The following is a 230,686-nucleotide window of genomic DNA, read 5'->3' as shown; positions in this document are numbered from 1 at the left end:
TTTATCCACGCACTGGCGGTATCATTAGCATTACAACAAAATCAAAAAAGTATCTGAAGCCTCTTGTTCAAAAGTATCAGGAAGATATGAAGAAAGCAAAGAGTGACAGGAAGCCTGGGCTGGTTTACATAAGATAAAGGTGCACACAAACACCTTTAATAATACGAGAACACTATCAGACTATAGCTTTTTACATCATAACCAACGTCCAATAGTAGCTGTAATAACCGTCAACTCCTACTATTGGATTTGGTTCTTGTAAACAAAAGAGACCGATTTCCACAAATTATTACCATGAATAAAAGAATTTATTATCGTGAAAAAAAATATTTCTCATCATGAAAATAAATATTTCTTTTCATGAAAATAATTAGTATTAGACCCTCTGCACGCTCTTTTATCTTTCTCTTCAGGCTTATAGAATGGCGGAGAAGGCGACAGTAGAAAGCATCTATTCACATACTCTCAACAATGCCCATAGCGCATGAACGACAATGGGCTGTATCAATAAGATTGCCATTAACAACCTTATTGATACAGCCCACATTATTTATATATAGGTCTTATCGATTGAAAGACTTACTTTTTCTTCTTCATGTCAAGCACCAACTTACCTACATAAATGGCATGCTTACCATTCTGGTCATCACCAACAAGCTTACCATCAAGGTTTTTCACATATTCAAGTTTAGTGAGATAGGTATGTGAATGACCACCAAGAACAAGATCTAAGCCACGCGTACCAGCAATAACTTCTTCGTCACTGACACCTTCTATATTCCATCCGAGGTGAGAAATACAGATGATAAGGTCGCATTTCTTACGTTTCAACTCGTCAATAACCTTTTGTGCACACGCCACTGGATCATTATAAACAATCTTACCATAGTTTGCTTTCACAACCAATCCATCCAGCTTTGGTGCAAGACCGAAGACTCCGATCTTAATACCATTGCGTTTAATGATAACATAAGGCTTTACCAGCCCTTGCAGAGGAGTACCCGTAAAATCGTAGTTGGCACAAACAATAGGGAACTTAGCCATCTTAAAGAGCCGTACCATATTATCCATACCAAAGTCAAATTCGTGGTTACCTATCGTTGCAGCGTCATAATGCATCTGATTCATCAGCCCCACTTCAACGTCCCCTTTGAACATAGTATAATAAGGTGAACCTTGCGAAAAATCACCACTATCAAAGAGTAACAAGTCAGGTTGCTTCTCACGTTCAGCCTTTATCATTGCCACACGACGCACGAAACCGCCACGACCAGCCTTCATCGTGTCAGCAAGATTCGTATTAAGAGGATAGATCTGGCTATGTGCATCATTCGTATGCAGAATTGTTAACTGCTTTGTTTGTCCAAATACTAAGGCTGCAACTAAGCAGAAACTTATCAATAATATATTTCTTTTCATCTTCATCAACTCTTGAAATGATTATTCAACACGAATACGTCCCTCTTTATGAGCGTTCACTACCTTACCTTGAGCAGTCTGTTCCTTAAAGTAGTTCATAATAATAAAACGGGTATTATTGCTGCTCTCTTGTGGAGAAACAACATTAGTAGCCGACTTGAAAGCCTCCATCTTATCATTACCCTGCGCCAGATAATCAAGTGTTGCAATGCGATAAGATGCCTTTGGGTCTATTTCTTTACCATTCAAACGAGCCGATTTCAACTTATGATCACGTGTGAAAACAAGTTCCACACCATGACTAACGGCTTCACCACCCGTATGAGCCATCTGCGAAAAGAGCTCTAAGACCTTTGCACCAGTAAGTGTCACAAAGCAAATCTTATTTTCAAACGGAGCAATATCAAGCACATCACCATAGGTAACCTTACCTTTCGACAGTGCCGCACGGATACCTCCCATGTTATAAACACCAAAGTCAACCTTCTCATGATAGTCCTTAGCACCCCAAACCATAATATCCGCCAAGAGATTAGACAAATCACTCTCTGGCCGATGTGCTGTCATATCATGATCAACTTCTCCCACGACAGGCCCCATCACAGAGTCTACCTGGTGTTTATAAGGTTCCATAAACTTTGCTGCAGCTGCATCCGGAGCAGCATCATAGCGACTATCAACCAAGATACGCGTACGCTTTACACTTGCTAACTCATAATGAGAAGCACAGCCAGTACCCATTAACATAGCTGACAAGCCCACGAGATATACCGTTTTCCTGTACATAATATAGTATAAACATTAATGATATTGCAAAAGTAAGAAAAAAAAATGAATCAAAATAAAATACCTATAGCAAAGATTTGCTTTGTTCGAACCGCATCAAACACATGAGGATTTCTCATTCACATCGAACGATGTTTCTGCAAAAGAAGCATATTATAATACAAGTAATCTATACTTGTTTTGTAAAACAAACTTACCCTTGATTTTCAAAAGAGCCTCTTTTGCCTTCTAAAAGATGCCCTTTTGCAATGTAAAAGGTGCCCTTTTGCAGTGTAAAAGACGCCCTTTTACATGGCAAAACATGCTCTTTTACAAGCTCATTCATAACCACCTGTATATAAGAAGGTTACAAAACCATAAAAAGGCCATTTTCAATCATTCTACACTTAACCATCCCTCTCAATTTGTTAGTTTATTTTACCACAAGAAACAACACCCCTCATGGGTTTTATTTTCTCTTCTCATACCTTATTATATTTCATGTACTCATCATGATTAGCCCCTCCCCTGCTCACCACTTAGTTTTGAATTAGACGAGGAAAATGAATACCTACAAGGTTGTATCTACACTGAATTTCTGTTCTGTTTAGCCTCTCAAGACGAAGAAGACAACCATTAAAATAACGCTAATCCATTGGAATATCTATAGAATTCCTTACTTTTGTAGAAGCAAAACATTCTTGTAATGGAATCATTGATACGAGGATGGAGAGGCAGACAAACAGATAACCCCACAGTAGGCAGGGCAACAAAACAAGTGTATTAAGTGAAATTCAGACAAATAACAATACATTTTAAATCGTAATAAAACTATTTATCAAAATGAAAAAAAGTTTATTCGTTAGTATCGTTATGCTATTCGTAAGCATAACCGTTAATGCTCAGGATTACAAAAAACAGTCATTCATCCCTGAAGCCGACATGCCTGATGCCGGAAATTACCTCCCTGCCCCACCCGACACAGCATCTTATCAGTTTGATTATGACTTCCGCCAGTATTGGTGGGGGCGCAAGATGAGAGAGAACAAGGAACGTGCAGCACAGGCAAAGTTCGATGCAAACTTTGATGTAGACTCCGTATTGGTTGGTTTCGCACCATCCTTCGGCATGCTTATCACCCCAGAGAAGACTCCAGAGACTTATAAACTGATGTGCATGATAGGTATTGATGGCAATCACGCCGTTGACCGTGCCAAGGCAAAATACATGCGTAAGCGTCCTTTTGCACAATTTCATGAGCACACATTGCAGCCACAGTTCGAAGCAGAACTCATCAACAACGGCTCTTACCCATCTGGTCACACCTGCCGTGGATGGATCTTTGGACTGACATTGACAGAGTTGAACCCATCACGTGGCAATGAAATCATGAAACATGCATATGAATATGGACAGAGTCGCGTCATCTGTGGCTATCATTATCAGAGTGATGTTGATGCAGGTAGGCTCTGTGCCAGCGTTGGTTATGCTGCCGTCCACTCATCAGAAGGATTCCAAAAACAAATGACAAAAGCCAAGAAAGAGATTGCTAAGATCCTGACAGCAAACAAGAAATAACCCATTAATCCTTTGTTCATTCGGAAAAAAGCCGTAACTTTGCACCGCTTTTCGGCGTAACCGCTGATCGTGGAAGAGTCATGGATTATGTTACGTTGGAACGACAAACAATATTTAATTAATAAAAAAATGGATTTAATTAAAGTTGCTGAGGAAGCATTTGCAACCGGCAAGCAGTTCCCAGAGTTCAAATCTGGTGACACTGTTACTGTCGCTTACAAAATCGTCGAGGGTAACAAACAGCGTATTCAGCTCTACCGTGGCGTAGTTATCAAGATTTCTGGTCATGGTGAGAAGAAGCGTTTCACTGTTCGTAAGATGTCAGGCACCGTTGGTGTTGAGCGTATTTTCCCAATTGAGTCACCAAATATCGATTCTATCGAGGTGAACAAGCGTGGTAAAGTTCGTCGTGCTAAACTCTATTATCTGCGTAATCTTACAGGTAAAGCTGCACGTATCAAGGAGAAGAGAACTATCTCTACAGAACAGTAATCCCTTGGAAATGCAAGAAAATAAAAAGTCCGATACCAATAAAGGTGTCGGACTTTTTTTAATCTTCATAGTTCAACTTAGCATCATTGTCACCATGCAAAGCCTTACTTAGGTCTTTCCAGCTTTGGAATCCAGCGAAGAGAGCCAGCCTATCCAACGTCTTTTTGGAAGGTTTCTCTTTGCCTTTAAAATAACCTATCAGTCTTTTCAGTGATGTAGTTCCCAAATTGATGTGGTAAACCGCAAGCCTACTTGATAGTTTTTCCAAATCAGAAACTAGTTCTTTACGCACTTGAGTCTTATGCCCTAGTTCCTCAATAATGGCTCTAAACTTCTTTTTCATCTCTCATTGAAAGCATTACTAACATGCTACAAAAGTAATAAAAGATTAGATAAATACGTAATATTCAAGGAGTTTTTTGTGTTGTGAATAGAGGAAAAAGGATCCTTTATTACCATCATTCTTTGGTGACCTTAAAACAATAAGCCCACTAAAGAGTATTCAAAAACAACTGAAAGACAACATAGAACCCGATTAAAAGATAAATAATAAAGCCTCTCTTATGATGAAGAGAGGCTATTATTGATGTTTGAAGAGTCTCTCCTTACGCCTAAATAGGCTATTGAGAGGCTGAAAGTTTTTTCTGCAAAGGTAATTATTTCACAGCAATACACTCTACTTCAACGAGAGCTCCCTTAGGTAAAGCCTTCACAGCTATGGCAGAACGAGCTGGATATGGCTCTTTAAAGAACTCAGCATATACTTCATTCATAGCTGCAAAGTTATCCATATCAGAGAGGAACACTGTTGTCTTCACAACATGAGAAAGGTCTACACCTGCTGCAGCCAGCACGTTACGTGCGTTTGTAAGTGATTGACGTGTCTGCTCTTTTACCCCACCTTCAGCAAAAGCATTGGTAGACGGGTCAATAGGAAGCTGACCAGATGCAAAGATAAAACCATTGGCTTCGATAGCCTGACTGTAAGGTCCAACTGCTGCTGGAGCCTTGTCTGTGTGTAATGCGTGCATGTCTTTAAGATTTAAAAGGAGTTAGAGACGTTAAAGAAGTCATCAGAAGCAATGCTAACACCTCTATTCCTTATATGTTAATACTGTTATTTACGACTGTAAAAGTACTACTTTTCTATAAAAGGAACAAAGCAAAGCTGTGAATTTTATTGAATAACGGCTAAGGAAAAAGAGCTATTCAATTATTTTTCGTTACCTTTGTACCACCAATTTACATATACCACATAAGTTATATGAAAGAATTAGCTCTTAAGTACGGATGCAATCCGAACCAGAAGCCTTCACGTATTTATATGGAAGAAGGCGAACTCCCAATCACAGTTCTCAGTGGTCGCCCAGGCTACATAAACTTCCTTGATGCGCTAAATAGCTGGCAGCTCGTTAAAGAACTGAAGGCTGCAACAGGTCTTCCAGCAGCAGCTTCGTTCAAACATGTCAGTCCGGCAGGTGCAGCTGTAGGCTTACCTTTGAGTGATACACTGAAGAAGATCTACTTCGTTGATGATGTTGACTTCGAACTTACACCACTTGCAAATGCTTATGCACGTGCACGTGGAGCCGACCGCATGTGTTCTTATGGTGATTTCTGCGCCCTCAGTGACACCTGCGACAAGGAAACAGCATTGCTCATCAAGCGTGAAGTGAGTGACGGAGTCATTGCTCCAGACTATACGCCAGAGGCTTTGGAGATTCTCAAAGCAAAGCGCAAAGGGGGATATAACGTTATCAAAATAGATCCGAATTACGTCCCTGCTCCTATCGAACATAAGCAAGTGTTCGGTATAACATTTGAACAAGGACGCAATGAAGTGAAACTTGACGACCCAAAACTCTTCGAGAATATCCCTACAAAGAACAAGACTTTCACGGCAGAAGCCAAGCGTGACCTCATCATCGCACTCATAACATTGAAGTATACACAAAGTAATTCAGTCTGCTATGTGAAGGATGGACAAGCAATTGGTATCGGAGCTGGTCAACAAAGCCGTATCCATTGTACTCGTCTAGCTGGTAACAAGGCTGATGAATGGTGGTTACGCCAGTGTCCTAAGGTGATGAACCTCCCATTCAAGAAGGATATTCGCCGTGCTGATAGAGATAACACTATCAACATCTACATCTCTGATGAATATGAAGATGTGCTACAAGATGGCGTATGGCAGCAGTTCTTCACCGAATGTCCGGAGCCTCTCACACGTGAGGAACGCAAGGAGTGGATTGCCAAGAATACGGGAGTAGCACTCGGTTCGGACGCTTTCTTCCCATTCGGAGATAACATTGAACGGGCACATAAGAGTGGAGTTGAATATATTGCGCAGGCTGGTGGCAGTATTCGTGATGACCATGTCATTGATACTTGCGATAAGTATGGCATCGCAATGGCTTTCACTGGAGTACGTTTATTCCATCATTAAACTGATTTTGTATGAGTGAAATAGATGATATTATCGAAAGCGGAATGGTCTTCCGAGGTGCATCAAAGCCCAAAAGTGATGATGGAAAAGTGAAGACCAAAGCCAAGAAGAAGAAGTATATTACTGGTGCTCACGGTTCTGGCAGTGCTAAACAGAAGGCAAAATACCGCCAGCAACGTGCCAACCGACACAAATAAATAAAACAACAGACGCCCTCATTCATCCAGTTTCTATCAAAGAGAGATGGAGGAATGAGGGCGTCTGTTATTGATCAAATATACTTAGTTAATAATAACGAAAAGTTAAACATTTTGAAGAAAGAGTTAACAGCAGAGGGAAAGTAATCCTATTTGATAAATCTATTAATACAAACATTATTGAAACCACAGCCTCTATCGAATTATTTTTATGAAAGGAAATATTTATTTACGTGAAAATGATTCTATGATGATCATAAATAAACTACTTAAAAGAATGTAAATACAACTTTATAAAGTAAATTATCTGCTTAATAAACATCTTCATTACAAAATAAGAACACTTTCATATATTTTTATTAAAAATATTTTGTTCTATTTAATATTCTTTGTATCTTTGCATATGTAGTTTTCTCTTAATCCCTATATATACTTTACATACTATAAAAGCTACTCTGGAACGCTGGATGAGGAATAAGTTATATCTATAAACAATAACTATTATAAACCATATAATCTCACAACTAAATGGCAAACGACATCATTATTAATATAAAAGATTTACAGCCAAAAGAGAACAATGAGGATGTATATTCTGATTTTTCTTTACCATCTTTAATCAGACCTATAATGAGTGATAAGACGGAGAGTATTATCAAAATGTTCTTTGATACTATACACTTGGCTAGTATATATGAGAAATTAAATCAAAACGAATATATTCTTAAATTTACCGAAGAAGTAGAAGCAGGATTGAGAACAGGGAAATATACTCTTGACATAAGAAAAGATGGCTCTGGATTTACTCCAACAGCTCGCGAAGAAAATGGATTATTCGTAGGACAAGGAGTTGTAAAGAAAGGGATTGATAATTCTGCTTTGTCTCAGGTAATGAGCAACTACGCAATGTATGCTATGCTACAAAAAATATCTACTCAACTAGAAGAAATCGATCAAAAGGTTGATATAATCCGTGAAGGGCAAGCTACAGACCGTGTTGGGAATATTATTGGTGCCTTTAGAGCTTATGTCATAGCTTATCCAACTTTCTTAAACGAACAAGAAAAAAGAAATGCTTCTTTTGAAGTATACAAAACTATTAGCCAAGGTTTACATCAAGTACATTTTGAACTGGACACTATAGCCAAATATCTTGATAAAGCACCAACAAGCTATGCAGATATCGGTCTTCAGTGGCTTAACCTGTTTAACTATGTAGTAGATAAGAAAGAAAGGATGTATCATACACTTGTATACGGCTTATACAAATACTATAATATGATTAAACTTTCAGATATCATCCTTTTAGATCGTGGTGCAAATGAAAATGTTATATCAAGAAACCACGAAGCAATTGAGTCCTTTTGCACTAGAGTCTTGAATAAAGAGTTAGACGAAAAAGCTAAGTTTTTAACAGGAGGAAATATAAAAGAGTACTTAGATATTCAAAATAACATCTATGAATATAATGATCATATACAAAAAGCACTAATTCCTGCATATAATACAGCTTTGAACCTTGAAATAAAAGTTGATTCTGCAACAATAAATAAAATAATGAATAATGGAAAATAAAAAGAAACTTCGTCCAGCACAGATAGAGAAAGCTATAAAAGGCGCTCTCACTGCTGCCTTAGCAATAGTAATAATTGTTGTGAGAAGAAAAAAGTTATAAAAATAAGAAAGGTTATTATTATTCCTTTTTAGTTTACTCTTACAAATATTAGGAACATAATAATCTTTCTTTACTCTACAAAGTAGCTTTATCAAATATAAGATACCAATAAATTATTTCAAGGCTATACCTGTGTAAATAGTGCCAAAACCTTCTTTAAGAATACGCGCTGAAAAGAAGTCGGAAGCATTATCATAGGTGCAAATTCCTACCTGAAGAATATTAGAAGAGGGTACACCAACTTCTTCTAATTGAAGTTGATTGCAGAGCGGAAGGTCTATATGCCATTTCTCATACATACGTGCTATGCGCTCCATAGGGAAGCTTTCTGCAGCAAAAGTATCATAAACCTCCTGCCCTACCTCAAAGTTTTTCTCTGAAATACATGGTCCTATAACAACTTTAAGGTCTGAAGGCTTCGTACCATAAAGTTCTGTCATGTGCCTCAAAGTATGTTGAACGATACGTTGCACCGTCCCTCTCCATCCGGCATGGGCTGCTCCTATGGCGTGATGAGTGGGATCGTAGAAGAGAACAGGGACACAATCGGCAGTGTGAACACCAATACAAACATTACGACAATCAGTAATAACGGCGTCTTTTCCCTCTTCCTCTTCTGTTTGTTCAGCGTTTGATAATTGGAAAAAATCGTCTGTTACTGCCAAGCAATGCGTCTCATGTGTCTGATGCAGACGTACTATTTTATCCGCAGCAACACCTATCTCGGTTGCAACAGCTTGCAGATTTGCAGTAACAGCAGTAGGATCATCACCACGATAAGGGTTGATATTCAGTGTTGCAAGCTTCCCTTTGCTCACGCCACCATGCCGAGTTGTACTGAAAGCTACAACCTCATTGGAAATATCGTAATAATGTAGTACAGGCTTAATCATCGGTATATTCAAAGTCATCAAGGTCTTCCACCTCATCCAGTTCATCAATACCTACTTCTTCAACATCATCAATATCAGCATCCTCCGCAGCCAATTCTGCAGCAAAACGACTCATATCTTTATCTCGATGAACGAGTGTGTCCTCAGAAGTTATCTCTTGCAACTTATTGCTTTCAGAGTTTAGTTCCTTCCAAAGGATATCCTTTAAGTCATCAAGTCCTTGACCAGTCACTGCAGAAATGAACACTACAGGAAGGTCATTGGGCAATGTCTCTTGCAACATTTCGATAAGTTCCTCGTCCAGTAAGTCACACTTTGTAACAGCTAAGACACGATGTTTATCAAGCATTTCAGGGTTGAACTGCTTCAATTCATTGAGTAGAATCTCATATTCCTTCTTGATATCGTCCGTATCACCTGGTACCATGAACAGCAAAAGAGAGTTACGTTCAATATGACGAAGGAATCTCAGACCGAGACCTTTACCTTCACTTGCTCCCTCGATGATACCTGGGATATCAGCCATAACGAAACTCTGGTTGTCACGATAGCTGACAATACCCAGCGATGGTTCCATTGTTGTGAAAGGATAGTTGGCTATCTTAGGCTTTGCACTTGAAAGAGAAGATAATAAAGTAGACTTGCCAGCATTCGGGAACCCCACAAGACCGACATCAGCTAAGAGCTTCAGCTCAAGTATGATGGTCATCTCCTGCATGGGCTCACCTGGTTGGGCGTAACGTGGAGCTTGGTTTGTTGATGTTCTAAACTGGAAGTTTCCCAATCCACCTCGGCCACCTTTCAATAGTAAAACCGTCTGTCCATCATGCATAACATCGCAGACATATTTACCAGTCTCGGCATCATAGACTACAGTACCACATGGAACATCAATATAAACATCCTTGCCATCCGTACCATGACACTTATCTCGCCCTCCGTTGCCTCCATGTTCTGCATAGACATGACGCTGATATTTTAAGTGAAGCAGTGTCCAATAGTTGTGGTTACCACGCAGATAAATACTTCCGCCCTTACCACCATCACCACCATCAGGGCCGCCATTGGGATTATACTTCACATGACGCAGGTGCATAGAACCTCTACCACCCTTACCAGAACGACAGTAAATCTTCACATAGTCTACGAAGTTACTTTCCATTATATATATTGTAAAAGAAGCCTCCCCAAGCCCTTCCAAGGGAGTGAATGTCTGATTACCTCAAGTAGTAACTTCAACATCTCTTCCTTTGGGAGTGCTTGGGGAGGCCTTATTTATTATAGTTGTTCTAATACATTCTTGATGCGTGCGAAGATTTCTTCAACTGTTCCGAGACCTTCTACATGATGATGAATACCCTCACCCTCGTACCATTCAATCAATGGAGAGGTCTGTGTATGGTAGACATTGAGACGTTTCTTGATTGTTTCTTCATTATCGTCAGAGCGACCACTCTGCTGTCCACGAAGAACTAAACGCTTCATCAATTCATCTTCTGGTACGAAAAGTTCAATCATGGCAGCTACATTGTGTCCACGTTCAGCCAACATCTTCTTCAAAGCCTCTGCTTGTGGGATCGTACGTGGGAATCCATCGAAGATAACACCTTTATGATCCTTGCCGAAACTATCATATACACTTGCAAGAATGTCAACCATCAGCTCATCAGGAATCAGCTGACCATTATCAATGTATCCCTTAGCAGTCTTTCCAAGCTCCGTACCATTCTTAATCTCATTACGGAGAACATCACCTGTAGAGATATGACCGAAGCCATACTTTTCAATCATCTTGTCGCTCTGAGTACCTTTACCAGCACCTGGCGCACCAAAAATTACAATATTCTTCATTATTCTTTTACTAAAGTATAAATATCTCTTAAATTGCGACCTTCCTGGTCATAGTCAAGTCCGTAGCCTACAATGAAATCATTAGGAATCTCAATTGCAGCATACTCTATATCCAATGGTACAGTAAGTTTGCCTGGTTTCAGCAGTAAAGTACAGATATGTAACCCGGCAGGCTCACGTGTCCCAAGTGTTTCAAGCATACGTTTCATCGTTGCACCAGTGTCAACAATATCTTCAACAATGATGACTTCACGTCCACGAATATCCTCATTCAGTCCTATAACCTCCTTAATGGTGCCTGTAGAGGTAGTACCTTGATAGGAAGCTAACTTCACAAAAGATATCTCACAGGGGATATTAATGTGCTTCATCAAGTCGGCTGCATACATGAACGAGCCATTTAGAACCGCGAGAAAGAGTGGTGTCTTTCCCTCAAAATCCTTATTAATACGATCAGCAACCAGCTTTACTTTCTTTAGAATCTCGGCTTCAGGAATAGAAGTCTCAAACGTTTTATCCTTAATTGTTACTCGACTCATGTCTAATATATATTTGTTTCGCACAAAAACTAAAACAAACGAGGGGCAAAAACAATTCACCCCTAATTCATCAAGCATAGCTTATTTTCTGCAAAATTACGAAAATTATAACAAACATTCCCATACGATTAGCATTTATTTTGTAAATTTGCCCACGATATGAAGATATTTACAAGTACCCAGATACACGAACTGGACAGATACACAATAGAGCACGAACCCATCAAATCGATTGACCTTATGGAGCGTGCTGCTAAAGCTATTACCCACGCAATTACTGAAGAATGGTCTACTCATACGCCTGTAATTGTCTTTGCGGGTCCCGGAAACAATGGTGGTGATGCTCTTGCTGTTGCCCGACTGCTCATGATTGAGGGCTACAAGGTGAAAGTTTATCTCTTCAACATCACCAATCACTTGTCTGAAGACTGCATAACGAATCGACAACGTATCCTTGATAGCAAGCTATCAAAGAACTTCACGGAGATTACTGCTAAGTTCGATCCACCTGAACTGAATGCAGACACACTTGTCGTTGATGGCTTATTCGGTTCTGGACTCAACAAACCTCTTGCCGGAGGTTTTGCTTCTTTGGTGAAATATATCAACCAAAGTCCTGCAAAAGTTGTTAGTATCGATGTTCCATCGGGACTAATGGCAGAAGACAACACGTATAATGTACGGGCAAACATTATCCAAGCCACACTAACACTGACCCTTCATCAGAAGAAACTGTCCTTCTTCCTTGGAGATGCACAGCAGTTCATTGGAAAAGTCAAGGTTTTAGACATTCGTCTCAGTCAAGACTATATTCAGAATACGGAAGCACAATACTCTGTCATTGAGGAGAATGATGTGCGTGCCTGCCTGCTACATCGTGATGATTTTGCCCATAAAGGTGATATGGGAAACGCACTGATCGTTGCAGGAAGCTATGGAATGTCGGGGGCTGCTATACTTGCTACTCGTGCTTGTCTTCGTTGTGGTGTGGGAAAAGTTACGGTACATACGCCAAAAAAGAACTATGATATCATGCAGATCTCCGTACCAGAGGCCATCATGCAGATGGATCATGAGGAGACGGCATTCACTGAAGCCGTTGATACTGACGACTTTGATGCACTTGGAATAGGACCTGGGCTTGGAAGGCAAGAGCCTACAGCGATTGCAATGATTGCTCAAATACGAAGAGCACAATGTCCTATTGTTGCTGATGCTGATGCCTTGAATATCCTATCCAGCCACCGCGCATGGATGCAACAACTACCAAAGGGGATCATCATGACGCCACATGCCAAAGAATTGGACCGTCTGACAGGGTCACCAGCCAATGCAGACTTCGAACGTTTACAACGTGCAAGTGAGTTAGCACAGTCTATTCAAGCTTACATTATATTAAAAGGACACAACAGTGCACTCTGTTTACCTAACGGAAATGTTATATTCAACTCAACAGGTAACAGCGGAATGGCTACTGCTGGTAGTGGAGATGTACTGACAGGTATCATCACAGCCTTACTGGCACGTGGCTATAACCAGAAACATGCATGTACTGTTGGAATGTATTTACATGGCTTAGCTGGGGATTTAGCAGCAAAAGACTTAGGAAAAGAAAGCTTAATTGCAAGTGACATCATAGACTATCTTCCACAGGCCTTCAAGCATTTAGACGATTAAAGATCGTATAAAACAAAAGCATCCTTACTTTGTACATAAAAGTAAGGATGCTTTTTTCATGCCAAAAACTATTGAACTATAAATAAGAAAGGCGGTAACATCCATCAAGGATATTACCGCCTATATTGTTTTTATTCAGCTAAGCTGATATCAACTGCTGATTAGTCACAGTTAACAAGCTTATTCTCTGAGCCAAGTACATCAATGATCTTGTGCTTGTAAAGATCCTCCATGTACTCACGAGCCTTACCACAGTACTGACGTGGGTCGAAGTATTCTGGATGCTCATCGAATGTCTGACGAACACCTGCAGTGAATGCAAGACGAGAGTCAGAGTCAATATTGATCTTACATACAGCACTCTTAGCAGCCTGACGGAGCTGATCCTCAGGAATACCAACAGCGTTTGGCAACTTACCACCGTGCTCATTGATGATATCAACATACTCCTGAGGAACTGAAGAAGAACCATGGAGAACGATTGGGAAGCCAGGAAGCTGCTTCTCGATAGCTGCGAGAACGTCGAAAGCCAATGGAGGAGGGATCAAACGACCAGTCTTCGGGTCACGTGTACACTGCTCTGGAGTGAACTTGTAAGCACCGTGAGAAGTACCAATAGAGATAGCCAATGAGTCACAACCTGTACGTGTTGCGAAATCAACAACCTCTTCAGGCTTTGTATAGTGAGAAACCTCAGCTACAACGTCATCCTCAACACCTGCGAGAACACCAAGCTCAGCCTCAACAGTTACGTCATACTGATGTGCATACTCTACAACCTTCTTTGTCAAAGCGATATTCTCCTCATATGGAAGAGCAGAACCATCGATCATTACAGAAGAGAAACCAAAGTCTACACAGCTCTTACAAGTTTCAAAGCTGTCACCGTGATCAAGGTGAAGAACAATCTCTGGATGATGGCAACCTAACTCCTTAGCATATTCAACAGCACCCTCAGCGAGGTAACGGAGCAAAGTCTGGTTTGCATACTTACGTGCACCCTTAGATACCTGAAGGATAACCGGTGATCTCAACTCAGAAGAAGCTTTGATAATAGCCTGCAACTGCTCGAGGTTATTAAAGTTGAATGCAGGAATAGCATAACCGCCTTTGATTGCTCTCTTGAACATTTCACGTGTGTTCACGAGACCTAATTTCTTGTAATCTACTACCATAATTATTTATTATGTTTAAAAATGAATAACTTAATGCCTATTTACACGTGCAAAAGTACGGTTTTATTTTCTGATTACCAAAACATGAAACCTATTTATAGAGCCCTAAATGTTAAAATCATACAGAACCAGTACCTAATAAACAACTTCTTATTAAGATTGACAATCATAGATTACATTCCCCTGTAAAACATAGGCTGTACCTTTAATCCAAAGAGATTGCTTTCGTGTTAATAAGTAGTTCACGCAGCAAAGACCTTGTTAAAAACGTAAATAAAGAAGAGAACACGGTTCAACAGATGAATATTACGACTTTAAAAGATACTACATCATATTGGTGTTAGCGCTTAGCACGGATGGTGCGGGGCGTCAGCACGAGTGGTGTTGCATACAAGCACCAGACGTGCTGACGCCTAGCACAAACGCCAGATGGCGTATGAGACTATAAGAGACATCATCAATAGGGAACAGAAAAGACTGTATTAGTAGTAAATAAATACTCTTAATACAGTCTTTATCTATATATGACAAGGAGCTATCAGCACCTTATCAATCGGAGGAAAACGACCCTTATTTCTCCTCTGGCTCTATAACACGCCAGATAACAGAAGCTAAAGCAGCACCAACAAAAGGACCAACGATGAAGATCCAGAGGTTACTAAGTGCTGTGACTGGACCACCAATAAACTGTGCAAAGATAGCTGGACCTATTGAACGAGCAGGGTTTACAGATGTTCCTGTATAACGGATACATACCAAATGTACGAGGATCAGTGACAAACCAATTGCCAATCCTGCGAAATTGTTTGTTGCTCCGTTTGTCTTGGAAGTAGCACCAAGAACAACAAGTACGAACACACAAGTGAACAATATCTCTGCTATCAGCCCGCCAGTAACGCTTACGCCACTCTGTAAACCATTAGCTCCCAAACCTGCACCAGCTGCTGCGAAGTCGGTTCCTGTAGTTGAAACGAGCAGACATAGAAGTGCTGCACCAATCAAACCACCTATCACCTGAAACAACATATACATGGTACAATCCTTAGCGCTCATTCTTCCACTGAGGAAAACACCCAATGTTATGGCTGGATTGATGTGACATCCTGAAATACCACCTATTGCATACGCCATTGCTACTACTGATAAACCAAATGCCATAGCTGTTCCAATCACAGAGGCATGGTCATTAACTGGGTCACAAGCTAAGGATACTGCAACGCCACAGCCCATAAGAACGAGGACCATAGTACCTACCATCTCGGCTAAATACTTCTTCATAATTTTCTTTTTGTTAATTAATTTATTCGTTTTTTATCTTCAAATAATCTTTGAAGGGGTTAATCTTTTATATCGGTGCAAAAGTAATTATTTTATTTTTCTATAGCAACTAAATTATGAAATAATAACTTTACATCGACAGAATTAAGCTCAAATCAGTTGAAAAATAGTACCTTTGCAGCCAGAAAACAATGAATAAGAAAAGTAAACTACGTATGAAATACAAGATGATTGTGCTGGACCTGGATGGTACTTTGACAAATAATAAGAAGGAAATAACCCCTCGAACAAAGGAAGCTCTCATGAAGGCACAAGCCAAAGGGGTAAAGATTGTACTGGCATCGGGGCGACCAACCTACGGAATCATGCCCTTGGCTGAGGAATTAGAACTGAAGAAAAACTGTGGATTCATACTTGCTTTCAATGGAGGGAAGATTATAGACTGCTCGGATTGCAGGACTATCTTCGAACAAAAGTTAGACGAAACGCTCGTACCCCTACTCTATCATGTTGCAAAGGAAGCAGGAATGCAGATCCTTACATACCAAGGTGAAGGTATAGCTGCCACGGATAAGAATGATAAATACGTACAAGAGGAGGCGCGCATCAACAAAATGCCAGTTGAAGAATACGACGATTTCCTCCAGCAGTTGGTCTATCCCGTCAATAAATGTCTGATTGTCGGTGACCCAGATCCCTTGCATCAGTTGGAAATTAAGCTAAAGAAAGAGTTGGAAGGCAGAATGGATGTGTATCGTTCAGCAGATTATTTCCTTGAATGTGTGCCACTCGGTATCGACAAGGCACGCTCTCTCGACCGTCTTATTACCACACTTGGCATCACAAAGGAGGAAGTTATTGCATGCGGAGATGGATATAATGACCTCAGCATGATAAACTTTTCTGGCCTTGGAGTGGCTATGTCGAATGCAGCAGATGACATAAAAGCCCAGGCTGACTACGTCACTTTATCCAATGAAGAGGATGGAATTGCCCATGTTGTGGATAAGTTCATCCTCTCCGAATAGTGCTATCAGCCACAAAGTCTATAAGATTTCCTTCAGCAGATACGTAGCATTCTGATTACGTGCTACACCTTTCGTAATCTTATAAGAGTAAGTTATTGATGTCCCCAACTCTATTTCAAAGCAATAGTTATGGAAGAGTTGGGGCTTTTCGTCCTCCATCTTCGACAGTTCCAAGTCATGTGTGGCTATAACGCCCGTAACGTTCAGCCCTGAAATATGCTCCAAGAAGAGGCGAGAGCCATTGAGTTTATCCAAAGAGTTAGTGCCTTTCAGTATCTCATCTAGAATGATCAGACTCGGAACATCCTGACGAAGTGAGCCTAAGAGCTGCTTCAACCGTTGCAATTCTGCATTGAAATAGGATATTCCGTGCGTCAGATCATCCGTCGTACGCATACTGGTAAAAAGATGGAAGACAGATATTTTCAGGCGGAAAGCAAATACTGGCAGACCGTTCATAGCCAAGAGATAATTGATTCCCAAGGAACGAAGGAAGGTACTTTTACCTGCCATATTGGCTCCGGTTATGATGTAATACTCATGATTGTCTATCTGAAAATCGTTTGCAACGGCTTTTTCTCCAAGGAAAGGATGGTATAATCCTTCGGCTTCATAGACTACTTTTTCCTCATCACACACTTCAGCGTCGACTGCCCGATGCTCATTCAGGCGGAAATTGCCCATCGAAACCAGTGCATCAAAGAGGTTTAATGTGGCTATCCATTGGTCTGTAAACTGATGATAGTTTCTTTGCCAGCGACTAAACAGACGGACGATTGTGATGTCAATCAGTGAGAAACTGTTGAAAAGGAAGACGCCAATCTCATTGCTTCGGTTGTCAATCTTCTGCAGAATACGGTCCAATTCTTCCAGAGACTCCTCTCCTCCCGACAGTTTCTGCTTCAGTTCCTGCAGTTCCGAAGCCTCGAAATCGGTTTGATTGATTAGCCTCATCACCTGCAAATAGCCACTCACCTGATGATGAACCTTGGTTATGAGTTCGTTGATTCGGCTGATATACTTATGCGAACTGAGCATGGCTAACAGGAAATTGAACATTCCCCACCACACGGGAAGTAGTCCGGGTGCCTTGTCGAGAGCGGAGAAAACGATGGAAAGATAGAATCCTAAGAGGTCAGCATAGCACAGGAAACGGAACCAACGGGCAGAGAAAAGGCTTGAAACGGACAGCGTTTGCAATGAATCGAAGGCACGGATGACGGATTCTGTGTTGATTTTCTCTTTCGTTCCGAACGACTTAAAACGGGAAAGAAAAGCTTCATTCCTGCTTAATTCCTTGATGCTCTCGCGCCGTTGTATGATTCTTTCAACTGAATTTTCTCCCTTTTCATTACCCCACTCCATTGATAAGCAGGCAGCCAACTGGTTGCTTCCGCCAGTTGATACGGTACGATTCAGTCGCTGAAACAGTGATCCCCGACCGAAAACATCAAGGTCGTACGTGTAAGCATGCTGCGGATTGACGTATCTTTCACCAGCATCAAAGCTTCCGAAGTCGCCTTTCTGATAATCCAGTTCCTGCTCATAAACCATCAACAACGCCTCATCCGCACGTATGAGACGGTCGTTCTTAACGTCAAGATGGCGTATATAAAGGTAGAGAACCACTGATAACGCTGCAAACAAGAGTAGCCATGCGGCATTACTTGATAAGGTATATAGCACTACGAAGCCTATTGCGACGAGGAACGTACCCACTTCTGCCGCTACAAAGCCCCTGCTTTTCTGGCGCAAGTGGCTTACTGAGATGCGCAACTCACTTGCTTTCTGCTCGTAAAATTTGGTCAATTCTTTATTCATAGGCGCAAATTTACGAAAAAGTAACGGGATAAACAAAGGTAACACAGCTGCAGGTGTTCTGCGAAAGAGCATACACAACAGTGCCGAAAGGCAGCCCTTTGAACTTGAAAATATATTACTTTTCTACAGGAAGGATATACTTTTTTTTCTTATTGTATAGAGGTTCTGACAAAAAAGAATCTCCGTTTTCATAAAAACGTATATACGTTCTCACAAAAAAGTATAGACTTTTTGCCCAAAAAGTATATACTTTTTAGCCGAAAAGTATATACTTTTTTTCGCAAAGGATTATTGATTTCATAACAAACTAATAATCAACGAATTACAAAAGGGGCGTTTTCCTGTTTTTTTCTATCCATTAAACGCCCTCTAACCCATAGGCATACCTTACTGGGACATCCTTGCAAGAGAAGAAAACGGACGAGAAAAAGATTTACAAACAACAGAGATTTATCAAGTAATAATCTGCTGTTGCTTCATCTCAAGATACTTGTTGATGACGTCAACACTAAGATTCTCAGGCGTAGTCAACAAACTCAGAATACCATTCTGACGAAGAGTTGAAACAATAAGTCGCTTCTCATAGGCAAACTTCTCAGCTATTACGTGCTGATAATAATCCTCGGTTGAGGTCTTCGGCGAGTGGATATAGTCTGACAACTCCGTATCTTCGAAGAAAACAACCAGCACTCTGTGCCACTGATTGAGCAACCTCAAGTAAGAAAGCTGCCTGTTGAGCGCCGTCATTCCAGAGAAATTCGTATAGACAATCAGCAGACTTCGCTTGCTGACCTGCTTATGAACATTGGCACAAAGACTGCTGAAATCAGTCTCAGAGAACTTCGTTTCCTGTGAATAGAGCGCCTCCAAGAGCCGTTCCATCTGCCCACTCTGACGGGAAGGAGCAATGAACGTATCCATATTATCAGCAAAAGTAATAAGCCCCGCCTTGTCTTCTCTGTGCATAGCAACGTAAGACAGCACCAAAGCAGCATTGATACTGTAGTCAAGAAGCGTCATTCCACGGAAGGATTGCTGCATGACACGCCCCTTATCAATAACCGAAAAGATCTGTTGGGAGCGCTCATCACGATAAACATTCACCATCAACTGATGGCGTCGGGCACTTGCCTTCCAGTTTATCATGCGATAATCGTCACCCTTAACATATTCCTTTATCTGCTCAAACTCTGTGTTATTGCCCACACGTCTTATCCGTTTTATCCCCATCTCCGTCAGGTTATTGCTCATAGCAAGCAACTCGTAACGGTTCAACATCATGTAAGACGGATAAACCTTCACATCCTTCGCCTCGCCCAAAGTGTATCTTCGCTCCACAAGACCTATTGCTGTACGAGCAAAACAACGTATCTTACCGAACGAATACACCCCACGTTGCACAGGAACGAGCACATAACTGATGGTCCTACTCCCCTTTGCCTTGAGGTAAGACCTGTAGTTTATATCCCTTTGTTGGAAGATTTCGGGTGCTTCATCAATGATTGTCAGCCAAACTTTAAAAGGATAATTGCTTTCCAAACGTATTCTCACACGGTTTTCATCACCATTGGAGAAACGATCTGCACACTTTCTTTCAGCCTTTAATCCCCGTTGATGATAAAGCAAAGCAGCATCCACAACGATAACAACGACAAAGACTGCCAGAAGAATCCTTGCCACAGCGAACAACAGTGGATAGGCATAACCCAACCCTGTAAGCAGTGTCAGGCATGTGAATAGCAGATAAAACCTTCGGGTAAGATACATTTTTAGGGAATTAAAGGAGTTTATGACGTTACAGAAGTAAAGGAAGTTAAAGAAACGAAGATAGTTAAAGCGGTTAGAGAAGCCGAAACTTATGTATTTATTCGGTACATCTTAGGGAATCCCACTCTTGGCTTTAACCATTATATAGGGACAATTCCGCTATTGACTCTAATAGCTCTAAGCCCTTCAACTCCTCTAACTCACAGAATTACTACTTAGGAACTTCAACCTTGTCTATCAACTTTTGCGCAACCTTCAGTGCAGTATAACCTTCCATTTCAGCCTCCGCAGTAAGAATCAAGCGGTGTTGTAAGATGCTTGGAGTAACAAACTTGATGTCTTCAGGCGTCACAAAGTCGCGTCCATTCAGTAATGCTGATGCCTTTGAAGCATTAAGCATGGCAACAGCAGCACGTGGACTGGCTCCAAGATATACAGCTTTTGAGGTTCGTGTCTGCTGGATTATGGTTGCAATATAGCGCAAAAGGCTCTCTTCAACATATACACTCTGCAGTTTCTCACGCATCTTCAGCAGCTCATCAATGCTTAGAACAGGCTTAATCTCCTCCAGTTTCGTCAGTTTTACATTGTCCTGATGACGCTTGAGGATATCTACTTCTTCATCAACGGAAGGATATCCCATACGAATCTTAAAAAGAAAACGGTCGAGTTGAGCCTCTGGTAAACGGTAAGTACCCTCCTGTTCCACAGGATTCTGTGTAGCAATGATGGTATAAATACTTCCCATACGGTGCGTTGAACCATCAATTGTCACTTGTCTCTCCTCCATAACTTCGAACAAAGCAGCCTGTGTCTTTGCCGGAGAACGGTTGATTTCATCCACTAACACAAGGTCGGAAAAGACAGGACCTTTATGGAATTCGAACTCAGAGGACTTCATATTGAAGACGGTAGTACCCAGAACATCACTCGGCATGAGGTCGGGAGTGAACTGAATACGGCTGAAACGTGCATCAATCAATCGTGACATCAGACGTGCAAGGAGCGTCTTTGCAACTCCAGGCACCCCTTCTATCAGGACATGACCATCTGCAAGAATAGCCGTAAGCAGCAAGTCGATAGCCTCATGCTGCCCTACTACGACTCTACTTATCTCTCTTTTTATCTGTGAAACTTTCTCACTGAACTCTGCCAGGTCGGTTCTTTCCTGTGAGTTCTCCTCAATATTATTATTTAATATCTCATCCATAATGGTTAGAGGTTGTTTATTATCTTATCCATATTATCAATTGCTTGCCGAAGCATAGCATCAGTTAATTCATCTTGAGTACCAAGATAACGATTGATACGATCGATTATCGTCTGAACTTCTGCCGTTTCTAATCCCGTATGTTGTGCTATCTGACGAACAATATCTGCATTTGATGCCAGATCTCCTATATCTATCATCAGCTGACGGCGTAAGGTTTCGCAGAAATAATCATACTTCTTCTGCAACAAATCTCTATTGACATGCCTCTGATGATAGAGTGTTCCGATAAGACGAACGAATTCAAGTGACTTGTTATCTGGCTCTTTCACCACAGGAATGACACGCTGCCGGCGACGAGCATAGAATACACAGAAGAGAAGTAAGCCCAATAATGCCAGATAAACAGCCCAACGCAGGGCTCTATGTTGGAAGAAAAAGCGAAACGGACTACTTGCTTGTTCTTCTGATTTCGGCATATATCCTTCAACACGGACCACAGGAAGACCACGAAACTGTGACATTATTCGGAATATCAAACCGTTGATTTGTGAATCTAATATACCATAATTCGTAAGTAAGAGCGGTTCGCAGGACAAGAACAACTCACCCTTTCCATACTTCATACTGACAAGTCGAGACTGCCAATAGCCTCCAAGACTATCATCATCCTCATCTTCTACCCAGCATTTGACCAACGTATCACATTGAATCTTACCATTTACACTCACGTTTTGACCAGTTATAGCAGAATAAACCGCATAGGTTCCGGCAGGATAAGGCGCTTGGTCACACCATTCTAAAGTGTCAAAAGGAATATCATGATTCTCAATTGATGCTTGAACCCACTGAGGAGAAAAGCCAGACGACCCAGTAATCGTTACATAAGTACCCTTACTCAGACTGTCACAGTCCATACTAGACGTTGCTATCAGCACCTTACTTCCTCCTTTCAGCAGTTCTTTTATGGCGCGTAAGTCGGTAGCTGTTGGAGAGAAATCAACTGTTTGTACTAGGAATGCATGGGGGTTCTTGCCATATCCCTCCCTTTCCAATTGAGGAAAGGTCTTCCTCGTTACCTGATATCCAGCAGGTATTGATTTCTGCAAGAGTGTATCAAACACGGAGCAACCAAAAGGTTGTTCGTCAGTATGACTGAAGGTTGGCTTCCAAACGAATTTACTTGGTGCACTCCACTCCAAGAGAAAGACCAACAAAAGGAAGAGTCCTATGAAGAATAAGAATCGCTTATTCATACCGTTCCTCCCTTCTTCATCTCACCTTCCCAAGCTTCCATCTGCGCAACCAAGCCTTCTGTAGCTGTATAATTACCATATCTTATGCGCATAAAACAATGGGTCATATGCAGAAAGTCGGTAGAAAGGAATTCGCGAGTATATTGTGTCGGTGTTTTATAAAGCTCCCAACTGATTTTTTTGTTATCTGATAACCAACGAAGGGTACGTAAATAAACTATACGAACAGCCTTATAATAGTCCTTTTGCTCCATAGCTTTGGCGTATTCCTTCTCAAAATCTACACCATATATATTATCTTCATCGGTATTCTGCCCCTTTAATCTTCCTGAACGACTGAACAGTCTGGGCTGAAAACGATACATAAGAAAGGCTATAATACCTATAAAGACAAGCGACAGACCTATATATATAATAATACGGATATCACCTTTATCATTAATACTAAAGATATCATTTAGCAACTCACCAATCTTTTGCATCAACCATTCCCACAGATTCACGTCTGGAGCATGTAGTTCCCGTGCATAATCATAAGCTTCATCAGAGCGATACTGGTGAAGTAACGATGAATCGCAGGTGAGAGTATCCGTTAAAGACTGTAGCATAATGCTCGTTTAAAGCTTATCGAAATTGTCTATATCACTGTCTTCTTCCGCTAACTGTTCGAAGTTCTCTATGTCATCTACTACAGAAAGGCCATCAACTTCTTCTGCAACACTGCCATAATGATAGGCCAAAGCTATAGTTGATAAAGACATCGTCAAATACATTCCAAAGTTCATGAAGACTGAAAGTAGGTATCCTATAAAATTATAGATCGGAGAATTGGCGAAAGTTTCCTGTCCCGCGTCAGATGAAGTCAGCACTACCTGAACAAGGAAGCTGATATACCATGGCAGGGTTGTTACTGTCTGAAGAACGTTTGCAAGCAAGCCTACAACTATCATCAAGCCTAATAATGACCAAAAAGAATGGAAACCAAGGGATATTGAACGACGTACTGCTCCCCAAGCGCTCTCGTCATCTTCAAAGATATATACTGGCATAGCCATGGATAAAGGTATAATAAAGACAACAGTTGCTAAGACCAGAATAACAAATAAAGCATATAAACTGGTCATTGCAGAAAAGATTACGACAAGAATAAGTATAAGAAACCAACCACCAACAAGCAATAAGCCAAGAAGGAAGGCACGCTTCATACTCTGAATGATGAGCGGTTTCAAGTCTTTCATCGTGGTATTATGCAAACGAGTAGGGCTCGTTCGATAATATTTCATCATTGCATAACAAATAGACGACAACAGAAACGAACCGACAGAGATACATACAAAGTATCCAAAATAAGAAAGTCCTAGGCGAACAAGCAAACCTTCTGAAGGAGTAAAGCCACCCATCCCTCCAAGAGCATCCGCATAAAAGGGCATCAGGGTGCTAAACATCATGTCAAAAGAGAATGCCTGAACAAGGCACAAAGGGAGGATCAGATAGAAACACGCCTTCAACCATAACTTATAGTTCTCACGAAGGAAATCAAAAGTGGCACTTAATTTCTGACCAAAACTACGGTTCTGATACAGTTCAATCTTAGGTTTTTCTACTTGCATGCTTATAATGATTACGTTTATAAGGTAAATATATAAAATAAAATATTACGAAACAAAGGGACAAAAGGATAACAGTAAGCCGCACGAAATCATTGATTTCTGTGTGACGAGTAATAAAGCTCTCAATAAACCCAGCCAGAATAAAGAGAGGAACAGTACCCACAACGATCTTCATACCTCTCTTTGCTCCTCTCTGGAAGCTCACAATACGAGAGTATGTCCCTGGGAACAACCAACCGTTACCCATTGCCAAGCCTGCAGCACCTGCCACTACGATAGCAGATAGCTCTAATGTACCATGTAACATTGTAGCCAACAAGCTCTCACCCAAAAGTCCATGCTGGTAAAAGAAGGTATCAAAACACCCTACCATAATCCCGTTTTGGAATAGCTGATAGCCTGGCATGAAGCTTGTCAACACGCCAGATACAAAGATATTAAATGATACCATGATGTTATTCAAGGTTATTCCAAGAAACATCACACTCTCTTCTTCACTCCCATAAACACCCATCGGCTTCCCTTTGGCTATATTCTCAAGGGTCATATCCATATATCCATCACCAAGGATAAGACGTGGAAAGGAAGCATCACCTAATGTTGAGAGTACACCTATCAAAACGCTTACCATGAAAATAAGGAAAGAGATGAGTAACAAGCGACGTTCTTTCCACATCACATCAGGGACTTCCTGTGTCCAAAAAGTCAAGACCCGACTCCACTTCTCTCGTTTGTTTCGATAGAGTTCATTATGAAGAGAGGAAGAAAGGTTGTTTAGATAGATTGTAATACGTGAATGAGGATAATGTGTTTGTGCAAAAGCTAAGTCTGCAGTAAGGTCTGTATAAGCCTCTGCCAGACGGTCGGGCATCTCAAAGTTGACATTATCTATCAACTCCTCTACGCTCCTCCACTTATCAATATTGTTTCTTATGAAGAGTATCTCCTTCATAGGTCAGCACAGGGTAATACACATTATTTAATAATTTGGAAACAAAAGTAGAGTTTTTTTCTTACATTTGCAACAGAATCAACATTTTATTAGAAAGAAAATGCCTGAAGCCAATATCGTCACAGGACAATACGTACAAATTAGTCAGTCACCTGCCAGCATAGGAGAACGCATTCTTGCACAGATGATAGACATCTTTATCGTCGGAGTTTACTTGATAGGTGTCTCTCTGCTGATAATAGAAATGAATGTCAGCATGCTCAATTCGCAAGTATTTTTCATTCTATGTATCTATTTGCCTGCCATCTTTTACTCATTCCTAATGGAACTATTCAATCATGGACAAAGCCTTGGAAAGATGGCAATGAAGATTCGTGTAGTAAAGAAAGATGGTACTTCACCCAGTATTGGAGACTTCTTTATGCGCTGGTTACTACAAATCATAGACATGGGATTCTCCTTCATTGGTGCACTTGTCATCCTCTTGACTAAAAACTCGCAACGATTGGGTGACCTCGCAGCAGGCACAATGGTTATCCGACTGAACGATTACCGGAAGATTCAGGTGTCTCTTGATGAGTTCTCTTATCTTGATCGCCACTACAAACCAGTCTATCCACAAGCTGAAAACTTATCATTAAATCAGGTTGATGTTATCCAGCGTACGCTTAACGTTGACGACAGTACGGACCGTGAACGGCGAATCACATCACTCGCAGCTAAGGTCCGTTCCGTCCTCTCTATCTCAAATGTCACAACAACAGACGAAAAATTCCTATACACTATCGTTCGTGATTACCAACATTATAGCCTTGAAATTGTTTAAGCACCTATTATCCCCTATAAAAATAGGAGGAACTTGTACAAAAAGGGAGAGATTGAAAGAATAAAAAGAACACGAAAGCTATTTGACAGACACTTGTAACGACGTTTCATTTTCCTACAAAACATCTTCCAATGATCAAACTGAGCTTGATGATCATTGGTAATTAATTATCCTTTTAACTATAGATTGTACTCACATTAACTACATTCTGCGATGTGCTAAGCCATCAGCACCATTGGTGCTTACCAACAACTCCATTGGTGCTGGGCTGCAACACCAGTAGTGCTAGGCTGCCGCACATAAATAGGAAATAAGATAATAGATGCTTCCCTATCACTACACCTTATATAATAAGGTATCTATGACAACAGAATATGATGAAGAAACAAGTGAACAATAACACACATAATGTCTGCCGTATTGGTCCCTTTCACTCTTTCACACTCTCCTTTACTCTTGAGGATACACCACTACCCCTTCTTGCTTCTTACCATCCATCATTATCTTCAATGGTTTAGGGAAACGGACATGGCGTACCCACTTCGTCTCTTCAACTGCTGGTAAAGCATCAAGGATACTTCGCTGATAGACACCATCCTCTTTATATGGATTGATAGTGAAGTAGCCTACACCGAAAGAAGTAAGGTTCTGGAAGAAGTGGGTACCTTGACTGGGATCTACACGATAGTGTTCCAATCCTTCTTCCACGATAATACGTGCAGCAGAAATATGCGGCCATTTAACAGGAATACCAAGCCAAGGATCACTTGATCCCCATCGACCAGGTCCTATGAGAACATAATTTTTATCTTCAGCAAGGAACTTTCGATTGATTTGTTCAATTTCATCCGCAATGGCAGGATTGTTCATTGCCGTAAAAGAAGCATCAGTCTTCACATAGACAACATCCGTTACATCATCCGAGATACCATGTCCTAAAGAGTTATAACTACGTAGTAGACACTGGCTATCAGGAATCTTTTCCAGGTCTTCATCCAACATCTGTTTTGAATCGACTATCGGACGAATCTGGAGAAGATACAGTTCCCCTGTTCGATCGGTATTCAAATTGACAGCAAACTCTATCTCTACAGGGCGACGCATGGCATCAGCACCATAACGCATAGCCATCTGTAGCAATTCTGGTAATGGGAATACATCCTGCTGCAATACACCACAGAAAGAGATAATCTTCCGTCCACCATCATAGATTCCATCATAGATTGTCTGGTCGTTAGGAAGATAAGTAGAGGCTATAAAGTGTAGACTGTTATCTGCCTCAGCATCCTTTACTTTCAGTTTTAGAATATTAAAGCCATCATCAACCCTGAAATCCTCTCCCACATGCTTCATGTCAAGTGCATAGAATTGGGTTTGTGTCTCACGTAAAGCAATGTCCATCTCACTCATCTGTAAGACTTGACGTGGATGGAAGGGCGATACACGTAGTGTCTGTCCCCCATCTACGATATATTTTCCTAACCCCAATGCCAAAGAAACAATTCCTTCTTCGGCTTGTTCCTCCCCTATAGGATAATAATTCAGTGATCGTAAGACACCAGAGATATTTGGATAGAAATGATCTCCATACTCTTTACCTACTACTTGCTGCAGGATTACTGCCATTTTCTCCTGATCTATGACATTACTTGTTGCTGTCATGTAAGCCTTTGAGTCATGATAATAAACAGAAGCATAAACAGCCTTAATAGCACAAGCCAACATTCTGAGCATTTCATACTTATCTTCTAGATATGGAATCATATAAGTAGAATATATTCCAGCAAATGGTTGGTAATGGCTATCTTCCAATAATGAACTGGAACGAATGGCTATTGGAGAGTGTGTTGCCTCAAAGAAAGCAAAGAAATCACCAATAAAAGTATCAGGTAACTGTGCCTGAAGAAAGGCATGGAGTATCTCATCGTCACTGGCATCACTTAATGCTATCTGATAAAGATTGTTCTGATCCATGAAACTATCAAACACATCCGTGCAGAGAACAACTGTCTTTGGAATTTGAACAGTGGCATTGGTGAAGCCATTGAAGTCTGGATGACGTTTGATAACGTTATCAAGGAAAGCCAAACCACGTCCTTTTCCACCCAAAGAACCGTCACCAATACGCGCAAAGTGTGCATAGCGGTCGAACTTATAGCGGTCGAAAACGGCAACAACACCCTCATTACGCATTCGACGATAAGCTACAATCGCATCAAAAATAATCTGTCTGTGCACATCAACATCCTGTAACTTATGCCAAGTGATATCCTTCAAGAAAGAAGATACAGGGAAAATGGCACGTGCAGATAGCCAACGACTGACATGATTGCGTGAGATGTGATAGAGCATAGAGTCGCGGGGAATCTTAAAGATATTATCTTGAAGGTCCTTAAGATTACGTACACGCATGACTTCTTCATGCGTTTTAGGATTACGAAAGATGAAGTCACCAAACCCCATATGCTCTTCTAGCAGGTGCCGGAGGTCCACATTCATCTTCTTTGAGTTCTTATCCACGAAGCGGAAACCCTCTGCTTCAGCCTTCTCGCGGTTCTCACTCTCAGAACTTTCCATGATAAGCGGGACATATTCATCTGTGGCACGGATTGCACGGAGTAGTTTCAGACCAGCTTCAGCATCCTTAGTGACATTCACTTGATGCCCTGCAGCAATTAAAGCATCATCCTTCACATTATCTATAGGGAAGCGTGCATCAGAAATTACACCCAAACAGTTGTCCTTATAACGCTGATAAATGGCCCATGCCTCCTCATAAGTACGGGCAAGAACGACCTTAGGACGACCACGTTGACGCAGGGAAGCATCGTGACGAGTTAGGGCTTCTGTTGCAAAATTCTGACTTTGAGTGAGGATATAACTATATAAATTAGGTAGAATAGATGAATAAAAACGAATGGAATCCTCCACTAGAAGTATCATCTGTACCCCTGCTTCCTCAATATCATTATCTATATTCATCTTATCCTCCATTAGTTTAATAATGGAAAGAATAAGGTTCGTGTTTCCCAACCAGCAGAAAACATAATCGAAGATACTCAGATCTTCGTGCTGGATACGCTTCGTAATACCGTGAGAGAAAGGCGTCAAAACAACACAATGTATATCAGGGAAATCAGCTTTTACTGCTCGTGCTACATCGAAAGCATCATTATCAGCATTACCTGGCATACAGATAACAAGGTCTATGTCAACCGTATTAAGTATCTTTGCTGCCTCTTCTGTTGTCGAAACCTGAGTAAAGGTAGGCGGATAACGTAATCCTAGCTCCATGTACTCATTATAAATTTTCTCTTCAACACGTCCATCATCCTCTAAAATGAAAGCATCATAAGGATTAGCCACAATAAGAACATTGTAGATACGACGCATCATCAAATTAACGAAGCTAACATCTTTTAGGTAGAAATTGCTCCACTGTGCAGGAATTTGATCACTCATTGGCAGAAACTTAATTTTGGACAAAAATACGAAATAAATACAAGTCAACATAGCTTTTGGTTGCTAAAATGAGATTTTTTTTATTATTTTGCATACACGTGATTACCTTTCGTTAGCATGGGAACTTTCATAATAAAACTATTCTTTAGAAGATTTTGCAATTTTCTTTTGGAGGTCTGACAATTTTTGGATACATTTGCCGTACCATTCTAACCGAATGATACTAACTAACATAAACAAATAAAAGTCAATTTACTATGGAAGTCGAAAAAATCATGCAAGCACTGGAGCAGAAGCATCCAGGTGAGTCTGAGTATTTACAGGCAGTGCGCGAAGTGTTGATATCTGTAAAGGATGTCTACAACCAGCACCCAGAGTTTGAAAACGCAAGCATCATCGAGCGTATCGTTGAGCCAGAACGTATCATCACATTCCGTGTACCATGGGTGGATGATAAGGGTAAAGTGCAGGTAAACATTGGTTACCGTGTACAATTTAATGGTGCTATTGGGCCTTACAAGGGTGGTTTACGTTTCCACGCATCAGTAAACCTCAGCATTCTGAAGTTCCTCGGATTCGAGCAGACATTCAAAAATGCACTCACCACATTACCTATGGGTGGTGGTAAAGGTGGTTCTGACTTCTCTCCACGCGGTAAGAGTGATGCAGAAATCATGCGTTTCTGCCAGTCATTCATGAACGAGTTGTATCGTCACATTGGCCCTGATGAGGATGTTCCTGCAGGTGATATTGGTGTTGGCGGTAGAGAAATTGGTTATCTCTTTGGCCAGTATCGTAAGCTAACACACCAGTTCCAAGGTATGCTCACAGGTAAGGGCAGAGAATGGGGTGGTTCAATCCTCCGCCCTGAGGCTACAGGTTATGGTGCACTCTACTTTGTTCACCAGATGATGGAGACCCACGGACTTGACATTAAAGGCAAAACTGTTGCTTTGTCAGGCTTTGGAAACGTTGCATGGGGTGCAGCAAAGAAAGCTACAGAATTAGGTGCTAAGGTTATCACACTGAGTGGTCCTGACGGATATATCTATGATCCTGATGGTATTAGCGGTGAGAAGATTGAGTACATGCTCGAACTTCGCAACAGCGGTAACGACGTTTGTGAGCCTTACGCAGAGAAATATCCAGGTTCTAAGTTCTTCAAAGGACAGAAGCCATGGGGACAGAAGGCAGACATCTACTTGCCATGTGCTACACAGAACGAGCTTAACGGTGAGGATGCAGACAAGATTTTGGCATGCAAACCTTTGTGCGTTGCTGAAGTTTCAAACATGGGTTGTACAGCAGAAGCTGCAGAGAAGTTCACAGCAGCTAAACAACTCTTTGCACCAGGTAAGGCTGTTAATGCCGGTGGTGTTGCCACATCAGGTCTCGAAATGTCACAGAACTCACTCCGTCTCTCATGGAGTCCAGAGGAAGTTGACCAGAAGCTGCATTACATCATGAGCTCTATACACGAGCAGTGCGTGAAGTATGGCAAGCAGAACGATGGATATGTTGATTATGTGAAGGGCGCTAATATTGCTGGTTTCATGAAGGTAGCGAAAGCTATGCTTGACCAGGGCGTCATTTAAACAATACCAGTTATTCTCTCCTCTCCTAGTTTCTTGTAACTGGGAGAGGATAAACCCATCAGGGGAAGACTGGTTATAAATAGATTATTATGTATAAAATCAGACTTCTCCTGATAGCGTTTTTTTTGCTATTCAGTTTCTTTACACTGACGGTACATGCACAGTCGGGGGGTAAAGCTTCTTATTACAGCAACGGACTACACGGTCGTCGGATGAGTAACGGCGAACGGTATGACCGTAATGGTTTCACTTGTGCACATCGTACACTCCCATTTGGGACACGTTTAAAGGTAACGAATCCAAGGAACGGTAGATCGGTCATTGTTAGAGTAACTGACCGCGGACCATTCGTACGCGGACGAGTAGTTGACTTATCATATGCAGCTGCACGGGAGCTAGGTACATTAGCAAGTGGTGTCGCTTATGTAAAGGTGGAAGTTGTACCAAAAGAAACTGAGATTCCTTATGCTACAGAATCAAAAGGTATAGAAGTTCCAGAAGTTGAATATGGTACTGCTGGAGTATGTTATGAGTTCATTCCAGAATGGGAGAAGGTTGAAGAAGACAAGCCTAAGGAAATTGAACGCAAGGTAGATACATATCTTAATCGCCGACAAGCAGCACAACAAACAGATAAAGGAGGAAATATTGAGACACGTAGGGTTAATACTACACAATCTGCACGACAGACATCGACATCAAAGACTACGAATCAAGCGACACGACAATCTCAACAGAGTAAGCCAACTACACAACAAAATAAACAAACAACACAACCATCTAACAGAAAAAATGGTGCAAGTAGTAGCTGGACCAATTTCTTTAAACGCATTAAAGATGGTGTAACAGGATTTTTCGAATAAAACTGTCAAAAAGAAAATATTAAAATAAAAGGAGTAGGAGATTTTCATTAGTCCAATAAAATATTAATTTAGGACAATGGAAATCTCCTACTCCTTTTATTTAAAGAGATCTTGAAAAATACTTTTATTTATCATAGACAAAAAAACAACTAAACTACTACTAGAATAGAATTCTAAAGAAAGATACCAAAACAAAATAGGGACAGATATAAAAATCTGTCCCTACTGGTGTCAAACAAAGATTAATTATTAGTTAGTACAATTATAGCCTTAATTAATTTATTTATCAACTTATTTTCTTGTCGTTATCTCTAATTTATTAACTTTACAGATACTCCTTTTACCCTGAAGAACTGTCAAAGCAAAAGTGGTACTGCCATTTGTTAGCTTTTTACCAGCTTTTATGGTAGCTGTATAGCGGATTGTCTTTCCTGGAGCAATAGTCACAACATTAATGGAGGGACTAATCTGGATGTCTTGTTCATCTGCTATCATCACTACGGATGGTTGTATGTTATTTACGGCTACAGTGCCATAATTAGTAATATCAAAAATGAGCTTACCTTCCTCATTACGGGATAAAACACCATCATGATTGTTATCAGAAAGATAAGCATTCGTGATTTCAACATAAGGAGTACTTCTATTGTCCAAAAACACATTGTGTTCTACTGTATCTGATGAGGCAACACCCCTATCCTGAATAGAAACACAAGTATCAATGTGACTATTATCCTGAGAATCATAAACATTATCCACTATAGAGCTCTTATTATGCTTATCAGCTTTTGCACCTATTGTCGCACCAACCATAGCACCACCTGCCATTCCGACAATAGTACCAATATTAGAGCCACGTCCTCCCCCAGCAATACCTCCAATGGCACTACCCAAGACACTACCTAATGAGCCACCTGTCATGGCTCCAGAGCCTGCATAAGTTCCACAACTACTCAAAAAGATGACTGTGAAAATAGGGAGAACAAATAAATTCTTCATACTTCCTTTTATTTTATAGTTACAAAAGTAAGCACAATTTCACATATCGCCAAAGACATTCCCCTACTTCGTATGGGGAAAACCCTATAAAATTATGTTTAGGCTACTAAATGAATTTCAAATGCGATGACTGAGACAACACTTTCCACACATTAAATATTGAGCATGAAGCAACTGTTATGTCTGTTCCAATGCCCTGTCCAAATTGCAACAGCCGTCACACTTACCCTCCTAATTGGCATATTCTCGGCTTTTATCCCTTCGGCAACAACCATGAGCTTTATAAAAGAATCTGGGGAAGGATGGATAAAGAGGAAAGCAAATTTGATAGCCAATAGGCTAAAATGTGATAGCTTCCTTTAGCTAAAATAGTAAACAAACTTTCTACTGAACATATTTTACCAAACAAATATATCGTAATTATTTTCTTTAGAGTAGTATTATTATATATACTTTTTATTGTATTTTCTTTACTTTATTTCATTATTATTTTGTCATTTCCAATAAATTCCCTACATTTGTGCCATGTTTGGTGGGCATTTTACAAACCACTCGCCATTCATTGCACAAAACTTGCAAACGAGGTTATTCGACCCGGTTAAATCTGGAAAATTAAACTAAGGAGTCGTCATTAATCGAGTTTAGGCAGGTTCTGTGCCCCTATCCTATATGGGGGCATGGACTGTCTTTACTTTATTTTGACTCCAAGGTGTTTTCCAGAACCGAACCGGATAAATAAAGATAAAGCGGGCCGTGTCCCCTTTCTTCTTTTGACTTCGTCTAATACAATTATAACTAAAAACAAAAAACATGGCACTTTTCAGAATTACCGTGAAGATGTCAAAGCACTGTGATGGCATGGTTATAGAATCAGGTATGAGCATCCAGTATGCTGCATTCTTCTCAAACGTTCTTTCAAACGACAAAGAACGAGACAAAATCAACACTCTCTTCTTCAACCACTTCGGTGTAGACCTAAAGAAGATGAATGCTTTAAACCCTGCGTATTTAAATGTAGAAAAATTATAAATCATGAATATGCCTACATCTATCAGCCTATACGAACTACTCAACAATATCATTGTAGGTTTGGCACTAATGTTTCTATGTTTACCAGTAGACAGCAACTTGAATGACCAATGGTGGCTGCTTTTTGTAGCTTATATAGCAGGTGCTTTGTATAGTAAACTAAACGAGGCGTCTATCGGTCTTCTTTTTAGAAACTTGGATAAATTAATAAGTGAAGCAGAACACAAAGAAAAAAACACAAAAGTAAAAACATATTACGAAGCCTACTATGAGGGCTGGAAATCGTATTGCATAAACAACGTTTCTTCCTTAGAAGCCTTATTAGCCTTCTTACGAAATGTCTGGCCAATTGTTATAGCAGCCCTCCTAGCTATACTATTTAAGGAGTGTTCTGACGAGAATTCCTACTTTGCTTTAAAGCCTATTATATTACTAATTGCTTCTTTGATTATTATTGCTGTATTGCTAAGAATACCAACAAATCTTGATGACTTTAGAAATAGTATTCAAGGAATTATTCATACTTTTTCAATTAATCCTGTCTTTTTATTTATAATTAATTTTTTATACTTACAATTTGTTTATTTACTTCCTCAGATATTTCCATGTTTAAAATGTATAGGTATACAAGACACAGCATATAAAACAATATGTATATTGAATCTTATAAGACTCTTACTAATACTGCTATTTTTTCTTCCTCAGCTCGGCTATTATCTTCAGATGAAGATATATGGGCTTGTCCTTGAATATAAGAAATATAACAACAAAAATAACTAATATGTCAGAAAAATATCAAAACTGCGTATTTCTTTTGGCCTGTCACTTAATCGTTGCAGACGGAGAAATTAACACAAAAGAAATCAGCGTACTAGAAAATTATCTTAACGTTGACAACACAAAAGAGCTATCCATAGAGAAACAAAAAATATTCTCTGATGATGAAAACAAGAAAAGCATTGAGGAACTTCTACTTGAATTAAAAGGAGAGCAGTTAACTGAAGAACAGAAAAAAGAAATTATAGAGATTCTCTCAGATATAGCATTTAGTGATAACTATATTTCTGCACAAGAACAAGAGCTAATAGAACATATAGCGCAAAGCCTCCAAATAGATTACAAAGATATTTTATCTCAAAAATCCATACTCAATGAACAAGAAATAGAATCAACAAGACTTAAGCTATATCAAAAAGTAATCGGAAAGATACAAAAGACCGTTTATAACAACTTTCTAAACAAAGAAAGTGAGAGAAACATGGACCACCTTTTTGGGAGCCTAGGCTTTTCTACTGTGATTGAAAAAATTTCAGATGAAGCAATCATAGATCTTAACAGTGTAACAGAAATAATAAAGAAAACCAATGAGGATTTGATTGTTGGAAAACAAGAAATAGACAAACTTGCCTGTCCTCAAACTTCAAGAAAAGAAGTACAACAGATTATAGATGTTGTGCAGGGTACTAAAAATCATTTCAACACAATGATAAATAGTTCTCTGGCAGAAAACCTTGCAGTACTAGATAAGAAAAAAAGGAATTTCCGTTACTTTACTATAGCTTTTATGGGCAGAACAAAAGCTGGTAAGAGTACATTTCACAAAATCATCACACAAGAAAAAAATGATGATATTGGTGTAGGAAAGCTGCGTACAACACGTTATAACCGTAGTTGGTATTGGGACAAATTACGTATTGTTGACACTCCTGGAATTGGAGCACCAGGTGGGGATGTTGATACAGAAATTGCAAAATCAATTATTGATGAAGCAGACTTAATATGTTATATTGTGACAAGTGATGCTATTCAAGAAACAGAGTTTGATTTTTTTGAGACAATTAAAGAACGCAACAAACCATTATATATAATTTTAAATGTAAAAAGTAATCTTACAGAAAGTATCAGACTTAAAAGATTTTTAAGAGATCCTCATAGATGGCGTGAGTGTAATGGACCACAATCTATTCAAGGCCATCTCGATAGAATACGAGAAAGACTTGATGGTAAATATAATATGGATGCAGTTAAGGTTATTCCAATCCACCTACTTGCAGCCCAAATAGCAATGCAAGAAAAGGAAAGTAATCCTGAGAATTATAAAAGTTTACTCGAAGGCTCAAATATTATGGAGTTTATACGTTCTGTTAAAAAGGAAGTATATGAGTCGGGCAGTTTAAAGAAAAGTCTTAGTGTTATAGATGGTACAGCATACCAAATACATCTTTTTCACCAACAACTTCATAGTGATATTGTTCAATTAAAGAAAAGTACAGAATCACTCAAAAAGAAAAATGACAGTTTAAAAGAGTTTTTTCAAAGGGAATCAAGCAAACTGACAAATAATATAGCTAAGTTATTTAAGTCAACTCAAGATGACCTAAATAATTATGCCGCCATCTTTGCAGATATAAATTACGAAAACAAGAATGTAGGCAAGACATGGGAAGAGGATTCTAATGTGGGAAATAAAATATCTGATTTAAACGAACAAATAACAAAAAAACTGAAAAACTTCAATGAAGAAATAAAAGAAAGAATAGAAGAAATAAGTTCTGATATTAAATTTATAGACAAAATTTCATCTACAGTATCTGTCCAAACAGACTCTATCTACGACACAAGACTTGGAGCTGGAATAACAGGCGCAATTATTACAGCCATAGCTCCTGTTATAATTTCACAGTTGTGGCATCCTGGAGGCTGGATATTGGCGGCATGCACACTTATAGTCTCAGGCATAGTTGGATTTTTCACATCCTTATTCGAATCCAAAGAGGACAAAAAGAAAAAAGCCAAGAAAAAGCTCAGAGAACAGCTATACGAAAACATTGAGAAAAACATCAATACTAATAAAAAAGAAACTCTTGATAAAATACATTCTTCTATAAGTTTTATGAATAATAGTTTAAAAAGCTTATTAGGAACATATATAGATGAAGTAGAAAAACTAATAAGAATTTTGGAAGATATACAAGAAAAATGTATAGGAAAGGAGCAGAATATAAATGCTCTTATCAGTCTAAGAATCTTGGAATATGTACATAAAGAACCATTTGCAGTCAAGAAACTATCCCAACTACAAGAAAAAGAGATAAGGCAAATGTTTCCTGTTGAACGAGATTGGGAAAAACAGACTCTAACATACCACTACACGACAAACTGTAGTGATAGAGAGAAAAAAGAAGCTGAAAAAGCTACACAAATGAATATAATCTTTAAATAAAACAAATGGATAAGAAATTGAATTATGCAGTATATCATCAACGTCTTGATATACTCACAGACAAAACAAGAGAACTACTCACAGAAACAAATTGTGAAGATTTAGTTCAACAGTTAAATTCTGATCTTGCTACTGTCACAGATAGAAAGCAATTAAAAATTGCATTCGTTGGACAATATAGTGCGGGTAAATCTACCATCATTTCTGCACTTACAGGATGTAAAGACATAAAGATAGATGCAAACGTAGCTACAGATAAAGTATCAGAATATCATTGGAATAATATTATTCTAATGGACACACCTGGAATATTAGCAGGAAAGACAGAAGCACATGATATAAGTACAAAAGAAGCTTTATCTAACTGTGATTTAATATTCTATGTTTTAACAAGTCAACTCTTTGATGACATTGTTTTCAACAACTTCATTGATTTAGCATATAATCAACATTTTGCAGATAAAATGTTTATTATCATAAATAAAATGGGTATGGAATCAGGGAACTATGATGATCTAGTTAGAAACTACACGACCTCTCTTGCTAATATGTTTACTGAAAGAGGATATAAGTTGTCTGATTTCCCTATAGCTTTTATTGATGCCTATGAGTATATTGAAGGAATAGAAGATAACGATCAGGAATTTGTTCAAGTAAGCCATTTTGAGCAGTTTATTGATATGCTTAACTCTTTCGTAAGCAGAAAAGGCGTAATAAAAAAACAATTTGATACTCCTATCCGACTATTGCAAAGTTACGCTAAAAACATTGCTGTATCAGCAATTGATACTACTTTAGCCGAATTTTATCGTCAATTTGAACAAAGATTATTAAAAAGTCAAAGAGAACTAAAACAAGAAGTTGAAAATATTCTATATTCATACGATTCCAGCTCAATGCGAGAAGTAATAAATCTAACTAATGAAATTGGAGAAGGAATTAAAGAAGAAGACTGGAAACTGAAACAAGACGAACTAAACAAAAAACTTGAAAACACAATTTCAACAACGTCTAATGACATAGAACAAAAAATAGAAGAAACGTATAAATCTCTCATGAATGATTTAGAAGATTTTGGTAATAAGGATGCTATAGTTGCATATTCTGATCATTTACAAGAGAAATTAAATGCACCAAATATAACGATGACAGAAAGGCAAAATCTAACAACTCAAAACTTAACAATAGCATGGCTTAGAAATGGTGCAATTAGTATAAATAATTTAGCACCAAATGTTAATTCTGTTTTTGGGGGAATAAGTAATGCTTCTGGTTCTGCTCTACATAATACTGTTTATAGCACAGCTAAATTCTTTGGAAAAAATTTCAAACCATGGGAGGCTGTTCGATGGGCTAGCAACATAGCTAAATTCGATAAATTTGGAATACCTATTATTACAGGAGGACTAGATATATTTCTCCAGCTACGTAATGATCAGCAAGAAAAGAAGATAGAGAAACAAATTAGAGAAGCAAAAAATAAAATGATAACAAGCTATCAAACTGAAATAAATAAAATCAAAGATCAATTCACCCAATATCTACAAAGCGTTTTAAATAACTACAAATCTAAACATGATGAAGTTAATCAATCAATAAATCAAATAATCATTAACTCTAAAAGGAATGATGCAATAACAAAAAAGATAAAGGAGCTTGAAGGCGAATATATTGACTTCATAGGAGTTATAGATAAAGAAAAATAAGATTATAGTTTTGTCAAGAAATATTATTATGTAGTGGAACTAACAAATACATACAACTCCGACATCATACATTACTATGAGAATCCTCATTTGGAAAGTAGTTACGAGAAGATGGAAACTCTCATCTTTAATCGTCGAATATTCCTTAACCAACTATTCAAGCCAACAGATGAAAACTATCAGCTGTTAAAGGAATTCAACGAAACACTTAAAGAAGTAGTAATTAAAAACTATCAACAAAGTAGAGAGTTGTATTACAACACAAAGAAAATGTTGGAAGATAGCGGAAGTAGCTTGCAGTTTGAAGGTGTCGAGTGTAAGATATTCTTAGGAAAAGATAGACAATACTCGAAAAATAATCCTTTTCAAGGAGAAGAATCAGAAATGATATGGGAGATTCTCAATGATGAAAGTTATAACGACATCTATTGCAAATATGGCTGCTGTATAAGTTTCGACGGATATCATGGAGAGGAAGATGACAAGACAGAAATGGAACTCATGGGAATGCAAGATGCTGATGATTGTTGGAATGAAGGATTAGACAGAGAATGGAGTTACAACCTACACCTTCATCAGCACTTTCACAATCTATACGACCATACAAGCTTCAGCATCTTCGACTTCATTTATATTAGAGACTTCTACACAAAGTTCGAACTAAAATTTAATCAAAATACTTAAACAAGAATAAATGGAAAGAAAAGAGTTATGCATAATCTCCGACTCTGATATCCCATCGGGTTCTGGTGGAATCAACAGTGAAGGATATACGTACGGACAATTACGCCATCAACCGATTATCACAGAGATACTGCGACGTATCACCCACCCTATTGCACGTCAAATGGCAGAGGACTGTAATGAACGCAACCGTAAAGATGGATTTACAATGTATAAAGTAGATGGAGAATACTGCTTTGAAGGACTACGAGTAGGACCAAAAGTAAAAATCCCTTCTAAAGAAGAATTATTGGCTCTATTAGGAAATCAACCCATCAACGCAGCCTCTATCCGTAACATCACATATACGCTCATACGCGAAGAATTAGCACGTTTATACGGAACATCTGTACAAGAAGCTGCAGACATCATTGGCAACCAACTTGACTGCGCCCCACACGAAGATATCTCTGGCTATATCTTTATGGTACCCAACTGGGCACATAAATGGTTCCGACATAATGGGTATGTGTCAAGGATATTAAAACAGTAAACAAGCTAACTATCACAAATAAAAAAACTCCCGATACATTAAGTACCGGGAGTTTTTTATTATAGAGATAAAATCTATTCGAATTATTCAGCCTTTGCCTCTTCAACAACATTCTCTGCAGCCTCTGCAGGTGCATCAGCCTTCTTTGTAGAACGACGGCTACGACGAGTCTTCTTAACTTCAGCCTTTGGAGACTTAGCCATATTCTCATTGTAGTCAACCAACTCGATGAATGCAATCTGAGCAGCATCGCCCTGGCGAGTACCAAGCTTAATCACACGTGTATAACCACCTGGACGATCAGCAACCTTAACAGATATCTCTTTAAAAAGTTCTGTAACTGCATCTTTGTCCTGAAGATAACGGAATACCACACGACGTGAATTAGTAGTATCGTTCTTAGAACGTGTAATCAACGGCTCTACATATTTCTTAAGAGCCTTTGCCTTAGCAAGAGTCGTAGTGATTCTTTTGTGCTGAATCAAAGCAACTGCCAAGTTTGAAAGCAATGCAGCGCGGTGGTCAGCAGTACGACCCAAATGGTTGAATTTCTTATTATGTCTCATTTTGTTTTTTACTTGTTGTGGATAAACCCGTCAACTTATTGATGTTGTTTAGACAACTTGTCAACTATTCTTTATCCAATTTATACTTTGTAATGTCGGTTCCAAACGACAGATTCAGACTCTCGAGCAAATCATCAAGCTCAGAAAGCGATTTCTTACCAAAATTACGGAACTTCAAAAGATCAGTCTTATTATACTGAACCAGGTCACCCAATGTTTCAACATCAGCTGCCTTGAGACAGTTAAGTGCACGAACACTTAGATTAAGACTAGCGTCTGTCAACTTAGTCTTCAAAAGTTGACGCATATGCAATACTTCTTCATCAAATTCCTGGTTTCCATCCTGATCAGGATTCTCAAGTGTAATCTTTTCATCAGAGAAAAGCATGAAGTGATAAATAAGTATCTTAGCTGCTTCTTTCAAAGCATCTTTTGGATGAATGGAACCATCAGTCGTAACTTCAACAACTAGCTTGTCATAATCGGTTTTTTGCTCAACACGATATGGTTCAACAGCATATTTAACGTTACGAATCGGGGTGTAGATGGAATCGATTGGGAGTACGTTTACATCAGTGCAGAATTCACGATTTTCCTCAGCAGGAACATAACCACGTCCCTTATTGATGGTTAAATCAATCTGCATAGAAGCCTTGGAGTCTAAATGACAAATCACCAAATCCGGGTTTAACACTTCAAATCCAGTCAGATACTTACCAATATCACCTGCTTTGAATTCGGTGGAATTCTCTACGGTGATACTAACTTTCTCATTCTCGAATTCTTCTACTACTTGCTTGAATCGCACCTGCTTGAGATTCAAGATGATGTTGGTTACATCCTCCTTCACACCTGGGACTGAAGAAAATTCATGCTCAACACCAGCAATTCGGATAGTGTTGATAGCAAAACCCTCCAGCGATGAAAGAAGAATGCGGCGCAAAGAGTTACCAATGGTAACACCAAAGCCAGGCTCAAGAGGACGAAATTCGAACTTGCCGAAATGGTCATTGGCCTCCAGCATCACTACTTTATCAGGTTTTTGAAATGCTAATATCGCCATTAATTTAATGATTTTATTGTTTAGAGTACAACTCAACGATTAATTGCTCCTTAATATTCTCTGGAATGTCAGCACGGTCTGGACGATGAAGGAATTTACCACACTTAGTGTTCTCATCCCATTCAATCCATGGATATTTGCTGTGATTGAAACCTGCTAATGCAGCTTCAATAACCTCCAAAGACTTAGCTTTCTCACGAACGCCAACAACGTCACCAGCTTTTACCTGATATGAAGCAATGTTAACAACATTACCATTAACAACAATATGCTTGTGACTTACTAACTGACGAGCTGCAGCACGAGTTGGTGCAATACCAAGACGGAACACTACGTTATCCAAACGACTCTCGAGACTCTGAAGGAGGACCTCACCAGTGATACCATCTGCCTTAGCAGCCTTATCGAACAGATTACGGAACTGACGCTCCAAAACACCATAAGTATATTTAGCCTTCTGCTTCTCTGCAAGCTGAGCACCATACTCAGATACTTTGCGACGACGGTTATTACCATGCTGCCCTGGAGGGAAGTTTCTCTTAGCTAATACCTTATCTGCACCGAAAATTGGTTCACCGAAGCGACGTGCGATTCGAGATTTTGGACCTATGTATCTTGCCATAATTAATATAAATTCTTTTAATAGTTATAAGATGTGATTATACACGACGACGCTTAGGAGGACGACAACCGTTGTGTGGCAATGGAGTAACGTCAACAATTTCTGTTACCTGAATGCCTGCAGCGTTCACCGCACGAATAGCACTTTCACGACCGTTACCAGGCCCCTTAACATATGCCTTAACCTTGCGAAGACCGAGATCGAAAGCTACCTTTGCACAATCTTCTGCAGCCATTTGGGCAGCATAAGGAGTATTCTTCTTTGATCCACGGAATCCCATCTTACCAGCTGAAGACCAAGAGATAACCTGACCCTCGTTATTAGCTAAAGATACAATAATGTTATTGAATGAGCTGTGTACATGGAGCTGTCCAAGTGCGTCAACTCTTACATTTCTTTTTTTAGATGTTGCTGATTTCTTTGCCATAATTAATTTCCTCCTTAGAATTACTTAGTAGCCTTCTTCTTATTAGCAACAGTCTTCTTCTTTCCCTTACGGGTACGAGCATTGTTCTTGGTACTCTGACCACGAACAGGAAGACCATTACGATGTCTTACACCACGATAGCAACCTATATCCATGAGGCGCTTGATATTCATTTGGATCTCCGAACGAAGATCACCTTCAACTTTGAATTCAGCACCGATAATTTCACGGATCTTGGCTGCTTGATCATCAGACCACTCGCTGACCTTCAGGTCGCGGCTAATACCAGCCTTATCCAATATCTTTGCTGAACTACTTCGACCTATACCATAAATATAAGTCAATGCGATTTCGCCACGCTTATTCTGGGGCAAATCTACTCCAACAATTCTTATTGCCATTGTTTAATAATTAATTAAAATAATGTCAGTTAACGCTAAAAAGCATGCAAAGGTAAGTATTATTTATGAAACTACTCACCTGTTTACACTTTTTTAACTTAGCCCTGACGCATTTTGAACTTAGGATTTTTCTTGTTAATAACGAACAAACGACCTTTACGACGAACGATCTTACAGTCAGCTGTACGCTTTTTTAATGATGCTCTTGTCTTCATATCTCTATTTATTTATTTGTATCTGAAAACTATTCGACCCTTGGTTAAATCATACGGACTCATCTCAACTTTCACTTTATCGCCTGGTAAAATTTTAATGTAATGCATTCTCATCTTACCAGAAATGTGAGCTGTGATGTCGACACCATTTTCTAATTCAACCCGGAACATTGCATTTGAAAGTGCCTCAAGAATAGTTCCATCCTGCTCTATTGCAGTTTGCTTTGCCATATGTACTTAAAAATTTTGTCCTTCTAAAAGTTCTATTTCTTCAAACGAAGATAAAATATCCGCTTTCCCAGCACGAATAGCAACCGTATGCTCAAAATGTGATGCAGGTTGTCGATCACGCGTAGCTATACTCCATCGATCAGGTAGAATCCCTATTTCGCGTCCACCCATAGTTACCATGGGCTCTATAGCAATACACATACCTGTCTTCAATAAAATTCCACTGCCACGCTTCCCATAATTAGGAATTGCTGGATCCTCATGCATCTCTCTCCCGATACCGTGTCCTGTAAGCTCTCGAACGATACCATAACCCTTGGCCTGGCAACAATCTTGGATAACATGACCGATATCACCAACATGACGACCAGCTTGAGCAACTTCAATACCCTTATAAAGTGCTTCTTTCGTTGTATGAAGTAAATTCTTTACTTCTTCACAAACATCTCCAACACAAAAAGTATAACAACTATCTCCATTGAATCCATTCAACAAGGTGCCACAGTCAACAGAAATAATATCTCCATCTTTGAGAGTAACATCCTCGCTTGGGATACCATGGACGACAATATCATTCACTGATGTACATATACTTCCTGGGAAGGGAGATCCATATGGATTAGGAAAACCTTTAAAAGTAGGTATTGCTCCATTATCACGGATGAACTCCTCTGCAATCTTATCGAGGAAAAGAGTAGTCACTCCTTCTTTTATATGACGACCAACCTCAGCTAAGGTTCTACCCACTAACAGGTTGGCCTCGCGCATAAGTTCTATTTCATCTTCTGTCTTCAGAAATATATTCATCTCTCAAGATAAAGATCTAATAAGCAGAAACTCCATTATTATTACGTGTATGACCTGAATTTAGAAGTCCATCGTAATGCCGCATCATCAAATGTGACTCTATTTGTTGTAAAGTATCAATAACAACACCCACGAGAATCAACAAAGAGGTTCCACCGAAGAACTGACCAAAAGCATCTTGGACATTCAACAGACCAGCCAAAGCAGGCATGACAGCAATGAAAGCAATAAAGAAAGCTCCAGGGAATGTAATGCGTGACATAACAGTATCAATGTAGTCAGCAGTATCCTTTCCAGGTTTAACACCTGGAATAAAGCCATTATTACGCTTCATATCTTCAGCCATTTGGGTCGGATTAAGTGTAATCGCAGTATAGAAATAGGTAAATGCAACAATGAGAACTACATAAACGCAGTTGTACGTCAGACTCTTAGTATTCATGAGAGACTGAAGTACTGAACTTGTATTATCAGTTGAATACTGAACAATTGCCAAAGGAATGAACATCAAAGCTTGAGCAAAGATGATAGGCATAACATTGGCTGCGAAAAGTTTCAACGGTATATACTGACGTGCCCCACCGTATTGTTTATTTCCTACTACACGTTTTGCATACTGAACTGGAACTTTACGAGTTCCTTGTACCAGAAGGATTGATGCACATACAACGGCATAAAGAATGATTAACTCTACAATAAACATAACAAGACCACCACTAGTAATAGCCGTAAAGCGACTACTAACTTCCTGGAAGAAAGCCTGAGGCAATCTAGCGATGATACCAATCATGATAATTAGAGAAATTCCATTACCAACCCCTTTGTCCGTTATGCGCTCACCAAGCCAAAGTATGAACATTGATCCTGCAGCAAGAATAACTGTTGCGGGAATCATAAATGTAGTCCAATCGATGCCTGTAGCTAGTGCACCGGATGCTTGCATTTTTAAGTTCATTAGGTAGGACGGTGCCTGAAACAGTAGAATTACTACTGTCAGGACACGCGTATACCAATTAATTTTCTTCGTACCACTTTCGCCCTCACGTTGCATTTTTTGGAAATAAGGAACTGCAACAGCAAGAAGCTGCATAACGATAGAAGCTGAGATGTATGGCATAATTCCTAATGCAAAAATAGACGCATGGGAAAATGCACCACCAGAGAACATGTCCAAAAGCGACATAAGGCCGCCTGCGGTCTGTGACTGCAATTTTTCCAACAAGGTCGGATTTATGCCAGGAAGCACAACAAACGAACCAAAGCGGTAAATAGCTGTGAACAGAATGGTGATGAGGAGGCGCTGACGCAAGTCCTCAACTTTCCAACAGTTCTTCAGTGTCTCAATAAACTTTTTCATCAATTTAGATTATAGTTGTGTTACCACCAACTGCCTTGATTGCTTCTTCGGCAGTCTTAGAGAAAGCATTTGCTGAAACTTCTAACTTAGCTTTTAGCTCACCATTACCAAGAACCTTTACAAGCTGCTTGCCATTAGTTAAGCCAGCGGCCTTTAGCTCTTCTATTCCAATTTTAGTGAGGTTGTCTTTTTCAGCAAGTTTTTGAAGAGTTGAGAGATTTACTGCGAAATACTCCTTATGGTTGATATTCTTAAAACCAGCCTTAGGAACACGACGCTGAAGTGGCATCTGACCACCTTCAAAACCTATCTTCTTCTTATAACCAGAACGAGATTTAGCACCCTTATGTCCACGGGTAGAAGTACCACCGAGTCCAGAACCTGGACCACGACCAATACGACGACGTGAATGTGTAGAGCCAACAGCTGGTTTCAAATTATTTAATTTCATAATTACTGTTTCTTTTTAAAGATTAATTAATCAATTACTGATACCAGGTGATGTACCTTACGGATCATACCGCGACAGCTTGGAGTATCTTCTACTTCAACAACCTGTGAAATCCTATGGAGGCCAAGTGCAAGCAAAGTGCTTTTTTGGTCTTTAGGAGCACCTATACGGCTCTTAATTTGCTTAACCTTTATTGTTGCCATTATATATATCTCCTATTTATTAACCATTAAATACTTTATCCATACTGATACCACGTTCGCCAGCAATAGTATATGCATCACGCATTTCTGCTAGAGCTGCAATTGTTGCTTTCACAAGGTTGTGAGGGTTAGAAGACCCTTTTGACTTTGCAATCACATCAGTAACACCAGCACTCTCTAGAACAGCACGCATAGCACCACCGGCTTTCAACCCAGTACCAGCTGCAGCTGGTTTAAGAAGTACATAAGCTCCACTAAAACGAGCTTCTGCCTCATGAGGAACTGTACCTTTCAATACAGGAACCTTAACAAGGTTCTTCTTTGCGGCATCAGTACCTTTCTGAATGGCAGCAGTTACTTCACCTGCTTTACCTAGCCCCCAGCCAATAACGCCATTACCGTCACCTACAACGACAATAGCTGCGAATGTGAAAGTACGACCACCTTTAGTAACCTTAGTCACACGATTGATAGCAACCAGGCGATCCTTCAGTTCTACATCACTATTTACTTTTACTCTATTCATTGCCATAATCGTTTAGAATTTAAGTCCTCCTTCACGTGCAGCATCAGCCAAGGCTTGTACTCGCCCATGATAGAGATAACCGTTACGGTCAAAAACAACCTGTTCAATACCTGCAGTTTTAGCATGTTCTGCTATGAGTGCACCAACCTTCTTAGCTTGCTCAATCTTTGCCAGTTTCTCAAGCCCGAGAGAAGATGCCGAAGCCAAGGTAGTACCTGTAAGATCATTGATAACCTGTGCGTAAATCTGCTTATTACTACGGAAAACGCTCAAACGAGGACGCTCAGCAGTTCCATTCACACTCTTACGAATGCGAAACTTTATCTTAAGTCTTCTTTGTTCTTTCTTTGTTGTCATAATCGTAATGAATTATAAAAGTTACTTAGCTGCAGCTGTCTTACCAGACTTTCTGCGAATAACCTCACCCTGGAACAGGATACCTTTACCCTTATACGGCTCAGGCTTACGGAAAGAACGGATCTTTGCACAAATGAGACCAAGCAGCTGCTTGTCAGCAGATTCAAGCGTTATGATTGGATTCTGATTACGCTCACTCTTTGTCTCAACCTTAACCTCTGATGGGAGTTGGATAAAAATTGGATGCGTATAACCAAGAGAGAACTCAACTAAATTCCCTTGATTAGAAACACGATAACCCACACCCACGAGTTCCATTGTTTTCTTATACCCTTCACTAACACCAACAACCATATTGTTGACAAGTGAACGATAAAGTCCATGGAATGCTTGCTTCTGTTTATAATTTACAGGATTATTTTCATCTACTTCGAATGTTATCTGACCATCTTCTATAATAGTTTTTATAGAAGAATCTACTTTCTGAGAAAGCTCGCCCTTAGGACCTTTTACCGTCACAACACCATCCTTTATAGAAACTGTAACACCAGCAGGAATACTAATTGGTAATTTACCTATTCTAGACATAATCAATCCTCCAATTAATAAATGTAGCAAAGAACCTCACCACCAATCTTTTCAGCAGCGGCTTCCTTGTCTGTCATTACACCTTTAGACGTGGAAAGGATAGCGATTCCAAGCCCGTTAATTACTCTCGGCATGTCTTTGTAACCAGTATACTGGCGAAGACCTGGAGTTGAGACACGCTTCAACTTCTTGATAGCGCTCTGCTTTGTTACAGGATCGTACTTCAGTGCGACCTTGATTGAACCTTGGGGACCATCCTCAACGAACTTGTAGTTCAAGATGTAACCCTTCTCAAAGAGAATCTTTGTGATAGATTTCTTCAAGTTAGACGCAGGAACTTCAACAACACGGTGATGAGCCATGATTGCATTTCTGAGTCTTGTCAGATAATCTGCTATTGGATCTGTCATAAATATAAAAGTTTAATTAATCGGGACTACCCCGACAATATTAAAAATCGCGTGAAAGCGGATAATGAACTGCAAAGATACAAAATAATGTTCACAATTCACTATCCGCGTCGATATTTTTGATTACCAGCTTGCTTTCTTTACACCAGGAATAAGTCCTTGAGATGCCATCTCACGGAACTGGATACGAGAGAGACCAAACTGACGAATGTATCCTTTTGGACGTCCTGTAATCTTACAACGATTATGCAGACGAATAGGGTTAGCATTCTTTGGAATAGACTGCAACTTGCGAGCAGCCTCATAAGCCTCCTCAGGATCACTTGAAGTAGCGATAATCTTCTTCAGAGCTGCGCGTTTTTCAGCATAACGAGCTACAAGCTTTGCACGCTTTACCTCGCGAGCTTTCATTGATTCTTTTGCCATATCAATTAATCGTTTTTAGCATTCTTGAATGGAAGTCCGAAACCTTTCAGCAAAGCATATCCTTCTTCATCAGTCTTAGCTGATGTAACGAAAGTAATATTCATACCCTGGATACGGTCAACCTGATCAATATTAATCTCTGGGAAAATAATCTGCTCGGTTATACCGAGAGTATAATTTCCACGTCCATCAAACTTACTCTCTATACCTTTAAAGTCACGTATACGTGGCAAAGATACACGAACAAGTTTTTCAAGGAACTCATACATACGCTCACGACGCAAAGTAACCATTACGCCAATAGGCATTTTCTTACGTAGCTTGAAGTTTGCAATATCCTTCTTTGAATATGTTGCAACAGCTTTCTGACCTGTTATAGAAGATATCTCGTTGACAGCAACCTCAATAATCTTTTTATCCTGAGTTGCGTCACCAAGTCCTTGATTAATAACAATTTTCTTCAAAACAGGGACCTGCATAGCAGAAGAATAATTGAATTGCTTCTGCAAAGCTGGAACAATCTGCTCCTTATACTGTTTCTTTAACTGAGCTGTATTCATTATTTAATTTCCTCCCCTGACTTTTTAGCGATACGCTTTACAGTCTTGCCATCACGCTCAATCTTTATACGTGTAGCCTTACCGCTCTTCGGATCTATGAGACTTAAATTTGAAATATGAATTGCAGCCTCCTGCTTAACAATACCACCCTGAGGATTTGCAGCAGAAGGTTTTGTGCTCTTAGAAACCATATTCACGCCTTCAACAATAGCACGTTCCTTATCTGCAATAACCTTAAGAACCTTTCCAGTCTTTCCCTTGTCTGCACCGGCAAGAACAATGACCTGATCGTCTTTCTTTATATGGAATTTTGCCATTTTATTATTCTATTTAATAATTAAAGAACCTCAGGTGCCAAAGAAACGACCTTCATGTTCACTGCACGCAATTCACGAGCAACAGGACCGAAAATACGGCTTCCACGAATCTCGCCAGCATTATTCAGCAAAACACATGCATTATCATCAAAGCGGATGTACGAACCATCAGCACGACGAATTTCCTTCTTTGTGCGAACGATTAAAGCCTTCGATACTGCACCCTTTTTCAATTCACTTGATGGGATGACGTTCTGTACAGCAACTACGATAACGTCACCAACACTTGCATAACGACGGCCTGTACCGCCCAGTACACGGATACACTTCGCTTCACGAGCTCCGCTATTATCACATACTGTAAGTTTAGATTCTGTTTGTATCATAATTACTTAGCTTTTTCTACAATTTGAACTAATCTCCATCTCTTTGTCTTAGAAAGAGGACGAGTTTCCATGATTAGCACTGTATCACCTACATTTGCCTCATTCTTCTCGTCATGAGCATGGTATTTCTTTGTCTTTTGAACAAACTTACCATAAATAGGGTGCTTCTCTTTGAACTTAGCTGCAATAACGATGGTTTTATCCATTTTGTTGCTAATAACGACACCCTGTCTTACTTTTCTTAAATTTCTTGTTTCCATCTGGACCATTGTTATTTATTAAGTTCTCTCTGATGAAGTTCTGTTTTCATACGAGCTATGTCGCGACGAGCGGTCTTAATCTGAGATGGATTCTCAAGCGGAGTAATCTGATGGTTCAGCTTCATCTTTGTCAAAGCTGCCTCAGCATTCTCAATCTTCTCTACCAAATCCTTGGTTTCGAGTTCTTTTACTTCTTTAATCTTCATCTTTCTTAAGCGTTTTTATCGAAATCACGTCTAACAATAAACTTTGTCTTTACAGGCAGCTTCTGTGCAGCGAGACGAAGGGCCTCTTTTGCGATGTCAAAGCTTACGCCTTCTACTTCAAAGAGAACTCGACCTGGAGTTACAGGTGCAACCCATCCAGCTGGATCACCCTTACCTTTACCCATACGCACATCTGCAGGCTTACGAGTAATTGGTTTATCTGGGAAAATGCGGATCCAGACCTGACCCTGACGATTCATGTAACGGTTTACTGCTACACGAGCGGCCTCAATCTGACGACTATCGATCCACTTAGCCTCAAGTGTCTTGATGCCGAATGAGCCGAAAGCCAGCTGTGTTCCTCTATGGGCGTTACCTTTATTGCCACGTCCATCTTGAGGTCTTCTATATTTTACTCTTTTTGGCTGTAACATGATAGCTTCTTCTTTTAACGGTTATTGTTTCTTCTACGATTACCTCTTCCAGAGCGACCACCATTATTTGAACGGCCATTGTTCTTTTCCTGAGTAAAGTTAGGAGTGAGGTCTACCTTATTATAAACTTCACCACGACAAATCCAAACTTTGATACCCAACAAACCTACCTTAGTAAGAGCCTCTGTCTGACAATAATCAATGTCTGCGCGGAATGTATGTAAAGGGGTACGTCCCTCTTTAAACATCTCCTTACGTGCCATTTCTGCACCATTCAGACGTCCTGTAATTTGAATTTTAATACCCTCGGCACCAGCACGCATAGTGTTGGCAATCGCCATCTTAATGGCACGGCGATAAGCTATCTTGCCTTCAACCTGACGAGCTATATTATTACCAACAATATTTGCATCTAGCTCAGGTTTCTTAACCTCGAAGATATTAATCTGTACTTCTTTATTAAAAAGATTCTTCAGCTCTTCCTTGAGCTTATCAACATCCTGACCACCTTTACCGATAACAATACCCGGACGAGCCGTGCAAATAGTAATGGTAACAAGCTTCAATGTACGTTCAATGACAATGCGAGATACGCTTGCTTTCTCCAAACGTTTGTTCAAGTAAGTACGAATCTTACGATCCTCTACGAGATTGTCACCGAAGTTTTTGCCACCGAACCAATTTGATTCCCAACCGCGGATGATACCCAAACGGTTGCTGATTGGATTAACTTTCTGTCCCATTCTACTATTTATTTATCATCATTATTAGCGTCAGCCTTCGAATCAACGAAAAGAGTGACGTGGTTAGAACGTTTACGAATTCTGTAGCCACGGCCCTGTGGTGCAGGACGCATGCGCTTCATTGTAACACCTTCATCAACGAAGACTTTTGAGATATAAAGTTCACCGTCTTCAGCCTTGCGATCATTTTTTGTCTCCCAGTTATTTATAGCAGAACGAAGAAGTTTCTCAACATTCTGAGCAGCTGCTTTCTTGGAGAATCTCAGCACACCAAGGGCACGATTAACTTCCATTCCACGGACCATATCCACGACATAGCGCATTTTACGTGGGGAAGAAGGACAGTCCTTGAGCTTTGCAAAATACTGGCTTCTCAAGGCTTCTTTGTGAGCCTCAGCCTTTATATGTTTTCTTGCTCCCATTTTATTATTCTATTATTCTAAATGGATTATGACCTGCTTACTTCTTGTTATTACCAGAATGGCCACCAAAACGGCGTGTAGGACTGAACTCTCCGAGCTTGTGTCCAACCATATTCTCAGTAATGTAAACAGGGATAAATTTATTTCCGTTATGAACTGCAACAGTGTGACCCACAAAATCAGGGGAAATCATTGATGCTCTGGCCCATGTTTTAACAACATTCTGCTTACCACTCTCATTCATAGCGAGAATTTTCTTCTCGAGTGATACATTGATGTATGGACCTTTTTTTAATGAACGACTCATAATTTACTCTTAATTACTTTGATTACTTCTTGTTAGCTCTCTCAATAATGTACTTGTTTGAAAGCTTCTTAGGTGCACGAGTCTTGAGACCCTTAGCGTACAAGCCCTTACGTGAGCGTGGGTGACCACCAGACTGGCGACCTTCACCACCACCCATTGGGTGATCAACAGGGTTCATAACAACACCACGGTTGTGAGGGCGACGTCCCAACCAGCGAGAACGACCAGCCTTACCAGACTGTTCGAGTGCATGATCAGAATTACCTACACTACCTACAGTTGCCTTACAAGCAGAAAGAATCTGACGTGTTTCGCCAGAAGGGAGCTTGATAACACAATAACTGCCTTCACGAGAAGTAAGCTGAGCAAAGTTACCAGCCGAACGAACGAGCAATGCACCCTGACCAGGACGTAACTCAATATTATGAATTACAGTACCTACAGGAATATTAGCCAACGGAAGGGCATTACCAACCTCAGGTGCTGCCTCAGCACCAGACATCAGAGTTGCACCAACCTGCAGTCCGTTAGGAGCAATAATGTAACGTTTTTCACCATCAGCATAGTATAACAGCGCAATTCGAGCAGATCTGTTAGGATCATACTCGATTGTCTTAACTACAGCTGGAACACCATCTTTCTCTCGCTTGAAGTCGATAAGACGATACTTCTTCTTGTGACCTCCGCCAATATAGCGAACAGTCATCTTACCGGTGTTGTTTCGACCACCAGTAGAACGTTTACCGTAAACGAGAGACTTCTCTGGCACGGATGCAGTAATATCCTCGAACGTGCCAATAACTTTGTGTCTTTGTCCCGGTGTTACCGGGTTTAATTTACGTACTGCCATTTTTTATTTAAATATTGCTGTAAAAATCAATTGAATCGCCATTCTTCAAAGTGACGATAGCCTTCTTGAATGCGTTCTTCTGCCCTTTTACAAGGCCAGCCTTCGTATAGCGAGCCTGACGTTTACCAGCATAACGAATCGTATTCACATCTACTACTGTAACGTTGTACAGAGCTTCAACTTCTTTCTTAATCTCAAGCTTGTTGGCCTCAGGCTTAACTATAAAACCATACTTTGGCTGAGCCAAGATAGTTCTTTTCTCACCTTTATGCTTTACAACCTTATCCTCAGAAGACTTGTCTGTCAACTTGGTCATCTTCTCAGTGACCATTGGTTTAATGATAAATCCCATAATTATTACTGTCTCCTAATTATTACTTGGTTAAGATTTCGTCGATAACTTTCAAAGAATTCTCAGTAACAACGAGAACATCAGCATTTAAAACCTTGTATGAGTTTACCTGTGATGCTGTCATTACTTCAGCCTTCTTCAAATTACGAGCCGACAAATATACGTTTTTCTCTACTTCTGGCAAAACGAGAAGAACCTTCTTGTCATCAACTTTAAGATTTTTAGCAATATTTACAAAATCTTTAGTCTTTGGAGCTTCGAGATTGAAATCTTCTACAACGACAATAGAATTCTCCTGTGCCTTATAAGCCAAAGCTGACTTACGTGCGAGAGTCTTTACCTTCTTATTCAACTTAAAGCTATAGTCACGTGGCTTAGGACCGAACACACGACCACCACCAACGAGGACTGGTGAATTAATATCACCACGACGAGCACCGCCGCCGCCCTTCTGACGTCCTAGCTTACGAGTAGAACCAGCGTGTTCACTTCTTTCCTTTGATTTAGCTGTACCTTGGCGCTGAGCAGCAAGATACTGCTTTACTGCGAGATAGAGGACGTGATCGTTAGGCTCAATTCCGAAGATATTCTCGTTAAGAGTTACCTTACGGCCGGTCTCCTGACCTTTGATATCTAATACGTTAATATCCATTACTTATTAATTATTACGGTTGAACCATTGCATCCAGCAACACTACCCTTAACAAGAAGGAGATTATGCTCTGGAATAACCTTTAACACTTGAAGGTTCTGAGTAGTAACTCTATCACCTCCCATTTGGCCGCCCATTCGCATGCCCTTGAACACCTTAGCTGGATAAGAACAAGCACCAATAGAACCCGGTTTACGAGCACGGTCATCCTGACCGTGAGTAGACTGACCTACACCACCGAATCCATGACGCTTTACAACGCCTTGGAAGCCCTTACCCTTAGACGTACCTACAACATCAACGAACTTTGAGTCATTGAACAGTTCAACGGTAATTGTGTCACCGAGGTTATACTCCTCATCAAACTTGAACTCGGCCAAGTGCTTCTTTGGTGTTGTGCCGGCTTTCTTAAAGTGTCCCTGCTGTGGCTTAGAAGTTCTTTTCTCCTTAGCCTCACCGAAACCTAACTGAACAGCCTTGTAACCATCTTTTTCTACAGTTTTAACCTGGGTTACAACACAAGGACCAGCTTCGATAACAGTGCACGGTACATTTTTACCGTCGGCACTGAATACGGATGTCATTCCGATTTTCTTTCCTAATAATCCTGGCATTTCAATTAAATATTTAAAATGAATGTAAATGCTTTATTTTTAAAATTCGTCTTTTATAATCAATGGTAATTACACCTTGATCTCAACTTCTACACCTGAAGGCAACTCAAGCTTCATCAAAGCATCAACAGTCTTAGCTGTAGAGCTATAAATGTCAATAAGACGCTTAAAATCAGAAAGCTGGAATTGCTCACGTGACTTCTTGTTAACGAATGTTGAGCGGTTTACTGTGTAAATACGCTTATGTGTTGGCAATGGAATAGGGCCACTAACAATAGCACCTGTAGCCTTTACAGCCTTCACAATCTTCTCTGCTGATTTGTCAACCAACTGGTGGTCGTAAGACTTCAGCTTAATACGAATCTTCTGACTCATGCTTAATATTTTATTAATTATTGAATATTATAAAGGTTGCCTCCCATAAGAGTCATACGCTATGAGAGGACAACACCTTACCTTTATTTACTTTACAAGATCAGAATTGCCATTCAACTCTGCAAGAATCTCCTTAGCAAGACTGCTTGATACAGGAGAGTGGTGATCATACTCCATTGAAGAAGTAGCACGACCAGAGGTAATTGTACGAAGAGCTGTCACATAACCGAACATCTCTGACAATGGAACCATAGCCTTAACGATACGTGCACCACTACGAGCTTCGTCCATACCCTGAACAAGACCACGACGCTTATTCAAGTCACCAATGACATCACCCATGTTCTCTTCAGGTGTAACAACCTCAACCTTCATGATAGGCTCCATCAGAACAGGACCAGCTTTAGGACAAAGAACCTTAAATGCCTGATGTGCAACGAGCTCAAATGACAACTGATCAGAGTCTACTGGGTGGAAAGAACCATCCGTTAAAGTAACCTTAAGACCAGTCATTGGGAAGCCACCAAGTACACCATTGTTCAGGCAATCCTTGAATCCTTTCTCCACTGCAGGGATGAATTCCTTAGGAACGTTACCACCTTTGACAACATTGATAAACTGCAAGTCACCCTCTGTGTAATCTTCATCCTTTGGCTCGATAGTTACATCAATACAAGCAAACTTACCACGACCACCAGACTGCTTCTTATAAGTCTCACGGCTCTGTGCAGCCTTAGTAATAGCTTCCTTGTAATTAACCTGAGGTTTACCCTGGTTACATTCAACCTTGAACTCACGTTTCAGACGGTCAATAATGATATCAAGGTGAAGCTCACCCATACCAGATATAATAGTCTGACCACTTTGTTCATCAGTACGAACTGTAAATGTAGGATCCTCCTCTGCAAGTTTAGCAAGACCATTGTCAAGTTTAGCAACATCAGCCTGACTCTTAGGCTCTACTGCAATAGAGATTACAGTATCAGGGAAAGTCATAGACTCCAATACAATTGGTGCATTCTCATCACAAAGAGTATCACCTGTACGGATATCTTTAAAACCTACACCTGCGCCAATATCTCCAGCATCAATTGACTCCATAGGGATTTCCTTATTAGAGTTCATCTGGAACAAACGGCTAATACGCTCTTTCTTACCAGAACGTGGGTTGTAAACATAAGAACCAGCAACAACCTTACCTGAGTAAACACGGAAGAATACCAAACGACCCATAAATGGATCAGTTGCAATCTTAAATGCCAAAGCAGATGTTGGATCGCTTTCACTTGGCTTACGATCCTCTTCCTCCTCTGTATCTGGATTTACACCAACGATAGCTGGAGTATCCAATGGAGAAGGTAAGAATGCACAAACATAGTCGAGAAGAGGCTGAACACCCTTATTCTTATAAGAAGAACCTAAAAGCATTGGGCAGCATTCCATAGCAATACAACCCTTACGGATTGCAGCGATGATTTTCTCTTCAGGAATATCCTTACCTTCAAGATACAGCTCCATCAACTCATCATCAAAGTTTGCTGCACCCTCAAGTAATTTATCACGCCACTCAGCAGCTTCATCTGCCAAGTCTGCAGGAATATCTTCTACATCATATTCAGCACCCATAGTCTCATCGTGCCAAAGGATAGCCTTCATTTTAATAAGGTCTACAACGCCTTTGAAGTTTTCCTCTGCACCAATTGGGATCTGAATAGCAATAGGGTTTGCACCCAAGATGTCCTTCATCTGAGAAACAGTCTCAAAGAAGTCAGCACCAGAACGGTCCATCTTGTTTACATAACCAATACGTGGAACGTTGTACTTATCAGCCTGACGCCATACCGTCTCAGACTGTGGCTGAACGCCATCAGCAGCTGAATATGTAGCAACAGCACCATCAAGAACACGCAATGAACGCTCAACCTCAGCAGTAAAGTCAACGTGTCCCGGAGTATCAATCAAGTTAATCTTATAAGACTTGCCAAGATAGTTCCAGTTACAAGTAGTTGCAGCAGACGTAATAGTGATACCACGCTCCTGCTCCTGTGCCATCCAGTCCATAGTAGCAGCGCCATCATGAACCTCACCGATCTTATGAGTCTTACCTGTATAAAAAAGAATACGCTCAGATGTTGTCGTCTTACCGGCATCGATGTGTGCCATAATACCGATATTACGAGTCAAATGTAAATCGTGATTTGCCATTTTCTTTTTACCTTATTATATAACTTGATTAGAATCTGAAGTGAGCGAAAGCACGGTTAGCCTCAGCCATACGGTGCATATCTTCTTTACGTTTGTAAGCACCACCCTGGTTATTGAATGCATCCATGATCTCAGAAGCCAGCTTATCAGCCATGCTCTTACCACCGCGCTTACGTGCGAAAGCGATCATATTCTTCATAGAAACACTCTCCTTGCGATCAGGGCGAATCTCTGTAGGTACCTGGAATGTAGCACCACCGATACGGCGACTCTTTACCTCTACCTGCGGAGTGATGTTATCAAGAGCCTGCTTCCACACTTCCAGTGGAGACTTCTCTTCATCCTTCATCTTACCGCCTACGATATCAAGGGCTGCATAGAAGATTTCGTATGAGGTATTCTTCTTACCATCATACATCAAGTGATTTACAAACTTAGAGACCTTCTGGTCATTGAACTTTGGATCCGGAAGGATCACACGCTTCTTTGGTTTTGCTTTTCTCATTGTTTAATTTATAAGCTTTAATTCTGCGGAGGCTGTCGTCTTATCGTTCTTCAACACTCACTCTTGAGCATTTACTCAACCTTGTGATTACAAATCTCCAGCAAAACTATCGTTTTTAGTCTTCTTTTATGAGCCTTGGAGCATCGACCATCACCGGCCGTTGCACCTCGGCTTTATAGATTTTTCTGAAGCAATTATTACTTCTTAGCTGCCTTTGGACGCTTAGCACCGTATTTAGAACGACGCTGTGTACGGTTAGCAACACCTGCGGTATCAAGAGTACCACGTACGATGTGATAACGTACACCAGGAAGGTCCTTCACACGACCACCACGAACAAGAACGATACTGTGCTCCTGCAAGTTGTGACCCTCTCCAGGGATATAAGAGTTAACCTCCTTCTGGTTGGTCAAACGAACACGGGCAACCTTACGCATTGCCGAATTAGGCTTCTTAGGAGTTGTTGTGTAAACACGAACGCAAACACCACGACGCTGTGGACAGTTGTCCAAAGCTGGGGACTTACTCTTGTCTACGATGTCCTTTCTGCCCTTTCTTACTAACTGTGAAATAGTAGGCATAATTTTAATTTTTTATTGTTATATATTTATTTTGTTTATTTTCAAATAGTTACGACACCAAGTATTCACTTCACATAAGTATACAATTCGCTCTGTCGTTTCGGGGTGCAAAGGTACAAAGAATCCATTAAACGACCTAATAATAAGAACAAGAATAAGCTGAGCGATGATGTAATTAACAATAAATAACGTTTTATTTATTATTTAACACTGCTTATCCAACCCCGACGAGAGAATTAACAATGATAACAAGAAGTACGATTCCTGTTATGATCACGTACAACCAATCACGTTGAATACCAAAATCTACTAATGACAACACGACACGCATCACTGGTGTAAGCATCAAAACTATCACTCCAAGTTGTATCCAACCAGTTGCAGACAAGGCGAATACAGACTTAAAAATACCCTCAACCGTCGTATAACTAGCATCTCCTTGATGAAAAGTAGTATAGTCAGGCAATGAAGAGCCTGCAGAGGATGCGATATACCAGATACCTCCCAGCAATGCAATGATACATGCAGCAAAGACTCCGATGCGCAAAGTATTGCCAATCAGAGTATTCATATTATTCTTTGAGCTTAAGTTACTTCCCATATCAGAACTTTCCTATTATACCATTATATATCATATTCAATGCAACCAACAATATAGCTACAGCGAATATCTTTCGTAATACTCTTACATCAAGATGCTTCAGCAACTTTGCACCACTCATTGCACCTGCCAAGACACCAACCATAATTGGGAAAGCAATACCTGGTTCAATATATCCGCGCTGGAGATAAACTACGGCAGAAGTAACAGCTGTTACACCAATCATGAAGTTACTTGTCGTTGTACTAACCTTAAAAGGAACCTTCATACAACTATCCATAGCAAGAACCTTCAACACACCACTACCAATTCCTAACAAACCAGACAATGCACCAGCAAGAACCATTACCGAGAATCCCCCAGATACATTGGTAAGTTCATAACTCTGAACCGTTCCATCCTTAGTAGGATAAGAACCAAACAGCTTCAGTTTCTTAGCCAAATTACTACCTTTTACACCAATATAATCTGTTTTCTGACGGAACTGCATAGCTACCGTGAGGAGTAAAACTGCTCCAAAAATAATAGCAATAACATTTGTTGGCATCCACAGGGCTGCTGCAGCTCCTAAAACTGCACCTACACTCGTTGCTATCTCAAGGAACATACCCAATCGAATGTTGGTCAAGCCCTCCTTCACATAGGCACTTGCGGAACCTGAAGACGTTGCGATAGAAGCAACCAAGGCTGCACCAATTGCGTAATGGAAGTCAATACCAAAAGCTAACGTAAGGAGAGGAATGACAATTACGCCACCTCCCAACCCTGTCAAAGAGCCCAGCAAGCCTGCGCAATAGGCTCCGAAGAGTAAAAGAAAAGTAAAAAGTATAATACTCATAGAGAAAATTTTGATGCAAAAGTACATAAATCCTTTGAAAGGGAATAATAATGTCTAATAAAATGCTCCTATCTATTACATGAAATAGCAAGGCTAATAAGAAAAAAGAAATAATCTTACAAAAATCAAGAGTCTATCTATTCTTTACGATCTAATAAGCCTTAAAAATAGGATTTATAACACATAGACTATCAAGTAGTTACAAAGAGCAAAGTAAAAGATGCCCTTTTACCATGCAAAAGGGCACCTTTTACGATGTAAAAGGGCATCTTTTGCAATGTAAAACATGCCCTTTTAGAATGCAAAAGGGCGTATATTAAAATGCGAATATGAAATTATCTTACATCACAAGGAGAAATATATGCTAAAGCATCAGTGTAAACACAAATTGAGCCCACCCTTAGCGAGTTATCAGAACCACAGGAATACGGCGTATTCTCCTAATCTAATATCATAAGAACACTCCCTGAAGCAACAAGCAAAGCACCAACAATGACTTTAAATGAGGGCTGTTCATGAAGAAAGATGAATGCTAGAAGAATCGTGATGACAACGCTCAGTTTATCAATAGGAGCCACACGAGACACACTTCCTGTTTGTATCGCTTTAAAATAAAACAACCATGACAAGCCTGTTGACAGACCAGATAATATCAGGAAAAGCCATGTATTACGACTAATTGTCTTTATTTCACATAGATGAGAACCAAAGATAACAATCCCCCATGTAAGAAATAGGATGATAGTTGTACGGACTGCCGTTGCCAGATCAGAATTGATATCCTTGACACCAATCTTTGCACAGATTGCTGTTAACGCAGCAAAGAATGCTGATAGAAAAGCATATACTTTCCACATAATGCTATTGTATGATTTACTTTATTATCCTTTTCTCTATATTATATATAAGGTGATACGATAACAAAGAAGCTTTCTTACGTTCAATCTTTGCCATTGACATCCTTATAGAGGATAATTACAATGCTCACCACTACAACAAAAGTACACTTTTTCACGGACACCCGTCAAAAATAAAAGCAAAATTAGACAACGATGATATGTTTTTATTCTTCAAAGAAAATATAAAACCAAGTATATACTTTGAGGTTACTCTTATCAAAATACAAATTAAATCATTATTTTTTGGTATTGTACCATTTCATTTACTATTGTATCTTTGCACGACCAAATAACAAACCGGGAGCTTAGAGGGTACTAAGGTCTCTTCACTAACACATAAAAAAGGATAATAACAAAAACAAAAAACTTTTATATGAGACAACATTTTAAAAGAGGAATAGCATTGCTATTCATTGCCTCATCCATCAGTCTGAATGCACAGACTATGCACAAAGTGCGTGTTATCAACCAAGATACAGGTGAGCCAATCATCGGTGCCATCATCAAAGGGCCCAAAGGAGTACAAGCTGTAACAGATGAAGAAGGGTACTTCACTGTGAATAATAACGACGATCAGGTTTTAAGCATTAGTTATGTGGGCTTCAAACCTCAAAACATCAAGGCACAAAGCCTACAGAATCAGTCTACAATAAGCCTTATACCAGGTGCCGATCTTCAAGAAGTATTGGTTACTGCAAGTATCTCCAGTGCACGAAGTCAGAAGGCATTGGGTAGTAAAGTTGATCATATAGACCTTAGCAACTTATCAAAAGAGTCGCATACCAACTCTCTCAGTGATATCTTAGATGGCAAAGTCGGTGGTGTACAGATGTACCAAAGTAATGGAAAGGTGGGTATGCCTATCCGTTTCAATATGCGTAGTGGTGCTACAATGAGTATGGAACGCGACCCTATAATATACGTAGATGGTGTGAAATTCAATAATACACACGTCTCAGACATCAATAGTTCACAAGATGCTCTCAGTGCTCTGAATGACCTGACAATTGATGACATAGCAAGTATTGATGTTATCAAGGGTCCTTCAGCGGCAGCAAGCTATGGTGCTGAAGCGGCAAACGGTGTGATCATCATCACTACAAAGCGTGGAAAGACAAACAATCCAGAGAACAAAAAGGCAGACATACTCGTAAAGATGACACTTGGTGCATCAACTTTAGCCCGTAAATATGACCAATTTGTGAACAATGATGCACTGAACAACTTCTTTCAAACAGGGTGGCAGAAATCACTCTATACCTCTGTTTCAAAAGCCTTCCAGGGTAACCAGAGCCTCTTCTTCTCCTATAATCTCAATGACATTGCTGGGATTGTGCCTGGAAATAAGGACCAGAGACATAGTGCAAAGTTGGCTTATGACCTTCGGTCGAACCGTTTCACACTGGGTGCAACCGCATCCTACATCCACGGAAATATTAGTCTTCCACAAACGGCAATGGGCAGATACGATGCTATTTGGAACATGATGATTAATCAGACACCATGGCCTTATATAGAAGAAAGTGCATGGAGAGCACAGAGTTGGATCTATAACAATGACCGTTTCATCGGTAACCTCCGCCTAAGTTACATCCTTCCAGGAGACGTTAAGTTAGAATCCTTGTTTGGAGTAGATGTGAATCACACAGAAGGAATCTATCGTTTACCTTATGGCTACCTGCTGGGGAACAACAGCGAGGGGGCTAAAAGCATTAGTAATCGGCGCAATTCAAACCTGAACTGGGATATAAAAGCTTCTCGGAAGTTCCACCTTGCTGACAAGTTAGACCTTACTGCAACGCTCCTTTCGCAGATTGTACAGCAAAAAGAGGATATGAACAGTATCGCAGCATCACACTTCAGAAGCGATGTTGATAATATTGCAGCAGCTACAGAACGAACTGTAACAGAGTCAACCTTCGAACAACGCACGTGGGGGTCTCTATGGAGAAGCATTCCTAAACTATGACAATCGACTCTTCATCAATGCTGGGTTAAGGCGTGATGCATCCAACCTTATCGGTAGTAATGTGGCAAGTATCTACTATCCTTCTATGAGTGTATCATACAATCTAAGGAATCAGAAGTTCCGTTTGGCTTACGGAGAAAGCGGAAGACTGCCCTATCCTACTGATGCACGCACCTCATATGTCATGGACGGAGTCTCTGCCTACGGTCCTATTGTACATCCACAATACAAAGGAAACCCAAACATCAAGCCAGAACGTATGCGGGAAATAGAGTTCGGTTCAGACTGGACTATCAAGAATAACCACACGCTTTCTCTCACCCTTTATGCTCAATACACCACAGATGCTATCATCTATGAGGACCTATTATCAAGTGATGGATGGATAGGAAGCATGCCCAACAACGTTGGTAAGGTAAGAGGTTATGGATTAGAGCTTAACTACAATGGTACGTTATGGCGTCAGGGCGATCGCCATTCATTGGATGTTTATGCCAATTTGAACTATCAAACTAACAAAGTAACAAATACTGGGGGCAGAGATATCACCAATTATCCTAACGTCATCAAGGAGGGTTACCCTGTTTATGCATTCTATTACCACACAGTAGATGGGCCTTCTTTCAACCGAGATGGCAGCTACAACACGAAAGTTGGCGCCATAGAGAGTAGTGACTATGCCTATCTTGGTAAGCCTTTTCCTGCTGTGAACGGAGCTTTCGGATTCAATCTCAAGTTATTTAAGAACTTTACACTCGGTACTAAGTGGAACTATGCACTGGGAGCATCTATCTATAACCAGAGTTTCTACAATGTATCGGGATTAGGTGATAACCTTAAGAAACGTAATGACCAGCTACAGGCACTGGCAAATGCCACTGTCGGTACACCAGAATACAACCAGATTGCTGATGAGTTGGCAAAGAGTGCACGATTCAGAGCCAACTATATAGAAAAGGCTGACTTCCTTCGTCTGTCAACTCTGTACCTCGGCTATGACTTATCTACATTGGCACGTAAGTGGACACAGAATGTAGTCAACGGTATGAGGTTCTCATTTGCAATTCAAAATGTCTTTGTCATCACTAACTATCCGGGTGCTGATCCACAGGTTGAGAGCAATGGTGGGACCAGAAGACAGAGAGGTATTGGTAGCTTATCACGTGATATAACGAATGCTCCTCACCCTCGTACGTACACAGCAACACTTAGTTTCACATTATAATCATAAAGAGAATAAACATGATAAAGAAAACAATATTTGCTATACTCGCTCTATCTATATGTCTTACGAGTTGTGACTCATGGGTTGAAAATGCTGAGACACCAAGTAACACCGTAACAAGAGAGCAACTGAATAAGGCGACAATGATTGCCAATGTTCAGTCAAACAAACTAAGTGACGGTCCATTAGTTGCTAACGTCAGGACGTTACAAGGGACTGCTGCAGCTGGAGTTTTCCTTGCTTTAGGCACGACTGTAGATGAACTTACAGAAGGAACTATCCCTAATACGTTGCTATACCGACAAATAGTTAATGACAATGTTACACCCAGATCAGGGACACAAGACGGACTTTGGGACCAGTTGCAAGACTATTACGCACGTAGTAAAGAACTTATTGAAGTAGCAGAACAGATTCCAACAGGGAATGCTCAGACGGAAATATCTAAGATGTACGGACAGTATATGGGGCATCTGCATGCAGGATATGCACTTCAATTGCTTGCTGAGACATTCTCTTCCACACCAGAAACTGGGGATGGAGGAGTAATCATAAACAAAGCTCTTTTATCAAGGCAGGACTTATATACCCAAGCTAACGAACACTATGAGGCTGCAGCAAAGGCTATCACATCAAGCGTAATGCAGGGATTCAATGGAATAGACCGCGATGCTGCCTACCGACAGATAATGACTTACGAACTCAAATTGTCTATACATCAAGGAGATTACAACAGAGCAGCAACGTTAATCGACAAGGCTATAAACAATAGTAATGGGAATATTGAGGTAATATATGGTAATGACGGTGGAGACAATCCGCTTTATAGTGCTATTGGACCGAATGCTCGTAACGTACAAGTCAGCCCATCTTTAGAAGCAGCACGTACTTCTTCAGCTATGATCAAAGCTCTTCCGTTGAAGCACGCAAGCGTTGACAAGCAGAATCCAAACCGTTACAACATCTATGCCGCAGCACTTACCAGAAAGGGAGCATTGGTCTTGACGGATATAGATGAGATACATCTCATTAAAGCTGAACTCATCATAAGAGGATTAATAACTGGTAATGCGCTAAATGAAGTAAACACTGTTATCAGCCAATATGATAGCAGTAGCCAATTAACCACAGCCCCTTCCCTCAATGACATTGCAGATCTTCGTCGTATATTCCTTGCATTCCGAGGAGAGCGTACCGCTGATATACGCCGAGGATTGGAGCGAGGTACTATTGCCACAACCTGGCAAAACCGCAAGATAAAATGGCTACCTATGCCTGAAAGGGAATTATCTGCAATGAATATGTAACAAGATTATTAATCCAACCAACTAATAAAACCATTGCGCAACCTCTATAATAGGTATGCACAATGGTTTTTCTTTGTATCTAATGAACCTCTCCACGTATCAAAGCCATAATGACTATAACTGGTTAAAGATTATCACGCAGAACAGTTTATCAACTTTCAATATACAATCAATAAATTACCCGATGATTGTCGTTAAGGAATCAGGTATGTGGTGTTCATTGTTCCAAAACAAAACATCTACGTTTTGGCATAAAAGAGAGGATGTATCAAAATAGACACATCCTCTCTTTTAATTTCTTAAAGCTTATTCTGTTCGTAAAAAGGGTAACCGTTTTCATCAAAACAGTCGACTAATTTTCCAAAAAGGGTTGACTGTTTCGACAAAAAGGGGATGTGTCTATTTTGACACATCCCCTTCATAATCCTTTATTGTAGCTGCCTTATGCATCTACTCCACCATTTCCAAAAGGAGCAATAGTACGTGGCTCCTGATTAGGATCATGGCGATCAATCTTTCCAAACTCTTTTTCGTAACGCACAACGTTATCCTGCAAAGCAGCAAGAAGACGCAGTGCATGCTCTGGAGCAATGATTACACGACTTGTCACAGTTGCCTTTGGGACTCCTGGAAGTAGTGTCGCAAAATCTAATACAAACTCTGAGCTAGAGTGAGATATTATCTGGAAGTTTGTATATACACCTTTAGCAATCTCTGGAGAGAGATCAATCTGTAACTGTTGTCCCTCTTGATTCTGATTATTATTGTCCATTTGTTTAATAAGATTTAGATAAAACATTATTTCTATGGGTGCAAAGATACTATATTATCATCATCTACCCAAGTTCATTAAGTTAAAGTTTTTTCTATGATCACAATCTTACTTAAGCCACAGATAGCAAAAGAAGGGATTCACAAAGCCTGTGAATCCCTTCTTCTTAATATGCATAGAAAGAGTAGAATTACTCCTGTGTCACTTCTGCTGCCTCTTGATTAGCATAGTCTATGACATTCTTTCTGTTAGCTTCCATACGCTCATGCTCTTCCTGTGAGCCTACAACAAGCTTCTGCCACTGGCGAAGACCTGTACCTGCAGGGATGAGGTGACCACAGATTACGTTCTCCTTCATACCCTCAAGATTGTCACTCTTACCACGGATAGCAGCCTCGTTGAGGACTTTAGTAGTCTCCTGGAAAGAAGCTGCACTCATGAAACTCTTCGTACCGAGGGCTGCACGAGTAATACCCTGGAGGATCTGAGTTGCTGTTGCTTGAACAGCATCACGCACTTGAACAAGTTTAAGGTCACGACGCTTAAGACTTGAATTCTCATCACGCAACTTACGCACGGAAAGAATTTGTCCCTTATAACAGTTCTCAGAATCTCCTGGGTCAGTAACAACCTTCTTACCCCAGATACGATCATTCTCTTCTGCGAAGTCAAGCTTATCAATCAACTCCTGCTCAAGGAACGTTGTATCACCTGGATCATCAATACGAACCTTACGCATCATCTGACGGACGATAATCTCAAAGTGCTTATCATTGATCTTCACACCCTGTAGACGGTAAACGTCCTGAACCTCATTCACAATATACTCTTGTACTGCGGTAGGTCCCATAATAGATAGGATATCAGCTGGTGTGATAATACCATCAGACAACGGAGTACCAGCACGCACAGCATCATGTTCCTGTACAAGAATCTGCTTTGAAAGACTTACTAGATACTTACGCTGTTCACCTGTTTTAGAGGTAATAATAATCTCACGATTACCACGTTTAACCTTACCCATTGTTACCTCACCATCAATCTCAGAAACGACAGCTGGGTTAGATGGATTACGTGCTTCAAAGAGCTCGGTAACACGTGGAAGACCACCAGTAATGTCACCAGCACCACCTACAGAACGTGGTATCTTAACAAGTGTCATACCAGTCTTAATCTCTGCACCATCCTGCAGAATCTGCTCTAAATGACCACCTACCGGAAGGTTGTAAGTACCAAGAATATCAGCAGCTGCATATTGACCATCTGCACCTTTCTTTGCACCAGCCTTAACAACATCAACAGTTGGAACCTTGGTCTTGTCACGAGAGTCGGTTATAATACGTTCTGTAAGACCTGTTGCATCATCAGTCTCTGCCTTATAAGTAACACCTTCTACTACATCATGTAAGCGAAGCGTACCAGCATATTCACTAACAATAACTGCATTGAATGGGTCCCACTTACAAATTACATCGCCCTTCTTCACTTTGTCACCAGACTTGAAGTAAAGAGAACTACCATAAGGCACATTATCTGTAAGGAGAACAATACCTGTATTTGGATCAACAAAACGAATTTCAGCCAAACGGCTTACAACCATCTGACATTCCCTATCATCGTCATCAACAAACGGGACTGTACGGAGCTCATCAAACTCTATCTTAGCATCGTTCTTTGCCGTAATTGTTGCATTAGCAGCAGCATTACCTGCGACACCACCAGCATGGAACGTACGAAGAGTAAGCTGAGTTCCAGGCTCACCAATAGCCTGAGCTGCAATAACACCGACAGCTTCACCCATCTGTACCATACGAGCCGTGGCAAGGTTACGACCATAACACTTCTTACATACACCTTTCTTGCTTTCACAAGTTAGAACAGAACGAATCTCTACCATCTCAATTGGAGAGTTCTCTATAGCCTGGGCCTTAGCCTCTGTGATCTCCTCACCAGCAGCAACAATAATATCACCAGTTGTAGGATTAATCACATCGTGAACAGAGACACGTCCCAAGATACGCTCATAAAGAGTAGCTATGGTTTCATCACCATTCTTCAAAGCACGACACTCAAGTCCACGAAGAGAACCACAATCCTCCTCTGTGATGATCACATCATGTGAAACATCAACAAGTCGACGAGTCAAATATCCTGCATCGGCTGTTTTCATGGCAGTATCTGCCAAACCTTTACGAGCACCGTGAGAAGATATGAAGTACTCCAATACCGACATACCTTCTTTAAAGTTTGAAATGATAGGATTTTCAATAATCTGTGCACCTTCAGCTCCAGCTTTTTGTGGTTTAGCCATAAGACCACGCATACCCGCAAGCTGAGCAATCTGATCAGCAGATCCACGAGCACCAGAGTCAAGCATCATATATACTGCATTGAATCCCTGGTCTGCCTCAGTCATATGCTTCATCACACTTTGCTTAAGGTTATTGTTAACGTGTGTCCAAGCATCAATCACCTGATTGTAACGTTCCTTATCGGTGATGAAACCCATTTCGTAGTTAGCCTTCACCTGATCAACCTCATCTTGTCCCTTACCTACAATGTCTTTCTTTTCTACTGGGACGATGATATCATCCAAGTTAAAAGATAGACCTGCAACATAAGCCATATGATAACCGAGGTTCTTTATACCATCGAGGAACTCACAAGCACGTGCCATACCAACAGCTTTAATAACATCGGCAATAAGACCACGAAGTGACTTCTTAGAGATAATACCATTGAAGAAACCTATCTCGGTAGGGATAATCTGGTTGACGATAACACGACCAACAGAGGTCTCAACCATTCTCTTCTGTATTTTACCATCTACAAGATCGTCAACAACAACCTTTACTTGAGCATGAAGGTCACACTTCTTCTCATTGTAAGCTATGATTGCTTCTTCTGATCCATAGAAAGAAAGGCCTTCCCCCTTAGCACCTGGACGAATCTTGGTGATATAATAGAGACCAAGTACCATATCTTGTGAAGGGACAGTAATAGGCGCACCATTTGCTGGATTTAGAATATTGTGGCTCTGTAGCATCAATATCTGTGTTTCCAGAACAGCTTCATTACTCAATGGGAGGTGAACAGCCATCTGGTCACCATCAAAGTCAGCATTGAATGCTGTACATGCCAAAGGATGAAGTTGAATAGCCTTACCCTCAATGAGTTTAGGCTGGAATGCCTGAATACCCAAACGGTGAAGTGTCGGCGCACGGTTCAACATTACAGGGTGTCCCTTCATCACATTCTCGAGGATATCCCAAATTACAGGCTCACGACGATCTACGATCTTCTTAGCACTCTTTACAGTCTTCACTATACCGCGCTCAATAAGCTTACGAATGATGAATGGCTTGTAAAGCTCTGCTGCCATCAACTTAGGGAGACCGCACTCACCCATCTTCAACTCTGGACCAACAACAATTACCGAACGTGCAGAATAGTCGACACGTTTACCTAGCAGGTTCTGACGAAAACGTCCCTGCTTACCCTTTAATGAGTCAGAAAGAGACTTCAATGGACGATTACTCTCACTCTTAACAGCTGATGACTTACGGCTGTTGTCAAAGAGAGAGTCAACAGCTTCCTGGAGCATACGCTTCTCATTACGCAGAATAACCTCAGGAGCTTTAATCTCCATAAGTCGCTTCAAACGATTATTACGAATGATAACACGACGATAAAGGTCATTGAGATCTGAAGTTGCAAAACGACCACCATCTAATGGGACTAATGGACGGAGTTCTGGTGGAGTGACTGGGATAATCTTCATAATCATCCACTCTGGCTTGTTTACACCAATAGACTGGCGGAAGCCTTCTACAACCTGTAGACGCTTCAAAGCCTCGGTCTTACGCTGTTGACTTGAATCTGTTGTCGCACGATCACGTAACTCACCAGCCAAACGATCAAGATCAATGCTTGAAAGCAAATCATAGACCGCCTCTGCTCCCATCTTAGCAATAAACTTCTTCGGATCAGAATCATCTAAACGATCATTACCTTCTGGAAGCTTATTATCAAGAATATCCAAATATTCATCCTCAGAAAGAAGATCAAACTTGTGAGATCCATTCAAGTCCTCTTCAGAGTCAGCATTCTTCATCCCTTCTACGACACCTGGTTGGATGACAACATACTTCTCATAGTAAATAACAGCATCCAGCTTCTTCGTTGGCATACCTAAAAGGTAGCCAATCTTATTTGGGAGGCTCCGGAAATACCAAATATGGGCAACGGGAACGACTAATTCTATATGTCCAGCACGTTCACGACGTACCTTCTTCTCAGTTACTTCAACACCACAACGATCACAAACAATACCTTTATAACGAATACGCTTGTATTTCCCACAAGCACATTCATAGTCCTTTGTTGGACCAAAGATACGTTCACAGAACAAACCATCGCGTTCTGGTTTATAGGTACGATAGTTTATGGTTTCAGGCTTGGTCACTTCGCCAAAAGAATTCTCAAGGATTTCTTCTGGTGAAGCCAGTCCGATAGTAATTTTGCTGAAATTACTCTTTACTTTATTATCTTTCTTAAAAGCCATGTTTTACTTCTATTATAGGGGTGTACGTATTAATCAAGTTTGATGCTTAGACCGAGACCACGTAATTCGTGTAATAACACATTGAGTGACTCAGGAATGCCTGGTGTTGGCATTGGTTCACCCTTAACGATAGCCTCATAAGCCTTAGAACGGCCTACAACATCATCAGACTTGATTGTCAAAATCTCCTGAAGAACATGAGATGCACCAAAGGCCTCAATAGCCCAAACCTCCATCTCTCCAAAACGCTGGCCACCAAACTGGGCTTTACCACCGAGCGGTTGCTGAGTAATCAAAGAGTATGGTCCAATGCTACGGGCATGCATCTTATCCTCAACCATATGACCAAGTTTCAAGAAGTAAGTGATACCCACAGTAGCAGGCTGATCAAATTTCTCTCCTGTCTCTCCATCGTATATATAAGTCGAACATAAGTTTGGTAAACCAGCCTTATCTGTCCACTCTTTTAAATCAGAGAGTTTAGCACCATCAAAAATTGGGGTAGCAAACTTAACACCTAACTTACGTCCAGCAGCACCAAGAATAGCCTCAAATATTTGACCGAGGTTCATTCGTGAAGGTACACCCATAGGGTTCAGTACCAAATCTACAGGACGACCATCTTCCAAGAACGGCATATCTTCTGTGCGTACGACCTTAGAAACAATACCCTTATTACCATGACGACCAGCAAGCTTATCACCCACCTGAATCTTACGTTTCTTTGCAATATAGACTTTAGCCATTTGAAGAACACCAGAAGGTAGTTCATCACCAATAGTAATTGCAAACTTCTTGCGTTTCAGTTCAGCGTCCATTTGCTTAAACTTGCGAATATAGTTCATAATAAGCTTTTGAATCAGAAGATTCGTATGCTCATCATCTGTCCAGCCATTTGACTGAATTCCTTCGTAATCAAGATTTTTAAGCGCAGCAACTGAGAACTTACTACCTTTAGTTATAATCTCTGCGTCTGAGTAATCTTTTACTCCCTGTGAGACTTTATCCTCAGTCAATTCAAGTAGTTTGTCTACCAAAAGATCCTTCAAATCATTGATCTTTGCCTCTTGTTCCTCATCTATTTTTGCAAGTGTAACCTTATCTTGACGTTTACTTTCACGCGTTTTAATTGCACGACTGAAGAGTTTTTTGTCTATGACGACACCACTAAGTGAAGGATTTGCTTTCAAAGAAGAATCCTTTACATCTCCAGCTTTATCACCGAAAATTGCACGAAGGAGTTTCTCCTCTGGTGAAGGATCACTCTCACCCTTAGGCGAGATCTTACCGATCATGATGTCACCAGGCTCAACACGAGCACCAACACGGATAATACCATTATCATCAAGGTCCTTGGTTGCTTCCTCACTTACATTTGGAATATCTGAAGTGAATTCCTCAACACCACGCTTAGTTTCACGGACCTCAAGAGAATATTCATCAACATGAACTGATGTCAAAACATCCTCACGCACCATACGCTCAGAAATAACGACAGCATCTTCATAATTATATCCTTTCCAAGGCATATAGGCAACAAGGAGGTTACGCCCTAAGGCAAGTTCACCATTTTCTGTAGCATAACCTTCTGTGAGAATATCTCCCTTCTTTACGCGCTGCCCCTTGTCACAGATTGGACGAAGGTCAACAACCATGTTCTGGTTTGTACGACGGAATTTTGGGATACGATATTCTTTTAATGCTGGTTCGAAACTAACAAACTCCTCATCTTCTGAACGATCATACAAGATACGGATTGTTGTTGCATCAACGTACTCAATGACTCCATCTCCTTCAGCTGTTATCATTGTACGCGAATCCTCGCACACTTGCTTCTCAAGACCTGTTCCAACAATTGGTGCATCATTGTGAAGCAAAGGTACAGCTTGACGCATCATGTTACAACCCATCAATGCACGGTGACCATCATCATGCTCTAAGAACGGGATCAGACCAGCAGAAACAGAAGCAATTTGTTGTGGAGAAACATCAATAAGATCAACAGATTCAGGACCAACAACTGGATAGTCTGCATCTTGGCGACATTTAACAGTATCACGGATAAATGTACCATCATCATTCAATGGCGCATTTCCTTGTCCTATAATCTGTTCTTCTTCCTCTTCGGCAGTCAAGAACAAAACGTCCTTGTTATCCATATCAACCTTAGAGTCTGTTACACGACGATACGGAGTAACAATAAAGCCTAGGTCGTTGATTTTAGCATACATACAGAGAGAAGAAATCAAACCGATATTAGGTCCTTCAGGAGACTCTATAGGGCACAGACGACCATAATGAGTATAGTGAACATCACGTACTTCAAATCCTGCGCGTTCACGAGACAAGCCACCTGGTCCTAATGCTGAAAGACGACGCTTATGTGTTACTTCAGCCAATGGATTAGTTTGATCCATAAACTGGCTCAAAGGATTTGTTCCAAAGAACGAATTAATTACACTAGAAATTGTCTTCGCATTAATCAAGTCAGTAGGCTGGAAAACCTCACTATCACGAACATTCATACGTTCCCGAATCGTGCGATTCATACGAGCAAGACCTATTGAGAACTGATTAGCCAATTGCTCTCCAACAGTACGAACACGACGGTTTGATAAATGGTCTATGTCATCGACTGTAGCATTTGAATTTACAAGACTTATAAGGTACTTGATAATTTCAATAATATCATCCTTGGTGAGGACACGGATATCCATATCTGTATCAAGATTTAACTTCTTGTTGATACGATAACGGCCGACCTCACCTAAATCATAACGTTTGTCAGAGAAGAAAAGATTTTGGAACACTTCACGTGCACTAGCATCATCAGCAGCATCAGCATTACGCAACTGACGATAGATATAATTTACAGCTTCTATCTCTGAGTGACTTGGGTCCTTAGCAAGAGTATTGAAAATAATTGAATACTTATTAGCACCTTCTTCATCTTTATGCAGAAGGATTGATGAGACTGCACTATCAAGAATCTGCTCTACAGTTTCTTCTGTTATAATAGTCTCGCGTTCAACAACGACCTTATTGCGCTCTATAGAAACGACTTCGCCTGTATCTTCGTCTACAAAGTCTTCCGTCCAGGTCTTCATTACATTTCCCGCAAGCTTACGCCCAATAGCAGCTTTCATATTCTTCTTATTAACCTTTACCTCTTCACAAAGATCAAAGATTTGAAGAATATCGCGGTCACTTTCAAAGCCAATGGCACGTAACATTGTAGTTACGGGTAACTTCTTTTTACGGTCAATATATGCATACATGACATTATTAATATCAGTAGCAAACTCGATCCAAGAACCCTTGAACGGAATGATTCGCGCACTATACAATACAGTTCCATTAGCATGTACACCCTGACCAAAAAATACACCTGGCGAACGATGTAATTGAGAAACAACAACACGCTCAGCACCATTGATAACAAAAGTACCGTTACTGGTCATGTAAGGAATTGTTCCCAAGAATACATCTTGAATAAATGTACCGAAATCCTCATGATCTGGATCTGTACAATACAGCTTCATCTTAGCCTTCAAAGGTACACTATAAGTTAAACCACGCTCCAAACATTCCTCTATAGAATATCTTGGTGGGTCAACATAGTAATCCAGGAACTCAAGGACGAAATTATTACGTGTGTCGGTGATAGGGAAGTTCTCAGAGAACACCTTATACAAACCGTCATTCTTGCGTTCCTCAGGCGGAGTGTCCAGTTGCAAGAAGTCTCGGAAAGACTTCAACTGCACATCGAGGAAATCCGGATAAGGATACGGATTCTTAACGCTGGCGAAATTTACTCTGGGTTTATTTTCTAATGCCATAACTGAAATTAAATATTCAAATATGAAAGGTCCATTGTGGACTAAATAAGAAGAAGGAAGAACTCCTAATATGTGTCAGAAGACACAAAAAGGTTAGGACTCGCCTACTTGGCAAATCCTAACCATATTGTTTTATAATTGCGAAGTAATAATTACTTCAGCTCAACCTTAGCACCTTCAGCCTCGATGGTCTTCTTAAGGTTCTCTGCCTCAGCTTTAGCCATACCTTCCTTCAATGTAGAAGGAGCGCCGTCTACGAGATCCTTAGCTTCCTTCAAACCAAGGCCACAAGCCTCTTTAACAGCCTTTACAACCTTAAGCTTGTTTGCACCAGCCTCTACGAGAACAACGTCAAACTCGCTCTTCTCTTCGCCACCAGCGGCTGCACCAGCAGCTGCAGGACCAGCAACAGCAACAGCTGCAGCTGCAGGCTCAATACCATACTCGTCCTTGAGGACAGTTGCCAACTCATTTACTTCCTTAACAGTAAGATTTACTAACTCTTCTGCAATAGCTTTTACGTCTGCCATTTTATTCTAACTTTTTGATTTTTGTTCTAAAAATAATATATCTATTGACTTTATTAGATTTTTACTCAGCACGCTCGCCTAAAGTCTTAAGCACACCATGAATAGTGCCAGCGCCTGACTGGAGAGCAGAAACAACATTCTTTGCTGGAGACTGTAGCAAAGCAACAACCTCTGCAATAACTTCGTTTTTGCTCTTTAGAGCTGCAAGTTCTTCGAGTTTATCAGCACCAACAAATAGAGTCTCCTCTACATAAGCTGCTTTCAGAGCTGGAATACCTTCCTTCTTATACTCCTTCAACATCTTAGCTGGCACATTAGCTGTCTGTGTAAACAAGACTGCTGTATTACCTTTCAAAGAACCATACAGTGGTTCAAAATCTACATCAGATGCCTCAAAAGCCTTATGAAGAAGTTTGTTCTTCACAACGACCATATTGATCTCACTCTTGAAGCACTTACGACGGAGAGAACTTGTAGCCTCAGCATTCAATCCAGTTACATCTACTAGATAGAAATGAGGATAATTTTTTAGCTTCTCACCGAGTTCAGCGATAATCGTATCTTTTACTTCTTTCTTCATTGTACAAAACTTTTAGAGTTATTCAGCTGATTTAGGATCAATCTTGACACCCTTACTCATTGTGCTAGAAATAAAGATACTCTTGATATATGTACCTTTAGCAGCAGCAGGCTTCAACTTGATAACGGTAGAAATAAACTCCTTCGCATTACCATAAATCTGCTCAGCAGTCATACTCACCTTACCGATTGACGTGTGGATAATACCAGCCTTATCAACCTTAAAGTCAATCTTACCCTGCTTAACTTCCTTTACTGCTTTAGCAACATCCATAGTCACAGTACCGCTCTTTGGGTTTGGCATCAAACCACGAGGACCGAGAACACGACCCAAAGGACCTAATTTACCCATGCATGATGGCATAGTGATGATGACATCAACATCAGTCCATCCGCCCTTAATCTTTTCAACGTATTCGTCGAGCCCAACATAATCAGCTCCAGCTTCCTTAGCGGCAGCCTCCTGATCAGGGGTACAAAGACAAAGCACACGTGTAACCTTACCAGTACCATTTGGAAGTGACACAACGCCACGTACCATTTGGTTAGCCTTACGTGGGTCAACACCGAGACGAACATCAACATCAACAGAAGCATCAAACTTAGTTGTAGTTATTTCTTTCACTAACTTAGAAGCCTCTTCTAATGTATATGCCTTCCCTGCTTCAACCTTCTCAGCTACTGATTTCTGATTTTTTGTCAGTTTACTCATTTTTACTTTTGAAGTTTAAAATTATTTACCAGGGAAGTCCCCTTTTACAGTGATACCCATACTACGAGCAGTACCAGCCACCAACTTCATTGCACTTTCTACTGTGAAACAGTTTAAGTCAGGCATCTTGTCTTCAGCAATTGCCTTTACCTGCTCCCAAGTTACGGATGCAACCTTCTTGCGGTTTGGCTCTCCTGATCCACCTTTCACTTTAGCAGCCTCCATAAGCTGAACTGCTGCTGGAGGAGTCTTAATGATAAAGCTGAAAGACTTATCGTTGTAGTAAGTAATAACGACTGGAAGAATTTTTCCAGCCTTGTCCTGGGTACGGGCATTGAACTCCTTGCAGAACCCCATAATATTAATACCCTTAGAACCCAATGCAGGGCCTACTGGAGGGGAAGGATTTGCAGCGCCACCTTTAATCTGTAATTTGATTAATCCAGCTACTTCTTTAGCCATTTCTTTGTTAATATTAAAAATTAAACTATAAAAGATAGAACAGTATCCGTAACAATACTATTCTTCCTTTGCGACTTGCATAAAACTCAATTCCAATGGATTCTGACGACCAAAGATCATTACCATGACTTTCAGCTTATGTTTCTCAGAATTCACCTCTTCGATGACCCCATGGAAACCGCTAAAAGGACCGTCGGTAACCTTAACTGTCTCACCTACTTCAAACGGAACATCCTGCACTTCATCAAGCTCAGTCTCTTCCACATTACCTAACAAACGATTAATATCTGCTTGGCGAACAGGTGAAGGATCAGCCATACCTCCGAGGAATCCTAAAACATTAGGCATGAATCGTAACATAGAAGCTATGTCAGGAGTCATTGTGGCCTGAACAAGAACATAGCCTGGGAGACTTAATTTCTCCTTGACTACACGCTTGCCATTACGCAAAGTTGCATGTTTCTCCATAGGAAGTAAAACCTCGAAAACACGCTCAGCAAGCTTCGCGTTCAATCGCAACTGGGCATCAATATATTCTTTTACCTTTGCCTCTTTGCCACTGACAGCACGAAGAACATACCATTTCTTTTCAGTATCAGCCATTTCTTACCTAATGAATTAACTTGGATATACAAAATCCATTACGTGCTGGAATACAAAATCCATAGCAAACACAACCAACGCAATGACTAGGGAAGCAGATAATACAACCATTGCACTATGTGTAAGCTGGGCACGTGATGGCCATGTAGTTTTATGCGCAAGTTCGTCGTAGCAAGCCTTGCAATAATTAACTATCTTCTTAAACATAAAATTCTTCTCTAATAGCACGGGTTGAAGGACTCGAACCCTCGACACCTGGTTTTGGAGACCAGTGCTCTACCAACTGAGCTAAACCCGTAAGTAAGTTCCCGTACCCCGAGAGATACGGGAACTTAATATTTATAATCTTCGAATTATCGAGATTAGTTTACGTCCTCAAGAATCTGAGTAATCTGACCAGAACCTACGGTACGACCACCCTCACGGATAGCAAAACGAAGACCCTCATTCAAGGCAACCTTATAGATAAGAACTACCTCGATCTCAACATTATCACCTGGCATTACCATCTCAACACCCTCTGGGAGTTTGATTTCACCAGTACAGTCCATTGTACGGAGGTAGAACTGTGGACGATACTTATTACCGAATGGAGTATGACGACCACCCTCTTCCTTCTTCAAAACATAGATAGAAGCCTTGAAGTGATCGTGAGGAGTAATAGCTCCTGGGTGTACTACAACCATACCACGCTTAACCTCAGCTTTATCAATACCACGAAGGAGGAGACCTACGTTATCACCAGCCTGACCCTGTGCAAGGTTCTTACGGAACATCTCGACACCAGTGATGACAGACTTCTTATCTTCACCAAGACCAAGGAGCTGAACCTCATCACCAACCTTACAGATACCAGTCTCAATACGACCTGTAGCAACAGTACCACGACCCGTAATAGAGAATACATCCTCAACTGGCATCAAGAAAGGCTTGTCAACTTCACGCTCTGGCTCCTGAATCCAAGAGTCAACAGTATCCATCAACTGCATTACAGAATCAACCCACTTTTCAACACCGTTCAAAGCACCAAGTGCAGAACCGCGAACAATAGGAGTATCCTCTTCATATCCGTACTGTTCGAGGATTTCGCGAACCTCCATCTCAACGAGATCAAGCATTTCCTCATCCTCAACCATATCACACTTATTCAAGAAAACCACCAAACGAGGTACGTTTACCTGACGAGCGAGCAAAACGTGCTCACGAGTCTGAGGCATAGGACCATCAGTAGCAGCCACAACCAAGATAGCACCATCCATCTGAGCAGCACCAGTAACCATGTTCTTCACATAGTCAGCGTGACCCGGACAGTCTACGTGTGCATAGTGACGATTTGCTGTCTCATACTCAATGTGAGCAGAGTTGATAGTAATACCACGCTCTTTCTCCTCAGGAGCATTATCAATCTGATCAAAAGACTTAACATCTTCAGAACCGAAGCCCTTCTCATGAAGAACCTTAGAAATTGCTGCAGTAAGAGTAGTCTTACCGTGGTCAACGTGACCGATAGTACCAATGTTTACATGCGGTTTGGTACGCACGAATTCTTCTTTAGCCATAGCTTTTCTTTATTTAATATTAAATGAATAATCTGTGTTTTATTGTTACACTTTATTATTTAGAAAAAGTAGTAGAGCTGTAACTGAGAGTTGAACTCAGGACCTCTTCCTTACCAAGGAAGTGCTCTACCACTGAGCTATTACAGCAAAACCTTAGAGCGGAAAACGGGGCTCAAACCCGCGACCCCCAGCTTGGAAGGCTAGTGCTCTATCAACTGAGCTATTTCCGCAAATTACATTTCCAAAGTGGGTAGTGATGGATTCGAACCACCGAAGCTAGAAGCAGCAGATTTACAGTCTGCCCCATTTGGCCACTCTGGAAACTACCCTAAGAAATGTATTCTTCCTTTAAAGAAGAGCCTCTTGTCGGATTCGAACCAACGACCCCGAGATTACAAATCACGTGCTCTGGCCAGCTGAGCTAAAGAGGCGTACTTTGCAGCCAAAGGCTACTGTCGTAAAACGGCTGCAAAGGTAATGCTTTATTTTTAATCTCCAAAACTTTTCTGAGATTTTTTCAACGTTTTCTCTGCTTTTCCTTAAACTTGGTGAGCTGCACCTTCATTGCATCTAAGCACTGATCAACACTCTCTTCAAAAGTATCACACGTCTTCTCCACGAACAGTTTTGTTCCAGGAACATCGACTGTAAGACTAGTTGTTTTGTTCAATGCCGTAGCAGGTTTCTCCACCTTTAATTGCACCTCTACTTTCTGAATGTCTTCGTAAGACTTTTCTAACTTTTCGACCTTCTTAGTTATAAAGGCCTGTAACTTTTCGGTAGTGTCGAAATGTATCGACTGAATCTTAACTTCCATAGGTACCTCCATTTTAAAAGGTTAAGCCCTTGGGTGGGCATTTTTATAGACTTTTTTCAGTTGCTCAAATGTTGTATGAGTATATATCTCTGTCGTAGAGAGACTCTCATGACCGAGCAACTTCTTTACACTTTCCAGCCCCGCATTATGATTAAGCATAGCTGTGGCAAATGTATGGCGAAGAACGTGTGGTGTTCGTTTCTTCAACGTTGACACTTTTGACAAATTCTTCTTTACCAAACTTCTTACCTGTGCACCGCTCATTCTCTCTCCCACCTTAGTTTGAAAGAATGCAGCAGATCCATCTTTCACCATAGCATCACGTTTCTGCCGATATATAGCCAACGTTTTTGCCAAATTCTCACCATAAGGAATGATACGCTGCTTATTTCTCTTACCTGTCACCTTTATTTCACAAGTAACACTATCCACATCTTTATCATCCAACCCCGTCAGTTCTGATAAACGAATCCCCGTCTCATAGAACATTATTATTAATGTACGCGAGAGGACATCCTCATAACTATCGGTCCACATCTTTGAATCCAAGAGCCGTTCCATTTCTGTTTCTTTAAGAAACTGGGGTAACGGCTTTTTCTTTTTGGGTCCTTGCAAACCATGAACAGGGTCTCTTTGGACAATTTTCTTACGAAGTGCGAAACGATAGAATGATCTCAGAGCGCTTAATCTTCGATTCACCGAAGACGCAGAGTTCCCCCTATCCATCATATACTCCATCCAATTGCGGATAACATCAGCATCTACCGATGTCCAAGAGACTTGCGAATCAAGAGATTCAAAGAATCGTTCAAAGTCACTTAAGTCTTCACGATAACTCTTTACGGTCAACAAAGAATAATTTCTCTCTAGCCGCAAATAATCTAAGAACATCTCTATCATCGGCGCGTTGTCAAACCTTTACTGGCAACGAATTTACGGAAATTAATCCGAACTACCAAATTTTTTAAAGAAGTTTTTACTCTTCTTTGTCGCGAAGTTGCTGTACGTAAACGGCATGTTCCATCTTCAAGCGTTTCTTAACAGATGGTTTGTCAAACTGCTGACGAGCACGAAGCTCCTTAACAACACCTGTTTTCTCAAACTTTCTCTTGAACTTCTTGAGCGCGCGCTCGATGTTCTCACCGTCCTTAACTGGTACAATAATCATGCTTTTTGTTTTTATTTTTTTATTAATTAGACATTCACAAAAGGGCATGACACCACTTTTGCGGCTGCAAAGTTACACTTTATTCTCCTAACTGCCAAACATTTGTGTTTTTTTCCGACTTTCTATCCCTTTAATTTACTTTTTTCAACTCCGTGTTTACGGTAGACACAAAGAAGTTTTCAAAGGTTTCAACATCTTTAAACATATAAAGTATTCTAACAGATGCTATACACAGATAAAGCCTCACTCCCAACTTCATTTACACCATCATGCAAGTTACTTATCTTTTAACGCCGCACAGAATAAAGCTTCCTTATGGATTTTATCGATTTACTTCTAATTTTGCAGTAACTATCATCAATAGACATAGAGTCATAGGAATCTATATAACAGCAACTTGTACAAAGAGCTGAAAGCAACGGCAAACCCTTTACCAAAATAAACTTATAATATAATTCCGCTGATACATCTAAATCTTATAAAGATCCACTCCAATTCAGTATACTTACAGTGGACGTGTCGCTTCCTCTAACCACTTTTTCTCATTCTTTTCCAGGTAAGGAGAAAGAGTCTCATATACACGATGATGATAATTATTCAACCAAGTAAGCTCTTCAGGAGTTAACATATCTTGTATAATAGGAGTTGTATCAATCGGTGCAAGAGTAAGAGTCTCAAACTTAAGGAACTTTCCAAAAGGCGTTGTTTCCGAAGGAACTATTAGCAATGTATTCTCGATACGTACTCCAAACTTTCCTTCCAAATAAAGTCCGGGCTCATCTGTAACTGTCATTCCAGCATGAAGAGGTGCAGGTTTCCACTCCATACGTATTTGATGAGGACCTTCATGAACATTCAGATAACTTCCTACTCCATGTCCTGTACCATGCATATAGTTATAACCTTCACGCCACATTGATTCACGAGCTATAGCGTCTATCTGTGACCCACATGCTCCATCAGGAAACCGGCACATGTCAAGTTGTATGTGTCCCTTTAATACCAACGTATAAACCCGACGTTGTTCTTCTGTCAAGCTACCTAAAGCAATGGTTCGTGTTATATCCGTTGTGCCATCTTGATATTGTGCTCCACTATCAATAAGTACCAGTCCATATGGCTTTACAGGTATATCGGTTTCAGGAGTAGCTTCATAATGCACGATTGCACCATGTGCTTCATATCCAACGATAGTATCAAAAGAGATCCCTTTAAAGAGAGGTTGCTCAGCACGCAATGCTGTCAGATGTTCATCAAGTGTTATTTCTGTTTGCCCTCCAGCCTCAACAGCAGGTTTCAGCCATGCCAAAAACTTCACCATGGCAATCCCGTCGCGTAACATTGCTGCACGGAATCCATCTTGTTCGGTCTTATTCTTGACGGCTTTCATCATAGGGATAGGTGAAATACCCAGAATTCTCTTCGTTTTATCTACTGCTGTTACGAGGTTATAATTTACAGAAGTAGGGTCCATCAGTAGCCTCCGCCCTTTATAACCTTTAACCTTATCTAAAACAGCTTCATATGGTTCTACGGAGACTGCCTCCTCTAAGAGATAGTTTCTCACATCATCCGGCAGTTTTTCTTCATTGACAAAGAACATCACACTATCCTGTGAGATGAGCAAATAGGAAACAAAAACCGGATTACAATGCACATCTTTTCCTCGTAGGTTCAATGTCCAAGCTATTTCATCCAGAGCCGTTACCAATAACCCATCAGCATGATGAGCCTGCAGATATTCCCGTATACGATTAATTTTACTAGTTGTTGGCTCACCAGCATACTCCAAAGAATGAAGAACAATTTTATCCTTTGGAATAGAAGGACGATCATTCCATACTGTTGCTAAGGGATCAAGGTTGGTTACAAAAGTTGCTATATTCAACTCATTCATAAGTTCACACAAACTGGCATACGTATTCACAGTACCATCTACTCCGACAACAGGGTTCTCATAGTCTGACAATTCTTGTGCAATCCATTCACTAATCGAGGGCGTATCAGGCAAACGATCTTTCATCAACAGATATTCTGTACCAGCCAACTGCTCAGCTGCCGCAATGAAATACCGTGAGTCAGTCCATAAAGCAGCGTGCTTTAAGGTCACGACAGCTGTTCCTGCAGAACCATTAAAGCCGGATACCCATTCACGACCTTTCCAATGCTCTGCAACATATTCACTATTATGAGGGTCACTACTTGGAAAAATAAACGCATGTATCCCTTGCTCTTTCATTACTTGACGAAGGATAGTCAAGCGCTCTTGTATTGTCTGTTTCATATTTTACAATTATAGGTTCAACAAATCACACTATACAGGAATGCATACCATTCCCGCTGCTAAGATAAGCATTAATTACTAAACATACAAGTAGAGGTAGTTGAGAATTTTCATGAATTGCAAAATCGACTTTACATTGATGTTTCTTTTTATATTAAATAACATATTTATTACTGATTCTTGTTTCCTTATTGTCTTTTTTTCGTAACTTTGCCGTACAGAAGTAGCGGAAAGTTATATTCTTAAAACATATATTTATTATGAATTATTTAACAAACGAGAAACTTGTTATCGTCGGTGCAGGCGGTATGATTGGTTCAAACATGGTTCAGACCGCTCTTACACTCGGTCTTACTCCTAACATCTGTCTATATGATATCTATGAGCCAGGCGTTCATGGTGTATTCGACGAGATGGAGCAGTGTGCTTTCCCAGGTGCTAACCTTTCTTACACTGTTGACCCTGCAGAGGCTTTCACTGGTGCTAAGTACATCATCTCTTCTGGTGGTGCTCCTCGTAAGGAGGGTATGACACGTGAGGACTTGTTGAAGGGTAACTGCAAGATTGCAGCTGACTTCGGTGAGAACATCAAGAAATACTGCCCAGACGTAAAGCACGTTGTTGTTATTTTCAACCCAGCTGACGTTACAGCATTGACAGCTCTTATCCACTCTGGTTTGAAGCCAAACCAGTTGACATCACTCGCTGCTCTCGACTCAACTCGTCTACAGCAGGCTTTGGCTCATGAGTTCGGTGTACAGCAGGATAAGGTTACCGGTGCACACACCTACGGTGGTCACGGTGAGCAGATGGCTGTATTTGCTTCTCAGGTTAAGGTTGATGGCAAGCCATTATCAGAGATGGGTCTCTCAGCTGAGCGTTGGGAAGAGATTAAGCATCATACTGTACAGGGTGGTTCAAATATCATCAAGCTTCGTGGTCGTAGCTCATTCCAGAGCCCAGCTTACAACGCTGTTAAGATGATTGAGGCTGCTATGGGTGGTGAGAAGTTTACATTGCCTGCTGGTTGCTATGTGAACGACGAGAAGCTCGGCTTCAAGAACGTTATGATGGCTATGCCTACAACAATCGACGCTACTGGTGTTCACTACTCTGAGCCAACAGGTACTCCAGAGGAGATGGCTTCTCTCCAGGCTTCTTACGAGCACCTCTGCAAAATGCGTGAGGAAATCATCAGTCTTGACATCGTACCAGCTGTTGCTGATTGGAAGAAAGACAACGCTAATTTGTAATATAGTTGATGAGTTAACGAGTTGATGACTTAACAAGTTAACAGTAACTATTATAATAGTAATGATAAAAGAGGGTGTGTCAAAATAGACACATCCTCTCTTTTTGTTTCTTAAAGCTTATTCTGTCCGCAAAAAGGGACAACCGTTCTTATCAGAACAGTCGAGTATTTTAAAAAAACAGTCGACTGTTTTTTCAAAAAGGGTTGACTGTTTCGTAAAAAATGGTCAAGTGTTTCAATAAAAAAGAGGATGTGTCTATTTTGACACATCCCCTTTCTTTTTATCATACCTTTTACTTCTCAAAGCTATGGAAGAAGCAAGGGTTACCTGTTACTTGTATAATTGGACCTGCAACTTCTCTGGTTTCAGGGTTATAAGTATAGAAACCCGTAGCCTTCTTATTAGCACTACCGAAGACAATCAGGTTCTTATGCTTAGCAACAGCAATACCTTGAGGATTAGAAATCTCCATACCATTGATAAGTGTCATCGTCTTTTGTTTCAAATCTATTACCACTGGTACATTTGTCATAGCTACATAAGGATTCGTCATAGCATCTGGTGCAAGAGCATTCGAGCTAATATAAGCATAGAGCAAGCCCTTTCCTGCATAGCACATCGTTGAGATATAATCAGCATGCTTCGTAGATAAGCCAGCAACTTCCGTCTGATTAAGACGAATAAAATAATCTGGATCTATCTCTGTAGAACCATTCTTTATACGAGCAATACCTCCATTCAGCCCTGGAATGAAGCCAAATGAGCCGACACAGTTGAAGTATATATCCTTATTTTCATCCATAAAGATAGATCCAGCATCTATTGGACGTGTAGCAAAACACATATTCAAAGACTGATTAACAATGTGTTTCTCCACTTTATCTGTCTTTACATCAATCATTGCAAACTCAATATTATTACGAGTAGGCATATACTATGCGTTCATCTGGTTCAATCCGACAAAGAGTTTACCATCGCGAATGATCATTGCAGCTGGTGCTACTCTCGTATCCTCCTGCTTCAAATCATTAAGATCGATATCAGTGATCTTCGTCATTGTCACAGGATTGAATGCCATAACCTTACCAATACCCTGCAAACTGACGTAAGCTTTCTCGTTGCTTGCTTCTACAATGTTACAAGCAGATGCTCCTGCAGGAATAGACAAAGCACCTTCCTTCTTCCACGTACCATCTCCCATGATACGATAACGGTTAATCTCAGCTTTCGTATTACCCATATAATCAGGGAAAGTGTAGACATTTCCTGATTCGGTCACAATAGGTGTAGCACCAAAACCACAAGGGATACTGTTTTTATTATCATATTTTCCGGGTAAAAGACTTGGTAATGTTTGCACATACACATTACCGCTACTACCTTCAGGATTGGTAATTCCAGTTGCAAAGACTACACCATGGAATTCTTTTCCTTCTGGTTTAGGATCAGGACCTGGCGTAGGATCATCACCACTGTTACCACATCCAGCAAACAAAGCCGTAAATACTACGGCTGAAAAGATCAGTTTAAACTTTTTCATTGTTTTATTATTTATTGTAGGAATATTATATAGACTATATCAAAAAGCGGCATAATGCAATATGCAAAAGAAGATATAACCTTTCACAGTACATTTTACTATATAGAGCCCATTGTTCTTTCCAACGCTTTATAATACTATTTCAAAAGATATCTAACTTTGAATCCAATATACCGGCCAGGCAACGGACGATTAAATTCAGACACAACACGACGGTTAGTGAGGTTCTTCACCTTGAAAGTCAATGTCCACCGATCATTCCCAAAACTATGTTCCACCGCTGCATCCATCGTCAAAGCAGAAGGAATCTTCTTATCTTGATACCGACTTACTTCAAAATCATAGTAATATGTATGCACGTATGAGGCATCAAAGAGGAAACGTGTGTTCTGTTCCTTTCCTCCAAAGAGGTTTTCTTTATGGAACTCTGCACCAAAGTTTGCTAATAGATAAGGTACGTTTGGGATACGTTTCATATAGGTGGGATTCTCGACAGTAGTTCCTGGTGTCAACTTCCGCACGTCACGAAGGTCTTGATAAGTACCATTCGCATAAAGATAAAGTACTGGACAGACATCTCCCTTAACATCAAGTTCAACACCTCTCGTACGTACACTACCAAAGTTACGATAGCGAGCCATTGTTGGAATCATATCAGGTGTGAACCTTATCATGTCTTTCAACTGATTATAAAAGCCATTCAACTCAATCTCTACCAGTCCACCATGCTTCTTCAAATGTCGATAAAGCATACCGATATTTACTCCAGTTGTACGTTCTGGCTTCAGAGCTGGTGATGCAAGAATAGAATATCCATTACCAATCAGCTCCTCACTTGTAGGAATTCGCACCTCAGAATTGAATGAAGCCTTCAGCATTAAGTCCTCAGTAAACTTATAACGCATAGCATCACTGAAGCCAACATAAGACTTCGAAATCTTTACAGGCTCTGGTTCACGCACAGAATAGACATCTATGCTACGAGAATGTGATGAGAAAATAAAGTTCTTAAACGTGAATGCATTCTGGAAACGACCATCAAAGAGGGTCAGATCATATGACCATCCTAACGTAAGCGTGTTCATCTTACTTGGGAAATTAGACTTAAATCCTAAAGCTTTATCCATCAAAGGATCATTCGGGTGAAGTGAATTCCTATCAAAATAAGCATTAAAGTTAACACTATGGTGCATATCTATGGTATACCCCATATTGAGTTTCGAAGTCAACTCGTTCGAACGACTATGCCCATCAGATGGAAAATTATTCTGTTCTCCACCAAACGGAGAGACTGGAGGCAGTGCATTACCATCCCAATCATAACGATTCATGGCTGTATCATGCAGTCCATACTTCCCAACAACGTACCCAATATCGAAATCTAAGTCGAGTCCATCCAAGAAAAAGTCCTTACGTTTCAGCGTCAGAGCCGTTACTCCACTAATAGAATGGTTATAAGCTTCACGCACATCAAGGTCAATTCCTTGTATCTCCTGCCTCGTTTTCAGGAAAATCAGTTCGAACTTCATCTCATCAAACCACCATTTAGTAGCCTTAACTGACATTCCAGCCATGACTTTATTGAACTTGTCATGGTCTCTTTCCACAATTCTATTGTCCAAATTTGCCAAGGTCATCTTGTAATTGTTCTTTGAAAACGAGAAGGCACCACCTATACCAAACTGTAAACCACTCTTCTTGTCGGTCCGCTTAAACACTGTTGACACCTGATGAGTATTGAAAGAGCCAAGCTCATAAGAGAAATCTAAATAGACAGGAGGGTACTCTTTCGTCACAACATTAACTGCTCCACCTAATGCCGAACCACCAAACTTATAAGGAACGATACCCTTATAAACTTCAATACGCTCTATCATATTCGTTGGAATATCATTCAGTGCAACAAAATTGCTCAACTGTGACATAGGAGTTTCATCTACATACATTCCCATGCGTTTACCTTCTAAGCCACGAAGAGATATGCGAGAGGCACTACCTAACCCACCAGTATTGCGCACAGTGACACCAACTGTACGGGCAAGGACATCATTAATATTAGATGCAGTACCTTGTAATTGTCGTTGCCCGATAACCGATATCGGCATTGCAGACTCTCTTAACTTCCTGATTTCACTCCGTGCTGTCACCGTAACTTCCTTCATAGCAACGGTCGTATCACGCTTTACATCCTCCTGTGCATAACCTGTAAAGGGGAAAAAGGCAGATAAAAAGAACAGAGTTATTACTATCTTATACGAAAGAAAACAATAATGAATTCTCCCAACTATAAGAACTCTTAATTTATTCTTCATGTAAATTGTTGATTAAGGACTCTCTGTCAATTTCAATAAAGCCCTCGGTATTAAACAAGTTTATTCTAAATATTGGTTACAAAATTAAAGATTTACGAAATAATGGACAATACCTAAAACTAAGTAAATAGGCAAACATGTGGACGAGTTGCCAAGTTTACAAGTTACTTAATATACAATTAAGGACTTAACAAATTGTTTTACAAAATAATCTTCATGACTTATTGATTTCAGAAAGGAAACAGAGAAAAACAGAATTTATAACCAACAGATTATCAAACGGTTATGAAAGGCAAAGTAAAAGACGCCCTTTTGTACTTCAAAAGACGCCCTTTTGCAATGTAAAACATGCCCTTTTGAGATGCAAAAGGGCATGTTTTAAGATGCAAAAGAGCACCTATTGATTTGTAGGGTATCATTTATCATTACAAAACATGCACACTATCATTCTGTTCACACTGCAAGATGACACCCCCAAAGGCTGAGTCATAGACATAAAAAAAGAACGTATCAAAAGATTCTTGGTCCTTTAATACGTTCCAGTCTTTACTATTATTATCTTCAAAAGAGCTGTCCTGCTCCTTTGTTCTTACTTCTGTTTGAATCGCTCTGCCTGACTTTGAATCAATGCTTCATCCTCAAAGTAATTGATTTGCATGGCAGCACGCACCTCATCCATAGTCTTTGCTGCTACTTCACGGGCGTCAAGTGAACCTTTCTTGAGAATGTTATAGATCTCAGGAATATCCTGTTCATACTCATGACGACGTGCACGTATAGGCTCAAGCATCTTATTAAGAACGCTGTTGAGTAGTTTCTTACACTTCATATCACCGATACCACCGGCTGTATAGGCAGCTTTCAGCTCATCAAGACTCTTAAATTCCGGCCAGAATTCCGCAAAATCCTCATCTGTAGAGAAGGCATCAAGATAAGTAAAGACGGCGTTTCCCTCTACATGGCCAGGATCAGAGATATTCAAATGAGTAGGATCGGTGTACATAGTCTTCACCTTCTTCCATACAGTATCAGCATCATCAGACAGGTAGATACAGTTTCCAAGACTCTTACTCATCTTCTCTTTTCCGTCAGTACCAGGTAGACGACGTGCTGTTGCATTCTCTGGAAGCATGATATTCGGCTCAACGAGCACAGGAGCATATACCTGATTAAAACGGCGAACAAGCTCACGTGTCAACTCAAGCATTGGTTCCTGATCCTCACCTGCTGGTACTGTAGTAGCCTTAAAGGCAGCAATGTCAGCAGCCTGAGACACTGGATAAGCAAAGAAACCCATTGGGATATTAGCTTCAAAGTTGCGCATCTTAATCTCTGTTTTCACCGTTGGGTTGCGCTGAACACGACTAACACTGACAAGATTCATCAGGAAGGTGGTCAATTCTGCCAACTCTGGAATCTGACTTTGTATATACAACGTACACTTCTGTGGGTCAAGTCCAGCTGAAAGATAGTCTAATGCCACCTCTATGATATTCTGTCGAATCTTCTCTGGGTTATCTGCGTTATCTGTCAGGGCCTGAACATCAGCCATGAAGACAAACATTCTATCATAGTCACCTTGGTTCTGGAGCTCCACCCGACGGCGAAGTGAACCAACATAGTGACCAAGATGCAACTTACCAGTTGGTCGGTCACCTGTCAAAATAATCTTTCCCATGTATCTTTACTTTACTTTTTTATTCACGATTGGATGTCCCGTTCTGATGCTTTTCCTCATGTGGGGCAACATCTATAGTATCTGTTGGCTCTGAAGAACGCTTCTCTTCAACCTCGCTTTCGTCTACAGGAGCATCCTCTTCAGGGTCTGTTGCTACAGTATCAACTACTGGTGGAGGAGTATCTTCTACTGGGGCAGTGTAAGGAATAGAATCCATCAGAGTGGTATCAGCCGTTGATGCCGCTGGTGGTGTTGGTCTGAAAGCAACGTATGCACCTATTCCTATTGCCAACAAGAGCAGTCCTATGACTATTCCCCACAAGATAGTATTATGGTCTCCATCCTTCTTTTGTGGAGGATCGGATATCCCTTCCGCCTGTGGAGTATACTGTTGACCTTCACTTACCAATGGTAATGTGACCTCCATGGTACTATGACAGTGAGGACATTCGCACTCAATCGTTGATCCTTCACCTGCCTCAACGACGAATTGAGTACCACAGTTATCGCATGTTATCTGATATTTCATAACTTTACACTACTTAATACTTTCTTTGTTGCACCTGCCAGACTCTGTACGAACGCTCCTGCTTCTTGTCCACATGTGTCATAATAAGCAGAATCATCGCTCAACTGAGACATTATCAAGCTGAATGTCTCATAATCTTCAATCTCAATTCCTCCGCCACTCTGCAGCAATCCTTGTGCTTCAGCAAAGTGTTTGTTGTTCGGACCAAACAAAACTGGCATTCCCCAGACGGCTGCTTCAAGTACATTATGTATACCAACACCAAATCCACCACCCACATATGCTACGTCACCATAGTGATAAACGGATGACAACAAGCCGAAACAATCGATAATAAGTACGTCAGCATCAGCCACATTGTCTTCTGTTGCCTGCGTATAACGCACTACTTTCTTGTCCTTTATGAGTGAAAATATGAACTTAAGATGGTCCTCTCCTATGACATGTGGCGCCACAATGAGTTTCCAATCACGATGATTATTAAAATATTTCAAGAAGATTTCTTCATCAGGCTGCCATGATGAGCCTGCAACAAAGACCTTTTTGGGGTCTTCAGGAGTTCCTTTAACGAATCGTTCAACTATCGGCAACTGCTTACTTGCCTCTTTAATCTGCAATACACGGTCGAAACGAGTGTCGCCAACAACCATCGTATCATGTATTCCTATTGATTCCAAAAGCTTCCTACTCTCCTCATTCTGAACAAAAAAACGAGTAAAACACTTCAAGACTCGCCCATATCCACGTCCATACCACTTAAAGAATACCTGGTCAGGACGGAAGATACTCGACACACTATATGCTGGTATGCCACGGTATTGGAGGATATGAAGGTAATTATACCAGAACTCGTACTTAATAAAGAAAGCCATAACAGGGCGCACTGTACGAAGGAATTGACGTGCATTACCAACCGTATCGATTGGCAAATAGGTAATGATATCAGCTCCTTCATAATTCTTTCTCACCTCATAACCTGATGGAGAGAAGAACGTAAGCAGGATCTTATATTGCGGATAAGACTTCTTTATCTGCTCCATCAATGGTCGTCCCTGTTCGAACTCACCCAATGATGCAGCATGAAACCAGATGTAATCAGCATCGGGTTCCACCTTCTTACGTAGTGTTTGTACAGCATCCCGCTCGCCTTGCCACATCTTCCGCAGTTTATCATTGAAGATACTGCCAATGGCAACACCAAGCTGTATGATATACATTATTATATTATACATATCGGCTCAACTGTTTTAGCCCTTTATTTCCTTTACCCTAACACCTCAATAGCTTTATGCATACGTCTCAGAGTCTCCTCTTTTCCAAGGAAAGCAGAGATATCAAACATACCAGGACCTTTCCCAATACCTACCAAAGTGAGGCGGAAAGCATTCATAATGTCGCCCAGTTTGTAGCCTTTATCCTCTACCCACTTCATGACAACGGGCTCTTGACCTTCAACTGAGAAGTCATCAATCCCCTCTAACACGTCAGCCAACTCCGTCATCTGCTGAGCAGAATACTCTTTCCAACGCTTCTTTACCGTCTTCCCATCGTAAGTTGTTGGTGCAATAAAGAAGAAAGAGCAAAGATCCCATAGCTCTTTCACAAAGCTGACACGGTCCTTCATCATATGAACAACCTGCCTTATCTGGTCCATTGTAGCCTCAATACCATTATTAGCAACAATAGGAGCAAAGAGTTGAGCTATCTCTTCATCACTCTTACGCAGGATATATTCGTGGTTAAACCATATCCCTTTCTGATAATCGAACTTGGCTCCACTCTTTGAACACTTAGTAATATCAAAGGCTTTTACCAACTCCTCCAAAGTAAAGAGCTCTTGTTCTGTGCCAGGATTCCATCCTAATAGTGCCAGGAAGTTAACAACAGCTTCAGGGAAATAGCCACTTTCACGATATCCAGAACTTACTTCACCTGTCTTAGGGTCATGCCATTCCATTGGGAACACAGGGAAACCAAGGCGGTCACCATCACGTTTGCTTAACTTTCCTTTGCCTTCTGGCTTTAACAATAAAGGCAAATGTGCAAAACGAGGCATACTATCCTCCCAACCAAATGCCCGATACAACAATACGTGTAACGGTGCACTGGGCAGCCATTCCTCACCACGGATGACGTGAGAGATTTCCATCAAGTGATCATCAACAATGTTTGCGAGGTGATAAGTAGGAAGTTCGTCAGCGCTTTTATAAAGAACCTTATCATCAAGGATATCACTCTTGATACAAACATCCCCACGTATCATGTCATTAACATGGATTTCTTCACCCGGTTCTATCTTGAAACGAACAACATACTGCAGCCCATCTTCTATCAGTTTATCAACCTCTTCCTTTTGCATTGTCAACGAATTACGCATCTGCTGACGTGTATGGGCATCATATTGGAAGTTTTGAATCTCATTACGCTTAGCCTCTAACTCTTCAGGAGTATCAAAGGCAATATAAGCTTTACCTGCCTCTAAAAGCTGATTGACGTACTTCTTATAGATTTCACGGCGCTCACTTTGGCGATAAGGACCATGTTCCCCACCGAAGCTAACCCCTTCATCAAAGGTTATTCCTAACCATTTGAAAGAATCAAGGATATATTCCTCTGCCCCAGGAACGAAACGATTAGAGTCAGTATCCTCTATACGAAAGATAAGTTTACCACCATGCTGACGTGCAAAGAGGTAATTATACAGAGCAGTACGCACACCACCGATATGTAAAGGACCTGTAGGACTTGGTGCAAAACGTACTCTTACATTGCTTTCTGCCATTGTTTTAAAGATTATTTTTGTGCAAAATTAATGCTTTTTTTTGACTATACGCCATATTTTTAGTATTTTCGCAAGCCAAAAGAGGTTTCATGAAACAATTGTAAATATGATAAAATTTAAAAATATAGAGAATCATTATTGGCGTAATATAGCATCAAGATCGGCATTGGTCATTGTTGCCGTGGTGCTGATAGTACTCTTTCTGCCACGTACGGAGGGTAAACTCTTTCATTATGATGAGGGAAAACCATGGATGTATGGGCAACTTATCGCCAAGTTTGACTTCCCTATTTTCAAGACAGAGGAGGCTCTCAAGGCTGAACGTGACTCCATGATGAAGCATTTCCAGCCTTACTTTAATATCAATCCTACTGTTGAACAAAAGAATATTATGCGCTTTAGAGAGGCGTATAAGAATGGTATTCCAGGACTACCAAAGGAATATACAGAGGTAATAGCACACCGTTTACATGATATTTATGAAGCGGGAGTCATTGATCCTCAACAATATTCAACATTAGTAAAGGACAGTGACAATCTCATTCGTGTTGTTACTGGTAAACAAGCTGTGAGTGTTCCCATCAATAAGACATACTCTACGATCGGTGCTTATGAGCATCTTTTTATGGATCCAACCCTTGGTCCTAAGCGTTCCATACTACAACAGTGCAACTTGAACGACTATATTGAGGCGAACTTAGTCTATGATAAGGATCGTAGTGAGACGGAAATGAATGATATGCTCAGTCTTATTCCACAGGCATCGGGTATGGTTATGGAAGGACAACGTATCATTGACCGTGGTGATATCGTTGATGCAAAGACTTATCGTGTACTGAATTCTTTTGAACAAGCCATGGAAAAGCGCAATGCAACCAAGGCTGAAATCACCTCAACACTCATAGGACAGACTATATATGTACTCATCCTGATAGGTTTGTTTACACTTTATTTAGCACTTTTCCGCAAGGATTACTTCGACAAACCACGTTCTATATCTCTCCTTTATGCAATGATTGTCATCTTCCCTATCCTGACATCATTAATGATGGAGCACAATATCCTAAGCGTTTACATACTTCCATTCACCATGGCACCTATCTTCTTCCGTGTGTTCATGGACTCCCGAACGGCTTTTATTGGCCATGCTACAATGGTACTCATCAGTGCCGTAGCCGTGAAATACCAATATGAATTTATCATCGTACAGCTTGTTGCAGGACTTGTTGCCATCTATTCGCTTCGGGAATTATCCAAAAGAAGTCAGATTTTCCTAACGGCGTTACTCGTAACCATCGGCTCTGCAGCTGTATACTTTGCTCTTCAGCTCATTCAAGCAGACGATTTGTCAAAGCTTGACCAAACGATGTATTACCATTTTGCAGTCAATGGGTTCTTCCTTCTCTTTACTTATCCGCTGATGTTGGTCATAGAGAAGACCTTTGGATTTGTATCTACTGTTACTATGTTTGAGCTTTCAAACACCAATAGTGAGCTCTTGCGCCGACTGAGTGAGGTGGCACCAGGTACCTTCCAACACTCTATCACCGTAGGAAACCTCGCAACAGAGATTGCAAACAGGATTGGAGCGAAAAGCCAACTGGTACGTACGGGAGCACTCTATCATGACATTGGAAAGATGCTTAACCCTGTTTTCTTCACAGAAAACCAAGCTGGAGTGAATCCTCATGATAAGTTGAACGACCTGGAGAGCGCCCGTATCATCATCAGTCACGTCACTGAAGGACTCAAACTGGCTGAAAAATACAATCTACCACGAGAGATTAAAGAGTTCATTACGACACATCATGGTACAGGACTGACTAAATACTTCTATATACATTATAAGAATGAACATCCTGACGAGGAGGTTAACGAGGAGCAGTTCCGCTATCCAGGTCCTAATCCATTCACACGTGAGCAGGCTATCCTCATGATGAGTGATACCGTTGAGGCTGCTTCACGCTCTCTGAAGGAATATACTGAAGAGAGTATCAGTACTTTGGTCAACCGACTTATTGATGACCAGGTTGCCCAAGGATTCTTTACTGACTGCCCAATCACCTTCCGTGACATCACTGCAGCCAAGAATGTTCTTATAGAACGACTGAAATCAATGTATCACACACGTATTCAATACCCTGAATTAAAGGTATAATACGGATCCTATAAACAATAAAAGAGAGCGTTATTACCACATGGTAGTACGCTCTTTTTTCGTTATACAGACACCAGAAGTATATCACTTAATGTCAAGATAAATCACAACACGAAAACAATACATGCTCTTTTGCATTGTAAAAGGTGCCCTTTTGCATGATAAAAGATGCCCTTTTGCATGGTAAAAGACGCCCTTTTGAAGTGCAAAAGATGCCCTTTTACAACGTGATTTGTAACCTACTGATAATCTTTACGTTACAAACAGCAAACAGCACAGATTTCTTGTGTTCAACTAAAAATACCCATCTTAAAGTTGTAAGACTTTTTCAAACCACCCATTCACGGCTCTTAGATATCCCGCACACCCCACAACTCCTATTAACAAAACGAAGCATTAAGGAGAAAAACAAGATAAATATTTGGAAGTTTAGGACAATATATTTAACTTTGCAGCCAATTATTATACGATTTAAACATATTTTCAAACTAATAATGAAACATCAGAAAATCGTTATTGCAGCAGCTTTGCTGGCAATGGCAACTACTTCACAAGCCGGAGGACTGCTTACAAATACCAACCAAAGTGTTGCTTTCAACCGTAGTTTTGCACGTGAAGGTGCTATCAGCATTGATGGTGTGTATTTCAACCCAGCAGGTGTTGTCTTTTTAGGTGATGGTGTTCACATCTCTTTAAGCATCCAGAATGTTTATCAGACACGTGAGATTACCTCTTCATTCAGTGTACCAGCATTTGCTAATACGCCTTATGAATACCCATTCAAGCTCAATGGTGGTGCAGAAGATGGTAGTAAGTTCTATAAAGGTAAGGCTTCTGCGCCTATCCTTCCCTCATTTCAGGTAGCCTATAACAAAGGTAACTGGAGTCTTCAGGCTGGTTTTGGATTAACAGGAGGTGGTGGAAAGGCTACGTTCAACAGTGGTTTGCCAAGCTTCGAACGTCAGGTTTCATTGCTTCCTGCCCTTATCAACCAGCAGCTTCCAACCTTTGCACAGCTTTTAGGACAGCAAGAAACACCAGCAACCTCATATAGTTTGCAAAGTTATATGAGTGGTCAGCAATACGATTTCGGCTTCCAAATTGGTGCAGCATATAAGATTAACGAGCATTTATCAGTATTTGGTGGTGCACGTTTCAACTACATCTACAACAAATATCAAGGCAACATCACAAACATATCTGCCAATGTTGGAGGCAACAACCAGAACCTTTACAACTATTTTGATGACAAGGTAAAGGCTCTAACAGAGAAGGCTACCGCCTATCAAACCAAAGCGGCAGAGTATCAAGCACAGGCTGCAGCTGCTACAGACCCAACCACTAAGGCTCAACTCCTTGGTGCTGCACAGCAGTTTGCAGCCGGTGCACAGAAGATTGCAGCTAGTGCTGACAAGTTAAGTAGCAGTAAAGAACTGGTAAAAGACCGTTATCTCGACTGCACACAACGTGGATGGGGTATCACGCCTATCATCGGTATAGACTATCGTACAGGCAAATGGAACTTCGGTGCACGCTATGAGTTCACAACAAAGTTCAACATTGAGAACGATACAAAGCGTGATGACACTGGTCAGTTCCAAGATGGTGTGAACACACCCAACGACCTTCCAGGTATATTAGCACTGGGTGCACAATATGAAGTCAAGAAGAATCTGCGTGTTATGGCAAGTTATCACTATTACTTTGATAAGGATGCACGTATGGATAAGAACAAACAACGCGACTTGGCACACAACACTCAGGAGTTCCTTGCTGGTGTTGAGTGGGACGTAACACCAACAGTTACTGTCAGTGCAGGCGGACAACGCACTCTCTATGGACTTGGAGACGGTAAATATCTCTCTGATCTCAGCTTCGTAACCAGCAGTTATAGCTTCGGATTCGGTGCTAAGATAAAGGTTGCTAAGAATGCACACCTGAACGTAGCATACTTCTTCACTGACTATTCTAAGTTCAATAAGCAGTATGATGGTGAGATAAAGGTAGGCACACAGAGCATAGCTACTAAGAATACTGATATCTTCACACGTACAAATAAAGTATTAAGTGCTGGTATAGACATCGACTTGTAAGCAATCAAAGACTATAGACATTATAAAAGGCGGAAGACAACAGGATGTGTCCTGATTGTCTTCCGCCTTCAGTTATACTATATAATAAGGTGTAAGGAGCTTAAATCTTACAACGGATCCACGTCATAATAAACCTGCAGAGCACCATAACGTTTATCTTTCATCATGGCATCGAGCACTCCACGAAGATACTGACGGACACGTGGAAGGTCTATCCCATTCTCTAATTTCAGTACTACCTTGCGAATACTCAACGTCTTCACACGTGCTACAGCAGGCTTATCAGGACCGAGAACACGTGTCCCAAACACCTCCCGAAGTCTGCTTCCAAGTTCCAAACCAGCTGAATTAACGATATTCTCATCCCTGTGTTTCAAGTAGACATACACCAGATGATAGAAAGGAGGATAATGGAAATCATGCCGTTCTTCCAAGAGATTGGTATAGAAACCACGATAATCATTTCTCACTACTTGCTGTATAACGGGCAATTCGGGACTCTTTGTCTGCAGAATCACAAGCCCTTGTCTCCCCTTTCTGCCAGCTCTTCCACTCACTTGGCTCATCATCATAAAGGCTTGTTCATAAGCACGGAAGTCGGGATAGTTCAACATTGAGTCAGCATTTAATATCCCCACAACAGACACTTTATCGAAGTCAAGTCCCTTGGAGATCATCTGTGTCCCTATCAAGAGATTACTCTTACCCGTAGAGAAATCATATATCAGACGCTCATAAGCATTCTTTGTGCGGGTAGTATCAAGGTCCATACGAGCAATTCGCGCCTCAGGAAGGATATTACGAATCTCGTCTTCAATCTTTTCTGTACCATATCCACGACCTCGGATGTCCTTGCTTTCGCAACAAGGGCACTCCTCTGGCACCCGCATGGTATATCCGCAATAGTGGCAGGTGAGAACATTGAGGTTCTTATGGAAGGTCAACGACACATCACAGTCAGGACATTTCGGTACCCATCCACACTGTCTGCACTCTACCATGGGCGCGAACCCACGCCTGTTTTGGAACAATATGGCTTGCTCACCTCGCTTTAAAGCTTCACGAACAGCTGACAACAGACGTGGAGAGAACGGACCTGTCATCATCTTCCTGCGGTAGAGGTCTTTCACATCAACCACTTCTATGGCAGGCAGATGGATATCTTTATAACGCCGAGTCAGCTCAACAAGACCATACTTGCCCTGTTGTGCATTATAATAGGTCTCCATTGAAGGGGTGGCTGTACCCAAAAGGGTCTTTGCACCGGCATACATCTGTGCCAGAACAATAGCTGCAGAACGGGCATGATAACGTGGAGCTGGGTCTTGTTGCTTGAAACTTTGCTCGTGTTCTTCATCGATAATGACAAGTCCAAGGCGCTGGAAAGGTAAGAATACGGCACTCCGAGCACCGAGTATCACGTCGTATGGCTGGGCTGATAGTTGTTTCTGCCATATCTCAACACGCTCTGCATCGCTGTACTTACTGTGATAAATACCCAACCGATTACCAAATACGGCTTTCAAACGTTCTGTTATCTGTACGGTAAGGGCTATTTCCGGTAAGAGATACAACACCTGCTTGTGCTCGTCAATGGCTTTTTGAATGAGATGGATATATATTTCTGTCTTCCCTGATGACGTTACTCCATGCAGAAGTGTCACGGGATGGCCCATCATTTGAATAAGAATCTGATTATATGCTTCGGTCTGTGCCTCATTCAAAGGCTTGATATGCTCTGGATGAGGGAGTACGTTATCATTCAAACGCCCTACTTCCTTCTCATACGTAACAAGGAGTTTCCTGTCTGTCAATGCTCGAATAACGCCAATCGTGGTATGCGTATCGTTCATAAGCTCCTCCCGTGTGACCTCACGAAGAGGTGTTTCTGTCGTTAGATGCTCCACTCCATCCACTCCTGCGAGCCGAAGATAAGCCATAAGGACTTCCACTTGCTTTGAAGCGCGCTTCATTGCATCAATCATCAACGTGAGACTACGTTCATTGCGGAAGTTATCAGCAAGGCGAACGTATAACTCTGTGCGTGGACGATAGCCGTCCTCTGCCTTCAAACCAGATGGGAGGGCAGCCTTATAGACATCACCGATAGGCGACATATAGTAATCGGAAATCCAACGCCAAAGCCGTAATTGCTGGGGAAGAAGTATGGGAGTAGCATCCAATACCTCGAGAATATCCTTATAAACAATCTTCTTCTCATTGTCCACCACCCCACTACCTGATGCCGGGAGGGCAACGGGATACTCAGCAACAATACCAACATACGTCTTACTTTTACCTAACGGGACCCTGACACGTACCCCCACTTGCACCCGAGATGCCAACGCATCAGGTACGCCATAGGTGAATAAGCCTTCAAGAGGTAAGGGTAATATGATATTTGCGTATGTCATTCGTTTGTCTCCTGTTCAATGTCTGATTAATATTATCCAGCTGAATGTTATCTGGTTTGCATACAAATGTACGAAGAAAAGCAGAGATTACGGTAACTTTAAAGTACAATAATGTAAAAACAACACTGTGATATACAACTCTCTTCTGCCTACCTTAAGTACAGATAAGCCCTTACATACGCCACCATCACCGGTCATCTGAATGATAATCTATCGTCATTCGCATGGTTACTAACCTTGATAATGACTATTGGACACGTCTGTCCAATCTGTTAGACACGTTTGTCCAATTCGTTAGACACGTCTGTCCAATTCTCTGGACACGTCTGTCCAATCCGCTGGACACGTTTGTCCAATTCGTTGGACACGTTTGTCCAATTCGTTAGACACGTTTGTCCAATTCATTAGACACGTTTGTCCAATTCGCTGGACAAGCTTATCCAAGTCGTTGGACACGTTAGAAGAAGGAAGCATATCTTATTGTTTACATATACACAGATAAGAGAAAAAGAAAGTCCCCGTCAGTCTAAGATCTCTTATTAGACTGACGGGGACATTCCCTCTTATGCTCTTAATCACCCTCAACGGGTGTATGTAATGCTCAAATCTATTGGCTCTACCTTAGAAGAAGTAAGCTACACCCAACTGCCAAGAGTTGTTACGGCTGCCTTTCTTCTCTTTCTTCTTAAGTCCAAGTGCATCACCAGCAGCATCTGTTGCTGTCTTCCACGTTACATCAGCAGTCTTACCACAAACCACATTGTAATTTGCAGTCACCTGAAGATGCTTCAAAGCAGTCACACCAAAACCAAGGTTAACACTGAAATCGCTCTTCTTCAGTGCATAACTGCTTCCTTGCGTCCAATGGAAGTCCTTGTCACCAACATTAAATCCAATCTGTGGACCAGCAAAAGCAAAGATACTTGCAGCACTTCCTAACCCTACTGAGTAGCGGACATTAATAGGAATGGCAATCTGCTGCTGCTTCACCGTCTTCTTATCATCATCGTATGTCAACTTTGCCGCACGATAATCATAGAGCAAAGAGACATCCATACCCAAGCCTACAACAGGAAGAGTGAACTTTACCGTTGGACCAATGAACCATCCAGCCTGGTTGGTCTTATCGAATACATCACTATTGAACTTCATATCTGTCACATTCAAACCAGCCTTAACACCAAACTTTAGGGGTTCCTGTGCATTTGCTGGGATAGCAAACAGACTGGTAATAGCTGCTAAAGCGATAAAAAGTACTTTCTTCATAATAAATAATTTTAATGAAAACTACTGCCGAGAACTTAGTTCGTAAGCAATAGGTTATCCTGGTTTGACAATCTTTAGACTTACTTAATGGCGCTCACGGCGTACTGTCACACGTGCAGATCCACCAGTAGCAGCACTACTCCCTGACGACCGACGACTACTACGAACAGAGCTTGAACCGCCTGCTCCACGACGTCCACGTGCAGATCTCTTAGAAGCCTTAGCACCGTCTGCGGCTGCAGCTATGCTATCGAGACTATCACGACGTGACGGATCACCATAGATATTCCGCTCGAATGTAGCCAACTCACGTTCAATCTTCTTCTGTTCTGCACTCAAAGCAGAGTCATTAGAACAATACTGGGCAAGGGTCTTACCGAGCATATTCGTCGTCTTATAGATCTTTCCATGATACATATTCATGGTGAAATAATCATCAACACTCATCGTGGCAGCGTTATTCAGATTACTTGTCATAATGGTCTGCTTGGCAAGGAATGGTGCTAAATCATCATATTTCACCCAAAACAACGGATACTTCACCTCACCATCACCGAAGTCGTCCTCACGATACATAATCGGACAAAGTGCATCAACCTTACGATGGAAGGTTCCACTGTTCTGATCATAATATGCACTCTCCTTCAGATAATAGCCTTTAACCTCAGCTGAAGGGATGTCACTGTTATCAAGACGAATGCCATGGTCGGTACGTTCATAAAAGATATGATAGTTATCAAGGAACTGCAATGGCTTAACACGTGCAGAGTCGGTAAAGACTTCGTTGCCATCCATACGATACGTATAGGCGGCAATACCACCACGTTTAGGACCGTTCATCATCAACTTAAAGATATAAGTGAAGAGATTCATCTGTGAGCCGACAGGCTCTACAGGGTAATACAGTCCGGCATTAGCATCATCATCCAACTTCAACTCACGATAAATATCACGCCGCCAGACAACATCTTCTTCCATAGGTGCTGTCGTCGGAAAAGATATCTGTGCCCGAGTACTGATGGTATTAGCAGGTGATTGGCGCTGCTGAGTCCTGCGTGCGGCAGGCTGGGCTGATGCCATAACGGCAAACAGAACTGTACAACCTATAAGAAATATTCTTTTCATTGCTTCTTTATTTTTTCTTTTCGTAGGAAGAAAGGAACTACATGGGATGTGTTATGCTTATTTCATCTGCCCTTATAGCCCCTCTCAACTTCATTTACTATCTCACGATGACCTCCATGTTACGCCCATTAAGTGTTCGGGTTGTTCCGTCTGGACCATGGACAACGACATTTGTAATATAGAATCGTTTATTACGACTTAACTGACGGAACTGTTCTTTCTGCTGAGCAGAGAAAGATGCACCATTACTTGACAATGGAACAGCATTGCCCATATTATCAAAGAAGACAACACGGAAGCTGGTTACAGTAAATGGAATATCAAGCAGACCATCATCAATTGCGGCATGAATACCCGGTGCTGACATGAGTACGCCTTTAGAAAGTGGACCGCTCTTGAAACGGTCAGCGCCCATAGCGATATAAGGTGATGGGTCAGGTAACTTACGAACACGGAACTTATACTCTCCTATCTTACGTCCCTTAGCTGAAACAGAAATAGTAACAGGCTGCCCTACTGCGGAAGGACGAGCTACGAAATGTCCACCACCTCGTGCGATAAGTGATCCGCCCGACATCGTTGCCTGTACATCTCGTTGTGACGTATTAGGAATACTGATGGTGATTGGATTGTCGAAACCAGCATAAAGCACATTCATTAAATCGGCTGCAATCGTTGCCATGCCGTCAAATGGAGGTGTCTTCTGCATACCGTCAGGACTAATATAACGCTTAGGCTGTGGTCCACCAGTGACCCAATAGTCCTGTGAGAAGTTCCTTCGCAGCACATTTCCAGCCATATCCTTAATCAGGATATATCCACTCAAAGTATGTTTACCAGGAGAACCTGCCTTGACAGTTATCTTATTGCCTTGAATAAGCTGTCCATTGACATAAACCTGAGGTTGCTGGGTAGAGTCAACTGCACCCATAAACATCTGGGCTGTCATTGTCTCACCAGGATAAAGACGCGTCTGACTTGGGACAACAAAAGCCTGCAGCTTATTCACACGTATATCTTTCAGACCGACATTAGCTACTAAAGTATGGAGGACTTCACCTTCTGCGTAGCGAACGTCACTCTGAAGTTTAGACAAAAGCGTGACAGCAGCAGCCGTTGGCATGTTCTCAAACATGTATTCTTCCCAATTCTTACCCATTGAATGAGAAGGAACAGCAGTTGAAAGGTTGCTGGCAATAATCTTCTTCTGACGAGAATCAGTAACAAACTGAAGAATACGAGAGCGATAACTGTTGATGGCTTCATAGAGCTTATGCCCTTGCCCGGTGCCAGGATTCAGCATCACGTAGCTTGCAGCCTCTATGTTATCCTTACCTTCTATCTTCTGAGGATCCCCATCTGGACCATCTGCTTCACGAACAATTGCAACCTTTAATGACTGTGCATAATTATAGAGAGAATCACTCATCTCCCTCACTGTTGATGCCATCATGAACCATTGCTTAACCTTCTGAGGGTTCTTACGCATCATTTGGTCAAGCTCACCGAAGATCGCTTCGTTCTCTTTAGATGAATTTCCCGTAGTGCGATTGAGACTCTCCTCAACAACAGAGAAGCCATTGAGTACCTCCGTTGAGATATTCAAAGCCAACATTGCCATGAGGACGACATACATTAAGTTAATCATCTTCTGGCGAGGGGAAATCTTTCTCTTCTTAATAGCCATTAATTCTATTATTCTTTGTATGTGGAGAGGAAACTACTACGCCTACTCACCAACCGTAAACACATTATAAGTTTTCAGGAGCAGACTGCTGTGGAGCTACACCAGGTGCCGCAACACCACGCATATTTACAGTCATTGCTTCTATCATACGCGCATAAATCTTGTTAAGCTGCTCTATCTGCTGCGCCATTTTACGCGTCTGCTCATTGATCTGATCTATAGTACCAATCTGCTGACTAGCCCCTTTAAGTTGCATTTCATAAACCTTTGCAATACCTGTAAGGGTACGGTTTAGGTTCTCCATCTCCTCACTATCACGAGTAAGGCGCTGACTCTGGTCATTGACTTTACCTAACATCTCCGTTAAGTTCTGCAAAGCTGAGACATAATTGGTTTGTGCCTCTACCATTTCTGGGGTCTGCTGCTGTGCATCAGCAATGGCTTTACTCTGTTGTCCAACCACAGCTGCTGCAATATCATCAGCTGAAGGCATTGTACGTTGAACCGTCTCTGCAACTTCTGCAGCTGAAGGAACAGTAACAGTATGATGTTCTGCTGTCCCTGCTTCTGACTCTGTACCATCAAGATACTCATCAGTGATATGTGTTGGAAGGTCACGACCATCATCAGTCTTATCAAACGGACGGTCAAAAGCTGAGAGGAAGAATACAATAACCTCTGTACCCATACCAAAATAAAGCATAATATTAGCTCCTGGCAAGTGTGTCAATTTGAACAATGCACCAAGGATAACGACAGACGCACCCCAACTATAACCATAATTCAAGAAAGTCTGTCCAGGAACGCTATCCATCCACTTCTGCAGACGGTAGACTATGTTATATTTACTGTATTGTGTCATGATCTTCTCTTTTTCTTACTACTTTTCTTATTCTCTTTAGCAGCCTCGCTCGATGAGCTTGCTAAGCTACGGACACAACGGAATCCGATATAGCTACGTGGCTGATTCTGATATTCCCAAGTACGCCATGCGCTGCGGATATAGCTTTCTGGATCTTTCCAACTACCTCCACGAACACTCTTCTTCTTTAAACGATAAGGATCCTCTCTTGCTGCTTTGTAATCTAACTGAGGATTAAAATCATTCATGGCATCAACACCAGCTTCCGTATAAATCGTACTGGTCCACTCTGCTACATTACCTGCCATATCATAGAGCCCATTGGTGTTGGCACCGTAAATCCCGACCTTACTGGTTATGAGGTTTCCATCCTTCGTATAGTTACCACGATCTGGTTTAAAGTTAGCAAAAAAACAGCCATTACCATTCTTTACATTCTGATTATCCCAAGGGAACTCATCCTGATTTTTGCCACGAGCAGCATACTCCCACTCTGCCTCTGTCGGTAAACGATAACGTTGTACATAACGTGCTTCCCGACCTAAGCCTTTAAGAAGATATTCTGTACGCCATGCACAGAAAGCATTCGCCTGCTCCCAGGTAACACCCACTACAGGATAGTCATTATACGTAGGGTTACTGAAATAGTTCCGAAGATAAATCTCATTATCCGAATTACGGAAATCATTAACCCAACAAGTAGTATCTGGATAGATATTTACGATATAAGTATTAAGGAAATCCCATGGTCCGGTTAAAGGACGATTGATGGTTTCATTATGAATTACGCCTCTATCATCAACATAAGCCGTATCTTTTGAGATCATAACAACCTCATTTGGATCTACTGTAAGATCTGTATTAAGATTACGATCCTGAGGATTCATACGATTTCGACGTAAGGCTGCTGCAGTATAGTCGTAGATCTCATAACGATAATTCATCTGCTTAGCATCTAAGCTCTTCTCTCCAGTAACAGGATTTGTTACATAAAGGCTTTCAAAAGCACGCTGCTCATCTTCGTTAGGCTTGCGAGGTAAGCGTTTAGCCCAATTAAGATGTGGAGTAACAGGATCACCGTTCTTATCTTCTGTTATCATGTAAGTTTCATCACCACCATAGGCAGGATCAGCCAAACGGGTTCGAAGAATAGAATCCTTAACCCATTCAACAAACTGCTTATACTCTGAATTCGTAACTTCTGTCTCATCCATCCAGAAGCCATCTACAGAAATATCCTTCACAGGAGTTTTCTTTCCCCAAAGTGAGTCTTGCTTCTCCAATCCCATTCTCAACCAGCCACGCTTAACAAGTGTCATACCGTAAGGAGTGGGTTCACGAAAGCCTTTTCCCCCACCAACGCCAGTAACTTCACCACCACGCCCTGATGTTGAAGCAGACTTACCAGCAAAACATCCCGTAAGTGTAGCTAAGAAAGCTGCACTAAGACAAATGGTAATTATATTTTTTCTCATTTTCATAAATATTTCTACAGAAATCTAACACTCTTATGCTTGTTACGTCCTTTCTTTTGGAGGTTTATATCGGTCTGATAACTAACGAACAACTCGTGGCTACCGTTACCAAATGCTGTAGTTCCCGTATACATCTCATAACTATAACCTACATTGATTCCGTGGAAAGTACCACCAATATAAGCTGTAACGGAGTTCGTGGGACTATAAGAAACTCCTCCGTAAAGAACTTTCTTATCATTCGTATATACCAAACGCGCCGTAATATCTGCCCGATAAGTCCTTCCATCATACCTGGCTAATACGGAAGTCGGTATGCTTAAAAACGGATTCCTTAACTTAATATTGTATCCACCTGTTAAATAATAAGTCTTATCTATCTGTAATTCATTCTTTTCACCCAATTCTATCCGTGGAGAATTAAGGTGCTGGACTGATGCACCGACATACCAGTTCTTACGTAAATAATAGAAGCCAAGACCCATGTCAAGGCTGTTACCACTTAATTCGGCATTGGCAAGTGCAGGGTCACTCATGTCTTCCGCATCCAACTTACTCCCATCAAACTTCTCAAAGAGCATACCGAGTTGGACTCCTGCAGAAACCATACCACCCCATAAGGAATGACGAAAAGCATATTGACCTGCAACACGCTGGTGAGTAAAAGCACCTATCTTATCATTTAAGATTGAAACACCAACTCCATGATACTGCTTCATAAAATAAAGTGGCATATCAGCACCAACATAGAAGGTATTAGGATTATGCTCATAACCTGCAAAGTCAAGTGCATAGGCACCAACGACATTCAACTTATTATCCTTTCCCACTGATGCTGGGTTGAAAGAAGGCTCCATCGCCCAATAATGACTATAGGACGGATCATACTGTGCCATGGCAGGTAACCCTACCAGAACAGAAAAGCTGAATATAATACATAAGCGTTTAAACACGACTCTATAACGAAGAGTACATCAATTTATTGTTACATAAATAAAAAAGGTCACTCACATATATTATAATGTAAGTGACCTTTTTAATTTTTTAGTGACCTAATACTCATCTTCATTCCATAAGAAATCATCTTTTGAAGGGTAATCAGGCCATATATCTTCTATACTATCATAGACCTCTCCTTCATCCTCAATCTCCTGTAGGTTCTCAAGAACTTCAAGAGGTGCACCTGACCTCATTGCATAATCTATCAACTCGTCTTTTGTTGCAGGCCATGGAGCATCTTCAAGCTTAGAGGCCAATTCCAAAGTCCAATACATATTCTTGTTTTTTTACACGTTTCTAATTGCGTGCAAAAGTAATATTTTATTTTTTATTTGCAAGTATTTTCCCATCTTTTTTCACACTCATTCGCCTTTATGTTTAAATAACGTGACAAAACAAAGAAGTAATCTGACAACCTGTTCATAAAGGATAAGATATCGGGAGATAGCAAAACATGATGAGATAATGAGATAATCCGTCTTTCTGCACGGCGACAAACAGTCCGGCAAACATGGCATTGTGCTGCCGAAACCGTACCACCCGGAAGTATAAAAGAGCTTTGAGGTGGAATCTCTGCTGTCCAGGAATCAATGGAGTCTTCCATTTCTGAAATATGCTTCGCAATAACAGGCAGTGTTTGATCTGTTTCCGTATAGGTAGACAACACAGAACCGATCACGAACAAGTTTTCCTGCAAATGCTCTAAGGAATGTATTAGTGAAGTAAAATGAAGGTTACGGTCTTGGTTCAAAAAGGATATCAACAAACCAAGATGGGCGTTCAACTCATCAATAGTTCCGTATGCTTCTACGCGCAAATCATCTTTCGCAACGCGATGTCCACCACATAATGACGTTGTACCCTTATCCCCATTCTTCGTATATATCTTCATCTTTAATAATTAACTATATAATTCTGCTTTGTCATGTTTGTCTTCAGGAATACAATACCACAGTAGTACAAGTCAAAAGTTACCCCAACACGTGAATCCTTTATAAGTTTCTTCCAAAAGAGATTGGTATCCTTGTCTTTCTTAATACCTTCCAATACTAAAACAGAATCTGAGGAAAGGTTATTTAATACGCAATCAACGGAGTCTTGATAATTATTCGTCAGGGGAATATGAGCTACACAGCATTTGGTTGCTAAGTGTTCCTTATCATTAACGTCATCAAACGAAAAATCATGGTTGATTTGATGATAGGAAACCTTCTTACAAGCTGCCGTAACATAAAACCTATAACAAGGAGAGGAAGGGAAGAAATCAAGAAAGAAATCTGGTTGCAGGTAATTTACAAGACGAAAGTATAACTTGCATAACTTGCGGGTTCGCCTGTCTAAACCGTAAACAAGTTCTTCCAGATCGTTGTATTTATAATATGGATAATGCTCATTAATAACATAACGAATAAACTTATATGCCCAAGGAGAATGTACTCCAAACCCTCGGGAATACCGGATACGTCTCAGCCATACGATAGATCGTTTAATGAAATATACCATATAATAATATAATGTGACCGACAAAGTTAATATATTTTCCTTAAACTAAAAACAATTATACGGAAAGACTATATAGATTTAAAACACATCCTTCAGCCTATCTTCACAAATCAAGGAATGAAAAGGCTGATAAACTGAAGAACTTAAGGCATAAACATAAAAAGAGGACTATATCCAATGGATACAGCCCCCTTAAATATCAAACTAGAAAACTGTTACTTACTTTGTCTCGCAGCAGCAACTATCATCATGATGCTTATGTTGAGCATAAGCAAGAAGCATCCAAACATTCTTCTCCTGTGATGCCAAATAACCTGTCATCAGGTCTGCTGTAACATCATCATGGGCATCACCTGCCAAATCAATAAGGGCACGCTCCTGAGAAATGAGATTCTTGAAATACTCAAGAAGAAGCTCTATTGACTCTCTACCACCAACAACACCGTCAATCTCCTTGATGGTCGCAACTTTCAAATACTCACTGTATCTGCTCTCTGGATGAGCACCCAACTGTAGAATACGCTCTGCTATCTCATCGACATGAGCTGCAGCCTCATTATATAACTCCTCATACTTAGAGTGCATTGTAAAGAACTTATGACCCTTTACATTCCAATGAAGATTACGGAGGTTGGTATAATAAATCTGATAATCTGCCAACAACTGTGCAAGTGCATCCTTAACCTTATTTACCTTACTCTCGTCTAAACCAATAATTTCTAAATTCTTCATAATCTTTTTCCTTATTAAATGTTGTTATCTATTTGTTTTCTGATGCAAAGGTACAACTTGCTGTATCAGCTTCCAATAGATAAAATCTATAGTAATATTGATTCTATCTATAAAACAACAAATCACATTGATTATCAACACTATATAAACATTAAAAGAAATAAGAACAAAGAGTGTTTTTTACTTCATAGATATTTCCTCTCCTATAACTTTCTCACTATCTTACTCCACTATCTTTATTTTGAAGTTGTATCACCTCTCCCATATTATGGATATAAAACATAATAAAAATATACCTCACATTATTACTTCAAAAACCCTAATTAAGTTTTGTTTTTAGTTGCTGTCACTTTTAACACTTTGTGTAATCAGCTTATATACAGATGGTTAAAAGCAAAGGAAGAGTGACAGAAATGACAGCAAAATCAGAAATGGTATACGGTAGGCTTTTGTTCTTGGGTGGAAAAGGGGAGCTGATAGTTATGGGATATGCCTGCTCATGGTAAAGCACTCTAGCGCAGATCCTCGTAAGATTATCCGCCCCGACGTATACCACCGCACCATTACGGACTAATCAGAAATATGTTTACAAGAAGCGATAGTTACAAGTTCACAAAATCAGGAGTTATGCAAAGCTTTCAGACTTGTATACCATTCTCTATCAAAGACTTACAAATGCCGTTCTAAAAGACGCCCTTTTACCGTGCAAAAGGGCGTCTTCCACACCTCAAAAGAGCATCTTTTACCATGCAAAAAGGCATCTTTTACCGTGTCAAAGTCCACCTACTATTTTCAATTTATGAATCTTTATTACAACCTTTCTTATGCCCTTTTCTTTTTCATAACAAGCAAGTACTTCTCCCCCTGCATTATTATAACAACACCATAAAAACAACCGCTTTACAATTTTCCTGTCACTTCTGTCACTCCTCCCCATTTCACAATGCATTGATAACAAGCCGTTTATGCGAAATGTTAAAAGTGACAGCAACTAAAAACAAAAACTATGTTAGGGTTTTAGAGTAACAATGAACTATGCAATACCAAAGAGTGTAACTGCAGAAAAGTTAATCTTTCCTTATTGTCATAAGGATGTAATGGACATTTGAAAGGTTGAATCCCTCACTCAGGATTCAACCTTAAATTTTACTTAATAGCAAGAGGTTTAACGTATGCTAACAGCCATAAATATGGATACAATGCCGATAGCCATACCCTTATATACTTGAGTTCGGGATAAGTTTAGTATGAAAAAAGTTCCAACTGCCTTGATTTTTCCACATACACTGGCAGTGCCTCTGGCTTGTTCTCAAAGAAGCAGTATGCTGTAAGGGCAGAACACAAGTTCATGATAAAGTTGTGTATCGAGCGGTGTCTTGAGTGAACAAGGTTGGCTTTGTTCTTGAGTAGTTCGTTAATGCACTCGATAATGTATCTTTTCCTCAGCATAATCTTGTCCCACATAGGCATCAGTTTGTTCTTCATCTTAGCCTTGAGCCCATGAACGAGTTGGATACCTTGACTGAACAGACTATCAAAGAGTTCCTGCTTGATGTACCCTCTATCAGCAAAGATCTTCCCAAATAAGACCTTTGCAAATACCGTCCATACCCTGCTATCTCTGTCATCCACATTTGCTCCTGTAAGACAGAACGTTATCACTTCACCAGAATCATTGCATAGCAGGTGCAGCTTGAATCCATGACACCAGCCCATGGTACCCTTTCCGTCCTTGGCGAGGCCGGCAAAGACTTTGTTGTAATATCGTCGTACATTGTGACATACGGGTATCATTGTGCTGTCAACGAATGTTATACCCGTACACTTGCCGAAGGCATAGAGCTTCATGAACAGCATCATCTTAAAGAACACTCTTGGCATGAGTTCAACGAAGCGGTTATAGGAAACCGCGTCGGGAAAATCCTGACGCATCACCCCTTTGACCCAATTCAAATAATACTCCTTGAAATTGCGATATGCGCCGAAATGATAGCATACCAAAATGGTCATAATCTCACTTTCCGAGAGTCTGCCCTTGCGGTTTCGGTAGCGTTTGCCGTCACTGTTATGGGACGGTAGACGCAGGTTTTTCGCTAATTCGGCACTCAAATTCTTATCAAACTCGTCGATTATACAGAAAATTTCAGTAACTTTGTCCTTGGTAATCATCGTTCAAAAATCTTGTAATCTATTGATTTTCACCTATAAAGATACGAATTTTTGACGAGATTACCAACTTTTTCAAGCCTTTTCTTATCCCGAACTCGCGTATTATTTGAATTGGGTCAAAGGGGTGATGCGTCAGGATTTTCCCGACGCGGTTTCCTATAACCGCTTCGTTGAACTCATGCCAAGAGTGTTCTTTAAGATGATGCTGTTCATGAAGCTCTATGCCTTCGGCAAGTGTACGGGTATAACATTCGTTGACAGCACAATGATACCCGTATGTCACAATGTACGACGATATTACAACAAAGTCTTTGCCGGCCTCGCCAAGGACGGAAAGGGTACCATGGGCTGGTGTCATGGATTCAAGCTGCACCTGCTATGCAATGATTCTGGTGAAGTGATAACGTTCTGTCTTACAGGAGCAAATGTGGATGACAGAGATAGCAGGGTATGGACGGTATTTGCAAAGGTCTTATTTGGGAAGATCTTTGCTGATAGAGGGTACATCAAGCAGGAACTCTTTGATAGTCTGTTCAGTCAAGGTATCCAACTCGTTCATGGGCTCAAGGCTAAGATGAAGAACAAACTGATGCCTATGTGGGACAAGATTATGCTGAGGAAAAGATACATTATCGAGTGCATTAACGAACTACTCAAGAACAAAGCCAACCTTGTTCACTCAAGACACCGCTCGATACACAACTTTATCATGAACTTGTGTTCTGCCCTTACAGCATACTGCTTCTTTGAGAACAAGCCAGAGGCACTGCCAGTGTATGTGGAAAAATCAAGGCAGTTGGAACTTTTTTCATACTAAACTTATCCCGAACTCAAGTTTATATCTATTTCTTTTTTAATTTACTTTTGAAAAGTATACTCTGAGAACTAAAAGGGCAATATAAAGGATACTTTGAAAACAAACTGTCATTTGCATTTATTTGAATCTTGTTCCTCTTAATCGCCTCGATTCTGATATATATATAGTCTCTCCGTTCATCATCAAATTCGATTGCAGGATAGGCCGTACCATCTAGATCTTCATCAATTTCTGGATCATAATCTAAATGAGCCTTTGCTATTCCTGATATGCTATCTTGAAGCCCACGCTTCTTATTTTTTACATATATTTTGTAAAGGATTTCACTCTGACTAAGATAGTGGATTCTTATCATCTGTATTAATGTGTCATTCTCCATCAAATAAGATACTTCTAAAGAACTTTCTCTTTTCTTCTGAGCATGTCTAAAAGATAATGATTGTGTCACCATCGATGACTTATTTTTATTATTCGTTTTTAGACATTCACTATTCTTTTGATCAGAAATACAACTCATTGTTATAAACAAAATGAAGCATAAAATTAAATATCTCATAATAGTTTTTATTTTATCTAGTTTCTCTATATGACGTTGTACGTCCGTTTATTGGTAAGACTTGTAGTGGTTCGTTGCTAGGAGTGTATCCCCTAGGATAGACATAAGTCATCTTTGCTTTGAAAGGTGAAAGATTAACTTGATCGTGTTGATTCCCACCTAAAAGAATGATATTACCTCGTGCATTCATCCCAACAACAAATGCAACATGCCCATGTCCTCCACCATACGATAGAACAGCGATACACCCATAAACAGGCTTACTAATTCTTTTTCCCCATGTCAACCAAGACTGTGAACTAGCACTATTTGTTCCTCTAATGCCAGCCTCATTAAGGCTCCAATTCACAAAGCTGGAGCACCAAGGTGTGGCATCTGACGTAGAACGACAAGTCGTCGCATGATAAGCTACAATCTGAGGATTACTCTTATTGCCAGGGATTTCTGATACTCCAATTTGAGAAGTTGCAATATCCATCCAGGGGGTATTAGCACTACCAGTATCCGTAATCTTATTTTCATTCCCATTCCCAGCTTTTGCGTGTCCTAAACAGACTACATCTGTTAGTATGTTCGATATAATTTCTTGTCCCTCTTTTAAGCTAAGGATTCCCTTCTTATTTATTGTAACTCCATTAGCAAGTAAAATATTGAGAGATTCCTTTGCTGTCACGCCAATAAATTCAGCTAATGTTTGAGCATTATCACCATGCTGTGCAACAAGATTTCCATCAGAGTTTCTCTCCCAATTACCATCAGGATCAATTAATAATATAGGATTCTGTAAGCAATACAAAGAACCCCCATAATTTGGTTTTAATTCTACTTTTGTATCTATGCCAAGAAATAAACTCGTGACTGGATTCATGTACCTTGCACCATAATAGTACAGGCCAGTCTCATCATCGAACTGTTTACCATTGAACTTATATGGTAGCTCTTCACTGCTGCTATGCTCATCAACTAACAGTTCACCGTATGGCAAGTAGGCATCATATTGCGTGATGTTGGCTTTATCATCTGTGATGTAAGACGTGCTGCCGAGGTGACCACTGTGATAGAAGAAGGTTTCTTCCTTTGTAGTATCATTAGGGACGTAGCCATAACCAGCCTGGGGGTCATCAGGATTGCTCGGGTCATTCCATGAGATTGGGGCACCGGGGTTGGTATCTGGTGTCGTGTTTGGATGTGGAGTCTGAATCCAACCTTGTGGCACATCATGGTTGCCGAGTTCCGTAAGAACAGCATTATAACCAACACCCGTGTTCTCCGGATCACCATACGCGCCCTTTTCTGTCGGTACACCAGGAGCTACACTCACCTTCTTATAATACGCTTCCTTCTGTGTCTGAATCTGATTCATACGTTCCGCATAATCCTGCTGACCAGCGGTGACGTAGCTTCCATTTCTTCCGTAAACGTTGTTAAACATACCCGTTCCTATCCTTGAAGCAACTCGTTTGTCACCAATGAAGTAATGCTTTGTAAAGCGGTTCTTGTTAATGCTGATTATTGAGGCTGGGTAAAGCGTGAAGTTATCCGTCTCGTGGAACGTAATACCCTGTGGAGCACCATTGATGTACACACCCTCCATCGTACCGTAACTCTTCATGATACGCTCGCCGGCAGCGTTGTAAGTGTAACATGGGGTTTGTCATAAATGTTATTCACAACTTACTTCCTTATGTAAGGTTTACTTATATCTGGAGACTTAAAATCGTAGTTTACAATTATAGTATCCCCTTTTTTAAGTAAACCAAATCTTCCAAAACGTTTTTCGGACCCTTTGAATCTTTTTCCATTAACTTTATATGTGTAAGAAAAGTAGGGAAGATAATGTGCATAATACAAATTATCTACAACTCCCAAGGTCACAGATGGCGTCTCTGAAATCTTATAATCTTTCCACAAATGATATATTGGAATCGTAAGGAAAGCTAAAAGAGCGCAATATGATATCACTTTATCATCCTTCTTCATCTGCGTCATCTTATGTTTAAAGGTTTTTGGATTCTTGTATTATCTTGCCTTGCCTCATTTACTCCCCAAGGGGTTTTTAGAGGGGCTGATGGGCGATAAGTAAAAGCACCCCATAACTTACCAATCAAATTATCAAAGCTTTGGCCAACGTATCCTCCTTGAACCCCACCAAAATATTTATCCATATTTCTTACCAAAGTGCGTGTTCTTGCAGAAGTTGCTAATTTTCTTTCTTGTTTTAACTGCTTTTGAACAGCTTTTGTAGAAGTTTTATAATGCCTCATATCTCTTGTACTACTGTGAGAAAATGATCTGCGTACTTTCTCAACTGGTCTTGTTAAGGTTGATCTCAATTTCCCACCAACAGGTGTATTCATATATACATCGAGTGGACCATGAGGGCCTTCTATTTCTCCATTAACATTTATTGTTATCATCGCATCTACCATACTAGCATGTTTAGCAAATTTTGTGTTGCTAAAAAATGCAGCATTAGCTACACTCGTAACATCAATATTACCTACTGCATCTGGCAAATCCTGTCCTTGAGATACATTCACTGTAGTTTGTACAGCTGCACCAACTCCACCATTTATAAAAGCAGATTTAATATATCCCACAGCTTTCCTAAATAAGCTTACCCCCTTCTTCAACAAACCAGGTGGAATTCCTGCAAAATTACCATCTTTATCACGTAATATAATAGGATTCCCACTACAATATAGATATGGTGAAATAGAATTTAACAACTCAGTGTACATATCCACTCCATACCACAGACTTGTCATAGGATTCAAGTACCTTGCACTGTAATAATACAAACCAGTCTCCTCATCGAACTGTTTGCCATTGAACTTGTAGGGCAGGTCTTCGGATAATGGAGATTCGTCAAATAACTGTTTGGAGCGCAGATTAGTGTGTGTGGTGAGATTAAGCCATAGATTGAAGGAAGATATGAGAGACACCTGTCCCTACTGTGACTCTCCATCACAGCACAAAAAAGATCTATATCTCCTACACCACAACACCTCCTCCACCGTAAGACCTAATGTCCGCAGACTCCTATGTCATGTGTTATTTTAAGGCAAATATACAACTTTATTTTGTAAATGTATCCGTACAAAGAAGAAAAGCAATAATAGCTATACAATGCCCTTTGATAGAAGCTAAACACAAAGCTGATGTATTTCATTTTAAATTGTACCTGCACCCGTTCATAGGTTCAAACAATAAAGATGGAGTGCCTTTAACTTTCCTGTCACTCCTGTCACTTTCCCCCATGTTACAATACATTGATAACAAATCGATTATGTAAAGTGTTAAAAGTGACAGCAAATGAAAAACAAAAAAATATGGTAATAGAGTAAATATAAAGACCGCAAGTTGATTGGATGTGTTGGATGAGTTGTATATTTAGATGACTTATATATTTGCATGTGCCGTATATTTGGATGAATTGGTTATAATAGGGTTGGGAGATCAGACCCAGGGCTAAGACAAGGATTTGCGGGTAGAGATTGCAGATAGGATAAGCCAAATGAACGGGCTTCATCCAAAGTAAAACAAAAAAGAGAGAGCCTTGAAGATTTCTCTTCAAAGCTCTCTCTATAAAAGAAGGCGGCTACCTACTCTCCCGCATTGCATTGTAGTACCATCGGCGCAAACGGGCTTAACTTCTCCGTCCGGAATAGGAAGAGGTGGAACCCCGCCGCATCATAAGTCATCATTTATTTTTCATTCTTAAGCTCCTCTCGATCACGAATCCTTTTGATAAATTTTAGACAGCACGAATATAAACAGACTATCGCAAATAAAAAAACAACATCCCATAAAAAAGGCTCTATAAGTAACTTATTGTATGGAAAAGTGGAATCATATTTTGCACTCGTTAAATGGATAAAAATAAAAGGTAAACCAATATCTATTTTTCCATCACTAGAAAAAGAAAATATATTGAATAATAATGATAGAATATTTATCAAAACATATAGGGCAATAATAAATACAACCTGTTTCATAATTTCTTATCTGTTTACTTTATTATTTCTAAAATTTTCAAGAATTATGCTAATCTGCTCTGGATTAATATCAGTAGATTTGTAATCATTTGTATATTTACTATTAGCTCCACTAAACATAACATTATATCTATTTCTTTCTTGTTTGTAACTATCATAGTATTGACTTCGTCCAAAAAGTTCTTGAAACCAAGCATCAGCTCCATCAACATGCAATAAACCTAAAGAATGGCCAAATTCATGAGGTAATGTATTTCTGTCTTTACCATTAATTATATTATTTACATATCGTTCATTAAGAAATACTACTGAGCCACCTATTTTATTTACTTTTCCATAAACACCTCGAAGTTGTGAAGCAGGCAGTATATTCAATAGATGTTCTCTGTCTCGTAATTCCGATTTATTACTAATGACGCGAAATCTAACTGAAACATTGACGTTTACCTTTCTGAATTTCGTTGGCAAAGTTCTTGCAACATAAAGATTATCCATTCCTTTTTGACTAACAGAGTTCTTGTAATTCATACCTTCTACATATGAAATTCCATAAGAACTTTGTAATTGGCTGGACAAAACATTTCCTAGTTTCTTCAAATCAAATTCTTTATTACTTGAATTTAAAATGGCAACTGTTAAGGTGAGATTAATAGTAACATTCCCGTTCTTTTGTGTTACAGAAGACTCATCCCACTTTCGTCCATCCAAATCAATCATCCTGATGGGATTATCAAGTGTATAGATATATCCACCCGTTGTGACGTATTTCTCTGCCAACGGATCCACTCCATACCAAATACTTGCCATAGGATTCATATATCTTGCACCATAATAGTACAGACCGGTCTCTTCATCGAACTGTTTGCCATTGAACTTATACGGCATTTCCTCACTTGAGGAATGTTCATCCACTAACAGTTCACCATACGGCAAGTAAGCATCATACTGGGTGATGTTGGCTTTATAATCTGTGATGTAAGACGTAGAGCCAAGGTGGTCACTGTGATAGAAGAAAGTTTCTTCTTTTGTGGTGTCGTTGGCAATGTAGCCATATCCAGCCTGTGGGTCATCAGGGTTGCTCGGGTCGTTCCAGCTTACAGGTGGACCGGGGTTGGTATTCGGTGTGGTGTTCGGCTTCGGGGTCTGAATCCAACCCTGTGGCACATCGTGGTTACCGAGTTCTGTGAGGACGGCATTATAACCAACGCCCGTGTTCTCCGGGTCACCGTATGCACCCTTTTCTGTCGGTACACCAGGAGCTACACCCACCTTCTTATAATACGCTTCCTTCTGTGTCTGGATCTGATTCATACGCTCTGCATAGTCCTGCTGACCTGCCGTTACGTATGAGCCGTTACGCCCATAGACGTTGTTAAACAGACCTGTTCCAATCCTTGAAGCGATTCGTTTGTCACCGATGAAGTAATGCTTTGTAAAACGATTCTTATTGATGCTGATTATTGAAGCCGGATAAAGCGTGAAATTATCTGTCTCGTGGAAGGTTATTCCTTGCGGTGCACCATTGATATACACACCCTCCATCGTACCGTAACTCTTCATAATACGTTCGCCGGCAGCGTTGTAAGTGTAACGGCTTGTCTTGCCGTTGTCCGACAGCACCATCAGCTGGTTCTCCTCGTCCCAGTACAGTTCTCTCGTCTCATTCGTCGAGTCATTCACCACTCGGATAGGTGTATCTTTAATCACTTTACTTTTTAAAGTTCAAAATTTCTTTAGTACAAACCATATATGTAGAATCATTTTTAAAGATTATATAATAGTTTAACTTTTCATTTTCTTTTTGATTCTTTTTAAAAATCACAGAATATTTACCATTTAGAATACTTTTAGATACTTCTATCTGAATGGAATCTGGATTAACACTAATTATTTTCCAGATTCCTTTAGCCTCTTTTTCTAGTCTATCTAATTCTTTATAATTTCCTTTTACATCATCATTGGCTGTTACTATAACAGGAAGACTAATCTTTTGTTTAGTAATGAAAATATTGTTTTCTAAAGGATGAAAATCCGTTTGACGACAGAAATACGATTTGCTAAAATCTATATTACATACACCTTGCAAATTATCATACAGAGGAGTATGCTTTTTGATCATAGTAAAAATACAAAAGATTGCTATTATAACAATCACCGTTAAGAAAGCACGCTTTTTACCTTTTAATAAAAGGTTTGTAAGTCTTATTTGTCCTATCATATCTCCCAGATTTTGATAAAATATTTTGTCCTATTTTGTCAATGTTTTTATCTTTTGTTGTATTTTCTCCTTGAAAAACATAATTTAGAATTGCGCCCATCTTATTAGTGTCCTTTCTGTAATTATCGGGAATTGAATTCATTTGGCTATTTACCGCTCTTATTGCTTTTCTGAAAGAGGTCATTTGATCGTCAAATGCATTACTATCCCAAAAGGTCGAAAGTGTCATATATGTATCTACCGCATAATTTGCAAAGTCTAGTATGGCAATCGCTCCAACAGCCTTAGCTGATCCTCTTACAGGCATAGGGTCAAAACTATGGAATCTTCTATCTTCTTGGCCAGTAGATTTCGCAATTGGTCTCCTGATTCTTACATTCCCATCTTTTGGGTCTATACCAGCTGGTTTACGCCCTATGGTGAAACTTTTATGTGCATAATTGTCAACAGAAATTTTTCCGATTTCTGTGTTTATACCAAGTTCTCCTGGTCTCCAATTAGCAGGATTATTATCAGCTCTTTTGAAATTGGATTGCATAGTTTTGCTAAAATTTTCTATTCTTATTCCAAACACCCCATTACCACGGTATTCAATGAGTGATCCTCGTTCCCATGGCCAGGACCAATTACCATTCGGATCTATTAATCTCACAGGATTATCCAAGGTATATACATATCCACCTGTGGCGACATATTTCTCTGCTAGCGGATCCACCCCATACCACAGACTGGTAACAGGGTTCATGTACCTTGCACCGTAATAGTACAGGCCAGTCTCATCATCGAACTGTTTGCCGTTGAACTTGTATGGTAGGTCTTCAGAGCTACTGTGCTCATCAACTAACAGTTCACCATACGGCAAGTAAGCATCATACTGGGTGATGTTGGCTTTATAATCTGTGATGTAAGACGTAGAGCCGAGGTGGTCACTGTGATAGAAGAAAGTTTCTTCTTTCGTCGTGTCGTTGGCAATGTAGCCATATCCAGCCTGTGGGTCATCAGGGTTGCTCGGGTCATTCCAGCTTACAGGTGGACCGGGGTTGGTACCTGGTGTGGTGTTGGGGCGTGGAGTCTGAATCCAACCCTGTGGCACGTCATGATTACCGAGTGTGTCAATGATAGAGTTATATCCTCGTTTTGTATTCTCTGGGTCACCATACGCACCCTTCTCTGTTGGCACACCTGGAGCTACACCCACCTTCTTATAATACGCTTCCTTCTGTGTCTGAATCTGATTCATACGCTCTGCATAGTCCTGCTGACCAGCCGTTACGTATGAACCGTTGCGTCCGTAAACATTGTTGAACATACCCGTTCCTATCCTTGAAGCTTTTCTTTTTTACTATTGTCAGGAACTAAAATAATTAGGAAATGCTCTCCTGTCTTCATATTTTATTTATTTGCTTGTATTTTCTTTTCCAAACTGATATATTCAATTATATATATTCCTCTTATAGGTTCTTTGAGTTCCAATAAAACATCATATAATTTAGTCATATCTTTATCTGCAATTAGAGAATATTGGGGTAAAGAATGAAATCTACCAAAATTATGCCCTTTGAATGTGAATAAAATTTTGTCTACTCTATTGTAGGTGTAACCATTCAAAGGAAGCCTATAAGTTTCCGTCTCTCCATCAAACTTTGCTATAATAAAAAGTATAGAAAACAAGAAGAAATATAGGTGTACAATTGTCTTGGCAATAGAAGTCAGATTAAATTTCAAATTCAAGGTGAAATATAAAACTAAATCAATTAACAATGCTACACATAGGATAACCAAATAATACCAAAGATGAATTACAAGTGTGCAGTAGTAATAATAAGCACAAATAAAGATAATGAGAGAAAATATAATTTTCCGTATAGTTAATTCTTTCATTTTATTTATTATTTTTATTAGACGTTTCCTTATCTGGCCTTTCAAATGCTTTTTCTGATGCCAAATCAGCTCCTGCTACAACAAGATTCTTTTTAGTAACCGCTTTTGCATATTTACGAACATCTCCTCTATATCTATCTTTCGCAATTTTTACCCTAGACGCATCACTCTTCAGTCGAGTTTCAGATTTTCCTGCTTTTTGATTTCTTTTCAACTTATTAAGCGCAGTATATAATTTTTTATTGCTGCGTTCTAATCCACTGAGCAACTCATTTGCTCTTTTCTCCATTCCTTTGTATAATAATGTTGAGAAAGTAGCAGAAATAAACTCTTCAGTTAAATCTATTTTATTAAAGTCTTTCCCTTTTTCAATGTCACCAATGATATTGGTAATCATAGTCCGAGCAACATCTATTGCAAATCGTCCCGCTTTACTATTTGCAATTTTTCCTATTGTTTTTGTTGTCCCTGCACCATCAACAAGCAAGGAGATAGCTGCCGTAGAAATACCATCAAAAGCTGCAGCTCCCCAACGGACATGGCTAGAAGCTGTTTTATAATCCATACCCTCAAAAATCCAGTTGGAAAAAAATCTACCCCATCGGACACAACAAAGGCACTAATGCCTTCCACCGCAGCTCCTATTGGTGAATTACCATCAGGATCAAGAAGTTTTTTAGGATTATTAAAAGTATAACAATATCTAGTAACGTTAGGATATTTTTCTGTCAAAGCATCCACCCCATACCAAATACTTGTTACAGGATTCATATACCTTGCACCATAATAGTACAAGCCTGTTTCCTCATCAAACTGTTTGCCATTGAACTTATACGGTAGGTCTTCGGATAATGGGGATTCGTCAAATAACTGTTTGGAGCGCAGATTAGTGTGTGTGGTGAGATTAAGCTATAGATTGAAGGAAGATATGAGAGACACCTGTCCCTCCTGTGACTCTCATCACAGCACAAAAAAGATCTATATCTCCTACACCACAACACCTCCTCCACCGTAAGACCTAATGTCCGCAGACTCCTATGTCATGTGTATTTCTAAGGCAAATATACAACTTTATTTTGTAAATGTATCCGTACAAAGAAGAAAAGCTGTATGTCTTGGATGTGTTGTATATTTGGATGAGTTGGTTATAATCGGGTTAGGGATAAGGCTAAGGCAAGGATTTGCGGGGGGAGGGATTACGGGTAGGATATAAGACGGCTGACCGGATTCATCCAAAGATAAAACAAAAAAGAGAGCCTCGAAGATTTCTCTTCAAAGCTCTCTCTATAAAAGAAGGCGGCTACCTACTCTCCCGCATTGCATTGCAGTACCATCGGCGCAAACGGGCTTAACTTCTCTGTTCGGAATGGGAAGAGGTGGGACCCCGCCGCAATAACCACCTGATAATTCTTTTCAAGTTGACCATTAAAAATCAACCGTATAAGGTGACCTATTTCCACAAGCAAAAAAGAATGAAGAGCAACACAGCTCAAAGTGTGAGTCACCAGTCCTGCCCGCTCCTTACAGAAAGCGGGCAGGACCGAAGAAAGTTTCGGGCAATTAGTAGTGCTCGGCTTTGACGTCACCGTCTTTACACCTGCACCCTATCAACGTCATCGTCTATGACGACCCTTATGAGGAGTTCTCATCTCGCGGATGGCTTCGCACTTAGATGCTTTCAGCGCTTATCCAGTCCAGACTCAGATACCCAGCGGTGCACCTGGCGGCACAACTGGTAAACCGGAGGTCTGTCCATCACGGTCCTCTCGTACTAGTGACGGCACCACTCAAAACTCCAACGCCCACGATAGATAGAGACCGAACTGTCTCACGACGTTCTGAACCCAGCTCGCGTGCCACTTTAATGGGCGAACAGCCCAACCCTTGGGACCTTCTCCAGCCCCAGGATGTGACGAGCCGACATCGAGGTGCCAAACCACCCCGTCGATATGAGCTCTTGGGGGGGATCAGCCTGTTATCCCCGGAGTACCTTTTATCCTTTGAGCGACGGAGTTTCCATACACATCCGCCGGATCACTATGCCCCAGTTTCCTGCCTGCTCGGGATGTCTCCCTCCCAGTCAAGCGCCCTTATGCCATTGCACTCTGTAAGGCCGGTTACCAATCGGCCCGAGGGCACCTTTGGAAGCCTCCGTTACGCTTTTGGAGGCGACCACCCCAGTCAAACTACCCACCAAGCAGTGTCCGCACCTCAGGCGCGTTAGACCTCAGACAGCCAAAGGGCCGTATTTCAAGGATGGCTCCACGAATGCTGGCGCACCCGCTTCGAAGCCTCCGGCCTATCCTACACATCGGATGACCAAGGTCAATGCTAAGCTGTAGTAAAGGTTCACGGGGTCTTTTCGTCCCATCGCGGGTAATCGGCATCTTCACCGATACTACAATTTCACTGAGATCATGGTTGAGACAGCGTCCGGATCATTACACCATTCGTGCAGGTCGGAACTTACCCGACAAGGAATTTCGCTACCTTAGGACCGTTATAGTTACGGCCGCCGTTTACTGGGGCTTCAATTCAATGCTTCCCATTACTGGTGACATCTCCTCTTAACCTTCCAGCACCGGGCAGGTGTCAGGCTGTATACGTCATCTTTCGAGTTTGCACAGCCCTGTGTTTTTGTTAAACAGTTGCCTGGACCTATTCTCTGCGCCTCATTATACATGAGGACCCCTTATCCCGAAGTTACGGGGTCAATTTGCCTAGTTCCTTAACCATGAATCTCTCAACGCCTTAGTATATTCTACCCGACCACGTGTGTCCGTTTGCGGTACGGGTCGCATAAACATTAAGTTTAGCGGATTTTCTCGGAAGTATGATTACCTGCACTCAAGTCGTCCCGAAGGACAACCTGTACTTTCATCCTTCAGCTCGGATGGTGGATTTGCCTGCCATCCTCATAGCCTACAGACTTAAACGCCCTATTCCGTCAGGGCGCGGCAGTGTCACTGCTCCGTCTCCACATCACTGAATATGCGAGTTGCGGAATATTAACCGCATCTGCCATCGCCTTCGCCGTTCGGCTGAGACTTAGGACCCGACTAACCCCGGGCTGATTGGCATCGCCCGGGAAACCTCGGTCTTTCGGCGAAAGGGAATCTCACCCTTTTTATCGTTACTTATACCTACATTTGCTTTTCCATAAACTCCAGGATCAGTTACCTTCACCATTCAACGTCGATGGAATGCTCCCCTACCGATACTTTTAATTTACATTGCTATCCCGCGCCTTCGGTATCTGACTTATACCCGATTATTATCCATGCCCGGACCCTCGACTAGTGAGCTGTTACGCACTCTTTGAATGAATGGCTGCTTCCAAGCCAACATCCTAGCTGTCACGGGGACCAGACTTCGTTAGACTAACTTAGACAGAATTTCGGGACCTTAGACGGCGGTCTGGATTCTTCTCCTCTCGGGGACGGACCTTAGCACCCGCCCCCTTACTGCACATCTGCTATCCATAAGCATTCGGAGTTCGTCAGGTCTCGATAGGCGGTGAAGCCCTCTTGACCTATCGGTCGCTCTACCTCTCATGGAGATCGATGCACGCGGCACCTAAATGCCTTTCGGGGAGTACGAGCTATCTCCAAGTTTGATTGGCCTTTCACTCCTACACTCACCTCATCGGGAAGCTTTTCAACGCTTATCCGTGCGGTCCTCCATCCGGTGTTACCCGGACTTCAACCTGGGCAAGTGTAGATCACTTGGTTTCGCGTCTACCCCATCTGACTCGACGCCCTGTTCAGGCTCGCTTTCACTGCGGATACGTGACTAATGGCACTTATCCTTGCCAGACATGGTAACTCGTAGGTTCATTATGCAAAAGGCACGCCGTCACTGAATTAACAGCTCCGACCGCTTGTAGGCGCATGGTTTCAGGAACTATTTCACTCTCCTCATCGGAGTGCTTTTCACCTTTCCCTCACGGTACTCGTTCACTATCGGTCTCACGGGAGTATTTAGCCTTACCGGATGGTCCCGGCGGATTCGCGCAGAATTACACGTGTTCCGCGTTACTCAGGATACCACTACGTCTCATCATGCTTCGGATACGGGATTATCACCCTCTATGATTATACTTTCCAGTATATTCGCCTCACAATCAAAGTACGACAGCGTGGTCCTACAACCCCTGCGGCGCATTGCTACGTCACAGGTTTGGGCTCTTCCCCGTTCGCTCGCCACTACTAGGGGAATCATTAAATTATTTTCTCTTCCTGGAGGTACTAAGATGTTTCAGTTCCCTCCGTTCGCCTCACTGCATTAGCAGTGATGACAGGCCTTCAGCCTGCCGGGTTGTCCCATTCGGAAATCCCTGGATCAAAGGTTATTTGCACCTACCCAAGGCTTATCGCAGCTTATCACGTCCTTCATCGCCTCCGTGAGCCAAGGCATCCGCCATGCGCCCTTTCTTACTTTCTTCGCCTTCTCTGTAATTCCTTACAAAGAATGTAGCTCATACTTTCAGCTGTTGTGTGATTCTAATTTAAAGAAGTAAAACCTCTTTTAGAATACTGGTCTAAAAAAAGACCAGCTCTACATTACAGTCTTGCTTGTGTCAATATGTCAAAGATCGGATAAAGGAAAATCGAAAATGAATAAGGAAATACCTTAAAACAAATGATTACCTTTAATGGTGGAGAATAACGGATTCGAACCGTTGACCCCCTGCTTGCAAAGCAGGTGCTCTAGCCAACTGAGCTAATCCCCCAAGGGAAAAGAGAGAAGAAATCCTTAAGAAACATCTGCATGAGCTTATGTCCCCTTCAAGGAACTGAAGCCTGGAGCACATCCGACCGAGCCGATGTGTAGTCCCAGGCAGACTTGAACTGCCGACCTCCACATTATCAGTGTGGCGCTCTAACCAACTGAGCTATAGGACTGAGTTGGAAGAAAGCACTGAGGCTATCTTATCAGACTTCCCTTTCTCTTATTCTTGAAAACAGAGTCAGCGCAGTACAAGAAGAAAAACGAACCAAGGTTCTTTTTCAAGTCTTGATATTACCGTCAAATTACAAACTGGTATACTTAAGAAATCATCTCAAGATACTCGTCATTATTCAACAGATAAACATCCTCTCCAGAAAGGAGGTGTTCCAGCCGCACCTTCCGGTACGGCTACCTTGTTACGACTTAGCCCCAATCACCAGTTTTGCCCTAGGCCGATCCTTGCGGTCACGGACTTCAGGCACCCCCGGCTTTCATGGCTTGACGGGCGGTGTGTACAAGGCCCGGGAACGTATTCACCGCGCCATGGCTGATGCGCGATTACTAGCGAATCCAGCTTCGTGGGGTCGGGTTGCAGACCCCAGTCCGAACTGGGACCGGCTTTCAAGATTGGATGCAATTTACATTACACCGTCCCTCTGTACCGGCCATTGTAACACGTGTGTAGCCCCGGACGTAAGGGCCGTGCTGATTTGACGTCATCCCCACCTTCCTCACACCTTACGGTGGCAGTATCTCCAGAGTGCCCAGCTTAACCTGATGGCAACTAAAGACAGGGGTTGCGCTCGTTATGGCACTTAAGCCGACACCTCACGGCACGAGCTGACGACAACCATGCAGCACCTTCACAGAGACCCCGAAGGGCGTCATTATCTCTAAATCCTTCCTCTGCAATTCAAGCCCGGGTAAGGTTCCTCGCGTATCATCGAATTAAACCACATGTTCCTCCGCTTGTGCGGGCCCCCGTCAATTCCTTTGAGTTTCACCGTTGCCGGCGTACTCCCCAGGTGGGATGCTTAATGCTTTCGCTTAGCCGCTGATACCAGGTACCAACAGCGGGCATCCATCGTTTACTGTGCGGACTACCAGGGTATCTAATCCTGTTCGATACCCGCACCTTCGAGCTTCAGCGTCAGTTGCGCTCCCGTCAGCTGCCTTCGCAATCGGAGTTCTTCGTCATATCTAAGCATTTCACCGCTACACGACGAATTCCGCCAACGTTGTGCGTACTCAAGGAAACCAGTATGCGCTGCAAGTCAGACGTTGAGCGTCTACATTTCACAACACACTTAATCTCCAGCCTACGCTCCCTTTAAACCCAATAAATCCGGATAACGCCCGGACCTTCCGTATTACCGCGGCTGCTGGCACGGAATTAGCCGGTCCTTATTCGTATGGTACCTGCAAACAATCACACGTGACTGACTTTATCCCCATACAAAAGCAGTTTACAACCCATAGGGCCGTCATCCTGCACGCTACTTGGCTGGTTCAGGCTCTCGCCCATTGACCAATATTCCTCACTGCTGCCTCCCGTAGGAGTTTGGACCGTGTCTCAGTTCCAATGTGGGGGACCTTCCTCTCAGAACCCCTACTGATCGTTGCCTTGGTGGGCCGTTACCCCGCCAACAAGCTAATCAGACGCATCCCCATCCATAACCGATAAATCTTTACTTCACATCTGATGCCGTCAGTGAAGACCATAAGGTATTAGTCTGCCTTTCGGCAGGTTATCCCTTAGTCATGGGAAGGTTGGATACGCGTTACTCACCCGTGCGCCGGTCGACGTCCAAAAAGTGCAAGCACTTAATGCCGTTTCCCCTCGACTTGCATGTGTTAAGCCTGTAGCTAGCGTTCATCCTGAGCCAGGATCAAACTCTCCATTGTAAAATATGGTTTGGTGATAAGTGATGAATGATAGTGACAATGAATACCACTAACCAAAACACTTCACCGAATAATCTCTGTTTCAGAACGCTTATCCTAAATAATATCAAGTAAAAAGCACCTTTATCTTTAATCTATACTTCGTAGTAATACTACTAAAGTACAGACAATGAATTAATCGGTTCGTTTCTTTTACCCATCTATCTGATATAAAATCAAACAGACGCTTCTTGTACTACTTCTCTGTTTATGTAAATCTTTTCAAAGAACTCTTTCTTTATGCTTCATCTTTACAAGCCAAAAGGCTCATTTCGTAAAAGCGAGTGCAAAGGTATACAGAATTTCCTTTACCACCAAATGTTTTGGAGAATATTTTTCAAAAAGTTTATATTTCGCACCACAAGACACCACACCCCATACTAAAACAAAGCATAAAAGCAATTACAAGCCACAAGACTCGCCATATCGCAAAACACAAAGTAAAAGCCACCCAAAACAACAAACAGAGCTTAAAACGAAAATCACTTTTTACAAAAACACAGTTTTCACATCAAAATAAAACTATAAAGTATAACTAAAAAAGCTACCCCCTCTTTAGTTTAAATTATCCTTAGACCACTTATCAGTCCATTAGAAACAGCGCCAATGTGCACGTACCCAAGCAAAACTCTCGCCCCCAGCACATCAGTTTTAATCCAAATTGCGACTGAAAAGAGTACTGACAAAAGAAGATTATACCTCCCCTGGTTCCTTAAAAGAGTCATAAACAAAGAGCGCCCTACTCCATCCCTTACCATATTATAACGTACACGTAGTTACTTTCGAACTGGAAAAACGTTTCGAGACACATTATATATATATGCTCAATAGCAACTAAATATATATGCTCAATAGCAACCAACGTTGCAAGTATTTAAAAAATCACATCCACTCCTTCGACAAAAAACAAAATAATCCTGCCTACGTAGAATCAGTAGACAGGATTATCATATTAGATCTTATATCTAGTCAAAAAGACTATTTCGCTTGTTTTGTCTCTGGAGCCTCACCAATGAGATCCATAAACTGATCAAGTTTTGGAGTAATAATAATCTGTGTGCGGCGGTTACGTTGCTTACCCAGTTCTGTATCATTAGATGCTATAGGGTTATACTCACCACGACCACCAGCTGTCAGACGCTTAGGATTTACCCCAAAGTGATCTTGCAGATACTGCACAACCGATGCTGCACGAAGACAAGAGAGATCCCAATTGTTTCGGATATTCTTCATTTTTGCATTCGACGTATTGATTGGCACGTCATCCGTGTTACCTTCGACCAGCACATCATAGTCTTTATAATCAGAAATAATCTTAGCTATCTTACTCAAAGTCTGCTCAGCACGACTATTTACTTCATAAGAACCAGTCTGATAAAGCATATTATCAGCCAAAGAGATGTACACAACACCCTTCAAAACCTGAACATCAACCTCCTTCAGTTCATCCTTACTAAGTGAACGTGTCAGATTATTCGTAAGAACAAGGTTCAAAGAATCACTCTTACTCTTCACTTCCACCAAGTGACGGATATACTGATTACTCTCATTGATTTGGTCAACGAGTTTTGAAATATTAATATTGTTAGAATTAGCATTATTCAAACTTCGGTCTAGACTGCCTTGCAAAGCTGCTGCACTTTCCTTAGCTTGAGCCAGCTGATCCTCTAAACTCTTAATCCGAGCATTATTTGCTGCTATTGTCTCCTTGGCATTCTGATAATCATTTGTCAATTGATTATTCTCATTTCGGCAATTCTCCAAATCCTTCTTACTGGCACAACTACTAAAAGTTAATATGCCTGCAGCCAAAGCTACAATAAAAAGATTCTTTCTCATAATCATTTTATTTATGGTTTATACACTTGTATGCAAAGATATTATAAAGACGTGTAAAAGAGTAAGTTGTGGCAAGGTCTTTAGACATATTTAACGTATAAGACAGCTTTCCTGGGATAAATTGAGAATTATATACAGAACAATTCATTAAAAGACAGAAAGAATTAAATGGCATAAATTACAATACTAATGGTATATTCTAAGCTTTATACCCTACGCCCCACGATAGACTCTCATCACTTCTACCCTCTAAAATAATATTAGAAGATCCCCATTACATACAAGGCACTAATATTTTGGTTTTGTGTTGCAGGCAAACACCATCCGTGTTGTAGGCAAACAGTATTAGTGCTGCAGCCAAACACATATAGTGCTACATACCCATCACAAGCAAACAGAGCATAAAAAAGAAGGATAAAGTTACGAAAGACACCTTTAATAGCATACACAAACAAGAGAAAACCATTGACTAAATAAACGCATTTACTCAGAAACAGTAAGACTATTGTTTTTCCATTACAAACTATAAAGAAGGGTAAAAAACACCCATTATGCCATATCATATCCAAAATAAAATCGTATCTTTGCAAGCAGAAGTAACACCAATTTTTATATACAGACTATGATTCTTTTCTTCAGAACTCAGTCCAAAAGCGTGATTGCGACAGAAGTTAATCATGCATTATCCGATGTGGAAATCAAAGAACTTTGTTGGTTATATGGTGATGCCACCTATATGCAGGAGCAAACACTGCAAGGATATTATGTAGGTCCACGCCGTGAAATGATTACTCCATGGAGTACGAATGCCGTTGAGATTACTCAAAACATGAGTCTTAACGGCATTTTGCGTATAGAGGAGTATTATCCTGTAAGCAATAAGGACGCAGATTATGACCCCATGCTTCAGCGTATGTATGACGGTTTAGACCAAACAATCTTCACAGTCAACCATTCTCCAGAACCTATCAAGCGTGTGGAGGACTTAGAGAAGTTCAACGAAGAAGAAGGTTTGGCACTCTCACCAGAGGAGATGGAATATCTCCACAAGATTGAGAAGCAGAATGGCCGCCCACTCACCGACTCTGAAATCTTCGGTTTCGCCCAGATTAACTCTGAGCATTGCCGCCATAAGATTTTCGGTGGAGAGTTCGTCATTGATGGTAAGGTGATGGAAAGCAGCCTCTTCAGCCTCATCAAGAAGACTACAAAAGAGTATCCAGGTAAGATTCTTTCAGCCTATAAAGACAACGTAGCTTTCGCACAAGGTCCAGAGGTTGAACAGTTTGCGCCAGCAAACCAGAGCACATCTGACTTTTTCCGAGTAAAGCCTATTGAGAGTGTTATCTCTCTGAAAGCCGAGACCCACAACTTCCCAACTACCGTTGAGCCATTCAATGGAGCAGCGACAGGTACGGGTGGTGAGATTCGCGACCGTATGGGCGGTGGTGTTGGTTCATGGCCAATCGCAGGAACAGCAGTCTATATGACCGCTTACCCTCGTTTGACAGAAGATGACGGTACAACTCCAGCCTTACGTGATTGGGAAGACATCCTTCCTGTCCGTCAGTGGCTCTACCAGACTCCAGAGCAGATTCTGATTAAGGCATCTAATGGTGCGAGTGATTTCGGTAATAAGTTTGGTCAGCCATTAATTACTGGTTCACTACTCACATTCGAACATCAAGAGAATGGTGAGAAGTATGCTTACGATAAGGTAATTATGCTTGCAGGTGGCGTTGGTTATGGTACTAAGCGCGACTGTCTGAAGGGTGAACCACAGACTGGTAACAAGGTAGTTGTCGTTGGTGGTGATAACTATCGTATCGGACTTGGTGGTGGTTCTGTTTCATCAGTTGATACTGGTCGTTATTCAAATGGTATTGAATTGAATGCCATACAGCGTGCTAACCCAGAGATGCAGAAACGCGCTTATAACCTCGTACGTGCATTGGTAGAAGAAGATAACAACCCAGTTGTTTCTATCCACGACCATGGTTCTGCTGGACACCTAAATTGTTTGAGTGAGCTTGTTGAAGACTGTGGTGGTAAGATTGATATGTCACAGTTGCCTATCGGTGACAAGACTTTGAGTGCCAAGGAAATCATTGCCAACGAGTCACAGGAGCGCATGGGCTTGCTCATTGACGAGAAGCACCTCGACCACGTGAAGAAGATTGCTGAGCGTGAGCGTGCACCAATGTATGTTGTTGGTGAGACTACAGGTGATGCTCACTTCTCATTTGTACAGGGCGATGGTGTAAAACCATTCGACTTAGACGTAGCACAGATGTTCGGTCATTCTCCAAAGACAATCATGAAGGATGAGACCGTTGAACGCAAATATGAGAATGTTTCTTATAGTTTAAATAAGGTGGAGGAATACCTCCAGCGTGTACTTCAGTTGGAAGCTGTGGCGTGTAAGGACTGGTTGACGAACAAGGTTGACCGCTCTGTTACAGGTAAGGTAGCCCGTCAGCAGTATCAAGGTGAGATTCAATTGCCACTCTCAGACTGTGGTGTTGTAGCCTTAGACTATCGTGGTCATAAGGGTATTGCTACCGCACTCGGTCACGCTCCACAGGCAGGACTCGCATCACCAGAGGCAGGCTCAGTTCTTTCAGTAGCCGAGTCATTGACCAACATTGTATGGGCACCATTGGCAGACGGCATGGATAGCCTGAGTCTTTCAGCCAACTGGATGTGGCCTTGTCGCTCACAGAAGGGTGAAGACGCACGTCTTTACAGTGCTGTTAAGGCTTTGTCAGACTTCTGTTGTGCTATCGGTGTGAACGTTCCAACAGGTAAGGATTCACTTTCTCTGACCCAGCAATATCCTAATGGAGATAAGATTATCTCTCCAGGAACCGTCATTGTTACCAGTGGTGGTGAGGTAAGCGATGTTCGTCAGGTGGTATCTCCAGTACTTGTGAATGATAAGAACACACGCCTCTATCATATCGACTTCAGTTTTGACGAGCAGCGTCTTGGTGGTTCTGCCTTTGCACAGAGCCTCGGCAAGATTGGTAGTGACGTTCCAACAGTGAAAGAGCCACAGTATTTCTGCGACTGTTTCGATGCCGTACAGGAGATGATTCGCCGTGGATGGATACTTGCTGGACACGACATTTCTGCAGGTGGTTTGATTACAACATTGCTTGAAATGACCTTTGCGAATGCTGAAGGTGGTTTGCATATCAACCTTCATGATATCAAGGGGGACGATGTAATCAAGAAACTTTTTGCAGAGAATCCAGGTGTTGTTATCCAGGTTGCTGATGAACATAAGGAAGAAGTCAAAGAGTTCTTGACTGAGAACTGTATCGGATTTGCTCGTATCGGTACACCAAGTCCTGATAAGCGCACGCTCAGCATCGCTGATGGCGATTGGAAGGCAGAGTTCGATATTGATGCAATGCGTGAGACATGGTATAAGACTTCGTACTTGCTCGACCGCAAACAGAGTATGAATGGCATGGCTAAGAAGCGTGCTCAGAACTATAAGAAGCAGCCAATCGAGATGAAATTTAATGCAGACTTCACCGGTACACTTCAGCAGTATGGCCTCGATGCAGACCGTTGGAAGACTTCAACACCTAACACCCATCACCAAACACCAAAGGCAGCTATCATTCGTGAGAAGGGTACCAATGGTGAGCGTGAGATGGCTTACGCACTCTATTTGGCAGGCTTTGAGGTGAAAGATGTCATGATGACCGACCTCATCACTGGCCGTGAGACTTTGGAAGAAGTAAATATGATCGTCTTCTGCGGTGGTTTCTCAAACTCTGACGTTCTCGGTTCTGCAAAGGGATGGGCTGGTGCTTTCCTCTATAATCCAAAGGCTAAGCAGGCACTCGACCGCTTCTATGCACGCGAAGATACACTTTCATTGGGTATCTGTAACGGTTGTCAGTTGATGGTTGAGTTGAACCTTATCAACCCAGAACACAAGCATCGTGCTCACCTCTGCCACAATACCAGCAAGAAGTTTGAGAGTTCATTCCTGAATCTTACCATTCCACAGAACCAAAGTGTAATGTTTGGTTCGCTGAGTGGCAACAAACTCGGCATATGGGTAGCTCATGGTGAGGGACGTTTCTATCTACCAGAAGCAGAGGATAAGTACAACATCGTTGCAAAATACAACTATGCAGAGTATCCTGGCAACCCTAATGGTTCTGATTATAACGTTGCAGGTATCTGCTCTGCTGACGGCAGACACTTGGCAATGATGCCTCACTTGGAACGTTCTATCTTCCCATGGCAGTTAGGTTGGTATCCACGTGACCGTCGCAATGACGAGATAACACCGTGGATTGAAGCCTTTGTCAATGCACGTAAGTGGGTTGAAAGCAAGCTATAATCACTGACACAAACAAGAAGAAGAGTGTGTCATCACGCCTTGACACACTCTTCTCTATATATGATAACCTCTGAAAAAATCGATTAATTAGTGGAGAAAGATAAGATAACAACAACTGACAACACACAAATATCAGCAGCAAAAGATAATTTCTACAAAGAAGCCTTCAAGACTTTTTTCAAGATAGGAGCCTCAACCTTGAACGGTAGGCACACCCAACTACAGATAATTCAGGAAGAAATCGTTGAGAAAAGGAAGTGGATTCCACAGGAAGAGTTTACTGATATCGTCGCCATCGCACAGAGTTGCCCTGGTATCTTTACCGTAAACATCAGCCTTCTCATAGGTTTTAAACTCCGAAAGACCCCTGGCGCCATCTGTACATGCCTTGGCACAGTGCTTCCCTCCTTCCTTATTATCCTAGCCATAACACTCTTCTTCCATCAGTTCATGGATGTTCCATGGATAGCAGCCATATTCCGTGGGGTGCGACCAGCCGTAGTTGCACTCATAGCAGTACCTACTTTCATGCTGGCAAAGGAATCACATATAACCTTATCCAATTGCTGGATACCTATTATCACTGCCCTTCTGATTTGGCTTTTAGGTGTTAATCCTGTCTTTGTCATCATCGCTGCGGCGATAGGCGGTTATCTTTATGGTAAATTCATTAAGCCCACAGAGTAAGATTATGATATACTTAGAACTATTTTATACCTTCTTTATTATCGGACTCTTCGGATTCGGAGGGGACAATAGTATGTTATCGCTGATACAAACAGAAACTGTTCAGAACCACCATTGGCTGTCATCAGCAGATTTTACCAACATTGTTGCCGTATCACAGATGACACCTGCCCCTGTAGGTATAAGCTCTGCAACCTATTGTGGATATACTGCTGTACACAATGCAGGGATGAATGGGATGATGGCTGTACTGGGAAGCGTGACTGCTACCATTGCTATTATCCTCCCATCATTCATCATTATGCTTCTCATCTGTAGGATGTTCTTCAAATATATGAATACATCTATCACACAATCCATTATTGCTGGTCTCCGTCCAGTGGTTGTTGGGCTGTTGGCTGCAGCAACATTGCTACTCTGCAACGTTGATAATTTCTCCCAACCAAGCATAAACCCATGGCAATTCTTCATTAGTCTGTTCATCTTCTTGGCGACTTTCATTGGAACAATGTGGATGAAGATAAACCCTATTCGCATGATTCTTTATGCAGCTTTTGCAGGACTGATACTTCTTTACTAAGAAATATCAGTCTTAACTAACGACAAAAGAAAGAAGAAAAAGGGAGCTTTTATTTGTTACGAAATAATCTTACAATAAAAACATCACCACAAAGCAATATACAGAATATCGTACTGATTTTTAGGCTTTGTAACAAACAGGAAATCAAACCATTACAAACAGACTTGTAAAAGATGCCCTTTTACGTTGTAAAACATGCCCTTTTGCATTGTAAAACATGCCCTTTTGCAATGCAATATATGCCCTTTTACAAAGCAAAAGAGCACCTCTTACTTTTCAAAGAGGAAAAGTTCTTACAACAGACTATGAACAATCAATATTAAAAAGTAAAACTAATGAAACCTATAAAACAAGGCTGAACTATGGGAATAACTTGTTAATGATTTCTTTTCTGCCCTCATGGGCACAACGATCCACATGCCTGTAAGCCTCTTAAAAGGACCGTTTCACAAAGAAAGGACAATAAGAACAGAAATAAATATCAAAGAAATCATCGAATAAAAGATGCGTTTTTCATGGCTTTCGATAATAGCGTAGGACATCGTCTTGAATAGAAGCAGATATGAAAGCTGATATATCCCGTCCTTCCTGTACATATCTACGAATCTCCGTACTACTAATATCAATAAGAGGAGCATTGAGAAAATGAACTCCTTGAGTAAGATTTACAGTTGATTCGTTCTCTCCCCGACGCGGAAAAACAACTATTTGATAATTAGAAAGAATATCATCTGCATGATACCATCGGTCAAAAGCAGCCCAGTTATCACCTCCAACAAGCAACGTAAAGTTGTCTTGGGGATAATCTTCTTTTAGATGCTGCAACGTAAGCCACGTATATGAAGGTCGCGGTAAATGGAACTCGTAATCGGAAACAACCAGTTGAGACTCATTCTCCAAAGCCTTTCTCACCATCTCAAGGCGTAGATGGTCGGAGAGAAGATGCTGATTAACCTTGAAAGGGTTCTGTGGAGAAACCATAAACCACACCTCATCCAGCTTCTCTTCCTTAAGGAAAGCCTTAGCCAAGGCTATGTGCCCGTTATGGATAGGGTTAAATGACCCTCCAAAGATACCAATCTTTTTCAAAGTTCAAGAAACTCTTTGACCGTCTCATAGACCTCTTGCTTAGCCTTATCAAGGTCATCATTCGTGATAATCTTATCAAAGTTTTCAGCAAAAGTCAGCTCGTAAGAGGCTTTTGCAAGTCGTCTTTCAATAGCCTCAGCATCATCAGTCTGCCTGCCAACTAACCTACGCCGCAACTCTTCTATCGATGGTGGCTGAATGAAAACACTCAAAGCCTGTGCTCCATAGAAGCTCTTAATGTTGCAACCTCCTTTCACATCAATATCAAAAACAACGTTCTGCCCAGCTTCAACCTGACGCTCTACTTGTGATTTCAACGTACCATAGAACCTGTTTTCATACACCTCTTCATACTCCAAGAACTCGTTTTTAGCAACTTTTTCCTTGAAAGCTTCTGGTGAAAGGAATATATATTCCACTCCATCTCGCTCCGTACCACGTGGTGCACGTGTGGTACAGCTAATAGAAAAAGCCAACTTTAACTCTGGATGTTCCTCCATCAACCATTGTACAATAGTACTTTTTCCTGAGCCAGAAGGTGCTGAAAAGATTAAATATTTACCTGCCATCTTGTATGATTAAGTAAGAATTTATAGAGCATTCAACACTTGTTCTTTGATTTGTTCCAGCTCATCTTTCATCTTGACAACGATGTTCTGCATCTCAGCCTGATTACTTTTTGAGCCAGTAGTATTGATTTCACGTCCCATTTCTTGTGAGATGAACCCCAATTTCTTGCCTACTCCGTGTCCACTTTCGTTCATTGTCTCACGGAAATACTTAAGATGATTGCTCAAACGCTGCTTCTCTTCACTGATATCAAGCTTTTCTATATAATAGATGAGCTCCTGTTCCAAGCGATTCTTGTCATAATCAACCTCAGGAATCTGCTTTAAACCATCGATAATCTTATCTTTTATCTTAGGAACCCTGCTCTTTTCAAACGGTTCTATGCTCTTTAGCAAAGCAGAGATATTATCAATTTTCTCCGTAAACTTCTTTTGTAACGCAGCACCTTCCTGAGTTCGAAACTCAATAAGCTTATCAAGAGCTTCCGTAATAGCCTGTTTGGCAGCATGCCATTCCTCTTCTTCCAGCACTTCAACTTCTGTTTTCGTTGTTACATCAGGCATACGGAGCAAAGTTGTGAACCAATCCGAAGGCTCAGGGATACCTGTATTAGCAGCTATAGACTTTATCTGATGATAATAGTTCTCTACAAGAGCAGCATTTATAGGCGTAGCATCAATAGTCGTTTCCTTCTCAACCCAGAGCGAGAAGTCCACCTTTCCTCGTTCCAACTTCTGTGCAATGAGACGCCGAATCTCCATTTCCTTCTCCCGATAGAGAGGGGCTATACGTGCAGAAAGGTCGAGTGACTTACTGTTTAGCGACTTAACCTCAACATTTATTTTCTTTTCTTTATAGGCTACGACAGCTTTTCCGTAGCCAGTCATTGATAGTATCATGAGCTTTTCGCGTTAAATTTCTGCAAATGTACAAAAAATGCAGAAAAAAAGGCGTATATTTGCATGTTATTTAGAACATAATTACTTTTTTATGTCTTGTATATTAAGCATTGATACTAGCACAAATGTGTGTTCAGTAGCGGTTAGTCATGATGGATGCTGTGTCTTTGACAAGGAAGAACACAGTGGTCCGAACCATGCAGAGAAGTTAGGAACTTTTGTTGATGAGGCTTTGTCCTTCATAGATGATAATAACCTTCATTTAGATGCAGTAGCAGTAAGTGGTGGTCCAGGCTCTTACACGGGCTTACGCATAGGAGTATCCATGGCAAAAGGTATATGCTATGGTCGTAATACAAAGCTATTGGCAATACCAACCTTGGAACTTTTAGCCGTACCAGTCCTTCTTCATCACGAAGAGATAGAAGAAAATGCTCTGATTGTTCCAATGATTGATGCTCGCAGAATGGAAGTATATGCTCAGGTTTTTGACCGTAGCTTGAAGACAATTCGTCCCATTCATGCAGATATCGTTGATGAAAACACTTATCAAGAGTACCTTGACAAAGGGCCAGTTTACTTCTTTGGCAATGGAGCTGAGAAATGTATGAAGGTAATCAATCACCCTAATGCCCATCTGATAACAGGCATTGAAGCCCTTGCAAAGAACATGTTACCATTGGCTGAGAAGAGAATCGCAGAGGAAAAGTTTGAGGATGTCGCATATTATGTACCTTTCTACCTCAAAGACTTTGTTGCCAAGGAGGCTAAACCATTACTCTGAGTCATACAACTAGTATTTATAAACCAGAAGTTAGTTTGAATAGTGAATGGTAAATAACAGTACTGACACTTTTTCTCATTCACCTTTCATATCCCACGACACCCCTGTCAATAGAAGAAAATGAATATAGAAGGATTAGATTATAACACACAGCGTGAACGGCTCATACTACCACAGTATGGGCGTGAAGTACAAAATATGGTAGATTATGCCATATCTCTCCCTACAAAGGAAGAGCGCCAAAGCTGCGCAGAGTCTATTATTGCCATCATGGACCGCATGAATCCTCAGAACAGAGGGAATGCTGGTTATGAACAAAAGCTGTGGGATCACTTGGCTTTAATGGCAAACTTCAAATTAGATATCGACTATCCTTATGATGTCAGCGATGCTTTGAAAATAGCAACAAAGCCTGACCCAATGACCTATCCTATGACTAACATCCCTGTTAAACACTATGGTAAACTGTTGTTTGAGGCATTTGAAGAGCTCAAAACAATGGAACCAGGTGAACGTAGAGACCTTTTTATGCGCTCCATAGCCAACCAAATGAAGCGTAGTCTTCTACAATGGGGACATGGATCAAGCGATGATGAGCGAGTAGCATCAGACTTAGCTCGCTTTACTGATGGGAAGATACAACTCGATTTAGATACTTTCAAGTTTGATAAGATAAACGAGAAAGAGTTCACACAGTCACGTAGAAAGAAGAAATAACGACGAAACATGGAGTCCTTTATTATAGAAGGTGGACATCGGCTAAGTGGTACGATAGCTCCACAAGGTGCTAAGAACGAAGCCTTGGAGGTGATTTGCGCAACACTATTGACAACTGAAGAGGTCATAATCCGTAACATTCCAAACATTCTTGACGTAAATAACCTTATCAAACTTCTGCAGGATATCGGCGTCAAAGTAAAGAAATTGGGGGCTAATGATTTCTCTTTCCAAGCAGATGAGGTAAAGTTGGATTATCTTGAGAGCATTGATTTCGTGAAGAAGTGCTCATCTCTCCGTGGTAGTGTTCTGATGATTGGTCCTTTATTGGGACGCTTTGGGAAAGCAACCATTGCCAAACCAGGTGGTGACAAGATTGGTCGCCGCCGTTTAGATACTCATTTCCTTGGTTTCAAAAACCTGGGAGCACGCTTTGTTCGCATTGAAGATCGTGACGTTTATGAGATACAAGCGGACAAATTGGTTGGAGATTACATGTTACTTGATGAGGCTTCTGTTACAGGAACAGCAAATATTATCATGTCAGCTGTCATGGCTGAGGGGACAACGACCATCTATAATGCTGCTTGTGAGCCTTACATACAGCAGTTATGCCATTTACTGAATGCTATGGGAGCAAAGATTACTGGCATTGCAAGTAACCTTATAACCATAGAAGGGGTGACATCATTGCATGGTGCAGAGCATCGTATCCTGCCAGACATGATTGAAGTCGGGTCATTTATCGGTATGGCAGCCATGGTTGGGGATGGTGTACGCATAAAAGATGTGTCTATCCCGAACCTCGGATTGATACTTGACACCTTCCGTAGGCTGGGTGTACAGATTATTGAAGATGAAGATGACCTTATTATACCACGTCAGGATCACTATGTCATAGACTCTTTCATTGATGGGACTATCATGACGATCAGTGATGCACCATGGCCTGGACTAACACCTGACCTCATTTCTGTTCTACTTGTTGTAGCTACACAGGCACAAGGAAGTGTGCTTTTCCACCAAAAGATGTTTGAAAGCAGGTTATTCTTTGTTGATAAGCTTATTGACATGGGTGCACAAATCATCCTATGTGACCCACATCGTGCAGTAGTAGTTGGGCATGACCACGCCAAAAAGCTACGTGCAGGACGCATGTCAAGCCCTGATATACGTGCAGGTATTGCCCTATTAATTGCTGCTTTAACAGCTGAAGGCACAAGCAGAATCGACAATATAGCACAGATTGACCGTGGATACGAGAATATAGAAGGGCGATTAAACGCTCTTGGTGCAAAGGTTCAGAGAGTAGAAATTTGTTAGTCTGTTGATGTTTAGTGCTTATCAGCCTTATAGAAAAGAAGAAACATTCATCGGCTTATTAGGTTATCGCATTTCAACTATCAGATAAAAAGGATAAAGTCTTCGACAAGAAAGTATATACTTTTCAGCTAAAAAGTATATACTTTTCGACCAAAAGGTATATACTTTTTGGGAGAAAGCTATAAAGGGTAGGCTTACTAGAAGTTGAAGAGATCATAAAAAAGACTTTTTTAGTCCCACAATTCTTAAGTAGAGACAATGATAAAGAAAGAGGATGTCTATAAAATAGGACGCATCGGGAAGCCACATGGCGTTCATGGAGAGGTGCAAATGCAATACTCTGATGACGTCTTTGATGTCGTTGATGCCAACTATCTACTATTAAATGTGGATGGAATTCTTGTACCTTTCTTTATGGAAGAGTACCGATTCCGCTCAGATGAGATCGTTTTGATAAAGTTTTGTGACATCAATACAGAAGCCCAAGCACGTGAACTGACAGGTTCTGAAGTTTATTTTCCACGGAAATTAGCAGAAGAAGGTACTAATGAACTGTCCTGGGCACAAATTGTTGGCTACTCATTGATTGACAATACAACCAAGAAAGACGTTGGTACGATAGTTGCGGTAGATGAAACTACGGTCAATACACTCTTTGAAGTCAACTCACCTGAAGGTGATGAACTACTCATTCCAGCAAGTAATGAATTGATAACAGCTATCAATTCAGAAGAAAAGACCATCACCATAAACATTCCAGAGGGACTACTCGACCTCTGATCCTTATTACATAGAAAGAACAATGAAACAACAAATCTGCATATTAGGCTCCACAGGCAGCATAGGAACGCAAGCCCTGGATGTTATTTCACAACATCCTGACCTCTATGAAGCCTATGCTCTTACGGCAAATCATCGTTGGAAAGAACTTGCTGAACAGGCACGTCGTTTCCATCCTGCAGCTGTAGTCATAGCAGATGAGGCTTATTACGAAGCCTTGACACATGAGCTTTCAGACATGCCTGACGTAAAGGTATATAGCGGAAGCAAAGCCTTAGAGGAGATAGTAGAGTCCGAATCGATAGACATGGTACTCACTGCTATGGTTGGTTATTCGGGACTTGCCCCAACCATACATGCTATAAAAGCCAGAAAAAAGATTTGTTTGGCAAACAAAGAAACACTTGTTGTCGCAGGAGAGTTGATCCTTCAGCTTGCACAACAGTATCATACTCCTATCTTACCAGTAGATAGTGAACACAGTGCCATCTTCCAAAGCCTTGTTGGAGAAGAAGAAAACGAAATTGAGAAGATCCTTCTTACATGCTCAGGAGGACCATTCCGGAACTTTACAGATGAGCAACTGAAGAGCGTTACTGCTGCAGATGCATTAAAACACCCCACATGGGACATGGGAGCAAAGATTACCATAGACTCTGCTTCATTAATGAATAAAGGGTTTGAAGTAATAGAAGCGAAGTGGCTCTTTGGCGTTCCAGCAGAAAAGATACAGGTACTGATACATCCTCAGTCTATCGTTCACAGCGCAGTACAATTCTGTGATGGTGGCATAAAAGCCCAATTAGGCGTTCCAGACATGCGACTTCCAATACAATATGCATTCTCATTTCCGAAACGTCTACACCTGAATGGCAGCAGACTCAACCTGTTTGACAAGCCTTTAGAGTTCTTCGAACCAGACGTAAAGAAGTTCAAGTGTCTCGCACTTGCTTACGAAGCTATCAACAAAGGAGGTAATATGCCATGCATAGTGAATGCAGCAAATGAGATTGTCAATGCTGGTTTCCGACAAGGAGAATGCTCTTTCCTCGCTATGGGAGATATCATAGAAGAGACTATGAACAAGGTTTCTTATGATAAGAATCCAGATTATGATGTATACGTTCGCACGGATGCTGAAGCAAGACGTGTGGCAACGGAGATTATGAACACTAAATTTTGAATATAAAAGTCAATGGAAACATTTCTGATCAGATTGCTTCAGTTTATTCTGGCAATCTCCTTATTGGTCCTGCTGCATGAAGGCGGACATATGTTTTTTGCTAAACTCTTCGGCGTTCGTGTTGAAAAGTTCTTTGTTTTCTTCGATGTTAGCATCGGAAAATGGAAGGGAAAGCTCTTCAGTTGGAAACCAAAGAAAGATGATACAGAGTACGGAATGGGATGGTTACCTTTAGGTGGCTATTGCAAAATCTCTGGTATGATTGATGAAAGCTTTGACACTGAACAGATGAAAAAGGCCCCTGAGCCTTGGGAATTCCGCACAAAACCAGCATGGCAACGCCTGCTTATCATGATTGGTGGCGTACTTGTCAACTTCGTATTGGCCCTATTCATCTATTCTATGATCATGTTTACATGGGGAGATACTTACTTTAAAGTGTCAGATATGAAGATGGGCATGCGCTTTAATGCAGATGCTAAGGCGTTGGGATTCCATGATCATGACGTAATGCTTGGTACAGACCAAGGTCCTTTCCGTGAGTATGCCAATGTAAACGGTGACTTCTTCCGCCAGATAGCACAAGCAAAGCGTGTTGATGTGTTACGAAATGGCAAGAAGGTCAGCATAAAACTATCTGGCGATATGGACATGTTGCCAATGATAAAGACACGTCCTTTCTTCGCTGAGCCATATATTCCAGCGCAAGTTGACAGTGTAATGAAAGGTACACCAGCTGAGAAAGCAGGTATAAAAGCAGGAGATGAGATAAAATCTATCAATGGAAAGCCTGTTTCAACATGGACTGACGTTAACTATCAGACGGGTGTTTTAAACGATGTAATGGCTGTAAAGAATACCCATAAGGACTCTGTCATGGCTCGAACAGTCGTTTTGACAGTACAACATAAGGGGGAAACGAAAATTGATACAATGAAAGTTCTCATGACACCAGACTTGAAACTCGGTGTTTACCAGTCTACTTTAGCCACTTACTATAAGCCTGTAGAGGAGCATTATTCCTTCTTTGAGAGTTTCCCTGCAGGTATAAAGCATGGATGGGGCGTACTGCGCGGCTATATCGGGAACTTCCGTTATCTTGCTTCTGCTGATGGTGCAAAGAGCTTAGGAGGCTTCGGAGCTATCGGAAGTCTTTTCCCTCCTTACTGGGATTGGTATATGTTCTGGTCTATGACAGCCTTCCTTAGCATTATTCTTGCATTCATGAACATTCTTCCTATCCCTGCATTGGATGGCGGACACGTTGTATTCTTGCTGTATGAGATGATTACTCGTCGCAAGCCTTCAGAGAAATTTATGGTTCGAGCAGAATATATTGGTATTACATTATTGATAATTCTAATGGTATTTGCCAACCTAAATGACATCCTTCGCTGGTTACATATCATGTAATCTCAAAGACATTATATATAATAAGGTGTAAAAGCTGCTTATTATTAGAGTCAGATACAGAAAAGAAAGGGCAACTTCCTGCAACAGGAAGCTGCCCTTTTTACAATTAAACACTTAATCATCAGTATGTTAACCTAAAATTTAACATATATTTAACACTTAAACAACAAAACTACATTGGATAAAATAGTTTCTGTCAGTTTTTGTGATATTGGTTGATATTGGTATATTGGTTGATATTGGTTGATATTGGTCAAGAGGATGCAATCACGGCAGAATGATTAAAGCCGTGACACTTCGTGAAACTGATAGAATTTACATTTATTAACAGGACGGCAGCACATTACATAGAAAGAAGTATTTACGGGGTCGTCGGCATGCTCCTCCGCGCCTAACGGAGTGCGGTTAGGACACGGGGGCTACGCTGTCAAGGCTTATTACATAACCTTGACGGATTACCGATATACAACAAAAAAAGCCACTCCGAAGAGTGACTAATTAAAGAGAATCATTAACAAACAATACAAAGCTGCCAAAACACGGACAATAAAAAGCAATGAAATAGCAGACAATAATACAATTAATAATTTGCGAATCATCTAAAACCAATTTTAGAACCAACTTTAGTAACTTTCTTTAAAAAACCACCTGATTTAGGTTTAGTCTTAAATCCAACGGGACGTGGAGAACCTGAATTTTTAACGGCATTATAAGTAATGACACCACCAACGGCACCATCAGTAGCCATACCAAGGCGTCTAAACCATTTATCAGTAGAATAATCGCCTATCTGATTAGACAACATAACATTTTGACCTGCTTTATTAATATTATCCAAATTCAAACCACGAATAGTAACATTAAATAACTTATTCTTATTTGAATTATCAATCTTAACACCAACAGTCTCAGCAGCAGTTTTAAACGCACCATTCATAAGATTAAACACCTGAGCATTACCAACAAAACTATTAGTATTAGCGTTCATACGGTTAGTATTAGCGTTCATACGGTTAGTATTAGCGTTCATACGGTTAGTATTAGCGTCCATACGATTAGTATTAGCATTCATACGATTAGTATTAGCATTTTGTTGGTCAATACCAATATGCATCCACTCACTAAGAGAATGTACTAAAATAGAATTAAACTGCGCTTTAAACATCTGCTCAGCATACTTATCCTGAATCCCAAGATTAATATTAGAAAGCTGGTTTTCAAGATCCTGATGAACATTCTGAAGAATCAAACTTTTATTAGTCTCCTGAGCATTAGCAACAGACAGATCAGATAACTTAATATAATTACCTAATGTATCATGCTTAATCTTAAAATCAAGATCAAGTAAGCCATTTTGAGAATTTAAAACACCTGTATGAGCGTTCATATTACCAACATAAGCAGTATTAAGACGATCTATCCAACTAGCTTCTGAATTAGTCTTACGAGCCTGAGCAAGTGCAAGTTCATTTTGGGCATACTGATTAATAATAGAACCAGCTGACATCATTCCATTAGCCATGTTAACATCAGGCTGCATTTGAGCAGCATGCATTTGAGGAGCAGGGGCGCTTTGTAAAGCTGAAGTAGTATTACCTGTTTGAACATTACCTGCAGCAATATAAGGGTTAATACCTGCTTCTGCATAACGTTGCATCTGAGCTGAAGGAGTATTATAAGCATTAGCTTCATGATACATCTTTTCGTTAAATGCATTAGATTCCTGGAAAAGTTGATAATTCATCTGATTAGTCTCACGGGCAATCTGCAGATTAGTTTGGTTAGTCTTGCGATTACTAGCACTGCCCATGGCACCTCCGGCGATAGCTGAACCGGCAGCTATAAGAGCGGGAATTATAGGAAATGGCATAACATTACTATTTTAATTAAAATTACCCCCTACAAGAGTAGGGGGCGGATTCACACAGTATCAAATAATATCACTCAGGAGAACCAGGAGCGTTAGTCGATGGCTCAGGCTCATTAGTAACATTATTCGAAGTGTCTAACGTAGTACTATCATCAATATTGCGTAGATCATCAACAAAATCACGATAGCGGTCAAGTTCTACAGGATCCGACAAATAACGAGATGGTATAATAGATAATATATCATCATCCGATAAGTCCTTAGGTGAAGATACACCTTTAATCTGAACTAACTGTGATACTATCAACTGTTTTTCAGTATCTGATACCTGACCAGAGAACAAACGTGACAACATATCGTCACGATGACCCGTTAACGGGTTAATAGGACAAAGCGTATTATACAAGGTATCATCAATAGGAGAGATACCATTATTTAAGCCATTAACCTCTAATGGAGGAATTGGAATTGTATAACAATCCTTTGGCATTCTATCTAAATGATTCATAGAGCAAGAAATTAAAGTGAAGATAAGCCTGTAACACTCATAGGGCGTACTGCCTTGACGTCTAAGAATGAATTAACGATGAAGTGATCAGCTTGTACGGCAGAAGTTAAGAAGATCGGGTTAACCAAATTTGGGTTAATATAGAAGTTCCTAGAAGACCAATGAGAACGATTACCTTTTTTACGATAATCAGCACCTCCTTTATTTTCTGGGGCAATCTTTTTTTCTGTATCACCGTAGCCGAAATCAAAACGAGGAGTACACCAATAAGAAAGTGATTTACCTGACTCGAAATCACCGAATACAAGATCACGAGCGGTCTTATACTCATTGTAGCGAACCTGATAACCTAATAAGTTATTATTAAGTTCAATGTCCGAGAAGCCTGCTTGCTTTTCATTCATGCCAAGCGTAGAGCAAATAAGATCAGAACCAATCAGAGCCTGATAACCAAGATCAGCAAATTCAGGTTGATAGAACTGTTCACGGGTCAACTTCCTATTGAAAGGATCAAGATAAGAAGCATTATATTCACTCTGTGGAGCGACCGAGTAAATACACATGATAATACCGTGTTCGGTGGAATCGAATTCAATAGTACCACTGCTCATGGATCCTATACCTTTTCCACCAAGATCACCAATAGAAGCATGAGAACCATCAGAAGCAGCATTACCATTAGTAGAAACAACTTCACTTACTACAATGGAGTTATCGAAGCCACCAAGGAAGCGAGCATCATTAGCACGAGATTCAGGTACTTTGAAACCGAAATGCGCCTCTATCTGTGAAGCGTAATCCAATCCATTAGCACGGCGTGTAGCTTCTAACATCTTATCAAGAGCAAACGCAGCACGAAGATCATTAACACTGAATGAAGAAGGAGAAACAGTACCACTATCCAATGATACTGATCCACTCTTATTATTAGTGAGAATAACATTACCATTTCCGCGTACATACTCAGGGAGGTTAAAAATACCATCTGAATAGTTAGGAGTAGGCTTCATGGACGTTAACCAATCCTTAGCATAAGGACGGTAACGCATCTGACAGAATTTAAGAGCAACATCAGGTTCAATGGTCAGATTAGAATCATCTGCATAATCATCCACGTTGAACGAACGAACATCAGAAGGCGTCCAATCCTGGTTACGATAAAAGTCGTTAAAAATCTTCTGATAAGCGAGCAAACGGAATGGAGAGACCTTACATGCATAAATAGAAGAAGGCTCTTTATCGTCCTTAGAGGGAAGATAAGAAGTAGAAGTAATCAGGTTTTCAAGATTCATGAACTTACCTTTGTTGGTAACTCCATAATTCAACATGTTAAGCAGCTTAGCAGCACCTTCAGAATAATTGAAACCTTGTGAATCCATATCAGACGTTTTCAAACGTGTAATAAGTTTACCAAGATCAAAGGTAGGTACAGAGGAACAGATCTGATTGTAGTTCGTAGTACCGTTTTTCTTGACACCATTAAGCGCAGAATGTGGGTTATTAGTGCCAACGATGAACTGGTCAAACCATTGCCACAAAGAGCGATAAGACACAAAAAAGAAATGATAATACTCTTTCATACGAGCATAAGAAGCAGTATTAAGAGTAGTTGTACGTACAAGATCCTGAACAGAGAATTTAAAGTGTTCAGAAGGGTTAACTTCCCAACAACCAATTGGTAATAACTGACCTGCTTTAGCAGAGAAGATTCTGCGTGAACTCAGATCAAAACCATTACGAGCAAGCCGAGGTTTAGGAGCAGGCATTTTAAATAGACCCATAATAATAAATTTTAAAATTAAACAAACATATATTTATTAAGTATCTCATTAAGTTTCTTATTCTTAAGAGAATCATTATGTATCTTTTGATAACGGGCAACATTTTCAGAGTAGAAATGCGAACCATATTGACGGACATGATAGAATAACCAACCATTCAAATTACCATCAGCGTCATACAATACAGAAGAATCAAGACAATAAGTAGACATAATAGAACGCCAAGGACTACAAAGGAAAACTTCACGCCTACGTGGGAGTTTCCTAATTAAGTCTAAATCAAAGTCTACGAGGTGACAAACGGGGTTACCACTATCTACATAAGAAACTTGATATTCATATTGAGTTTTTAATAAGTACATATCTTTACGATAATAGTAATCTTCCAATGCACACACGTACATTTCAGGAGTCCAATTAAAACGCTTACAGAAATCCAGGCACATAAGAGAAGCATGTATATCAACATGAGGGTAAGCAGCATAATCAAACTCAAATGGTAACAAGGACTTATAATCTAAGCCTTTTTGTTCATAGTCATACGCAAGCGCATATATTCGTACTCTTTCAGAATGAGATATACGGCGGTATCCTTTACACTTTGGCAAGATCCTATTTTCAAGACTACGGGGAGGGCAGACAAATTCAAACTCATTTGTGGACTTATTAAGGCAATTTCTTCCATAAGTTCCGTTAATGACATTTTCGTACAACGCTTCTTCATCATCCTTACCATACCCGATACAAGGATGTTTACTTGCCAAATGGAACGTAGAGGTAAATTCAGTGCGTAAAAACGACGGTAGATCACAATCGCCGTTAACATATTTCGCAACGTATTGACTTGCACTACTGTTGACGAGTGAGAAGTCCGTATTACCGTTCTTCCAAGTTTCACGTATAAGGACGTTAAGTTCGTTGTGGAGTATTTCGCTATCGTACCACAAAATGGCATGATAATGCGGACGAAACGTGTTAGGTCCATATTCGGAACAAATGAAGTATCTGATTCTGTATTCATTTCCACGGGGTTTAAGTTTATAATCTATTTTACTACGAAGACGCTTGAAAAAGTCCTGAACATCTTTTTTACATGGATAAGCAAAGCAAACAGTATCTTCCATACCTACGGGAGGAATTGGTCGAGCAATATCAGAAGATACAAACTTACCATTATCACAACCACGATTACTACACCATACATCAGTACGAGAACCATCTAAATTAAACAATGGTGCATAATAGGGCAGATGATCATTATCATAAGTAAGCGTTAAAAATAAGGAATAACGATGAAAAGAGCACTCAGAATCAATCCTATTTGCCCAAGATGAAGCGTAAGAACTACGACAACGAACACATTTACGACAATTAGTATACAAGAATTCACCAATATAACGATTGTAAATGCGGTGAGGGCGTAAACAAGGATTAATATTTCCGAGTGCTCGAGAGAACATAATAACTAAAAACTAAAACAAATTAACGAACTGAATCAGGATGTACTATAACATTAGTAACATGCTGAGATTTTCCTACGGATCCATGATAATGGAACTTTTCTGCATCCATAGAAGAATAACAAGAGGTTAAGTACAAGGCGATTGATACGGCGATAAAACCACCGATAGTAAACTCAAAAAGGGCACGGCCGTTCTTGTCGAGAGAAAAGCGTACGTTCTTCACGAAGTCTTTGACGTTCATTTTCATTTTTACAAGATTTTAAAGATTCATAAAAGTTAAAGATTTCTAGCGTTTCATGTGGATCAGGACAATCAAGACACATGAAGTCTATACATCCAATAGTATCACGAAAAGGACAATTTACATAACGAAGTTGAGCAAGTTTATATCTATCCATTAAAATTAGTACAGATAAAATCAATGCAAGATGCAAAGGAACGAAATGCAAGATAATTATCCGATACATGATCAGGAAGATTATCATCACGCCAACGCACAACATAAGTATGGACACCGTTACGGGGATCAACGTAATGCTGAATTGTTACTGACATCATTAAAGTATGTCTAGTAGTACGCCATAGCATCGGTACTCTGTCATTTACCATAAGAATAGAATTAATTAAATAATGTTACTAGCGCAAAAATAAATAAAATAATATAATCAACATTATGACACTTCATAATCGTCTCTATTGAATAATATTTAGGCAGTAGTATCTTTTCTATAATATATTTGACCTACTAAGTATAAACAAAGAGCTCTCTGTAGCGATAATCTTCTCTGTATCAGATTATCTTTTCCCTCATATGCTATTGCGATTTCTCCAGATTTCTCACTGAATTTTCATCGCATACAGCAATCAAGAAACCACACTTTTACTCCCTTCAACAACTTACTGTATCCGAAATAGACAAATAAGTAGTTACAGATCTTTGATATTCATTCTATAAGATACTTACAAAGATAGGTAAAGACTTCATTTCAATTTGTACAGAAAAACGAATTTAACATTATTTTTTTACCCCTATTCTATCCTCTCTTTGCATATAACCCTAAACATATCAAATCTACGTAAATCCAGTAATAAACCGTCAGTAAGTACCTATGTTTGTAAGATTTATTCATAACTACAATTTAGAAGGTGCTCTTTTACGTTGCAAAAGACGCCCTTTCACGATGTAAAAGGTGCCCTTTTGGAGTGTAAAAGACGCCCTTTTGCAATGCAAAAGATGCCCTTTTACAAAGAACTTTATAAGTATTTGATCTTCAAGATGTTACAGAACGGCAAATCATAGTTTCTACTTTGCTTTTCACTTTACCCTCCTTCTTTATTCGTAAAGATATTTCTCGATTACTTAAACACAGAATTAGAACTTCTCTCCTACCCATATGCTTATCGTAACCCAAGAAGAAAGCAAGCTCAAAATGATGATATCTACAGTATCATCCACACAAAAATAGAGAAAAAGAAATAAAGAAGAAACAAAAAAATCTATCCTCACAAAGTTTGGATAGATTCTTATTATAATATAGTATAACTGTCTAAAAGATGCTATTCTTCATGATCTGACAATAATCTATAGGCACTCGCTGTCATCCCAGTACGCCGTTTAAAGAATTTACAAAACGAACTTAAGGATACAAAATTAAACTCATCAGCTATCACCTTTAATGGTTTGCTTGTATGCCTCAGCTCTAATTGCAGCAAAACACACAACGTCTTGTCAATCCATTCCTTTGCTGTTGTACCCGTATCTTTCTTTATGATCATGCCAAGATAGTGTGTCGTCATATCAAGTTGGGAAGCATAGAAGTCAAGTTCGTGCTCCGTTTTAGCATGATCATTTACCAAACGAATGAAGCGTTCAATAGCTCTTTTGTTGCGTGACCATGCTATATGATTATCACTTCCCTTTGACTTATACATTGATTCTGTGAAGTTCAACGCAGAAACAAAGAGTGAACGAATAACAACAGGGTCTATATTCCGGATATGAGCCAGATTGTACAGCGTGCGCACATACTGCTTCCACACAGTTTGTTCACGCTCTGACAAATGGACAGAGAAGCACAAACCAGGAGAAAGGAACACCTCCGGCATCCTTCCACCAAAGACAAGCTTCATATATTCTTCCGTTACTGTGATACCATCAAAGGTAGTATTAGCCCCAAAAGAATCACCATTCAGCATGACACCCCAATTAATAAAGAGCATATCTCCAGGTCCACAGCGATACTTCTTGAAACCAATTACTGGCTCACACCATCCACTTCTTATGATAACTACACGTGCCACATTCATGCAAACAGGGCTTTGCTCGTCTATTATCGGTCTGAAAAAAGGATTACAGCCTATGGTAACAAGAAACTTAGAACCCACATAGACCTCACCTTCTACCGTGGTTCTGTTGCTCTCCATCAACGAAACAATATCTTTGAAATTAGAGATTGCGGCTTCTGTCAGATTGTTTTTATTGTTCATTTAGTTCAATTCAACTTTGTAAAGGTAACAAAAAATATTTTACTACCAAAAAGTTCATCATATTTTACAGAGCATATTAAGATAAAAATGACCTTTTCAGAAATAAAATCTACTATTCTACAATTATAAAAAGGGAAACCATGTGCAAAATAATATAGTTTTGAACACTCTTCTGCATAGCCATATTTGCCAATAAAGTTAAAATCTTTCCTTATACATTAAGTCTGATTTTTTCTCTTTTTTTCCCTATAACAACCTGCCTAAAATGTTAATTGTCACACCAAGACTTGGCATATCATAAAATTAAGTTAACTTTGCACTAAATAATAATGTATACATGGGAAGTTTGAGAAACGTCATTAACCTATTGAAGAAGGTGGGTCTGCCCTTAAAAGCAAATGCATCTTTCTTTTTCTTCATGTACCTCATCGGAATCATCGCTTCGTACATTGAGTTACCAAGTAATGCCCCTGATGCATCTGTTTATGGGAATCTGTGGTTAGAATTGTTTCTCGATCTCTATATTCTATGTGCCCTTCTAACAATCATTCCCAGAAAGATCCGCCCATGGATTAGGGGATTGTTCTGCGTAATCGCTTACATTACGACCATTGCTGATGTCTTTTGCTGGGAGAAATTCCAGTCCACGCTCAATCCGTCCATGCTCCTTTTAGTAGGAGAAACCGATGGTAGAGAAGCGAGTGAGTTCTTTAACAGCTATTTCTCGACGGACTTAATATTCTCTGGTGTAGGTCTGATATTGCTCATAATACTGATTCATATTCTGGCAACCATCCTGCCTGGTATCATAAAAAAGAGATGTTCACCTTTGAGACTGTCACTTAATAGCAGGATGAAAGACATCTTAGAAGCAACAACAGGCGGCTTATGTCTCATTCTTCTCCCTTGGTCTGTCTGCAGTTCAGCACATAATAAGGGTGAAATGATCCAGATGTTCTCTATGGAAACCATTGGTTCCGTAGAACATGAGCTAACAACTAAAGACTGTGCACAGTTCTATCTTCCAGTCTACCGTCTGGCTTTCAGTATCTTTTCCAATGAGTTAGCCTCACAACAGATTGGCAGACTCATTGAAGCGAAGGACAAAATGCAAGTTGACAGTTGTTCTTTCACATCGCCAAACATTGTTCTTATCATAGGTGAAAGCTATGGCAAGCATCACTCGCAGCAGTATGGCTACTTCATGCCAACGACTCCACGCCAGATAAAACTGCAGAAAACAGGTTTATTAGTACCTTTCAGTGATGTCGTATCACCATGGAACCTGACCAGTTTCGTGTTTAAAAACGTCTTTTCCCTACATGTTGTAGGCGAAAAAGGCGAATGGTGCGACTATCCACTATTCCCTGAACTCTTCCGAAAGGCTGGATATCACGTCACATTCATCACTAATCAGTTCCTTCCTAAGGCTAAACAGGCTGTTTATGACTTCAGTGGAGGGTTCTTTCTTAACCATCCTGAGTTGTCAAAGGCTATGTTTGATTCACGCAACACCCGCCTATACCGTTTCGACCGTGGACTATTGGATGATTATGACAAGGATCTTGAAAAGGAAAATACGGACCATAACCTCATAATCTTCCATCTTATCGGTCAACATGTGAGCTATAGACAACGCTTTCCTGACGATCGTAGGCACTTCACAGCCGATGATTACGCAAAAAAACGCGCCGATCTCAACGAACAACGTCGCAGTATTCTGGCAGATTATGACAATGCCGTACTATATAATGACTCCATTGTATACCAGATTGTCAAACGCTTCGAGAACAAAGATGCCATCGTTATCTATATGCCTGACCATGGTGAGGAATGTTATGAAGGCAACAGAGGATTTATATGTAGGAACCATTCAGCAGCCATAGACTATGATTTGGCACGTTACGAGTTTGAGATTCCATTCTGGATTTACTGTTCACGCAAGTATGCAGCAGAGCATCCTGAGATATATAAAGAGATTATTAAGGCTAAGAATCGCCGTTTTATGACGGACGCATTACCCCACATGTTACTTTACTTAGCAGGAATTAGTACTAAAGACTATCATCCCGAGTATAACATTCTCAGCCCTAAGTATAACGAGATGCGCCCAAGATTACTGAAGAATACTACCGATTACGATCAACTCGTCGAACAAAAGAAATGAAAAAGGAACTCCTGACAAGAACAGAATGTGATGTCTTGAGAGGTATTGCCATCATAGGTATCTTCTTACATAACTATTGCCACTGGCTAAGACCTGTGGTTCAGGAGAACGAATATCAATACTTCAAGCATAATGTTGATTGGTTCTACCAGGTACTCCATTCTCATTGGACTGGTCTACTACCGTTCCATATCCTTTCTTTCTTCGGCCATTACGGTGTACCAGTGTTCCTTTTCCTGTCTGCATATGGGCTTACCAAGAAGTACGAAAGCCCTGAACAGAACCCTCAAAAGTCCATTTCAATACTTCCTATTGCAGGATTTATCCGTTATCATTGGCTGAAACTATTCCGAATGATGATAGTTGGCTTTGTAGCATTCACTATGTTAGATGCTATAACGCCTGGTCAACACCATTATTCTGTCATAGATATTATCGGTCAAATGGGACTTTTTAATAATGTTCTTCCGCATCCCGATGATATAATATGGCCTGGCCCTTACTGGTTTTTTGGTCTAATGATTCAGCTTTATATCGTCTACAGGCTCTTCATGTATCGTCGTCATTGGACATGGACAGTAGCTTTAATCTTGCTATGTGCTGCCATTCAATTGGCTTGTGACCCTGAAAGCGATGCGCTAAACCGATGGAGATACAATTGCATTGGGGGTATTCTACCTTTTGGAGCAGGACTTCTTTATGCGCGTTATATGCGTCCTTGGTCTATGAGCACGCATATTGTCGTGTTCATTGTCTCTACTATTGCGGTATTCCTGATGAGCTTTACCTATCTCAGTTGGTATCTTGTACCACTGGCAGTATGCTCTGCAGCAATCAGCTTTGTCAAGATTCTAAGTACAATACCAGCACTATCCGGCAAGAACAGTACGTGGTTAACAACCGGATTGGCATGGATGGGTAGCATCTCTGCAGCCCTTTTTGTCTGTCATCCAATAACAAGAAAGATCTTCATCCCCATCTCCCGTGGTGGTGACTACTATACAGGACTGCTCTTATACATTATTTCTTCCATCTGTTTGGCATGGTTGTTCAAACTATTAATGAAGAAAATACCCAATCCATCGCTATAAAAATGAAGATAAAAGAGATTGAATTAGCTAATATAAGCCGCTATCGCGGTGAGCTGATGGGGGCAGCTATGATCTTCGTCATACTCTTTCACGTTGGACTTCCCCGTGATGACACTTTCTTTGGACTAAGAAGAATCGGAAACATTGGCGTAGATATCTTCTTATTCCTTAGCGGAATGGGATTATGGTTCTCATGGACTAAGAAGCCTTCTCTTAGTCATTTCTTCTCCAGACGCTTCCTTCGAATCTATCCAGCATGGTTTATCATTGCCTGTTTGTATTACATTCCTGACTTTCTATGTCCCGATTTTGTCGGGCACAGTGGGCATAGTACAAATATAATCGATCTCATCGGTAATATAACTATCAACTGGAACTTCTGGATAAACGATGAGTTAACCTTCTGGTATATCCCTGCTATCATGGCTTTATACCTCGTTAGCCCCTTCTATATGAACCTTATTATACGTCACCCTATCTACCATTGGCTACCAGTAGCAATGATAATGTGGTGCATTCTTGTCCAATATGTTACGCCAATACACGAGACTTTGGGACATTTAGAGATCTTTTGGAGTCGTGTACCTATCTATTTCTTAGGTATAAACATTGCAGCAGCAGTACAAAGGAAGGAGAAAATGGATGGAGCCTCTATATGGATGATTCTCATTATGTTTGTAATGGCACTTGCCTCCAGCATCTTTTTAGAGCAAGAAAAGCATGGTCAGTTCCCTATTTTCCTTGAAAGGATGCTCTACATCCCACTGACAATCACAACAATTCTTATCCTTAACCGTGTCTTTCGGCGTACACCTCGTTTCTTTAACAGGATGTTATCCTTCGTTGGAGCGCTGAGTTTAGAAGCATATCTCATCCATGATCACTTTGTTTTGCAGTATATTGAAGAGCAAGGTTGGAGCTATTGGCCTACATTCCTTATGACTACAGCCATTACTTTGCCATTAGCATGGTTGCTCCACACAAGCCTTAACCGTTTGATAACCCCCATAGAGAAAAGATTAAAATGAAGAACCTCATACGATTAATTCGCCCAAAACAGTGGATTAAGAATCTCATTGTACTCCTACCAGTATTCTTTGGTGGTGCATTACTACACCCATCAGCCATCTATGCAGGCTTGATAACAGCCTTATCGTTCTCTTTTGCAGCCTCATCCATATACTGTCTGAACGATATCATTGACATTGAAGACGACAAACATCATCCAATCAAATGCAATAGGCCGTTGGCTTCAGGTGCCATCAGTATCCCACAAGGTTATACTCTAATGGTTTTAATGCTTATTTTATCGATGGCTTCGACCTTTTTATTATATGATCATCAGCTGGAAACAGCTGGAGTCATCGCCTTTTATTGGCTACTCAACATCGGATACTGCCTAAAACTTAAGCAATATGCCATTATTGATGTTTGTATCGTTGCCTTCGGATTCGTTCTCAGAGTCTTGGCTGGCGGTGTATCTACCTCCATTCATCTGAGCAAATGGATTGTTTTAATGACCTTTCTCCTCATGTTATTCCTCTCTTTTGCCAAACGTAGAGATGACGTTGTGAGGATGAATGAGACAGGACATGCCCCACGTCAGAACACAATCCGCTACAATCTGACCTTCATTAATCAAGCTATTACCATCACGTCAAGCGTCACTTTAGTGTGCTACATCATGTATACGGTCAGTCCTGAGACTATTCAGAACTTCCATACAGACTATCTCTATCTCACAAGTGTGTTTGTTCTCGTTGGTTTATTACGCTATATACAGATCGCGGTGGTGGATAAGAAGAGCGGAGACCCCACCAAAGTCATCCTCCGTGACCGCTTTACACAACTCATTGTCTTAGCTTTCGGTTTAGCTTTCCTCTTTATTATCTACGTATTAAGATGAAAATCTGTGCATTTGACTTTGATGGAACCCTGACAAAGAAGGATACATTCGTTGAGTTTATCCGTTATGTATATGGTCAAAGGAAGACTATGACGGGATTTCTCCTGCACCTTCCACTACTATTATTGATGAAACTACATCTTTATTCCAACCAGGAAGCAAAGCAAAAAGTCTTTAGTTGGTTTTTCCATAACATGGAAATAGACCGATTTAATTTGCTATGTAGAGACTTTGCGCACACCAACAAACAGCGACTCCTTCGTCCTGCAGGAATAAAAAGGATTAGAAAAGCCCTTGAAGAAGGAGACAAAGTCATCATTATCAGTGCAAGTATAGACAATTGGGTGTGTCCTTTTTTCGATGAATTCGGTGATAAAATCCAAATAGAAGGGACTCAAATAGAAGTAAAAAACGGGCATTTAACTGGAATGTTTACTACTGCCAACTGTTACGGACAGGAAAAAGTAAACCGATTAAAAGCCCTCTATCCTCAACGAGAGGATTACCATCTGACAGCCTTTGGTGACAGTCGGGGAGATAAAGAATTGATAAATTATGCAGATAAAGGATATTTTAAGCCCTTCAGAGACTAAAAAGAAAAATGAAAAACTCGGTGAAATCGTCCGTTTTATCATTGTAGGAACATTGGCTGTTATCATCCAATACAGTACATACCTGCTCTTAATACAATGGCTTCATCCACTCTTTTCAAACACAATTGCCTATATCGTCAGCTTCATATTTAACTACATAGCATCCACAAAATACACATTTCGCGTACAATCTACGGCAAAAAGGGGCGCCGGTTTCATCTTTTCACATGTAATCAACTACCTTCTGCAAACATTTACCCTCCATATTTTCCTATCATTGGGCTTAAAGAAACAACTCGCAATGGTCCCAATGTTTGCAATCTGCGTACCTATCAACTTCCTTTTAGTACGTTTCTTCTTGAAAAAGAAATGAGTTTATGATTTACTCTACAAACAACACGCTGGTAAAAGGTGCCCTTTTGCTATTGTGCTGCAGCCTAGCTCCACTGGTGCGAGGTACCAACACATATGGTGCTAAGCATCCGCACGAACCAGTATAACAACACCTTCCACCGTGATAGAGTGACTTCTTAAGTGTAATTCTTTGTTTAATCTTCTTTAATTCGTACCTTTGCAGCAGTTATTTACTGTTTTTAATGTCACTATTCAATATCTTCAAAGTAAAAAAAGAGGAACGTTTGCTTGCGTTCTGCATGCTTTTCGTGTTCATAGTGTTTAATGCTTTGGTCATAGCCAGCCATTATCATGTATACACTATGGGGGCACAAGGAGGATTCTGGAGCATCTTCACAAAGAACTTTCGCATGTCTGGATATGATAACTGGTCATGGATCACCATCTCTGGTATGCGTATTCACTTCGAGACAGCACGTCATCCGCTCTATCTAACCTTCCTTTATCCACTTTACCTATTGAACTCCTGGCTCATACAGAACGTAGGTTATAACTTTGCTGTGTACTTCATGGCAATCATAATCATCTTCTCCGCTTTCTATGCAGTAGTATTTATGTATCGCATTTTCCGCGAAGTCATAGAGCTTAGTCAGGCTGATTCTACCCTACTTACTTTATTTCTTTTTTCTTTTGGACATGTCTTGGTTCCATCAATGGTCCCCGATCATTTCATCATTTCCCTGATGTTACTGTCCATGACCATGTACATTACAGGCATGAAGATTAAGAAACAACGACAATTAACAGCCTGGCAATCCTTTATACTTACCTTCTTCACAGCTGGTATGGCCACATCCAACGGTACTAAAACACTCCTTGCAGGCCTGTTTACAAATGGTAAGAGAACCTTTAAGTGGAAGTTTATTACGATAGGTGTCATCCTTCCGTTCCTTTTATTATTAGGAATCCAGCAGTCACAATACTACCTTCTTGAAGTTCCACAGCAGAAAGTAGTACACAATATTGAGCAGGTAAACAAGAAAAGAGATGCCAAGAAAGTCAACGAACACAAGAGACAGCGTGATGCATGGTTAAGAAGTCATACGGGAAAGGCTGCAGACAACAGTACCATAGGTAGGCTTATGGACGTATCCACATCACGTAGCGAGACATTAATAGAAAACTTCTTTGGTGAATCTATCCAACTTCACCAGCAATATCTATTAAAAGATGTATCGTGGGATCGTCCCATCTTTGTTAAATATAACTGGATTTTGAATTATGCTATAGAAGCTATTATCGTCCTATTGTTCATTATCGGTATCGTCTTCGGTTATCATAAGCGTTTCTTCCAAATGCTATTAGCATGGTTTGCTTGCGATATCACACTCCACCTTATACTTGGTTTTGCCATTAATGAGGTATATATCATGACTGCAGGATGGGCTTTTATTATCCCAATAGCGTATGGATATATGTTGAAAGGATTGTCCCACAAGCCTCAACAACTACTGCGTGCCCTGTTACTTGTTCTCACTGCGTATCTATGGATTTACAATGCAGGACATATAGCCAGGTATCTTCTGTCATGAAAGTATATTACCTTCTGAAGATAAAGAAGGAAGAGCGCCTGCCAGTAGTCCTCTTTCTTCTATGGCAAATGGTAATGCATATTGCCGTTATCAGCCATTATTATTCTAAATTCTCCGTTATCAACAAAGACTTTAGGAAGGTTTTCATTGATAATTTCCACATTTCCGGCTTCGATCCATTGACCCTTTGTGTCGTTACAGACTGGACAACAGCGTTTGATGTGAACCGTCATCCACTGCTTGCCTTCTATTATTATCCCGTTTATCTTATCAATCAGCTGTTAATGTCATTGACTGAGATAAACTGTGGGGCGTTTCTTGTGTCCTGTGTCTTGCTTATTAGCTCTGTTTATGCTTTTCTTTTCATGATGAGAATAGGCAAAGAGCTTATCTGTCTGTCGCGTTTTGAATCCTCAATATTAGCATTCTTCCTCTTTTCCTTCGCTTATGTGATGCTGGCAGCCATATCTCCTGACCATTTCATCATATCATTATGTCTGCTCCTCTTGGTCCTATATATAACTGGGAAACAGATAAAAGATGGGCGAAAGATGAAGAAATGGCAGACTATCCTACTCTTTTTCCTGACAGCGGGAGTATCACTCAACAACGGAATAAAGGTCTTTCTTGCCAGTTTCTTCAGTAATGGAAAGTCTTTTTTCCGTCCATCTCACCTTTTTATAGCCATTCTCCTTCCCGCAGCAGTTCTATGTGGATTCAGCGAATGGGAATATAACACATTTGTTGCAGACAGTGTTCACGCGGGAAAAGTCCAACGCGCACAAGCTATTAAAGCCGATAAAGCTAAAATGTTAGCAGCATTTCGTGACACAACACAGATAAAAGACAGTGCCAAGCAAGCCATAAAATTCAAGGAAATATGGCGAAATCATCGAAAAGAGCAGCTACGAAAGAAGGCACAAGAGCCCCAAAACGCACATTCAGGGAAGCCTATGAGCAAAGAAAGGTTCCTAAATTGGACCGACATAACGACCTCCCGCTCTGCAACCATTGTGGAAAATCTCTTCGGAGAGTCACTCCAACTACACGAACAACACACACTTGGCGATGTGATGCGTGATCGTCCAGTCATCGTAAGATACAGTTATGCTATCAATTATATTGTAGAAGGCATTATTATCCTTCTCTTTATTATGGGCTTATGGGCTGGAAAGCGGAGTAAATTCCTATGGCTTGCATTCTCTTTCTTTGCCGTTGACATGGTACTTCACTTAGGATTAGGTTTCGGAATCAACGAAATCTACATCATGACTGCCCATTGGGCATATGTCATTCCGATAAGTTCTGCGTACCTAATAAGTACTACCAAGGGAAAGAAAAGAATCTGTTTAGTAACCTTAATCAGTGCCCTTACACTTTATCTTATTAGCTATAACACTGCTCTAACCCTCTTATCCCTTCACTAATTATGACCGAAAAAAAGCCCGTTTCCATCGTTTTATGCACTTATAATGGCGCTAAATATCTGCAGGAGCAGCTTGATTCAATCTTAGCACAGACCTATCCATTGCACGAAATCATCATTCAGGATGACGGATCGACTGATAACACATGGCAAATATTGGAAGAATACGAAGAAAAACATCCTCTCATACACATCTATCACAATGAAGGAACACACGGAGTCAATGCCAATTTTCTCTCAGCCATGCATCGAACGACGGGTGATTTCATTGCTATTGCTGATCAAGATGACATCTGGGAGGCTGATAAGATAGCCAATCAGATGACGACTATTGGTAATAAGCTCCTCTGTAGTGGGCTTACACGACCGTTTTCCACTGATGGTTCCTTCGCATACTTCGATAACAGACCACGTAACGTAAGCATTTTCCGTATGATGTTCCTCGGTCTTCCAGGGCACACCATGCTCTTCCGCCGAGAACTATTGCGTATGATGCCACCCGTAACACATCCTTTCTTCAACGTATCACTCTATGATGCAGCCCTCAGCATACTCGCTGCAAGCCACGACAGTATAGCTTTCTGCAACAAAGTATTGGTGAATTTCCGGCGACATGCCGATGCTACGACTTACAACGACTACAGTCGGAGTCTCCCTTCATGGCAGAATGGATTGTATGAATTGCTATGGGGACTACGCCACTACCACCAAGCGCGAAGCATAGCCCTTCCTATTTACAAAGGAAAGTTAACGTTCATGGAAGGAATAACAACCAATTACAACGATTTCATCGAAGCAAAAGCTATCATGAGACTTGAAACGAAGAAAGGATTATGGGCTTTTTTAAGACTACAATACCTACTAACAAAAAACCACCAAAGGTTGTTTCAGACCTCAGGTGGTAGCTTCATAAAGATGATTCGTGCATGGCTCTATCCCGTCATGCAACTGTATATGTATCATCATGCTCTACGCCGATGCAAATAAGCAAGACATTCCTTCAGCATTTGTGACCCAGACAGCTTCATAATAGCGAAATAAAGGATACCAGCAAGCAAGACACGTGCAACTAATAGCAGCACAAGATTACTGATAAAGACCGTTGAGAAGTAAGTAACGAGCATCACTGCAGCTGACACAAAGAGATAAGGACAGATGTCTTTCATGACATCAAACAATCGTAGACCTATCTCTTTCCCCGCAAAATACTGCCATACAAAGAGCCAAAGAACCGTGACAAGCGTATAGATACTGACCATAAACACGATTCCTTCACGATAACAAAGAATGACAAACACGATTTGTGCAACAATCAAAGCTATCGTGCACCACATGTAAATAACTGATTTTCCACGGCTGATGATAAGGTTTTGATACATTGTATAGAATGGTAAGAAGGCACCACTGATGCAAAGTATACGCAAAAGAGGGACACTCTCTGCCCATTTATCGGATATCAACAGTAAAATAAACTCATGTGAGATCATTGCAAGACCAAACATTGCGGGGAAAGCAAGGAAGGCTGTAAAGCGTAACATCTTACGAAAGACATTCACTTGACGCCCAGCATCACCGTTAACCTCCACCAAAACAGGTTGAGCGACCTGTGAAATGGTTCCTGAAACAAAGGTACTTGCCATCGTATCCCACTTAAAAGCCTGAGAAAAGTTGCCTACTGCCTTTGCAGAATAGAGTCTACCGAAGATAAATGTAAGTACATTCTGACTTATCGTATTGACCACTGTCGTTATAAGAATCTTATAACTAAAGGAAAACATATGCCGAATCGGCGTAAAATCAATATGGAAAGATGGTCGCCAAGGTATCAGAAAGAAACGTCCAAAGCTTGTCAACGTAATGTAAATAACCTGTTGCCAAGCCAAACTCCAATATGCATAACCACGAAAAGCCAATACAATTCCTACTACACCAGACAGTACAAGTGAAGAAACTCGTAACAACGTAGTCTCCCGAACCATCATGTTCTTAAACAAATATGCTGTAGGAGCAGTGCCGATAGCAGAGAAAAGTAAGGATACAAAGATAAAACGTGACAGCCCTATAAGTTCTTCATGATGGAAAAACGCTGCTATTAACGGAGCACAAAAGAACAACACAAGATAGGAAACCCAGCTCATAAGAGTACTAAACCAGAAGACTGCATTGTAATCTTTACCCGTAGGATGCTCCATATTTGCCAATGCTGAGGTAAAGCCACTCTCTTGTAAAGCACCAGCAACAGCAGTGAATACTGCCAACATTCCCACTAATCCATAATCGGATGGCGACAACAGACGTGCCAAAAAAACACCGATTATGATATTCAGGAGCTGCATCGTACCATTATTCAGTGCCCCCCAGAACAGTCCTTTGGCAGTTTTCTCCTTTAGAGTTTCCTTTTCCACACCTTTATATATATAATATCTTCTTGAATAAAAAGCATTGGTTTGCAAAAATAACGCTTTATTCTGATATGGGCAAATAGCAAAGAGATGAATTGAAGATGAAGCTTTCTCGTTTTTCATCATCAAGCCAATGATTGCAGCCTGATGACTGTTCACATCAACAAACATAAAGAACCAAAATAGGACCATCAGGACACAATGTAATATAAATTCGTATACTGAAAAACAATAGGTGCTCTTTTGCGTTGTAAAAGGTGCCCTTTTGATGAGTAAAAGATGCCCTTTTGCACCTCAAAAGGGCACCTTTTGCAATGCAAAAGGGCGTCTTTTACCAGCCTCTTTATAACCTTCTATAAATCAACAGCTTACAAAGTCACTTTTATCTACACCCAATCAACTTTCAATACACTCTCAAATGCTTTTTCTGTAAATACATTTCAAAAGGTAACACCTTATTTTAAAATAGTGAAAGACACAAGTATCAAGATAATAATAACAAAAAAAGCATCCAGTACAGGATGTTGAAGAAGAATCAAAACAGAGCAAGATATATATGAAAATTATTCAAATTTATATAAAAAGAAGCTGATCTTCCTTGTTTTTTTTATATATTTGCAGTCGTTTTTAAAAACGAAATTATCAATTCACAGGTATTAGTTTTATTAATATTGAGGACGACCACCCTCTTTTTTCATCAATAGTAATTAGGTTAAAAAGATTATATTATCATCAGGGGCTATACATATTGCTTCAAATAACAATCCAAAAATAAGAGAAAGATGCAGAAGACTACTTTTCTCCAACGCATGATTTGTGCTCTTATCTTGAGCCTATTATGCTTTGGTCCATTCTGCCTTCCCACATCAGCTCAAGAGCTTAACGGGGCAAAGGTTACACTCTCAATGCGCGATGCAACAGTAGAAACATTTGCAAATGAGGTTGCAAAACAGACAGGACTGAATGTTAAATTTGCCGATGAAGACGTCAAAACACTTACAGGTGTTACCCTTGACGTGCGCAATCAGTCTGTTTCAAGTTTGTTACTAAGCTTATCAAACCAGTTGCCATTTACCTATACAGTTGATGGTAACACACTGACATTTGCAAAGAAAGAACCTGTACAGCGTAAGAAAGGCATTTACGGTCAGGTAACTGATGTAAACGGTGACCCAATCATCGGTGCTATTATCCGAATAGATGGTGTTAACGGAGGATACACAACAGACATAAACGGTGAATATCAGGCACAAACCGACTTAAAAGAGGCACGGTTGACAGTGTCATACATTGGTTATAAGACCATTACGAGAACGGTAAAGAACGGTTCAGCAGCCAACTTCACTATGCACGAGGACACAAAAGAGATGCAGGAAGTGGTTGTAACGGGTTATCAAACCAAAAATAAAAACTCGTTCACAGGCTCACAGGTTTCTGTTACACGTGACCAATTAATGAACGTCGGTACGAAGAATGTGTTGCAAAGCATTGCAAACTTCGTCCCAGGTATGGTCATTGCCGATGACAACCTCAAAGGTTCCGACCCTAACAAGGTAGCAGAAATCAACATCCGTGGACGTGCAACATTCGAAGGACAAGCCAACACTCCTGTTTATGTCGTTGATGGTGCGCAGGTCACACCAGAGTATGTTGCCGACATGGACATGAATGATATTGAGACAGTCACCGTTCTTAAGGATGCATCTGCATCTGCTCTCTATGGTGCAAAAGCATCAGCTGGTGTCATTGTTATTACAACAAAGACCCTGAAAGGTGGTAAGTTGAAACTCAACTACAGTGGTACAGTCCGCCTGTCAACACCAGACTTACACGATTACCATCTATTGAATGCACGCCAGAAACTTGAGTATGAGCGGTTAGCAGGTCTGTTTACCGACTCAGATCCTACTCGTCAGTATCAATATGACTTGGATTATGCACGCATATATAATAACATTCAGAGCGGTGTTGAGACTGATTGGTTGGCAAAACCACTACGCAATGCCTTCTCACAGTCGCACAGTTTGAGTATTGATGGTGGTGATGAGCGCGCCAAATATAACCTTGGCGTACGTTACGGTAAGGATTCTGGTGTCATGAAAGGCTCCGATCGCACTCGTTTATCAACCAACTTCCGTTTGTCTTACAATGTTTCTGGTAAGTTCTTTGTATCAAACAGTTCTACGATCACATCCGTAACAAACAACGAATCACCTTATGGTGACTTCTCTGACTGGGTGAAAATGAACCCATATGAGAACCCATACGACGCTGATGGTAAGTTACGTTCTTCACTTTATCACGACATTTCGAACCCACTCTACGATGCATCACTCGGCAGTTATAACAAGACTAACACCTTAGACTTCCTGAATACGACATCACTTCAGTTGTGGTTCGGTGACAAGGTACGTCTGGATGGTGACTTTACCATTGACCGTAGCAAGCAAGACAGACGAATATTTACATCTCCATTCTCTTACTACGAGATCAGTAATAAGGCTGCTGACCAGCGTGGATCACTGTCAGATAACTGGACAAACGTCACTACATTGCAGGGAAAACTGATGCTTTCATACAATAATTACTTCTTTAAGAAGCTCTTCCTTACAGCTATGGGAGGTAGTAGTATGGAGTCAACTTCAACGGATGCAGCGGGTTATCGCTCTGTTGGTTTCTACTCTGACAAGCTCGGACACCCAGCTTTTGCAACATCATATGACGCTGGTACACATCCAAGTGGCTCTGACACAGAGACCAGAGGAGTTGGTTTCTTTGTGAATACCAATACCATTTGGGATAACAAATACTTCCTTGACCTCATCTATCGTTATGAAGGTTCATCACGTTTCGGTAAGAATAAACGCTTCGCACCATTCTGGAGCGTTGGTGGAGGATGGAATATTCACAATGAAAAGTTTATGAGTGGCTCACAGGTTCAGCTCTTGAAGCTCCGTGCAAGCATTGGTTATTTAGGTAATATCAACTTCAATCCATACCAAGCACTCACCACTTACAGTTACAACAGTGCTTACTTCTATGGTAAAGGAACAGGTGCCACACCTATTACTATTGGTAATCCAGACTTGAAATGGGAGCGTACTTTGAGTACAGATATCGGTGTTGACTTCACTGCTTTCCATGGTCGTATCGACTTATCAGCTGATTATTACATCAAGAATACAGACAACCTACTCCTCGATATCACCAAAGCGCCATCTGTAGGTGTGACCACTTCACGTGAAAACATAGGTGAAGTACAGAACACAGGCTTTGAACTTCGTCTGCGTACCTTCCCCATTCAAAACAAAGATTGGCAGTGGTCACTTGGTTTTACATATGCATATAACAAGAATAAGATCAAGAAGATCAGTAATGCTTTGCGTGAACAGAATGAGCAAAACCTGGCTAAAGGCGGTGTAGCTCCACTCCCTGTATACGAAGAAGGACAGTCATTGACAGCTCTGAAGGTTGTACCTTCAGCTGGTATCGACCCTGTAACAGGTCAGGAAATATTCATCAAACGTGATGGCAGCTATACCTTTGTGTATGATCCAAATGATAAAGTTATCTTCGGAGATACCAACCCTACAGGTATTGGTGCTATCAATTCATACCTTACTTACAAGCGTTTCGCGTTTAGTTGTTCCTTCCAATACTCTTTCGGTGGAGCCCTTTACAATGAGACATTGGCAACAAAGGTTGAAGGAGCAAACCCAAAATACAATGCTGATGAGCGTGTATTAAACGACAGATGGAAGACTCCTGGCACTGAAGCTAAGTATAAACGTATTGACGATACTGCTACTCCGTATCAAACATCACGTTTTGTACAGAAGAATAACTACCTACGTATGACCAGTTTGTCCTTCTCTTATGAGGTACCAACTACTTGGTTACAGAAATATGGACTGAAACGTATGTTCTTAGAGCTTCTTACCAACGACCTCTTCTACCTGTCAACAGCAAAGAGAGAGCGCGGTTTGAACTATCCATACGATAGAAGTTTCGAGTTCTCATTACGTTTCTCACTCTAAAATAAACAGCATGACAATGAATAAAATAGCAAAATACATAGGAATATCCATAGCCTTTACACTGCTTACTTCCTGCAATGACTTCCTGGATGTACAGCCAAAAGGACAGTTAACAGAGGGTGAAATGCTCGAAGACATCACGGGTTTCGAGGATGCTATGTTTGGTGTTTATGGCAAATTAGCCACTTCGAACCTTTATGGGGAGAACCTTTCATGGGGACTTGTCGATAAGTTAGGCCAGCAATTTGGCTATGATAACCCACAAGATGTGAGCTATTATCTTAATAGATATCAGTACACTAACCAACAAGCACGCCTGATGACAGATGCTGTTTGGAGCAATATGTACAATAACATAGCTAATGTTAATAACATCATAGCACACATTGACGGGATCAGTGAGGCTGCACAGGAACGAAAACTCATAAAAGGTGAGGCCTATGGACTGCGTGCTTTCATGCATTTCGACCTTGCACGCCTTTATTGTATAGACTATAGACGCAGCAATGATAACACTCTTGGCTTGCCATACTCTTTTGATTTCAATCTAAAGAACCGTCAACGCTACAATCTGTATGACACATTCACGCTCATTTTAAGGGACTTGAACAAAGCAGATTCCCTGTTATCAGATGATAATGATGTGACGTATGACAATACTTTCCAGCGTGATTATCACAAAGGACGTGTAATTCTTTTCAACAAATATGCCGTTAAAGCAACTAAAGCACGTGTATATTATGCGATGGGAAAATACACCGAAGCGGTACAGAATGCACGTGAAGTCATCAATGCAACACAGAACTTCAAGCTGAATACCAGCACAACGATTGACTCTGTTATGCGCTTTCCAGCAAGCAAAGAGATGATTTTCGGTGTCTATGCAGCCGACCGTTCAACCTCTATTCGTACAACGTTCCTCCGTTCAACAGGGCAAGGAAACTTTACCGAAGGGCGTCGAGACACGCGTAGTCTCTATGAGACCGATCGCTTCACAGCGCTCAGTTCCGACTTGCGTTACAATGCTTTCTACAGAGAAAACGCATCTGGAGCATCTTCAAGCTTCAGCTTTATCCGTCTGATTCAGAACGATGCCGAAGCAACAAGAGGTGTATTAAAAGGTTTCGTATTGATCAGTTTGCCAGAGATGTACTACATTCTGAGTGAAAGTCTTTATGATACGGACAAGACTGAAGCAATAAATCTCCTCAATCAGGTAAGAAAGAGCAGAGGATTAGGCAATGTTGATGCTGCAAATGTAGCAACACGTGAGCTCTTTGAACAGGAGATGATGCGTGAACGTATGCGTGAATTCCCTGGTATGGGACAAACGTTCTATGCCTTGAAGCATTACAACCGTAGCTTTACTGACTTTAGAAATATCGACACTTATCAGCCTTCTGATGCGATATTCAAACTCCCATGGCCTGACAGAGAGAACGAATACGGCGACGAAAAAGTATATAAACTTCAGAACTAAACATCAAGACAAATAAGAAACAGACGTCTAAAGGATATCATTATGAATAAATCAAGAAAGAAAATGATGATAAAATTCTTCGCAATAGGGCTGATAGCCCTGGTTGGTCAGGCTTGTTCGGGCATTGACTATGACGGAGAATATTCAAAGGAAGGGTATTTTGAAGGAGGAAATCAAGTGTACTTTGACCTCCAGAATACCACCGACACACTATATAACTATTCATTTGGAACGCAGCCAACCAGTGTTACAACCGACACTGTAAACGTCAAAGTGAAGATTGCTGGTGTGAAGAAATCACAGCCACAGCACTTCAAAGTGCTTGTTGACCCAAGTAGTTCTGCAAAGGCTGGTGTACACTTTGTTGCACTCGACAGTATTCTTACTGTACCAGCAGACAGTCTCACGGCATCTTTCCCAGTAGTATTGATGCGTCAGAACCTCAGTGAGACACAGAACGACAACATTAGATTGATACTCCTTCTCAAGCCAACTGATGATTTAGGAACACGCTTCCCAGACAAAACAAAGAGGATTATCGCATTCAATAACGTTCTTGAGAAACCTGATTGGTGGGATATGCCACTGCTAAGTTCTATGGGATTACCTGCTTATACACCTGCAAAATACAGAATGTTATTATCCTTCTATGACTCAGATGCCAATAAATTGGTAAAGGCAATACGAAACAACAGAAGTTGGACTGAGCTTTACAGGAACATACAAAAGGTGGTAGCTTACTTCAGAGCACACCCAGAATAGATGCATTCATCCGTATATTGAAGGTTTCGGATTGCTGTTTAACGTTGTTCTACACTATCTTTCATGTATAAAGAAACACTGAACAAATAGCTAAGGGGCAACCAGAACAAATGGTGCTAAGCATGAACACCACCCGTGCGGGGCATCCGCACCAATGGAGATGACGCCCCGCACATGACGTGCTAAGCATGAGCACAAAACGAGACCAATACTTTTAAAAGTCAATAAGACCATAAACTTGAACAAGAAAAGATATGATCATGATAAAGAAATATTTATATCTCCTTGCTGTATCAGCCTTGTTATTCTCGTCCTGTATCAAGGATGACTCAACAACTGGCGGCAATACGGTTTCTGAAATAAGCCTTCAGACACCCTTAAACAGTATATATACGCTCAACCAAGGTGACACACTGAAGATTAATCCTACGGTGTTACAGAGCAATGGTCAGCAACCTCTGAAGTACGAATGGGAAGTAAACCACAAGTTAATATCGAACGATACGAAGCTTGTTTATCCATGCAAAAGCTCCGGAGAGTACACGGCTCGCTTGCGCATCAGCAACGGAGAGAATATCAAGATATATGAGTTCAAGGTAAACGTTGAGTACGCTTACACAAAAGGTATCTATCTTCTGGCTGATGACAACAGCCATGCTATTTTGTCATACGTACCGACTGAAGATACCCAAAAGAACTTCCACTTAGACATTCTGGCTGAAAACAACCCAAATATCACCTTTGGTGAACCATGTTCTATGACATGGAACAAGACTATAGGCAGTCAGAAACAAGACGTTCTGCTCATAGCTGCAGGCAATCCTTCAACGCTTTATCAGCTTGATGGATATGAAATGGTATCTCTGTTCAAGACTGCTGTAGGAGAAAAAGTAACACAATTAGAGGCAAGTTCAGACAACAGTACACCCAAGACTATGGTTATTACGAACGATAACCTGTACTCTGTAGCGCTGAATTCAACCACTATCTTCTCACAGACATCACGTTTTACCAATGCAGTTAATGGCTCTGTAACACTATCTAACTACATGACCCCATGGTGGAGGGATGATCTTTTCTATGCACATGGTGATGCTTACTTCGACAATGCACATGGTTCACTGCTGGCAATGGCTATCGAGAACTCTTCAGTACCAGCTGAAATACTGAAAGGAACCTTCACTGGTGACACCTTAGTGGGTATGGGTAGCGTAAATAAACAGCGTAATATGGCGCTTATCACTTGTCAGAAGAGTACTGGAACATACTATTTCACATATATTCTTCCAGGATATTTCTCATCAGATGCTACTAAACGCATCGCATCAAACGTTATTTACCATATTGCTATGCCTGCTTCAACAGGTATAAGCAATGGGGCTATCGTGCGATCTGCACGTAGTAAGAACATAGTTTACTACACAAATGGTAACAATGTCTATGCTCATAATGTCCTTGCAAACGGTACTTTCCCTACAGCTCCACTGTTCTCGGTAGGTAATAGTACGGAAAATATTGTTGATATGGTCTTCTCTGACGATGACAATCTCATCTATATAGCAACGAATGATTCCTCAAATGCTATGCAAGGAAGTCTTTATTGCTACGATACACAGACCAATGCACTGCGTTGGTCGAAGCAACATATCACTAAGAAGATTGTGAAAGCACTATACAGAAACAAATAAACACACAAATGATAGGAATGAATTTCTCGTTTAAGAAATCAACAATAGGAGGAGCATTACTGCTTCTCCTTGCATTGCAAAGTACAGTTGTAAAGGCTGATGACGACAAATCGAAGTCGAAACCTAAGAAAGAGACGAAGTATGACAGGCTCTTTAAGGACAAGAAGGTGGAGACTGCACGTAGTAAATTCATCACAGTTTACAAGCTGGACAATAAGATTTACTTCGAGCTTCCACGTACATTGCTCAAGAAACAGATGTTACTTGGAGGGAGAATAACCTCTACAACCGATCCAACAACAGTCACAGTAGGGTCTACAAGCTCCAATCCAGTACTGTTTTACTTTGATATCCAGGACAGCTCTGTCGTGATGAAGACACCTAATAACGTTCTTTTCCAAGACAATGCACCATCAAAAGACCTTGAAGGGGCGTTATCACAGAACTACCGTGACGGTATTTGGCAAGGATTTAACATCTTAGCATACAACAATGACAGTACTGCTGTGGTCTTTGATGTCACCTCTCTCGTTGGTAAACCAACAAGTCTGATACCCGTAATGCCAACACGAAACGGTAATTATAGCATAAAAGCAACTCCAAAGTCAGAACTTTCGTTCATTCGTGGCATAAAGAGTTTCGATACAAACCTTGCTATTAACAACGATTTCACTTATGGAATATCAACCTCTTTGATGTCTATGCCTATCGGAGGAGAGCGCCCTACGACAGTAGGAGTATGTTATAGCGTAACACTTTTACCAGAGTCAGCAATGCGACCACGCATCATGGACTCTCGCATAGGTGTTGATTATTCTGTCCGTTTAGGTATTCCTAAAGAGGGAGGAAGTACCAAACGCATCTTCTTCTCTCACCGTTGGAACCTCATTCCCAGTGATAAGAAGGCTTATGCAAAGGGAAAACTAACTACACCTGTCAGTCCAATTCGTTTCTATATAGATAATACTTTCCCTGAATCATGGAAGAAACCAATCCGTGAAGGTATCCTTGAATGGAACAAAGCCTTTGAGAAGATTGGCTTCAGAAACGCAATAGAAGTAGTAGACTTCCCTCAGAAGCAATCTGATTTCGACCCAGATAACATTCAATATTCCTGCATTCGCTACATTCCAAGCGGTTCTTCATCAGAACCAACAAGTAATATTCATGTCAATCCCAATACTGGTGAGATCATGAATGCCTCTATGTTCATCTATTCTGACGTAGAACGACTGCTGCATAAGTGGCGTTTTATTGAAACAGGAGCCGTTGATCCTTCTGTTCGAAGCAATCGTCTGTCAGCCGAGAAGTTTGCAGAAGGACTGAAGATGTTGGTCATGAAAGAGACAGGCAGCATGCTTGGACTACAGAATAACCTTGGTGCTTCATTCACTTATCCTACTGATTCTTTACGTAATGCACGCTTTACGACAACTATGGGACTTGCTCCTTCTGTCATGGATGACGTACATTATAATTATGTTGCACAACCTTCTGACCGAGGTGTACGCCTAACACCAACGGGATTGGGTATGTATGACTACTTCACCATCAACTGGAACTATCGTTATTTCGATACAGATAATGTGTCAATCAATGAAGAGAAGAATACACTTGAGGCTTTTGTCGACAATAAAGTGATGAATCCTCGTCTTCGTTATTACGCTGAACGCAACGGAAAATGGGACCCTCGGGTACAAGCAGGAGCACTTGGTAACGACATGATTGCCACAGCAGAACTTGCCAACAAGAACTATTCTATTGTTGAAAGCAACCTTTCTAAGTGGATAAAGAACGACGAAGACACACGTATCAAAGATAAACTCTACCTACAGATAGCACAGAACCGTTATGCAGCATTCAAACAAGTGCTAAGCAATGTTGGTGGTATGTACATCAATAATATGAAGATTTCTTCTGGAGTACCACAGTATCAGGTCGTACCAAAGGATCTTCAGCGCCGCTCTTTCCTATGGAGTCTGCAGCAAGCAATGAGCATTAGCAAGTATGCTAACCGCAACTACGAGCGCAAAGGCTTCTTGTCTGTTAGTTATTATGACCAGACTTTGGAGTTCATGGGGTACGACTTACTTGCTGCACGCTTACGTGTTGCAGTGACATCTTACCTGAATCCAAACAGTTATACACAGAAAGAATACTTTGATGATATGTATAATGCTATCTTCAACAGTGTCATTCAGATGCGTGCACCATCCCAAGGAGAGCGTATTATGCAGCGAACATTCATGAACTATGCGCAGAATGCTGTCTCAAAGGCTACAGGTAATGGTGGCGCAGCAGGTGGTTCATCATCAGGAGCAGCATTGAAAAACAATGAAGACATCGGTGCCACACCAGGATTTGGAGACCCTTCACAGAGTCTTGTACCAGCTGTTGACATCACACTTGCCGACAACTCTGAGCTCTACTTCTATAATTGCTTGCAGAAACTAAAGCCTGCATTGGAGAAATGTCTGAAGAATAATCTCCCAATAGCAGCACGAACACACTACGAAATGTTACTCTTCAAACTCAATAAGACAATGGAGGTGAAGCAATGAGGAAAGCATCTGTATTATCAATGAGATCAGTTCACGTAACTGTTATCGCTCTGGGCTTCTTGAGTCTGTCAATGTCTGCACAGGCTTTCCCGTTCTTTAAGAAGAAAAAAAAGAACACTAAGACTACCACTGAGACGGTAAAGAAGGATGCCTATGAGCGTATCCTGACTGAGGAAAAGACTGATTCAGCAAGAGGACCATTCGTCTCTCTCTACAGAACAGGTGAGAAACTGCTTGTCGAACTGCCACCATCATCTATCGGACGTGATATGCTTATCGGTGCAACAGTATCATCTGTTTCCAGCCCACAGTTCGCAGAATTGGGCACACGTGCTGGCTCTGTAACACACATACGCTTTGTAGAGAAGGACAGTTCCATCGTCATGCAGGCGGTTAATTCCGAACTGTTGGATGCACTTCCATCACCAAAAGCCAGCCAGGCAGAAGCAACCAACTATCGGGATCTTGACCTTTATGCTTTCCCTATCAAAGCAAGAAACAAGAAAACGGGGGGTATTCTTTTCGATGCTTCATCCTTTTTCCTAAGAGAAAGTAAATATTTCCCTGTCATAACAAAGATAGCTGGCCCATATAGAGTGGATGCTGAGCTGAAGCCAGAATGGATAAAAGTGACTGCTTTGAAGTCATTTGAGAGCAATGCCTGCATCAAAATGGAACGTAACTACGTTGCTAACATGTCAGGAAACAGCGGTAATGTGGCTATCAGTAACCAACCAGTATCCATTGGTGTAGAGTTTACTTTGGCCTTATTGCCTAACGAAAAGATGACACCACGCCTGGGTGACATACGTATTGGATACTTCCTCACGCCGAAGTCTGTTGTCAATGACGGACTGATTGAGCATGCAAGCTTCATCAACCGGTGGCGTGTTGAACCTAAGGACACGGCAGCTTACTTTGCAGGAAAGCTGACCGAGCCTGTAAAACCGATTGTTTATTATATCGATAATAACTTCCCTTCACTGTGGAAGAAGGCCATTAAGAATTCCGTTCTACGATGGAACAGAGCTTTCGAACGTATCGGTTTCAAAGATGTTATGCAGGTTAAGGACTTCCCAACGGATGATCCTAACTTCGATCCAGACAACTTTAAATACTCTTGTATCCGTTACTTGCCTACAGCAACAGAGAATGCTATGGGACCATCATGGGTCGATCCACGTACAGGTGAGATTATTACGGCTACCGTTTTGGTCTATAATGACGTTGTAAACGTTATCAATAGCTGGCGTTTTATACAGACTTCACAGCTTGATCCAGCTGCCAGAACACTGGATATGCCCGACAGTATTGTTGCGTCAACATTGGAATATATCGTAGCACATGAGGTAGGTCACACCCTCGGTTTGATGCATAACATGGCTGCATCTGCAGCCATTCCGACCGATTCTCTGCGTTCTGTAGACTTCACACATAAGTATGGAACAACGGCATCCATCATGGATTATGCCCGTTTCAACTATGTTGCACAACCAACAGACAAGGGAGTATCACTCACTCCACCGTTCTTAGGCGTGTATGATGAGTATGCGATCGACTGGGGATACCGTGTTTTCCCTCGTTCAAAGGGTTTCCGTGACGATATAAAGCCACTACAGGCAATGGTTGCAGCACATGAAAATGACCCCATGTATCGATATGGACTGCAACAGTCACGCTATCGTTATGACCCAACAGCCATAGAAGAGGATCTGGGTGATGATGCTGTGAAGTCGAGTACATACGGTCTTAAGAACTTAGAGTACATACTTCACCACTTCGACGAGTGGATTCCTGATGGTGCAGATGGTGTTCGCAAAGCAAAACTCTATCGTCAGATGGTGTCGCAAGCCTATGGTTATTCACGTAACGTGTATGCTGTAATAGGTGGAATCAAGCTTTTCCAGACGACAGAGTCCTCTGGTCTGCCACGTTATCAAGTAGTCTCTAAGGAGAAACAACGTGAAGCAGCTTTGTGGTTACTGCAAGAAGCACATAAATTTGGCCATCGCGGCATAGCAAGTATTGAGGATCGACTCCCACAAGTGAACTCTCATCCTTATAAGACACTGGCTAGTGGCATACAGGAGATGGCACTCTCTGCCACTGCTCGCCTAGCATTGAGCTATTATGCAGACTCCACTTCTTATTCACCATTGGAATATAACGAGGACATATATAATAATGTGTGGGGCAAAACAATGACTGGCAATGAGTCACTTGACGATGATGACCTTGCCATGCAACGCATATATGTGGACCGACTCTCTACAAATGTCAACGAAATAAAGCAGATTGGAAAGGTACGCAGTCTACGTGACGACAAGAAAGATGTGGCTTTCCTCGGTTTCGGAACAGGTTACGGAGAGCCTGATACCATGTGGATGGAAACAATAGACCGTACATCGGAATATATCTTCCACTATGCACTTAAGTTACAAAAGCTACTTAAAGAGCGTATCACCACAACACGTTCGCCGGCTATAAAGTCACATTACGAACTAATGTTTGCCCGAGTTCAGAAATATTTTAATTCATAAGAAACAGTATTCTAAGGCGGTTGGATGAGTTTCCAACCGCCTTTTTTCATGCTTTTAAGCCTAAATCCTAACAGAGAAAGACATGATTCTATTGTCTTACATTCTACTATCACTTGTAAGACACACCAGTCTTTTGTAAAAAGTATTCACAATAGCAAAATAATAGATGCTCTTTTGCAATGTAAAAGACGCCCTTTTGCATTGTAAAAGGTGCCCTTTTGAAGTGTAAAAGGGCATCTTTTAGATGGTAAAAGGGCACCTTTTGAAAGCCTATTCGTAACCTATTGACTAGCAAAAGGTTACAAAGACACAAATAACACAGAAAAGATTATATGCCAATTTACACCCCACTCCACTTTGTAAAGTAAATTCTCATACTCATAGTGATGGTCCACTTGAAGCTAACTCTGAATCATTCTGAGAAAGAAGTCACCCTTATCAAGGAAAAACTTCACGCAAAAGAAAGGATAACCCATGCATCTTTATATTCAAATAGAGGGATGTTGAAGATGGAGGAAACAACTATTCCAAGCCTCACTCAGCTTGGTATACAACAAGAAAACGTATATGCAACTATTCTATTGATAGCCATAATTATCAAGTCTATGTGCTAATCACCTTTGAACGAGTAGGAGATTCTTATCAATAAAAGAAAGATATATAGCTTTGAAACAGACATATAATCCCCTACTTCAGTATAGTTTACATTCTATTAGAGCATCAGGTAATAAACTATTTATTAACCTATTATAGACTATAATATAATAAGTGCCATGTTATTTCACACATAAACATGAGGGAATCCTACTTTATAATACTCCTATTCATGGTTCTTTTCCCACCTTTGCACAAGATATTGGTTTCGAGAATATCAACATGGAATGAGCATTTATCATAAGCGTTAACACCATTACTAAGCCTGACGCAGGCGTCTTGTGTAGTCTTCCACATATTTAATTAGTAATAAGAACAAGGGAAATCATAAAGTTTTATTATCTTTGCAACATCTATAACAGCAAAGAATGATAGAGACTTTCAATACAGGAGAGACCCAAGAGACACTTCGGAACGATTATAATCCAGACGGATCTGTGCTAAGACGTGCACAACTCCGACTGCTTGACATGGCTATCTATTTGCAAGAGACAGCAAAAAAGATTGGTGTTCCATGCCGTCTTGACGGTGGAAACGTACTGGGAGCACTGCGTCATGGGGGCTTCATCCCATGGGATGATGATATAGACATGGTCGTTAGTCAAAAGGATTTCAAACGACTTTGTGACTATATGAAGGCACATCCACACCCTCAATATGTTCTGCAAGACAATGATACAGACCCTGGCTTTTACAAAGAGTGGGCTTGCTTGCGCGATTTAAAGAGTGAAAACCGCAGTCATGAAGCCAACAACAGTGAGAATCGACATGTACATGAGGCACAAAAATACAGAGGATTACACATTGATATCTTCCCATATGAAGGTTATATGATTCCATGGTTGCAGCATCTTGCTGCTAAACTCTCTGTTAATGTCAACCTGAAGTTTGCCGGTCGACACCCTATATTGGCACAGATAAGTTATAAATTCCTGCACCATATAGTCTTTCCAAGTTTCCGATGGATTGGTAGAATATTTGGTAATCCAGACCTTTACATGCACTCTTATGGCGCATGGTTCTATGAGCAAAACCCTCGTCGATGCATGATTCCACACAAAGATATCGTCTTTGAAGGGTACACTTTCGAAGGTCCGGCAGACCCTGACGAACTTTGTCGCATTGCTTATGGCAATTACATGGACCTACCACCAAAGGATAAAAGAGACCGCCATAAGGTGGATGTGATATTCAAATAAGGTTTAAACTATTTATTAATAACCAGACATCTCTTAACTTCACATAACTTCTTTACCCCTTTTAACTTCGTAAGAAAATGAATATTGCAGTAATATTTGCAGGAGGCTCTGGGCTTCGGATGCACACTAAGTCACGCCCAAAGCAGTTTCTCGACCTCAATGGGAAGCCAATTATCATCTATACGTTGGAATTATTCGACAATCATCCTGGTATAGACGCTATCGTTGTTGCGTGTATTGAGAGCTGGATTCCGTTCCTTGAGAAACAACTTCGTAAGTTTGAGATAAACAAAGTAGTGAAGATTGTACCTGGAGGGGAGTCTGGGCAGGCATCCATCTATAATGGTTTGTGTGCAACAGAAGCTTATATTAAAAGTAAGAATGTAGCACCTGACGATACAACCGTCCTCATTCACGATGGTGTCCGACCACTCATCACGGAAGAAACCATCACTGACAATATCAATAAAGTGGATGAAGTTGGCAGTTGCATCACATGTATTCCTGCCACAGAGACTCTTGTTGTGAAGCAGCATGATGGGTCTTTAGAGATCCCATCACGGGCAGATTCTCTGATAGCACGTGCCCCACAGAGTTTCCTTCTATCAGATATTCTCACGGCACATAGGCGTGCCATTGATGAAAAAAAGAACGATTTCATCGATTCATGTACAATGATGAGCCATTATGGATATAGACTTGGGACTATCATTGGGCCTATGGAGAACATCAAAATCACAACACCAACCGACTTTTTCGTACTCCGTGCAATGGTAAAAGTCCACGAAGATCAACAGATATTTGGGTTGTAAAGGACCACAACATAGCTATGACGCATAATAAGACATTAGAAGAAGACATTAAAACGTTTGCCAATAGCTTTGCATTAAGCAAAGAATTGGAGGGCAAGAAGATTGTCATAACAGGTGCAACAGGACTATTAGGATCCTGTATGGTACGTTGTCTGCTATCCTTATACAGAGAGAAAGGAATTCAATTACATGTCATTGCCGTTATAAGAGACCCACAGAAAGCTGTTGCAATGTTTGGTGAAGAATGCAAAGAGATAACCTATTATGAGTACGATTTCTCCTCTTCAGAACCATTTTTACCATCCAATTCAGCAGATTATCTATTCCATTTTGCTGCACCTACTGCTTCAAAAGACTTCATAGATAAGCCTGTAGAAACGATGAATACGGTATATTATGGAATGCAAAACGTCCTTTCATATGCTCAGAAAGCAAACCTGACATCTGTTGTCTTAGCATCAACCTTAGAGGTATATGGCACTGTAACTGATGATAGTCGACCACTTACTGAAGATATGCAAGGCTATCTCAACCCAATGTCAGCCCGAAGTAGCTACCCATTAGCAAAGAGAGCAGCTGAAGCATTGTGCCATAACTATGCAAAAGAGTACGGAACACCCGTTAAAGTAGCACGGTTAGCCCAGACATTCGGTGCAGGAGTCAGCAAAAACGACAACCGTGTCTTTGCACAATTTGCCCGAAGTGTTATCAATAATGAGGACATTATCCTGCATACAACTGGCAATCTCTGTCGGTGTTACTGCTATACGATGGATGCAATCACTGCTATGCTTTACGTTTTGTTGCGTGGAAAGGATGGTGAAGCATATAATGTAGCGAATGAAAAGACATACATCTCCATCCGAGACATGGCTGAATTCGTTGTAAAAAACTTCAATCCAGAGAGAACAAGAGTAGTAATACAACCACAAGAAGGCTTAGGTTATTCACCAACAACAAAGCTTCGTCTTAGTGCAGAACGTATCATTCAACTGGGTTGGAAGCCCTATTACGGGTTAAAAGAGATGTTTAATCGACTGATAACCTCCATGAAAGAGGAGTAGACATGAGCAACTTATATAAAAGGATAACGACAAGTCTCTTCCACGTTTACAAACGTAAGGACTTAAAAGAATGGGAACATACACCCTCTACTCCACTTCCTATCTATGGAGTTTACCATGTTATGTTGGATACAGGGTGGCCTACATTAGTTAAAAAGCAGATAGAGAATCTCAAAGAAAGTGGTCTCTTAGCAGCTACAAAGACACTATATATAAGCTGTATTGCCGCTAAACCATCAGATGTAGAGCAGCTAAAACAACTGATAAACAGCGATAAAATCGAGATTATATCGGACATTTCCGACCCTAAAAGATACGAATATCCAGCATTGGAGTTTATCAAACGGCTTTCAGAACGAGAAGAAAGCCTTGTCTATTACTTCCATACCAAGGGGATATCATACCAGTCTCTCACCACAAACGACAGACAATTCCTATCCTTCAAACAAAAAATTGATGCGTGGAGAGAGATGTTAGAGTACTTTATCTTCGACAAATGGCAAGTAGCAGTCAACGTTTTGACCGATGGATTCGATACATATAGCTGTTATCGATGGCCTCCCCGACACTATACAATGTACTCTGGCAGCTTCTGGTGGGCAAAGTCTGACTACTTAAAGACGCTCCCCGACTTTGAAAAAGACATCATTTCAGTCAACCGTTTCTACTCAGAAGTGTGGCTTTTTGAGCGAAATCATCGGCAATTTTCAGCCTTTGACACCATTGCTGACCTCTATTTCGTTCGTATTCCACGCTCTATTTACACAGATGGACCAACCAAACCGTGGGACAACATTTACTTTTCACTCGTCTATAACATACGAAAGATTGAGAAACATCTATTCAAATTCAATTATAAACAGCACTGTCAGCAACGCTTTCAGAAGCTAAAAGAAAAGATTTAGACCATCAATAATTAGTTTTTGATGGCCTTTTTTATGTCAAAAAGATACCACCTGCAAGACAAAACACATCATTACTCAATCAAAAACAATATGTTAAAATACTTAAAAGTATAACACATAGATGTAGTTTTTACCCAAAAAGAGTATCTAAAGGAAAAAGAATTACTCAATTTTGACTATCTTTGTAAATTATACGAGGTATGTTAACAGAAGAAAACATAAGATTTCAATACATAAATAGTAAACACATGAAAGCAAGAACACTATTCTTAGCGGCCTCTTTCATAGCCACATCAGCTATGGCACAGGGTCTGAAATCAGGCATTGATAGGAACAATATGGACCTTTCAGTGAAGCCTGGAGAGAATTTCTATGAGTATGCAGCAGGTAATTGGATGAAGACTCACCCATTAGATGCCGAACATCCATTGAACGGAGCATTCGTTGACTTGGAAGAACTGAACAAGAAACGCATCCGTGAGATGGTAGAGGACTATGCAAAGAAGCCACAGAAGCAAGGCACAGTAGCACAGAAGATTGCCTCTATCTATAACCTTTATATGGATAGTACACGTCGTAATCGCGATGGATACGCACCAATCAAGCCTGTATTGGCAAAGATTCGTGCTGCAAAGAACCGTAAGGAACTCATCAAACTGATGTATGATCTTGATGCAAAGGGCTACGGTACCTTCCCTGTAGGCTTTGGAATGACAGTTGATGCGATGAATTCTGACCGTTATATCATTGGTGTATCACAAGGCGGAATAGGGTTAGATCCAGAGTATTACACCAAACCTAACGAGCAGCAGAAGGCTGTTGTCGCAGCTTACAAGAGCCTGAACAACGACTTCTTCAAGATGGTTGGCAACTCTCCTATCGAAGCAAAGAAGAAGATGGAAGCAGAGTGGGCACTCGAAAACCAGATAGCAAAGGTTAGCTATGACCAGGTTAAGTCACGTGATCCACAAGCTAACTACCACCCAATGACATGGGAAAAGCTCTTAAAAGACTATCCAGCAATTGACTGGAACTATCTTTTGAAAGTCAATGGATATCCTAACAATGGTGGAAAGGTGGATGTTGGTCAGCCAGAACCAGTACATGAGGTAGAGAAAATCCTCACAACTGCCCCATTAGAGTCGCTGAAAGCATACATGGAACTTGCTGTTATATCAAGCGCATCAGGTATGTTATCAGACAATTTCAGCAATCGCCAGTTCGAATATACAAAGGTTGCATACGGCGTTAAGCAACAGCAGCCACGTTGGAAGCGTGCATTGTCATTCGTACAGGGTATCATGGGCGAGGCTGTTGGTAAGCTCTACGTACAGAAATACTTCCCAGAGAGCAGCAAACATCGTATGATTGAACTCGTAAAGAACCTGCAGCAAGCTTTTGCTCAGCGCATTGAAGAGAACACATGGATGACTCCTGCAACTAAAACTAAGGCGCTGGAGAAACTGAATGCCTTCGATATCAAGATTGGATATCCTGACAAATGGCAGAATATTGATAGTGTTTTCGTCATTGATGATGCAAAGACACTCTTCGAAAACGTAAAGGGTGTACAGGAAGCAGCACATAAATATCGTATTGCAAAGCGCTGGGGTAAGCCTGTTGACAAGAAGGAATGGCACATGACACCACAGACTGTCAATGCTTATTATGACCCAACTACGAACAGTATCAACTTCCCTGCAGCTATTCTACAGCCTCCATTCTTCGACCCAGAGGTTGATGATGCAGCTAACTATGGAGCTATTGGCGCCGTAATTGGCCACGAGATGAGCCATGGTTTCGATGATCAAGGCTGCCAGTTTGATAAAGATGGCAATATGAAGAACTGGTGGACAGAAGAAGATAAGAAGAACTATAACGCCCGTACAAAGGTCCTTGTTGACTGGTTTAACAAACAAGAGGTTATGCCAGGACTACATGTTAATGGCGAAAAGACCCTAGGTGAGAACATTGGTGACAATGGTGGACTCAACGTTGCATACCGTGCACTGCAGAATAGTATGAAACAGAACCCATTAACAGACAAGGATGGCTTCACTCCTGACCAGCGTTTCTTCCTTGCATGGGGACGTGTTTGGGCAAGCAACGTGGCTCCTCAGTTCGTTGCTTACATCGTAAACTCTGATGTTCACTCACCAAATGTAAGCCGCGTCAATGCTGCTTTACCAATGATTGACAGTTGGTACAAGGCATTCAACGTAAAGGAAGGCGATAAACTCTTCGTTCCTCAGGCTCAGCGTGCTCACATCTGGTAAGCACAACAGACTTAAATAAAACAGAAAAGAGTATGCTTCGGCATGCTCTTTTTTTGTGTTTAAAGAAATGAAAGGGCTCTATTGTTACCACTCTAACCACTGATTAGAACATATATAGATTACGACTATAAAAGAAGGAACATCCCTATTATGTAATATAAATTCACAATTCGACTTTAAAAGGGGCTCTTTTGCGTTCTAAAAGGGCGTCTTTTACCATTCAAAAGGGCATCTTTTACAACGCAAAAGGTGCCCTTTTACAATGCAAAAGGGCGTCTTTCACTTTCCGTTTCGCAACCTATTGATTATCAAAATATTACAAAACTGCAAACAAAGTGATTTCCTTTGTTTAAGAACAACACACAGTTCCTTTTCTGTAAGTATATTTCATGAGCCACGTTATATGCCTCTTCCACTAAAAGAAAACAGTTTTGAAGCACGTAATATCAACTTCACACAAATGAGAACCCTACCCCATTAAGCTACAAAGTTCGCTATAGAAGAAACAGAAAGACCATAAGAAACGCGAGTTCGGGATAAGAAAAGGCTTGAAAAAGTTGGTAATCTCGTCAAAAATTCGTATCTTTATAGGTGAAAATCAATAGATTACAAGATTTTTGAACGATGATTACCAAGGACAAAGTTACTGAAATTTTCTGTATAATCGACGAGTTTGATAAGAATTTGAGTGCCGAATTAGCGAAAAACCTGCGTCTACCGTCCCATAACAGTGACGGCAAACGCTACCGAAACCGCAAGGGCAGACTCTCGGAAAGTGAGATTATGACCATTTTGGTATGCTATCATTTCGGCGCATATCGCAATTTCAAGGAGTATTATTTGAATTGGGTCAAAGGGGTGATGCGTCAGGATTTTCCCGACGCGGTTTCCTATAACCGCTTCGTTGAACTCATGCCAAGAGTGTTCTTTAAGATGATGCTGTTCATGAAGCTCTATGCCTTCGGCAAGTGTACGGGTATAACATTCGTTGACAGCACAATGATACCCGTATGTCACAATGTACGACGATATTACAACAAAGTCTTTGCCGGCCTCGCCAAGGACGGAAAGGGTACCATGGGCTGGTGTCATGGATTCAAGCTGCACCTGCTATGCAATGATTCTGGTGAAGTGATAACGTTCTGTCTTACAGGAGCAAATGTGGATGACAGAGATAGCAGGGTATGGACGGTATTTGCAAAGGTCTTATTTGGGAAGATCTTTGCTGATAGAGGGTACATCAAGCAGGAACTCTTTGATAGTCTGTTCAGTCAAGGTATCCAACTCGTTCATGGGCTCAAGGCTAAGATGAAGAACAAACTGATGCCTATGTGGGACAAGATTATGCTGAGGAAAAGATACATTATCGAGTGCATTAACGAACTACTCAAGAACAAAGCCAACCTTGTTCACTCAAGACACCGCTCGATACACAACTTTATCATGAACTTGTGTTCTGCCCTTACAGCATACTGCTTCTTTGAGAACAAGCCAGAGGCACTGCCAGTGTATGTGGAAAAATCAAGGCAGTTGGAACTTTTTTCATACTAAACTTATCCCGAACTCAAGTATAAGAAACACTGCCACCAGCCGCACAAAGCACAGACAAGCTACTACACATCTTAACTAAAATATTACCAAATCACACACATACATACCAAAGCAAGCAATAAACTAACAAATTAACCTAATCCTACAAATCGTTAGTAATATCACTTTTCTTTTACTTTGTTTTTCATAGAAACATCGTATATTTGCACATGAGATAACAGCACAGGTATAGAAAATAAGGTAAACAGACTGGAAAATGACAAAGACTATCAAGTTCACAAAGATGCATGGTGCAGGGAATGACTATATTTACGTTAACACATTAGCGTATGATATCCCTGATCCCAACGCCGCTGCAATAGCATGGAGTCACCGTCACACAGGTATAGGCAGTGATGGATTAGTCCTGATAGGCAAACCAACGACAGAAGAAGCCGACTATCGCATGCGTATTTTCAATGCCGACGGGTCTGAAGCCATGATGTGCGGAAATGCAAGTAGGTGCATCGGAAAGTATCTTTATGAGAAAGGACTCACTAAAAAGACAAATATCCGTCTGCAAACAGCATCAGGAATAAAAATACTCAACCTGCATCTGACAGCTGACAAACAGCACGTTGCCTCTGTAACGGTTGACATGCTGGAGCCTCATATGGATGTTCCCGAGCAATTTACGGGTACAACACCAGACCTCTCTACATACAATCTGCCTTTGGCTGATAGTAAACAAATACGCCCAACCTTTGTTAGTATGGGCAATCCACACTTTGTTGTTTTCCTCGATAAGGATAAAATAAAGAGTAAAACGTTGTCTCTTACAGACGAAGAACTCACCACCATCGGCAAAGAACTTGAACATAATGCAGCCTTTCCCGAGCGTTGTAACATTGAATTTGCTTGTCTTACGGCAGACAATCACCTCCGTACTCGCGTATGGGAGCGTGGTAGCGGTATCACAATGGCATGTGGGACAGGAGCTTGTGCCACGGCTACAGCAGCAATAATGAATCATCTCGCTGACCAATCGAAGCCTGTTGAAATTGAAATGGATGGCGGAACACTAACGATAGAATGGAGAAACGACAATCATATCTATATGAGTGGGCCAGCCGAATTTGCTTATGAAGGAGAGATTCTCCTATAACAATAATATCATCTACGGATAGACTTAGAATTAAATCATCCCCCAATAACCCAAAAAGAATATGGCATTAGTTAACGAACACTTCCTGAAACTACAAAAGAATTATCTCTTTGCCGACATTGCAAAGAAAGTAAATGCCTTCAAGGCTACGCATCCTGAAGCCAACGTCATCAGCTTAGGCATTGGTGACGTTACCCAACCGCTCGCCCCAGCAGTGATCCAAGCCATGCATAAAGCCGTTGATGACATGGCAACGAAGGAACATTTCCACGGTTATGGACCAGAGCAAGGCTATCTGTGGTTGCGTGAAGCCATCGTAAAGAACGACTATCTAGCACGTGGAATACACTTAGACCCCAGTGAAGTCTTCGTAAATGACGGTGCAAAAAGCGATACAGGTAACATTGGAGAACTTGTGCGCTGGGACAACTCTATGGCTGTTTCAGACCCAATTTACCCAGTATACATCGATTCTAACGTAATGAATGGTCGTGCAGGGGTATTCGAAAACGGCAAATGGAGCAACGTTACTTACCTGCCATGCAATGAAAGCAATCAGTTTATACCACAGATTCCAGACCATAGGGTTGACATGATTTACCTCTGTTACCCTAATAACCCAACAGGTACAGTCATTTCGAAGGATGAACTACGCAAGTGGGTAAACTACGCCATAAAGAATGACTCCATCATCTTCTATGATGCAGCATACGAAGCCTATATCAGAGACTCTGAAATTCCACACTCTATCTACGAAATTCGTGGTGCAAAGAAAGTTGCCATAGAGTTCCATAGCTTTAGTAAAACCGCCGGTTTCACCGGTGTACGCTGTGGATATACAGTCATTCCTAAGGAACTGACGGCTGCAACAATGGATGGTAAGCGTGTTGAACTGGCTCCTTTCTGGGACCGCCGGCAATGTACGAAGTTCAATGGAACAAGCTATATCTCACAGCGTGCCGCTGAAGCAATCTATACTCCAGAAGGAAAAGAACAGATAAAACAGACCATTGCATACTACATGGAGAATGCACGGATCATGCGTGAAGGGTTGACAGAACTTGGGCTGACGGTATATGGTGGTGAAAATGCACCCTACCTTTGGGTTAAGACACCAGAAAACACACCATCATGGAAGTTCTTTGAACAGATGCTATATGGTGCTCAAGTAGTCTGCACACCAGGTGTTGGCTTCGGATTAGCTGGTGAAGGCTTCATTCGTCTTACCAGTTTCGGTGACCGTAACGACTGTATTGAAGCTATGCGTCGCATCAAAGAATGGCTCAAGGCATAATTTTTAGAATGTTTTAGTCCTGCTTCTTGTAATCTTTTCAAATCTTTCCGTATCTTTGCGGATGAAGTATTAATCAATAAACAAGAATAAATATGAACGTAGGAGATAAGGCCCCAGAGGTTCTGGGCACTGACCAAGACGGAAAAGAGATAAAGTTGAGTGACTACAAAGGAAAGAAAATTGCACTCTATTTCTATCCTAAAGACCTCACTTCAGGCTGTACAGCACAGGCATGCAACCTGCGCGACAACTATACAGAGCTGAAGAAAAAGGGCTATGTCATTATTGGTGTTAGCATACAAGATGAGAAATCACACAAGAAATTCATTGAGAAGAATGAGCTTCCGTTCCCACTTATCGCTGACACTGACCTGAAATTAGTTAAGACTTTTGGGGTATATGGTGAGAAAAAGATGTATGGACGCACCTATATGGGGACATTCCGTACCACGTTTATCATCAATGAAGATGGAATCATTGAGCGTATTATCGGACCAAAACAGATAAAGACAAAAGATCATGCGGCACAAATCCTTGCTGAATAAACTGGCTGATCAATACGAGACAGTTGATTTTCTACAAGGTGATCCTGCATGGTTCATGCACCAAGTGGTAGGAAAAAGAAATCAGGAGACGATGGCTTTCATCGCCTCCTGTTTGAGTTATGGAGCAAGAAAGGCTTTTCTCCCACGCATTCAGCACCTCTTAGACTGTTCACATGCTGAACCATATGAATGGATTCTCAAAGGAAAATACAGACTGGATATACCTGATGATGACAGATGCTACTATCGTTTATACACAAACAGTATGATGATAGACCTCTTTCAGGCACTACAAAAGATGTATCAGGAATACGGTGACATGGAAAACTACATACGTAGATATGCTGAAACGTCAGAGCAAACAGAACCAAAGAGTGCTTTCACAGCCATAGAAGCATTGTGTCATTATTTCTATCAACATGATGTTAAAGGAATAATTCCTAAGAATACACTGTCATGTTGCAAACGAGTATGTATGTTCTTACGATGGATGGTAAGAACAGACTCTCCTGTTGACTTAGGAATATGGGGCGAATTGATTGATAAACGGTCGCTCATTATGCCGCTTGACACGCATGTCATTCAACAAGCCATGCGCCTTAAGCTCCTCACAAGCAAGTCTGCTACGATGGCTTCAGCACAGAAATTAACTTCAAAACTTCGGGAAGTATTCCCAGATGACCCATTAAAAGCAGACTTCGCACTCTTTGGATATGGCATAAACCATTAACAAAGCAAAAGTCCTGACCCCACAAAGTGAAGCCAGGACTGTGTCGTTTACTCTCAAATTTCTAAATCATGCTTAAGATTAGGCAGCCATCTTATTATTAATACTTACTGCCTTTGCTACTGATGCTGCTAATACTACAGCTGCTAATACTACTGAAATCATAATCTTTTTACCTTTGTGGAGACCCTTTGCCTCCGATTCTTTAATGTTATCCTTAATCTTTTACGAGTGCAAAGATAGTGACAATGGTTGTTACAAGCAAAGAAATACTATATCAAACACGCTTTTCTTGGTTCTTTTTTGCGATGTATCAAGTAGGTTGACATACGTCAAGCACGCAAAACTTGCAGTTATCAATAATTTAAGTTACCTTTGTTTTCTATAAAAAGGAGAGACTTTATAATGGAAAGAAACCAAGACTCACGTAACGCATGGGACTTTGTTGAACACACAGGAATAAGCGTTTTCCTGACAGGAAAGGCAGGAACAGGAAAGACAACCTTCCTTCGTGCCGTCAAAAAACATAGCACAAAGAGAAGTCTTATCGTTGCTCCAACAGGTGTTGCAGCAATCAATGCAGGAGGAATGACAATCCACTCATTCTTCCAATTACCACTTTCACCTTTCCTTCCAGAGATAAATGTTACGAAAAGATATGCTTTTAGCAAGGAGAAACGCAAGATAATACGTACACTTGACTTACTTATACTTGAGTTCGGGATAAGTTTAGTATGAAAAAAGTTCCAACTGCCTTGATTTTTCCACATACACTGGCAGTGCCTCTGGCTTGTTCTCAAAGAAGCAGTATGCTGTAAGGGCAGAACACAAGTTCATGATAAAGTTGTGTATCGAGCGGTGTCTTGAGTGAACAAGGTTGGCTTTGTTCTTGAGTAGTTCGTTAATGCACTCGATAATGTATCTTTTCCTCAGCATAATCTTGTCCCACATAGGCATCAGTTTGTTCTTCATCTTAGCCTTGAGCCCATGAACGAGTTGGATACCTTGACTGAACAGACTATCAAAGAGTTCCTGCTTGATGTACCCTCTATCAGCAAAGATCTTCCCAAATAAGACCTTTGCAAATACCGTCCATACCCTGCTATCTCTGTCATCCACATTTGCTCCTGTAAGACAGAACGTTATCACTTCACCAGAATCATTGCATAGCAGGTGCAGCTTGAATCCATGACACCAGCCCATGGTACCCTTTCCGTCCTTGGCGAGGCCGGCAAAGACTTTGTTGTAATATCGTCGTACATTGTGACATACGGGTATCATTGTGCTGTCAACGAATGTTATACCCGTACACTTGCCGAAGGCATAGAGCTTCATGAACAGCATCATCTTAAAGAACACTCTTGGCATGAGTTCAACGAAGCGGTTATAGGAAACCGCGTCGGGAAAATCCTGACGCATCACCCCTTTGACCCAATTCAAATAATACTCCTTGAAATTGCGATATGCGCCGAAATGATAGCATACCAAAATGGTCATAATCTCACTTTCCGAGAGTCTGCCCTTGCGGTTTCGGTAGCGTTTGCCGTCACTGTTATGGGACGGTAGACGCAGGTTTTTCGCTAATTCGGCACTCAAATTCTTATCAAACTCGTCGATTATACAGAAAATTTCAGTAACTTTGTCCTTGGTAATCATCGTTCAAAAATCTTGTAATCTATTGATTTTCACCTATAAAGATACGAATTTTTGACGAGATTACCAACTTTTTCAAGCCTTTTCTTATCCCGAACTCGCGTACTTATAATTGATGAGATAAGTATGGTAAGGGCTGATGTTTTGGATGCAATGGATTCTGTCTTACGCCGATATCGAGACCACAATAAGCCCTTTGGAGGTGTACAGTTGCTGATGATCGGTGATTTACAGCAGCTTACTCCCGTAGTAACTGCTGAAGAAGAGGCTCTATTACAACGCTATTATGACACTCCCTACTTCTTTGCTTCAAAGGCATTACAGGCCATCAACTATGTAACCATAGAACTCACACATGTCTACAGACAACAGGATAGTGGGTTCATTACTCTCCTTAATAATATAAGAGAAGGTAAAGCATCAAGTGCTGACCTACAGAAACTCAACGAAAGATACGATCCTTCATTCCAACCTGAGGCTGGAAGTGACTATATACGACTGACAACGCACAACCGAACAGCCGAGAGTTACAATGAAGAACAGTTACGCAGCCTACCTAACAAAGCGTTTTCTTTCCGTGCACAGACCGAGGGGACATTCCCAGAATATAACTACCCCGCTGATTATACACTCACTTTGAAGGTTGGAGCACAGGTAATGTTTATTAGGAATGATAATAATGGACGTTATTATAATGGGCGGATTGGACATGTCACATACGTTGATGAACATAAGATATTGGTACTATGCCCAGGTGATAACAAGGCTATTGAGGTTGAAATAGAAACCTGGGAGAATACTAAATACACTCTAAATGAACAGACAAAACAAATAGAAGCTGAGGTACAGGGGACATTCAAGCAATATCCTCTACGTCTTGCATGGGCTATTACCATACATAAAAGTCAAGGATTGACCTTCGAACATGCTATTATTGACGCACAAGCAGCATTTGCTTCGGGACAAGTATATGTCGCTTTGAGCCGTTGCAAGACATTAGAGGGGCTAGTTCTTGCTTCTCCTATTGGTAACCAAGCCATTATAAATGATAAAAATGTAAATGAATACATCTGTCATCAGACAGAACAAGCAGAGAAAAGCATAGCTGCTCTACCCACATTAAAAGAGGAATATTACCGAGATTTACTCTTAGAACTATTCGATTTCGAGGAACTAAGGAAGGAAGAAGCTGCCCTTTTTAGGGTTTTAATGGAGTATTTCTACAAATATTCAAAGATTATAGGCTTACATAAAATGACGCAAACAGACCTTGATGACAAGGTTATAAGCATCTCCTACAAGTGGAAAGACCAAATCTGCCAGTTGAATAGCAACCAATTAAAAGAAGAAATGTTCCTTGAGAGAATCAAAAAGGGTGCGTTATACTTTCATAGTCAGCTCACAGAACTATTCAATCACACGTTAGAAATAACTAAAGATGTGCAGACGAACAATAAAGTAGCAGCCAAAAGATTCGAAAATACCTACTCTGATTTACAACAAACTCTTATTATCAAACAAGAATTACTCAGCACGATGATAGCTGAGACATTCACTATTACCAACTACTTGGAGGCAAAGCAGAATGCAATACTTAACAGTTTAGACGATGAAAAGGAGAAAAAAGGTAGAAAGAAAGAGAAAAACAAAGCACCCAAAGGGGCTTCAGCAGAGATAAGCTATAACCTATTTAAAGAAGGTAAAAGCATAAAACAAATTGCTAAAGAGCGTGGATTAACCCCTGTAACCATTGAAGGTCACCTCGCAACATACGTCGCCAACGGACAAATAAAGATAGAAGAAATCGTAGAACCAGCCAAAGTGAGTCTAATAAGGCGGATTGCTAAAGCCGTAGGACAGGCAAAAGGACTAAAAGTTATCAAAGAATTATGTCCTTCAGACATAACTTACGAAGAAATTCTTCTTGTCTTAAAGGCTCCAATGCCTTAATAAAAACAAAAAAAATAGGCTGTTTCAGTTTATTTCCTTACCTTTGTTTATCAACTCAAACACAAACACATGAATATAACATTGATATCTACATCAGTGACATTGACTGTCACCTTGATATGCTTCGCAATAATAATAAAGACTTATTGGAATGCAAGTGTTGGTCCACTTACCATCAAACGGAGGGCCATCATTGCCGCTTATAGTGCACTTTCAATATATCTTTGTAGTTATTTCGTACGTGATTGCAACGATGAAACCGAGATTTTCTGCGTTACATCTATGCTAATGCTTTACATATTATGGGAGAGTTACCTCTTTGCATGTAACATTTTTAGCAATGGAAGTCTGTATCGCAACCGCTATGTATGGCTATTTTACAATCTGTTCCCGCTTGCATTAGCTATTCCCCATTTGCTTTTTGTATTTACAGACGAAGACTATCACTTCAGAAATTACACTGAATTAATTGATGCTTTCCTGCATCCAGCCCCTATTCAGGCATATACGCGTATTCTTTTCGTAGCTGGTTTACTTGTCTGTAAGGTCTTTATCCTTATAGAAGTAACCAACCAACAACTAAAATATAGGCAACAAATCATAGAAGAAGACGGTGATTTGCGTGGCTGTAGGAATCGATCACGCTCGTATTTGGCGTGGGCAATCATTCTTTTATTGGCTAGTTTCGGGCAAATAATACCTTCTTTATCCTACCATATAGGCTTAAAACTTGGAATTATCTTTGCAGTTATCTATACAACAAGATTCTATCTACAGTTCCACAAACGACTAATGATATTAGAAGAGCAAGAGAACCATAAAGGAGAAAGCATCAAAGAGAAAGTCAGCACATGGCTAAAACAAGATCCATTTCCCTTATCTGAGACCGATCTTACCATGGAAAAAATTGCTGAATCCATCGGAGTTGATGCATCATCTCTCTCCTATTACATATATGAATTTGAAGGAAGCACATTCCTTTCATGGCAAAGTGAATGCCGAATGAATCGTTGTAAGGAGCTTTTAGAGGACAAAGACATGAACATTTCAGAGATTGCTTACGAATGTGGGTACAGTGATCTCGCTGCAATGAGCAAAGCTTTTAAGAAAAAATTTGGATTACCTCCCACTCTTTATCGCCGAAGGAAGCTTGCAATCCCAGATGCATAACAAAGTACATGGGGGTCGATAATTATCGATGAAAAGGTGAAAAAATGAAGATTTTTTCAAGCCTTTCAGGGTACTAACAAGCATATTTTATGCTATTAACAAATAAAAATAATTTGTATTGTCGTGCATTTAACAAGAATAATCTACCTTTGCAGAGTCAATTAAAGACTGTTATTAAGTAGCAATCAAATTACGTTTAAATAGTTATTAGTAAGTTAATAGTCAAATTAAAGTAGTTAGTTAGTCTTCGTGATGAAGACGAAACTAATGTTTTTGAGTCAAATAATTTTTTGAGTTATTTAGTTAAGTGGCTGAGTGTATGTCTGCGTGAGCAGCCATACACTTTTTTATTTATCTTCCTTTTTACATTCTTTTATTTAGTATTTCAACGAGAAAGAAATAAAATTCCACATCCAAAAAAAAAGCACTTTGTTATTAACCACCAAATAATCTAATTTGAAACAATTCATAACACACATTATTTATATATATAGAAATACTTTGTGAGTTAATCGGAAAATGATTAAATTTGCAGTAATAAGTTTAACTTAAGGTAAGAAGAAATGGCTAATTTAAGATTTGGAGCAGTAGAAGAGGCTTTCAAGAAACGCCCTCTTGAAGTTGCAGCACCCACAGAACGTCCAGGAGAGTTCTATGGAAAGTATGTTTTCAACCGCACAAAGATGTACAAGTATCTACCAGTTGACATCTACAACAAGCTGGTTGATGTTATGGATAACGGTATTCGCTTGGACCGTTCTATAGCTGACGCAGTGGCTGAAGGCATGAAACGATGGGCAGAAGAACATGGTGCGACCCACTACACCCATTGGTTTCAACCCCTAACAGAGGGTACTGCAGAGAAGCATGATGCCTTTATAGAACACGATGGTAAAGGGGGAATGCTCGAAGAGTTCTCTGGTAAATTGCTCGTACAGCAAGAACCTGATGCAAGTTCATTCCCTAATGGCGGCATTCGTAACACCTTTGAAGCAAGAGGATACTCTGCATGGGACCCAACAAGTCCTGTATTCATCATTGACGATACACTCTGTATCCCTACTATCTTTATATCCTATACAGGTGAAGCACTTGATTATAAAGCCCCACTTCTTAAGTCTCTTCGTGCAGTTAACACTGCTGCAACAAGAGTTTGCCATTACTTTAACCCTGAAGTCAAGCAGGTTCACACCAACTTAGGATGGGAACAAGAGTATTTCTTAGTTGATGAAGACCTCTATTTTGCACGTCCTGACCTCATGCTTACAGGCAGAACACTCATGGGACATGACTCTGCTAAGAATCAACAAATGGATGACCACTACTTCGGAACAATCCCTGAGCGCGTACAAGCATTCATGAAAGACTTGGAGATCCAGGCCCTTGAACTTGGAATTCCATGCAAGACACGTCACAATGAGGTTGCTCCTGGACAGTTTGAGTTAGCTCCTATCTTCGAAGAATGTAACCTTGCCGTTGACCATAACATGCTTTTGATGTCACTCATGAAGAAGGTTGCCCACAAACATAGCTTCAGAGTACTTCTCCATGAGAAGCCTTTCGGGGGTATTAATGGCTCAGGAAAACACAACAACTGGAGCTTAAGCACTGATAACGGCATACTTTTACACAAGAGTGGCAAGACTCCAGAAGACAATCTTCGCTTTGTTGTCTTCATCGTTGAGACATTAATGGCTGTTTACAAGCATAATGGATTGCTTAAAGCATCTGTGATGAGTGCTACCAACGACCACCGACTCGGTGCTAATGAAGCACCACCAGCTATCATTTCTTCCTTCCTCGGCAAGCAACTTACGGATCTCATCAACCATATAGAGAAAGCTGACAAGGACGATCTCTTTACTTTCAGTGGTAAAAAGGGCATGCGTCTGGATATTCCAGAGATACCTGAGCTACTGATAGACAACACAGACCGTAACCGTACGTCCCCATTTGCCTTCACTGGCAACCGCTTTGAGTTCCGCGCCGTTGGTTCTGAAGCCAACTGTGCATCAGCAATGATTGTTCTCAACACCTCAGTTGCCGAAGCACTGACAAACTTTGCAGCCCGTGTTGACGCACTTGTTGCAAAAGGAGAGGAACAGACTTCAGCTATCATTGATATAATTCGTGAGGATATTAAGACATGTAAGCCCATCAGATTCGATGGAAACGGGTATTCTGACGCCTGGAAAGAAGAAGCTGCTAAGCGTGGACTCGACTGCGAATCAAGCTGTCCTGTTTGCTTTGATCGTTACCTTGACAAGGATTCCATAACCATGTTCGAGGACATGAACGTCATGAAACGTAACGAACTAGAAGCTCGAAATGAGGTAAAATGGGAGACTTACACTAAGAAAATCCAGATAGAGGCGCGCGTTATGGGCGACCTAGCGATGAACCATATCATTCCTGTTGCAACACATTACCAAAGTCAGCTTGCCAAAAACGTACAGAATATGGTCAATATCTTTGGTGATGTTGAAGGAAAACAACTCAGTGAACGCAACATAAAGATTATTCGTGAGATTGCAGAGCGCACCAACATCATTGAAACAGGTGTAGAAGAACTCATAAATGCACGTAAGGTAGCCAATAAGATAGAAGATCAGAGAGAAAGAGCCATCAGCTATCACGATTCAATTGCTCCTAAAATGGAAAAGATTCGCTACCAGATTGACAAACTTGAGCTCATTGTAAGCGATGAGCTATGGACACTTCCTAAGTATCGCGAGCTACTGTTTATTCGATAAAAACGGAGATTTTTACAATAAAAAAAGCACTTCATCAGTAAAAACTAATGAAGTGCTTTATTTTTTTATAGTACGGGACACCGCATACTGTACAGTATAATGACCGACAAAAAGGAAACTTTCATAACACATAAAATAACCTTACAACTAAGAACAGGACACAAGCCATTTCTCAAACTAAGATGAGCAAAAAGCCGTTTCATAAGAAACAGATAATCAAACAGTTATAAAACCAAATGTAAAAGGTGCCCTTTTACATTCCAAAAGACGCCCTTTTGCATGGTAAAAGATGCCCTTTTGCAATGCAATATATGCCCTTTTAGAACACGAAAGAGCATAGATTAAAATACTATTGTGAATTAATATTACAATATAAGCATAGAACCAACTATGCTTATAAACATTAAAGACCGACTCTTACATTAAGCCAAACGTCCCAAGAGAGACATAAAAGACTTATTTTTCTTTGTAAATAACGTTATTTGCACCGCTTGTAAACGAGAGCGCTTCAGGATGTTCGTTAACAAAACTCTCAATATGACGAACTCTTTTCTCCTCGAAAATCTCATCAACAGCAATCAGTATTCCCGTTTCTTCAACATCACCGAAACCATAGTTGATAGCCGTTCCAAACAATTTCATTGTAGGTGAGAGATTCATATAAGCATTTACCAATGGCGGAATATTATAACCTAAGTCACGAATCTCACGATTTAGAGTCTTATAATCCTCTTTAAAGTCCTTGCCTTGGAAAAGACTTTGCAGCTCAGACACAGGAGTTTCAATAATCAACGGTTTTATCGGGATAATCAAGTCATCCTTATCATCAAAGTATTTCTTCAGAAAGTACAAAATCATGTCTCGTCCTCTACGTATGTAAGACGGATACATCGTCATCTTACCAAAGAAGTACTTACACTTAGGATTGAGGACCGTCAAAGCCCCAAGACCATCCCAAAGGTTATCAAGAGCAAAAATACTCTTCGAGTTCTTCCTGACATTTTGGTATTCTAAAGAGACGAAAGAACGACCTAACTCCACTGTATAGGGCGCATAGTCCCGCATAAACTCCTCTGAGAAATGAAACATGTGACTGGTAGCCACCATAGGTTGCCCGTTCTTTCCCACTTGCCAGTCACTTCCAAAAATATATCTGTATCCTCCAATGATCTCCTCAGCTTCAGGATTCCACACAATAAGTTGGCGGCAACAATTATCCATTGTGTCGAATTCATCTATATCCATCGACTTACCTGTACCTCCTCCTGCCGTCCGGAAAGCAATTTCGCGCAAACGACCAATCTCTTTCATCACATTCGGAGCATCCTTCGCCGTCACCACATAAATCTCATTATGACTCTTATTCGTCATACGAAGCATCTTTTCTGGCGTCAACTCACTCCTAAGCAAGTCCTTACTGATAGGTTGGATGATTTCTTCTTCCATATATTTTTAAAATCTTTTCTTTCTTTAATCCTCTCAATTCTTTTTCAAACCGACTTCTATCAGCCAGTCCTACATCATGGCATCACAGTTCGTAAACCTTATCTTCTACGAATTTAGCCCATTCCATCGGTGTTTTACTTTTATCAAAAGTCTGCCAAGGTATTGGCTTACCAATAGCAACACGGAATGTCTTTCCAACGTTTTTATACATTTCATCTACAAGAAACAACATCGCAATATTCACTTTTTTCAGGTAAGTATCACTAAAATGTGCGATGCGATAAAAGCGATTTGAATTCCTTCCACCAAAGAAGATAGGCACTACATCTCGATGATACTCTACACTCTTGGTGATAAAAGTCTTCTTCCACTCCAAATCATGTATCTTTCCATGAATCTTTCTACTATTCAGTCCGGCTGGAAACATCAACATGTGATTATCGCTTTGGAAGCCAGCCTCAACCATTCGAGGGAAATCTCGACTTTGTTTTCCAGTCTTATTGATTCCAATACTCACTGGTTTCAACCCCGGAAGATTTAACAATAAGTCATTTACAAGATAGCGAAACTTTCCATCATAGTGCTGTCCAATAATCGAACCCAATGCTACGCCGTCTTGACCACCCAAAGGATGATTCGAAACAAAGGTGTAAAGCTTTCCGTCATCCTTTGCGGGAAGGTTCTCAAGTCCCTCTATCTGGAGAGTCATTTGAAGATAGCGAACACATTCCGTCAACCATTCTGTTCCAGAAACACCGCGAGATTCCCAAAGAAACTGGTTTACTTCATCTTCATGGATGATGTGTTTCAACCATTTTACGAGGAAACTTGGCACAAACTTAACCTTCGCACCCATCTTATCAGACAGTATCTTGTCTATGTTTATCGTTTTCTCTATTTCACTATCCATTGTCTCAAAAATCCCCAAACATCCTGCAAAAGTAACGAAAGGAATTGAAATATACCCATTTTTTACTAAGAAATATGAGAAAAAGCATAAAATCATATCACAAAAAGATTCATGAACAAACATGTACACAGCAGTATTTAGGGCGTTAATTTTCACAAAAATGACATCAAAAAGGAAATAAAGTGGAGCAAGGTGGGGATATGTGGGGAAAAATATGTAACTTTGAACCCAAATTTAATTATATATAAGTACACATGCGATTCTTTGGGAATATAGAAGCTAAAACTGACGCTAAAGGAAGAGCTTTCTTACCGGCAGTATTCCGCAAGGTTCTCAGTATGTCTGGCGAAGATTCACTAATCCTACGCAAAGACATATTTGAACCATGCCTTGTCCTTTACCCACAATCCGTATGGAACGAACGCATGGATACTCTACGTCAACGATTAAGCCGATGGAACCGCCGCGATCAAATGATTTATCGTCAATTTGTTACTGATGTTGAAACGATAACATTAGATGGCAATGGACGCTTTTTGATACCCAAGCGCTACATGAAGATGGCTAACATCGAGCAACAAATCAGATTTACAGGAATGGATGACTGCATTGAGATTTGGGCAACAGAAAGCGAAGAGCAGCCATTCATGTCTGCAGAAGAATTCAGCAAGGCAATGGAAGAAACTATGGGGACAGAAGACTTCTTATTCCCAAACGATCAGTCTTCTGCTACAGAAACATCGAAAAGTAAAGTCGAAAGAGTATGATCAAGACTGCAGAGACATATCATGTACCAGTACTTCTGAATGAAAGTATAGAGGGGCTTAACCTACACGCTGAGGGAATTTATGTTGACGTAACCTTTGGAGGAGGTGGACACAGTCGTGAAATACTCTCTCGACTCAAAGAAAACAGCCACCTATACAGCTTTGACCAAGATGTAGATGCCGAAGAGAACATCAACAAAATGGGATTAGAGCCAGATCAGATTGAGCGATTTACCTTCATTCGTTCAAACTTCCGTTACCTAAAAAACTGGATGAGGTATTACGGAATAGAACAAATTGACGGTCTTCTTGCAGACCTTGGTGTAAGCAGCCACCATTTCGACGATGAGAGCCGTGGATTCTCTTTCAGATTTGAAGCGCCTCTCGACATGCGGATGAACAAAAGTGCAAGAATGACTGCAGCTGACATCCTCAATGAATATGAAGAGGGCCAACTGGCAGACATCTTCTATCTATATGGAGAATTAAAGCAATCACGGCGTATAGCTTCCGCCATTGTAAAGACAAGAAGTCAACACCCTCTCCTAACGACAAAGGATCTACTCAGCGCTACGGAGCCGCTCTTCCAACGTGTAAGAGAGAAGAAAGACATCACAAAAATGTTCCAAGCGCTCCGGATAGAAGTAAATCACGAGATGGATGCCCTACGTGAAATGCTCCTATCAGCAACAGAACTACTCCGCCCTGGCGGACGCCTATCCGTTATAACCTATCACTCTCTTGAAGATCGCATGGTAAAGAACATCATGAAATCAGGGAATGTAGAAGGTACGATAAAGCAAGATTTCTTTGGAAGGATTGAGACTCCTTTCCTCATAATAAATAAGAAAGTAATCACTGCAGCAACAGAAGAACAAGAAAGAAATCCACGCAGCCGAAGTGCAAAACTAAGAATAGCAGAGAAAAAAACAAATGAATGACGAGAACGACAAGAAGATTTCAGAGGTGACAGTCCAGCCCATTACAGATGAGCAAACAGCCACAAACGAGAGCGTGCACGTCATAGAGCCACTCAAACAAACTGAAACTAAAGAAGAAGAGGTGACAGCTTCTATCACGGAAGAAAATACTGTTACTGTGACAAGCGAGCAAACACTTGCTGAAGAAGCCAAAAGAACTAAAGAAGAGGAGAAAAGAAAAAAAGAAGAAGAAAGATGGGAAGAGGAAGAAGCTGAGGTTAAAATTCTGAAAGCAGCCATAGCAGAGCAAGCTCGTGAGGATGAACAGCCACAGTCTTCAAACTTTACTTTAAGGAAAATCCTTGGAGGAGACATTCTCTCAGCCCATATCCTACGCAATAACATCTGGTTAATTATTGTCATAGTCGGCTTTATCATTGTATATATATCTAATCGATATAGTGTACAGAAATACCTTCTGGAAATAGATAAGCTGAACACAGAACTAGAGGATGCCAAATATCGTGCTTTATCAAGTAGCAGTCAGCTTACGGAGAAGTCGAGAGAGAGCCACATCTTAGAACTCTTAAAGAATCGTAAGGATAGCGTTCTGAAGATGTCAGACCGCCCACCTTATATAATAAATGTACCCGAGAAGTAAAAAATGAGCAAATTTAATAACAACAAAATAATCCCACGTTATAGTGTCATCGCCATTGTGATGTCACTTATTGCTCTTGCAGTACTGGGTAAGACCATATATACAATGACTGCTAAGAGATCCTACTGGATGGAAGTAGCCTCATTGCAGAAGAAAGACAGCGTTAAGGTTAAACCAACACGAGGAAACATCCTCAGTTGTGATGGGCAACTCATGGCAAGTTCCTTACCAGAGTTTAAGGTCTACATGGATTTTAATGCCTTGAAAGAAGCAGGAAATGACACAGCTTTTGTTGATAGCATTGCATATATTAGCAAAGGTTTAAACAATATATTCCCAGAAAAATCAGCATCAGAATTCAAGAAACATCTTATGGAAGGTTTCCATAAGATGAGTAAACATTGGCCCATATGGGATGAACGTATTGACTATAATACATTCAAGGAAATACAAAGTCTACCTATATTCCATCTATCGAAATTTAAAAGTGGCTTTCACTGGGATGAATTTAACGCACGCCGACGCCCGTTTGGCTCTCTTGCGCAACGTACTGTTGGCGATATGTTCGGAGCAAAAGACACAGCTCGGTGCGGCTTAGAATTGTCTTATGATTCCATTCTAAGAGGAACTGATGGTATTATTCACCGTCGTAAGGTACGCAATAAGTTCCTGAACATTACTGATACTCCTCCTATAGACGGTGCTGACATCGTTACAACAATAGACGTTAGCATGCAAGACTTAGCAGAACGAGCTCTGATTGACGAACTTAAAGAAGTTAATGGCAACGTTGGTGTAGCCATTGTCATGGAAGTTGCGACAGGAGACGTAAAAGCTATAGTCAACATGGACAAGTGTGAGGACGGAGAATACAGGGAAGTTAAGAATCATGCCGTCAGCGATCTGCTAGAACCTGGATCAGTTTTCAAAACAGCTTCCATAATGACAATTCTCGATGACGGTCTTGTAGATACCACTTATACAGTTGAAACAGGTGGAGGTGTATGGAATATGTATGGTCGTGACATGAAAGACCACAACTGGCGTCGTGGAGGTTATGGAACATTAACTTTACCATGGACATTGAAATACAGTTCCAACGTTGGTGTAAGTCGTATCATTGACCTACATTATCATAAAAATCCAGAAAAGTTCATAGAAGGAATCTATAGATTAGGACTTGCAACAGACTTCCACATCCCAATCGCAGGATATTCTCCTGCAAAAATCCGCATGCCACACAAGAACAGTCATGGTCAATATGACAACTGGAATGCAACAGCTCTTCCGTGGATGAGTATTGGCTACGAGACACAGGTTCCACCAATATCTACACTTACATTTTACAATGCCATTGCAAACGGCGGCAAGATGATGAAGCCAAGATTTGTTAAGCAAATCATCAAAAACGGTGAAGTAGTATATAACAATCCTCCACAGGTTATAAAAGAACATATTGCCAAAGAAAGCACTATCAAAGAGATCACTCGTATTTTAACAGAGGTTGTTTCCGAGGGATTGGGTAAGAAAGCTGGCTCTGACAAGTTCCTTGTAGCAGGAAAAACTGGTACTGCGCAAATGTCAAAAGGAGCTTTAGGATACAAGGCTGGAGGAACAAACTACCTACTCAGCTTTGCTGGATTTTTCCCAGCTGATAAGCCAAGGTATAGCTGCATTGTATGTATACAAAAGACAGGACTTCCGGCTTCAGGAGGTGGTATGAGTGGTGTTGTATTCCATCATATAGCAGAAGGTATCATGGCACAAGACCTGAAGCTAAATGTACAAGATGCAAGAGACAAAGAATCTATTTTGATTCCATCAGCTAAGACTGGCAACTTACTTGCCACAGACTATGTTCTTAACATGCTTGGTTTTAATGTCATTAATGGATGGGGAGGTGCTTATCCTTTTGGAAATCCAATATGGGGGACCATCAACCAAGATGGCAATAAGCTCATTTTTAAAGAAGAAAAAATCAATAGAGTTAACTTAGTCCCAGATGTCAAAGGGATGGGTGCTCGTGATGCTGTTTATCTATTGGAGAAACATGGTATTAAAACAATCGTTGTAGGTAGAGGACGTGTGATAGAACAGAGTATTGCCCCAAATGACAAGGTTCAAAAGGGGATGAAATGTACACTTAGATTAGGGTAAATACTCCTAAATATAGAAAAACTAACAAGACGAAATAGAAAAAAATAAGAATATGAAGTTAAGTGAATTACTTAAAAATGTCAAACCTATTGCCGTTCATGGTGATATTGACATTGATATTAAGGGTGTAAACATTGATAGCCGCAAGATTGAGAATGGACACTTGTTCATTGCAATGAAAGGAACACAAGTTGACGGGCACAAGTTTATCGACAAGGCTATTGCCCTTGGTGCTACAGCTATCTTGTTAGAAGATATGCCTGAAACTTTAGAAGACAAAGTCACCTATGTGCAAGTAAAGTCTACAGAAGAAGATGCTGGAAAAGTAGCAACATTGTTTTATGGAGATCCATCAAAGAAACTTAAACTCGTTGGAGTCACAGGGACAAATGGAAAAACAACCATTGCCACCTTATTATATGAGATGTTTCGTGAATTTGGATATAAGGTAGGACTACTTTCCACCGTCTGCAACTACATTGATGACAAGGCTATTCCTGCAGACCATACGACACCAGACCCTATAGAACTTAACCGCCTATTGGGAGACATGGTTGCTGAAGGATGTGAATATGCCTTTATGGAATGCTCAAGCCATGCTATCCATCAACGTCGAATAAGTGGCTTAGACTTCACTGGAGCAATCTTTACCAATCTCACACGCGACCATCTAGACTACCACAAGACATTCGAAAACTATCGTAATGCCAAGAAGATGTTTTTCGATGATTTATCGAAGAATGCATTTGCCATCACCAACGCTGATGATAAGAATGGAATGATAATGGTTCAAAACACCAAAGCGACGATTAAAACATATTCCATCAAACGTATGGCAGATTTCCGTGCAAAGATATTGGAATGCCATTTCGAAGGCATGTATCTTGAGATAGATGGGAAAGAAGTTGGGGTACAATTTATTGGTAAATTTAATGTTAGCAATCTCTTAGCTGTATATGGTGCAGCTGTAATGTTAGGGAAAAAACCAGAAGACATCCTTGTTGCACTCAGTACTCTGAAAAGTGTTAACGGGCGATTAGAACCAATTCAATCTCCTGAAGGTTATACTGCAATTGTAGATTATGCACATACTCCTGATGCACTTGAGAATGTTCTGGCCGCAATTCACGAAGTACTTGATACTAAGGGTGGGCACATCATTACGGTATGTGGTGCTGGTGGGCATCGAGATAAAGGAAAACGTCCATTAATGGCACAGGAAGCTGTTAAACAGAGTGACACTGTAATTCTAACAAGTGATAACCCACGAGACGAAGATCCACAAGCTATCATTAATGATATGCTTGCTGGACTTGATACTAAACAGAAGAAAAAAGTCCTAAATATTGTCGACCGTAAGGAAGCTATCCGTACTGCTGCAATGATGGCTAAAAAGGGAGATGTCATCTTAGTTGCAGGGAAAGGACACGAGAATTATCAAGAAATAAACGGTGTAAAGCACCACTTTGATGACCATGAGGTTATTCGAGAGATCTTTGGAATTAAGTAGATAGACTATATTACAGTACCTACTATTAAATAGGAATAAAGGATTTGTATTTATAATTAGTAAGGTATGATAATTCCAGAATAAGAAAGTAAAAACTAAAGATAAAGAATAAATGCTATATTATATTTTCCGTTGGCTTGACCAGTTTGGCATTAGCGGTTCTCACCTCTGGGGATATATCAGTTTCCGTGCAATCTTAGCAATGATCTTAGCATTGGTTATTTCTGCATGGTTTGGTGAACGATTTATCAAATACCTCAAGAGTAAGCAAATAACTGAGACGCAACGTGATGCAAATATTGATCCTTTTGGTGTAAAAAAGATTGGAGTACCTTCAATGGGAGGTATTATCATTATAGTAGCATTGCTTGTTCCAGTCATGCTACTTGGAAGATTACGTAATGTATACCTTTTACTTATGATTGTTACAACGATTTGGTTAGGATTTCTTGGAGGGATGGATGACTTTATCAAAATCTTTAAACATGACAAGGAAGGGCTAAAGGGGAAATACAAAATTATTGGACAAGTAACAATAGGTCTCATCGTTGGGCTTGTCTTATGGGCTTCACCAGATGTCAAATCCAATTTGAATCTTGAAGTTGCAAACCAGAACGGAAAAGAAATTGTCATTAAACATGAGGCAAAGGCTGAAAAAACACTCAAGACTACAATCCCATTTGTAAAGAATCACAACTTAGATTATTCTGAGATAGTAGGCTTCTTAGGAAAATATAAAACTGCAGGAGGTTGGATACTATTCGTAATCATGACGATCTTTGTTGTAACTGCAGTCTCAAACGGAGCCAATTTAAATGATGGCATGGACGGTATGTGTGCAGGAAACTCTGCCGTTATTGGAGTTGTGCTTGGCATTTTAGCATATGTTAGTAGCCACATTCAATTCGCAGCTTATCTAAATATAATGTATATTCCTGGCTCGGAAGAGTTAGTAGTATTCTTCATGGCTTTTATTGGTGCTCTAATAGGTTTCCTTTGGTACAATGCGTATCCTGCACAGGTATTCATGGGAGATACTGGAAGCCTCACAATCGGTGGAATCATTGCTGTCGGTGCTATTATTATCCATAAAGAATTATTATTACCTATCCTTTGTGGCATCTTCTTCGTAGAAAGCTTAAGTGTAATAATACAAGTATGGTACTATAAGTTAGGTAAGAGGAAAGGCATCAAACAACGTATCTTCAAACGTACGCCAATCCATGATAACTTCCGCACACAGGATAGTCAGCTAGACCCTGAGTGTAAATACTTAGTAAAAGTACCACATGGAGCTGTACATGAAAGCAAGATTACTATACGCTTTGTTATCATCACCATCATACTTGCTGCACTTACTATCATTACATTGAAAATAAGATAAAGACACGTCATAATAGAGGAAAAGGAAGAGATATGAAAAGAATCGTAATACTTGGTGCTGGGGAAAGTGGTGCAGGAGCTGCTGTACTGGCAAAGAAAGAAGGCTTTGATGTATTTGTATCAGATATGTCGAACATTAAAGAAAAATACAAGCAACTACTTGACCAGCACGGAATAGAATGGGAAGAAGGACAGCATACTGCAGAAAAGATTCTGAATGCTGATGAGATTATTAAAAGTCCAGGGATTCCTAAAGAAGCACCCATGGTACAGAAACTTATTGCACAAGGTACTCATATTATAAGTGAAATTGAATTTGCGGGTCGGTACACAAACTCTAAGATGATTTGTATTACTGGTAGTAACGGTAAGACAACCACAACCAGTCTCATCTACCACATATTCAAGAACGCAGGCTATGATGTTGGATTAGCAGGCAACATAGGCAATAGTCTTGCATTACAAGTTGCAGAATCTCCACATGCTTACTATATCATAGAGCTAAGTAGCTTCCAGCTTGATAACATGTATGACTTCCGCGCAAACATAGCAATATTGCTTAATATAACCCCAGATCATCTGGATCGTTATGATTATAAGTTCGAAAACTATGCTGATGCAAAGATGCGTATCATCCAAAACCAGACAAAAGAGGATAGCTTTATTTACTGGAACGACGATCCTGTTATCAGAAAAGAACTAGAAAAATTTGATGTCCATGCTGTCTGTTATCCATTTTCCGAGTTGAAAGAGAAGGGGAGCATCGGTTACATAGAAGAAGGCCAATACACTATTGAGCAACCTGAACCTTTTAATATGGAGCAGGAAGATCTTTCTCTTACAGGCAAGCATAATATATATAACTCCTTAGCAGCTGGTATTGCATCAGACATCAGCGGTATAAAGAAAGAGAATATCCGTAAGAGTCTTAGTGATTTCCCCGGTGTTGAACATCGATTAGAGAAAGTATGCAAGGTTGCAGGAGTACAATATATTAATGACTCTAAAGCAACTAACGTTGACGCATGTTGGTATGCATTAGAAAGTATGCGAACCCCAACTATTCTTATTCTTGGCGGAAAAGACAAGGGGAATGACTATAATGCAATAAAAGACCTCGTTAAAAAGAAATGTGTCGGACTAGTTTATCTTGGCGCAGACAACAAGAAGCTACATGAAAACTTCGATACACTAGGTATTCCTGTACGCGACACTCACTCTATGAAGGATTGTGTTGCAGCATGTGCAGAAATGGCTAAACCAGGAGATACCGTACTATTGAGTCCCTGCTGTGCCAGCTTTGATTTATTTAAGAACATGGAAGACCGAGGTGAACAATTTAAATCACTTGTCCGTGCATTATAAAACAAGGCAGACCCAACAAGGCAAATAAAGAGAAAAAGAATGAATAATAAATCTCTCAGTAACCTTTTTAAAGGGGATAAAGTCATATGGATGGTTTTCTTTCTCCTATGTATGATTAGTATAACTGAAGTTTATTCAGCTTCCAGTTCTTTGTCATACAAAGGAGGAAACTATTGGAGTCCTATCATTTATCACTGCTCTATTCTTGCAGTGGGGACTGCTATGATGGTTGTAGTCCTTAATATCAAATGTAGATATTTCAAACTTATTACCCCAGTCTTACTTGCAGTATCTTTCCTCATGCTACTATGGGTTCTTATCGCAGGGCAGACAACAAACGGAGCAAACCGCTGGATTAGCTTTGCTGGAATACAATTCCAACCTTCCGAAATAGCAAAAGGAGCTTTAGTCCTCGCTATCGCCCAAATCCTTAGTGCAATGCAAACTGATCATGGGGCAGACCGCAAGGCCTTTAAATATATATTAGCTATCTCTGGAATCTTCATTCTGCTTATTGTGTTTGAAAACCTTTCTACAGCAATGCTTATATCCTTGACTGTGGTATTAATGATGTTCGTAGGACGTGTACCACTCAATCAGATCGGACGACTATTAGGTGTAGCTGCATTAGGAATTATTTTCATTGTCTCAATGGTAATGATTGTTGGTGATGACAAAAAAGCTGAGGATGAAATATCACCCAAGCAAAATCTTACGGAACAAACTTCTGTAGAACCAAAAGAAGAAGCACCTGGACTCTTTGATAAGGTTCTACACCGCGCTGACACATGGAAAGCACGAATCAAAAAATTCCTTAGCAATGACTATGTCGCACCGAAGGACTATGATTTGGATAAAGATGCACAAGTTGCACATGCCAATATAGCAATAGCTTCTTCCAATGTTGTAGGAAAAGGACCAGGGAATTCCAATGAGCGAGACTTCCTTTCCCAAGCCTTCTCCGACTTCATCTATGCAATCATAATAGAAGAGATGGGAATAGAGGGTGCTGCTATCGTTGCTTTCCTTTATATTATACTCCTGTTCAGGACAGGAATAATAGCCAATAGATGTGAGAATTCTTTTCCTGCTTTTTTAGCTATGGGGATCGCCTTCTTACTTGTGACACAGGCTTTATTCAATATGTTAGTAGCTGTAGGACTTGCACCTGTCACAGGTCAACCTCTACCTCTTATTAGTAAAGGTGGAACTTCCACAATTATCAACTGCGTATATATCGGTGTGATATTAAGCATAAGTCGTTCTGCAAAAAAGAAAAAGACAGACAAAACATCTCCTATAGAAACTTCAGGTGTAATAGCTTAAGTCCTATATAATTATAAAAATAAACTTAAAGTAGCAAGAAGACGAAATTTTTGATTACCTTTGTAAGTTAGTAAACAAGAAACAAATGAACGAAGATTTAAGAATCATCATTAGTGGCGGTGGTACTGGTGGACATATTTTTCCTGCAGTATCAATTGCCAATGCAATAAAAGCAAAACATCCTAATGCAAAGATTCTCTTTGTAGGGGCAGAAGGACGCATGGAAATGCAACGTGTACCAGCTGCTGGCTACGAAATAAAAGGATTACCAATCAAAGGATTCGACCGTGCACACAAACTGAAAAACTTCAAAGTATTGTTCAAACTTTGGAAAAGTCTACGTATGGCACGTCAGATTATCAAAGATTTCAAACCCCAGGTTGCTGTAGGTGTTGGAGGATATGCAAGTGGAGCAACTCTTTATGAATGTGCAAAGATGGGGATTCCTTGTCTTATACAAGAGCAAAATTCTTATGCTGGCGTCACAAATAAGCTTTTATCAAAACGTGTGGCTAAGATTTGTGTTGCATATGAAGGTATGGAACGTTTCTTCCCTGCCAACAAAATCATTATGACAGGAAATCCAGTACGTCAAAATGTTCTAAAAACGAATCTCTCAATAGAAGAGGCACGAAAGAGTTTCGGATTAGATCCAAATAAGAAAACAATTCTTCTTGTAGGTGGTAGCCTAGGTGCACGTACTATTAATCGTTCTGTCATAGAACACCTTAACTTAATTCATGATTCTGAAGTCCAATTTATTTGGCAAACTGGTAAATATTACTACCAAAAGATTTCAGATTCTATGAAAGGGAAAGAGCTCCCCAACCTTAAAGTAATGGATTTCATTAGTGATATGGGAGCAGCATATAAAGCTGCAGATCTTATTATCAGTCGGGCAGGAGCAAGTTCTATCAGTGAATTCCAAATCATAGGAAAACCCGTAATTTTGATTCCAAGCCCTAACGTGGCTGAAGATCATCAGACGAAGAATGCTATGGCGTTAGTCAATAAACAAGCAGCAATCTATGTTAAGGATGCAGAAGCGCCAGACACATTGCTACCACTAGCTCTCAAGGTTATTGCGGATGACAGTAAGCTTAAGAGTTTAAGTGAAAATGTAAAGAAGATGGGACTAAAGAACTCTGCCGACATCATTGCCGACGAAGTACTTAAGCTAATAAAATAAGAAGAATGGAACTCAAGGATATTAAATCTGTATATTTTATAGGGGCAGGTGGCATTGGCATGAGTGCTATTGCACGTTACTTCCTACATAAAGGATTATTTGTTGCAGGGTATGACAAGACTCCTTCTACCCTAACACGTCAGTTGGAGAAAGAAGGAATGAACATCCACTACGAAGAGAACGTTAAACTCATCCCTATAGAATGTTGCCAACCAGAGACAACATTAGTTGTATATACTCCAGCAATTCCCGCAACTCACGCAGAGCTGGTTTACTTCCAGAACAATGGATTTACAATAGAGAAACGTGCGCAAGTCCTTGGAACACTTACACGTACTCACAAAGGATTATGTTTCGCAGGAACACATGGTAAAACAACGACGTCTACAATGTGTGCACATATTTTACATCAAAGCCATTTAGATTGTAATGCCTTCTTGGGAGGAATCTCAAAGAACTATGGAACGAATTATATCCTTTCGAAAAAAAGCGACTATGTTGTCATTGAGGCAGATGAGTTCGACCGATCTTTCCATTGGTTACGTCCATGGATGAGTGTTATCACATCTACGGACCCAGACCATCTTGATATTTACGGAACGAAAGAGGCTTATCTAGAGAGTTTTCGTCACTACACAGAACTTATTCAAGAGGGTGGTACATTGATTATCCACAAGGGCCTCGAAATGAAACAACACGTAAAAGAAGGCGTAAAAGTATATGATTATAGTCGCAATACAGGAGATTTTCATGCAGAAAATATCCGAATAAAGAATGGCACAATAACATTCGACTTTATTTCTCCTGTTGAAAATGTAAAAGACATAGAACTTGGGCAACCTATTCCTATCAACATAGAAAATGGTATTGCAGCTATGGCTATGGCACAACTCAATGGTTGCACAGCAGAAGAACTACGTAAAGGTATGGGAACATATGCTGGTGTGGATCGTCGTTTCGACTTCAAAATAAAGAATAACCGCCATGTATTTCTTTCTGATTATGGCCATCACCCAAAGGAAATACTACAAAGTGCAAAGAGTTTGAAAGAGTTATACGGCAACAGAAAAGTCACTGTTATATTCCAACCACATCTCTATACACGTACAAGAGACTTCTATAAAGAATTTGCTGATGCTCTAAGTCATTTCGATGAAGTAATACTCACAGAGATCTATCCTGCACGCGAGGAACCTATCCCAGGCGTAACAAGCGCTCTTATCTATGAGAATCTGCGCAAAGGTATAGAGAAGCAAATGATAAAGAAAGACGATGTACTCGACTTTGTGAGAAGTCGTGACTTTGATGTATTAGTTGTATTAGGTGCTGGTAACCTCGATAACTATGTCCCACAAATAACAGAAATTATCCAAGAAAAAGAAAAACAAGAAAGTAAAAAGTAAAGAATAGAAGAGATTAAGTATGTATATTCAGTGGAAGAAAATAATAATTACTACGCTGGACTTGGTGTTAGCATTTTATCTCATCATGGCAGTTACCTCATGGAACAACCCTGATGAGAATTCCCAATTATGCACCAAAGTAGACATAAATATCTCTGACGCTAATAATGCAGGATTTCTTACTGCTGGAGAAATAAAGCACATCTTAGAAAAAGACCATCTATACCCGCTCAACAAGAAGATGGAAAGTATCAATCCGCGCAGCATTGAGGAGGCACTTAAAGTCGGACCGTTTGTAAAGACAGCACAGTGCTTTAAGACCAAGAATGGACATGTCAAGATAAGCATAACTCAGCGAATGCCTATCATCCGCATAAAGAGTCAGCATGGCAGTGATTTCTATCTTGATGACAATGGAGGAATTCTTCCTAATTCAAAGTATACGAGTGACCTGATTATCGCAACAGGAAACATAGACAATAACTTTGCTAAGTCATACATAGCCCCATTAGCTAAAACAATCAGTGCCTCTCCGTTCTGGCTTAACCAAATAGAACAAATTAACGTATTACCAGATAGAGGTATTGAACTTGTACCACGCGTAGGAGATCACATCATCTTCATCGGGTACTTACCCTATAACCGCTACAAGAACGCTCGCGAACGAGAAATAAAGGCTTTCGTTACCAAGAAGCTTTCACGCCTTGAGAAGTTCTACCGATATGGTCTTTCACAAGCCGGATGGAACAAATACTCTTACATAGACGTAGAATTTGACAACCAGATTGTGTGCAAACGTCGTGATAGTGAGGCTGAGAAAAAAGAAGCTGAAGCACTAAAAGAAGAAGCCAAGAAGAAGGACTCCGAGGTTCAACAACGTACAGAAGAACAAGAGCGAGAGAAGGCCCGCAAGGAAGTAGACCAACAAGAACATACTTCAGACGGCCCAACCGAGTAAAAACAAACCACTTATTTAAGAACATAAAACAAGGAATATAATACTTAACGAGTATGGCAGAGTTCATAGTAGCCATTGAATTAGGCTCATCAAAGATTACAGGAATCGCCGGCAAGAAGAACCTTGACGGCAGTATATCCGTACTTGCCGTTGTAAAGGAAGATGCCTCACAATGCATTCGCAAAGGCGTTGTCTACAACATCGACAAGACTGGTCAGTGTCTCACAAGCATTATCAATAAACTAAGGAAACAACTAAAATACGAAATCTCCCAAGTTTATGTTGGCGTAGGAGGGCAATCTATACGCAGTGTACGTAATGTCATTGTAAAAGACTTGACCACTGACACCATTATCACCAGTGACATGATCAATGAGTTGATGGATGCCAACCGCAACATGACTTATCCTGACCAGGAGATTCTTGATGCTGCCACACAAGAATACAAAGTTGATAACCAGTATTCTTTAGACCCTGTTGGAATCAAAGCAACACGTTTAGAGGGTAATTTCCTGAATATTCTATGGAGAAAGTCATTCTATAACAATCTCAACAACTGCTTTGAGAAAGCAGGAATAGCCATTGCCGAAATGTACCTTGCACCATTAGCTTTAGCTGATGGCGTACTAAGCGAGGCTGAGAAACGTGGCGGTTGCGTACTTGTCGACCTCGGTGCCGACACTACTACCGTCTCTGTCTATTATAAAAACATCCTTCGACACCTTGCAGTCATACCTTTGGGAGGCAACAATATAACAAAAGATATTGCAAGCCTACAGATGGAAGAGAAAGATGCTGAAGCAATGAAGATTAAATACGGCTCAGCATACACTGAGAACAACGATATTGACAACACTCTTAAGTACTCTATTGATGCCGAGCGCACCGTAGACAGTCGAAAATTCATTGAGATTGTAGAAGCACGTGTTGAAGAAATCATAGAAAATGTATGGTATCAAGTTCCGTCAGAATACACCGATAAGCTACTAGGAGGTATCATTCTCACTGGAGGAGCTATGAACATGAGGAATATTGACCGTGCTTTCCGCAATATTACTCATATTGATAAAATCCGTAGAGCAGACTTCGTAACACATACCATCACGTCAAGCAATGCTGATATAACAGCTAAGAACGGCGACATGAACACCGTTCTCGGACTTCTTGCCAAAGGAGATATGAACTGTGCAGGTGCTGAATTCAATCCAGCACAGAATAATCTCTTTGCTAATAACGAACCTGCTGTTGCAACTCCGATAGAATCTTACACTTCAACAACTACCAGCCGACAAGGCCAGGGAATTGTTCCTACTCCGGAAGAGAAACGTAAAGCAGAAGAAGAGCGTCGTAGACGCGAAGAGGAAGAACGTAAATTACGTGAAGAAGAGGAAGAAAAACAGCGTCAATTAGAAGAAGAAAAGCGTCGCAATAGCTTCTGGCATAAGCTAGGAAGAAAGGTAAAAGAGTTTGGAGGAAAGATGCTGGAAGAAGAGGATGAATAATCTTCTACTTCAATTTTGGTCAAAAAACATAAGGAATCACATTATAGAAACATACTGTTATGGCAGACAACAATAGATTAGAAGTCCTGGACTTCGGTGATGGAGACGTTGCTGATAGCATTATAAAGGTTATTGGTGTTGGTGGCGGTGGTGGCAACGCTGTCAACCATATGTACAAAGAAGGAATCCACGATGTAACCTTCGTTCTTTGTAATACGGATGCACAGGCCCTTAATGACTCACCAGTTCCTGTCCACTTGCAATTAGGGAAAGAAGGATTGGGAGCAGGAAACCGTCCAGAACGAGCAAGACAGGCTGCAGAAGATACCATCGAAGATATCAAGCATATGCTTGATGATGGCACAAAGATGGCATTTATCACTGCTGGTATGGGTGGTGGAACAGGAACAGGAGCTGCTCCTGTGATAGCACGCGTCAGCAAAGAATTAGGTATTCTAACCGTTGGTATCGTCACGATTCCATTCCGTTTCGAAGGTGCAAAGAAGATAGATCAGGCACTGGATGGTGTGGAAGAAATGGCAAAACACGTTGATGCTTTGCTCGTTATCAACAATGAACGCCTCCGCGAAATATACCCTGAACTAAGCTTGATAGATGCTTTTCGAAAAGCAGATGACACCTTGAGCGTTGCAGCAAAGAGCATTGCAGAGATCATTACCGTACATGGTATTATGAATCTTGACTTCAATGACGTTAAGACTGTCCTCAAAGATGGTGGCGTAGCAATTATGTCTACTGGTTATGGAGAAGGTGAAGGACGCGTCAAACAGGCTATTGAAGATGCACTTAACTCACCATTGCTTAATGATAATGATGTCTATAAGTCAAAGAAGATCCTCCTTTCTATTAACTTCAACAGTGATAACAAGGAGAATGCAGGTCTAACGATGGAGGAGATGGGCGATATCACAGACTTCATGAACCACTTCAGTGCAGACTTCGAGCTCAAGTGGGGACTTGCTATTGACCCAGAACTCGACAAGAAAGTTAAGGTCACTATCCTTGCAACAGGCTTCGGTATTGAGGATGTTGATGGTATGGGAAGTCATATCAAGAAGCATACCCAAGAGGATGCAGCACGTATTGCAGAGGAAGAAGAGAAGGCTGCAGAGCGTCGTGACCGCCGTGAACGGTTCTATAAAGACAACAACAGTTCTCAATATAAGCATCGTCCACACATCTTCCGCTTTACTGCTGACGAGCTAGATAACGAGGATGTCATCCTTGCAGTTGAGAATACACCGACTTATAAACGTACGAAGCAGATGCTAAAGGATATCAAACGTATCAGTGATCCAGAGAAAGAGACGGAAGAAACGGATACGAAAGACACCGTTGAAGGTGTTATTAGCTTTGTTTGATAGACTAAAGTAAATAACAAAAGGAGAAGATTTAGAAGTACAAACACGGAAAAATAAAACTTCTTATTTGAAGATAGACCCTTCTCTACAGTATAAAAAGAAGCCATATCTGAACCCTCTTCTTGGGGTCGATATGGCTTTTTGCTTTTTAACAGTCACAGACTTTGATTTATGGTGATACTCAATTCTATTTTGAGCTATCACCTTTTTTTATGTATCATTCATCTTATTGCATAATAAGAAATATCTTTACATAACAAAACACATAATCATTTAATAATCTCCCTAAAGGCATTTAGACTCACATACGCAACAAACTAACATACAAGCAGTTACAAAAGCAAAAATAAAAGATGTCCTTTTACCATTCAAAAGGGCATCTTTTACAGTTCAAAAGGGCGTCTTTTGCAACGTAAAAGGGCGTCTTTTAGAATGCAAAAGACCATCTTTCAAATTCGATGTATGAAAGAACACGACATTATTCGTTGAAAAAGAGTCTCTGCTATAACAGCAAAAAAGAAAAAGAGCGCACGATTAGCCCCTACCCTATTTACCGTCTTTCTTTTCTGGAGCTACCACGTCATCAATGCTGACAAGCTTATAACGACAAGGTCCTAGTTCGTTCTGCCAATCCTCCAACTTAATAGATGGATCGTATTCTACACTCACCGTAAGCACGTAAGTGTTCTCTTCTTTATATTGAGTGTCAAATCCTTCTATTGAATTCAACAACAACAAGGCACCACCTGACGTACGTGCAAAGTACTTATAGTCACCTTTTCCCTTCTTATTAGGAAAGATTGACAGCTTCAACGTAAACCCCGTCTGACTTTCACTACTTATGATCTTATTCAGACTGTAAGTACTTGGTGAGACTTTACCATCACGTACTTCAAAATTTTCACGCAATTCCACTTCGTACGTCTTCCCCTCCTGATAGACTTCATCTAATCCTGGAATGGATGCAGGACCATAAGCGAAATCACCATCTCCCAGAAGAAACACATAACGTAACCCATCTTTTGATGCCTTTTTGTCTCCTGCAGCAAACTTACCCTTATAAGCTGCCACCGTCAAACGTTGGATAGCATAACCTTCATGCACATCATCTTCCTTGCTACAAGAGGAAAATAAACATGAACATACAAACATTAAGAGCAGGAGAAAAAAACCTTTCATACAAAGGAAAGACTGAAAAATCTTTTTGCTTTTCATTGTTTTGTCTCATTATTAGTTTACAATTGCACAAAAATAAAATAAATTCCGTAAACTAACAAATAAAAAATTAGAAAACGAAAGGAATCATACGAATAACTCCTTCATAACCTGAAAACTCTTCAGCTCAGGCATATCAGGAACATGAATACAATAATATCGCAAAACAGTATCAGCAATTCGATTGCGTTCGTGATGGGATAAGCGGAACAAATGCATATTCTCATAGTCCATTCGCATCAAAAGACCGATTCCAGAAGCCTCTGAAGGTAAGAGGTAATCAGGATGTAATGGTGCCCGATCACAGAAAGACGCATTGCGGAGATCGAACCATGATCCTTCATGATAAGCATCTAAATTAGGGAAGAAACCAATAAATCGACTCAGCCTCATCATGAAAACAAGATGGAAATTAGCATAATTATGTTCCACTTCATCCAACCATTGCATACTACTCAACACATAATTATATAAGTGAACATTCTGTTGCTCACCCCGCGTAACATAATAAAGGAATTCTGAAAGGAACAGAAGAATAGCTGATTTCACAGGATCGAAAGGAATAGAAGTATAAGGATGCTGAATACGAACCTCCTTTATATGCTGTAAAGAGACACGCTGCCGATAGTCAAACTCCAAATCAAGCAAAGTAAGAGGTTGGAAATATTGTTTCTTTATTTTACCTTTAGCAGTCTTAGGAATACGTACAATAAAGGATATACGCCCCTCCTGCTCAGTAAACATGTCAATAATCAATGACGATTCACCGAACTTCAAACTACGCAAAACTATAGCTTTCGATTGCAGAATCATACTAAATACAATTGCAAATGTACAAAAATACAATGTTTTAGAGAAATTATTTCTTCAAAAGTTTGGGAGATTAAAATAAATAGAGTACCTTTGCACCCGCAATTTGACCACGGTCCCTTCGTCTATCGGTTAGGACGAGAGATTTTCATTCTCTAAAGAGCAGTTCGACTCTGCTAGGGACTACAAGTAAAATAAAAGAAGAAAACAAAGATGGCAAATCACAAATCATCATTGAAAAGAATCCGTCAGGACAAAGTCAAGACGTTACACAACAGATATTATGCAAAAACTATGCGTAACGCTGTTCGCAAGTTGCGCAACATGACGGACAAGGAAGAAGCTACAAAGCTCTATCCTACCGTACAGAAGATGTTGGACAAGTTGGCTAAAACCAACATCATCCACCAGAATAAGGCAGCTAACTTGAAGTCTGCCCTCTGCAAACACGTTGCAGCTCTGGGATAAAAAAGAAATCAATTCAGTCATAGCTGAGACACATAAGAAAGTCACAGTCCGCACGGACTGTGGCTTTTTACGTGTTATAGGTTTCACAAATAGTATTTTTTACAACTATTTATTTCTACATTTAAAGGAAAAATTGTATCTTTGCATAAAAGAAATTGCATAAGGCAAATTAAACAAGTATGCTTTACTTTGCCCTCGTTTGCACTATTTTTGCATAACAAAAGAACAATCTAACAAAGATGGCAGAAAATCAAGAAAACGAGAGTAACTACTCCGCCAGTAATATTCAGGTCCTCGAAGGCTTGGAGGCAGTGCGCAAGCGTCCTGCCATGTATATTGGCGATATTAGTGAAAAGGGACTTCATCATCTAATTAACGAGACCGTCGACAACTCTATTGACGAGGCGATGGCTGGCTATTGCAAGAATATTGAAGTAACCATCAACGAGGACAACTCTATCACTGTTGAAGATGACGGTCGTGGAATCCCTGTTGATGAACACAAGAAACTACACAAGAGTGCTCTTGAAGTCGTCATGACAGTCCTCCACGCAGGTGGTAAGTTCGACAAAGGTTCGTACAAAGTCAGCGGTGGTCTGCATGGTGTTGGTGTGAGTTGTGTGAACGCACTCTCTACACATATGAAGTCACAAGTATTCCGTGATGGAAAGATTTACCAACAGGAATACGAGAAAGGAAAGCCACTCTATCCCGTAAAGGTCATCGGAGAAACCGACAAGACGGGTACTCGCCAGCAATTCTGGCCTGATGGAGACATCTTTACCACAACGGTATTCCAGTGGGACATCGTCGCTCGACGCATGAGAGAGCTGGCTTATCTCAACGCAGGTATAAAGATTACTCTGACAGACCTACGTCCTGACCCAGAGACAGGTAAGACTCGCACGGAGGTTTTCCATGCTAAAGATGGTCTAAAAGAGTTCGTCCGTTACGTAGATCGCCATCGTCAACATCTATTTGATGATGTTATCTATCTTAAAACAGAGAAACAAGGTATCCCTATCGAGGTTGCTGTGATGTATAATACAGACTATACGGAGAACATACACTCCTATGTTAACAACATCAATACTATTGAAGGAGGTACTCACTTACAAGGTTTCCGTGCAGCATTAACCCGTACATTAAAGGCTTATGCTGACAATGACCCACAGATTTCAAAGCAGATTGAAAAGGCAAAGATAGAGATTACAGGTGAAGACTTCCGTGAGGGACTGACTGCAGTCATCTCTATTAAGGTTGCAGAGCCACAGTTTGAGGGACAGACAAAGACTAAATTAGGAAACTCAGAGGTATCTGGTGCAGTGCAACAAGCTGTAGGAGAAGCGCTGACAGACTACTTAGAAGAGCATCCTAATGAGGCTAAAATGATCTGTAACAAGGTCATTCTTGCAGCAACAGCCCGTGTTGCAGCTCGTAAAGCTCGTGAAAGCGTACAGCGTAAAAACGTCATGAGCGGTGGAGGATTACCTGGAAAGCTAGCCGATTGTTCAAATAAAGACCCGAAAGACTGTGAGATATTCCTTGTGGAGGGTGACTCTGCAGGTGGTTCAGCCAAGCAAGGTCGTGACCGTTACACACAAGCTATCCTCCCACTTCGTGGTAAAATCCTAAACGTAGAGAAGGTTCAACGCCACCGTGTGTTCGAGGCTGAGTCTGTAATGAACATTATTCAGTCCATTGGTGTACGCTTTGGTGTTGAAGAAAGTGAGGGCGAATTTGAGGCTAATATTGATAAACTGCGCTATGACAAGATTATCATCATGACCGATGCCGACGTCGATGGTTCTCACATCGACACACTTATCATGACACTTTTCTATCGTTATATGCCAAAGGTTATCGAACAAGGACACCTCTATATCGCTACCCCACCACTCTATAAGTGTACATTCAAGAAGGTAAGTGAATACTGTTACACTGAGCAACAGCGTCAAGCTTTCCTTGATAAGTATGGAAATGGAACGGAAGATGGCAAGACAATCCACACACAACGCTATAAAGGTCTTGGTGAAATGAACCCAGAACAGTTGTGGGAAACGACTATGGACCCTAAGACTCGCCTTCTAAAGCAGGTTACTATAGAGAATGCTGCAGATGCAGATGAGATCTTCTCTATGCTTATGGGTGATGACGTAGAGCCTCGTCGTGACTTCATTGAGAAGAATGCAACCTATGCTAACATTGATGCATAGAGCAGAATGTGGATGGAAAGCATATTTTCATAGAAACAAATAACAATAAGATATCAAAAAGAAGATCCCCTCCTCATGAAACAAGGAGGGGATTTTTTATTCCTTTTGGGGAACTTTCTACAATTAATACACTAACTTTTCTTACCTAACTAATGAAACAATTTCTACTTTTTGTCACCCTTTTAGGGCTTACATCCACCATAAACGCACAACAACAATCCATGCTTTTATGGTACGATCACCCTGCACAATTCTTCGAAGAGAGCTTACCAATGGGTAATGGGAAGCTCGGTGCTCTCGTATATGGTGGTACTAAGAATGATACTATCTACCTAAATGATATAACATACTGGACAGGAAAGCCCGTCAACCCCAATGAAGGAACAGGAAAATCAGTATGGATTCCACGAATTAGAGAGGCGCTTTTCGCAGAAAACTATCGTCTTGCAGACTCTTTACAGCATTATGTACAAGGTGAACAGTCAGCATCTTACCAGCCATTAGCCACCTTTAACCTCATAAACCTTACTCCGGGAGCTATTCAAAACTATCGTAGAGAACTTAATATAGACAGTGCTATGGCGCATGTCAGCTACCAACAAGATGGCGTAACATATAAAAAAGAGTATTTTGTCAGCCAATCAGATAGCTTGATAGCCATACGTATCACTGCAGACAAGCCCGGAAAAGTAAACTTTAAGATAAGTCTTACGGCTCAAGTACCACATAAAACAAAGGCGTCTGACGAACAATTGACAATGATTGGACATGCAACTGGCAAGGAAAACGAGACCATCCATGCCTGCACCATTGTACGTTTAACCCATAAGGAAGGTCAAGACAGCCACACAGACAGCACCCTTACAGTAGAAAATGCAGACGAAGCAACCCTCTACATAGTCAATGCTACGAGCTTCAATGGCTTCAACAAACATCCAGTCGATGATGGGGCGGATTACATGAACAATGCTATTGACGCAGCATGGCACACGAAAAACTTCACATATAACGAATTCAAACAACGCCATATCAATGCTTATCAACGGCTATACCAACGTCTGAACCTTCACTTAGGACATGATAAGTACGACAATAACATACCAACCGACGAATTACTAAAGAAGTATTCTACACCACATACACCCCTATCAGTAGCTGCACAACGCTATCTTGAGACCTTATACTTCCAATTTGGACGTTATCTTCTGCTCTCTTGCTCTCGCACACCAGGTGTTCCTGCTAACCTACAAGGGCTCTGGACACCCTATCTTTTCTCTCCTTGGCGTGGTAATTACACCATGAACATCAACTTAGAAGAGAACTATTGGCCAGCAAACAGTACCAATATCAGTGAGACTATACAACCTCTCTTCAGCTTTTTAAAAGGCTTAGCGGCAAACGGAAAGTACACTGCACACAATTTCTATGGGGTGAATGAGGGATGGTGTGCGTCCCATAACAGTGATATATGGTGCAAGACAGCCCCGGTAGGAGAAGGAAAAGAGAGCCCGGAATGGGCAAACTGGAACCTCGGTGGAGCCTGGTTAGTAAATACTCTTTGGGATTATTACCTCTACACACAGGACTTTCAGATGCTAAAAAGCACAATCTATCCACTTATGGAGGGTGCTTCTCGCTTCTGCAAGCAATGGTTAATAGAAAATCCTAAGCATCCAGGAGAACTCATTACAGCACCAAGTACGACCCCAGAAAACGAATATCTCACAGATAAAGGCTACCATGGAACTACCTGTTACGGAGGAACTGCCGACTTAGCCATCATCCGTGAGCTGTTTGAAAACACCCAACAAGCACGTAGAATACTAAACATAAAGCCTGATAAACAACTCAATAACACCTTAAAAAGACTACATCCCTACACCATTGGTGCTGAAGGAGATCTCAATGAGTGGTATTATGACTGGAAAGACTATGACCCTCAACATCGACACCAGTCTCATCTCATCGGACTTTATCCAGGAATGCACCTGCAAAGGCATGCTATTCAGACTAAAGATTCAAGTCTTTTAAAAGCTGCTAAGCAGACTTTAATACAAAAAGGAGATGAAAGTACAGGATGGAGCACAGGTTGGCGCATCAATCTTTGGGCGCGATTAGGGGAAGGAAAGCATGCTTACGAAATTTATCACAGACTTCTCAGCTATGTATCTCCAGAAGAATACCATGGACCTGACGCCGTTCACCGTGGCGGAACCTATCCGAATCTCTTCGATGCCCACCCTCCTTTCCAGATTGATGGGAACTTTGGAGGCACAGCAGGAGTATGTGAAATGCTGGTACAAAGCACCTTAGAGATCGTAAACAACAAACCTGTCTATTACATTCATCTGCTTCCAGCCTTGCCTCATGTATGGAAAGATGGCGAAATAAAGGGTTTAAAGACACGTGGAGGATTAACTATTGACATGCAATGGTACGACCATCAAGTATACGCTTTACACATCAAAGCTGATGCAGATGTAACCATAAACCTCCATTATAACGGCAAAACAGACTCTGTCAAGAGATTAAAGAAAGGACAAGAAATGCTCTTCAGAGCCATTGATGGAGCCTTATAATGTTCTTTTCTTCTACAAAATAAGGACGAAAAAAAGAAATAAATACGTATATTTGCAGGCAAAAACGAAGAAATAATGAACAAGAATATAAAGCTTGCAGAGGTAAATGTGGCACATGCAAAGCATGTTTACCCTGAAGGAAAGTACATAGATAATGACTTGATACTCTTTGAGGACATCGCCAAAGTTCCTCTTCCTTCAAGTTCTTCACGTATGAAGAGCCTCTTCCTCGCCCTTTGCACCAGTGGCAAAGCACGCTACACCGTTGACACAAAGCAACATGAAGTCAGTGAAGGAGACGTTATCATCATCAGTGAAGGACAAGTGGTAGGCGATTATCTACTATCACCTGACTGTAAGGGTATCGCCCTTATCATGTCCTATGACTTCTTTCACAACACTGTAAGCGGTATTCATGAGCTGTCAGCTCTTTTCCTTTTTGCACGTACTCATCCTGTTTTCCATCTTGATGCACAACAAAGCAAAGATCTACAGAATGATATTGCACACATCAAACAGAAGATAATAGATGTCAATCACCGCTTTCGACGGGAATTAGTGATGACAATGCTGAAGGCTCTCATCTATGATATGAGTAACATCATCTACCGTTTCCAGCAATTAGAAACCGAAGGACAGACACGTGCAGAGGTCATTTTCAGAGAATTCATACAAGCTGTTGAGAAGAATTTCCATACAGAACGACGCGTAAGCTGGTATGCTAAACAACTCTGTATCACATCAAAATACCTTTCAGAGACCATCCGCAGCATCAGCAAACGTACACCGAGCGACTGGATTGACTCCTATGTAACACGTGAATTATGCGTAATGTTGAAGAACAGTACACTAAGTATCAAGCAAATTGCTGATGAAATGCATTTCGCCAATCAAAGTTTCATGGGGAAATACTTCAAAGAACATGTGGGAATGAGTCCTACTCAATTCAGAAGAAGTTGACAGACGGATGATCAAAAGAGCTCATAACTCATAGTAGGAGTAGCATGCTGACATGCAGATAACTACTGTTCTTCAGTCTGGTCACCCATCAACTGGTCAGCGACTTCACACAATTCATCATACCATTCCTTACCAAATCGACGTGTAAGGGGTTCTTTTAGGAATTTATAAAGGGGAAGATTCAGTTCTTCTCCTTTTTTTCTTGCATCTGAACAGATGCGCCAATGGTGATAATTGATACCACATGTGCCGTTACCAAAGTCCTTTACACGAATCGGATATAAGGAACATGAGATGGGTTTAACGAACCCTGTCTTGCCATTTCGGTATGATCGTTCCAAAGCACATAGGCAACAACCATTCTCATAACACGTGAAAACACAGTCCTTACCACCAACAATACTCGTTACCAAGTCACCTTCCACATCCGTATAAGCAACACCTTGCTTATCAATAACAGCCTGAGCTGAAGCTGAAAGATCACTCCAGACGGTATCCAAGGCATTCTCTATCTCCATTGTTTCATCCATAGTCACAGGCGCGCCAGCGTCGCCTTCTATGCAACACTGCCCATGACACTTATCCAGATCACAACAGAATTTCACCGTCAGGATATCTGGTGAGACCAAAACATTCCCCACCATAAATATGTGATCATACACGTTTCCCATCTTCTTTTCGCTAAATTATTTCATAACCAACAACACATCACCTTTTTACCATTCAATAGGCTGTATACCATGCGTCGTTAAGTAAGCATTACAACGCGAGAATTGATGTTGTCCGAACCACCCACCACGATTGGCTGATAGTGGTGAAGGATGCACACTCTCAAGCACACAATGCCGTTGTTGGTCAATCAATGCCTTCTTACTACGTGCAAATCCACCCCAAAGCATAAACACTAAGTTCTCACGACCATCACTCAAAGCCTTGATAGCAGCATCTGTGAAGGTGCCCCACCCTAACCGTTGATGACTGTTTGCAGCATGTGCACGAACTGTAAGCGTAGCATTGAGCAGGAGAACTCCTTGCTCTGCCCATCGTGTAAGGTCGCCAGATCGACTTACAGGCTTACCCAAATCGTCTGCTATCTCCTTATATATGTTTACCAAAGATGGTGGAATCTGCACACCATCTGGTACGGAGAAGCTAAGTCCCATAGCCTGACCAGGCTCATGATAAGGGTCCTGACCGATAATAACAACCTTGACCTTTTCAAAAGGACATAAGTTGAAAGCATTGAATATCAACCTTCCAGGAGGATAACAAGGAAACTTTTGATATTCCTGCCTTACCTGTTCGCACAGCTGATGGAAGTAAGGTTTATCAAACTCGGCACCTAACCGTTGCTCCCATGATGGTTCAATCTTTACACTCATAGTGGAATTATTTATTGCAAAAGTACGACAAAGTTCTGATAACAACAAAAAAGTCGTGCCTTTCAGCACGACTTTATCTTATCTTAAGTTCTCAATTACTGCTCGCTTAACTTTCTTATTTTCTTCTTATACTTCATAGCTTTCTCCGCATCCTTTAGTGCCTGCCTCTTCACCTTCTCATTCTTTCGGGCATTTTGATAACTTGTTTTAGCCTGTTTATATGCCTTCTCTGCAGAGTTTAAAGAAGCTTTTGCATCCGCTGTACGTGCCTTTGCATGCTTATACTCTACCTTTGCATTGTTAATACGGTTCTGCAACTGTGCCTTTGACATTGCATTATAGTTAAAACTACGGTTATCTTGTGCTTGTGTTGCACATGCAACAAACGTAAAAACTACTGTCAATAACAATACTATCTTACTTAACTTCATAATTTTACTTATTAAAAATTAAACCTTAAAACCAACTCTATCTTACAAGTAAGAAATCTTATGAGCACAAAAATAACAAGAAAAGTACACTAAATCATAGAAATAAGGTATAAAGATATGTTTTTTTTAACTTATTAACTATCCTAATCCAAATCTCTAATAGATGCCCATGTAACTATCAAACTTACGTGTTCTCTACACCTTATGGTTCTTTTAACATGAAATTAAATAGATTCTATGAAGGTAAAACCAACATTTTAAATCATGAAGAGTACAATAAAAGGTTGATAACAACAAAAAAGTCGTGCCTTTCAGCACGACTTTATATGTCTCAAATAAAGGTTTACTTCTGATTTGCCTTGCATTGTTTCTTGCAGAGTCTTCTCTCTTTTCTGGCTTTTTCCCAAGCCTTTACCTTAGCTTTATCCTTACGATAAGTGTTTCTTACCTTCTGTTTTACATTGTCATAAGCCTTCACTACTTTCGCTTCTCCAGCATGTAGATCTTTCTTTCCAACTGCTTCCGCATGCTTAACGCCAGCTTTTACCTTCTGAGCATCCTTCTTAACTGTTGCTGCAGTTGCCTTCTCAGCATGCTTAACACCAGCTTTTACCTTTCGAGCATCCTTCTTAACCGTTGCTGCGGTTGCCTTTTCGGCATGCTTAACATCAGCTTTGGCCTTATCAACCAATGTGTCAATACGCTCTTTCAGGGTCTCATGTTTCTTCTCTGTCTTTGTTGTTTGTGCCTGTACACTAAGTGAAGTGAAGGCTGCCATTACTGCTACTGACAATGCAATCTTACGTAATACCATAATCTTTTCTTATTAAATAAATTAAACATTAAATTCTATGTCATCGAAAGAATATCATCTTTCCTAGGCACAAAGATAGCGAAAGTCAAATCTCAAAAGACACAAAAGGCACTGAATATTCGTTCCTTTTAGTTTAATTAAGATTTAAGTCACTACCAAATGAATTATCAACCATTACGTATACTCAATATAGTTACAAAGCAGATGATTCACTTAAAAGTTCAAATAACCCAACCCATAGTTCCAAACTAAGCCCATCAAAACGCACGGAAAAGGCACCCTTAGGATGCAGAAAGACACAGATAGATTACAGTAAAATAATATTACACTTCAAAGAGTGTAATAAAGAACAAGACAAGAGAAAATGGCTTTGAGTCAATTCTGTAACCTACAAATTATCAATCAGTTACAAAGCGGCTTACAAAAGGGCGTCTTTCACATTGCAAAAGGGCATCTTTTACACGGTAAAAGGGCACCTTTTGAAGTGCAAAAGGGCATCTTTTAGAACGTGAAAGACGCCCTTTTAAAAACCAACAAGGAATTTATATTACAAAAAAGGAGAATCAGTTTCTTATATAACAAAGTGAATATAGATTCTCTTCTATTATATGATTAGTTCCTTACCCACATACTGATGAAGATCAACAGAGCACTTTAAACGGATAAAAACAAAAAAAGCCGTACCTTTCGGTACGACTTCAATTGTTTTAAAACGAGGATTTACTCCTTGTTTTCCATAATACTACTTCTTGGAAACACGCTTTACTCTTCTTGTTGTTTCCCAAGTTTTTACTTTGGCTTTACCCTTACCATAGGCGTTCTGAACGGTCTGCTTTGCTTTATCAAAGCCCTTTTCGACTTTCTCAAAACCAGCATCAGCCGTTGCTTCACCAATGCTTCCTGCACGCTGAGCACCTGATTTTACAGTATTAACATCAGTGCCAACCTTGTCAACAGTGGTCTTTGCAGCTTGCTTTACATCAGATCCAACTTTATTAATCAAAGTATCTATACTCTGTTTTACTGTATCCTGAACCCTTCCAGTATTGTTTGTCTGTGCTTGTACACTAAGAGAACAGAATCCAATCATCGCTGTTAATGATAATACAATCTTACGTGTGTCCATAATCTTTTTACCTTTTAAGTTATACATTAATACTTTTCTCGCGAAAGAAATTACATCTTTGCAGAAACAAAGGTAATAAAAAAGAATCCCAAAAGCCATAAATAGCTTTTGGGATTCTATTATTTTAGTCTAAATTATACTTGATTAATCGGTAATCAAGTTCTCACCTGTCATGTCAGAAGGCTGCTCCAAGCCCATGATATGGAGGATAGAAGGAGCCACATCAGCCAGACGACCATCCTTTACAGTTGCTGAATTGTTGTCAGTAACATAGATAAATGGAACTGGATTCAGTGAGTGAGCAGTGTTAGGTGTACCATCTGGATTGATTGCATTGTCTGCATTACCATGGTCAGCGATGATGATTACTTCATAACCGTTAGCCTTTGCAGCCTCAACAACATCCTTCACACAGTGGTCAACAGCCCATACAGCCTTTGCAATAGCGTGATAAACACCTGTATGACCAACCATATCACCGTTTGCAAAGTTCACAACGATGAAGTCATATTCCTGTGTGTTGATTGCACCAACAAGCTTATCTTTCACTATGTAGGCACTCATCTCTGGCTGTAAGTCGTAGGTTGCAACCTTTGGAGAGGCTACCAAGATACGATCTTCGCCCTCATAAGGCTGTTCCCGACCGCCATTGAAGAAGAATGTCACGTGTGCATACTTCTCAGTCTCTGCTGTATGAAGCTGGCGTTTACCAAGTCGGCTGAGGTATTCACCCAACGTATCCATTACATTCTCTTTAGGGAAGAGAACGTGTACACCCTTGAAGTTAGCGTCATATGGAGTCATACAGTAGTACTGCAGGTCCTTAACGGTGTGCATACCCTCATCAGGCATATCCTGTTGGGTAAGCACCTGTGTCAATTCCTTTGCACGATCGTTACGGAAATTGATGAAGATGACAACGTCACCTTCCTGGATTGTTCCGTCAACTGATGAGTTGTTGATTGGCTTGATGAACTCATCTGTGACATCAGCAGCGTAGCTATCCTCAACAGCCTTCACCATATCAGTAGCCTGAACACCCTTACCCTCAACGAGAAGGTCATATGCTTCCTTCACACGATTCCATCGTTTGTCGCGATCCATTGCATAGAAACGACCTACAATAGAAGCGATATGTGCACCATTGGCGTCACATACCTTCTGAATGTCAGCTATAAAGCCTGCTCCACTATGTGGGTCTGTATCACGACCATCCATAAAACAGTGAACATAAACGTCCTTTAGATTATATTCCTTACCTATCTCGATGAGCTTGAAGAGGTGATCCAATGAAGAGTGAACGCCACCTGTAGAGGTAAGACCCATCAAATGAAGCTTCTTACCATTCTTCTGTGCATAGCTATATGCCTCTACAATGCCTGGATTCTTCAGTATATCACCTGTCTGACAAGCCTTATTTATCTTTACTAAGTCCTGATAAACAATACGACCAGCACCAATATTCAAGTGACCAACCTCTGAATTACCCATCTGACCATCAGGAAGACCAACGTCTTCGCCTGATGCCTGCAACTGAGAGTGTGGACTTACTGCATTCAAATAATCAAGATATGGAGTTGGAGTGTTGAAGATAACATCTCCCTTACCATGCTTTCCGTTACCCCATCCATCAAGGATCATCAATAAAGCTTTCTTTGCCATAGTTTCTTTCCTTATATATATTTACTATTATCTTCGTATCTGCAAAGATACGATAAAAGTATAAAACCATGGCATAAAGGTATTGGAATTTTGGGCTTTAAGGACAGAGGATGAAATTAGTGACTTATGTCAATATCGCAATCAAGTGCCAACAAATGCACAGAATCAACCAGTAAAATGATGCCATAATATGGAAACGATTCATCCTGTGTGGCACATAAGATTTCGAATACATTGATATCATATCGCTAAAGCACGCATTTCTGTTTTGTAATCACAGATATTCGAAGACTACAAAACAGCAAAATAAAACCTGTACCGGTGCTTAAACACAATCACACCGCCACAGGTTTATGAAATGCAGATGACAATCATTGGAACTAATCGTCAATGCAAAGATAAGTAAGAACGACAGGGAATGCAATAGGATACTTACTCTTGACACACTCTCGACTATCATATTACTGGCTATCAGCTATTTATCATTCTATCAAACACCATTTTGACACGATCACCATTTGGCTATATCGTGAATAATCTATACCTTTGCATGCATGAAGAAGAAAATATTTATAGCATTTGTCGGTCTTTTGTCGTTGCTATCCTGCAGCGAAAAAAAACTTCCGAACTATCCTGCAACGGATGATGGGATTACTCGGATGAGGCTTGACAGTGCATCTTTCTTCACACAAAGGCACGATACTCGCAATGCGATGTATCAACTGAAAGCAGCAGAAAAGCACCTTTTCAATGTCAATACGGACACGCTGAAGTTCACAACTTATTACCATATTGCCCTACTAAACGCACAGAACGGGGCTTATAAGTTGGCTCTCAACTACTTCAATCACGCTGCAAAGTATGCAAATGACAGTAAACGGAGCCACCGACTGTCAGATATTTTCCTTGGAAAAGCTTCCGTTTTCAACCAAATGGGGATGCGTGACTCTGCCTTACAGTATGTGAAGCGAGCAGAATCATTCAAACCTCGCATCCGAAAAGACCAAGAAGAGAGCATCAAAAACATACGTTCACGAATAGAAAAGCATCAGGTTTTGACGGTATCACCAGAGAAAGACATTGAGATTGTAC

Annotated in this window: 195 protein-coding genes, 7 tRNA genes, 3 rRNA genes, 6 pseudogenes and 1 other annotated feature (2 of these 212 running past the window's edge); of the genes and pseudogenes, 81 read left to right on the top strand and 130 right to left on the bottom strand. The window is 40.7% G+C overall.

Features of this window, described 5'->3' with window-relative positions:
- Positions 1-137, top strand: partial view of a hypothetical protein gene (locus ACZ48L_RS08145; protein WP_025792030.1) — the 3' portion only. The gene continues 196 nt to the left of window position 1, outside the view; only the last 137 of its 333 coding nucleotides appear in the window; the start codon falls outside the window, past its left edge; its stop codon occupies positions 135-137.
- 442 nt (positions 138-579) lie between these two features.
- Here ACZ48L_RS08145 and ACZ48L_RS08140 read toward each other — a convergent pair whose 3' ends face one another.
- Both ACZ48L_RS08140 and ACZ48L_RS08135 read right to left on the bottom strand, forming a co-directional pair.
- Positions 580-1,419, bottom strand: a complete 840-nt coding sequence (locus ACZ48L_RS08140) for a bifunctional metallophosphatase/5'-nucleotidase (RefSeq protein ID WP_025792028.1) — start codon at positions 1,417-1,419, stop codon at positions 580-582.
- A gap of 21 nt (positions 1,420-1,440) precedes the next feature.
- A complete protein-coding gene (locus tag ACZ48L_RS08135; protein ID WP_025792027.1) occupies positions 1,441-2,205 on the bottom strand; it encodes a 5'-nucleotidase C-terminal domain-containing protein in 765 nt (254 codons plus the stop codon).
- Between the two features lie 822 nt (positions 2,206-3,027).
- Between ACZ48L_RS08135 and ACZ48L_RS08130 the strand changes: the two genes are divergently transcribed.
- Positions 3,028-3,762, top strand: coding sequence for an acid phosphatase (locus ACZ48L_RS08130; RefSeq protein WP_025792026.1), 735 nt, complete (start codon positions 3,028-3,030; stop codon positions 3,760-3,762).
- Between the two features lie 129 nt (positions 3,763-3,891).
- Positions 3,892-4,254, top strand: coding sequence for a 50S ribosomal protein L19 (gene rplS / locus ACZ48L_RS08125; protein WP_025792024.1), 363 nt, complete (start codon positions 3,892-3,894; stop codon positions 4,252-4,254).
- Positions 4,255-4,312: 58 nt separating this feature from the next.
- Here rplS and ACZ48L_RS08120 read toward each other — a convergent pair whose 3' ends face one another.
- The gene (locus ACZ48L_RS08120; RefSeq protein WP_008822025.1) at positions 4,313-4,597 is read right to left on the bottom strand and encodes a hypothetical protein; all 285 of its coding nucleotides are present in this window, start codon (positions 4,595-4,597) and stop codon (positions 4,313-4,315) included.
- 313 nt (positions 4,598-4,910) lie between these two features.
- Positions 4,911-5,285 (bottom strand): RidA family protein, encoded by a 375-nt coding sequence (locus ACZ48L_RS08115; RefSeq protein ID WP_025792022.1) that lies wholly within the window; start codon positions 5,283-5,285, stop codon positions 4,911-4,913.
- A 224-nt stretch (positions 5,286-5,509) separates the two neighbouring features.
- Here ACZ48L_RS08115 and ACZ48L_RS08110 point away from each other — a divergent pair, with 224 nt between their 5' ends.
- From ACZ48L_RS08110 to ACZ48L_RS08100, 3 genes are all read left to right on the top strand, one after another.
- Positions 5,510-6,700, top strand: a complete 1,191-nt coding sequence (locus ACZ48L_RS08110) for a phosphoribosylaminoimidazolecarboxamide formyltransferase (RefSeq protein WP_278492678.1) — start codon at positions 5,510-5,512, stop codon at positions 6,698-6,700.
- A gap of 11 nt (positions 6,701-6,711) precedes the next feature.
- Positions 6,712-6,897: a hypothetical protein gene (locus tag ACZ48L_RS08105; protein WP_008822022.1), complete on the top strand. Its 186-nt coding sequence runs from the start codon at positions 6,712-6,714 to the stop codon at positions 6,895-6,897.
- A 528-nt stretch (positions 6,898-7,425) separates the two neighbouring features.
- Positions 7,426-8,472 (top strand): hypothetical protein, encoded by a 1,047-nt coding sequence (locus tag ACZ48L_RS08100; RefSeq protein WP_025792019.1) that lies wholly within the window; start codon positions 7,426-7,428, stop codon positions 8,470-8,472.
- Between the two features lie 213 nt (positions 8,473-8,685).
- On the opposite strand, the gene pgeF is transcribed toward ACZ48L_RS08100, so the two are convergent.
- The 4 genes from pgeF to hpt all read right to left on the bottom strand — a co-directional run bounded on the left by pgeF (position 8,686) and on the right by hpt (position 11,855).
- On the bottom strand, positions 8,686-9,465 hold the full coding sequence (gene pgeF / locus ACZ48L_RS08095; RefSeq protein ID WP_025792017.1) for a peptidoglycan editing factor PgeF: 780 nt from the start codon (positions 9,463-9,465) through the stop codon (positions 8,686-8,688).
- On the bottom strand, positions 9,458-10,627 hold the full coding sequence (gene obgE, locus ACZ48L_RS08090) for a GTPase ObgE (protein WP_199897299.1): 1,170 nt from the start codon (positions 10,625-10,627) through the stop codon (positions 9,458-9,460). The genes pgeF and obgE overlap by 8 nt, the downstream gene beginning before the upstream one ends.
- 116 nt (positions 10,628-10,743) lie before the next feature.
- Positions 10,744-11,316: an adenylate kinase gene (locus ACZ48L_RS08085; protein ID WP_025792013.1), complete on the bottom strand. Its 573-nt coding sequence runs from the start codon at positions 11,314-11,316 to the stop codon at positions 10,744-10,746.
- Positions 11,316-11,855 carry a hypoxanthine phosphoribosyltransferase gene (hpt, locus tag ACZ48L_RS08080; RefSeq protein ID WP_025792012.1) on the bottom strand — a complete coding sequence of 180 codons (540 nt, stop codon included), beginning with the start codon at positions 11,853-11,855 and terminating at the stop codon, positions 11,316-11,318. The genes ACZ48L_RS08085 and hpt overlap by 1 nt, the downstream gene beginning before the upstream one ends.
- A gap of 159 nt (positions 11,856-12,014) precedes the next feature.
- Between hpt and ACZ48L_RS08075 the strand changes: the two genes are divergently transcribed.
- Positions 12,015-13,532, top strand: a complete 1,518-nt coding sequence (locus tag ACZ48L_RS08075; RefSeq protein WP_025792010.1) for a bifunctional ADP-dependent NAD(P)H-hydrate dehydratase/NAD(P)H-hydrate epimerase — start codon at positions 12,015-12,017, stop codon at positions 13,530-13,532.
- Between the two features lie 161 nt (positions 13,533-13,693).
- Here ACZ48L_RS08075 and ACZ48L_RS08070 read toward each other — a convergent pair whose 3' ends face one another.
- Together ACZ48L_RS08070 and ACZ48L_RS08065 are read right to left on the bottom strand one after the other, a co-directional pair.
- Positions 13,694-14,707, bottom strand: a complete 1,014-nt coding sequence (locus tag ACZ48L_RS08070) for a class II fructose-bisphosphate aldolase (RefSeq protein WP_025792008.1) — start codon at positions 14,705-14,707, stop codon at positions 13,694-13,696.
- A gap of 570 nt (positions 14,708-15,277) precedes the next feature.
- A complete protein-coding gene (locus ACZ48L_RS08065) occupies positions 15,278-15,988 on the bottom strand; it encodes an MIP/aquaporin family protein (protein WP_262499727.1) in 711 nt (236 codons plus the stop codon).
- 212 nt (positions 15,989-16,200) lie between these two features.
- On the opposite strand from ACZ48L_RS08065, the gene ACZ48L_RS08060 reads away from it, so the two are divergent.
- On the top strand, positions 16,201-17,013 hold the full coding sequence (locus ACZ48L_RS08060; protein WP_025792006.1) for a Cof-type HAD-IIB family hydrolase: 813 nt from the start codon (positions 16,201-16,203) through the stop codon (positions 17,011-17,013).
- An 18-nt stretch (positions 17,014-17,031) separates the two neighbouring features.
- On the opposite strand, the gene ACZ48L_RS08055 is transcribed toward ACZ48L_RS08060, so the two are convergent.
- From ACZ48L_RS08055 to ACZ48L_RS08025, 7 genes are all read right to left on the bottom strand, one after another.
- Positions 17,032-18,834 (bottom strand): MutS-related protein, encoded by a 1,803-nt coding sequence (locus ACZ48L_RS08055; protein WP_025792004.1) that lies wholly within the window; start codon positions 18,832-18,834, stop codon positions 17,032-17,034.
- A gap of 453 nt (positions 18,835-19,287) precedes the next feature.
- Positions 19,288-20,601 (bottom strand): DUF58 domain-containing protein, encoded by a 1,314-nt coding sequence (locus tag ACZ48L_RS08050; protein WP_278539804.1) that lies wholly within the window; start codon positions 20,599-20,601, stop codon positions 19,288-19,290.
- 211 nt (positions 20,602-20,812) lie between these two features.
- Positions 20,813-21,787 (bottom strand): AAA family ATPase, encoded by a 975-nt coding sequence (locus tag ACZ48L_RS08045; protein ID WP_025792001.1) that lies wholly within the window; start codon positions 21,785-21,787, stop codon positions 20,813-20,815.
- A gap of 29 nt (positions 21,788-21,816) precedes the next feature.
- Entirely contained in the window at positions 21,817-23,067 is a 1,251-nt protein-coding gene (locus tag ACZ48L_RS08040) for a DUF4350 domain-containing protein (RefSeq protein WP_025792000.1), read from the bottom strand.
- Positions 23,064-23,675, bottom strand: a complete 612-nt coding sequence (locus ACZ48L_RS08035) for a DUF4129 domain-containing protein (protein ID WP_025791999.1) — start codon at positions 23,673-23,675, stop codon at positions 23,064-23,066. Before ACZ48L_RS08035 ends, ACZ48L_RS08040 begins: the two co-directional genes overlap by 4 nt.
- Positions 23,676-23,684: 9 nt before the next feature.
- Positions 23,685-24,677 carry a hypothetical protein gene (locus tag ACZ48L_RS08030; protein ID WP_025791996.1) on the bottom strand — a complete coding sequence of 331 codons (993 nt, stop codon included), beginning with the start codon at positions 24,675-24,677 and terminating at the stop codon, positions 23,685-23,687.
- A complete protein-coding gene (locus tag ACZ48L_RS08025; RefSeq protein ID WP_008822006.1) occupies positions 24,658-25,629 on the bottom strand; it encodes a stage II sporulation protein M in 972 nt (323 codons plus the stop codon). The genes ACZ48L_RS08030 and ACZ48L_RS08025 overlap by 20 nt, the downstream gene beginning before the upstream one ends.
- A 100-nt stretch (positions 25,630-25,729) precedes the next feature.
- Here ACZ48L_RS08025 and ACZ48L_RS08020 point away from each other — a divergent pair, with 100 nt between their 5' ends.
- Positions 25,730-26,455 carry an RDD family protein gene (locus ACZ48L_RS08020; RefSeq protein WP_025791995.1) on the top strand — a complete coding sequence of 242 codons (726 nt, stop codon included), beginning with the start codon at positions 25,730-25,732 and terminating at the stop codon, positions 26,453-26,455.
- 450 nt (positions 26,456-26,905) lie between these two features.
- Here ACZ48L_RS08020 and ACZ48L_RS08015 read toward each other — a convergent pair whose 3' ends face one another.
- Entirely contained in the window at positions 26,906-29,917 is a 3,012-nt protein-coding gene (locus tag ACZ48L_RS08015) for a PEP/pyruvate-binding domain-containing protein (RefSeq protein ID WP_279180761.1), read from the bottom strand.
- A gap of 257 nt (positions 29,918-30,174) precedes the next feature.
- Here ACZ48L_RS08015 and gdhA point away from each other — a divergent pair, with 257 nt between their 5' ends.
- On the top strand, positions 30,175-31,512 hold the full coding sequence (gene gdhA / locus ACZ48L_RS08010; RefSeq protein WP_008822003.1) for an NADP-specific glutamate dehydrogenase: 1,338 nt from the start codon (positions 30,175-30,177) through the stop codon (positions 31,510-31,512).
- An 89-nt stretch (positions 31,513-31,601) separates the two neighbouring features.
- Positions 31,602-32,375 (top strand): septal ring lytic transglycosylase RlpA family protein, encoded by a 774-nt coding sequence (locus ACZ48L_RS08005; RefSeq protein WP_008822002.1) that lies wholly within the window; start codon positions 31,602-31,604, stop codon positions 32,373-32,375.
- A gap of 291 nt (positions 32,376-32,666) precedes the next feature.
- Here the strand turns inward: ACZ48L_RS08005 and ACZ48L_RS08000 are convergent, their stop codons facing one another.
- Complete coding sequence (locus ACZ48L_RS08000; protein ID WP_025791992.1) at positions 32,667-33,374, bottom strand: hypothetical protein; 708 nt, start codon at positions 33,372-33,374, stop codon at positions 32,667-32,669.
- Between the two features lie 810 nt (positions 33,375-34,184).
- On the opposite strand from ACZ48L_RS08000, the gene ACZ48L_RS07995 reads away from it, so the two are divergent.
- Genes ACZ48L_RS07995 through ACZ48L_RS07970 form a run of 6 tightly spaced genes read left to right on the top strand, consistent with a single transcriptional unit; the run spans position 34,185 to position 40,548 of the window.
- Complete coding sequence (locus ACZ48L_RS07995; RefSeq protein ID WP_025791989.1) at positions 34,185-34,403, top strand: DUF6140 family protein; 219 nt, start codon at positions 34,185-34,187, stop codon at positions 34,401-34,403.
- A gap of 3 nt (positions 34,404-34,406) precedes the next feature.
- Positions 34,407-35,183 (top strand): hypothetical protein, encoded by a 777-nt coding sequence (locus tag ACZ48L_RS07990; RefSeq protein ID WP_025791987.1) that lies wholly within the window; start codon positions 34,407-34,409, stop codon positions 35,181-35,183.
- A 1-nt stretch (position 35,184) separates the two neighbouring features.
- Positions 35,185-37,626, top strand: coding sequence for a GTPase (locus ACZ48L_RS07985; protein ID WP_025791985.1), 2,442 nt, complete (start codon positions 35,185-35,187; stop codon positions 37,624-37,626).
- A gap of 5 nt (positions 37,627-37,631) precedes the next feature.
- A complete protein-coding gene (locus ACZ48L_RS07980; RefSeq protein WP_025791984.1) occupies positions 37,632-39,332 on the top strand; it encodes a GTPase in 1,701 nt (566 codons plus the stop codon).
- A gap of 33 nt (positions 39,333-39,365) precedes the next feature.
- Positions 39,366-40,016, top strand: coding sequence for a hypothetical protein (locus ACZ48L_RS07975; protein ID WP_025791982.1), 651 nt, complete (start codon positions 39,366-39,368; stop codon positions 40,014-40,016).
- 10 nt (positions 40,017-40,026) lie between these two features.
- Positions 40,027-40,548: a hypothetical protein gene (locus ACZ48L_RS07970; protein WP_025791981.1), complete on the top strand. Its 522-nt coding sequence runs from the start codon at positions 40,027-40,029 to the stop codon at positions 40,546-40,548.
- 83 nt (positions 40,549-40,631) lie between these two features.
- Here the strand turns inward: ACZ48L_RS07970 and rplQ are convergent, their stop codons facing one another.
- From rplQ to ACZ48L_RS07790, 36 genes are all read right to left on the bottom strand, one after another.
- Complete coding sequence (gene rplQ, locus ACZ48L_RS07965) at positions 40,632-41,114, bottom strand: 50S ribosomal protein L17 (protein WP_025791979.1); 483 nt, start codon at positions 41,112-41,114, stop codon at positions 40,632-40,634.
- A gap of 64 nt (positions 41,115-41,178) precedes the next feature.
- Positions 41,179-42,177, bottom strand: coding sequence for a DNA-directed RNA polymerase subunit alpha (locus tag ACZ48L_RS07960; RefSeq protein WP_008821999.1), 999 nt, complete (start codon positions 42,175-42,177; stop codon positions 41,179-41,181).
- 13 nt (positions 42,178-42,190) lie between these two features.
- Complete coding sequence (gene rpsD, locus ACZ48L_RS07955) at positions 42,191-42,799, bottom strand: 30S ribosomal protein S4 (protein WP_008821998.1); 609 nt, start codon at positions 42,797-42,799, stop codon at positions 42,191-42,193.
- Between the two features lie 37 nt (positions 42,800-42,836).
- Positions 42,837-43,226: a 30S ribosomal protein S11 gene (gene rpsK, locus ACZ48L_RS07950; RefSeq protein ID WP_008821997.1), complete on the bottom strand. Its 390-nt coding sequence runs from the start codon at positions 43,224-43,226 to the stop codon at positions 42,837-42,839.
- Positions 43,227-43,246: 20 nt separating this feature from the next.
- Positions 43,247-43,627: a 30S ribosomal protein S13 gene (gene rpsM / locus ACZ48L_RS07945; protein ID WP_004361628.1), complete on the bottom strand. Its 381-nt coding sequence runs from the start codon at positions 43,625-43,627 to the stop codon at positions 43,247-43,249.
- Positions 43,628-43,725: 98 nt separating this feature from the next.
- A complete protein-coding gene (rpmJ, locus tag ACZ48L_RS07940; RefSeq protein WP_004352823.1) occupies positions 43,726-43,842 on the bottom strand; it encodes a 50S ribosomal protein L36 in 117 nt (38 codons plus the stop codon).
- Positions 43,843-43,854: 12 nt separating this feature from the next.
- Positions 43,855-44,073: a translation initiation factor IF-1 gene (gene infA / locus ACZ48L_RS07935; protein WP_004352768.1), complete on the bottom strand. Its 219-nt coding sequence runs from the start codon at positions 44,071-44,073 to the stop codon at positions 43,855-43,857.
- 6 nt (positions 44,074-44,079) lie between these two features.
- Entirely contained in the window at positions 44,080-44,880 is an 801-nt protein-coding gene (map, locus tag ACZ48L_RS07930) for a type I methionyl aminopeptidase (RefSeq protein WP_025791971.1), read from the bottom strand.
- A 16-nt stretch (positions 44,881-44,896) separates the two neighbouring features.
- Positions 44,897-46,237 (bottom strand): preprotein translocase subunit SecY, encoded by a 1,341-nt coding sequence (secY, locus tag ACZ48L_RS07925; protein WP_025791969.1) that lies wholly within the window; start codon positions 46,235-46,237, stop codon positions 44,897-44,899.
- Between the two features lie 4 nt (positions 46,238-46,241).
- The gene (gene rplO / locus ACZ48L_RS07920; RefSeq protein WP_008821994.1) at positions 46,242-46,688 is read right to left on the bottom strand and encodes a 50S ribosomal protein L15; all 447 of its coding nucleotides are present in this window, start codon (positions 46,686-46,688) and stop codon (positions 46,242-46,244) included.
- A gap of 26 nt (positions 46,689-46,714) precedes the next feature.
- On the bottom strand, positions 46,715-46,891 hold the full coding sequence (gene rpmD, locus ACZ48L_RS07915; RefSeq protein WP_008821993.1) for a 50S ribosomal protein L30: 177 nt from the start codon (positions 46,889-46,891) through the stop codon (positions 46,715-46,717).
- 19 nt (positions 46,892-46,910) lie between these two features.
- The gene (gene rpsE / locus ACZ48L_RS07910) at positions 46,911-47,423 is read right to left on the bottom strand and encodes a 30S ribosomal protein S5 (protein WP_008821992.1); all 513 of its coding nucleotides are present in this window, start codon (positions 47,421-47,423) and stop codon (positions 46,911-46,913) included.
- A gap of 6 nt (positions 47,424-47,429) precedes the next feature.
- Complete coding sequence (gene rplR / locus ACZ48L_RS07905) at positions 47,430-47,774, bottom strand: 50S ribosomal protein L18 (protein ID WP_008821991.1); 345 nt, start codon at positions 47,772-47,774, stop codon at positions 47,430-47,432.
- A gap of 21 nt (positions 47,775-47,795) precedes the next feature.
- On the bottom strand, positions 47,796-48,362 hold the full coding sequence (gene rplF / locus ACZ48L_RS07900) for a 50S ribosomal protein L6 (protein WP_008821990.1): 567 nt from the start codon (positions 48,360-48,362) through the stop codon (positions 47,796-47,798).
- Positions 48,363-48,376: 14 nt separating this feature from the next.
- On the bottom strand, positions 48,377-48,772 hold the full coding sequence (gene rpsH, locus ACZ48L_RS07895) for a 30S ribosomal protein S8 (RefSeq protein WP_007368871.1): 396 nt from the start codon (positions 48,770-48,772) through the stop codon (positions 48,377-48,379).
- A 123-nt stretch (positions 48,773-48,895) separates the two neighbouring features.
- Positions 48,896-49,198, bottom strand: a complete 303-nt coding sequence (gene rpsN, locus ACZ48L_RS07890; RefSeq protein ID WP_008821989.1) for a 30S ribosomal protein S14 — start codon at positions 49,196-49,198, stop codon at positions 48,896-48,898.
- Positions 49,199-49,203: 5 nt separating this feature from the next.
- The gene (gene rplE, locus ACZ48L_RS07885; RefSeq protein WP_008821988.1) at positions 49,204-49,758 is read right to left on the bottom strand and encodes a 50S ribosomal protein L5; all 555 of its coding nucleotides are present in this window, start codon (positions 49,756-49,758) and stop codon (positions 49,204-49,206) included.
- Positions 49,758-50,075: a 50S ribosomal protein L24 gene (gene rplX / locus ACZ48L_RS07880; RefSeq protein ID WP_008821987.1), complete on the bottom strand. Its 318-nt coding sequence runs from the start codon at positions 50,073-50,075 to the stop codon at positions 49,758-49,760. Before rplX ends, rplE begins: the two co-directional genes overlap by 1 nt.
- Before the next feature lie 20 nt (positions 50,076-50,095).
- Positions 50,096-50,461, bottom strand: coding sequence for a 50S ribosomal protein L14 (gene rplN / locus ACZ48L_RS07875; RefSeq protein WP_004352833.1), 366 nt, complete (start codon positions 50,459-50,461; stop codon positions 50,096-50,098).
- A 2-nt stretch (positions 50,462-50,463) separates the two neighbouring features.
- Positions 50,464-50,730: a 30S ribosomal protein S17 gene (gene rpsQ / locus ACZ48L_RS07870; protein WP_004361615.1), complete on the bottom strand. Its 267-nt coding sequence runs from the start codon at positions 50,728-50,730 to the stop codon at positions 50,464-50,466.
- A gap of 2 nt (positions 50,731-50,732) precedes the next feature.
- Entirely contained in the window at positions 50,733-50,927 is a 195-nt protein-coding gene (rpmC, locus tag ACZ48L_RS07865; protein ID WP_008821984.1) for a 50S ribosomal protein L29, read from the bottom strand.
- Between the two features lie 5 nt (positions 50,928-50,932).
- Positions 50,933-51,361: a 50S ribosomal protein L16 gene (rplP, locus tag ACZ48L_RS07860; RefSeq protein ID WP_004335808.1), complete on the bottom strand. Its 429-nt coding sequence runs from the start codon at positions 51,359-51,361 to the stop codon at positions 50,933-50,935.
- A 14-nt stretch (positions 51,362-51,375) separates the two neighbouring features.
- Complete coding sequence (rpsC, locus tag ACZ48L_RS07855) at positions 51,376-52,104, bottom strand: 30S ribosomal protein S3 (RefSeq protein WP_008821983.1); 729 nt, start codon at positions 52,102-52,104, stop codon at positions 51,376-51,378.
- Between the two features lie 8 nt (positions 52,105-52,112).
- Positions 52,113-52,526 carry a 50S ribosomal protein L22 gene (gene rplV, locus ACZ48L_RS07850; protein WP_008821982.1) on the bottom strand — a complete coding sequence of 138 codons (414 nt, stop codon included), beginning with the start codon at positions 52,524-52,526 and terminating at the stop codon, positions 52,113-52,115.
- Positions 52,527-52,563: 37 nt separating this feature from the next.
- Positions 52,564-52,833 (bottom strand): 30S ribosomal protein S19, encoded by a 270-nt coding sequence (gene rpsS, locus ACZ48L_RS07845; protein WP_004352759.1) that lies wholly within the window; start codon positions 52,831-52,833, stop codon positions 52,564-52,566.
- A gap of 22 nt (positions 52,834-52,855) precedes the next feature.
- Positions 52,856-53,683 carry a 50S ribosomal protein L2 gene (gene rplB, locus ACZ48L_RS07840; RefSeq protein WP_004383899.1) on the bottom strand — a complete coding sequence of 276 codons (828 nt, stop codon included), beginning with the start codon at positions 53,681-53,683 and terminating at the stop codon, positions 52,856-52,858.
- A 7-nt stretch (positions 53,684-53,690) separates the two neighbouring features.
- Positions 53,691-54,035: a 50S ribosomal protein L23 gene (rplW, locus tag ACZ48L_RS07835; RefSeq protein WP_008821981.1), complete on the bottom strand. Its 345-nt coding sequence runs from the start codon at positions 54,033-54,035 to the stop codon at positions 53,691-53,693.
- A 22-nt stretch (positions 54,036-54,057) separates the two neighbouring features.
- Entirely contained in the window at positions 54,058-54,687 is a 630-nt protein-coding gene (gene rplD / locus ACZ48L_RS07830; RefSeq protein WP_008821980.1) for a 50S ribosomal protein L4, read from the bottom strand.
- Positions 54,687-55,301 carry a 50S ribosomal protein L3 gene (rplC, locus tag ACZ48L_RS07825; protein ID WP_008821979.1) on the bottom strand — a complete coding sequence of 205 codons (615 nt, stop codon included), beginning with the start codon at positions 55,299-55,301 and terminating at the stop codon, positions 54,687-54,689. Before rplC ends, rplD begins: the two co-directional genes overlap by 1 nt.
- 69 nt (positions 55,302-55,370) lie before the next feature.
- A complete protein-coding gene (gene rpsJ / locus ACZ48L_RS07820; protein ID WP_004352787.1) occupies positions 55,371-55,676 on the bottom strand; it encodes a 30S ribosomal protein S10 in 306 nt (101 codons plus the stop codon).
- A gap of 87 nt (positions 55,677-55,763) precedes the next feature.
- On the bottom strand, positions 55,764-57,881 hold the full coding sequence (fusA, locus tag ACZ48L_RS07815; RefSeq protein WP_008821978.1) for an elongation factor G: 2,118 nt from the start codon (positions 57,879-57,881) through the stop codon (positions 55,764-55,766).
- Between the two features lie 28 nt (positions 57,882-57,909).
- A complete protein-coding gene (rpsG, locus tag ACZ48L_RS07810) occupies positions 57,910-58,386 on the bottom strand; it encodes a 30S ribosomal protein S7 (RefSeq protein ID WP_008821977.1) in 477 nt (158 codons plus the stop codon).
- Positions 58,387-58,583: 197 nt separating this feature from the next.
- Positions 58,584-58,967, bottom strand: coding sequence for a 30S ribosomal protein S12 (gene rpsL / locus ACZ48L_RS07805; protein WP_004335835.1), 384 nt, complete (start codon positions 58,965-58,967; stop codon positions 58,584-58,586).
- A 214-nt stretch (positions 58,968-59,181) separates the two neighbouring features.
- Positions 59,182-59,568: a DUF1634 domain-containing protein gene (locus ACZ48L_RS07800; protein WP_008821976.1), complete on the bottom strand. Its 387-nt coding sequence runs from the start codon at positions 59,566-59,568 to the stop codon at positions 59,182-59,184.
- Position 59,569: 1 nt separating this feature from the next.
- Entirely contained in the window at positions 59,570-60,406 is an 837-nt protein-coding gene (locus ACZ48L_RS07795) for a sulfite exporter TauE/SafE family protein (protein WP_025791946.1), read from the bottom strand.
- Positions 60,407-60,846: 440 nt separating this feature from the next.
- Entirely contained in the window at positions 60,847-61,263 is a 417-nt protein-coding gene (locus ACZ48L_RS07790) for an EamA family transporter (protein ID WP_025791945.1), read from the bottom strand.
- 415 nt (positions 61,264-61,678) lie between these two features.
- On the opposite strand from ACZ48L_RS07790, the gene ACZ48L_RS07785 reads away from it, so the two are divergent.
- Genes ACZ48L_RS07785 through ACZ48L_RS07775 form a run of 3 tightly spaced genes read left to right on the top strand, consistent with a single transcriptional unit; the run spans position 61,679 to position 65,806 of the window.
- Entirely contained in the window at positions 61,679-63,274 is a 1,596-nt protein-coding gene (locus ACZ48L_RS07785; protein ID WP_081767855.1) for a TonB-dependent receptor plug domain-containing protein, read from the top strand.
- 13 nt (positions 63,275-63,287) lie between these two features.
- A complete protein-coding gene (locus ACZ48L_RS07780; RefSeq protein WP_081767854.1) occupies positions 63,288-64,499 on the top strand; it encodes a TonB-dependent receptor domain-containing protein in 1,212 nt (403 codons plus the stop codon).
- Between the two features lie 17 nt (positions 64,500-64,516).
- Positions 64,517-65,806, top strand: coding sequence for a RagB/SusD family nutrient uptake outer membrane protein (locus tag ACZ48L_RS07775; RefSeq protein WP_199897298.1), 1,290 nt, complete (start codon positions 64,517-64,519; stop codon positions 65,804-65,806).
- A gap of 442 nt (positions 65,807-66,248) precedes the next feature.
- Here the strand turns inward: ACZ48L_RS07775 and ACZ48L_RS07770 are convergent, their stop codons facing one another.
- From ACZ48L_RS07770 to ACZ48L_RS07680, 19 genes are all read right to left on the bottom strand, one after another.
- Entirely contained in the window at positions 66,249-66,578 is a 330-nt protein-coding gene (locus ACZ48L_RS07770) for a DUF3467 domain-containing protein (RefSeq protein ID WP_008821970.1), read from the bottom strand.
- A 190-nt stretch (positions 66,579-66,768) separates the two neighbouring features.
- Positions 66,769-71,142, bottom strand: coding sequence for a DNA-directed RNA polymerase subunit beta' (gene rpoC / locus ACZ48L_RS07765; RefSeq protein WP_008821969.1), 4,374 nt, complete (start codon positions 71,140-71,142; stop codon positions 66,769-66,771).
- A 29-nt stretch (positions 71,143-71,171) separates the two neighbouring features.
- Complete coding sequence (gene rpoB / locus ACZ48L_RS07760) at positions 71,172-74,981, bottom strand: DNA-directed RNA polymerase subunit beta (RefSeq protein WP_025791941.1); 3,810 nt, start codon at positions 74,979-74,981, stop codon at positions 71,172-71,174.
- A gap of 152 nt (positions 74,982-75,133) precedes the next feature.
- Positions 75,134-75,511, bottom strand: coding sequence for a 50S ribosomal protein L7/L12 (gene rplL / locus ACZ48L_RS07755; RefSeq protein WP_008821967.1), 378 nt, complete (start codon positions 75,509-75,511; stop codon positions 75,134-75,136).
- Positions 75,512-75,572: 61 nt separating this feature from the next.
- The gene (gene rplJ, locus ACZ48L_RS07750) at positions 75,573-76,091 is read right to left on the bottom strand and encodes a 50S ribosomal protein L10 (protein ID WP_008821966.1); all 519 of its coding nucleotides are present in this window, start codon (positions 76,089-76,091) and stop codon (positions 75,573-75,575) included.
- A gap of 18 nt (positions 76,092-76,109) precedes the next feature.
- On the bottom strand, positions 76,110-76,802 hold the full coding sequence (rplA, locus tag ACZ48L_RS07745) for a 50S ribosomal protein L1 (RefSeq protein ID WP_008821965.1): 693 nt from the start codon (positions 76,800-76,802) through the stop codon (positions 76,110-76,112).
- Between the two features lie 21 nt (positions 76,803-76,823).
- Complete coding sequence (gene rplK, locus ACZ48L_RS07740; protein ID WP_008821964.1) at positions 76,824-77,264, bottom strand: 50S ribosomal protein L11; 441 nt, start codon at positions 77,262-77,264, stop codon at positions 76,824-76,826.
- Positions 77,265-77,321: 57 nt separating this feature from the next.
- Entirely contained in the window at positions 77,322-77,867 is a 546-nt protein-coding gene (gene nusG, locus ACZ48L_RS07735; RefSeq protein WP_008821963.1) for a transcription termination/antitermination protein NusG, read from the bottom strand.
- Between the two features lie 15 nt (positions 77,868-77,882).
- Positions 77,883-78,074, bottom strand: coding sequence for a preprotein translocase subunit SecE (secE, locus tag ACZ48L_RS07730; RefSeq protein ID WP_009435163.1), 192 nt, complete (start codon positions 78,072-78,074; stop codon positions 77,883-77,885).
- Between the two features lie 18 nt (positions 78,075-78,092).
- A tRNA-Trp gene (locus ACZ48L_RS07725) sits at positions 78,093-78,165 on the bottom strand.
- A 64-nt stretch (positions 78,166-78,229) separates the two neighbouring features.
- Positions 78,230-79,426 (bottom strand): elongation factor Tu, encoded by a 1,197-nt coding sequence (gene tuf, locus ACZ48L_RS07720; RefSeq protein ID WP_008821962.1) that lies wholly within the window; start codon positions 79,424-79,426, stop codon positions 78,230-78,232.
- A 75-nt stretch (positions 79,427-79,501) separates the two neighbouring features.
- A tRNA-Thr gene (locus ACZ48L_RS07715) sits at positions 79,502-79,573 on the bottom strand.
- Positions 79,574-79,583: 10 nt separating this feature from the next.
- Positions 79,584-79,656, bottom strand: a tRNA-Gly gene (locus tag ACZ48L_RS07710).
- Positions 79,657-79,673: 17 nt separating this feature from the next.
- Positions 79,674-79,755, bottom strand: a tRNA-Tyr gene (locus tag ACZ48L_RS07705).
- A gap of 28 nt (positions 79,756-79,783) precedes the next feature.
- Positions 79,784-79,857 (bottom strand) — tRNA-Thr (locus tag ACZ48L_RS07700).
- A gap of 86 nt (positions 79,858-79,943) precedes the next feature.
- Positions 79,944-80,243: a ribosome hibernation-promoting factor, HPF/YfiA family gene (gene hpf / locus ACZ48L_RS07695; RefSeq protein WP_025791939.1), complete on the bottom strand. Its 300-nt coding sequence runs from the start codon at positions 80,241-80,243 to the stop codon at positions 79,944-79,946.
- 21 nt (positions 80,244-80,264) lie between these two features.
- Entirely contained in the window at positions 80,265-81,143 is an 879-nt protein-coding gene (locus ACZ48L_RS07690) for a tyrosine recombinase XerC (protein ID WP_025791938.1), read from the bottom strand.
- 76 nt (positions 81,144-81,219) lie between these two features.
- Positions 81,220-81,411 (bottom strand): 30S ribosomal protein S21, encoded by a 192-nt coding sequence (gene rpsU, locus ACZ48L_RS07685; RefSeq protein WP_008821959.1) that lies wholly within the window; start codon positions 81,409-81,411, stop codon positions 81,220-81,222.
- A 505-nt stretch (positions 81,412-81,916) separates the two neighbouring features.
- A complete protein-coding gene (locus tag ACZ48L_RS07680) occupies positions 81,917-83,695 on the bottom strand; it encodes an aminopeptidase P family protein (protein ID WP_025791936.1) in 1,779 nt (592 codons plus the stop codon).
- Between the two features lie 260 nt (positions 83,696-83,955).
- Here ACZ48L_RS07680 and ACZ48L_RS07675 point away from each other — a divergent pair, with 260 nt between their 5' ends.
- Positions 83,956-84,948 carry a malate dehydrogenase gene (locus ACZ48L_RS07675; RefSeq protein ID WP_008821957.1) on the top strand — a complete coding sequence of 331 codons (993 nt, stop codon included), beginning with the start codon at positions 83,956-83,958 and terminating at the stop codon, positions 84,946-84,948.
- A 292-nt stretch (positions 84,949-85,240) separates the two neighbouring features.
- On the opposite strand, the pseudogene ACZ48L_RS07670 reads toward ACZ48L_RS07675, so the two are convergent.
- The 6 genes and pseudogenes from ACZ48L_RS07670 to gltX form a co-directional block, all read right to left on the bottom strand.
- Positions 85,241-86,488, bottom strand: a pseudogene (locus ACZ48L_RS07670) (LptM family lipoprotein).
- Between the two features lie 137 nt (positions 86,489-86,625).
- Complete coding sequence (locus tag ACZ48L_RS07665) at positions 86,626-88,800, bottom strand: TonB-dependent receptor plug domain-containing protein (RefSeq protein WP_025791935.1); 2,175 nt, start codon at positions 88,798-88,800, stop codon at positions 86,626-86,628.
- A 589-nt stretch (positions 88,801-89,389) separates the two neighbouring features.
- Positions 89,390-90,478: a tryptophan--tRNA ligase gene (gene trpS, locus ACZ48L_RS07660; protein WP_025791934.1), complete on the bottom strand. Its 1,089-nt coding sequence runs from the start codon at positions 90,476-90,478 to the stop codon at positions 89,390-89,392.
- A gap of 19 nt (positions 90,479-90,497) precedes the next feature.
- On the bottom strand, positions 90,498-91,007 hold the full coding sequence (locus ACZ48L_RS07655) for a hypothetical protein (protein WP_025791933.1): 510 nt from the start codon (positions 91,005-91,007) through the stop codon (positions 90,498-90,500).
- Positions 91,004-92,239: a 3-deoxy-D-manno-octulosonic acid transferase gene (locus tag ACZ48L_RS07650; protein ID WP_025791932.1), complete on the bottom strand. Its 1,236-nt coding sequence runs from the start codon at positions 92,237-92,239 to the stop codon at positions 91,004-91,006. Before ACZ48L_RS07650 ends, ACZ48L_RS07655 begins: the two co-directional genes overlap by 4 nt.
- Before the next feature lie 32 nt (positions 92,240-92,271).
- Positions 92,272-93,789: a glutamate--tRNA ligase gene (gene gltX / locus ACZ48L_RS07645; protein ID WP_025791931.1), complete on the bottom strand. Its 1,518-nt coding sequence runs from the start codon at positions 93,787-93,789 to the stop codon at positions 92,272-92,274.
- Positions 93,790-93,895: 106 nt separating this feature from the next.
- On the opposite strand from gltX, the gene ACZ48L_RS07640 reads away from it, so the two are divergent.
- Both ACZ48L_RS07640 and ACZ48L_RS07635 read left to right on the top strand, forming a co-directional pair.
- Positions 93,896-95,947 carry an HD family phosphohydrolase gene (locus tag ACZ48L_RS07640; RefSeq protein WP_008821950.1) on the top strand — a complete coding sequence of 684 codons (2,052 nt, stop codon included), beginning with the start codon at positions 93,896-93,898 and terminating at the stop codon, positions 95,945-95,947.
- A gap of 494 nt (positions 95,948-96,441) precedes the next feature.
- Complete coding sequence (locus tag ACZ48L_RS07635) at positions 96,442-98,040, top strand: membrane protein (protein ID WP_025791930.1); 1,599 nt, start codon at positions 96,442-96,444, stop codon at positions 98,038-98,040.
- Between the two features lie 107 nt (positions 98,041-98,147).
- Here the strand turns inward: ACZ48L_RS07635 and priA are convergent, their stop codons facing one another.
- The 12 genes from priA to ACZ48L_RS07575 all read right to left on the bottom strand — a co-directional run bounded on the left by priA (position 98,148) and on the right by ACZ48L_RS07575 (position 112,272).
- Positions 98,148-100,454: a replication restart helicase PriA gene (priA, locus tag ACZ48L_RS07630; RefSeq protein WP_025791928.1), complete on the bottom strand. Its 2,307-nt coding sequence runs from the start codon at positions 100,452-100,454 to the stop codon at positions 98,148-98,150.
- Between the two features lie 621 nt (positions 100,455-101,075).
- Positions 101,076-101,720: a porin family protein gene (locus ACZ48L_RS07625; RefSeq protein WP_025791927.1), complete on the bottom strand. Its 645-nt coding sequence runs from the start codon at positions 101,718-101,720 to the stop codon at positions 101,076-101,078.
- A gap of 84 nt (positions 101,721-101,804) precedes the next feature.
- The gene (gene porN / locus ACZ48L_RS07620) at positions 101,805-102,845 is read right to left on the bottom strand and encodes a type IX secretion system ring subunit PorN/GldN (RefSeq protein ID WP_008821946.1); all 1,041 of its coding nucleotides are present in this window, start codon (positions 102,843-102,845) and stop codon (positions 101,805-101,807) included.
- A gap of 97 nt (positions 102,846-102,942) precedes the next feature.
- The gene (gene porM / locus ACZ48L_RS07615; RefSeq protein WP_025791925.1) at positions 102,943-104,532 is read right to left on the bottom strand and encodes a type IX secretion system motor protein PorM/GldM; all 1,590 of its coding nucleotides are present in this window, start codon (positions 104,530-104,532) and stop codon (positions 102,943-102,945) included.
- Between the two features lie 64 nt (positions 104,533-104,596).
- Positions 104,597-105,394: a type IX secretion system motor protein PorL/GldL gene (porL, locus tag ACZ48L_RS07610; RefSeq protein ID WP_025791924.1), complete on the bottom strand. Its 798-nt coding sequence runs from the start codon at positions 105,392-105,394 to the stop codon at positions 104,597-104,599.
- Positions 105,391-106,875, bottom strand: coding sequence for a T9SS ring complex lipoprotein PorK/GldK (gene porK, locus ACZ48L_RS07605; protein WP_464721984.1), 1,485 nt, complete (start codon positions 106,873-106,875; stop codon positions 105,391-105,393). Before porK ends, porL begins: the two co-directional genes overlap by 4 nt.
- A gap of 8 nt (positions 106,876-106,883) precedes the next feature.
- Complete coding sequence (locus ACZ48L_RS07600) at positions 106,884-107,822, bottom strand: PorP/SprF family type IX secretion system membrane protein (protein WP_025791922.1); 939 nt, start codon at positions 107,820-107,822, stop codon at positions 106,884-106,886.
- A gap of 99 nt (positions 107,823-107,921) precedes the next feature.
- Entirely contained in the window at positions 107,922-108,143 is a 222-nt protein-coding gene (locus ACZ48L_RS07595; protein WP_008821941.1) for a DUF2795 domain-containing protein, read from the bottom strand.
- 53 nt (positions 108,144-108,196) lie between these two features.
- On the bottom strand, positions 108,197-108,760 hold the full coding sequence (locus ACZ48L_RS07590; RefSeq protein ID WP_025791920.1) for a cob(I)yrinic acid a,c-diamide adenosyltransferase: 564 nt from the start codon (positions 108,758-108,760) through the stop codon (positions 108,197-108,199).
- Positions 108,761-108,762: 2 nt separating this feature from the next.
- Entirely contained in the window at positions 108,763-109,371 is a 609-nt protein-coding gene (locus ACZ48L_RS07585; RefSeq protein WP_025791918.1) for a hypothetical protein, read from the bottom strand.
- 219 nt (positions 109,372-109,590) lie between these two features.
- Positions 109,591-110,103 carry a Dps family protein gene (locus tag ACZ48L_RS07580; protein ID WP_025791916.1) on the bottom strand — a complete coding sequence of 171 codons (513 nt, stop codon included), beginning with the start codon at positions 110,101-110,103 and terminating at the stop codon, positions 109,591-109,593.
- 1,242 nt (positions 110,104-111,345) lie between these two features.
- Positions 111,346-112,272, bottom strand: coding sequence for an IS982 family transposase (locus tag ACZ48L_RS07575; RefSeq protein ID WP_006045714.1), 927 nt, complete (start codon positions 112,270-112,272; stop codon positions 111,346-111,348).
- Between the two features lie 100 nt (positions 112,273-112,372).
- On the opposite strand from ACZ48L_RS07575, the pseudogene ACZ48L_RS07570 reads away from it, so the two are divergent.
- Positions 112,373-113,089, top strand: a pseudogene (locus ACZ48L_RS07570) (IS982 family transposase); the annotation flags it as partial.
- Between the two features lie 25 nt (positions 113,090-113,114).
- Here ACZ48L_RS07570 and ACZ48L_RS07565 read toward each other — a convergent pair.
- The 17 genes and pseudogenes from ACZ48L_RS07565 to ACZ48L_RS07485 form a co-directional block, all read right to left on the bottom strand.
- A complete protein-coding gene (locus tag ACZ48L_RS07565) occupies positions 113,115-113,645 on the bottom strand; it encodes a hypothetical protein (protein ID WP_044114110.1) in 531 nt (176 codons plus the stop codon).
- Positions 113,646-113,658: 13 nt separating this feature from the next.
- Positions 113,659-115,299, bottom strand: a pseudogene (locus ACZ48L_RS07560) (TIGR02594 family protein); the annotation flags it as partial.
- 20 nt (positions 115,300-115,319) lie between these two features.
- Positions 115,320-115,625 (bottom strand): hypothetical protein, encoded by a 306-nt coding sequence (locus ACZ48L_RS07555; RefSeq protein ID WP_044114073.1) that lies wholly within the window; start codon positions 115,623-115,625, stop codon positions 115,320-115,322.
- A gap of 5 nt (positions 115,626-115,630) precedes the next feature.
- A complete protein-coding gene (locus ACZ48L_RS07550) occupies positions 115,631-116,590 on the bottom strand; it encodes an RHS repeat-associated core domain-containing protein (protein WP_025793023.1) in 960 nt (319 codons plus the stop codon).
- Positions 116,591-117,248: 658 nt separating this feature from the next.
- Positions 117,249-117,337: a sequence feature (5S ribosomal RNA rRNA prediction is too short), on the bottom strand.
- A 15-nt stretch (positions 117,338-117,352) separates the two neighbouring features.
- A complete protein-coding gene (locus tag ACZ48L_RS07545) occupies positions 117,353-117,643 on the bottom strand; it encodes a hypothetical protein (protein ID WP_219494206.1) in 291 nt (96 codons plus the stop codon).
- A gap of 6 nt (positions 117,644-117,649) precedes the next feature.
- The gene (locus ACZ48L_RS07540; protein ID WP_242401772.1) at positions 117,650-119,350 is read right to left on the bottom strand and encodes an RHS repeat-associated core domain-containing protein; all 1,701 of its coding nucleotides are present in this window, start codon (positions 119,348-119,350) and stop codon (positions 117,650-117,652) included.
- Position 119,351: 1 nt separating this feature from the next.
- Positions 119,352-119,861 carry a hypothetical protein gene (locus tag ACZ48L_RS07535; RefSeq protein ID WP_044114065.1) on the bottom strand — a complete coding sequence of 170 codons (510 nt, stop codon included), beginning with the start codon at positions 119,859-119,861 and terminating at the stop codon, positions 119,352-119,354.
- 627 nt (positions 119,862-120,488) lie between these two features.
- Positions 120,489-121,200 (bottom strand): annotated as a pseudogene (locus ACZ48L_RS07530) (RHS repeat-associated core domain-containing protein); the annotation flags it as partial.
- A gap of 53 nt (positions 121,201-121,253) precedes the next feature.
- On the bottom strand, positions 121,254-121,742 hold the full coding sequence (locus ACZ48L_RS07525) for a hypothetical protein (RefSeq protein WP_025793033.1): 489 nt from the start codon (positions 121,740-121,742) through the stop codon (positions 121,254-121,256).
- 1 nt (position 121,743) lies between these two features.
- A complete protein-coding gene (locus ACZ48L_RS07520; protein ID WP_025793035.1) occupies positions 121,744-122,307 on the bottom strand; it encodes a hypothetical protein in 564 nt (187 codons plus the stop codon).
- Between the two features lie 89 nt (positions 122,308-122,396).
- Positions 122,397-122,612 (bottom strand): annotated as a pseudogene (locus tag ACZ48L_RS07515) (RHS repeat-associated core domain-containing protein); the annotation flags it as partial.
- Positions 122,613-123,033: 421 nt separating this feature from the next.
- Positions 123,034-123,146: ribosomal RNA gene (gene rrf, locus ACZ48L_RS07510) — 5S ribosomal RNA — on the bottom strand.
- A 137-nt stretch (positions 123,147-123,283) separates the two neighbouring features.
- Positions 123,284-126,185 (bottom strand): 23S ribosomal RNA (locus ACZ48L_RS07505).
- 212 nt (positions 126,186-126,397) lie between these two features.
- Positions 126,398-126,474, bottom strand: a tRNA-Ala gene (locus tag ACZ48L_RS07500).
- A 98-nt stretch (positions 126,475-126,572) separates the two neighbouring features.
- Positions 126,573-126,646: transfer RNA gene (locus tag ACZ48L_RS07495), tRNA-Ile, on the bottom strand.
- A gap of 201 nt (positions 126,647-126,847) precedes the next feature.
- A 16S ribosomal RNA gene (locus ACZ48L_RS07490) occupies positions 126,848-128,378 on the bottom strand.
- The 16S, 23S and 5S rRNA genes sit together here with 2 tRNA genes alongside, the layout of an rRNA operon.
- Before the next feature lie 1,017 nt (positions 128,379-129,395).
- Positions 129,396-130,256, bottom strand: a complete 861-nt coding sequence (locus ACZ48L_RS07485; protein WP_025792992.1) for an OmpA family protein — start codon at positions 130,254-130,256, stop codon at positions 129,396-129,398.
- Between the two features lie 622 nt (positions 130,257-130,878).
- Between ACZ48L_RS07485 and purL the strand changes: the two genes are divergently transcribed.
- The 3 genes from purL to ACZ48L_RS07470 all read left to right on the top strand — a co-directional run bounded on the left by purL (position 130,879) and on the right by ACZ48L_RS07470 (position 135,889).
- Positions 130,879-134,622, top strand: a complete 3,744-nt coding sequence (gene purL, locus ACZ48L_RS07480) for a phosphoribosylformylglycinamidine synthase (protein ID WP_025792991.1) — start codon at positions 130,879-130,881, stop codon at positions 134,620-134,622.
- Between the two features lie 90 nt (positions 134,623-134,712).
- Positions 134,713-135,309: a chromate transporter gene (locus ACZ48L_RS07475; protein ID WP_025792990.1), complete on the top strand. Its 597-nt coding sequence runs from the start codon at positions 134,713-134,715 to the stop codon at positions 135,307-135,309.
- Positions 135,310-135,313: 4 nt separating this feature from the next.
- Entirely contained in the window at positions 135,314-135,889 is a 576-nt protein-coding gene (locus ACZ48L_RS07470) for a chromate transporter (RefSeq protein ID WP_008823705.1), read from the top strand.
- Positions 135,890-136,402: 513 nt separating this feature from the next.
- Here ACZ48L_RS07470 and nadD read toward each other — a convergent pair.
- The 3 genes from nadD to ACZ48L_RS07455 are packed head-to-tail and all read right to left on the bottom strand — an operon-like array spanning position 136,403 to position 138,447.
- The gene (gene nadD / locus ACZ48L_RS07465) at positions 136,403-136,978 is read right to left on the bottom strand and encodes a nicotinate (nicotinamide) nucleotide adenylyltransferase (protein ID WP_025792988.1); all 576 of its coding nucleotides are present in this window, start codon (positions 136,976-136,978) and stop codon (positions 136,403-136,405) included.
- Positions 136,975-137,547, bottom strand: coding sequence for a guanylate kinase (gmk, locus tag ACZ48L_RS07460; RefSeq protein ID WP_025792987.1), 573 nt, complete (start codon positions 137,545-137,547; stop codon positions 136,975-136,977). Before gmk ends, nadD begins: the two co-directional genes overlap by 4 nt.
- A 21-nt stretch (positions 137,548-137,568) precedes the next feature.
- On the bottom strand, positions 137,569-138,447 hold the full coding sequence (locus ACZ48L_RS07455; protein WP_025792985.1) for a YicC/YloC family endoribonuclease: 879 nt from the start codon (positions 138,445-138,447) through the stop codon (positions 137,569-137,571).
- A 91-nt stretch (positions 138,448-138,538) separates the two neighbouring features.
- Between ACZ48L_RS07455 and tsaB the strand changes: the two genes are divergently transcribed.
- From tsaB to rseP, 6 genes are all read left to right on the top strand, one after another.
- Complete coding sequence (gene tsaB, locus ACZ48L_RS07450; RefSeq protein WP_025792984.1) at positions 138,539-139,231, top strand: tRNA (adenosine(37)-N6)-threonylcarbamoyltransferase complex dimerization subunit type 1 TsaB; 693 nt, start codon at positions 138,539-138,541, stop codon at positions 139,229-139,231.
- Between the two features lie 120 nt (positions 139,232-139,351).
- Positions 139,352-139,948, top strand: coding sequence for a DUF4290 domain-containing protein (locus ACZ48L_RS07445; protein WP_025792983.1), 597 nt, complete (start codon positions 139,352-139,354; stop codon positions 139,946-139,948).
- Between the two features lie 9 nt (positions 139,949-139,957).
- Entirely contained in the window at positions 139,958-141,271 is a 1,314-nt protein-coding gene (gene murA / locus ACZ48L_RS07440) for a UDP-N-acetylglucosamine 1-carboxyvinyltransferase (RefSeq protein WP_025792982.1), read from the top strand.
- A gap of 258 nt (positions 141,272-141,529) precedes the next feature.
- On the top strand, positions 141,530-142,051 hold the full coding sequence (rimM, locus tag ACZ48L_RS07435) for a ribosome maturation factor RimM (RefSeq protein ID WP_025792981.1): 522 nt from the start codon (positions 141,530-141,532) through the stop codon (positions 142,049-142,051).
- Between the two features lie 22 nt (positions 142,052-142,073).
- The gene (locus ACZ48L_RS07430; protein WP_008823697.1) at positions 142,074-143,234 is read left to right on the top strand and encodes a 1-deoxy-D-xylulose-5-phosphate reductoisomerase; all 1,161 of its coding nucleotides are present in this window, start codon (positions 142,074-142,076) and stop codon (positions 143,232-143,234) included.
- A gap of 12 nt (positions 143,235-143,246) precedes the next feature.
- A complete protein-coding gene (gene rseP / locus ACZ48L_RS07425) occupies positions 143,247-144,647 on the top strand; it encodes an RIP metalloprotease RseP (protein WP_025792979.1) in 1,401 nt (466 codons plus the stop codon).
- A gap of 595 nt (positions 144,648-145,242) precedes the next feature.
- On the opposite strand, the gene ACZ48L_RS07420 is transcribed toward rseP, so the two are convergent.
- The 5 genes from ACZ48L_RS07420 to ACZ48L_RS07400 form a co-directional block, all read right to left on the bottom strand.
- Complete coding sequence (locus tag ACZ48L_RS07420; RefSeq protein ID WP_025792810.1) at positions 145,243-146,517, bottom strand: hypothetical protein; 1,275 nt, start codon at positions 146,515-146,517, stop codon at positions 145,243-145,245.
- A 70-nt stretch (positions 146,518-146,587) separates the two neighbouring features.
- Positions 146,588-147,007, bottom strand: a complete 420-nt coding sequence (locus tag ACZ48L_RS07415; protein ID WP_025792808.1) for a hypothetical protein — start codon at positions 147,005-147,007, stop codon at positions 146,588-146,590.
- Positions 147,008-147,036: 29 nt separating this feature from the next.
- On the bottom strand, positions 147,037-148,806 hold the full coding sequence (locus ACZ48L_RS07410) for a major capsid protein (RefSeq protein WP_081767875.1): 1,770 nt from the start codon (positions 148,804-148,806) through the stop codon (positions 147,037-147,039).
- 17 nt (positions 148,807-148,823) lie between these two features.
- Positions 148,824-150,038, bottom strand: coding sequence for a rolling circle replication-associated protein (locus ACZ48L_RS07405; protein ID WP_148295463.1), 1,215 nt, complete (start codon positions 150,036-150,038; stop codon positions 148,824-148,826).
- 250 nt (positions 150,039-150,288) lie between these two features.
- Positions 150,289-150,510: a hypothetical protein gene (locus tag ACZ48L_RS07400; protein ID WP_044114011.1), complete on the bottom strand. Its 222-nt coding sequence runs from the start codon at positions 150,508-150,510 to the stop codon at positions 150,289-150,291.
- 202 nt (positions 150,511-150,712) lie between these two features.
- Here ACZ48L_RS07400 and ACZ48L_RS07395 point away from each other — a divergent pair, with 202 nt between their 5' ends.
- Positions 150,713-150,841: a hypothetical protein gene (locus ACZ48L_RS07395; RefSeq protein WP_464721983.1), complete on the top strand. Its 129-nt coding sequence runs from the start codon at positions 150,713-150,715 to the stop codon at positions 150,839-150,841.
- Between the two features lie 985 nt (positions 150,842-151,826).
- Here the strand turns inward: ACZ48L_RS07395 and ACZ48L_RS07390 are convergent.
- Complete coding sequence (locus ACZ48L_RS07390) at positions 151,827-152,756, bottom strand: helix-turn-helix domain-containing protein (protein WP_025792803.1); 930 nt, start codon at positions 152,754-152,756, stop codon at positions 151,827-151,829.
- Positions 152,757-153,093: 337 nt separating this feature from the next.
- Here ACZ48L_RS07390 and ACZ48L_RS07385 point away from each other — a divergent pair, with 337 nt between their 5' ends.
- The 9 genes from ACZ48L_RS07385 (at position 153,094) to ACZ48L_RS07345 (ending at position 162,872) form a co-directional block, all read left to right on the top strand.
- Positions 153,094-154,923 carry a phosphoethanolamine transferase gene (locus tag ACZ48L_RS07385; RefSeq protein ID WP_025792802.1) on the top strand — a complete coding sequence of 610 codons (1,830 nt, stop codon included), beginning with the start codon at positions 153,094-153,096 and terminating at the stop codon, positions 154,921-154,923.
- Positions 154,920-156,014 (top strand): acyltransferase family protein, encoded by a 1,095-nt coding sequence (locus ACZ48L_RS07380; RefSeq protein WP_025792800.1) that lies wholly within the window; start codon positions 154,920-154,922, stop codon positions 156,012-156,014. Before ACZ48L_RS07385 ends, ACZ48L_RS07380 begins: the two co-directional genes overlap by 4 nt.
- Before the next feature lie 2 nt (positions 156,015-156,016).
- Positions 156,017-157,042, top strand: a complete 1,026-nt coding sequence (locus tag ACZ48L_RS07375; RefSeq protein ID WP_025792798.1) for an acyltransferase family protein — start codon at positions 156,017-156,019, stop codon at positions 157,040-157,042.
- A complete protein-coding gene (locus tag ACZ48L_RS07370) occupies positions 157,039-157,920 on the top strand; it encodes a decaprenyl-phosphate phosphoribosyltransferase (protein ID WP_278573783.1) in 882 nt (293 codons plus the stop codon). The genes ACZ48L_RS07375 and ACZ48L_RS07370 overlap by 4 nt, the downstream gene beginning before the upstream one ends.
- The gene (locus ACZ48L_RS07365; RefSeq protein ID WP_464721982.1) at positions 157,917-158,513 is read left to right on the top strand and encodes an HAD family hydrolase; all 597 of its coding nucleotides are present in this window, start codon (positions 157,917-157,919) and stop codon (positions 158,511-158,513) included. The genes ACZ48L_RS07370 and ACZ48L_RS07365 overlap by 4 nt, the downstream gene beginning before the upstream one ends.
- Positions 158,476-158,886, top strand: coding sequence for a GtrA family protein (locus tag ACZ48L_RS07360; protein WP_025792796.1), 411 nt, complete (start codon positions 158,476-158,478; stop codon positions 158,884-158,886). Before ACZ48L_RS07365 ends, ACZ48L_RS07360 begins: the two co-directional genes overlap by 38 nt.
- A 223-nt stretch (positions 158,887-159,109) precedes the next feature.
- Complete coding sequence (locus ACZ48L_RS07355; protein WP_025792794.1) at positions 159,110-160,459, top strand: DUF6080 domain-containing protein; 1,350 nt, start codon at positions 159,110-159,112, stop codon at positions 160,457-160,459.
- Complete coding sequence (locus tag ACZ48L_RS07350) at positions 160,456-161,886, top strand: DUF6080 domain-containing protein (RefSeq protein WP_025792793.1); 1,431 nt, start codon at positions 160,456-160,458, stop codon at positions 161,884-161,886. Before ACZ48L_RS07355 ends, ACZ48L_RS07350 begins: the two co-directional genes overlap by 4 nt.
- 2 nt (positions 161,887-161,888) lie before the next feature.
- Positions 161,889-162,872: a glycosyltransferase gene (locus tag ACZ48L_RS07345; RefSeq protein ID WP_025792792.1), complete on the top strand. Its 984-nt coding sequence runs from the start codon at positions 161,889-161,891 to the stop codon at positions 162,870-162,872.
- Here ACZ48L_RS07345 and ACZ48L_RS07340 read toward each other — a convergent pair.
- A complete protein-coding gene (locus ACZ48L_RS07340) occupies positions 162,848-164,290 on the bottom strand; it encodes a lipopolysaccharide biosynthesis protein (RefSeq protein WP_219446117.1) in 1,443 nt (480 codons plus the stop codon). The two genes, ACZ48L_RS07345 and ACZ48L_RS07340, sit on opposite strands and share 25 nt — an antisense overlap.
- A 779-nt stretch (positions 164,291-165,069) precedes the next feature.
- On the opposite strand from ACZ48L_RS07340, the gene ACZ48L_RS07335 reads away from it, so the two are divergent.
- From ACZ48L_RS07335 to ACZ48L_RS07255, 17 genes and pseudogenes are all read left to right on the top strand, one after another.
- The gene (locus tag ACZ48L_RS07335) at positions 165,070-168,324 is read left to right on the top strand and encodes a SusC/RagA family TonB-linked outer membrane protein (RefSeq protein WP_025792791.1); all 3,255 of its coding nucleotides are present in this window, start codon (positions 165,070-165,072) and stop codon (positions 168,322-168,324) included.
- 16 nt (positions 168,325-168,340) lie between these two features.
- Entirely contained in the window at positions 168,341-169,804 is a 1,464-nt protein-coding gene (locus ACZ48L_RS07330) for a RagB/SusD family nutrient uptake outer membrane protein (RefSeq protein WP_025792790.1), read from the top strand.
- Between the two features lie 42 nt (positions 169,805-169,846).
- Positions 169,847-170,566: a DUF4843 domain-containing protein gene (locus tag ACZ48L_RS07325; RefSeq protein WP_314694326.1), complete on the top strand. Its 720-nt coding sequence runs from the start codon at positions 169,847-169,849 to the stop codon at positions 170,564-170,566.
- A 260-nt stretch (positions 170,567-170,826) separates the two neighbouring features.
- Positions 170,827-172,254, top strand: coding sequence for a PKD-like domain-containing protein (locus ACZ48L_RS07320; RefSeq protein ID WP_025792789.1), 1,428 nt, complete (start codon positions 170,827-170,829; stop codon positions 172,252-172,254).
- Positions 172,255-172,262: 8 nt separating this feature from the next.
- On the top strand, positions 172,263-174,815 hold the full coding sequence (locus tag ACZ48L_RS07315; protein ID WP_464721981.1) for a zinc-dependent metalloprotease: 2,553 nt from the start codon (positions 172,263-172,265) through the stop codon (positions 174,813-174,815).
- Between the two features lie 20 nt (positions 174,816-174,835).
- Complete coding sequence (locus ACZ48L_RS07310; RefSeq protein ID WP_464722035.1) at positions 174,836-177,355, top strand: zinc-dependent metalloprotease; 2,520 nt, start codon at positions 174,836-174,838, stop codon at positions 177,353-177,355.
- A gap of 1,022 nt (positions 177,356-178,377) precedes the next feature.
- Entirely contained in the window at positions 178,378-179,208 is an 831-nt protein-coding gene (locus ACZ48L_RS07305; protein WP_025792787.1) for a LicD family protein, read from the top strand.
- A gap of 77 nt (positions 179,209-179,285) precedes the next feature.
- Complete coding sequence (locus ACZ48L_RS07300; RefSeq protein ID WP_025792785.1) at positions 179,286-180,020, top strand: IspD/TarI family cytidylyltransferase; 735 nt, start codon at positions 179,286-179,288, stop codon at positions 180,018-180,020.
- A 17-nt stretch (positions 180,021-180,037) separates the two neighbouring features.
- Positions 180,038-181,084, top strand: coding sequence for an NAD-dependent epimerase/dehydratase family protein (locus ACZ48L_RS07295; RefSeq protein WP_464721980.1), 1,047 nt, complete (start codon positions 180,038-180,040; stop codon positions 181,082-181,084).
- Positions 181,085-181,086: 2 nt separating this feature from the next.
- Positions 181,087-181,989, top strand: coding sequence for a hypothetical protein (locus ACZ48L_RS07290; protein WP_025792784.1), 903 nt, complete (start codon positions 181,087-181,089; stop codon positions 181,987-181,989).
- A gap of 248 nt (positions 181,990-182,237) precedes the next feature.
- Positions 182,238-184,265, top strand: coding sequence for a M13 family metallopeptidase (locus tag ACZ48L_RS07285; RefSeq protein ID WP_025792782.1), 2,028 nt, complete (start codon positions 182,238-182,240; stop codon positions 184,263-184,265).
- A 624-nt stretch (positions 184,266-184,889) separates the two neighbouring features.
- Positions 184,890-185,816 carry an IS982 family transposase gene (locus ACZ48L_RS07280; RefSeq protein WP_006045714.1) on the top strand — a complete coding sequence of 309 codons (927 nt, stop codon included), beginning with the start codon at positions 184,890-184,892 and terminating at the stop codon, positions 185,814-185,816.
- Between the two features lie 256 nt (positions 185,817-186,072).
- Positions 186,073-186,960, top strand: a complete 888-nt coding sequence (gene dapF / locus ACZ48L_RS07275; protein WP_025793051.1) for a diaminopimelate epimerase — start codon at positions 186,073-186,075, stop codon at positions 186,958-186,960.
- 61 nt (positions 186,961-187,021) lie between these two features.
- Complete coding sequence (locus tag ACZ48L_RS07270) at positions 187,022-188,254, top strand: LL-diaminopimelate aminotransferase (protein ID WP_025793050.1); 1,233 nt, start codon at positions 187,022-187,024, stop codon at positions 188,252-188,254.
- Positions 188,255-188,346: 92 nt separating this feature from the next.
- Complete coding sequence (bcp, locus tag ACZ48L_RS07265) at positions 188,347-188,799, top strand: thioredoxin-dependent thiol peroxidase (RefSeq protein ID WP_008823671.1); 453 nt, start codon at positions 188,347-188,349, stop codon at positions 188,797-188,799.
- Positions 188,774-189,529, top strand: coding sequence for a TIGR02757 family protein (locus ACZ48L_RS07260; protein WP_044114093.1), 756 nt, complete (start codon positions 188,774-188,776; stop codon positions 189,527-189,529). The genes bcp and ACZ48L_RS07260 overlap by 26 nt, the downstream gene beginning before the upstream one ends.
- A 402-nt stretch (positions 189,530-189,931) precedes the next feature.
- Positions 189,932-190,243, top strand: a pseudogene (locus ACZ48L_RS07255) (DEAD/DEAH box helicase family protein); the annotation flags it as partial.
- A gap of 12 nt (positions 190,244-190,255) precedes the next feature.
- Here ACZ48L_RS07255 and ACZ48L_RS07250 read toward each other — a convergent pair.
- Complete coding sequence (locus ACZ48L_RS07250) at positions 190,256-191,182, bottom strand: IS982 family transposase (RefSeq protein WP_006045714.1); 927 nt, start codon at positions 191,180-191,182, stop codon at positions 190,256-190,258.
- 51 nt (positions 191,183-191,233) lie between these two features.
- On the opposite strand from ACZ48L_RS07250, the gene ACZ48L_RS07245 reads away from it, so the two are divergent.
- The 3 genes from ACZ48L_RS07245 to ACZ48L_RS07235 all read left to right on the top strand — a co-directional run bounded on the left by ACZ48L_RS07245 (position 191,234) and on the right by ACZ48L_RS07235 (position 197,052).
- Entirely contained in the window at positions 191,234-193,129 is a 1,896-nt protein-coding gene (locus ACZ48L_RS07245) for a helix-turn-helix domain-containing protein (RefSeq protein ID WP_464721979.1), read from the top strand.
- Between the two features lie 69 nt (positions 193,130-193,198).
- A complete protein-coding gene (locus ACZ48L_RS07240) occupies positions 193,199-194,299 on the top strand; it encodes a helix-turn-helix domain-containing protein (protein WP_025791370.1) in 1,101 nt (366 codons plus the stop codon).
- 563 nt (positions 194,300-194,862) lie between these two features.
- Positions 194,863-197,052, top strand: coding sequence for a glutamine synthetase III family protein (locus tag ACZ48L_RS07235; protein WP_025791372.1), 2,190 nt, complete (start codon positions 194,863-194,865; stop codon positions 197,050-197,052).
- Between the two features lie 456 nt (positions 197,053-197,508).
- Here the strand turns inward: ACZ48L_RS07235 and ACZ48L_RS07230 are convergent, their stop codons facing one another.
- Positions 197,509-198,498 (bottom strand): GNAT family N-acetyltransferase, encoded by a 990-nt coding sequence (locus ACZ48L_RS07230; protein WP_278528179.1) that lies wholly within the window; start codon positions 198,496-198,498, stop codon positions 197,509-197,511.
- Positions 198,499-198,580: 82 nt separating this feature from the next.
- Positions 198,581-199,408, bottom strand: coding sequence for a glycerol acyltransferase (locus ACZ48L_RS07225; protein ID WP_025791374.1), 828 nt, complete (start codon positions 199,406-199,408; stop codon positions 198,581-198,583).
- Positions 199,409-199,662: 254 nt separating this feature from the next.
- Between ACZ48L_RS07225 and mraZ the strand changes: the two genes are divergently transcribed.
- From mraZ to ftsZ, 13 genes are all read left to right on the top strand, one after another.
- The gene (gene mraZ, locus ACZ48L_RS07220) at positions 199,663-200,175 is read left to right on the top strand and encodes a division/cell wall cluster transcriptional repressor MraZ (protein ID WP_025791375.1); all 513 of its coding nucleotides are present in this window, start codon (positions 199,663-199,665) and stop codon (positions 200,173-200,175) included.
- The gene (gene rsmH, locus ACZ48L_RS07215) at positions 200,172-201,116 is read left to right on the top strand and encodes a 16S rRNA (cytosine(1402)-N(4))-methyltransferase RsmH (RefSeq protein WP_464721978.1); all 945 of its coding nucleotides are present in this window, start codon (positions 200,172-200,174) and stop codon (positions 201,114-201,116) included. Before mraZ ends, rsmH begins: the two co-directional genes overlap by 4 nt.
- Entirely contained in the window at positions 201,109-201,756 is a 648-nt protein-coding gene (locus tag ACZ48L_RS07210) for an FtsL-like putative cell division protein (RefSeq protein ID WP_025791376.1), read from the top strand. Before rsmH ends, ACZ48L_RS07210 begins: the two co-directional genes overlap by 8 nt.
- A gap of 3 nt (positions 201,757-201,759) precedes the next feature.
- Positions 201,760-203,913 carry a penicillin-binding protein gene (locus ACZ48L_RS07205; RefSeq protein ID WP_025791377.1) on the top strand — a complete coding sequence of 718 codons (2,154 nt, stop codon included), beginning with the start codon at positions 201,760-201,762 and terminating at the stop codon, positions 203,911-203,913.
- 52 nt (positions 203,914-203,965) lie between these two features.
- Positions 203,966-205,423, top strand: coding sequence for a UDP-N-acetylmuramoyl-L-alanyl-D-glutamate--2,6-diaminopimelate ligase (locus ACZ48L_RS07200; RefSeq protein ID WP_219446183.1), 1,458 nt, complete (start codon positions 203,966-203,968; stop codon positions 205,421-205,423).
- Between the two features lie 112 nt (positions 205,424-205,535).
- Complete coding sequence (locus ACZ48L_RS07195; protein WP_008823659.1) at positions 205,536-206,807, top strand: phospho-N-acetylmuramoyl-pentapeptide-transferase; 1,272 nt, start codon at positions 205,536-205,538, stop codon at positions 206,805-206,807.
- Positions 206,808-206,839: 32 nt separating this feature from the next.
- Complete coding sequence (murD, locus tag ACZ48L_RS07190; RefSeq protein WP_025791378.1) at positions 206,840-208,171, top strand: UDP-N-acetylmuramoyl-L-alanine--D-glutamate ligase; 1,332 nt, start codon at positions 206,840-206,842, stop codon at positions 208,169-208,171.
- A gap of 39 nt (positions 208,172-208,210) precedes the next feature.
- Positions 208,211-209,497, top strand: a complete 1,287-nt coding sequence (locus tag ACZ48L_RS07185; protein ID WP_025791380.1) for an FtsW/RodA/SpoVE family cell cycle protein — start codon at positions 208,211-208,213, stop codon at positions 209,495-209,497.
- Positions 209,498-209,582: 85 nt separating this feature from the next.
- Entirely contained in the window at positions 209,583-210,686 is a 1,104-nt protein-coding gene (murG, locus tag ACZ48L_RS07180) for an undecaprenyldiphospho-muramoylpentapeptide beta-N-acetylglucosaminyltransferase (RefSeq protein ID WP_008823656.1), read from the top strand.
- A gap of 5 nt (positions 210,687-210,691) precedes the next feature.
- Positions 210,692-212,089 carry a UDP-N-acetylmuramate--L-alanine ligase gene (gene murC / locus ACZ48L_RS07175; RefSeq protein ID WP_464721977.1) on the top strand — a complete coding sequence of 466 codons (1,398 nt, stop codon included), beginning with the start codon at positions 210,692-210,694 and terminating at the stop codon, positions 212,087-212,089.
- 19 nt (positions 212,090-212,108) lie between these two features.
- The gene (locus tag ACZ48L_RS07170) at positions 212,109-213,047 is read left to right on the top strand and encodes an ATP synthase subunit B family protein (RefSeq protein WP_025791381.1); all 939 of its coding nucleotides are present in this window, start codon (positions 212,109-212,111) and stop codon (positions 213,045-213,047) included.
- 53 nt (positions 213,048-213,100) lie between these two features.
- Positions 213,101-214,549 (top strand): cell division protein FtsA, encoded by a 1,449-nt coding sequence (gene ftsA, locus ACZ48L_RS07165; protein ID WP_008823653.1) that lies wholly within the window; start codon positions 213,101-213,103, stop codon positions 214,547-214,549.
- A 59-nt stretch (positions 214,550-214,608) separates the two neighbouring features.
- A complete protein-coding gene (ftsZ, locus tag ACZ48L_RS07160; RefSeq protein ID WP_025791382.1) occupies positions 214,609-215,931 on the top strand; it encodes a cell division protein FtsZ in 1,323 nt (440 codons plus the stop codon).
- Positions 215,932-216,477: 546 nt separating this feature from the next.
- Here ftsZ and ACZ48L_RS07155 read toward each other — a convergent pair.
- Both ACZ48L_RS07155 and recO read right to left on the bottom strand, forming a co-directional pair.
- Entirely contained in the window at positions 216,478-217,035 is a 558-nt protein-coding gene (locus ACZ48L_RS07155; protein WP_148295434.1) for a hypothetical protein, read from the bottom strand.
- A 198-nt stretch (positions 217,036-217,233) separates the two neighbouring features.
- On the bottom strand, positions 217,234-217,959 hold the full coding sequence (gene recO / locus ACZ48L_RS07150) for a DNA repair protein RecO (protein ID WP_025791386.1): 726 nt from the start codon (positions 217,957-217,959) through the stop codon (positions 217,234-217,236).
- Positions 217,960-218,169: 210 nt separating this feature from the next.
- Here recO and rpsT point away from each other — a divergent pair, with 210 nt between their 5' ends.
- The 4 genes from rpsT (at position 218,170) to ACZ48L_RS07130 (ending at position 224,179) form a co-directional block, all read left to right on the top strand.
- Entirely contained in the window at positions 218,170-218,424 is a 255-nt protein-coding gene (gene rpsT, locus ACZ48L_RS07145) for a 30S ribosomal protein S20 (RefSeq protein WP_025791388.1), read from the top strand.
- A gap of 239 nt (positions 218,425-218,663) precedes the next feature.
- Positions 218,664-220,640 (top strand): DNA topoisomerase (ATP-hydrolyzing) subunit B, encoded by a 1,977-nt coding sequence (gyrB, locus tag ACZ48L_RS07140; protein ID WP_036871239.1) that lies wholly within the window; start codon positions 218,664-218,666, stop codon positions 220,638-220,640.
- 152 nt (positions 220,641-220,792) lie between these two features.
- Complete coding sequence (locus tag ACZ48L_RS07135; RefSeq protein ID WP_025791389.1) at positions 220,793-223,219, top strand: glycoside hydrolase family 95 protein; 2,427 nt, start codon at positions 220,793-220,795, stop codon at positions 223,217-223,219.
- Positions 223,220-223,294: 75 nt separating this feature from the next.
- Entirely contained in the window at positions 223,295-224,179 is an 885-nt protein-coding gene (locus ACZ48L_RS07130; protein WP_008823646.1) for a helix-turn-helix domain-containing protein, read from the top strand.
- A 62-nt stretch (positions 224,180-224,241) separates the two neighbouring features.
- Here ACZ48L_RS07130 and ACZ48L_RS07125 read toward each other — a convergent pair whose 3' ends face one another.
- The 6 genes from ACZ48L_RS07125 to gpmI form a co-directional block, all read right to left on the bottom strand.
- Positions 224,242-224,850: a DUF3109 family protein gene (locus tag ACZ48L_RS07125; RefSeq protein WP_025791392.1), complete on the bottom strand. Its 609-nt coding sequence runs from the start codon at positions 224,848-224,850 to the stop codon at positions 224,242-224,244.
- A gap of 45 nt (positions 224,851-224,895) precedes the next feature.
- The gene (gene ung, locus ACZ48L_RS07120) at positions 224,896-225,561 is read right to left on the bottom strand and encodes a uracil-DNA glycosylase (RefSeq protein WP_008823644.1); all 666 of its coding nucleotides are present in this window, start codon (positions 225,559-225,561) and stop codon (positions 224,896-224,898) included.
- Positions 225,562-225,656: 95 nt separating this feature from the next.
- A complete protein-coding gene (locus ACZ48L_RS07115) occupies positions 225,657-225,992 on the bottom strand; it encodes a hypothetical protein (RefSeq protein WP_025791395.1) in 336 nt (111 codons plus the stop codon).
- 343 nt (positions 225,993-226,335) lie between these two features.
- The gene (locus tag ACZ48L_RS07110; RefSeq protein WP_025791396.1) at positions 226,336-226,806 is read right to left on the bottom strand and encodes a hypothetical protein; all 471 of its coding nucleotides are present in this window, start codon (positions 226,804-226,806) and stop codon (positions 226,336-226,338) included.
- Positions 226,807-227,548: 742 nt separating this feature from the next.
- Complete coding sequence (locus ACZ48L_RS07105) at positions 227,549-227,932, bottom strand: hypothetical protein (RefSeq protein ID WP_148295435.1); 384 nt, start codon at positions 227,930-227,932, stop codon at positions 227,549-227,551.
- Positions 227,933-228,076: 144 nt separating this feature from the next.
- A complete protein-coding gene (gene gpmI / locus ACZ48L_RS07100; RefSeq protein ID WP_025791399.1) occupies positions 228,077-229,594 on the bottom strand; it encodes a 2,3-bisphosphoglycerate-independent phosphoglycerate mutase in 1,518 nt (505 codons plus the stop codon).
- A gap of 554 nt (positions 229,595-230,148) precedes the next feature.
- On the opposite strand from gpmI, the gene ACZ48L_RS07095 reads away from it, so the two are divergent.
- Positions 230,149-230,686, top strand: the 5' portion of a protein-coding gene (locus ACZ48L_RS07095) for a hypothetical protein (protein ID WP_044113833.1). The gene runs 623 nt beyond the window's last position; the window shows 538 of its 1,161 coding nt (coding positions 1-538); its start codon is at positions 230,149-230,151; its stop codon lies beyond the right edge, outside the window.

It is taken from the genome of Prevotella histicola, assembly GCF_055385135.1.
Note: the sequence above shows the minus strand (reverse complement) of the source record. Positions and strands in the feature narration are given on the sequence as shown.

Excerpts from the sequence above, each read along its gene's own strand:
- purL (WP_025792991.1), top strand. The coding sequence starts at position 130,879 with ATGATTCTTTTCTTCAGAACTCAGTCCAAAAGCGTGATTGCGACAGAA.
- ACZ48L_RS07575 (WP_006045714.1), bottom strand. The coding sequence starts at position 112,272 with ATGATTACCAAGGACAAAGTTACTGAAATTTTCTGTATAATCGACGAG.
- ACZ48L_RS08140 (WP_025792028.1), bottom strand. The coding sequence starts at position 1,419 with ATGAAAAGAAATATATTATTGATAAGTTTCTGCTTAGTTGCAGCCTTA.
- ACZ48L_RS07665 (WP_025791935.1), bottom strand. The coding sequence starts at position 88,800 with ATGAAGAATAAATTAAGAGTTCTTATAGTTGGGAGAATTCATTATTGT.
- recO (WP_025791386.1), bottom strand. The coding sequence starts at position 217,959 with ATGATTCTGCAATCGAAAGCTATAGTTTTGCGTAGTTTGAAGTTCGGT.
- infA (WP_004352768.1), bottom strand. The coding sequence starts at position 44,073 with ATGGCAAAGCAAACTGCAATAGAGCAGGATGGAACTATTCTTGAGGCA.
- ACZ48L_RS07360 (WP_025792796.1), top strand. The coding sequence starts at position 158,476 with ATGCAGATAAAGGATATTTTAAGCCCTTCAGAGACTAAAAAGAAAAAT.
- ACZ48L_RS07240 (WP_025791370.1), top strand. The coding sequence starts at position 193,199 with ATGAATATAACATTGATATCTACATCAGTGACATTGACTGTCACCTTG.
- gdhA (WP_008822003.1), top strand. The coding sequence starts at position 30,175 with ATGGAAGTCGAAAAAATCATGCAAGCACTGGAGCAGAAGCATCCAGGT.
- rpsQ (WP_004361615.1), bottom strand. The coding sequence starts at position 50,730 with ATGGTCCAGATGGAAACAAGAAATTTAAGAAAAGTAAGACAGGGTGTC.
- rplP (WP_004335808.1), bottom strand. The coding sequence starts at position 51,361 with ATGTTACAGCCAAAAAGAGTAAAATATAGAAGACCTCAAGATGGACGT.
- ACZ48L_RS07555 (WP_044114073.1), bottom strand. The coding sequence starts at position 115,625 with ATGAAGAAGGATGATAAAGTGATATCATATTGCGCTCTTTTAGCTTTC.
- ACZ48L_RS07315 (WP_464721981.1), top strand. The coding sequence starts at position 172,263 with ATGATAGGAATGAATTTCTCGTTTAAGAAATCAACAATAGGAGGAGCA.
- rplN (WP_004352833.1), bottom strand. The coding sequence starts at position 50,461 with ATGATACAAACAGAATCTAAACTTACAGTATGTGATAATAGCGGAGCT.
- ACZ48L_RS07115 (WP_025791395.1), bottom strand. The coding sequence starts at position 225,992 with ATGAAGTTAAGTAAGATAGTATTGTTATTGACAGTAGTTTTTACGTTT.
- ACZ48L_RS07355 (WP_025792794.1), top strand. The coding sequence starts at position 159,110 with ATGTCACTATTCAATATCTTCAAAGTAAAAAAAGAGGAACGTTTGCTT.
- gyrB (WP_036871239.1), top strand. The coding sequence starts at position 218,664 with ATGGCAGAAAATCAAGAAAACGAGAGTAACTACTCCGCCAGTAATATT.
- porM (WP_025791925.1), bottom strand. The coding sequence starts at position 104,532 with ATGGCTATTAAGAAGAGAAAGATTTCCCCTCGCCAGAAGATGATTAAC.
- fusA (WP_008821978.1), bottom strand. The coding sequence starts at position 57,881 with ATGGCAAATCACGATTTACATTTGACTCGTAATATCGGTATTATGGCA.
- rpmD (WP_008821993.1), bottom strand. The coding sequence starts at position 46,891 with ATGGCAACAATAAAGGTTAAGCAAATTAAGAGCCGTATAGGTGCTCCT.
- rplX (WP_008821987.1), bottom strand. The coding sequence starts at position 50,075 with ATGGCAAAATTCCATATAAAGAAAGACGATCAGGTCATTGTTCTTGCC.
- ACZ48L_RS07415 (WP_025792808.1), bottom strand. The coding sequence starts at position 147,007 with ATGCCAAAGGATTGTTATACAATTCCAATTCCTCCATTAGAGGTTAAT.
- gltX (WP_025791931.1), bottom strand. The coding sequence starts at position 93,789 with ATGGCAGAAAGCAATGTAAGAGTACGTTTTGCACCAAGTCCTACAGGT.
- rsmH (WP_464721978.1), top strand. The coding sequence starts at position 200,172 with ATGATCAAGACTGCAGAGACATATCATGTACCAGTACTTCTGAATGAA.
- ACZ48L_RS08015 (WP_279180761.1), bottom strand. The coding sequence starts at position 29,917 with ATGAGTGATCAAATTCCTGCACAGTGGAGCAATTTCTACCTAAAAGAT.
- ACZ48L_RS07260 (WP_044114093.1), top strand. The coding sequence starts at position 188,774 with ATGCGGCACAAATCCTTGCTGAATAAACTGGCTGATCAATACGAGACA.
- ACZ48L_RS07230 (WP_278528179.1), bottom strand. The coding sequence starts at position 198,498 with ATGGAAGAAGAAATCATCCAACCTATCAGTAAGGACTTGCTTAGGAGT.
- porK (WP_464721984.1), bottom strand. The coding sequence starts at position 106,875 with ATGAAAATGAGAAAAAATATAATTACCATTTGTCTTAGTGCAGCTTTC.
- ACZ48L_RS07640 (WP_008821950.1), top strand. The coding sequence starts at position 93,896 with ATGATAAAATTTAAAAATATAGAGAATCATTATTGGCGTAATATAGCA.
- ACZ48L_RS07980 (WP_025791984.1), top strand. The coding sequence starts at position 37,632 with ATGGATAAGAAATTGAATTATGCAGTATATCATCAACGTCTTGATATA.
- ACZ48L_RS07285 (WP_025792782.1), top strand. The coding sequence starts at position 182,238 with ATGAAAGCAAGAACACTATTCTTAGCGGCCTCTTTCATAGCCACATCA.
- murC (WP_464721977.1), top strand. The coding sequence starts at position 210,692 with ATGGAACTCAAGGATATTAAATCTGTATATTTTATAGGGGCAGGTGGC.
- ACZ48L_RS07170 (WP_025791381.1), top strand. The coding sequence starts at position 212,109 with ATGTATATTCAGTGGAAGAAAATAATAATTACTACGCTGGACTTGGTG.
- ACZ48L_RS07210 (WP_025791376.1), top strand. The coding sequence starts at position 201,109 with ATGAATGACGAGAACGACAAGAAGATTTCAGAGGTGACAGTCCAGCCC.
- ACZ48L_RS07445 (WP_025792983.1), top strand. The coding sequence starts at position 139,352 with ATGAATATAGAAGGATTAGATTATAACACACAGCGTGAACGGCTCATA.
- rseP (WP_025792979.1), top strand. The coding sequence starts at position 143,247 with ATGGAAACATTTCTGATCAGATTGCTTCAGTTTATTCTGGCAATCTCC.
- gpmI (WP_025791399.1), bottom strand. The coding sequence starts at position 229,594 with ATGGCAAAGAAAGCTTTATTGATGATCCTTGATGGATGGGGTAACGGA.
- ACZ48L_RS07385 (WP_025792802.1), top strand. The coding sequence starts at position 153,094 with ATGGGAAGTTTGAGAAACGTCATTAACCTATTGAAGAAGGTGGGTCTG.
- rpsJ (WP_004352787.1), bottom strand. The coding sequence starts at position 55,676 with ATGAGTCAGAAGATTCGTATTAAGCTGAAGTCTTACGACCACCAGTTG.
- rplJ (WP_008821966.1), bottom strand. The coding sequence starts at position 76,091 with ATGAAGAAAGAAGTAAAAGATACGATTATCGCTGAACTCGGTGAGAAG.
- map (WP_025791971.1), bottom strand. The coding sequence starts at position 44,880 with ATGAATATATTTCTGAAGACAGAAGATGAAATAGAACTTATGCGCGAG.
- ACZ48L_RS08085 (WP_025792013.1), bottom strand. The coding sequence starts at position 11,316 with ATGAAGAATATTGTAATTTTTGGTGCGCCAGGTGCTGGTAAAGGTACT.
- ACZ48L_RS07200 (WP_219446183.1), top strand. The coding sequence starts at position 203,966 with ATGAAGTTAAGTGAATTACTTAAAAATGTCAAACCTATTGCCGTTCAT.
- rplB (WP_004383899.1), bottom strand. The coding sequence starts at position 53,683 with ATGGCAGTACGTAAATTAAACCCGGTAACACCGGGACAAAGACACAAA.
- ACZ48L_RS07775 (WP_199897298.1), top strand. The coding sequence starts at position 64,517 with ATGATAAAGAAAACAATATTTGCTATACTCGCTCTATCTATATGTCTT.
- ACZ48L_RS07655 (WP_025791933.1), bottom strand. The coding sequence starts at position 91,007 with ATGAAATATCAGATAACATGCGATAACTGTGGTACTCAATTCGTCGTT.
- ACZ48L_RS07270 (WP_025793050.1), top strand. The coding sequence starts at position 187,022 with ATGGCATTAGTTAACGAACACTTCCTGAAACTACAAAAGAATTATCTC.
- rplK (WP_008821964.1), bottom strand. The coding sequence starts at position 77,264 with ATGGCTAAAGAAGTAGCTGGATTAATCAAATTACAGATTAAAGGTGGC.
- rpsG (WP_008821977.1), bottom strand. The coding sequence starts at position 58,386 with ATGAGAAAAGCAAAACCAAAGAAGCGTGTGATCCTTCCGGATCCAAAG.
- ACZ48L_RS07525 (WP_025793033.1), bottom strand. The coding sequence starts at position 121,742 with ATGAAAGAATTAACTATACGGAAAATTATATTTTCTCTCATTATCTTT.
- hpf (WP_025791939.1), bottom strand. The coding sequence starts at position 80,243 with ATGGAAGTTAAGATTCAGTCGATACATTTCGACACTACCGAAAAGTTA.
- rpsH (WP_007368871.1), bottom strand. The coding sequence starts at position 48,772 with ATGACAGATCCAATAGCAGATTATCTGACAAGACTCAGAAATGCAATC.
- ACZ48L_RS07420 (WP_025792810.1), bottom strand. The coding sequence starts at position 146,517 with ATGCCATTTCCTATAATTCCCGCTCTTATAGCTGCCGGTTCAGCTATC.
- ACZ48L_RS07185 (WP_025791380.1), top strand. The coding sequence starts at position 208,211 with ATGAATAATAAATCTCTCAGTAACCTTTTTAAAGGGGATAAAGTCATA.
- ACZ48L_RS07330 (WP_025792790.1), top strand. The coding sequence starts at position 168,341 with ATGAATAAAATAGCAAAATACATAGGAATATCCATAGCCTTTACACTG.
- ACZ48L_RS07395 (WP_464721983.1), top strand. The coding sequence starts at position 150,713 with ATGCAAGATAATTATCCGATACATGATCAGGAAGATTATCATCACGCC.
- rpsD (WP_008821998.1), bottom strand. The coding sequence starts at position 42,799 with ATGGCAAGATACATAGGTCCAAAATCTCGAATCGCACGTCGCTTCGGT.
- ACZ48L_RS08005 (WP_008822002.1), top strand. The coding sequence starts at position 31,602 with ATGTATAAAATCAGACTTCTCCTGATAGCGTTTTTTTTGCTATTCAGT.
- ACZ48L_RS07795 (WP_025791946.1), bottom strand. The coding sequence starts at position 60,406 with ATGAGTATTATACTTTTTACTTTTCTTTTACTCTTCGGAGCCTATTGC.
- ACZ48L_RS07545 (WP_219494206.1), bottom strand. The coding sequence starts at position 117,643 with ATGAAACAGGTTGTATTTATTATTGCCCTATATGTTTTGATAAATATT.
- rpoB (WP_025791941.1), bottom strand. The coding sequence starts at position 74,981 with ATGGCATTAGAAAATAAACCCAGAGTAAATTTCGCCAGCGTTAAGAAT.
- ACZ48L_RS07470 (WP_008823705.1), top strand. The coding sequence starts at position 135,314 with ATGATATACTTAGAACTATTTTATACCTTCTTTATTATCGGACTCTTC.
- ACZ48L_RS07295 (WP_464721980.1), top strand. The coding sequence starts at position 180,038 with ATGACGCATAATAAGACATTAGAAGAAGACATTAAAACGTTTGCCAAT.
- porN (WP_008821946.1), bottom strand. The coding sequence starts at position 102,845 with ATGAAAAGAATATTTCTTATAGGTTGTACAGTTCTGTTTGCCGTTATG.
- ACZ48L_RS08070 (WP_025792008.1), bottom strand. The coding sequence starts at position 14,707 with ATGGTAGTAGATTACAAGAAATTAGGTCTCGTGAACACACGTGAAATG.
- rplS (WP_025792024.1), top strand. The coding sequence starts at position 3,892 with ATGGATTTAATTAAAGTTGCTGAGGAAGCATTTGCAACCGGCAAGCAG.
- ACZ48L_RS07365 (WP_464721982.1), top strand. The coding sequence starts at position 157,917 with ATGAAAATCTGTGCATTTGACTTTGATGGAACCCTGACAAAGAAGGAT.
- ACZ48L_RS07625 (WP_025791927.1), bottom strand. The coding sequence starts at position 101,720 with ATGAAGAAAGTACTTTTTATCGCTTTAGCAGCTATTACCAGTCTGTTT.
- ACZ48L_RS07650 (WP_025791932.1), bottom strand. The coding sequence starts at position 92,239 with ATGTATAATATAATAATGTATATCATACAGCTTGGTGTTGCCATTGGC.
- ACZ48L_RS07790 (WP_025791945.1), bottom strand. The coding sequence starts at position 61,263 with ATGTGGAAAGTATATGCTTTTCTATCAGCATTCTTTGCTGCGTTAACA.
- ACZ48L_RS07995 (WP_025791989.1), top strand. The coding sequence starts at position 34,185 with ATGGCACTTTTCAGAATTACCGTGAAGATGTCAAAGCACTGTGATGGC.
- ACZ48L_RS07535 (WP_044114065.1), bottom strand. The coding sequence starts at position 119,861 with ATGATAGGACAAATAAGACTTACAAACCTTTTATTAAAAGGTAAAAAG.
- obgE (WP_199897299.1), bottom strand. The coding sequence starts at position 10,627 with ATGGAAAGTAACTTCGTAGACTATGTGAAGATTTACTGTCGTTCTGGT.
- tsaB (WP_025792984.1), top strand. The coding sequence starts at position 138,539 with ATGTCTTGTATATTAAGCATTGATACTAGCACAAATGTGTGTTCAGTA.
- rpsL (WP_004335835.1), bottom strand. The coding sequence starts at position 58,967 with ATGCCTACTATTTCACAGTTAGTAAGAAAGGGCAGAAAGGACATCGTA.
- murA (WP_025792982.1), top strand. The coding sequence starts at position 139,958 with ATGGAGTCCTTTATTATAGAAGGTGGACATCGGCTAAGTGGTACGATA.
- ACZ48L_RS07785 (WP_081767855.1), top strand. The coding sequence starts at position 61,679 with ATGAGACAACATTTTAAAAGAGGAATAGCATTGCTATTCATTGCCTCA.
- ACZ48L_RS07520 (WP_025793035.1), bottom strand. The coding sequence starts at position 122,307 with ATGGATTATAAAACAGCTTCTAGCCATGTCCGTTGGGGAGCTGCAGCT.
- rpoC (WP_008821969.1), bottom strand. The coding sequence starts at position 71,142 with ATGGCTTTTAAGAAAGATAATAAAGTAAAGAGTAATTTCAGCAAAATT.
- ACZ48L_RS07580 (WP_025791916.1), bottom strand. The coding sequence starts at position 110,103 with ATGAAGAATTTAGAAATTATTGGTTTAGACGAGAGTAAGGTAAATAAG.
- ACZ48L_RS07350 (WP_025792793.1), top strand. The coding sequence starts at position 160,456 with ATGAAAGTATATTACCTTCTGAAGATAAAGAAGGAAGAGCGCCTGCCA.
- hpt (WP_025792012.1), bottom strand. The coding sequence starts at position 11,855 with ATGAGTCGAGTAACAATTAAGGATAAAACGTTTGAGACTTCTATTCCT.
- ACZ48L_RS07390 (WP_025792803.1), bottom strand. The coding sequence starts at position 152,756 with ATGAACAATAAAAACAATCTGACAGAAGCCGCAATCTCTAATTTCAAA.
- rpsM (WP_004361628.1), bottom strand. The coding sequence starts at position 43,627 with ATGGCAATAAGAATTGTTGGAGTAGATTTGCCCCAGAATAAGCGTGGC.
- ACZ48L_RS07380 (WP_025792800.1), top strand. The coding sequence starts at position 154,920 with ATGAAAAAGGAACTCCTGACAAGAACAGAATGTGATGTCTTGAGAGGT.
- ACZ48L_RS07770 (WP_008821970.1), bottom strand. The coding sequence starts at position 66,578 with ATGGACAATAATAATCAGAATCAAGAGGGACAACAGTTACAGATTGAT.
- ACZ48L_RS07300 (WP_025792785.1), top strand. The coding sequence starts at position 179,286 with ATGAATATTGCAGTAATATTTGCAGGAGGCTCTGGGCTTCGGATGCAC.
- tuf (WP_008821962.1), bottom strand. The coding sequence starts at position 79,426 with ATGGCTAAAGAAGAATTCGTGCGTACCAAACCGCATGTAAACATTGGT.
- ACZ48L_RS07985 (WP_025791985.1), top strand. The coding sequence starts at position 35,185 with ATGTCAGAAAAATATCAAAACTGCGTATTTCTTTTGGCCTGTCACTTA.
- ACZ48L_RS07960 (WP_008821999.1), bottom strand. The coding sequence starts at position 42,177 with ATGGCGATATTAGCATTTCAAAAACCTGATAAAGTAGTGATGCTGGAG.
- rplD (WP_008821980.1), bottom strand. The coding sequence starts at position 54,687 with ATGGATATTAACGTATTAGATATCAAAGGTCAGGAGACCGGCCGTAAG.
- secY (WP_025791969.1), bottom strand. The coding sequence starts at position 46,237 with ATGAAAAAGTTTATTGAGACACTGAAGAACTGTTGGAAAGTTGAGGAC.
- ACZ48L_RS07250 (WP_006045714.1), bottom strand. The coding sequence starts at position 191,182 with ATGATTACCAAGGACAAAGTTACTGAAATTTTCTGTATAATCGACGAG.
- rpsC (WP_008821983.1), bottom strand. The coding sequence starts at position 52,104 with ATGGGACAGAAAGTTAATCCAATCAGCAACCGTTTGGGTATCATCCGC.
- ACZ48L_RS07205 (WP_025791377.1), top strand. The coding sequence starts at position 201,760 with ATGAGCAAATTTAATAACAACAAAATAATCCCACGTTATAGTGTCATC.
- ACZ48L_RS07345 (WP_025792792.1), top strand. The coding sequence starts at position 161,889 with ATGACCGAAAAAAAGCCCGTTTCCATCGTTTTATGCACTTATAATGGC.
- ACZ48L_RS07110 (WP_025791396.1), bottom strand. The coding sequence starts at position 226,806 with ATGGTATTACGTAAGATTGCATTGTCAGTAGCAGTAATGGCAGCCTTC.
- rplQ (WP_025791979.1), bottom strand. The coding sequence starts at position 41,114 with ATGAGACATAATAAGAAATTCAACCATTTGGGTCGTACTGCTGACCAC.
- ACZ48L_RS07335 (WP_025792791.1), top strand. The coding sequence starts at position 165,070 with ATGCAGAAGACTACTTTTCTCCAACGCATGATTTGTGCTCTTATCTTG.
- ACZ48L_RS07375 (WP_025792798.1), top strand. The coding sequence starts at position 156,017 with ATGAAGATAAAAGAGATTGAATTAGCTAATATAAGCCGCTATCGCGGT.
- ACZ48L_RS08040 (WP_025792000.1), bottom strand. The coding sequence starts at position 23,067 with ATGAATAAGCGATTCTTATTCTTCATAGGACTCTTCCTTTTGTTGGTC.
- ACZ48L_RS07485 (WP_025792992.1), bottom strand. The coding sequence starts at position 130,256 with ATGAGAAAGAATCTTTTTATTGTAGCTTTGGCTGCAGGCATATTAACT.
- ACZ48L_RS07310 (WP_464722035.1), top strand. The coding sequence starts at position 174,836 with ATGAGATCAGTTCACGTAACTGTTATCGCTCTGGGCTTCTTGAGTCTG.
- ACZ48L_RS08050 (WP_278539804.1), bottom strand. The coding sequence starts at position 20,601 with ATGTATCTTACCCGAAGGTTTTATCTGCTATTCACATGCCTGACACTG.
- secE (WP_009435163.1), bottom strand. The coding sequence starts at position 78,074 with ATGTTTAAGAAGATAGTTAATTATTGCAAGGCTTGCTACGACGAACTT.
- rplO (WP_008821994.1), bottom strand. The coding sequence starts at position 46,688 with ATGAAATTAAATAATTTGAAACCAGCTGTTGGCTCTACACATTCACGT.
- rpsS (WP_004352759.1), bottom strand. The coding sequence starts at position 52,833 with ATGAGTCGTTCATTAAAAAAAGGTCCATACATCAATGTATCACTCGAG.
- dapF (WP_025793051.1), top strand. The coding sequence starts at position 186,073 with ATGACAAAGACTATCAAGTTCACAAAGATGCATGGTGCAGGGAATGAC.
- porL (WP_025791924.1), bottom strand. The coding sequence starts at position 105,394 with ATGACACAATACAGTAAATATAACATAGTCTACCGTCTGCAGAAGTGG.
- ACZ48L_RS08135 (WP_025792027.1), bottom strand. The coding sequence starts at position 2,205 with ATGTACAGGAAAACGGTATATCTCGTGGGCTTGTCAGCTATGTTAATG.
- ACZ48L_RS08120 (WP_008822025.1), bottom strand. The coding sequence starts at position 4,597 with ATGAAAAAGAAGTTTAGAGCCATTATTGAGGAACTAGGGCATAAGACT.
- ACZ48L_RS08075 (WP_025792010.1), top strand. The coding sequence starts at position 12,015 with ATGAAGATATTTACAAGTACCCAGATACACGAACTGGACAGATACACA.
- ACZ48L_RS07680 (WP_025791936.1), bottom strand. The coding sequence starts at position 83,695 with ATGAAACAGACAATACAAGAGCGCTTGACTATCCTTCGTCAAGTAATG.
- ACZ48L_RS07290 (WP_025792784.1), top strand. The coding sequence starts at position 181,087 with ATGAGCAACTTATATAAAAGGATAACGACAAGTCTCTTCCACGTTTAC.
- ACZ48L_RS07565 (WP_044114110.1), bottom strand. The coding sequence starts at position 113,645 with ATGAGATATTTAATTTTATGCTTCATTTTGTTTATAACAATGAGTTGT.
- ACZ48L_RS07675 (WP_008821957.1), top strand. The coding sequence starts at position 83,956 with ATGAATTATTTAACAAACGAGAAACTTGTTATCGTCGGTGCAGGCGGT.
- ACZ48L_RS07455 (WP_025792985.1), bottom strand. The coding sequence starts at position 138,447 with ATGATACTATCAATGACTGGCTACGGAAAAGCTGTCGTAGCCTATAAA.
- pgeF (WP_025792017.1), bottom strand. The coding sequence starts at position 9,465 with ATGATTAAGCCTGTACTACATTATTACGATATTTCCAATGAGGTTGTA.
- gmk (WP_025792987.1), bottom strand. The coding sequence starts at position 137,547 with ATGGCAGGTAAATATTTAATCTTTTCAGCACCTTCTGGCTCAGGAAAA.
- murD (WP_025791378.1), top strand. The coding sequence starts at position 206,840 with ATGAAAAGAATCGTAATACTTGGTGCTGGGGAAAGTGGTGCAGGAGCT.
- rpmC (WP_008821984.1), bottom strand. The coding sequence starts at position 50,927 with ATGAAGATTAAAGAAGTAAAAGAACTCGAAACCAAGGATTTGGTAGAG.
- ACZ48L_RS07125 (WP_025791392.1), bottom strand. The coding sequence starts at position 224,850 with ATGGGAAACGTGTATGATCACATATTTATGGTGGGGAATGTTTTGGTC.
- rplC (WP_008821979.1), bottom strand. The coding sequence starts at position 55,301 with ATGCCAGGATTATTAGGAAAGAAAATCGGAATGACATCCGTATTCAGT.
- priA (WP_025791928.1), bottom strand. The coding sequence starts at position 100,454 with ATGACATACGCAAATATCATATTACCCTTACCTCTTGAAGGCTTATTC.
- ACZ48L_RS08030 (WP_025791996.1), bottom strand. The coding sequence starts at position 24,677 with ATGCAAGTAGAAAAACCTAAGATTGAACTGTATCAGAACCGTAGTTTT.
- ACZ48L_RS07970 (WP_025791981.1), top strand. The coding sequence starts at position 40,027 with ATGGAAAGAAAAGAGTTATGCATAATCTCCGACTCTGATATCCCATCG.
- ACZ48L_RS07320 (WP_025792789.1), top strand. The coding sequence starts at position 170,827 with ATGATAAAGAAATATTTATATCTCCTTGCTGTATCAGCCTTGTTATTC.
- ACZ48L_RS08105 (WP_008822022.1), top strand. The coding sequence starts at position 6,712 with ATGAGTGAAATAGATGATATTATCGAAAGCGGAATGGTCTTCCGAGGT.
- ACZ48L_RS08055 (WP_025792004.1), bottom strand. The coding sequence starts at position 18,834 with ATGAATAAAGAATTGACCAAATTTTACGAGCAGAAAGCAAGTGAGTTG.
- ACZ48L_RS08000 (WP_025791992.1), bottom strand. The coding sequence starts at position 33,374 with ATGAAGAATTTATTTGTTCTCCCTATTTTCACAGTCATCTTTTTGAGT.
- ACZ48L_RS08025 (WP_008822006.1), bottom strand. The coding sequence starts at position 25,629 with ATGAAGGAGATACTCTTCATAAGAAACAATATTGATAAGTGGAGGAGC.
- ung (WP_008823644.1), bottom strand. The coding sequence starts at position 225,561 with ATGAGTGTAAAGATTGAACCATCATGGGAGCAACGGTTAGGTGCCGAG.
- rpsU (WP_008821959.1), bottom strand. The coding sequence starts at position 81,411 with ATGATTATTGTACCAGTTAAGGACGGTGAGAACATCGAGCGCGCGCTC.
- ACZ48L_RS07800 (WP_008821976.1), bottom strand. The coding sequence starts at position 59,568 with ATGGGAAGTAACTTAAGCTCAAAGAATAATATGAATACTCTGATTGGC.
- ACZ48L_RS07595 (WP_008821941.1), bottom strand. The coding sequence starts at position 108,143 with ATGTATTGGACTTTGGAATTGGCCTCTAAGCTTGAAGATGCTCCATGG.
- rplF (WP_008821990.1), bottom strand. The coding sequence starts at position 48,362 with ATGTCTAGAATAGGTAAATTACCAATTAGTATTCCTGCTGGTGTTACA.
- ACZ48L_RS07235 (WP_025791372.1), top strand. The coding sequence starts at position 194,863 with ATGGCTAATTTAAGATTTGGAGCAGTAGAAGAGGCTTTCAAGAAACGC.
- ACZ48L_RS07585 (WP_025791918.1), bottom strand. The coding sequence starts at position 109,371 with ATGGTATATTTCATTAAACGATCTATCGTATGGCTGAGACGTATCCGG.
- ftsZ (WP_025791382.1), top strand. The coding sequence starts at position 214,609 with ATGGCAGACAACAATAGATTAGAAGTCCTGGACTTCGGTGATGGAGAC.
- rpmJ (WP_004352823.1), bottom strand. The coding sequence starts at position 43,842 with ATGAAGACAAGAGCATCATTAAAAAAGCGTACAGCTGACTGTAAGATC.
- ftsA (WP_008823653.1), top strand. The coding sequence starts at position 213,101 with ATGGCAGAGTTCATAGTAGCCATTGAATTAGGCTCATCAAAGATTACA.
- rplE (WP_008821988.1), bottom strand. The coding sequence starts at position 49,758 with ATGAATACAGCTCAGTTAAAGAAACAGTATAAGGAGCAGATTGTTCCA.
- rplA (WP_008821965.1), bottom strand. The coding sequence starts at position 76,802 with ATGAGTAAACTGACAAAAAATCAGAAATCAGTAGCTGAGAAGGTTGAA.
- rpsK (WP_008821997.1), bottom strand. The coding sequence starts at position 43,226 with ATGGCAAAGAAATCAGCAACATCTAAAAAAAGAAATGTAAGAGTTGAC.
- rplW (WP_008821981.1), bottom strand. The coding sequence starts at position 54,035 with ATGGGATTTATCATTAAACCAATGGTCACTGAGAAGATGACCAAGTTG.
- ACZ48L_RS07430 (WP_008823697.1), top strand. The coding sequence starts at position 142,074 with ATGAAACAACAAATCTGCATATTAGGCTCCACAGGCAGCATAGGAACG.
- nusG (WP_008821963.1), bottom strand. The coding sequence starts at position 77,867 with ATGGCTGATACTGAAAAGAAATGGTATGTTCTTCGTGCTGTCAGTGGC.
- ACZ48L_RS07325 (WP_314694326.1), top strand. The coding sequence starts at position 169,847 with ATGAATAAATCAAGAAAGAAAATGATGATAAAATTCTTCGCAATAGGG.
- mraZ (WP_025791375.1), top strand. The coding sequence starts at position 199,663 with ATGCGATTCTTTGGGAATATAGAAGCTAAAACTGACGCTAAAGGAAGA.
- ACZ48L_RS07410 (WP_081767875.1), bottom strand. The coding sequence starts at position 148,806 with ATGGGTCTATTTAAAATGCCTGCTCCTAAACCTCGGCTTGCTCGTAAT.
- rplV (WP_008821982.1), bottom strand. The coding sequence starts at position 52,526 with ATGGGAGCAAGAAAACATATAAAGGCTGAGGCTCACAAAGAAGCCTTG.
- rpsE (WP_008821992.1), bottom strand. The coding sequence starts at position 47,423 with ATGGCAATGAATAGAGTAAAAGTAAATAGTGATGTAGAACTGAAGGAT.
- trpS (WP_025791934.1), bottom strand. The coding sequence starts at position 90,478 with ATGGGAAAGATTATTTTGACAGGTGACCGACCAACTGGTAAGTTGCAT.
- ACZ48L_RS07135 (WP_025791389.1), top strand. The coding sequence starts at position 220,793 with ATGAAACAATTTCTACTTTTTGTCACCCTTTTAGGGCTTACATCCACC.
- ACZ48L_RS08020 (WP_025791995.1), top strand. The coding sequence starts at position 25,730 with ATGCCTGAAGCCAATATCGTCACAGGACAATACGTACAAATTAGTCAG.
- rpsT (WP_025791388.1), top strand. The coding sequence starts at position 218,170 with ATGGCAAATCACAAATCATCATTGAAAAGAATCCGTCAGGACAAAGTC.
- ACZ48L_RS07635 (WP_025791930.1), top strand. The coding sequence starts at position 96,442 with ATGAAACATCAGAAAATCGTTATTGCAGCAGCTTTGCTGGCAATGGCA.
- ACZ48L_RS08115 (WP_025792022.1), bottom strand. The coding sequence starts at position 5,285 with ATGCACGCATTACACACAGACAAGGCTCCAGCAGCAGTTGGACCTTAC.
- rpsN (WP_008821989.1), bottom strand. The coding sequence starts at position 49,198 with ATGGCAAAAGAATCAATGAAAGCTCGCGAGGTAAAGCGTGCAAAGCTT.
- ACZ48L_RS07225 (WP_025791374.1), bottom strand. The coding sequence starts at position 199,408 with ATGGATAGTGAAATAGAGAAAACGATAAACATAGACAAGATACTGTCT.
- ACZ48L_RS07590 (WP_025791920.1), bottom strand. The coding sequence starts at position 108,760 with ATGAAGATATATACGAAGAATGGGGATAAGGGTACAACGTCATTATGT.
- ACZ48L_RS07400 (WP_044114011.1), bottom strand. The coding sequence starts at position 150,510 with ATGAACGTCAAAGACTTCGTGAAGAACGTACGCTTTTCTCTCGACAAG.
- ACZ48L_RS08035 (WP_025791999.1), bottom strand. The coding sequence starts at position 23,675 with ATGCTACAGTCTTTAACGGATACTCTCACCTGCGATTCATCGTTACTT.
- ACZ48L_RS07690 (WP_025791938.1), bottom strand. The coding sequence starts at position 81,143 with ATGATAGAGATGTTCTTAGATTATTTGCGGCTAGAGAGAAATTATTCT.
- ACZ48L_RS07280 (WP_006045714.1), top strand. The coding sequence starts at position 184,890 with ATGATTACCAAGGACAAAGTTACTGAAATTTTCTGTATAATCGACGAG.
- ACZ48L_RS07370 (WP_278573783.1), top strand. The coding sequence starts at position 157,039 with ATGAAGAACCTCATACGATTAATTCGCCCAAAACAGTGGATTAAGAAT.
- murG (WP_008823656.1), top strand. The coding sequence starts at position 209,583 with ATGAACGAAGATTTAAGAATCATCATTAGTGGCGGTGGTACTGGTGGA.
- rplR (WP_008821991.1), bottom strand. The coding sequence starts at position 47,774 with ATGACAACAAAGAAAGAACAAAGAAGACTTAAGATAAAGTTTCGCATT.
- ACZ48L_RS07305 (WP_025792787.1), top strand. The coding sequence starts at position 178,378 with ATGATAGAGACTTTCAATACAGGAGAGACCCAAGAGACACTTCGGAAC.
- ACZ48L_RS08060 (WP_025792006.1), top strand. The coding sequence starts at position 16,201 with ATGAAATACAAGATGATTGTGCTGGACCTGGATGGTACTTTGACAAAT.
- bcp (WP_008823671.1), top strand. The coding sequence starts at position 188,347 with ATGAACGTAGGAGATAAGGCCCCAGAGGTTCTGGGCACTGACCAAGAC.
- ACZ48L_RS07130 (WP_008823646.1), top strand. The coding sequence starts at position 223,295 with ATGAACAAGAATATAAAGCTTGCAGAGGTAAATGTGGCACATGCAAAG.
- rplL (WP_008821967.1), bottom strand. The coding sequence starts at position 75,511 with ATGGCAGACGTAAAAGCTATTGCAGAAGAGTTAGTAAATCTTACTGTT.
- rimM (WP_025792981.1), top strand. The coding sequence starts at position 141,530 with ATGATAAAGAAAGAGGATGTCTATAAAATAGGACGCATCGGGAAGCCA.
- ACZ48L_RS07990 (WP_025791987.1), top strand. The coding sequence starts at position 34,407 with ATGAATATGCCTACATCTATCAGCCTATACGAACTACTCAACAATATC.
- ACZ48L_RS07195 (WP_008823659.1), top strand. The coding sequence starts at position 205,536 with ATGCTATATTATATTTTCCGTTGGCTTGACCAGTTTGGCATTAGCGGT.
- ACZ48L_RS07105 (WP_148295435.1), bottom strand. The coding sequence starts at position 227,932 with ATGGACACACGTAAGATTGTATTATCATTAACAGCGATGATTGGATTC.
- ACZ48L_RS08100 (WP_025792019.1), top strand. The coding sequence starts at position 7,426 with ATGGCAAACGACATCATTATTAATATAAAAGATTTACAGCCAAAAGAG.
- ACZ48L_RS08130 (WP_025792026.1), top strand. The coding sequence starts at position 3,028 with ATGAAAAAAAGTTTATTCGTTAGTATCGTTATGCTATTCGTAAGCATA.